This is a genomic window from Saccharothrix sp. DSM 118769, assembly GCF_052936295.1.
In genome coordinates, this window is the sequence record NZ_CP193627.1 from 1,754,108 (window position 1) to 1,984,793 (window position 230,686).

Consider the following 230,686-nt stretch of genomic DNA (forward strand, 5'->3'; position numbering starts at 1 on the left):
GTCGCGCTCCAGCAGCACACCGGGCGGGTCGGCCCGCTCGCACAGCCGGGCCAGGACGTCCAGCACCTCCGGGAGCACGGCGTGGGCGTGCGTGTCGTGGTAGACGCCCCGCTGCTCCACACCGCCCGCGACGTGCACGTACGCGAGGCGCTCCAGCGGCACCTCGTCGAGGAAGCGGTCCACGTCGGTGCCGAGGTTGCGGGCGTTGGCGTAGAGGTTGGCGACGTCCACCAGCAGGTGGCAGTCGGTGCGCTCGACCAGCTCGGCGAGGAACCGCCCCTCGGACAGCTCGCCGCCCGGCCACTCCAGCAGGGCGGCCACGTTCTCCAGCGCCAGCGGCACCGGCAGGTCCGCCTGGGCGGACCTCACGTTGGCCACCAGCACGTCGAGCGCGTCACGGGTGCGCGGCAGCGGCATCAGGTGACCCGAGTCCAGGCCGCCCGCGCGCACGAAGCACACGTGGTCGCTCACGAAGGGCGCGTCGAGCGCCTCGGCCAGCGCGCCCAGGTGCGCCACCCTGGCCGGGTCGACGGGCTCCGCGCCGCCCAGCGACAGCGACACGGCGTGCGGCAGGACCGGCACGCCGCGTTCCCGCAGCAGCCGGATCGACTCCGGCAGCCCCCCGACGTGCAGGTTCTCCGCCACGACCTCCACGAAGTCCACCGGCAGCGCCTCGACGGTCAAGTCGATCTCCGCCCGCCACCCGATCCCGACGCCCAGTCCCCGCACCCGCCCCACCCGCCCTTCGGTCGTCCCCGCCGCCCACGTCCCCGGAGCCCACGTCCCCGGAGCCCGCCGCGCGTCAGTCCCCGCCACCGCCACCACAACCGCCACCACCGCCGCAGCTGCTGCCGCCACCACCGCCGCACGACGACCCGGAGCTCGACCCCGACCCGCAGCTCCCGCACCCGGTCGTGCCGCAGGACGACCCGCCCGTGCCGCCGGACCCGCGCTTCCGCTTCCGGCGCCGCAACGTCGCCGCCGCGGCCGGCGCGATGTCCAGCCACCCGGACCACACGACCCGCCCGTGCGCGCGGCCCAGCAGCCCGTAGCACGCCACCAGCCCCACCGGGTCCGACGTGGAGGTCCGCACGAACAGCCGCCGCACCGCCGCCCGGCCCGCGCGCGTCAACGGCCGCCGCCCCACCGCCGCGCCGACGTTCACCGCCGCGAACAGCACACCGGCCGCGATCACCACCAGCGCGGACCACCCGGTCAGGCCGACCGCGAACAGCGCCCCCAGGACCAGCGCGACGCTCACCACGCGCGCCACCCGCCACGCCGAGCGCCGCCCCGGCGACGTGGTGAACCCGCGCGCCGCCAGCTCCCGCCGCAGCACGTCCGCCTCGGCGCTGCCCGCGACCGTCGAGATCACGTCCCCGAGCCGCATCGGCACCGCGCGCAGCACCACGCGCTGCAACGGGCTCCACGCGCGCTCCGGCCCCCGCACCGCGCTGACCAGGCCGTCGCGCGAGATCCGCACCGCGCCCGCCTCGACCAGCGAGATCACCGCCACCTCGGCCGCCCGCCCCGGGCCACCGGCCAGGAACGCCAGCTCCTCGGGCCGCGGCTCAGGCGTCGAACCCGCCGAACCCGCCGTGGTCGCCGTCCAGGAACCCGCCATCGTCACCCTCCAACCACTGCGCGGCCAACCACCCGCCCGCGAACCACCCACCGGCCACCAACCACCCGTTGCGGCGCTGCCAGCGCCGCGGCTCGACCACCACGGCGCGCCCGCGCCGCGGACGTGGTCCCTGGGACGTTTCCGCAGGTGCGATCGGTTCCGCGCGTTCGCCGTCGAACACCGCCGTCTCCGCCCGCGCCGCCCCCTCGCGCGGCGCGGACGGGACGACGGCGGCCCGCGCGAGGCCGTACCGCGCGGTCACCTCGGCCGGGTCGACCGGCGCGAGACCCGCGGTGGCCCCCGCGAACGCCCGCGCACCCCACCTGGTCAGGACGGGCGGCGGACCCAGCAGCAGCAGGACCGCGAGCGCGCCGGCGACGGACAGCGCGACGACCGACTCCCACCCGCCCGGCCCCGCGACCACGACCAGCAGCGCGACCAGCGCCACCGGCGCGAGGGCCAGCAGCGCCCGCGCCAGCCGCCGCCTCGGCGCCACCAGCAGCCCCTCCGCGACCAGCCGCCGCCCGATCCGCCGGACCGGCCCGCCGGTCGACGCCGACACCACCAGCTCGTCCAGGTCGCGCGGCCCCCGCAACCCCTCCAGCAACGCCCCCTGCAACGCCGACGCGGGCCGCTCCGCCGGCCCCGGGACCGCGCTGACCACCGTCCCCGACACGCGGGCCCGGTTGTCGGCCACCAACCCCGACACCGCCACCTCCACCGCCCGCACCGGCCCACCCCCGAGGTAGCCGATCTCCTCGAACGACAGCACCCGGGACGGCGCGGCGCCGGTCACCCGCTTCACCCGCAGACCCACGACCACCGCGGCCACGAGCGCCGCGCCGCACCACCACAGGAAACCCATGGCCGCCAACCTAGACCGGCCCCGGCCGCCCCGGGCGGGACTCAGCCGCCGCCACCACCGCCGCCGCAGCCACCCCCGCCGCCGCCGCCACCGCCGCCGCCGCCGCAGCTCGACCCGCCGCCACCGCCGTCCGACGAGGAACCCCCGCACCCCCCGGACGAACCCGTCACCGCGTACCCCGCCAGGAAGGGCCCGCCCGACCCCCGCCGCGACGCCGCCCGCGCCGGGCGCACCGCCGCCCGCAGCACCACGTCCGGGTGGGCGGCGAACCCGTCGAGCGCGACCCGCTCCTCGGCACGACCCGACCAGTTCGCCCGCGCCGCCGCCACCGCCGCGTCACCCCGGGCGGTGCGCGTCACCCCGCGCGCCCTGAGCAGCAGCCACCCCAGCACCCCGGTCAGCACCAGCTGCAACGTCAACCAGCCCACGGGCGCGCCGATCGCCACCCCGTTCACCCACCGCGCCACGCCGACCGCGAACAGCAGCGCCAACGGCACGACACCCAGCCGCAACCGGGACCGCACCACCGCCGGCGGCACCACGTAGTCCTCTTCGGACAGTCGACGGCCCACCGCGTGCGGCGCGTCCTGCCCGGACACCGAGGTCACGAGCAACACCATCGTCCGGTACCGGTAGCGCGCCGCGTCGGCCAGCACCGCCCGGTCCACCGGGTGCTCCGCCGTCGGCGCCCCGTTCACCCGCACCGCCCCGTTGCGCGCCGCCACCAGGGCACCCGACGCCAGCAGACCGGCCAACGACGCCTCCACCGCGCGCCGCGGACCACCGGTCAGGTAAGCCACCTCCACCAACCCGAGCACACCCGCTGGGACGCCTCCCCGCGTCCGCCGCAGGCGCACTCGGACCAGGATCGCGAACGCCGGCGACAACGCCAGCCCGATCCAGTACAACTCCAGGAACTCCGGGCCCGAAAGCCCCCACGGTCGCTCCACGGTCCACCCCCTGTGGGCCTCGGTGGGACCGGGTCCCACCAGCCAGGAACCCATGGTGTGCTCCGGGCCACACCCCGGCAAGGGGGCTTGGGCAAGCCTTAGGGTTCAGCCGCCGCCCAAGCCCCCGCCGGCACCTCCGTCAGGAGGACGAAGCGCCGTCGACGCCGCCGGAGCCCTCGCCGTCCGTGCCCTTGACCACGCGCATGTTCCCTCCAGGTGTGGACAACATCATCGACCACCGCGGTCGATCGCCATCGTCGATCGTCGTGCGGGAAAGCGCCTTCAGCCTGCCCGACCGGTGCCGTCCTCGACCAGGCGCAGGCTGATCGAGTTGATGCAGTACCGCTGGTCCGTCGGGGTCTGGTAGCCCTCACCCTCGAAAACGTGCCCCAGGTGGCTGTGGCACGTGGCGCACAACACCTCCGTGCGCACCATGCCGAGCGTCCGGTCCTCGCGCAGGATCACCGCGTCACCCGCCAGCGGCGAGAAGAACGACGGCCAACCGCAGTGCGAGTCGAACTTCGTGTCGCTGCGGAACAACTCCGCGCCGCACGCGCGGCACTCGTACACGCCCTCGCTCTTGGTCTCGGTGTACTCGCCCGTCCACGCGGGCTCCGTGCCCGCACCGCGCAGCACCGCGAACTCCTTGGGCGTGAGGATCTCCCGCCACTCGAGCTCGGAGCGGACCACCTTCGGGGTGGCGCCGACGACAGGTTCCATGCCTTCCACGGTAGTCGAAACTAATCGAAGAAGACGGTCAGCAGGTCGCCCAGGTAGTACCACACGCTCACACCCGCGCCCAGCAGGATCAGCGCCACCACGACCACGGCCGTGAGCCGGCGCAACCCGCCCGCCCGGTTCGCCGAGTCCGCGAAGTGCTCCACCCCTGCCAACGACCCCTCGATCGTGAAGTTCGGCTGCCGCCGCTGCATCCGGTCCAGGTGCTCGGCGAACGCCCGCGTCTCCGGGTCGTCGGGGTCGAGCCCGATCAGCTCGTCGTCGAGGTCGGCGAGGTCGTCGTCACCGTCGCGCGGACGGTCGTCCGGGAGGTCTGCGGCACCGGCACTGGCCATGCCGAAAGCGTAATGGGCGGTTCAACCCACCAGCACGGCAGAAGGCCGGACCGACCCCACCACCCGACCGTGCCCCAGCACCGGGAACGTCGCCAGTTCGTCCAACCCGCCCGCCGCGTCCCCGGCCACCGCGCTCGCGGCTGCCGCGTCCCCGGCCGCCGCGCTCCCGGCCACGGCGTCCCCGGCCGCCGCGCTCCCGGCCACCGCGTCCCCGCCGCCCACACCCGCGGCACCCAGCCGGCGCAGCGCGGCCACCAGCACCACCGCCCGCGCCCGGCTCGACCCGTCGGCGATCTTGCACGCCACCGCCTCACCCGACGGCAGGCCGATCGCGTACACGCCCTCCGCCCCGTCCTTCGCCACCGCCCCCGGGACCGCCCGCATCAGCTTCGTGACGTCGCGGCCCGTGCCGCCCACCCACTCCGGGTGGGCGCCCATCGCCCGCGCGATCCGCGCCTCGTGACCGTCGCGCGCGCTCGCGATCCTGCCGAACGCCCTGGCCAGCCCCGTGAGGCTGATGCCGAGCAGCGGCGCGCCGCACCCGTCCACGCCCTCCGCGCCGATCCGCTCCCCGGCCAGGTCCTCCAGCGTGTCGCGGATCGCGCCCTGGAGCGGGTGCGCCGGGTCCAGGTAGTCGTGCGTCGACCAGCCGTTGACCGCGCAGGTCGCCAGCATCGCCGCGTGCTTGCCCGAGCAGTTCATGTACTGGGGCGCCTTGCCCCGACCGCGCGCCAGGTGGGCCCTGAGGGCCTCCTCGCCGATCGGCAGGTCGGGCGTGCACCGCAGCGCGGAGAGCGGCAGGCCGTGCCGTTCGAGGATCGCGGTCACGCCCTCGACGTGGAAGTCCTCGCCGGAGTGGCTCGCGCAGGCCAGCGCCAGCAGCTCGCCGTCCAGGTCCAGGCCGTGGCGCAGCATGGCCAACGCCTGCACCGGCTTGTTCGACGAGCGCGGGTAGGTCGTGTCCTGCGGGCGGCCCACCGTGAACGCCACGCGGCCGGCGGCGTCGAGCGCGACGACCGAACCGTGGTGCACCGACTCCAGGAACCCGCCCCGCCACACCTCGGCGACCAGTTCGTGCGCCATGCCGCGCGCCCCTCTCAGCATCCCTGTTGACTGTCGACAGTTAACATGAGGCCCGTCGGGTGTGCTAGGAGACGTTCGTGACACCACCCCTGCACATGAGCCTGGCCGGCCAGGCCGTCGACGCACTGCGCGAACTGGTGCTGACGGGTGACATCCCGGCGGGCGCGCGCGTGAACGAGGTCGAGGTGGCCGCACGGCTCGGCATCTCCCGCGGGCCGCTGCGCGAGGCCATCCGGCAACTCGCGTCCGAAGGGCTCCTCGTCCTGGTGCCCCACCGCGGCGCGTCCGTGCCCACCGCCGACGCGGCCGAGGTGCAAGCGCTGTTCGAACTGAGGGCCGCCCTGGAGTGCGCGGCGGCCGAACTCGCGGCCACCCGCCGCACCGAGCGCGACGTCGTGCGCCTGCGCGCAGTGTGCGACGAATCGCGCCGCGCCTACTCGGCCGGCGAACGCTTCCCGTACCGACTGGACCTGGCCTTCCACCAGGCCATGCTGGACGCCGCGCGCAGTCCCCGGATCGCCGAACAGGTCAGGCTGGTGCAGCAGCGCGTGGTGCTGCTGCGGAGCGGGCTGCGCGATGACCCGCCGCACCAGCACGCGTCACTGGACGACCACGACAACCTGGTGGCCGCCGTGGCGGCGGGAGAGCCGCGCAAGGCCGGGGACGTGATGCGCAAACACCTGGCCAGGGTGTGCGCACAAATGCTCACCAGCCTGGGGTGAGAGGTGGGTTTGTGGCATAATGGCAGGTCAGTGAGCCTGTACCGGTAGGCCCTCGGTCGACGGAATTCACCGGTACGAGTTAACGCCCTGCCGGCCGGCAACTTTCCGGGAGATAATTTCGTTGCCGGAAAAGAAGGAGGCGGCGCGGCGGGAGTCACCCGGTTACCCGAGTCGCCCGAGTCGCCCGGATCGCCAACCGCGAATGCGATACGCGACGCCACGCATCCTTCTCACTTCACGCGGAGCGGGTGGAGTCCCCCGCTCGCCTGGCTAGTGTCGCCGGTAGCGGTGCGACAACCGCTCGGTGCCGGGAACGACGTAGCCAGGGAGGTCCCGTGCGACGTGCGGGAACGCTGACGGGGCGCATGGTCGACGGCGTCAACGGCCGGGTCGTGGCGCTGTGGTCGTCCCCGCGCTGGGGGCGGTACGTCAGCCGGTACATCACCGTTGTCACCTACACCGGTCGCCGGTCGGGGCGGACCTTCAGCACGCCGGTCGCCTACCGGCGTGCGGGTGACACCGTCGCGATCAGGGTGGTCATGCCCGACGCCAAGACGTGGTGGCGCAACTTCACCGGCGACGGCGGGCCGCTGTCGCTGCGGCTGGGTGGCGCCGATCGCGCGGGGCACGCCGTCGCGCGGCGTGACGGCAAGGGACGGGTCACGGTCGTGGTGCGGCTGGACGGCGAGCGCGGCTGACCTGGGACGGTCGGCTGGCTTGGAACGACTGGCACGGGGTGGCCGGTCCGGGTGCCCGGCACGGGGGTGGCTTGTCCGGGGCGGCTGACCTGCGGGAACGTGCTTGGAGCAGTTGGGCGGGCGCCTGGTGGTCGGGGTGGGCCCGAGGTGGCGAGGTCCGAACGCCCGGCTGGGTGAACGCCCGGCTGGGTGTGGGCCGCGCCCCGACCGGCGCGGGGCGGGCGTCGGTCGGGGCTGGCGCGCTGGTCGGGGCTGGCGCGCGGGTCGGGTGCCGGGTGGCCGCCGGCCTGGAGCGGTGGGGGTCAGCCCAGGGTGCCGGTGACCTTCGCGTGCCCCTTGAGCAGGTTGCGGGCGATGGTGCGGCGCTGGATCTCGTCCGTGCCCTCGTAGATGCGCAGCAGGCGGAGTTCGCGGTACCAGCGCTCGATCGGCAGCTCACGGGTGTAGCCCATGCCGCCGTGGATCTGGAGCACCCGGTCGACGATCTCGTTGGCCTTGATGCCGCCGTAGAGCTTGGCCATCGACTGGGCCTGCCGCGAGTCGGCGCCCTGGTCGACCAGCCACGCGGCGTGCAGGACCAGCCAGCGCAGCGCCTCGATCTCGACCGCCGAGTCGGCGAGCATCCACTGGATGGCCTGGTACTCGGCGATGGGCTGCCCGAACGTCACCCGGTTCTTGGCCTGCTCGACGGCCATCTCGACCAGCCGCTCGCACGACCCGAGGGCGCGCGCCGGGAGCAGGTAGCGGCCCTGGCCGATCCACTGCATGGCGAGGGTGAAGCCGTGCCCGACCTCGCCGAGGACGTTCTCCTCGGGGACGCGCACGTCGTCGAACACGAGCGCGGCGGGCCCCCACTGGCCCATGGTGGGGATGGGCTCGGACTTCCAGCCCATGTCGCGGTCGACGAGGAAGCAGGTCACGCCGCCGTCGGCGCCCTTCTCGCGGTCGGTCACGGCGAACACCATCACGAAGTCGGCCTCGTTGCCCTGCGTGATGAACGTCTTCTCGCCGTTGATGACCCAGTCGCCGCCGTCCTTGCGGGCGGACGTGCGGATCGCCTTGGCGTCGGACCCGGCGCCGGGTTCGGTGATGGCGAAGCACGACACGCGCTCACCGGAGATGGTGGGCAGCAGGTACCGCTGCTTCTGCTCCTCGTTGCCGTGGAACAGGATGTTGTCGGCGTACCCGCCGAAGCGGAACGGCACGAAGCTGCGGCCGAGCTCGGCCTCGACGAGCGCCGTCATGAGCGCGCCGAGGCCCATGCCGCCGTACTCCTGGGGGGTGAGGACGCCGAAGAACCCGGCGGCCTTGGCCTTGTCCTGGAGTTCCTTGAGCTCGTCGCGCGCGAGCCCGGGCTGCCCGGCGCGTTCGCGGCGCAGCACCTCGGGTTCGAGCGGGGCGACCTCCTTGCGCACGAAGGTCCGCACCCACTCGCGGATCTCCTTCTGCTCGTCGTCGAGCGTGAAGTCCATGTCCGTGTCCTCCCTCTGAACCGCGAGCCGCGAGCCGCGGACCGCACATCGCGAGCCGCGGGCTACGTGAACGCGTTGACGCCGGTCAGCGCCCGGCCGATGAGCAACTTCTGGATCTGGCTGGTGCCCTCGTAGAGGGTGGTGACGCGGGTGTCGCGCAGGTACTTGCCGACGGGGTACTCGTCGACGTAGCCGTACCCGCCGAACACCTGGATGGCGTTGTTCGCGACGCGCACGGCGGCTTCGGAGGCGTACAGCTTCGCCATGGACGCCTCGGTGCGGAACGGTTCGCCGCGGTCGGCGAGGTCGGCGCAGCGCCAGGTGAGCAGGCGCGCGGCGTCGGTCTCGACGGCCATGTCGGCGAGCAGTTCCTGGACGAGCTGGAAGCCGGCGATGGGTTTGCCGAACTGCTCGCGTTCGCCGGCGTACTCCACGGCGGCCTCCAGGGCGCCGCGGGCCGCGCCGACGCACCCGGCGGCCACCGACATGCGGCCGCGGTCGAGGGCGGCCATGGCGAGCCTGAACCCGCCGCCGAGGTCGCCGAGGCGCGCGGAGTCGGGGACGCGGACGCCGTCGAGCGCGAGGGAGGCGGTGGCCTGGCCGCGCATGCCGAGCTTGCCGCGGATCTCGGTGGCGGTGAAGCCGGGTGTGCCGGTGGGGACGAGGAACGCGGTGATGCCGCGCGGTCCGGGACCACCCGTTCGTGCGAAGATCAGGGCGACGTCGGCCCAGGTGCCGTTGGTGATGAAGACCTTGGCGCCGGTGATGAGCCAGTCGTCGCCGGAGCGTTCGGCGCGGGTGGCGAGGGACGCGGCGTCGGAGCCGGTGCCGGGTTCGGTGAGGCCGAAGCAGCCGATCAGGCGCCCGGAGCACAGGCCGGGCAGCCACCGCTGTTTCTGCTCGTCGGAGCCGTGCTTGGCGATGGTCTTGCCGACGAGCCCGAGGGAGACGGAGATGATGCCGCGCACGGCCGAGTCGCCGCGGGCGACCTCTTCGAGGACGAGGCAGTACGCGAGGTTGTCGCCGCCGGAGCCGCCGTGCTCCTCGTCGACGCCGAGGCCGAGGAAGCCGACGTCGCCGAGGGCGGGCACGAGGTCGCGGTCGATGGCCTCGTCGCGGTCCCAGCGCGCGGCGTGCGGGACGATCCGCTCCTCGGTGAACCTGTGGGCCAGCTCCTGGAGCTGCCGGTGTTCGTCGGAGATGCGCAGATCCACCGGGACGACCTCCTAACCGAACGCTGTTAGGTTATCTAACCTAGGCGCGGACTCGACCACAGGCAAGGGGAGCGACATGCCGAGGAACCCGATCCTGAGTGCCTCGCGCATCCGGACCGTCGCCCTGCACATCATCGACCGCGACGGCCTCGACGGCCTGTCGATGCGCAAGCTGGCCGCTGAGCTGGGCGTTCAGGCCGCCTCGCTGTACGGGCACGTGGCCACGAAGGACGACCTGCTGCACGAGGTGGCCGCCGAGATCCTGTCCGGGGTCGACGTGTCCGGCTTCGAGGGCGGCGACTGGCGGCACGGCCTGGTCAGCGCGGCGCGCTCCTACCGGGCGGCGCTGGCGGCGCACCCGAACATCGTGCCGTTCCTCGCCTACGGCCCCGCGCACCGCGAGGCGTCGCTGCGGCGGCTGGACGTCGTGCACGGCGGCCTGGTGTCGGCCGGGTGGTCGCGGCGCGAGGCCACGATGATCGCCGCGTCCCTGATGTACCTGGTGTTCGGCGCGGCGCTCACCTCGTTCTCCAGCGGGTTCTCCGAGGACCAGGCGCTCTACCGCGACCGGTACCCGAACCTGGACAAGGCGCACCTGCTGCCGTCGGTGGCGCGGGAGCTGGACCACGACAGCTTCGAGCTGGCGCTGGAGGCGTTCGTCACCGGCCTGGCCGTGCGGGTGCCGGGCTGACGACCCCGTCGGGGGACCGGTCACGGGTCGTGGCGTTCCCGGCGCAGCGCGCAGCTGCGCCGCAGCTGGTCCTCCAGGTCCCGCAGCGCCCGGTCGAGGCCGGGCACGACGTCGGCGCCGACCAGCCCGCAGATCTCCGGTCCGGCCTCGTCGAGCGCGACCCGCACGTCGCCGAGCTTGCGGGCCATCGACTCGACCACGGCCGGGTCGACGCGCGGCTCGCGGGCGTCGTTCGCGGCGGCCAGCGCCCTCGTGGCGGCGACCAGGTCGACCACCCCGGCCCCGAAGAGGCTCCACCACCCGGAGCCCGGCAGGGCGAACCCCTCCGCGTCCCCGCCGGGCGCGTCCCCACCGAGCACGTCCTCGCCGGGCGCGTCGTCGTCGACCACGGGCGTACCCTCCCCCGGTGCGCTGCGCGTATCGATCAAGAACCCTAGCGCAGCGCCGTGACCGGGGGAGATCCGCGCGACGACTCCAACCCATCGGAGCAACACCGGTTAGGCTCGCCGCGTGGCCGAAGCGGTGGAACTCACGGTGGGCGAACGCGCGGTGCGGGTGTCGAACCCGAACAAGGTCTACTTCCCGGAGCGGGGGATCACCAAGCTCCAGGTCGTCGAGTACTACCTGGCGGTCGCCGAGCCGCTGCTGCGCGTGCTGCGGGACCGGCCGACCACGTTGAAGCGGTACGTCGACGGCGTCACCGGTGAGGCGTTCTACCAGAAGCGGCTGCCCAAGGGCGCGCCCGAGTGGGTGGGCACGGCGCGGGTGAGGTTCCCGTCGGGGCGGCCCGCGGACGAGGTGTGCCCCACGGAGCCCGCGGTGCTGGCGTGGGCGGCGAACCTCGGCACGTTCGACTTCCACCCGTGGCCCGTGCGGCGGGCCGACACCGACCGCCCCGACGAGCTGCGCGTCGACCTGGACCCGCAGCCGGGCACCGACTTCCGCGACGCCGTCGAGGTGGCGCTGGTGCTGCGCGAGGTCCTTGACGAGCTGGGCATGACCGGCTACCCGAAGACGTCGGGCGGGCGGGGCGTGCACGTCGCCGTCCGCGTCCGCCCGGAGTGGGACTTCGTGGACGTGCGGCACGCGGTGATCGCCCTGGCCCGCGAGGTGGAGCGGCGCGTGCCGGACCGGGCGACCACGTCGTGGTGGAAGGAGGAGCGCGGCGAGCGCGTGTTCCTCGACTTCAACCAGGCCGCCCGCGACCGCACCATCGCGTCCGCCTGGTCGGTCCGCGGCACGCCGCGCGCGACCGTGTCCACGCCGGTCACGTGGGAGCGGCTGTCCACCGTGGACCCGGACGACTTCGACGTGCTGACCGTGCCGGGGTACCTGGCCGAGCACGGCGACCCGCACGCCGGCCTTGACGGCGAGGCGTTCGGCCTGGAGGCGCTGCTCGACTGGTACGCGAACGACGAGCGGGGCGAGCTGCCCTACCCGCCGGACTACCCGAAGATGCCCGGCGAGCCGCCGCGCGTGCAGCCGTCGCGGAAGAAGGGTTAGAGCTGCGGAAACGGCGCGTGGCGGTCCTGTGTGGATGCCCGGCGGGGTCACGAACGGGTGGCGGCACCCTCACGGGCGACGAGGAGTTCGAGCTGCCGCGCCGTGTGCCGGGCGATCCGGGTCTGCTCGCGCAGGCTGCGGGCGATCGAGTTCAAGGTGGTGACGAACCAGATCAGGAACGCGAGGCCGATCAACGGGCCCGCGACCCACGAGACGACCAGCAGGTCGACTGCGGCGACGTCCACCCGGCCGTTCGCGATCAGCGTCGCGATCGCGACCAGTACGAGGAACCCGGCGGCGGCGAGCACGTACCGGAGCGGCTTCACGGTGCGGTCGTCGATCTTGGCGGGCATGGCTCCTCCTCGGGGTCGCCCGTACCTCGTGCGGGTCTCGGCGTGCGCTGCACCGTTGGGCGCGGGTCGGAACGCCGGCGACGGGGCCGGCCGATGATAACGGCTGGTGGTCGACGGAATTGTGGGCGGAAAGCGGGGGTGGTGCGATCTGGTGCCCCTTGCTGCTGCCGCCGCCTCCTTCGCCTCCGATTCTTTGTGTCGTCCCTGCGCATACCGGCTGTCGGAAAACCGTTGCCCCGATGAAGGGCTGATCGGGCGGTGAGCACCAAACCGGCCGACAAGGCGGTGCCGATGACGGCGATTGTTGTCGTGAGCAGGTCGGCACGGTGGAAACCTGTTCTTCCCGTTCGTTCCTCCGGGGTTGTGCGACGACCGCGCTGGTGCAACCGGCTGGTCCGGGCGCCGGATCGGCCGCGAACCCGCTGCTCTGCTCGTACCATGGGAGGAGCGCCGACACGAGGGAGGCAGGCCGATGACCCAGGCGTACGTGGTGCGGTTCGTCGGTGGTCCCCTCGACGGGAGGGTCGACTCCCACGCGCGCGCCCCCGAGGCGCCCAGGCCGACCGTCACCCACGTGCACCTGCACAGCGGTCCCAAGATCGTGCACCACTACGACCTCCAGTACGCCGTCGAGTACGGCTGCGAGTACCACCTGCGCGTCGAGGGCGGCTCGTAGCGGGCGGTTCTTGACAGGGTCAGAAGCCCTCACCCGTAGACATCCGGGCGATGTCCGGTTTACCGTTTGCGTGAGAGCGCTCTCACACTGCTGTGAGTCCCTGCTGGAGGTCCCTGTGCGTTCCATCCGACCCCACCTGGCGGCCGCCGCGGTCGCCGTGGCCGCGGTCGCCGCGATACCGCTCGCCCTGCCCGGGACGGCCAACGCCGTCACGGTCGGCGCGGGCAGCTACGCCGCCACCCGCCCCGCCGGCACCGTCGGCCCGTCCGACCAGAACGGCGCGCCCCTGACGCCCAAGGTCACCTCCCGGATGGCCGGCAAGCCGGTCCCGTCCAACGACTGGTGGTCCTCGCTGGTCTTCCAGCGCTACCCCGGCAACCCGTACTCCGAGAACATGTACGCCCACCCGCTGACGTTCCACGCGGCGGCGCAGGGCCTCGGCGTCGGCTACCCGACCAGCCCGAACATCACGCCCGACGGCCGGTTCTACGAGTTCATGCACACCGACGACCTGTTCGTCGGCGTCAGCGGCCTGAACGCGCCGCGCACCCAGGTCGACGGCTGGTCCGACTGGACGGTCAGTCCCCTGTGGACCGACGGGACGCGCACCCTGCGCACGACCATCGGCCACGGCTCGCCCTACGTCTACGCGGAGGCGACCGGCGGCGCGGCGCGCGTCGGGTTCAACGGCGCCACCACGATCTGGAGCAACACGGGCACCACGCTGGGCGTGTCGGTCAACGGCCGCGACTACGCCCTGTTCTCGCCGAGCGCCTGGAACGTCGTGGGCACCGCCGAGGCGACGTCGAACGCCGCGTTCTTCTCGGTGGCGGTCCTGCCGAGCCGCGACGCGCTGGGCCTGTTCCAGAAGTACGCGTTCTCGTTCGTCACGGACACGAAGGTCTCCTGGACCTACAACGCGGGCAGCGCCCAGCTCGTCGCCACCTACACGGCGACCACGACCGCCCGCCAGGGCACGCAGACCGGCACCCTCCAGGCGCTGTACCGGCACCAGTGGCTCACCTCGCCGGACGCCACCACCGCCTACCGCTACACCTCGCCGCGCGGCGAGATGCGGTTGCGCGAGGGCGCGTCGTTCACCACGCGCAGCGCGTTCAACGGCGTGCTGCCGGCCCTGCCCCTGTCGCCGTCGGCGGACCGGAACCGGCTGCGCGCCGAGATCGACCAGGAGCTGAACGCGGCCGACCCGTGGAAGGGCGCGAACGACACGTACTGGACCGGCAAGGCCCTGTGGCGGCTCGCCGCGCTGGCCCGCGTCGCCAACCAGATCGGCTACACCGCGGGCCGCGACCGGCTGATCACCCTGGTCCGCGACCGGCTCAGCGACTGGCTCACCGCGTCGCCGGGCGAGGCCGGCCGGCACTTCGCCTACGACTCGACGTGGGGCGCGCTCACCGGCTACCCGGCGGGCTACGGCACCGACGCCGAGCTGAACGACCACCACTTCCACTACGGCTACTACGTGCTGGCCGCCGCGATCGTCGCCCAGCACGACCAGGCGTGGGCGTCGGACGCCCGCTACGGCGGCATGGTGAAGCTGCTCGTCAAGGACGCCAACAACTACGACCGCGGCGAGACGCGGTTCCCGTTCCTGCGCAACTTCGACGCCTACGCGGGCCAGGGCTGGGCCTCGGGCCACGCGGGCTTCGCGCACGGCAACAACGAGGAGTCCTCGTCCGAGGGCATGATGTTCGCCACCGCCGCCGTGCTGTTCGGCCAGGCCACCGGTGACACCGCGATGCGCGACCTCGGCATCTACCTGCACACCACGCAGGAGACCGCGATCGCCCAGTACTGGTTCGACAAGGACAACGCGGTGTTCCCGGCGAACTTCCGGCACGACACCGTCGGCATGGTGTGGGGCGCGGGCGCCAGCTACAGCACGTGGTGGACCGCGAACCCGGAGGAGATCCACGGCATCAACATGCTGCCGATCACCGGCGGGTCGCTCTACCACGCCGACTACAAGGCCGACATCCTCCAGAACATCGCCGAGCTGCGGGCCAACAACGGCGGCACCGAGGTCGAGTGGAAGGACGTCATCACCCAGTTCCTGGCGCTGGCCGACCCGGCGCAGGCGCTCGCCCAGTACGGCTCCGGCCTGGAGCCGGAGAGCGGCGACTCCCGCGCCCACGCCTACCACTGGATCACCTCGCTCGACGCGTTCGGCACGCCCGACACGTCGGTGACGGCGAACGTGCCCACGCACGCCGTGCTGAGCAAGAACGGCGCGCGCACCTACGTCGCCTACAACGCCGGTGCGGCGGCGACCACCGTCACGTTCTCCGACGGCCAGTCGCTGAGCGTCCCGGCGTCGTCCACGGCGTGGCGCGGCCCGGCGGGCAGCGGCGTCGACTCCGGTTCCGGCGGCGTGACGCCCACGTCGACCACCACCACGTCGACGACCACGACCACCACGACGACCACCACCACGACGACCGCGCCGCCGACCAGCCGCGACGCGTTCTCCACCATCCAGGCCGAGTCCCACGACCAGCAGAACGGCCTGATCAAGGAGACCACCACCGACACCGGCGGCGGGCAGAACATCGCGGCCATCGCCAACGGCGACTGGGCGCTGTTCCGGGGCGTGGACTTCGGCAGCCGCACCGGCCGCCAGTTCTCCGCCCGGGTCGCCGGCGGCGCCGCCGGCGGTGTCAGCGGCCTGGTCGAGGTCCGCGTCGGCAGCCCCACCGCCACCCCGGTGGGCAGCTTCGCCATCGCCAACACCGGCGGCTGGCAGTCGTGGCGCACCGTGCCCGCCAACATCACCGGCCTCACCGGCCGCCAGGACGTCTACCTGACGTTCACCAGCGGCCAGCCCGCCGACTTCGTCAACGTCAACTGGATCACCTTCGGTTCCTAGTGCCCCACCGCCGCACCACGCCGGTCTCACCACCGGTGCGGTGCGGCGTCCACCCCGAGCAGCGGACGCGCCGGTTCCCCCGGCGACCACGACGCCGGGCGGCGGTCCACCCGCCGCCCGGCGTTCGTCCTTTGTGGACGTCGTCGCGCTGGCCGTGGCGCCCGTCGCGCCGCCCGCCGGCCGACCGGGAGCCCCGGGACGTGGCCGCCGGAGGTCGTGCCCGGCCCTTCCCCGCGGTCGGTGCCCGCGGCGAGTTCGTCGAGCGGGCGTGCGCACGACCGGCGGCTCGCGGGATTGTCGGTGCCGTAGGGCAAGCTTCACCCCGACAGGTCTTGTGCAAGTCGTGGAGGTAACCGAGATGGCGAAGCCGAAGAACTCGTTGTCCGAGGAGGACATCGGCTTTCTGCGCGGGGAGTTGGCCGCGGGTCGCCCGGCCCAGGTCTGGTTCACCTCCGCCGCGGTCGGCGTGGAAGCGGGGCGCTCGGCGAAGGTCGTGGCCTTCACCGACCCCGCCGAGGGCGACTTCATCCAGGTGCGGCCCACGGGGGAGAAGGACGACCTGTCGTTCTCGCCCGCCGAGCTGACCGTGGAGAAGCCCGCGCCGCGCAAGCGGACCGTGCCGGCGGCGAAGGAACCCGAACCGGCCGCGCCCGCCCCCGTCGAGCACATCTACACGCCCGCGCCGCCGCCCGCGAAGCCCAAGCCCGCGCCCGCGCCGCCGCCCCCGGCCGCCAAGCCCGCGGCCAAGCCGGCGGCGTCGCGCAAGCAGGCCAAGCCGGCCGAGGTGACGGTGACGCTGGTGTCGACGGCCGAGGGCGAGTGGACGGTCGACGTGCAGTGGGGCGCTAAGCGGACGCTCAAGGCGGCGCCCGTGGCGGCGTCCGCGGTGGCCGCGGCGGCGAAGCTGCTGCCCGCCGAGGTCGACGAGGCGGTCGACAGCGTGCTCACCGCGGCGCGGGAACGCCACCTCGCCCGCGTCGAGCAGCTCCGCGCGGAACTGGAGGCCGCGCAACGCGCGCTGGACGAACTCACGGGCTGATGAACACGTATTGCAACATAATGATGATTGGCGTTCCGCGATCGGGTGAGGGTACTTCCCACGCCCAGCGGTAGGGCGGACGGTGGGGGCGACCTACGTTCGGTCCGGATGTCCGCGTTCGATCACGGGGAGGCCACCATGACAGTCGAGATCACGACGGCCGAGCAGGTCCGGCTCGACGGGTGCGGCTGCTGCACCGGGTGCACGGGTCCCGGCTGCGGCTGCTGTTCGAGCTGTTAGACCTCGTCGGTCGCCCCGGTCCCGGCCGCCCCGGCGCGCCGGGACCGGGGACACCTCCGCCACCCGGTCCCGGGTCCTCCCGCGCCCCCGGTTCCTCCTGCGCTCCCGGGTCCTGCCGCGCGGTCGCCGATCAGGGCGGGCAGACCGTGCCGGACGTCGGGACCTTCGCGTCCACCAGGAAGTCCCGCGCCGCCGTCGTCGCGCACGACGAGTTGCCCAGCGCGCCGTGCCCCGCGCCCTGCCAGCCGATGAGCACGCCCGCCGGCAGCGCCTGCGCCGCGCGCTCGCCACCCGCCGCCGGTGTCACCGGGTCGGCGGCCGACGTGAGCACCACGACCGGGGGAGCCCCGACGAGCTTCGGCACCGTCGCCGGCTGCGGCACCGGGAACGGGCCGCAGGTGAGCAGCTTCCGGGCGAAGTAGGCGCCGAACAGCGGGTGCTTGTCGCGCCAGTCCTCGGTCAGCCCCGCCACCCGCTCGGGCGGGATGCGGGTCGCCGTGTCGTTGCAGCCCGTGACGATGCCGGCGTCCAACCGCGGCGGGTTGTCGGCGGAGTCCAGCAGCACCGGCTCGACGAACGCCGTCAGCTTCGCGCCGTCACCGTCCTCCGCCGCCACCAGCGCGTCGGCCAGCGCGGGCCACCGCGAGCGGTCCGCGAGACCCGCCAGCACGGCCACCGTCGCGGTGCCCGGCGTCAGGTCGACGTCCTCACCGCGGATCGGGGCGTCGCGCAACGTCCCCAGCAGGGCGGTGAACCGGTCCTTCGCCGACGCGCCCAACGGGCAGCCGCGCACCGCGCAGTCGTCCTGGAACGCGGTGAACGCCGCCTCGGCCGCCACCGCGCGCGCCTCGGTCACGCCCTGCACGTCCAGCGTCGGGTCCGGCGCGCCGTCGAACACCATCCGGCCGATCCGGTCCGGGAAGCGGCTCGCGTACAGGGTCAGCACCTTCGAGCCGTCGCCGACGCCGATCGCGTTGAGGTGCGGCACGCCCAGCGCCTCGCGCAACTGCTCCAGGTCGGCCGACGCGCGCCACGAGTCGACCGCCGGCAGCCGGTTCTCCAGGTCGAGCACGCACTCCTGGCTGGCCCGGCCGATGGCCTCCAGCAGGTCGTCCTGCGTCTCCTCGGCCGGGTCGGACTCGACGATCCCGGCCCGCGCCGCCTCCGGCACGCACTGCACGCCGTCGGACTGCCCGGTGCCGCGCCGGTCCACGCCGATCAGCGTGAACGTGCTCAGCAGGTCCGCCGGCAGCGACGCGGCCAGCCGCGCCGCCTTCAGGCTGCCCGGCTCGCCCTCGGCGTCACCGACCACCACCAGCGGGCTGCCGCCCGTGCCGACGCGCAGCAGCCCCAGGCCGAGGCTGCCCCGACCGGGCCGGTTCGGCGCGTCGAGGCGGACGGTCAGCTGCGCGCACTCGTACTCCTGGCCGCCGGCGGGGGCCGTGTCGCCCATCCGGTCGCGGACCGTGTCCGTGCAGCCGCTCCACGACAGGCCGACCTCGTCGCCCTCGGCGAGCGGAGGCACCTCGCGGGGACCGGAGGGGACCACGACGGGCGACTCGTCGCCGCCGTCGCCGTGCACGGCGATCACGGGTCTCGTCGACGGGCCCGCGCTGCACGCGGCCAGCGCGCTCAGAGCCACCAGCATCAAGGCGGCGTGACGCCGACGCGGCACAGCGGTCCCTCGCTCTCTCCCAACAGCGTTGGCCCAGCCTCACACAGTCCAGGTGAGACTTCGGTGAGCGGGAGTGTCGGTGGTGGCCGGCAAGATGAAAAGCAGGGGACCCCCTGGCGGGGACCCCTGCGCAGCGTGCGGCGTCGCTACCCTGCCGGGCGGGCTGCCGGGCGACCCAGCCGGGCGGGGTATCGCGCGCGGACGGACAACTGTGGTCTGGCGGGCAGCGAGGGCGGGCGCTGCGGCACGCGGGTGGGCGCTGTGGTCTGGCGGGCGCTGCGGCACGCGGGCGGACGCTGTGGCTCGGCGGGCGCTGTGGTCCGGCGGGCGCTGTGGTCCGGCGGCGCTCCGTGTCGTCTGGCGGCGGTCCGTGGAGGGCGGCGCGGGGGAGTGGCCCCGCCTGCGCGGCACCGGTGAGACGTGGGTCACCGGGAGGCGTCCGCTGTGCGGGTCGTGGGACGACCGGCGTGCAGGATGGACCCCGTGGTGATGGTGCACGTCGAGGGCCTTCCGGAACGCCGCTACGACCGCCCCGGCCCGTTCGCGGCCGCGGCGCGGGCTTTCAGGGCGGTGCCGCCGCCCGCGCTGGTGCTGCTGGGCGTCGTCAGCGTGCAGGTGGGCGCGGCGGTCGCGAAGCAGTTGTTCAGCCTGGTCGGGGCCTCGGGCACGGTGACGCTGCGGCTCGTCCTCGCCTCCGCCGTGCTGCTGCTGGTGTGGCGGCCCTCGCTGCGGATGGACGCGCGCACCTGGCTCGTCGTCGCCGGCTACGGCCTCGTGCTGGGCGCGATGAACCTCACCTTCTACCAGTCGATCAAGCACATCCCGCTGGGCGCGGCCGTCACGATCGAGTTCCTCGGGCCGCTGGCGGTGGCCGTGCTCGGCTCGCGCCGGTGGCTGGACGGCCTGTGGGCGCTGCTCGCGGCGGCCGGGGTGCTGCTGCTGACCAGGGTCGACGGCGGCCTCGCGCTGCCCGGCGTGCTGTTCGCGCTGTGCGCGGCGGCGTGCTGGGCCGGGTACATCCTGATGGCGGCGGCCCTGGGCAGCCGCACGTCCGACGGCGGCGGCCTCGCGCTGGCGATGGTGTTCGGCTCGGCGCTCGTGCTGCCGTTCGGCGTGGCCGAGGCGGGCACGGCGCTGCTCGACCCGGTGGTGCTGCTCGCGGGGGCCGCGGTGGCGCTGCTGTCCTCGGTGATCCCCTACTCGCTGGAGCTGGAGGCGCTGCGCAGCATCCCGCCGCGCGTGTTCGGCATCCTGATGAGCCTGGAACCGGCGGTCGCCGCGCTGGCCGGTCTGGTGGTGCTCCACGAGGCCCTGCACCCCGCGCAGTGGGTCGCGGTGTTCTGCGTGGTCCTCGCGTCGGTCGGGGCCACCTGCACGGCGAGACCGGACGTGTAGCGGGGGCGCCGAGCGACGTGGCCGCGTGCGGACTTCCCGGAGGAGGTCAGGGCCGCTCGGGCGGGGACTTCGCGGGTTCCTCCACGCCGAGCGTGCCGTCGAGCAGCTCCCCGCCGCGCTTCTCGAACTCCGCGGCGTAGGCGGCCGAGTACCGGCGGTACGCGCCGAGCACGTCGTCGCCCGCCGCGACCTCGGCGCGGAACTCGTCGCGCATCAGCCGCACCGCGTTCACGTCGTTGCGGCGCTTGCGGCTGTGCAGGTACGGCTTGAACGTCACGTTCAGCCCGCCCACGACGGCCGCCGCGAGCAGCAGCACCTTGCCGAGCACCGTCTCCGACGAGGTGAACCCCACCGCCAGCACGGCGGGCACCAGGATCAGCACGACCGTGTAGGCCATGCCGGTGCTGCGGTGCACCACCCGCCACAGCGACAGCCGCTTGCAGTCGCGCAGCATCCGGTCGTCCAGCTCCTGGACCAGCTTCTCCACGTCCCCCACGACCGAGCAGGTTACGCGGGTCGCACCTCGCCGCGCAGCACCGATTCGACGTCGTAGCGGGCGGGCTGCTCCAGCTGGTCGTAGCCGCACGAGCCGGGTTCGCGGTCGGGCCGCCACCGCCGGAACTGGCCGTTGTGCCGCAGCCTCGCGGGCGCCGCGCCCTCGGTCTGCGAGTAGGCGATCTCCAGGACGCGTTCCGGGCGCAGCGGCACCCACTCGGCGTGCTTGCCGCGCCACCGGTTGACCTCGCCGGGCAGGCGGCGGCCGTCCGGCTCCACCAGCCACGGGTGGTCGTCGGAGGTGATCAGCCCGGCCAGCTCCCCGGCCAGCTCGCGCCGCTCGGCGGCCTTGAACGAGCCGACGACGCCCACGTGGTGCAGCACGCCCGCCGCGTCGTGCAGGCCGAGCAGCAGCGAACCGACGGCGGTGCCGGGCTCGGTGCCCTTGTGCCAGCGCAGGCCGGCGACGACGCACTCGGCGGTGCGCTGGTGCTTGACCTTGACCATGACGCGCCTGCCCGGTTCGTACGCGGCGTCGGCGGGCTTGCCGATCACCCCGTCCAGGCCCGCGCCCTCGAACAGGCCGAACCACTCCAGGGCCAGCGACACGTCGGTCGTCGCGGGCGTGAGGAACAGCCCGTCGCCGGGCGTGACCAGGGCTTCGAGGCGGGCACGGCGGGCGGTGGTCGGCTCCTCCAGCAGCACGTCGTCGCCGAGCGCGAGCAGGTCGAACGCCACGAACCCGGCGGGCGTGCTCCCGGAGAGCAGGGCGACGCGGCTGGCCGCCGGGTGGATGCGCTCGGTCAGCGCGTCGAAGTCGAGCTTGCCGTCCTTGGCGACGACGAGTTCGCCGTCCACCACGACCCGCGGCGGCAGGGTGCGCCGCAGCGCCGCCTCGACCTCGGGGAAGTAGCGGTTGAGCGGCTTGCCGCTGCGCGACTGGAGCAGCACCTCGTCCCCGTCGCGGAACACCAGGACGCGGTAGCCGTCCCACTTGGGTTCGAACACCAGGTCCGAGCCGGTCGGGATCTCGTCCACCGCGTTGGCCAGCATCGGCTGCACGGGAGGGGTCAGCGGGAGCGCCACGCGGCCATCCTGCCCCGTCGACCGGTCCCGGCGCACGCGTTCCCGCGCACGACCGCCCCCGGCGCCGGCCGGTCGCAGGCGGTGGCCCGATTGCCGGCGGTGGCCCGGTAGCCGGCGGTGGGCCGGTTGCCGGCGGTGGCCCGGTCCGGGGTCACGCGCGGGCCCGGCGGTAGCGCAGCAGCAGCGCGCTGTCGGCGTGCAGCACCGACGCCAGCTCCAGCGACCGCGGCGCCTCCGGGAGGGGACCGCGGGCGATGCGCCCCGCGTCGCCGCCGGCGAGCAGCGGCGAGAACGTCACGCACAGCACGTCCACCAGGTCCGCGGCGACCAGCGAGCCGAACAGGGCGGGCCCGCCCTCGCAGTCGACGCGGCGCAGCCCCCGCTCGTCCAGCGCCCGCAGCGCCGCGGCCGGGTCCACCGACGACCCGCCCGCGACCACCACATCCGCGCCCGCGTCGGCCAGCGCCTCCCGCCGTTCCCGGGGCGCCGACTCGGCGGTCAGCACGATCGTCGGCACGACGGTGTCCGCGACCAGCGGCGACGACGGCTCGACCGAGCACCGCGCGGTCACCACCGCGATCGGCGGCACCGGCGACAGGCCCAGCCGGGACCGCCGCCCCGCGCGCACCTCGGTGGCCTTCACCCCGTGGTAGCCCTCGGCGCGGGCCGTGCCGGCGCCCACCAGCACCACGTCGCACAGGTCGCGGCCCAGCGTGAACACCTTCTTGTCCGCGGCGTTGCCCAGCGCCCGGGACCGGCCGTCGACCGACACCGCCCCGTCCACGCTGGACACGAAGTTGACCTGCACGAACGGCCGGTCGAGGTCCTCCGGGTAGTCGTAGAGCCGTTCCAGTTCGGCGTCGGTGATCTCGTCCTCGCGTGGTGGCCACAACATCCGCACCGCCACATCCCAGCACGCCGTTAGGCTTCGGGCATGTCCGCCCCGCCGCGCCTGTCCGACCGAACCCCGCACGTCGAGGCGGACGAGCTGGTGGGGTCGATGGTCCCGCCGCCGAGGTTCGACGGCGTGCGCTTCGACACCTACCTCCCCAACCCCGACGAGCCCAGCCAGGCCGAGGCCGTCACCGCGTGCCGCGAGTTCGCCGAACGGGTCTCCGCGGGCGGGGGCCGCGGCTGGCTCGGGTCGCTGTTCAAGCGGTCGCAGCCGGACGACGCCAAGCCCGGCCTCTACCTCGACGGCGGGTTCGGCGTCGGCAAGACCCACCTGCTCGCCTCCACCTGGCACGCCGTGCCCGGCCCCAAGGCGTACGGCACGTTCGTCGAGCTGACCAACCTCGTCGGCGCCCTCGGGTTCCCGGAGACGGTGGCGCGGCTGTCCGGCCACCGGCTGCTCGCGATCGACGAGTTCGAGCTGGACGACCCGGGCGACACCATGCTGGTGACGCGCCTGATCAAGGAGCTGACCGCGGCGGGCGTGTCGGTCGCGGCCACCTCCAACACGCTGCCGGACAAGCTCGGCGAGGGCCGGTTCGCCGCCGCCGACTTCCTGCGCGAGATCCAGTCCATGTCCGCGAGGTTCACCGTGGTCCGCGTCGACGGCCCCGACTACCGGCACCGCGGCCTGCCCGACGCGCCGCCCCCGATGAGCGACGAGGAACTGGTCGCGAAGGCCGAGGGCACCCCCGGGAGCACGCTCGACGACTTCGGCGACCTGTGCGCGGCGCTGGCGCGCATCCACCCGTCGAGCTACGGCCGGCTCGTCGACGGCGTCACCGCCGTGCACCTGCGGGGCGTGCGGCCCGCGCCCGACCAGGCCGTCGCGCTGCGCCTGGTGGCCCTCGGCGACCGCCTCTACGACCGGGACATCCCGGTGGCCGTGTCCGGCGAGCCGCTGCCCGAGCTGTTCACCGCCGAGATGCTGCGCGGCGGGTACCGCAAGAAGTACCTGCGGGCGGTGTCGCGGCTCGTCGCCCTCTCCCGGTGATCACCACCCCTGACCAGGCTTGATAGCCCGAACGGAGAGGGCACGGACTCCGTTCGGGGCTGGTTTTGCGGGTATCGCGCCGGGTATCCACTGCTCGTGATGAGCGAAGCGGAACGCCGCACCCTCAGCGAGATCGAGTCCAGACTCATGGTCGAGGAGCCGGCCCTGGCCACCGCCCTCGTCGCCGGGAAACCCCGGCACCCCGTGCTCAGCTACGCCCTGGTGGCCGTGTTCGCGGGCCTCGGCGTGCTGCTGCTGACCCTCGGTTCCTACGGGCCGGCGCTCGCGTCGCTCGGCTTCGGCTCCGTCCTGCTGCTGATGAAGGGCTACACCTGGCGGTAGCCCTGCGCCGACGACCGGCCTGGCGACGCTCATCCGCCCGCGGCCGGTCGCCGCGTCACCCCGCACCACCCCCCGCGGTCGCGTTCCCGGTCACAAAAGGGACGCCGACCTGAAACCCGCTGGCTCCGGGCGCCGTTCATCACCGACCATGCCCCCGTGGGATACCTGGACGCCAACGGCCTCGCCTTCCGACTGCCCGACGGCCGCGAACTGTTCCGCGACGTGTCGTTCAAGGTCGGGGGCACCGACGTGGTCGCCCTCGTGGGCGCCAACGGCGTCGGCAAGACGACCCTGCTGCGCATCCTCTCGGGTGAGCTGAGCCCGACCGCCGGCAGCGTCCGCGTGCAGGGCGGCCTGGGCGTGATGCCCCAGTTCGTCGGCTCCGTGCGCGACGGCTCGCTGGTGCGCGACCTGCTGCTCGCCGCCTCCCCGAAACCCCTGCGCGACGCCGCCGCCGAGCTGGACGCCGTCGAGCTGGCCCTGATGGAGACCGACGACGAGCCCACCCAGATGCGCTACGCCGACGCGCTCACCGCGTGGGGCGAGGCCGGCGGCTACGACGCCGAGGTGCTGTGGGACACGGTCACGGTCGCCGCGCTCGGCGTGCCGTTCGACCGGGCCCGGTTCCGCGAGGTGCGCACCCTGTCCGGCGGCGAGCAGAAGCGGCTGGTGCTGGAGGCGCTGCTGCGCGGCCCCGAGCAGGTGCTGCTGCTCGACGAGCCGGACAACTACCTCGACGTGCCGGGCAAGCGGTGGCTGGAGGAGCGGCTGCGCTCCGCCGGCAAGGCCGTGCTGCTGGTCAGCCACGACCGCGAGCTGCTCGACGTGGCCGCGACCGTCGTCGTCACCGTCGAGGCGCACTCGGCGTGGACGCACCCCGGGTCGTTCGGCACCTGGCACGCCGCCCGCGCCGCCCGCATCGCGCGCCTCGCCGAGCAGCACCGCCGGTGGGAGGAGGAGCACGAGCGGCTGCGCGACCTCGTCCGCACCCTCCAGGTGCAGGCGAAGATCAGCGAGGTCATGGCCGCGAAGTACCGCGTGCAGCGGGCGAAGCTGGAGCGGTACGAGGAGGCCGGGCCGCCGCCCGAGCTGCCCACCGACGAGAGGGTCGCGCCCCGGCTGCGCGGCGGGCGCACCGGCGTGCGCGCGATCACGTGCGAGGACCTGGAGCTGACCGGGCTGATGAAGCCGTTCTCGGTCGAGCTGTTCTACGCCGACCGGGTGGCCGTGCTCGGGTCGAACGGGTCGGGCAAGAGCCACTTCCTGCGGCTGCTCGGCGGCGGCGACGTCGCGCACACCGGCGCGTTCCGGCTGGGCGCGCGGGTCGTGCCCGGCCTGTTCGCGCAGACCCACCAGCACCCCGAGTGGATCGGCCGCACCCTCGTGGACCTGCTGTGGCACGGCGAGGACGGGCGCGCGGGCCGCGACCGGGGCGCGGCGATGGCCGTGCTCAGCCGGTACGGCCTGGGCAAGCAGGGCGACCAGCGGTTCGAGACGCTGTCCGGCGGTCAGCAGGCGCGGTTCCAGGTGCTGCTGCTGGAGCTGTCCGGCGCCACCCTGCTGCTGCTCGACGAGCCGACCGACAACCTCGACCTGAACTCGGCCGAGGCGCTCCAGGACGCCCTGGAGGGGTTCTCGGGCACCGTCGTGGCCGTCACCCACGACCGCTGGTTCGCCCGCACCTTCGACCGCTTCCTCCTGTTCCGCTCGGACGGCGAGGTCGTCGAGGTGCCCGAGCCGGTGTGGGACGAGACCCGCGTCAACCGCGCCCGCTGACCCCGCGAGAGTCCAACCTCCAGGCCCCGAGAGTCCAACGCCCGAGCCTCGAGAGTCCAACGCCCAAGACCCCTGAGTTCTACGTCCAGGCACCGCGCGCCTTCCCGCGGAGCGCGGCCGAACGCAGAACTCAAGGGTCCTGGACGTAGAACTCACGAGGTCTGGGTGTTGGACTCTCGGGACCTGGGCGTTGGACTCTCGGGACCTGAGGGTTGGACTCTCGGGGTCTGAGGGTTGGACTCTCGGGTCAGCGGGAGCGGAGTTCGACCAGGACCTGCGGCACCTCGTCGAGCAGTTCGCGGGCCAGCATGCCGGTCAGGCCGGTGCGCGGCACGAGCCGCTGGCCCGCCATGGCGTGCACGTGACCGGCCCAGCAGGTGGCGCGGGCCAGGTCGTCGTCCCGGGCCAGCAGGCCGCCGACGAGGCCGGCCAGCACGTCGCCGCTGCCGGACGTGCCCAGGCCGACGTGGCCGGTGGCGTCCTGCCACACCCGGCCGTCCGGCGCGGCCACCACGCCCATCAGGTTGACCACGGCGTCGTGCCGGTCGGCGATGGCGACGGCGGTCTTCACGTGGTCGTCCACGTCGTCGGTGCCCAGCAGGTAGCGGGCCTCCACGGTGTTCGGGGTGAGCACCATCCGGCCGCGCACCGGGTCGCCCAGCTCGGGGTGCGTGCCCAGCGCGCCCAGCGCGAACGCGTCGAGCACCACCGGCCCGCGCGCGGCGGGCAGCAGCCGCTCCAGCAGGGCCGCCGTCTCGTCCGCGTCGACCAGGCCGGGGCCGACGACCAGGGACGCGGCGTCGCCGACGAGGTCGCCCAGCACGTCGGCGGCCTCCCGCGACACCGCGCCCGACGCCGTCTCCGGCAGGCCCACGACCATCGCCTCCGGCACGGCCAGCCCCAGGCCGGACGCGTGCCGGTCGGCGGTCGCGAGCTGGAGGGTGCCCGCGCCGGTGCGCAGCGCCGCGATCCCGCTCAGCAGCACCGCCCCGGGCACCCGCCGCGACCCGCCGACCACCAGCACGGTGCCGTCGTCCTCGTGCTCGGGCAGCCACTCGCGCAGCAGCGCGGACGTGATGGGCTCAGGCCGATCGGGTGGTCGCATCCTCGGTCTCCGTGGGCTCGGCTCCGTGCTCGACCAGGTGGTCGGCGTCGAACTCCCTCTCCAGTACCCACGGACCGCCGTCCCGACGCCACGAGGTCAGCGACCCGTTGGGCACCGTGGAGTTGTGCGCGTAGGCCAGCATGTCCCGCTCCGGCAGGCCCTCCAGCAGGTAGCGCAGCAGGAACGGGGTGATCTCGTGCGCGAACAGCAGCACGCGCGCCCCGTCGAGGTCGCGCAGCAGCGAGCGCAGCCGCAGCGTCACGTCCGCCCACGACTCGCCGCCCGGCGGCCGGTAGTAGAACTTGCCGAGCCTGCGCTTGCGGACCACCTCGTCCGGGTACCGCACGGCGACGCCGTGCGTGGTGAGCAGGTCCAGCACGCCCAGCTCGCGGTCGCGCAGCCGTTCGTCGACGAGCATCCTCGGGTGCCCGCGCAGGGCGTGCTGGGCGGTGTCGACGGCCCGCCGGTAGGGGGAGGCCACCACCACGTCCGGCCACTGCTCGCGGGGCATCGCGGCGAACCAGCGGCCCAGCGCCCGGCCCTGCCGCTCGCCCTCCTCCGACAGCGGCACGTCCGCGTCGCGCTGCCGGACGTCGATGACCTCGTGCCCGCCGGACTCGGCCGCCTCGCGGGCCACGTTGCCGGTGCTCTCGCCGTGCCTGATCACTCCGAGCCAGTCCACCCGCCCGAACTTAGCCGTCCGGCGGGCGCGCGGCACCCCGGGCGGCACCCCGGGCGGCACTCCACGCGGCACCCGGGCGGGCCCGGGGTCAGGCGACCTCGGCGGGCAGCCGCCCGGACCGGACCGCGCGGACCAGCTCCTCGTGGTCGGCGCACGTCCGGTCGGCGTAGTCCAGCGCGTAGCGGGCGATGGCGTCGTCCAGCCCGTCGCCGCCCGCGCAGTAGCCGGCGAGCAGCCGGGGGTCGACGGAGCGGGTGTGCGCGCGGGCCAGCAGCGCGCCCGCCAGCCGGCCGTAGTCGTCCAGGTCGTCGCGCTTGAGGGTGGTCGCGTCGATCTCGCCCTTGCGGTTGCGGAACTGCCGCACGATGTAGGGCCGGCCCTCGATGGTGGTCCAGCCGAGCAGGATGTCGGTCTCGGCCTGCACGAGCCGCGCGCCGTGCACGATCCGCTTGCCCTCGTGCTTGACCGGCGCGGTGTTCAGGAAGGGCGCCAGCGCGGACGGCCGGGCCTCCTTGGCCTGGAGCACCAGCGCCTCGTCGCCGTTGCCGCGCAGCAGCACCAGGTAGTTGCGCAGGCCCACGCTGCCCGTGCCGACCACGCGGAACGCCACGTCGGCCACGCCGTAGCGCATGATCAGGTCGTAGCGGGACTCGCGCAGGGTGTCCACGTAGGACGGCAGCGCGTCGACCACGGCCCGCTCGGTGGCGGGCGTGACGCGGGTCAGCACGGGCGGGTCGGCGACGAACCGCCAGTGCTCGCCCTCCCGGCGGGTCCACTTCGCGGCCACCCGGGCGCTGGTGTTGCGGCGCGCCCTGGACGCGGCCCTGGTGAAGTGGTCGAGCAGGTCGTCGGCCTTGGTCTTGGACAGCGCCGACTCGTCGCCCAGCGCGCTCCACGACTCCAGGAACGGCAGGGTGGCCAGGTGCCGCAGGGCGCTGCGGTAGGCGTTCACGGCGTCCTCGGCGGCGTCGCGGCAGCCCTTCTCCGACACGCCGCCCTCGCGGCCCGCGAGCACGAGCGAGGTGGCCAGCCGCTTGAGGTCCCACTCCCACGGGCCGGGCAGCGTCTCGTCGAAGTCGTTGACGTCCATCACGATGGCGCCCTCGGGCGTGCCGTAGAGCCCGAAGTTCGCGGCGTGCGCGTCGCCGCACAGCTGGGCGTCGAGGCCGGTGCGCGCGCCGGCCGCGAGGTCGCCCGCCATCAGGCCCGCGCTGCCCCGGAAGAACGCGAACGGGGAGGCGAGCATCCGGCCGACCCGCAGCGGCACCAGCTCGGGCAGCCTGCCCTCGTTGGAGGCGTCGACGTACTCGACGACGGACGGCCGGTCGTGCGCGAGGAGCACCTCGCGGTGCGCCTCGTGGCTCACCGCGGCGCGCAGCTCGCGACCGCGGGCCAGCACCTCCTCGGGGTCCACCCACCGGCCCAGAGCTTCGGCCGCCTCGGCCCGCTTCCGTTCACCCATGTGGGTAATGATGCGCGTCGGGGCCGGCGGATACACCGGCCGCCACACGTCTGTGACCTGGTAATTCAGCCTCGGCGGCACAAATCGGGCAGAGGGCTACCCGCGTGCGCCGAGAACCTGCCCGATCGCGTCGATCCCGCGGTCGAGGTCGTCGCGGGAGACCACCAGCGGCGGCGCGACGCGCAGCGTGCTGTCCTGGGTCTCCTTGCAGAGCACGCCCAGCCGGGCCAGCGCCTCGGACGCCTCGCGGCCGCGCGGTCCGCCGGGGGCGATCTCCACGCCCGCCCACAGGCCGCGCCCGCGCACCTCGGCCACGCCCCGGCCGACGAACTCGCCGAGCCGCGCGTGCAGGTGGGCGCCCAGCTCGCGGGACCGCTGCTGGAACTCGCCGGTCGCCAGCAGCCGCACCACGGCCCGCCCGACCGCGCACGCCAGCGGGTTGCCGCCGAACGTCGACCCGTGCTCGCCGGGCCGCAGCACGCCCAGCACGGCGTGCGACCCGACGACCGCGGACACCGGCAGGATGCCGCCGCCCAGGGCCTTGCCCAGCGTGTAGAGGTCGGCGCGCACGCCCTCGTGGTCGAGCGCGAGCAGGTCGCCGGTGCGGCCCAGCCCGGACTGGATCTCGTCGGCGATCATCAGCACGCCGCGCTCGTCGCACAGCTCCCGCACGCCCCGCAGGTAGCCGGCGGGCGGCACGACGACGCCCGCCTCGCCCTGGATCGGCTCCAGCAGCACGGCCGCGGTCCGGTCGGTGACCGCCTCGCGCAGGTCGTCGAGCGAGCCGTAGCGCACGACGCGGAAGCCCGGCGTGAACGGCCCGAAGTCGGCGCGGGCGGTGTCGTCCGTGGAGAACGACACGATCGTGGTGGTGCGGCCGTGGAAGTTCGACCCGGCCACCACGATCTCCGCGGTCCCCGCCGGCACGCCCTTCACCCGGTACGCCCACTTGCGGGCGACCTTGATCGCCGACTCGACGGCCTCGGCGCCGGAGTTCATGGCGAGCACCACCTCGGTGCCGGTCAGCTCGGCCAGCTCGCGGCAGAAGGGGCCGAACTGGTCGTGGTGGAACGCGCGGCTGGTGAGCGTGACGCGACCGAGCTGCTCCACCGCGGCGGCCACCAGGTCCGGGTGCCGGTGCCCGAAGTTCAGCGACGAGTAGCCGGACAGGAGGTCCAGGTACCGGCGACCCTCGACGTCGGTCACCCACGCGCCCTCGCCGTGCGAGATCACGACCGGCAGCGGGTGGTAGTTGTGCGTGCTCCATTCCTCGTCGAGCGCGATGAACTGCTCAGTGGCGGGGAGGACGGTAGCGGTCATGTCACCAGGCTAGATGCCCCGAGCCAGCGATTTCAGCCGCCAGGCGTTGCGCATCCGGTGAGTTCGTTGCGCAAATCGATCGTTCGACGGCGATCCGTTGCAAGAGTCGCCCTGCCGGCGCCGGCGGGTTACGTTGCGACGATGGCGAAGAAGTCCGCGCAGGTCCAGTCGGTTTCCGACGCCTTCCGGGTGGACCCGGGGGCGGTGGACCTCGCGGCGCTCGACCCGGCCGCCACCCCGGTCGGGCCCCGGTCGAAGTCCGAGGCCGCGGACGAGGTGGCGCGCATCGGCGAGGAGCTGGACGGGCTCCAGGAGGCCCTCTTCGCGGAGGGCGTGGGCGGTGGCCGGCGCAGCGTGCTGCTGGTGCTGCAGGGCATGGACACCTCGGGCAAGGGCGGCACCATCCGGCACGTCCTGGGCCTGGTCAACCCGCACGGCGTGCGCGTCGCCGCGTTCGGCCGGCCCACCGCCGCCGAGCGGCGGCACGACTTCCTGTGGCGCATCCGCCGCCAGGTCCCGCCGCCCGGCTACCTGGGCGTCTTCGACCGCTCGCACTACGAGGACGTGCTGGTCGCCCGGGTCGACGGGCTCGTGCCCGCCGCCGAGTGGCGGCGCCGCTACGGGCAGATCAACGAGTTCGAGGAGGAGCTGGTCGACGGGGGCACGACCCTGGTGAAGTGCTTCCTGCACATCTCGCCGGAGAAGCAGAAGGAACGGCTCCTCGCCCGCCTGGAGGACCCGCTCAAGCAGTGGAAGTACGACCCGGCCGACCTCGACGCGCGGGCCGGGTTCTCCGACTACCGCGCCGCCTACCGGGACGTGCTGGTCAAGTGCTCGCGGGCCGCGCCCTGGTACGCCGTGCCGGCGGACCGCAAGTGGTACCGCAACTGGGCGGTGGCGAGCCTGCTCCTTGAGACGCTCAAGGACCTCGACCCCCGGCGGCCCGCGCCCTCGTACGATCCGGAGGTCGAGTTGGCACGCCTCCGGGACGCCGACCCGTTGCGCTAGCCGCAATCTTCATTGCGCCTCTTGCTCTGCCGCGGTGGTCTCGGCCACTGTGGGAACCGCCGCGGGCGGTCGAGCGGAGGTTCGGTGTGGCTGTGGGCAGGCGGCGGTTCCTGGGGGCGGTTGGCGTGGGAGCGGGGTTGCTGATGACCGAGGGTGTGGCCGAAGCGCGTGCGGGGGTCCGCGTCTACCTGGGCACCTACACCTCGTGGCCGGGTGGCGGCACGGGCGTGGGCCTGGGCGTGTTCGACACCGCGACCGGCGGGCTGCGGGTGACCGGCGTGGTCGAGGACGTGGCCAACCCGTCGTTCGTGGTCGACGCGGGCAGGTTCGCCTACGCGGTCAACGAGCGGCCGGACGGCGAGGTGACCGCGCTCGCGGTCGGCGCGGACGGCACGCCGAAGGTGGTGAACAGCCGGAGCACCGGCGGGGCCGACCCGTGCCACCTGGCGCTGCACCGGGGCTTCCTGCTGTCGGCGAACTACAGCTCCGGCAGCGTCGCCGTGCACCCGGTGCGACCGGACGGCGGCCTGGGCGAGCGCACCGACCTGGTCCAGCACCGGGGTTCCGGGCCGGACCCCGAGCGCCAGGAGGGCCCGCACGCCCACCAGGTGCTGCCCGACCCGCGCGGCGACTTCGTGCTCGCCGTCGACCTGGGCACCGACTCCGTCTACAGCTACAAGCTGGAGGAGGAGGGCACGCTGACCCTGGCCGGCACCGCGCGCCTGCACCCCGGCGCGGGACCGCGGCACCTGGCGTTCCACCCGAACGGCCGGTTCGCCTACATCGCCAACGAGCTGGACTCCACGCTCGTGGTGGCCGACTACCAGCGCGGCGCGCTCAAGCTCGGGCCGAAGCTCAGCACCCTGCCCGACGGCGCGCCCGCCACCCCGCGCAACTACCCGGCCGAGGTGCTGGTCTCGCCGGACGGCCGGTTCGTCTACGTGTCCAACCGGGGGCACGACAGCGTGGCCGTGTTCGCCGTCGAGCGCGCTGGCGCGGCGCTGCGGCTGATCGGCGCGACGCCGGTCGGCGGGAAGTACCCCCGGCACATCGTGCTCGACCCGACCGGGAAGTTCCTGCTGGCGGCCAACCAGAACTCGGGCGACGTCACCGCGTTCGCCGTCGACCGGGCCACCGGCGGGCTGCGACAGGTGTCGTCCACCGCCGTGCCGATCCCGGTCTGCGTAGCCTTCCGGGGGTAACACCACCGGGTCCATTTCGGCCACCGGGACCGTCCACAGTGGTACGACGGCCCCCATGAAAACGATCGTGGTCGCACTCCTGATGGTCCTCGCCGCCGCACCGGCCGCGCGGTCCGCGCCGGCCGCGCCGGAGCTCGTCGCGCTGGGTGACTCCTACGCGGCGGGCCTCGGCGCGGGCGACGAGGCCGCCGACGCCTGCCGGCGGAGCCCCCACGCCTACCCCGAGCTGCTCGCGGACCGGACCGGGACGACCCTGGTGACCGTCGCCTGCTCCGAGGCAACCACGGCGGAGGTCACCGCCCAGGCCGAGCGCGTCACCCGGGAGACCGGGCTCGTCACCGTGCAGGCGGGCGGCAACGACGCCGGGTTCAAGGACGTCATGGTCACCTGCACCCTCAGCGACGACCAGGGGTGCCGCGACCGCGTCGCCACCGCCGAGGCGTTCATCCGCGACGAGCTGCCCGCCCGCCTCGACGGCCTCTACGGGGTGGTGCGCGACCGGCTGGGCGCGGACCGCCTCGACGGGGGCCGGGACGACGCCGACGTCGTCGTGGTCGGCTACCCCCGGCTGTTCTCGTTCGGCTCGTGGTGCCTGATGACCGGGCCAAAGCGGGAGGCCCTCAACCACGCCGTCGACGTGATCACCGAGGTGCTCTCCGCGCGGGCCGAGGCGGCCGGGTTCGCGTTCGCCGACGTGCGCGACGAGTTCGACCGGCACGGCGCGTGCGCGTCCGACCCGTGGATCAACGGCCTGGTCCTCGTCCCGGTCGACCGCTCCTACCACCCCAACCGCGCCGGTCACGCCTCCGGCTTCCTGCCCGCGCTGGAGGGGGAGACGGGCGTCGCCGGGTAACCCGTTGGCGGGCCGGGCCGCCCGTTGACGATGATGCGGGGGTGAACCCCACGAAAGGGCTGCGCCAGGTCGCGGCCACCCGCTACGTCACCCCCTTCCGGGAGGGCGGCTCGCTGCCGGGCCTCGTCGAGGCCGACGACCTCGGCATGTACGTGCTCAAGTTCCGCGGCGCGGGCCAGGGCGTGAAGGCGCTGATCGCCGAGGTCGTCGTCGGCGAGCTGGCCCGCCGCCTCGGGTTCCGGGTGCCCGAGATCGTGCTCGTCGGGCTGGACCCCGAGCTGGGCCGCGCCGAGCCCGACCAGGAGGTCCAGGAGCTGCTCAAGGCCAGCGGCGGGGTGAACCTGGGCCTGGACTACCTGCCCGGCTCGTTCGACTACAACCCGGTGGTGCGCGAGCCGTCCGCCGACCTGGCCACCCGCCTGCTGTGGCTGGACGCGCTGACGCTCAACGTGGACCGCAGCTGGCGCAACCCCAACACCCTGCTGTGGCACCGGGAGCTGTGGCTCATCGACCACGGCGCCTCGCTGTACTTCCACCACTCGTGGCGGCCCGAGCGGTTCCCCGCGGCCACCTACCGGTTCGACGCGGCCGACCACCTCGTGCTGCCGTTCGCCGGTCCCCTGGCCGACGTCGACGCCGAGCTGACCGCCCTCGTCACACCCGCGCTGGTGCGCGAGGTGCTGGCGCTGGTGCCCGACGAGTGGCTCGCGCAGGACGAGGCGTTCGGCACGCCGGAGGCCGTGCGCGGCGCGTACGAGCAGTTCTTCACCGCCCGCCTGGCCGCGCCGCGGACCTGGGTCGACGCACTGGAGGCCGCCCGTGCCGCACGTGTTTGAGTACGCGGTGCTGCGCGCCGTGCCGCGGCAGGAGCGCGGCGAGTTCGTCAACGTCGGCGTCCTCGTCTACTGCAAGGACCTCGACTTCCTCGGCGCGCGCGTGCACGTGGACGAGAAGAGGGTGCTGGCGCTCGACCCGTTCCTGGACGTCGAGGTGCTGCGGGACAGCCTGGCGCACCTCGGGCTGTCGTGCGACGGCGCGCCGACCGCCGGCCCGGTGTCGCGCACGACGGCGGGGCAGCGGTTCCGCTGGCTGACCGCGCCGCGGTCCACCACCGTGCAGACCTCGCCCGCGCACACCGGCCTGACCGACGACCCGACGGCCGAGCTGGACCGCCTGCTGGCCGCGCTGGTGCTGCCGCCCGACCGCCGACCCGACCACTAGGCTGGCAACCTCTTGCCACGCGCCGCGTCCTTAAGTGCGAGCAGTGGCCGACACACGGAGCGGGGTCGCCAGATGAACGGCGGGTATCAGCAGGGCGGGTACCAGGGGGCGGGGCGCCCCGCGCAACGCCCCCCTCAGCAGCGCACGCGCGCCTACCCCCAGGTCGGTCACCAGCAGCCGCAGCAGGCACCCCGCCAGGCCGGGCGCCCGGTGGCCGCCGGCTACCGGCAGGCGCCGCCGCGCCGCAAGCGCCGGGTGGGCCGGCTCGTCGCGGTCGTGCTGGTGGTGCTGCTGGCGCTCGGCATCGGGATGTGGGTGTACGTCGACTCGTCGCTGCGCCGCATCGACGCCCTGGGCGACTACGAGGGCCGCCCGGCGGACACCCCCGGCACCAACTGGCTGCTCGTCGGGTCCGACGCGCGCGACGACCTGACCGAGGAGCAGAAGGCCGCGCTGGCCACCGGCGACGCGGGCGGCCGGCGCACCGACACGATCATGCTGCTGCACATCCCGGAGGGCTCCGGGAAGGCGACGCTGGTCAGCATTCCGCGCGACTCCTACGTGGACATCCCGGGCAACGACAAGAACAAGATCAACGCGGCGTTCGCGTTCGGCGGCCCGTCGCTGCTGGTGCAGACCCTCGAAGGCGCGACCGGCATCCGCGTCGACCACTACATGGAGATCGGCTTCGGCGGGTTCGCCGGGATCGTGGACGCCATCGGCGGCGTCGACATGTGCATCGACCAGCCGATGCAGGACCCGCTGGCGGGCCTCGACCTCCAGCCCGGGTGCCAGGAGCTGGACGGCGCGCAGGCGCTGGGCTTCGTGCGGACGCGGGCGTTCGCCACGGCCGACCTCCAGCGCGTGCAGAACCAGCGGAAGTTCCTGGCCGCGCTGAGCGACAAGGCCACCAGCGTCGGCGTGCTGGCCAACCCGTTCCGCGCGTTCCCGCTGCTGTTCGCGAGCACCGACTCGATCTCGGTGAACTCCGACGACCACCTGCACCACCTCGCGGGCATGGCGTTCGCCATGGGCGGCGGCGTGGACACGGTGACCGTGCCGGTGGGCGGCACGCCGACCGTGCCGGGCGCGGGCTCCGTCGTGCAGTGGGACCGGGACAACGCGCTGCGCCTGTTCGGCGCGCTGGAGAAGGACGAGGCGGTCCCCGCGGACCTGCTCGAACAGCCCAAGTAGCCACACCCCTCGCGAGCGGGTCGCCGGACCTCCCGGCGGCCCGCTCGCGCGCGTCGCGGGCCGATAACTCCGAACACTGTTCGAACAACCCGGGACGCGATATCGTCCTCCCGGTGAGCGCAACGGACGACGTGCGGCGCCGGGGGCTGGAGCTGCTCTGGAAGGACGCCGAGCGCCCCGCGCGCGGTCCCCAGCGGGGGCTCACGCTGGAGCGCATCGTGAGCACGGCGATCGAGCTGGTCGAGACCGAGGGCGTGGCCGCCCTGTCCATGCGCCGGGTGGCCCAGGACCTGGGCGTCGGCCCGGCCTCGCTCTACACCTACCTGCCCGGCAAGGCCGAGCTGGCCGCCCTGATGCTCGACGCCGTCGCGTTCGACGAGACCCTGCCGCACGAGTGGCCGGGGGACTGGCGGGCGAAGATCGAGGGCTGGGCGCGCTCCGACTGGGAGGGCTACCGCAGGCACCCGTGGGTGCTGCACTTCGTCTCCGTCGTGCCGCTGCCCGGGCCGAACCTGCTGCGCTGGATGGACTCCGGCCTGCGCGTGTTCGACGACACCGGCCTGGGCGAGGCCGAGAAGATGGCCGTCGTCGAGTCGGTCGACGCCTACGTGCGCGGCCAGGCCAGGCTCAGCCTGGAGGGCCGCGACCCCGACGACGGCGACGAGGTGCGCGCCCGCAACGCCGCGCTGCGCGACCTGGTCGACTTCACCCCGTACCCGGCGCTGGTGCGGGCGCTCCAGGCCGGCGTCTCCCCGTACCAGGGGCAGAAGTTCGAGTTCGGGCTGCGGCTGCTGCTCGACGGTGTCGAGGCTCTCATCGCTTCTCGCGGTTGAGCGGCACCGGGAGCGCGTCCGGCGCGTTCCAGTGCCATGACGGGGGAGAAGGACGAACTGGAACCGCCTCGCTGGGCGGTGTGGGTGGCGCGCGTCGTCGCGGTGCTGGTCGTGGTGCCGGTGCGGGTGGCGTGGGAGGCGGTGCGCCGCCTGGTGCTGCGCCCGGTGGCCGCGCTGGCGGCCCGGCTGCGCGCGTCGGGCGGTGCGGTGGCCCGCTGGGTCCGCGCGGTTCTCGGCCGGGTGGCGACCGCGGTCGGCGGCGCGGTGCGGCGGGTGTCCGGCGCGCTGGGGCGCGGGGTGCGGCGGGTGTTCGGCGCGGTCGGGCGCAGTGCTCGGTGGGTGTTCGGCGCGGTCGGGCACGGGGTGCGGTGGGTGTCCGGCGGGTTGGTGCGGTTCGTCGCGCGTCCGCTGGGTCGGGCGGTGCGGTGGGGCTTCGGCGCGCTGGGGCGGTTCGTGGTGCGGCCGGTCGGGCGCGGGGCGCGGTGGCTGTCCGGTGCGCTGGGCCGCGCGGCGCGGTGGTGCGTCGACGCGGTGGGGCGCTTCGTGGTGCGCCCGGCGGGTCGGGCGGTGCGGTCGGGTTTCGGTGGCCTGGGGCGGTTCGTGGTGCGCCCGACCGGGCGCGGGGTGCGCGCGGCCGGGCGGGCGGTGGTCCGGGCGGTCCGGTGGACGGCGCGGGGGCTGCTGCGGCCCGCCGGGCGCGGACTGCGCCGCGCGGTGCGCGTGCTGGTGCTCGACCCGGTCGCCTGGTGCGGCCGGACGCTGGTGGTCGCCCCGGCGCGGTGGGTGTGGCGGCACGTCGTGGTGCGGGCGGCCCGGCTGGTCGGCCGCGGGCTGGCGTGGGTGTGGCGGCGGGTGGTGGTGCGGGCGGCCGGGGTGGGCGGTGCCGGGCTGCGGTGGGTGTGGCGGCACGTCGTGGTGCGGGCGGCCCGGCTGGTCGGTCACGGGCTGGCGTGGGTGTGGCGGCGGGTGGTGGTGCGGGCGACCCGGGCGGGTGGTGCCGGGCTGCGGTGGGTCCGGCGGCAGGCGGCGCGCGGGGCGCGGGGACTGGGGCGCGGCCTGGGGTGGGTGTGGCGGCACGCGGTCGTCCCGCTCGCGCAGGCGGTGGCGGTCGGGCTGTGGTGGCTCGTCCGGTTGTTCGCGGGTGCGCTGGTGTGGGCGTTCCGGTGGGTCGGGCGGGCCGCGGCGGCGGTGGGCCGGTTGCTGCGCGACGCCGGGATCTGGGCGGCGCGACGGGTCCTGCTGCCGCTGTGGCGGCTGCTCGCGCGCGCCTGGCGCGCGCTGGTCGTGGCACCGGCCCGGTGGCTGCGGGACGCGGTGCTCGCGCCGACCGGCCGCGTGGTCCGGCGGGTCTGGCGCGGCGCGGTCGTCGCGCCGACGCGCTGGGTGGTGCGCACCGCGGTCGTCGAACCGGCCCGCTGGGTGCGCGGCGCGGTGCTCGCGCCGGTGAGCCTGGCGGGGCGGCGGGTGCGCGCCCAGCTCCGCGCCGCCTTCCGCCGCCGCGGCTGACGCCCCCTCGCGGATCAGCCGGTCGCCGCCCCGGTGGCGCCGGCCGCCGTCCTGACCGCCACCGCCGTGGTGGCCACTGCCGTGGTGGCCGTAGCCCTGGTGGCCACGGTCTTGGCGACCGCCGGCTTGGTGACGGCCGGCTTGGCGGCGGCCGGCTTGGCGGCGGCCGGCTTGGCGACCGCCGACTTCGCAGCCGCGGCCGCGGCCGCGGCTCCCGGCTTGGCCTCGGCCGCCTCGGCACCGGCGTCCTCCGTCAGGCCCGCACCCTCGGCGAGGACCCCCTCGGCGGGCACCCCGTCGGTCGGGACGTCCCTGCTCGCCAGGATGATCCCCTCGAACTCGCGCAGCAGGTCGTCGAAGATCGGCGTGAGTGACACTTGGTAACCCCCATAGCCTGGTTGGTCCCCCGATCGGGCCAAAGCAGACTACTCATGCCGGAGCGTTCGCTTCAGCCGGTATTCACGAAGTCGTCGCTCTTGGCGCTAACTGTTGGCTAAACACACCCACCGCCCACCAGGTGTGTCGACCGTTCACATGGGCCGCGAACCGCAGGTCACCTAGCGTTTCGCCCCATGACGAGTGTCCCCGGTCACAGCCACGACCTCTCCGGCCGCACCGCCCTGGTCACCGGCGCCGCCAGCGGCATCGGCCGCGCGGTGGCGGTGGCCCTCGCGGCCGCCGGGGCGGAGGTGCACGCGGTCGACCGCGACGTCGACGGCGTGGCCGAGGTCGCGCGGGAGATCGGCGGCACCGGCCACGCCGTCGACCTGACCGGCGACGTGTCCGGCCTGCCCGCCGAGGTCGACGTCCTGGTCAACAACGCGGGCCTCCAGCACGTCGCCCCCGTCCACGAGTTCCCGCCCGAGCGGTTCGAGCTGCTCCAGCGGGTCATGGTGACCGCGCCGTTCCTGCTCGCCCGGCACGTCCTGCCGCACATGTACCAGCGGGGCTGGGGGCGGGTGGTCAACCTCTCCAGCGTGCACGGCACCCGCGCGAGCGCCTTCAAGTCCGCCTACGTCACCGCCAAGCACGGACTGGAGGGCCTGAGCAAGGTCATCGCCCTGGAGGGCGCGCCGCACGGCGTCACCAGCAACTGCGTCAGCCCCGGCTACGTCCGCACGCCCCTCGTCGAGAACCAGGTCGCCGACCAGGCCCGGGCGCACGGCGTCGACCCCGACCGGGTGCTCGCCGACGTGCTGCTGGCCCGGCACGCCATCAAGCAGCTCGTGGAACCGCACGAGGTGGCCTCCGTCGTGCTGTGGCTGTGCGGCCCGCACTCCGGCCACGTCACCGGCTCCTCGTTCACGATCGACGGCGGCTGGACCGCCCAGTAACCGCCCACAGGCCCCCGCAAGCACACCCCCAACGAAGTGGTGACCGCCATGACCGTCCACACCCCGCCGAAACCGGGCTTCGCCAAGGTCGTCGTCGCAAGCCTCATCGGCACGACCATCGAGTGGTACGACTTCTTCCTCTACGGCTCGGCCGCCGCGCTGGTGTTCAACAAGCTGTTCTTCCCCGGCGCGGACCCGCTCACCGGCACGCTGCTCGCGTTCACCACCTACGCGATCGGCTTCCTGGCCCGCCCGCTCGGCGGCCTGGTGTTCGGCCACTACGGCGACAAGCTCGGCCGCAAGAAGCTGCTCGTGCTGAGCCTGGTGCTGATGGGCGGCGCGACGTTCGCCATGGGCCTGCTGCCCACCTACGCCGCCATCGGCGTGGCCGCGCCGATCCTGCTGACGCTGCTGCGGCTGGTCCAGGGCTTCGCGCTCGGCGGCGAGTGGGGCGGCGCGGTGCTCATCGTGTCCGAGCACGGCAGCGCGGAGCGGCGCGGCTTCTGGGCGTCCTGGCCGCAGGCGGGCGTGCCGATGGGCAACCTGCTCGCCACCGCCGTGCTCGCCGTGCTGGCCGCCGTGCAGAGCGACGAGGCGTTCCTGTCGTGGGGCTGGCGCGTGCCGTTCCTGCTGTCCGGCGTGCTCGTCCTCATCGGGCTGTGGATCAGGCTCAGCGTCACGGAGTCGCCGGTGTTCCTGGAGGCGCAGCGCCGGGCCGAGGCGACGAAGCAGCCCGAGAAGGCCCCGATCGTGTCGGTCGTGCGCGACCACTGGCGCGAGGTGCTGATCGCCATGGGCGCGCGCATGGCGGAGAACGTGTCGTACTACGTGATCACCGCGTTCATCCTGGTCTACATCACCACCGAGCTGGGCATGTCGAGGTCCACCGGCCTCAACGCGGTGCTCATCGGCTCCTTCGTGCACCTGGTCACGATCCCGCTGTGGGGCGCGCTGTCGGACCGCGTCGGCCGGCGCGCCACCTACCTGTTCGGCACGGTCGGCATCGGCCTGTGGATGTTCGTCTTCTTCGCCCTGCTGGACACGAAGTCGTTCCTGCCCATCACGCTCGCCGTGACGGTCGGCCTCGTGCTGCACGGCGCGATGTACGGCCCGCAGGCCGCGTTCTTCTCCGAGCTGTTCGGCACGAAGGTCCGCTACTCGGGCGCGTCCATCGGCTACCAGCTGGCGTCGATCGCGGCGGGCGCCGTGGCGCCCCTCATCGCCACCGCCCTGCTCGCCGCCTACGACAGCACCCTGCCCGTCGTGCTGTACGTGCTGGGGATGTGCGTGCTCACGGTGATCGCCGTGGTGGCGGCCAAGGAGACGAAGGGGACCTCGCTGGACCACGCCGCCGGCGAGCGGCCGTCGGTGACAGCATGAGCGCATGAGTGGGGCGGACGCGGTGGAGCACCTGCTGGAGCTGCTGGACCTGCTGGCGAACGACGCGGGCAGCGACCGGCTCGCGGCGGTGCTCCCCGCGGCCCGCGCGGCGGGCGTGACCGGGGTCGAGCTGGACCGGGTCGCGCGGGCCGGCGAGTGGGCGCTGCGCGTCCACCGCACGCTCACCGCGCACCGCCGCCGCGAGGCCGAGCTGGAGGCGTTGTTCGACACCGCCAACGACCTGGCCGGGGCGCGCGACCCGGACGCCGTGCTGCGCTCCATCGTGCGCCGCGCCCGGCTGCTGCTCGGCGCCGACACCGCCTACCTGAGCATGAACGACGCCGGCGAGCGCGGCACGTACATGCGGGTCACCGACGGGTCGGTCTCCGCGCTGTTCCAACGGGTCCGGCTCGGCATGGGCGAGGGGCTGGGCGGGCTGGTGGCGCAGACCGCGCGGCCCTACGTGACCGCCGACTACTTCGCCGACGACCGGTTCGACCACACCGGCCCCATCGACGCCGCCGTGCGCGACGAGGGCCTGGTCGCGATCCTCGGCGTGCCGCTCAAGCTCGACAGCCGCGTCATCGGCGTGCTGTACGCGGCCAACCGGTCGCCGCGCCAGTTCCCGCCCGACGAGGTGGCGCTGCTGTCCTCGCTGGCCGACCACGCCGCCATCGCCCTGGACACCGCGCACCTGCTGGAGGAGACGCGGGCCGCGGGCGAGACGATCCGCGCGCACAACGAGGCCCTGCGCCGCGCCGAGGACGCCCACGACCGGCTGACGGACCTGGTGCTGCGCGGCGCGGACGTGCCCGAGGTGGCCGCCGCCGTGGCGAAGGTCCTCGACGGCGGGATCGTGGTGCACGACGCCGAGGGCGCCGAGCTGGCCCGCATCGGCACCACGCGGGCGCCGGCGCCGCGGAACGCGGTCAACGCCTCCCGGGCGAGCGGGCGGGCCGTGCCGCAGGACGGCACGTGGGTGTGCGCGGTGCTGGCGGGGCGCGAGCTGCTCGGCGGCCTGACGCTGACCGACCGCCCCGACCTCGGCGACGCCGACCGCCGCCTGTTCGAGCGGGCGGGCGTGGTCACCGCCCTGCTGCTGCTCCTGCGCCGCACGGTCGCCGAGGCGGAGAACAAGGTGCGCGGCGAGCTGATCACCGACCTGCTGGCGTCGACCGACCCGGACCCGGTGGCGCTGCGCGCGCGGGCCCGCCGGGTGGGCGTCGAGCTGGCCGCCGAGCACGTCGTGCTGGTCGCCGACGGCCCCCGCGACCGGCTGCTGGCCGCCGCCGCGCACCACGCCTCGGCCTGCCGCGGCCTGGCGGGCGCGCACGGCGAGCACGTCGTGCTGGTGCTGCCCGGGGCCGACCTCCGGCGGGCCGCGCACGACGCCGCCCGGGTGCTGGGCGCCGCCGTCGGCGTGCCGGTGACCGTGGGCTCGGGCGGTCCGGCCCACGGGCCCCAGGACGTGGCGACCGCGCACGCCGAGGCCGTGCGCTGCCTGCGGGCGCTGGTCCAGCTCGACCGGCGGGGCACCGGCGGCACCCTGGCCGACCTCGGGTTCGTGGGCGTGCTGCTGGGGGACCGGGCCGACGTGGCGGGCTACGTGCGCGCCACCCTCGGGCCGCTGCTGGACTACGACGCGAGCCGGGGCACCGAGCTGGTCCGCACGGTCACCGCCTACTTCGCGTGCGGCGCGAACCTGAGCCGCGCCAAGGACGAGCTGCACGTGCACGTGAACACGGTCGTGCAGCGGCTGGACCGGGTGGCGTCGCTGCTGGGCGAGGACTGGCAGTCGCCGGAGCGGGTGCTGGAGGTGCAGCTGGCGCTGCGGCTGATGCGCGTGCTGGGCGGGTGAGCCGGTCCGCCCGGTCCACCCGGGTCCGCCCGGTCCGCCCGGCACGCGCGTCGGCTCAGGCCAGGGCGCACTCCACCGCGTTCACCGAGGCGGGGCGCGGGACGGTCGCGGACGCGGGCGGGCGGGTCCCGGTCAGCCAGCCCTCCAGGGCCGCGAACGCCGTGCGGTGGCACGGGGTCAGCGGGCGCAGGCGGTCCGGGAAGGCGTCGTACAGCGAGTCGACGTGCGTGCCGCCCTCGACCCGGTAGTACCGGAACAGGTGGCCGCGCCCGGCCCGGCGGACCATGTCGGCGTACACGTCGGAGCCCTCGGTGATCGGCAGCAGGACGTCGAGGGTGCCGTGCAGGGTGAGCAGCGGCTTGCCGATGCGGCCGGTCAGGGCGATGCGGGCGACGGCCCGCTGCGCGGTGGGCCGTGACCGGTAGTCGTAGTCGGCGTCGCACAGCGGCGTGCCGGGCGCGCAGAACGGGGTGCCCGCCTCGGCCGCGCCGTCCCACCCCGGGTCCAGCTCCTCGCGGTAGATCCGCTGGGTCAGGTCCCAGTAGTACTGGTGGTGGAACTGCCACAGGAACTCCGACTCCGCCGGGAAGCCCGCCGCCACGACGGCCGCGCGGTCGCCCGTGGCGTACCCGGTGAGCGCGGGCGGCAGGAAAGTCAGCAGGTTCGGGCCGCGCGCCGACCACAGCGTGCCCTCCCAGTCGACGCCGCCGTCGTACAGCTCGGGGTGGTTCTCCAGCTGCCAGCGCACCAGGTAGCCGCCGTTGGACAGGCCGGTGGCCAGCGTCCGCGACGGCGGCCGGCAGTAGCGCTGCGCCACGACGGCCCGCGCGGCGCGGGTCAGCTGCGTGACGCGGTGGTTCCACTCGACGAGGGCGTCGCCGGGGCGCTCGCCGTCCCGGTGGAACGCCACGCCCGTGTTGCCCTTGTCGGTGGACGCGAACGCGTACCCGCGGGCCAGCACGAAGTCGCTGATCGCCCGGTCGTTCGCGTACTGCTCGCGCACGCCCGGCGAGCCGGCGACGACGAGGCCGCCGTTCCAGCGGTGCGGCAGGCGGATCACGAACTGCGAGTCGTGCGCCCACCCGTGGTTGGTGTTGCCGGTGGAGGAGTCGGGGAAGTAGCCGTCGACCTGGGTGCCCGCCACCGGCGTCGGCGCGGGCAGGCCGGCCGGGGTGAGGCCCGCCCAGTCGGCGGGGTCGGTGCGGCCACCGGCGGTGGACAGGTCGTCGAGGCGGGTCAGTTCCTGGTGCTCGGCACCGGGAACGCGCAGGGGGCCGCATCCCTCTCGGGCGGACGCGGGCACCGCCTGCACCGTGGTCGCGAGGAGCGCTGCGATCAGCGGAACGGCGATGTTCACCCGTGGACCGTAGGGCGGTTCCCGGCGCCCCGGAATGGTCGCGGACGCCATGGCCCGCCGCGCGGATGTGGTGCGCGCAGCCATCGTGCCGGGCGCGCCGGCGCTTTTACCTTCGAGTGCGGACAAGGAGGTCCGCATGCGCGTACTCGCACTGGTCGCCCTGTTGTTCACGACGGTGTTCGCGCCACCCGCGCACGCCGCGAGCGTCACCGAGGTTTTCTCTTTCGGGTCGAATCCCGGGAACCTGAAAATGTTCCGATACGTACCGGACGGCCTGCCCGCCGGTCGTCCGCTGGTGGTCGTGCTGCACGGCTGCACGCAGGACGCGGGCTACGGCACGTCCAGCGGCTGGGTGTCGCTGGCCGAGCGGATGGGGTTCGCCGTCGTGCTGCCCCAGCAGCAGGGCGTGAACAACCTGAACAAGTGCTTCAACTGGTTCCAGGCCGCCGACACCGCCCGCGGGCAGGGCGAGGCGGCGTCGGTGAACTCCATGGTCGCCCGGGTCAAGGCCGACTTCGGCACCGGGCGGACCTACGCCACCGGCCTGTCCGCGGGCGGGGCGATGACGTCGGCGCTGCTGGCCGCCTACCCCGAGGTGTACTCGGGCGGCGGGGTGGTCGCCGGGCTGCCGGCCGGCTGCGCCACGTCGATGATCGACGCCTTCACCTGCATGAACCCCGGCAAGAACCTGACCCCGCGCCAGTGGGGCGACCGGGTGCGCGCGGCGTCGCCGCACCGGGGTCCGTGGCCGACGATGACCGTGTGGCACGGGACGGCCGACTACACCGTCGCCCGGGCCAACCAGCAGGAGATCGTGGAGCAGTGGACCGACGTGCACGGCACCGACGCCACTGCCGACGTTACCGACACCCTGGCGGGTTACCCCCGATCGATATACCGGGACAACACCGGGTCACCTGTGGTCCGTTCGCACACCGTCACCGGTATGGGGCACGGCCAACCGGTCGATCCCGGCAGTTCGCCTCAGCAGTGTGGTTCGGCAACGGCTTACGTGCTGGACGTGAACGCCTGTGCGGCCTACTACCTAGCACAGGAGTGGGGCCTTTAGGCCCTCGATCGGGGTGTTTTGTCGCGGCCGGTCGGGGTAGCTGGAATGACGCAGCGAAGTTCGCACCTCCAGGTGATTTACCTTCACCCGGCGTGAGGTGTCTGCTTCCGGGGTGACTGAGCAACGGCGCTCTACGCGCACAGAGCAGGAGTGGGACCTGATCCGGCGCATCCAGAACCTGGCCCACATGGCCGAACGCACCGCGTTCGACCACTCCAACTTCGTCGGTCCGCCGCCGTCCAAGCAGCACCTGGACATCCTGGCGGAGATCCGTGCGCTCACCGAGCAGGCGGTGCAGCAGCGGATGCGGACACCGACCGGACTGCCCCGGCAGGCCGAGCCGGTGGACGACGCGACGTTGGCCGCCCCCGTCTTCTGACCGCCGTCGCGGGCTGGGCCGGCTCCCAGCCCGCACGAACCCCTACGCGCCCGCCCTACCGGCGTCCGCTCGATTCGCCGTTCAACGGCACCCGCTTGATTCGCCGTTCAACGGCGGCGCACCAGCTTCACCAGACCCTTGAACGTCTCCTCCAGACCGGAGGAGAACGGGTTGTCGTTGACCAGGTACGTCCACGTCGTGTTCGGGCGCTGCACGCCCGCCTCGGCGAGGTGCGCGCCGTCGGCGTCGATCTGCACCTTGGCGAACGTCTCCTCCGCCTCGTCCCAGGCGTCCGGCACGATCTTGTTGTACGCCGGGATCGCCTCGCGGTGGAACTCGTCCAGCGGGTTCTGCCTGGCCAGCGCCCGCAGGTGGATGCCCTCGCGCAGGTCGGTCAGGAACGTCAGGTGGTCGCTCCACCGCTGGTCGAGGTGGTGCAGCGCGATCAACCGGGCCGCCTTGACCTTGATCTCGTGGTCGACGTCCTCCAGCTCGTGCACCCGGTCGGGCTTGCGCGAGGACAGCTCCTCCCACGCCAGCTCGGTGCGCAGCAGCTTGTCGCGGTGCTTGAGCAGCAGCAGCCGCTGGTGCTCGATCAGCTTGTTGTAGCGCCACGTGTTGCGGTGGATCTCCAGCTGCACGCCCTCGGCGACGCGCTGCGCGTGCTCCACGGTGTGCAGGGTGCCCGAGTCGGTGATGCGGCCGTCCTCGTCCACCTCGGCCGGCTCGTCGTGGTCGGGCACGTACTGGGTGACCAGGTCGTCCTGGAGCGAGGAGAAGAACACCGAGCCGCCGGGGTCGCCCTGGCGGCCCGCGCGACCGCGCAGCTGGCCGTCCAGCCGCGACGACGAGTGCCGGCCCGTGCCGATGACGTAGAGGCCGCCCAGCTCGGCGATGCGCTCCCGGTCGGTCGAGTCGTGCCCGCCCAGCCGGATGTCCGTGCCGCGGCCCGCCATCTGCGTCGACACGGTCACGCGCTCGAACGAGCCCGCGTCCGCGATGATCGCGGCCTCCTCGGCGTCGTTCTTGGCGTTGAGGACCACGCACTCCAGGCCGGCCTCGGACAGCTTGCGCGACAGCCGCTCGGACTCGGCCACGTCGAGCGTGCCGACCAGGATCGGGCGGCCCGTCCCGTGGACCTCCTTGATCTCGGCGACGACCGCGGCTTCCTTCTGCTCCAGCGTCGCGTACAGGCGCGGTGCCTCGTCCTCCCGGATCGTCTCCACGTTCGGCGGGATGACCAGTACTTCCAGCCGGTAGAAGTCGCGCAGCTGCTCGGCCACGGCGACCGCCGTGCCGGTCATGCCGCACACCGTGGGGTAGCGGCTCAGCAGCGCCTGCACGGTGATCGAGTCGAGCACCTCGCCCGCGTCCGTCGTGGCCACGTTCTCCTTGGCCTCGACCGCGGCCTGGAGGCCGTCGGGCCAGCGCTGGAGCTTCGCGATCCGGCCGCGGGTGTCGTTGATCAGGTGGACCTTGCCGTCGCGCACGATGTAGTCGACGTCGCGGTGCAGCAGCACCTGGGCGTGCAGGGCGACGTTGACCTTGGACAGCGTGGTCGACACGTGCTCGTCGGAGTACAGGTCGATGCCGCCGAGCGCCCGCTCGACCAGCTCGCTGCCCGCGCCCGTCAGGTAGACGTTGCGCTCCTCGTCGTCGATCTCGAAGTGCAGGTCGCGGCGCAGCCGCTTGACCAGGTCGGCCAGGGCCGGGTCGACGGCGGGACCGGCCGTGGAGCCCGCGAGCACCAGCGGCACGCGCGCCTCGTCCACCAGCACCGAGTCGGCCTCGTCGACCAGCGCCACCCGCGGCTCGGGCACGATCAGGTCGTCCTCGTCGGTGGCGAGGCGGTCGCGCAGCACGTCGAAGCCGATCTCGCTGACCGACGCGTAGGTGACCTCGGCCTGGTAGGCGGCGCGGCGCTCCTCGGACTTGGAGCTCTGGTCGATCCAGCCGACGCTCACGCCGAGCAGCTCGTAGAGCGGCCCCATCCACTGGGCGTCGCGCTGGGCCAGGTAGTCGTTGACCGAGACCACGTGCACCCGGTCGCCGCGCAGCGCGAACCCGGCGGCGGCGATGGCGCCGGAGAGCGTCTTGCCCTCACCGGTGGCCATCTCCACGACGTGGCCCTCCAGCAGCCCCAGGGCGCCCAGGACCTGCACGTCGAACGGTCGCAGCCCCAGGGCGCGGTCGGCGGCCTCCCGGCCGAGCGCGCAGACCTCCACCAGCTCGGGGCGGCCGAACTCGGACCTCTCGCGCAACGCCCCCGCGGCCGCCGTCAGCTCCTCGTCGCTGAGCGCCTTCACCCGCTCGGCCTGCTCGTTCACCTCGTCGAGCAGCTTCCGGTAGGGCGAGAGGTCGGCGGAGCCGGGCTTCTGCGCGAACCGGCGCAGCTGCTGCTTGAACCGTCCCAGGAGAGTGGTCACGGCACGGCAACGTACGGCAAGGCGGCAACGTTCCGCACGTCACCCGGTTGACAGTTCACTCGTCTCGACACGTCGATCTTGTCCCGCCGGACCGCGGAAGGGACGAATCCGACGCTTTCCGTCAAAGTGCGCCTCTGCGGCCGACTACACCTCGTTACCCTGTGATTCTCGTAGGTAGCCGGACTCCCCAGGAGGTGGGATGTCCACTCACTGCGCCCCGTGGTCGGCCGGATTACCCGGTGGTGACACGGTCCTGCGCGGGACCCTCGTCGTCGCGCTCCTCGCACTGCTCGTGCTCAGCCTGGCGCTGTTCAGGAACCGGAGGGAGGCCTCGCGCCGCCTGGAGAGCTACCGGAACAGCACCTCGCGCTACGTCAAGCTCGCGGAGGGCAGCGCCTCGCCGGAGTACCGGGTGCTGGACTGGGACGATCTCCTCGTGATCGAGCCCAACGGCGACACCCGCAAACGGCTCGTGCTGCGCGCGGAGGTGCTGGGGGACGAGTTGCGGGAGTTGCGGCTCACGCACGGTTGCGGGTGGCCTCAGCCCGCCAGGCACCGACGCCGGGTGACTGTCGTGGCGCGGAAGCTGTTCGCGGGCGACGTACCCGGCCCGAAGATGCCGATCACGTTCTCGTGGGTGAAGAACGGCAAGTTCATCCTGGTCGTCCACTTCCGCACGGCATTGCCGAGGGGCAGCGAGTTCGGTGTGCTGGTCGAGTGCGAGTGGCCGGGCATGTGCGCGCCATTGATGCTTGATCGGAATCCGGACGAATTCACCTTCAGGTTCTACTTCCCCATAATGCGTGCTCGCTACCGTGTCTCACTGCCGCCGGGCGTCGACGCGTACTCCGAGCTCTTGGGCTTCGAAGAGGGGGACCAGGGGGTCGCGTTCGACCGCAGCGTGGACGAACGCGGTAGGATGGTGTTCAGCCTGGCGGCGACCTTTCCGCTGCTTCTCGAAAACATCGGCATGCGCCTTGAGGTGAGGAGGGGTGCGCTCATGTGAACGCACCCTCGGGTAGTTACCCGTCGTTGCCGCTTTCACACCCATGTCGTCGGATGATGCTCGAATCTCCCTTCGGGGCACGCATCGATCGCGTGCCCCGAAGATAGTCCAAGGGATGTGGAATTCTACCGCTGTTCGGTCGAATTCACGCCACCCGGTGCGTCTCCCGCAGCCCCAAGACGGAGCCCAGCGTCACCAGGCCCATCACGAGCAGGAACGCGGACACCGACATCGAGGTGCCCGTGGCCGCCAGCAGCGCGGTCATGACGAACGGGGTGCCGCCGCTCACCAGGATCGACGCCAGCTGGTAGGCCAGCGACGCCCCCGAGTAGCGCACCTGCGGCTCGAACAGCTCGGCCAGGTAGGCCGCCACCGGCCCGTAGACCAGGCTCGACGTCACCCCCGACACGGCCAGCGCCACGAAGATCAGCCCCAGCGACGCGGTGTCGACCAGCCAGAAGTACGGGAACGCCCACACCGTCATCCCCACCGCCCCGGCGATGATCAACGGCCGCCGCCCGTGCTTGTCCGACCACCGGCCGGCCAGCAGGATCACCGGCACGGACAGCAGCGACGACAGCAGCGTCACCACCAGCACCGAGTTGCGGGTCAGGCCCAGGTCGCGCGTGGCGTAGTCCAGCACGCCCGCGATGCTCACGTAGAACACCGCGTTCGAGGCGAACATCAGGCCCGCGCCCAGCAGCACCGGCCGCCGGTGGGTGCGCAGCACCTCCGACAGCGGCGCGGCGGGCACCGCGGGACCGGAGGCGCGCCGCTCCTTGATCTCCTTGAACACCGGGCTGTCCTCCACCTTGAGCTGGATGAACAGCACCACCGGGAACAGCAGGGCGCTCGCCAGGAACGGCACCCGCCAGCCCCACGACGCGAACTCCGCCGCCGGCACCAGGGCGCCGACCAGCAGGAACGCCACGTTGCCCAGGATCACGCCCAGCGGCACGCCGGCCTGGCCGAACGTGCCCGCGAAACCGCGCCGCGACGGCCCGGCGGTCTCGGTCAGCAGCAGCACGACGCCGCCCCACTGGCCGCCGACCGCGATGCCCTGGAGGAACCGCAGCAGCACCAGCAGCACGGGCGCCAGCACGCCGATCGACGCGCTGGTCGGCAGCAGGCCGATCAGGAACGTCGCCAGCGCCATCATCGCCAGGCACGTCACCAGCGCGGGCTTGCGCCCGAACTTGTCGCCGACGTGCCCGAACACCAGGCCGCCGATCGGCCGGGCGACGAAACCCGCCCAGAACGTGCTGAACGACAGCAGCAGCCCGACCAGCGGCGTGGCCCCCGGGAAGAACAGCTTCGGGAACACCAGCGCCGCGGCGGTGGCGTAGATGAAGAAGTCGTACCACTCCAGGGAGCTGCCGACGAGGCCGGCGCCCATGAGCTTGCGCAACGTGCGGCGCTGGTCGGGTGGGGCGGTCGTGACCATTCTCTTCCCTTCACCAGGTGTCCACGAACGGACGCTTCTTGCCGGTCCGCGCGACGCGGTCCGGTGACGTCAGCTGCGTGCTGATCCAGTGCCGCGTGTCCGCCGGGTCGACGACGTCGTCGATCTCGAACGCGGACGCGACGTTCAGCGCCTTGCCGTGCTCGTAGGCGGCGGCGACCATCGCCTCGAACGCCTCGCGCCGCTGCGCGGGGTCCTCGACGGCGTCCAGCTCGCGCCGGTACCCCAGGCGCACCGCGCCCTCCAGCCCCATCGGGCCGAACTCGCCGCTGGGCCACGAGATCGCGAACCGCGGCACCTTGAGGCTGCCCGCGGCCATCGCCTGCGCGCCCAGCCCGTACGCCTTGCGCAGCGCCACGAACCCGAACGGCACGTCGAGGTTCGCGCCCGCCACGAGCAGCCGGGTCAGGTGCCGCACGGTGGCGGTGCGCTCGGCGTCCGGGCCGACCATGAACCCCGGCGTGTCGCACAGCGACACCACGGGCAGGTCGAACGCGTCGCACAGCTGGAGGAACCGGGCGGCCTTGTCGGCGGCGTCGGAGTCGATCGCGCCGCCCAGGTGCGACGGGTCGTTCGCGATCAGCCCCAGCGGCCTGCCCTCGACCCGCACCAGCGCCGTGACGACCCCGCGCCCGAACCCCCGCCGCAGCTCCAGCACCGAGCCGGTGTCGGCCAGCGCGTCCACCACGGTCCGCACGTCGTAGGCGCGCACCCGGTCCTCCGGCACGAGGTGCCGCAGCAGCCGCTGGTCGGCGCACTCCCACCGCTCGACCGGCCCCTGGAAGTACGACAGGTACTTGCGCGCCACGGCGACCGCCTCGGCGTCGTCGGCGACGAGCACGTCCACGACGCCGTTGGGCACCTGCACGTCGACCGGCCCGACCTCCTCCGGTCGGAACACGCCGAGCCCGCCGCCCTCGATCATCGCCGGGCCGCCCATGCCGATCGTGGCGTCGCGGGTCGCGATCACCACGTCGCAGGTGCCCAGCAGCACCGCGTTGCCCGCGAAGCACCGGCCCGAGGCGATGCCGACCAGCGGCACCAGCGCGGACAGCTTCGCGAACAGGTGGAACGCCATGCAGTCCAGCCGGCTCACGCCGTCGTGGTCGGTGTCGCCGGGCCGCCCGCCGCCGCCCTCGGCGAACAGCACGACGGGCAGCCGCTGCCGTTCGGCGAGCGTGAACATCCGGTCCTTCTTGGCGTGGTTGCGGATGCCCTGCGTGCCCGCCAGCACCGCGTAGTCGTAGGACATCGCCACGACCCGCTCGCCGCCCACCACGCCGACGCCCGCGACCAGGCCGTCGGCCGGGGTGCGCTCGACCAGCTCGTCCAGCGACCGACGGCGGCGCTGCGCGGCGATGGCCAGGCCGCCGTACTCGGTGAAGTCCTCGCACAGGTCGGCGATGTTCTCCCGGGCCGTGCGCCGACCGGCCGCGTGCCGCCGGGCCTCCGCCCCCGGGCGGGCGAAGTCGTGCCGGGCCAGCGCCTCGGCCAGGTCGGGCCGCACCTCGTCCAGGTCGACCTCGACGGCCTTCTCCTCGACGGCGACGTCCACCCCCTCGGCGAGCAGCGCCCCCTCCGGCACCTGGTCGCCCACCGACACCAGCACCCGGCCGTCGCCGACCGGCACGACGTGCTGCATCTTCATCGCCTCGACGACGACCTCGCCGCTCCCGACCGCGACCACGACGCCTTGCACGGGGGAGCGCGCCCCGGTGTCCTCGCGCGGCAGCGAGTCGACCAGCCCGGTGTGCGCGCGCAGCACGTCCGGGTGGTCCAGGAGCCCGCGCAGGAACGGGATGTTCGTGCGCGCACCGTCCACGGTGAACTCGTCGAGCGCCCGCCGCGCCCGGCGCAGCGCCGTGACCGGGTCGTCCGCGTGCACGACGACCTTCGCCAGCAGCGGGTCGAAGCCCAGGCCCGCGCGGTAGCCGACGGACGCGTGCGTGTCGACGCGCACGCCCGGCCCGGACGGCGGCGTGAACGCCGACAGCCGCCCCGTCGAGGTCAGGCTCACCCGCAGCTGGAGCGCGCTGCCGCGCGGGGTGTGCGCGAGGTCCGGTTCCACCTCGGTGGCCAGCAGCAGCTGCGCCCGCACCAGGTCCAGGCCGGTGACCTGCTCGGTGACGGTGTGCTCGACCTGGAGGCGCGGGTTGGCCTCCAGGAACGCGAACCGGCCGTCCGGCGCGAGCAGGAACTCGACCGTGCCCAGGCCGGTGTAGCGGACCGCGCGGGCGAGGACCGCCGCCGCGTCGTGCAGGGCGGCGCGCAGGCCGTCGGGCAGGTCCGGCGCGGGCGCGACCTCGATCACCTTCTGGTGGCGGGACTGCACCGAGCAGTCGCGGTCGCCGAGCACGGTCGTGCCGACCAGCTGCACCTCGACGTGCCGGGCGGGGTCGAGCAGCTCCTCGACGTACACGGCGTCGTCGCCGAACGCGGCCAGCGCCTCGGCCCGGCACCGCCGCACCGCCGCGTCCAGGTCGGCGAGCCGCCGCACGACCCGCACGCCCTTGCCGCCGCCGCCCGCGACCGCCTTCACCACGCACGCCCCGCGCGCCCGGAAGAACCCCTCGAAGTCCTCCACCGCGCCGTCCAGGACGGGCACGCCCACCTCGGCGGCCAGGGCGCGGGCCCGGTTCTTGTCGCCGAGCAGCTCCAGCACCTCCGGCGGCGGTCCGACGAACGTGAGGCCGGCCCCGGCGCAGCGGCGCGCGAACCCGGCGTTCTCGGCGAGGAAGCCGTAGCCGGGGTGCACCAGGTCGCAGCCGGTCGCCGCGGCGAGCACCGCGTCCGCGTCCAGGTACGACCGCTCGTCGGGCAGCCGCACGGCGCGGTCGGCGAACCGGGCGTGCGCGTCGTCGGAGTCGGTGACCAGCGCGACGGTGCCCCACCCCAGGTCGGCGGCGGCGCGCAGCACGCGGACGGCGATCTCGCCCCGGTTGGCGACGAGCAGCGTGGGCACGACGGCGACCTCCCTCAACGGTCCTGAGCGACCGCTTAGTATGTGACGGCCGTCGCATACTGGCACCTGGCCTTAGCGTTCGTCCAGAGGGAACCGATCCACCGGGTGAGGCGTCCTTGGTGCATTCGGCCCCGAGGGCGGGGCCGAAGAGCAGTCCGGGAGGCACCACCGTGGTTTTCAAGAGGATGTTGCGCGCGTTCGGGGTCGGCGGTCCCACCGTGGACACGGTGCTGTCCAACCCCGGCGTCCGGCCCGGTGAGCTGCTCACCGGCGAGGTGCGCGTCATGGGCGGCGACCACGCCGCCGAGATCGACCAGGTGAAGCTGTCCCTGGTCACCCGCGTCGAGGTGGAGAGCGGCGACAACGAGCACAACCGCACCGTCGAGTTCGCCCGGGTCGTCGTCGCCCAGCGCGTCGGCGTGGGCGCCGGCCAGAACCTCGTGCTGCCGTTCCGGTTCCCCGTGCCGCTGGAGACGCCGCTGACCGTCGTGCACGGCCAGCCGCTGCGGGGCATGACCATGGGCCTGCGCACCGAGCTGGAGGTGCGCGGCGCGGTCGACCCCGGCGACCTCGACCCGGTCGCCGTCCACCCGATCCGCTCGCAGGAGCACGTGCTCACCGCGTTCGGCGCCCTCGGCTTCCGCTTCCAGCGCGCCGACAACGAGCAGGGCCGCATCCACGGCGTGCCGCAGCAGCTGCCGTTCTACCAGGAGATCGAGTTCCTGCCGCCGCACCAGTTCCTGTCGAAGATCAGCCAGCTGGAGCTGACCTTCGTGACCGACCCGCACCACCTCTACACGGTGCTGGAGGCGGACCGCCGCGGCGGCCTGTTCCGGCAGGGCGGCGACTCGTTCGGGCACTTCGCCATGTCCCACGACGAGGTCGTCCGCACCGACTGGGCGGCGCTGCTGCACCGGTGGGTGGAGCAGGTCGCGGGCCGGCGCTCGTCCGGCGGCCACGGCGTGCACGGCGGCCACCACGGCGGTCACCGCGGTCACGGGATGGGCGCGGGCGGCCTGGTCGCGGGCGCCGCGGCGGGCGTGTTCGGCGGGATGGTCCTCGGCGAGGCCCTCGACGAGGCCGGGGACTTCTTCGAGGGGGAGTGACCGACCGGGGGCGCCGGCGGTGGCGCCCCCTTCGGGAACCCCCTGGTTCCCCATCGCGGTGGGGAGGGACGACAATCCCGGGGTGCCCGACTCCGGGAAGACCGACGAGCAGCCGACCGACGCCGCGCCGCGGGGGATCCTCGACGGCTTCGGCGCCTACCGCACCGCGCGGCCCGACCACTACCGCGACGTGCTCGCGCGCGGCCTGGTGGTGCTCGACACCGACGCGCTCCTCGACCTCTACCGCTACCCGCCCGCCGGGCGCGCGGAGCTGCTCAAGGCGCTGCACCGGGTGCGCGACCGCCTGTGGGTGCCGCACCAGGCGCTGGCCGGCTTCTGGCGCGGCCGCGAGTCGGTGCTCGGCGACGCGGAGCGGGCGACCGCCGAGGCGACCTCCGCGCTCGCCGCAGCCGAGGAGCGGGCGCTGCGGGGGCTGCGCGCCTGGGCCGACCGGGTGGCGCTCGACGACGACGCCCTGCACGACCTCGAACAGGGCCTGCGCGACGCCCACGGGCACGTCGCCGGGCGCCTGGCCGAGGTCGCCCGGCGGCACGTCGTCGCCGTGGCCGACACCGAGGAGGACCCGGTCGTCGCCGACCTCGACGGCCTGCTCTACGGCCGCGTCGGCGAACCCCTGCCGGACGCCACGCCGGACCACCGGGGCGTGTGGCGGGAGCTGCTGGCCGAGGCGACCGCGCGCCGGCAGGACGTCCTGGTCCTCACCGGCCTCGCCGGGGACCGGTGGTGGCGGCGCGACGACGACGGCAACGCCCGGGGCCCGCGGCCCGACCTGTACGAGGAGCTGCGGGAGGCGGCCGGGGTGCGGCTGTTCGTGATGAGCCCGGACGCCTTCCTGCACCACGCCCGCGAGTCGGCCGACCCGGTCGTGCGGGAGGCCGTGCCCGCGCGGAGCGCGCTGGAGCGGCTGGCCCACGCGTTCGTCACCGACCAGGGCTTCGAGGCGGTGGTCGTCGACTACCGGCGCAACCACGTGGTCGTCGAGGGCGAGCGGCGGGGCGTCGAGCGCGGCGCGCTGGTGCTCGAAGCGCAGCGGGGCGACCCGCGCGCCACCGCGGCGTGGATCGGCGGGCTCACGCGCCGGCACGCGGGCATCGAGGTGGTCGTCTTCCCCGAGCGGCCCGCCGACATGCTGCTCAACGGCGTGAGCGTGGTGGGCGTGCCCGCCGTCTGGCGCTCGGGCGACGGCTGGGACGGCTCCGACTCCGCCCGGGAACGCGGCTGGCTGGACATCTAGCGGCCCGGTGTCACCCGGCCGGGTGTCACCGGGCCGACGCGCCCACCATGCGCAGCACCAGGTCCGCGTAGAGGTCGCCGATCTCCTCCGGCGTGCGCCCCCGGTCCGGCTTGAACCACCGCGCCACGTCGATGCACAGCGACAGCACCGCCAGCACCGCGCCGCGCACGTCGGGCACGTCGAAGTCGCCCGTCCGCACGCCGTCCTCGACCATGCCGCGCACGGCCGCCTCGATGCGCCGGCGCAGCTCGACGACCTCGGCCAGGTGCTCGGGCGTCAACGCGCTCAGCTCGTACTGCACGACGCGCGCGGTGGTGTGGAACTCGGCGTGCCAGGACGCGAACGCCCGCACCGCCGACGCCAGCCGCGCCACCGGAGGTCCGGCGGGCACCCCGGTCAGCACGGACAGCGACGTCGCGTGGCCGACCCGGGAGATCTGGAAGAGCAGCTCCTCCTTGGAGCGGTAGTGGATGTAGACCGCCGCGGGGGACATGCCGGCCTGCGCGGCGATGTCCCGGGTGGTCGTCGCGTGGTAGCCGCGGACCGAGAACGCGGCCGCGGCGGCGATGAGCATGCGCCGCGCCGCGGGGGGCGTCACGGACGCCCAGGTCTCGTCCAGCAGCGCGAACTCGCCGCGGGTCGACGTCATCACACCCTCCTTGACACGAAGTCGGACGATACCGCACGCTAAGCACACGCTTAGACCTAAGCAACCGCTTAGTATGGAGGCTTGGAAGTGCGCCGCACGCTGTTCGAACCCGACCACGACGCGTTCCGCGAGACCGCGAAGGCGTTCGTCGACCGCACGCTCAAGCCGAACTACGAGAAGTTCGTCGAGCAGCGGCACATCGACCGGGACGTGTGGCTGGAGGCCGGCCGCCAGGGCCTGCTCGGCCTGGAGATCCCCGAGGAGCACGGCGGCAGCGGCGCGAACGACTACCGCTTCAACGCCGTCCTCGGCGAGGAGCTTTCCAAGGTCAGCGCCGGCATGGCCTCCTGCCTGGGCATCCACGGCGACGTCGTCGCGCCCTACCTGGCCGACCTGTGCACCGAGGAGCAGAAGCGGCGCTGGCTGCCCCGGTTCTGCTCGGGCGAGATGACCACCGGCATCGGCATGACCGAGCCGTCCGGCGGCTCCGACCTCGCCGCGCTCAAGTCGAACGCCGTGCGCAAGGGCCCCGACTGGGTCCTCAACGGCTCCAAGACGTTCATCACCAACGGCTTCTCCGCCGACATGGTGGTCATCGCGGCGCGCACCAACCCCGACGCGAAGCCCGCGCGCGGCATCACGCTGTTCGCCGTCGAGACCGGCATGAAGGGCTTCGAGCGGGGCCGCAAGCTCGACAAGGTCGGCCAGCCCGAGTCCGACACCGCCGAGCTGTTCTTCGACGACGTGCTGGTGCCCGCCGAGAACGTCATCGGCGAGGTCGACAAGGGCTTCATCCACATGATGGAGCGCCTGCCCCAGGAACGCCTCGGCGGCGCGATCTCCAACCTGGCCCACGCCAGGCAGATCCTGGAGGAGACGATCGCCTACGCCAAGGAGCGCAAGGCGTTCGGCCAGTCCATCGGGTCGTTCCAGCACAACAAGTTCACCCTCGCCGAGCTGGTCACCAAGGTCGACGTGACGCAGGCGTTCCTGGACCAGTGCACCGACGCGCACACCCGCCGCGAGCTGACCGCGACCGACGCGGCCAAGGCGAAGTACTGGAGCGCGGACGTGCAGAACGACGTCATCGACGCCTGCGTGCAGCTGCACGGCGGCTACGGCTACATGACGGAGTACCGCGTGGCCCGCGCCTGGATGGACGCCCGCGTCACCAAGATCTGGGCCGGCTCCAACGAGATCATGAAAGAGCTCATCGGCCGCGAACTCGGGCTGTGACTTGGCCGCTGCTCCGCAGGCGGCGGCTCGGCCGCCCGGAGTCGGCCTCGCGGGTGGTGGGTGACTTGCCCCGCTCGTCGAAAAAACTTTAGGAGTTCTCATGCCCGAGGCTGTCGTCGTCGCCACCTCGCGGTCCCCGATCGGTCGCGCCCGCAAGGGTTCGCTGGTCGACCTGCGACCGGACGACCTCGCCGCGCAGATCGTCGGCGCGGCCCTCGCGCAGGTCCCCGAACTGGACCCGCGCGAGATCATCGACCTGCACCTGGGGTGCGCCGAACCGCAGGACGAGCACGGCCAGAACGTCGCGCGCCGGATCGCCGTGCAGCTCGGCCTGGACACCGTGCCCGGCACCACGGTCAACCGGTTCTGCGCCTCCTCCGTGCAGACCGCGCGGATGGCGTTCCACGCCGTCAAGGCCGGCGAGGGGCACGCGTTCGTCAGCGCGGGCGTGGAATGCGTCTCGCGCTACCGCCACGGCGACCCGCACCTCAACCCGCTGTTCGCCGACGCGATGACCCGCACCGAGCGCACCGCCGCGACCAACGAGCCGTGGCACGACCCGCGCGAGGACGGCCTGCTGCCGGACTACTACATCTCCATGGGCCAGACCGCCGAGAACGTCGCCACGCTGCTCGGCATCTCCCGCGCCGAGCAGGACGAGTTCGGCGTGCGCTCGCACAACCTCGCGGAGAAGGCCATCGCGGACGGGTTCTTCGAGCGCGAGATCACCCCGGTGACCCTGCCCGACGGCACGGTCGTGCGCACCGACGACGGCCCGCGCAAGGGCGTCACGGTGGAGTCCGTCGCCGCGCTCAAGCCCTCCTTCCGGCCACGGGGGACGGTCACGCCGGGCAACTGCTGCCCGCTCAACGACGGCGCGGCGGCCGTGGTCGTCATGAGCGACACCAGGGCGCGCGAGCTGGGCCTGACCCCGCTGGCGCGCATCGTGTCCACCGGCGTGTCCGGCCTGTCCCCGGAGGTCATGGGCCTCGGCCCGGTCGACGCCACGAAGCAGGCGCTGGCGCACGCGGGCATGGCCATCGGCGACATCGACCTGGTCGAGATCAACGAGGCGTTCGCCGTGCAGGTGCTGGGCAGCCAGCGGGCGCTGGGCATCGACCTCGACCGGCTCAACGTGCACGGCGGCGCCATCGCGCTCGGCCACCCGTTCGGCTCCACCGGCGCCCGCATCATGACCACCCTGATCAACGGGATGCGCGCCCGCGACGCGCAGTTCGGCCTGGAGACCATGTGCGTCGGCGGCGGTCAGGGCATGGCGATCATCCTGGAAAGGCTTTCCTGATGGGCATCCTCGACAAGTTCCGCCTCGACGACCAGGTCGCGATCGTCACCGGCGCGTCGTCGGGCCTGGGCGTGGCGTTCGCCAAGGGCCTCGCCGAGGCGGGCGCGGACGTGGTGCTCGCCGCGCGGCGCGTGGACCGGCTCAAGGACACCGCGGAGCTGGTCGAGGCGGCCGGCCGGCGCGCGCTGATCGTGCAGGCGGACGTGGCGCAGCCCGACGACTGCCGCGAGGTGGCCCGCGCCGCCGCCGGGTTCGGCCCGGTCACGGTCCTGGTGAACAACGCGGGCGTGGCCTCGGCGGTGCCCGCGTCGCGGGAGACGCCCGAGCAGTTCCTGCGCGTGCTGGACGTCAACCTCAACGGCGCCTACTGGATGGCCCAGGCGGCGGCGGCCGTGATGACCGGCGGCGGGGCGATCGTCAACGTGTCGTCCGTGCTCGGCCTGGTCTCCGGCGGGTTGCCGCAGGCCGCCTACTCGGCGTCCAAGGCGGGCCTGCTCGGCCTGACCCGCGACCTGGCCCAGCAGTGGACCGGCCGCAAGGGCATCCGGGTCAACGCCCTCGCGCCCGGCTACTTCGCCTCCGAGATGACGGACCAGTACCCCGAGGGCTACCTGGAGGCCCGGATGGCGGCCACCCCCGCGGGGCGCACCGGCGACCCGGAGGAACTGGCGGCGGCCGTGGTGTTCCTCGCCTCCCCGGCGGGCGGGTACGTCACCGGGGCCACGCTCGTGGTGGACGGGGGCACGACGATCGCGGGCTGAACCGGTGTAATGACCGGCTGTCACGGGACGATCTGAACCGGTGAGGAGTTCACCTCACCACCGGGGGAGTTCGTGACCGCGAACGGCACCGCCACCGGCGAACCGGGGTTGACCGTCAAGGCCCCGCCGCGCTCGGTCTTCCAGCACAGGCGCTACCTGCTGCCGCTCGCCGTCTCGGCGGTGACGGCCCTCGTCGGCGTGGTCCTCATGATCTCGTCGGGCACGGTCGCGCTGCCGTTCCGGCAGGTCCTCGTGGTCCGGTCGATGATGGCCTCCAAGGTGGTGTTCTTCCAGGACGAGCAGGTGCGCCGCATCCTGCTCAGGCACGGCCTGGAGGTGCACGTCACCGACTCCACGGGGTCGCTGGAGATCATCCGGGACAAGCAGGAGCGGGTCCGGGAGTACGACTTCGTGCTCCCGTCCGGCCAGGCGGCGGGCAAGCTCATCCACGACAAGTGGGGCGGTCGGGTCTACTACCCGTTCGCCAGCCCGCTCGTCCTGGGCGCGTTCGGCGACTACGCCGAGGCGCTGGTGAGGCACGGGGTCGCCACGCGGCAGGACGGCGGGGACGGCCTGTACTACGACCTGCGGCTGACCGAGTTCGTGCGGCTGGCGCTGCCCGGCGACGGCACGGCGCCGACGACGTGGGCCGACCTGGGCGTGCCGAACCGCAACCAGGTCGTCGCCCAGACGCCCAGCCCGTGCGACTCCTACTCGGGCGCGGCGTGGCTCGGGCTGGTCGCGTTCACCGTCAACGGCAGCGTCGCGCTGACCGAGGCCGACGTCCACGCGGTCGCCCAGCGGGTCAAACCGGTGTTCGACGTCGAGGGCATGCACGGCTCCGGCATCGGCACGACGTTCTTCCACCCGGACGGCCGCAGCACCACCCCGGTCGGCGTGATGTACGAGCACCAGTACCTCGCCTACCAGCTCGGCCGCCTCGCGCGGGGGCTGGAGCGGGACCGGGACCGGGTCGTGCTCTACCCGGACGCCAACCACCGCACCGAACCGTGGCTGATCGCGTTCACCCCGGCGGGCGAGCTGATCGGCGACCTGCTGGAGGACGACGCGGGCCTGCGGCAGCGGGCGCTGGAGCTGGGGCTGCGGCCCAGCAGCCGCACGTCCACGGAGCTCGCCGACCTCCTGGCGTCGCGCGGCCTCCCGGTCGGGGCGCTGGTCGACACCGAGGGGTACCTGCCCAAGTCGGCCGAGCTGACCTCGCTGATCAGCGAGGTGGGCCGGTGCCCGCACATCGACGTGCCGATATGAGGGCCGTCCCGCTGCTGGTCGTGCTCGCGCTGCTCGCCGCGTGCACGCCCGCGCCGCCCGCGACCACCACGCTGACCGTGCTCGCGAGCACCGAGCTGGCCGACCTCGCGCCGGTGCTGGACGACCTGCGCCGCGACACCGGCGTGTCGCTCCGGGTCGAGCACCGCGGCACCGTGCGGGCCAGCGAGGACCTCGCGGCGGGGCCCACCGGTCACGACCTGGCGTGGTTGTCGACCGACCGGTACCTGCGGCTGCGGACCCGTGACCTGCCGCTGTCGACCACGACCATGCTCACCCCGCTCGTGCTCGGCGTGAAGCGCGCCAAGGCCGCCGGGCTGCGCGCGGCCGGACCGCCGTCGTGGGCGGACCTCGCCGGGCACGCGGCGGCCGGGCGGCTGCGGTTCGGGATGGCCGACCCGCGCGTGTCCGGCAGCGGCCTGGGCGCGCTGATCGGCGTCGCCACGGCCGCCGCGGGCACCGGTGCGGCGCTGCGGCCCGAGGACGTGGCGTGCGACCGGCTCCAGGGCTTCCTCACCGGCCGGGTGCGCGCCGCGGACGGCGGGGCGGAGGAGTACGCGCGGCACGAGGACCAGGTGGACGCGCTGGTCGCGCAGGAGTCCGAGGTGCTGGCGCTGAACGCCTCCGGGCGGCTGCGCGAACCCCTGGAGGTGGTGTACCCGAGGGACGGCATCGTGCTCTCCGACCACCCGCTGATGCTGCTCGACCCGGGCCGGCGGGCCGCCTACGACCGGGTGGTGGCGTGGCTGCGGGGCGAGGGCGCGCAGCGGGCCGTCATGGAGCGCACCTGGCGGCGGCCGGTCGACCCGGACCTGCCGCGCCCGGCGCCCCTGCGCGAACCCCTCGGCACCTCCCTGTACTTCCCGGCCGCGCAGGAGGTGGTGGACGCGCTGCTCGCCGCGTACGACCGGGCGGGCAGGCCGAGCCGGGTGGTGTTCGTGCTGGACCACTCGACGTCCATGGCGGGCGCGCGGATCGACGGCCTGCGCGCGGCGTTCGCGACGCTGAGCCGGGCGGGCGGGTTCGAGCAGTTCCGGGTCGGCGAGACGGTCGTGGTGGTGCGGTTCGCGGGCTCGGTGCTGGAGGAGCGGGAGGTCACCGTGCGCGGCGCGGGGGACCTGGACGCGCTGGCGACCCTGCTCGACGGGGCGGAGCTGGTCGACGGCACGGCCCTCTGGTCGGCGCTGGACCACGCCTACCGGGTGGTCGGCGAGGGCGGCGTGGTGCTGATGACCGACGGCGAGAACAACGCCGGGATGAGCGCGGACGACCTGTTGGCGGCCTGGCCGTCGCCACCCGCGCGCACCTACGCCGTCCGGTTCGGCGAGGCGGACCCGGCCGAGCTGGACCGCGTCGCGCGGGCGAGCGGCGGCCGGGTGGTGGACGCGACCGACGGGTCGCTGACGGAGGCGGTGAGGGAGGTCCGTGGGTGCCGGTGACCGGGGGCTGTGGTGGGACGTCTGGTGGCCGTGGGTCGTCGTGTGGGGCGTGACGGCGCTGGCGGTGGTGGTCTTCGCGGTCACCGCCGCGCTGGCGTGGCGCGCGCGGCACAAGTACGGCCCCGAGCCGCACCCGCTGGGGGTGCCCGTCTACGTCGACGGGCCGACCGTGCTGAACATCATGTCGGTGCTCGGGCTCAAGCCGGTGCCGGCCGAGGTCACCGCGCGGGCCGTGCTCAACAAGGACGGCAAGATCGAGGTGCCCGGCCTGTCCGTCACGGGCGGCGTGGCCAGGGTGGACGAGGAGACCCGGACCTTCCGGGAGACCTACGAGCCGATCGACCTGGTCGCGCCGCTGGTGAAGGCGCTGTCGGACGGCAACCAGCTGCTGTACGCGGACCTGGCCGGCCGCCACCTGCTGCGCAACGTCGCCGTGGAGCGGCACCTGCGCACGACGCGGCAGAACCCCGCCTCGGTGCCGTTGCAGGGCATCAACGCCTACGTGTCCGTGGTGGGCTGGTTCCGGACGGGCTCCGACGCCGACGGCGTCACGGTGCTGCTGGCGCCCTTCGGCCCGGACGGGGGCGACGCCGGCGGTCAGTGGGTGCGGGTGGACTGCGCGCACGAGTGGCTGCTGGACGGTGCCGTGCCCGAGGGGACGTTCTACGCGTCCTGCCTGGGCCGGGTGCAGTCGTGGAAGGCGGAGGAGGGGCACCTGGTCGTCCGACCCATCGCGATGTTCCAGTGATCGTCGCGTGCGATGCTTCCCCCATGGCATCGGTACCGGAGCGGCTGATCGACGCGGCGACCCGGCTGTTCGCCGCGAAGGGCTTCGACCGGGTCGCGGTGCAGGAGGTCGTGGACCTCGCGGGCGTCACCAAGGGCGCCATGTACCACTACTTCGGGTCCAAGGACGACCTGCTGCACGAGATCTACGGCAGCCTGCTGCGGATGCAGACCGAGCGGCTCACGCTGATCGCGGACGGGTCCGGGCCGGTGGCCGAGCGGCTGCACGCCGCCGCCGTGGACGTCGTGGTGACCTCGGTGGACAACTTCGACCAGGCCCGCGTGTACTTCCGCTCGGCCGACCACCTGGCCGAGGACAAGCGCCGCGAGGTGCGGGCCGAGCGCCGCCGCTACCACGAGCGGTTCCGGTCGCTGGTCGAGGAGGGGCAGGAGGCCGGGGTGTTCCGCGCCGACGTGCCCGCGGACCTCACCGTCCACTACTTCTTCGGCACCGTCCACCACCTCGGCCAGTGGTACAGCGCGGACGGCCCGCTGTCGGCGGAGCAGGTGGGCCGGCACTTCGCCGACCTGCTCCTCGCGTCGCTGCGCCCCGCCTAGGGAGTCGCTGCGCCCCGGGGTGGGCGGGGTACCGGGCCACGCCGGAGGACGTGGCCCGGTGGTTCCGCCGAGCCCTCCTAGATGAGTAAGTCCAAGGGGTGGTTAGTGGTCGTAGGCGGTCAGTGATCGCTTGACGGGCTGGTCGGTGTGGTCGTTGTGCCAGATCGCGGCGGTCAGGGCCAGGACGCGTTGCAGGACGCGAGCGATCACGCCGGGTGTGGTGCGTCCGCCGTGGCGCTCCAGGTCCAGCTGGGCTTTGAAGGTCTGGTTGATCGACTCGATGACCTGGCGCAGCGGCTTGAACAGCCGAGCGCCGGGTCGCGGGGTCTCGCCTTTGCGGGCCGGGCGCAGCAGCTCGACACCGGCCGCGGCCAGAGCGTGCTCGAACTCGCGGCCGTAGTAGTTCTTGTCGGCGATCAGCGTCTGACCCGGCCGTTCGGCGGTCAGGGCGGGATCGACGGCCAGGATGTCGAGCAGGGTGGTGCGCTCGTCGGCCTTGGCCCCGGTCAAGGCGAAGGCGACCGGCAGCCCGCCCGGGGTGCAGACCAGGTGCAGGCGCAGGCCCCAGAACCATCGGGAGTGGGAGGCGCAGTAACCGTACTGGGCCCACCCGGCCAGCTCGGAGCGCTTGGTGGTCTGGCGGGACCGGCCGCATTCCACCGGGGTGGAGTCGACCAGCCACACGTCGTCGGTCCACAGCGTGGTGTCGACCGCCAACAGCCGGATCACCTGTTTGACCAGGCCGGATGCGTGGCGCAGCCGCTTGTTGTATCCGGACTGGCCGGGCAGGTAGTGGAACAGATGGCCGAGGTGGGCGTGGGCGTGGCGCAGGAACCGGGCCTCGCTGGTGAACCCGAGCAGGGCCTGGATCACCGCCAGGGTGACCAGTTCCGCGTCGGTCAGTCTCGGCTTGAGGCCGACCTTCGGTCGCCACGGCGCGAGGTGCGGCGCGTCCTTCAGCAGGTCATCGGTTCTGACGTAGAGTGCGGTCGCGAGGGTGTCAATGTCGGTCGTCACAACCCGTACATCGACACCCTCGCCCCATGTCTCCAGGTGTCTACCCCTTGGACTTACTCATCTAGGCGACGAGCAGCACCACGGTCTCGGCGACGCACGCGGGCTTGGGGTGGCCGTCGATCTCGACGGTCACCTTCACCACCGCCTGCTTGCCCTGCGCGGTGTCGGCGACCTCGGTCAGCTCCGCCCCGGCCCGCACGCGCGAGCCGACCGTGACCGGACTGGGGAAGCGGACCTTGTTCAGGCCGTAGTTCACGCCCATCTTCAGGCCCTGCACGGTGTAGACGTCGCGCACCAGCATGGGGATGAGCGACAGGGTCAGGTAGCCGTGCGCGACGGGTGCGCCGAAGGGCCCGGCGGCGGCCTTCTCCAGGTCGACGTGGATCCACTGGTGGTCGCCGGTGGCGTCGGCGAACAGGTTGATCTCGTCCTGGGTGATCTCGTGCCAGTCGCCGAAGCCCAGGTGCTCGCCCTTGGCGGCGGCCAGTTCGTCGAGGTTCGCGAATACCCGCATGTCAGTCCTTCGGTCCGCCGGCGACGTAGATGACCTGACCGGACACGAACCCGGCGCCGTCGCTCACCAGGAACGAGGCGGTGTGCGCGATGTCCTCGGGCGTGCCCACGCGGCCGACCGGGATGGCGGCGGCGGCGCCCTTCTTGAAGTCCTCGAAGTCCACGCCGACGCGGGCCGCCGTGGCGGCGGTCATGTCGGTGGCGATGAAGCCCGGGGCGATGGCGTTGACCGTGACGCCGAACTTGCCCAGCTCGATGGCCAGGGTCTTGGTGAAGCCCTGGAGGCCGGCCTTGGCGGCGGCGTAGTTGGCCTGGCCCCGGTTGCCCAGCGCGGAGGTGCTGGACAGGTTCACGACCCGGCCCCAGCCCGCCTTCGTCTGGAACTTCTGCACCGCGCGGCTCATCAGGAACGAGCCCCGCAGGTGCACGCCGATGACCGTGTCCCAGTCGTCGTCGGTCATCTTGAACAGCAGGTTGTCGCGCAGCACGCCCGCGTTGTTCACCAGCACGACCGGCGGGCCCAGCTCGTCGGCCACGCGCTGCACGGCCGTCTCGACCGCGGCGCTGTCGCTGACGTCCACGCCCACCGCGAGGGCCGTGCCGCCCGCGGCCCTGATCTTCCCGACGGCGTCGGCGCAGCTCTCCTCGTTCAGGTCGAGCAGCGCGACGGCGAACCCGTCCCGCGCGAGCCGGGTGGCCACGGCGGCGCCGATGCCCCGCGCGGCACCGGTGACGATCGCCACTCGTGCGTCAGTCTCGGCCACGGTCAGTCCTCCTTGATCTGCGGGCCTAAGCAACCGCTTAGTAACCTACTCGTGGGGTCGCCTTGACGCCAGAGCGCGTCAGGAGAACCATACCGACTGGTCGGAATGTGTCGCCAGAGGAGGCGCGGTGGAGTTCTCGGGCAAGGTCGCACTGGTCACCGGGGCCGCGAACGGCATCGGCGCGGGGGTGGCGCGGCGGCTCGCCGCGGCCGGGGCCTCGGTCGTCCTCGCCGACGTCGACGAGGCGGGCGGCGAGGCCGTGGCCGACGAGGTCGACGGCGTGTTCACCCGCTGCGACGTGCGCGACCCCCGGGACAGCGCGGCGGCCGTCGCCCTGGCCGTCGAGCGCTTCGGCGGCCTCGACATCGCCGTGCTCAACGCGGGCATCGCCACCGGCTTCACCTTCGAGGACTTCGACGTCGAGCGGTACCGCACCGTCATGGGCGTCAACCTCGACGGCGTCGTGTACGGCGTGCACGCCGCCCTGCCCGCGCTCAAGGCGCGCGGCGGCGGGCGCATCGTGGCCACCGCCAGCATGGCCGGCCTGATGGCGATGCCCATGGACCCCCTCTACGGCGCCAACAAGGCGGCGGTCGTCGGCCTCGTGCGCGGCCTCGGCCCCGTGCTCGCCGCCGACGGCGTCACGGTCAACGCGGTCTGCCCGTCGTTCGCCGACACCCACATCGTCACCGGCGTCAAGGACGCCCTGGAAGCCGCCGGCATGCCCATCATGGACGTGGGCGACGTGGTCGACGCGTTCATCTCCGTGTTGCGCTCCGGCCAACCAGGTGAATGCTGGTTCGTGCAGGCCGGCCGGCCCAGCGCCCCGTTCACCTTCCCCAACCCGCCCGGCCCCCGCACCGCGAGCGGCGAGCGGATCAGCTTCACCCGCGACCCGCTGACCACGTCCGACGTCCCCGAGGAGAGCTGACACCCGTGCGCGCCATCCAGATCACCGAGTTCGGCGGACCGGAGGTCCTCACCGAGGTCGAACTGCCCGACCCCGTCGCCGGACCGGGTGAACTCCTCGTCGAGGTCAGCCGCGCGGGCCTCAACTACGCCGACACGCACCAGGCCGAGAACTCCTACCTCGCCAAGCAGGAGCTGCCGCTCGTGCCCGGCGGCGAGGTCGTCGGCACCGCGGGCGACCGCCGCGTCGTCGCCCTCACCTCGGGCGGCGGCGGGTACGCGCAGAAGGCCGTCGTGCCCGCGGCGACCGCGTTCGACGTGCCCGACGGCGTGGACGACCTGACCGCGCTGAGCATGGTCGTGCAGGGCGCGACGGCGTGGCTGCTGCTGCGCCGCAGCGCCCACCTGGAGCCGGGGGAGAGCGTCGTCGTGCACGCCGCCGCGGGCGGGGTGGGCACGCTGGCCGTGCAGCTGGCCAAGAAGTGGGGCGCCGGCCGCGTCATCGCCACCGCCAGCAGCGAGGAGAAGCGCAAGCTCGCCCTCGACCTCGGCGCCGACGTGGCCGTCGACTCGACCGCGCCGGACATGACCGCCGCCCTGCGCGAGGCCAACGACGGCCGCCGCGTCGACGTCGTGCTCGACATGACCGGCGGCGCGGTCACCGACCAGAGCGTCGCGGCGCTCGCGCCGTTCGGCCGGCTCGCGTTCTACGGCATGGCCAGCCGCGAGCAGCCGTCGCCGATCCCGCCCGGCAAGCTGCTCGTCCGCTCCACCGCCGTGGCCGGCATGTGGCTGCCGCACGCGTTCGCGCTGCCCGGCCGCGTCGTGCACCGCGCCATGGCCGAGCTGTTCGACCTGGTGCTCGCGGGCGACCTGCGGGCCGTGCCGGGCGGCGAGTACGGCCTGTCCGAGGTGCGCCGCGCCCACGAGGACCTCCGCTCGCGGCGCAGCACCGGCAAGCTCGTCCTCGACCCGTCGCGCTAGCCCCCCGGGGCCCCCGACGCCGGAGGGCCGCCCACGCGGTGCGCGGGCGGCCCTCCGGACCTGCTTCGTCAGCTCAGTCGCTGAGCTCGGCCAGGGCGGCCTTGACCCTCGCCAGCTCGGCCTCCAGCTCCTCCATGCGGGTGCGGTGCTGGGACCGGGCGGCCTCGATGACCTCCTCGATGCCGCCGGAGATGTCCTCGTGCAGCTCCTTGGCCGCACGGGCCACCGCGGCGGCCGAGATGGTCAGACCCTGCACGACCCGCTTGGTGCCGTGCACCAGGTCGGCCTGCCAGTCGCCGTCCGCGGTGCCGGTGACGGTCAGCGTCAGCTCGACCGTCCGGGTCTTCTTGGCCGTCGACTTGGGGCGCTTCGCGGCGGGCTTGGCCTCGGCGTCCTCGGTCCTGGGCTCGGGCTTCGGCTCGGGCTTCGGCTCCGCCTTGGCCTCGACCGCGGGCTTCTCGGCCTCGGGCTCGCTCACGACCGCGGGCGCGCTGTCGGCCTTCACCACGGGCTCGGGCTGTTCCTGCGGCACGGGCGCGTCCTCCTGCACGGGTGCGGCGGGCGCGACGGCGTCCACCTTGTCTTCCTGCTCCACGAGCGTGTCCGCCTGCACGATCTCGGTAGTCCTCTCTGCGCGTCCGGCTCGACCCGTGAGCATAGAACACGTGTTCGACAGTGGGTCGAGCGACCCGCACAGCGTAGGGGGTCGGTCACGCGGGCGGCGCGCGGCGGTCCGCCGACCGCCGCAATCGCTTGCGCCGGTTGGCGGGCCGCCTCGTGGAGTCAGGGCCCCGCGTCAGGGTGCCTGCACCAGCCCGCCGCCCACGTCCGTGGAGGGCAGGCCCAGCCGGCGGCCGGACTGCGCCAACCTCGCCCACAGCTCCCACCCGCGGGCACCGTGCCGCTCGGCGACGAGCGCGGCGACGCCCGCGACGTGCGGCGTGGCCATGCTCGTGCCCTGGATTCGCTTGTGCCTGCCGAGCGCGCCGTCCTCCCGGTTCCAGCTGGAGTAGACGTCGACGCCCGGCCCGACCAGGTCGACCTGGCCGACCGCGTCGACCGTCCCGCAGGAGAAGAACGCGACGGCCCGCTGCACGTCGACCGCGCCCACGGCCAGGATCGACGGGCAGTTCGCCGGGTGGCCGACCGGGTTGACCGACCCCGGCCGCCTGCTCTCGTTGCCCGCGGCGGCGATGATCAGCGTGCCCTTGGCCAGCGCGCGCGTCGCCGCCTGCTCGAAGACCAGCGAGTGCGGCGTGCCCGGCCGCACGGCCGCGCCGAGCGACATCGAGACGACGGCGCAGCCGTTCGCGATGGCCCACTCGATGCCGGCGAGGATGCCGCTGTCCGAGCCGAAACCGGCGTTGGACAGCACCTTGCCCGCGTAGACCTCGGCCTCGTGCGCGACGCCGTAGCCCGGCCCGCCCGACAGCGGCGTGCGGGGACCCGCGGCCGTGCCGACGCAGTGCGTGCCGTGGCCGTGCGCGTCGTCGACGGTCTCGCCGCTGATGAACGAGTTGGTGATGACCGCGCGCCCGGCGAAGTCGGGGTGGTCCACGGCGAACCCGGTGTCCAGCACGGCGACCCGGACGCCCTTGCCGGTGGCCGAGCTGAGGTTCGCGCCAACCGCCTGGAGGCCCCAGGTGAACACCGACTCGTCGACCGCGGCGGCCTGGCCGGTGTCGACCGAGTCGTACGCCCGCACGACCCGCTCGGCCTCGACCACCGTGATCGGCCCCGGTGCCTCGGCGGCCCGGGACAGCCGCGCGACCTGGTCGGGGGTGGCGTCGACGACGGCGATGCCGAGGTCCTGGAAGATCACGCCGTCGGCGGCGGCCAGCTCGGCCGTGGTGGCGTGGTCGGCTGTGCTGGCCGCGGTGATGCCCGCGACCCGGCTCATCTCCCGTGCACCGGCCGCGGCCGACCTGTCCTCCAGGAGGACCAGGTAGCGGCCCGTGGTTTCGGCGCCCGTTGGTTCTGACATGGCGACCCCCTCCGGGGTTCGGCGGCAGACGCTATGAGGAGGTCACCGCCGAGCCCCGGGATACAGGTCAGACCGCCGCCGGCTCGTTACCACGCTTTCGGGTGAACTTCACCAGGGGCTCGACGACGCGCGCCGCCACCGGGCCCAGGACCGCCATCAGCAGCACGTACGCCGTGGCCAGCGCCGCCAGCTGCCCGTCCACCGCGCCGGACGCCACCGTGAGCGAGGCGATCACGATGGAGAACTCGCCGCGCGCCACCAGCGCCGCGCCCGCCCGCGCCCGGCCCATCCGCCCGACGCCCTGCCGCTTCGCCGCCCACCAGCCCGTGGCGACCTTCGTCAGCGTCGTCACCACCGCCAGCGCGACCGCCAGGCCCAACACCGGCGGGATCGACGCCGGGTCCGTGTTCAGGCCGAACACCACGAAGAACATCGCCGCGAACAGGTCCCGCAGCGGCTCCAGCATCCGCGTCGCGTTCTCCGCCGTCGACCCGGAGATCGCGATGCCCAGCAGGAACGCGCCCACCGCCGCCGACACCTGGAGCTGCGAGGCCAGGCCGGCCACCAGCAGCGCCGCGCCGAGCACCTTCAGCAGGAACACCTCGGGGTCCGGGCTGTCCACGATCGCCGACACGTACCGGCCGAACTTCAGCGCGATCACCAGCACCACGGTGATGGCCAGCAGCGAGATGCCGACCGCCGTCAGGCCGCCCGCGAAGCTCACGCCCGCCAGCACGGCGGTCAGGATCGGCAGGTAGACCGCCATCGCCAGGTCCTCGAAGACCAGCACCGACAGCACCACCGGCGTCTCCCGGTTGCCGAGCCGGCCCAGGTCGCCGAGGACCTTCGCGATGATGCCCGAGGACGAGATGTAGGTGACGCCGGCCATCGCCAGCGCGCCCACCGGGCCCCAGCCCAGGACGATCGCCGCGATCGCGCCCGGCGCGGCGTTCAGCACGATGTCGAGCAGCCCGGCCGTCCACGAGCGCTTCAGGCCGGTCATCAGCTCGGCCGCCGAGTACTCCAGGCCGAGCAGGAGGAGCAGGAGGATGACGCCGATCTCGCTGGAGATGTGCGTGAAGTCCTCGATGCCGTGCAGGGGGACCAGGCCGCCCTGCCCGAAGGCCAGGCCGCCGATCAGGTAGAGCGGGATGGGCGAGATGCCGATGCGCCAGGCCATCTTGCCGAGCAGGCCGAGACCGAAGAAGACCGCGCCGAGCTGGATCAGCGCGATGGCTGTGCTGTGCAAGGTGTTCAGCCACTCCCCAGCAGTTCACCGGCCGAGTGCAGGCCCTCGCGGGTGCCCACGACCACGACCAGGTCGGCGCCCGTGAACACGAAGTCCGGGCGCGGCGACGGGTGGACGGAACCCGCGCGGACGACCGCCACGATGGACGCGCCGGTGCGGGTGCGCAGCTCCGTGTCGGCCAGCGGGCGCCCGTCGAACCGGGAGCCGGGCACGATCGGGAACTGCTGCGTCGAGATGCCCGCGACGTCGCGGTGCTGCTCCTCCAGGTGCGCGACCAGCTGCGGTGCGCCGAGCAGGCCGGCGAGCGTGCCGGCCTCGGCGGCCGTGAGCGGTATGGAGGCGGCGCACCCGTCGGGGTCGTCGGGGTGCGACACGATCAGCTCGAACTTGCCGTCGCGGTAGGTGATCACCCCGATCCGCCTGCCCGCGCGGATCATGAAGTCCTGGCGGGTGCCGATTCCGGGGAGCGGCGTGACCTCGACGTTCATGTCATCGATCATAGTCCGGTGATCCGACGGGTGAGGGCGATCAGCAGGGGCTGGGTGGTCCGGGGCGCGGTGCCGGGCCCCGACGTGGACGAGTTCGCCGAACCGGAGCGCGTCGTGGCCGCCCTCGCGCGGGCCCGCCCCGGGACGCTGCTCGCGGTCCAGCACCCGCACCGCACGCCCGCCGCCCTCGCCGCCGGCGAGTCGCTGCTCGACGCCCTCCCGCGCGCCCGCGCCGAGCTGGCCAGGCTGCGCGGCACCGCCTACCGCGAGGTGCGCGACGTCGTCGCCCCCTACCGCGTGGACGGCCCGGACGGCACCGCGCACGGCCTGCTGTGCGTGGCCGACCCGGCCGCCGCCGGGCACACCGAGGACGTCTACCCCGAGGTGGTCGCCGAACGCGCCCGCGTGCTGGCCGAACTGGGCTGCGCCACCAGCGCCGCCATGCTGGTCCCGGTCGACGACGGCGGCCTGACCGACCTGGTCGGCGCCGTGGACGGCGAGCCCGCCGCGTCCGTCGTCGACCCCGGCGGCCGGCGGCACCGCCTGTGGCTGGTGGGGCCGGGCGAGCACCAGGAGGCCCTCCTCACCGCGGCCGGCGCCCACCCGCTGCTGGTCGCCGACGGCAACCACCGGGTGGCCGCGTCGGCGGGCCTGGACGGCCTGCTGGCCCTCGTCACCGCCGGCCCCGCCCTGCGGGTCGGCCCCATCCACCGCGCCCTGACCGGCACCGGCCTGCGGCTGGACGACCTCGTCGCGGCGTGGCGCGCGGCGGGCCTGGAGGTGACCCCGGTCGAACCGGCCACCCCGCCGTCACCGGGCGTGGTCGTGGTGGTGGCCGGCGCGGCGGCCGTGCGCGTGGTCCTGCCGGTCGGGGGCGGCGTCGACCACGCCGTCGTCGAGGAGGTGCTGCTCCGCCGGGCCCTCGGCCTGGACGGCCCCCGGGTCCGCCCGGTCACCGACCCGGTGCCGGTGGACGTCGACGCCGTGGTCCGGATCGCACCCGTGCCGGTGGCCGACGTGCTGGCCGTCCACGCGGCCGGCCACCGGATGCCGCGCAAGAGCACGTACTTCACCCCGAAGCCGCGCAGCGGGCTGCTGCTGGCCGACCTGGCGCGCCCCTGACCGGGCCGATGCTGGTGTGACGCCCCGCACCAGGCACAATTGGAGGTTGACGAACCGCCCCCTCAAGGAGGAAACCCCCGTGGGACACGGTCAGCTGCGTGGCGTGGTGGCCCTCGACGGTCCCTCCGGCACCGGCAAGTCCTCCGTCGCGCGCCGGCTCGCGGCGACCCTGGGCGCACGCTACCTGGACACCGGCGCGATGTACCGCGCCCTCACCCTGGCCGTGCTGCGCTCCGGCGTCGACCTCGCCGACACCGCCGAGGTGACCCGGGTCGCCCGCGCCGCCTCCCTCGTCCAGGGCACCGACCCCGAGCGCTCCACCACCCACCTCGACGGCGCGGACGTCGGCGCCGAGATCCGCGGCCCCGAGGTGACCCTCGCGGTCTCCCCGGTCTCCGCCGTCGCCGAGGTGCGCGCCCTGCTCGTCGCCGAACAGCGCCGCGTCATCGCCGCCGCGCTCGACGAGGCGGGCGGCATCGTCGTGGAGGGCCGAGACATCGGCACGGTCGTCGCGCCCGACGCCGCGCTCAAGGTCTACGTCACCGCCGACGCCGAGGCCCGCGCCGCCCGCCGCGCCAAGCAGGACGCCGCGTCCGGCCGGGCGTCCACCCTGGACGCCACCCTCGCCGACGTGCGCCGCCGCGACACCTACGACTCGACCCGCGCGGTGTCCCCGCTGCGCGCCGCCGACGACGCCGTGGTCCTCGACACGACCTCCCTCGACCTGGCCGGCGTGCTCGCCGCGCTGCTCGACCTGGTCGACGGGCGCGGCCTGCTGGCCCAGCCGAGCGGACGGGTGCACGGGTGAACGACCCGCTCCCCGAGGGGGCGCTGCCCCGGCTGCACGACGTCGGCCGGTGGATCGCGCGCTACCCGTTCCGCCTGCCCTTCCGGGTCCGCGTGCACCACGCGGACCGGGTGCCGACCACCGGCCCGGTGGTGATCGTCGCCAACCACAGCTCCATGGTGGACGGACCGATCCTCCTCGGCGCCTTCCCCCGCCGCGTGGTCTTCTTGATCAAGCAGGAGATGTTCAAGGGCGTCGTGGGCACCGGCCTGCGCGCGATCGGCCAACTGGCCGTGCGCCGCGGCGAACCCGACCGCACGCCGCTGCTCGCCGCGCAGAAGGTGCTGCGGGACGGCGGCGTGGTCGGCGTGTTCCCCGAGGGCACCCGGGGCGCGGGGGACGTGGGCGAGGCGCAGCAGGGCGCCGCGTGGCTCGCCCGCTCGACCGGTGCGCTCGTCGTGCCCGTGGCGTGCCGCGGCACCCTGCGCCCCGCCGGGACCCGACGGAGGTTCCGGCCCGTGGTGGACGTGCTCGTGGGTGAGGCTTTCGAGCTGCCCGCCGACAAGGGTCGGCAGGCGCTCGTGAAGGCCACCGAGCAGGTCCGCGACCGCTTGGCCACGCTGGTGGCCGAGCTCGACAGCCAGCGAGGAGAAGTTCGATGACGGACTTGGACGGCACCTGGGCGGACGAGTCCGACTGGACCGCGCTCGACGACGACACGTTCGACGAGGAGGGCGGCGGGCCCACCCCGCAACCCGTGCTGGCCGTGGTCGGCCGGCCGAACGTCGGCAAGTCGACCCTGGTCAACCGCATCATCGGCCGCCGCGAGGCGGTCGTGCAGGACGTGCCGGGCGTGACCCGCGACCGGGTCGCCTACGACGCGCTGTGGAACGGCCGCAAGTTCACCGTGGTCGACACCGGCGGCTGGGAGCCCGACGCCACCGGCATGATGGCCTCCGTCGCCGCGCAGGCCGAACTGGCCATGGCCACCGCCGACGCCATCGTGTTCGTCGTGGACGCCACGGTCGGCGCGACCACCACCGACGAAGCCGCCGTGAAGCTGCTGCGGCGCTCCAAGCGGCCCGTGCTGCTGGTCGCGAACAAGGTCGACGACGAACGCCTCGCCGCCGAGGTCGCGTCCCTGTGGTCGATGGGCCTCGGCGAGCCGATCCCGGTGTCCGGCCTGCACGGCCGCGGTTCCGGCGACATGCTCGACGCGATCCTCAACGCGCTCCCCGAGACGCCCCGCGAGACGTTCGAGGCCCAGCGCGGCGGCCCCCGCCGGGTCGCCCTCGTCGGCCGGCCGAACGTCGGCAAGTCCTCCCTGCTCAACCGCCTGACCGGGGAGAACCGGTCCGTCGTCGACGCCACCGCGGGCACCACCGTCGACCCCGTCGACTCGCTCGTCGAGCTGGACGACGAGACGTGGCGGTTCGTCGACACCGCGGGCCTGCGCAAGCGTGTCAACTTCGCGTCCGGCGCCGAGTACTACGCGTCGCTGCGCACCAAGGCCGCCATCGAGTCGGCAGAGGTGGCGATCGTGCTGCTGGACGCGTCCGAGCCGATCAGCGAGCAGGACCTGCGGGTGCTGACCATGGTCGTCGAGTCCGGCCGCGCGTGCGTGCTCGCGTTCAACAAGTGGGACCTCGTGGACGAGGACCGGCGGCACGCGATGGTCCGCGAGCTGGAGCGCGGCCTGGTCCGGGTGCCCTGGGCCGAACGCGTGAACATCTCGGCGTTGACGGGCCGCGCCGTGCGCAAGCTCGCGCCCGCCCTGCGCACCGCCCTGACCTCGTGGGACACCCGCGTGCCCACCGGACGGCTGAACGCCTGGCTCAACGACCTCATCGCCGCCACCCCGCCGCCCGTGCGCAGCGGCAAGCAGCCCAAGGTCCTGTTCGCCACCCAGGCGAGCACCCGGCCGCCGACGTTCGTGCTGTTCACGACCGGTTTCCTGGAGGCCGGCTACCGGCGGTTCGTCGAGCGCAGGCTGCGCGAGGAGTTCGGGTTCGAGGGCAGCCCCGTCCGCATCTCCGTCCGGGTCCGGGAGAAGCGCGCCAAGAAGTGATCGGTTGCTCCGGCAGGCGGAATGCGGTTGCCTGGCGACGTGCCGGTCAGATTGGTCCTCGCTGACGACGAACCGCTGCTGCGCCGGGGCCTGAGGACGCTGCTGGAGGCCGACGGCCGGGTCGTGGTCGTCGGCGAGGCGGCGGACGGCGCCGGGCTGCTCGACGTGGTCCGGCGCGTGCGGCCCGACGTGGCGCTGGTCGACGTGCAGATGCCCGGCATGGACGGCCTGGCCGCGCTGAAGGTGCTGCTCGCCTGGTCCGCGCCGCCCGCCCTGGCCGTGCTGACCACGTTCGACCTGGACGACTACGTCGCCACCGCCCTGGAGCTGGGCGCCCAGGGCTTCCTGCTCAAGGACGCCGAGCCGGAAGCCCTGGTCCGCGCCGTGCTCGACCTGGCCGCCGGCGGCGCCGTCCTCGACCCCCGCATCACCGCCCGCCTGCTGCCCAAGCTGCGCGCCCGCGGCCTGCGCGAACCCACGCACCTGGACGGCCTGAGCGCCCGCGAGCGCCAGGTCCTGTCCCTCCTCGCCTCCGGCCGCTCGAACCAGGCCATCGCCAGGTCCCTCGGGCTCAGCGAGGCCACCGTCAAGAGCTACGTCTCCACGGTCCTCACCAAGCTCGGCGTGGAGAACCGCGTCCAGGCCGCCCTCATCGCCCACCAGGTGCGTGACGCGTGGTGACCCTGCTCGTCGAGCTCCTGGCGGTCACCGTCCCGGCCGCCATGGTCCTGATGGCCGAGGGCGTCCCGTTCAGCTGGTCGATCCCCACCGCCCTGGCCGCGTGCCTCCTCCTCCCGCTGCGCCGCCGGAGCCCCACCGCAGCGGTCGTCCTCTGCCTCCCCGCCCTGGTCGGCGGCCTGGGGTGGCCCCCCGCCGTCGTCGCCCTCTACCGCGCGGGCCGCACCTCCAAGCCCCCGCTGGTGATCGCCTGCGTGACCCTCACGACCGCCGTCCCCGCCACCTTCGTCGTGGTCCGCGAGGGCCTCCCACCGGGTGCCGCCCTCCTCACCTACGCGTTCACCCTCTTCATGTCCGGCGCCCCCGCGGCACTGGGCGCCCTCATCACCACCAGGCGCGAACTGACCGCGAGCCTCGCCGAAGCGCACCGGGCCCGGACCGCCGAACTGGAGGCGAGGGAGGACGGGGCCAGGTCCGCGGAACGAGCCAGGATCGCCCGCGAGATCCACGACGCCGTGGGCCACCACGCCACCCTCATAGCCGTGGAGGCGGCAGCCCTGGCCGCCACCACCACCGACCCACCCACCAGGGACACCGCCCGTCGCCTGCGTGCGCTGGCCAAGGAGTCCCTGGCCGAGATGCGAGCAGCCCTGGGGCTCCTGAACACCGAGCCCGCCCCGGGCTTCGAGGGCCTGCCGTCCCTGGTCGACCGAGCCAGAGCAGCAGGACTGGTGGTGACCTACGCCAACCACAGCCCACCCCCACCGCCGGGGATCGGCCGAGCCGCCTACAGAGTGGTCCAGGAAGCCCTGACCAACGTGACCAAACACGCTCCCGGTGCAGCGGTGGAGATCAACGTGACCGCGACCGACTCCCACCTCCACCTCAAGGTGCGGAACGGCCCACCGCCGGCCCCAGTGCCCGCCCAAGACCGAGGCGGAGAAGGCCTGCACGGCCTCTCCGAGCGGGTCAGCCTCCTGGGAGGCACCCTGACCACCACGGCAAGGGCCGACGGCAGCTTCACCCTGGAGGCGGCCCTGCCGACGGGGCACCCGAAAGTCGACGCGGACGACCCGGCCAAAGGCGGTAGCGCCACCGACCACGCGACCGCGTAGTGGACGAACGCCGACCGGAGGATCGGCACCGACCGAGAAAAGCCGACGAGGATCCGCCAGCCACCGGGCCTCCGCTTTTTCGCAGGTAGGAGCCCCCGCAAGACCAAGTCGGGGGCCCGCGTCGGGGCCCCGTTGCGGGTGCGCTAAGCTATGCGAGCACCCCACAACGGGGGGTGCGGCCGGGACGTGGCGCAGTTTGGTAGCGCACTTGACTGGGGGTCAAGGGGTCGCAGGTTCAAATCCTGTCGTCCCGACGGTCGAAGTACGGCGAAAGCCCAGGTCAGGGCCTTGGATCACTACGGTGAGACAAGGCCCTGATTCTGTTTGAGGGCGCGTCGTCTCACAATTTCTCACGAACGCTCGTACTGCTTCTTTCAGCCCAGGAGTTCGCCGAGCTGGTCGGCTGCTTGCCTCAGGTGCTCGACGTTCGGGTGGATGTACACCCGCTTGGTGAAGCTGAGATCCGCGTGGCCCGCCCAGGCGCTCACGATCACGTCCGGCACACCGGACGTCGCCAGGTACGTCAGGCAGGCGTGCCGAGCGTCGTACGGCCGGACCTTCCGCACGTTGGCTTGGTCCATCAGCTTGTGAATCGCCCGCCGAAGTCGATCGGTCTTCCAGGCGTGCCCCAGCTCGTCAACCAGCACGAACCCGGACCGCTCGTACAGCTCACCGGCCCTCATCGCCTCCGCGGCCTGCCTGGCCTTGAACGCCTTGAGCGCTGCGTGCAGAGGTGTGGGCAGGGGCAGCTTGCGCTTGCCCTTCTCCGACTTCGGCCCCTTCTCCTCGACTTCACCCTCGACCAGCGTGCGCGTCAGCTCGATCGACAGCGTCCCCGCGTCGAGGTCAACGGCCGACCATCGCAGTCCGCAGACCTCGGCGGGCCGCATCCCGATCAGCGCCAAGAGCACGGGCGCGTGAAGTCGGTGGTCGCGGATCGCGGCGAGGAACTGTCTCACCTCCGTCTCACTCCAGGGCACCCGCAAGGCCGCTATAGCCGCCGCCTTGCGCCGCGCTTCGCGCGGGATCTGGGTGTATTGGGCGACGTTGCGGACGACCAACCTGCGCCGCATCGCCACGTTCAACGATGACCTGAAACGCCCCAGCGTGAGCTGCACGGACCTGACGCTGAGCCCGCTGCCGACCTTCCCACCGCGCTTCCGGCCGGAGGTGAGCATCCAGCTGACCAGCTCGTCGACGTCCTCTTCGGTGACGTCCTGAAGCCGCTTCCCGCCGAGCCGCTCGCGCACCGGCAGCAGCGCGTCGGCGTAGTTGGCTGCGGTGGCCTTCTCGACGTCGACCGTCGTGGACTTCAACCAGGTGTCCAGCCAGGCCGACACGGTGGTCTTGTCGGGCCCGACGAACGTCCCCTCGTCGGTCTGGTGCTTGACCTTGGCGTACTCGGCGCGGGCTTCCTTCTTGGTGCCGTAGGTCTTGGTCAACTGCCTACGCTTGCCGGTCGCCGGGTCACGCCCGATGTCGATCACGAACCGGTACCTCGTCGTACCGTCCTTCAACTCGATCTTCTTGATCGGGTCCCCCACGAGCTTGCAGCTCCTTAGTTCAGGCCTCCTCCGATGAGCCCAGAGGGGGCAGCAATCCGAGTTCCCGGGCCCTGCGGATGTACCGCGCAGCCTGCGTCCGCGACCTGTTCATCACGTTGGCCACGGCCACCGCGGGTGCCCTGTTGCCTGCTGCCACGGCGTCGGAGTAGATCCGCGCCGCGCGCCGGGCGTCGTCATCGGCCTGGTTGCGGACGCGTTCATCCGCGTTCGGCAACGAGGCTTCACGCTGCTCGACCGGCTGGAATCCAGGGGGCAGGGTCGCCAGCCACTCGTCCCGCACGGATGCGGGCACCGTGGCTTTCTCGACCGCCGCACGTGTCATCTGGTCGACGAGGATCTGCCTCATGACCCCCGTCGTGACTGGTGCCGTCGCCTTGGCCTTCACCGTCATCGACAGCACGACCGGCCGGAGGTCGGGGCCGACGAACAACTCCATCGTTGCCGCGACGTCCGGCTCGTCCAGCACGAAGTTGGCTTGGAAGCGAACCGGGATGGCGCTGTCCGGGGTCAGAGCCAGGTAGCCATCAGGCGGCAACACGTCGACCGACACCCAGGCGATCCGGAAGTTCTTCGGTAGGCGAGGCACGGCAGAACGATACGCACCCCCCTCATCGTCAGTGCCTTGGATGACCAACAAGGTATGCCATGGGTGCGGCATGAGTAAAGACCGTTCGCGTAACGTGGTCGGCATGACTAACGGGGGGAAGACTCTGGCGGACCGCTCCGCCGAGCTTCAAAACTGGATTCGCACTGGTAGAGCACGGCGGCTCCGCGTCGATGCCGGGCTCAGCCAATCGCTGGTCGCGCACGACTGCGAAGTCACGGCGTCCACGGTGCACCGCTGGGAGATGGGGGACAGACTGCCGCGTGGCCGCAACATCATTGCCTACCACGCCTTCCTGGCTCGCTTGGTCGAGCGGAAGCAGCGAGGGGGCGAATCCGATGGCCAGTAGGCAGGAAGCCAAGCGACGTCCGACCCTGGCGGAGATCAAGGCGACGTGGCCACCGGCCGTGGACGTGTCAACCGCGGCGACAGCGTTCGGGATGAGCCGTAGCAAGGCGTACGACCTCGTCGCCCGCGACGAGTTCCCCGCCAAGGTGGCCAAGTACGGCGGCCGGATCATGGTGATCACGGAGTCGCTCGTGCGCGCACTGTCCGCCGAGGACTGACGCCATGACTGAGTTCGGGGGACAAGCTCTGCCTGGAGCGCACGACGAACCACCGACCCGGCGCCTGCGGGTGAGGTCGGTGCGCGAGGTCGACATCAAGCAGACGCGGTTCGTGTGGCGGGACTACCTACCCGTCGGCGAGGTCGCCCTGCGGGTCGGCAAACCTGGCATTGGCAAGAGCGCGATCGTCGGGGACCTGACGGCGAAGCTGACCACGGGACAGCTCAACGACAACTCCATCGTGCGTTCGCAGTTGGAGAAGTTGAGGCTCCTGGCGCAGCAGACGGCACGACCATCCTGGGCATCGGGCACTTCCGGAAGGCGACGGCGGGTGTCGATCCGGTCGACGCCATCAGTGGTGCCGGGCCTACAGGTAGGTCGTCGGCACGCCCTGGGTTCGCCGCGGAGGACGACTACAACTACGTCCTGTCGGTCATCAAGTCGAATGTGGTGTCGGTGTCGACCGTCCCGTCGCTGTCCTACGGGAGCATCTCCGCCCCCGTCATGGCCGACAACGGAGGGGAGACCACGGTCGTTCGGATCGTCTGGCAGGGGCCTCGACGGCCTCGGTCGTTGACCTCCTCCAGCGCTCCGCTCACGACGACGGGACGAGCGGGTGGACGCTGCCGCATGGCTCATCGACTACCTGACAGGGCGCGGCGGTGAGGCCCTGGTGCGTGAGTTGTTGGCCGAAGGACACCGGGCTGGCTTCTCCAAAGACGCCTTGAAGCGTGCCAAGGCCGGAGCCAAAGTCCGCTCCGGTAAGGCCGACTTCGGTGGCGGCTGGGTATGGCGGATCAACCCGAGAGGGCGCGAAGGAAGCACCCAAGGAGCGAAGGGAGCAGCACAGGGGACGCCACTACCTTCGCTCCCTTCGTGCGCTCTTCGCAGCACGAAGGCGGCCATCTGCCGCCGTAGCAAGCTAGAGATCAGGACACCCGAAGGGCGTCCTGACCAAACGCCACCGGCTCACCGCGCAGCCCACGCGCCATCGACCGAGGCACTCCCGTGCCGTCGGCGACGAGCGTGGGCTGCACGGTGGCCGGCGCGGCAGTGAGCCCGACCGGGACGTGGCGCGCGAAGTCGGCGCCGACCTCATCGTCATCGCGCCCGGCTCGACCTCACGAGGGCGCTGCACGGACTGCACCGACTCCGCGGGTCACAGATCGGCAAGGCAAAGCTGGCACTTTCCAGCCAGTCGTTCGACGTTGAGAGTGAGCGGGCTCCGGAGAGCCCGCCTGTCATTTCGGGGGGAACGATGAGCACGAGGAAGCAGGGTGTGCGTCGGCAGCGGCGTGTGCGCGGAGGCGCTGAGACCCGGATCAACATCCGCACCACCATCAAGGTTCGGGCCGCGTTGGCAGCGAGGGCGGCGGTGGCCGGGTTGTCGGTGCCGCTGTACCTGGTCGAGTGCGGACTGCGCGAGCCCGACGGCTGGTCGCTACACCAGCAGCGGCACTGGGTAGCCGAGTGGGAAGCCGCTGCGGTGAAGTTGTCCCGATCGAGCAGCGCGCTCAACCAACTCGCCCGCCAGGCCAATAGCGGCCACGTCGTCGGTCCGCAGCAGTTGCAGGCGGTGCTGGCCTACCACGAGCGGGTCTTGGACGAGCTGTACCGGGTGCTCGGTGCAGTGGACCAGCACCGAGGGGCCGGGCGGTGATCGCCGAAGTCGCGGGCCGCGGCAAGCGCGGCTCCAACACCCTGGGGCTGCTGCGCTACCTGTTCGGCCGGGGTCGCTCCAACGAGCACCGTGACCCGCACGTCGTGGCGGCGTGGAACCCCGACTGGGTACGCGGCGGGTCCTGGGGAGAGGACGCGACCACCGCCCCAGGACGCGCACGGCTGGCTCAGCAACTGGACGCCCTTATGACCGGACATCAGGTGGACCTACCGGACGGGCACGTCTATCACGTGGTCCTGTCCATCCCGCCCGCCGACGTCGCCACCGCCGGCTACCCGCCCCAGCCCGAGGCGCACGCCGATAAGAACGGAGAGCATCCCACCCAGCAGCGGCTGCCGGACGAGGTGTGGCGGGAGCTGGTCGAGTCCGGCATCGCCGCCCTGGGCCTGGGCGCCGATGATGACGGTCAGGGCGGCTGCCGGTGGGTCGCGGTCCACCACGGCCTCTCCACCAAGCGCAACGACCACGTCCACGTCGTGGTCAACGTGGTGCTAGGCGACGGCCAGGTGGCCAACCTGCACCGCGACTTCCTGCGGTGGCGCGACTGGTGTCGCCAGGTTGAGGACGAGCGCGGCTGGACGCGCACCGCCCCGGCTGGCGAGGGTCGTTCCAAAGCCACCTCGCGCGTCGAACTCGTACGTGCGGACACCAACGGGCAGCGCACTGAACGGGACCGACTGCGCGACCTCGTCACGGCTGAGGCCGCCGAGGCTGCTAACGAGGTCGGGTTCGTCCTGGGCTTGCGCCGCCGTGGCGTGCTGGTCGCCGCCTACCCCGAGATTGGGCCAGTCACCGGCTACAAAGTCGCACTGCGGCCCGAGCAGCAAGCCGCCGAGCAGGGCCTCCCAGAACCCGAGCCGCTGTGGTTCGCCGGGTCGACCCTGCGCCGCGACCTGTCCTTGCCGCGGCTACGCGCCCGCTGGACCGACGCCAGGCCACTACCCGTCAGCAGACAGCAGACGCTGTGGCGTGACATCGCCGACCAACCTGTCGGCCCGCAGGACCGGCGCAGCGGAACGAGCGAGCAGATGTTGCGTCGAGAGTTGGATCGGGCCCGCGCTGCGGTGGAGGCCGCTACTGGCACCGCAGAGGGCACTGTCTCGGCGCCGGATTTGGACCAACGCACCTGGCATCTGTTTGTCGAGCGCACCGCTGACCTAGTAGCCGTGGCGCGGTTCCACGACCCGCACCAGCTGCTGGAGAAGGTCTACGACCAGCTCACCCGTGCGGCACAGTTCCGCCCTGCCCTGACAACCAGTCCCGCTGCGTCACCGGATGCCAACCGCTCGTCGGTCTCGCTTATCACCGCCAAGGAGGCACTGCGGCTGCTGGGCGACGCCACCCGCATCGCTGCCCAGGTTCGCGACATCACGCCGATCATCTTGGCCGCAGTCGTAGTCGCTGTCCTGAGCATCATCACGGCGCTGCACGTGATCGCTGAACACCGAGCCATCCGCCAGGCCGCTCGTCACCAGCTCAACGGCGCCATCTCTGTCTTGAGCAAGCACCCGGCCCGGGATCAACTCCCAGTCGAGCAGCCGACGCGTCACCAACTGAGCAACACGATCACCCCCGCCGTAGCTAGACCGAGTCCAACGCCGCTTCCTGGCAGCAAACCGGCAAGACTGCAGCGACCTACCTTGCCTGGGTCGGCTGGACGCACACGGCATTCTCGATGATCCAGGCAGCTTAGGGCGACAGGCGGAGATGTGAGGCCACGCCTGACATAGACCGACAGGTCGACACCCTTGTACTAGGTGCGTACAGGTATCGGCCAGGGTGTGGGCGTCTTGCTGGCGAAGCGGTCGCAGCGACCTTATTGGCCTTGCTGGCTAGTGCGTCGAGTCGGTGGTCAGGTCCGAACCAACCAGCATCGGAGCATCGATTTCGGAGCGAAGCCTCTGGGTCAACAGTTGGTGACACACAGCTACAGGGCTGCTCTGAACGGGTGAATGGATGCCTCTAATGTGCGAGTTGACTAACGCGAACAGTCACCATCGCGATGGACGTATCACTCGTAAGACGAGTGACGGGCCGTCAAGGCGTAGCTCTAGCCCGGAAAGTGAAGCATGTTCATACAGAGTCTGGTGCTTGACAACTTCAGGTGCTTCGGTCCTGGGCGGACCACTATCTGCCTCGATGAAGGTCTGACCGCTTTCATCGGCACCAACGGCTCCGGCAAGACCGCTGCCTGCGAAGCGTTGTTGCGATTGTTCGGTGTCACGGGACAGGAGCGGGCGCTGCGGCTGGACGACTTCCACGTTCCGGCCGACGAAACTGTGCGACCAGCCACTCGTGACCTGATGATCGAAGTGGTGTTGGCCTTCCCTGAACTCGGACATGACGAAGCTGACGATAACGCGGATCACGGCGACGGCGAGATCGACGGGGCGAGCGGCGCGACCGAGCTGGAGCATCTGGGCGCGAAGCACCGAGCGATTCCGGATTTCTTCGAGCGGATGGCTGCTACCGAGGACGGTGACCTCAAGGTCAGGATCGTGCTGAAAGCTGAATGGGTAGATGACGGCACGACTGAGGGCGCCATCTCCGAGGCCCGCATGATCGTCAGTACCCTCGTGGAAGAATACGGCGAAGAAGATTTCGCGGTACTTCCCCCCCGCCGAGCGCAGCCGCATTCAAATGATCTACGTCCCGGCGTCACGAGATGGTGCACGGCAGGTGACCAGCTTCCTGCGGAGTCGGCTGTGGCGCGCTGCGCAATGGTCGGCAGAGCTGCGAGACTTGGTTAACGAGCATGCGGTCGCTGTAGCAGACCGGTTCGCGGCCGAGCCGGTGGTGAAGGCGGTCGAGTCCGCTCTGACCTCGCGGTGGCAGCAACTGCATGATACGAATCCGCACTCGCAACCTCGATTGCGACTGCTCGACGATGATTTCGACCAGTTGGTCCGCGACTCGGAACTGGTCTTCGAGCCTGATCACCGCGGCCATCCGCGCCCTGCGCGTCTGCTGAGCGACGGGCAGCGGTCACTGCTGCACCTGGCGCTTGCGGCGGCGGCCCTCGATGTCGAGGGGGCACTGGTCGACGGACGCCACGTCACGGACTTCACGCTGAACGCAGCAAGGCTTCCCGACTTGACCTTGATCGCCGTTGAGGAACCCGAGAATAGCCTCTCGCCCTTCTTCCTCTCCCGGATCGTCAAGCAGTTGCAGGACCTCAGCGGTACTAGTGCGACGCAGTCGATCATCTCCAGTCACTCTGCAAGCGTGCTGACCCGCATACGTCCTGAGAACGTCCGCTACTTCCGCATGGAGCCCTCGACGGCGAACGCGACCGTTCGCGAGATCACTCTTCCCGCTAGTCGCACCGACGCCGGGAAGTACGTGCGCGAGGCCGTGCGTGCTCATCCGGAGTTGTACTTCGCCAGGTTCGTGGTGCTGGGCGAAGGTGACACCGAACAGATCGTCATACCCCGCATCGCAGAAGCCTTCGGGGTTCAGCTCGATCCGTCGTTCATCGCAATGGTCCCGCTCGGCGGCCGCCATACTAACCACATGTGGCAACTGCTCAACGACCTCGGCATTCCGCACGCGACTTTGCTGGACCTGGACTACGGCAAAACGGGTGCCGGTCCGGCCCGTTTGCGCGACGCCTGCAAACGTCTTGAGGATGCCAAGGTCGCTCCGCTGGCCGAGTTGGACGGCTATGACGAGATCGCAGACATCGGCGACGGTCTGTCGATCGAGGACTTGGACCCAGTCCTGAAGCATCTCCGAAAGTTCGGTGTCTTCTTCGCTGGGCCGCTCGATCTCGACTACGTCATGCTGGAGCACTTCGAAGCCGCGTACACGCACCTCGAGTCTGCAGACCGCGGACCCAACGCTGACGACCCAGCCGTTGCCGTCCTGGGCGATGTCGGTGCCAAGGTGTCGTATTGGAGTGACGATGACCGGCGTGAGCGGCTGCGCTGGTATCGGTACCTGTTCCTGTCCAGGTCGAAGCCGAGTAGTCACCTACAGGCACTTGGTCGCCTCGAGGACAGCGAACTCAACGCCTGCGCACCGGAGGTAGTAAAGGCCCTTGTGGCACACGTCCGCGACAAGGTCGGACTATGAGTGTTGGCGCTGACGACCTCCACGAGGTGACCTCACCGACGTTGTACCCCGGCAGGTCGATTCCGGTCGAGCCCTGGCGTCCCATCGGGATCGACGATCTCGAGCCAGCCGCGTGGCAAGCGCTAAGGGACACTGACAACGTTGCAGTTGTAGCCGGGCCTGGCGCGGGCAAGACCGAGTTCCTCGCACAACGAGCCGCCTACCTGTTACAGACAGGGCTCTGCCCAGTGCCGCAGCGGATCCTGGCGATCTCGTTCAAGCGGGACGCTGCGGCAAATCTCGGCCGGCGGGTCGCCGCACGTGTGCCCGAGCATGCCGATCGATTCGTCTCGATGACCTTCGACGCTTTCACCAAGGGGCTCGTGGACCGGTTCGCGCCAGCCCTACCGTCGAGTTGGCGCATGGACGACGGTTACGAGATCAACTTCGTCCCACGTTTCCAGATCGACAGCGTCCTGATCGACCTGCTCTCGACAGCGCCGCACCACATGCGCAGGGACCTCGCCAGCATCACTGCCAACCGCTTCGTTACCGACGTGGTAGGTGGCTGGAATCTCCCTGTAGTCCTAACGGAGCGCGACTTGGCGGACAGTATCGCGTACGCGGCCATGGCATGGTGGCGGCAACGCTACCTCCGGCCAGGCAAGGCGTCCCTCGACTTCGTCATGCTCAATCGGCTTGCCGAACTGCTCGTGAGATCGGCTCCCAAACTGCGACGTGCTCTGCGCATCACCTACCCGTTTGTCTTCGTCGATGAGTTCCAGGACACGACCAGTGCTCAGTTCTCCTTCCTTGAGTCCGTGTTTAGTCACGGTCCGGCGGTCACCGCTGTCGGCGACGATAAGCAGCGGATCATGGGCTGGGCAGGCGCACTTCCGAGGGCGATCCAACACTTCACAGCCGCCTTCGACGCCACTCCCTACCCGCTGACGTGGAACTTCCGCTCCAGTCACTCGCTCGTACAACTGCAGCACGTCATCGCCAGCAGGCTGGATGCAAACAGCGTGCCAGCCGTCTCGAAGGTAGCCGAGGGCGAGGCGGAATCGGCTGAACTCTGGATGTTCAGCAGCCTCGACCGTGAGGCGGCGTTCATCGCCGCCTGGATGGCGGAGGATATGGCTCGCTCAGGCCGGGCGCCCAAGGACTATGCGTTGATCGTTCGGCAGAAGGTCTCCGACTTCGAGTCACGGTTCCGAGTTCGTCTTGCTGCTCATGACATCAGGGTGCGCAACGATGACGCGCAAGTGGGCGAGATGCGGCTGCAAGACCTGCTGAAGAACGGGACAGCGCAACTCCTGATTGGCCTCCTCCTTCTGGCTAACCAGCGGCGCGGTTTGGCCACGGTCTGGCGCGCCGTGTCGATGTCCATGGAAAGGATGCACGGCGCGATCGGCGACGAAGCAGCTCAGCGCCGAGTCGGTGAGACCCTGTCCGAACTGATCGCCCTCCTACGCAACTGGCTCGAGATCAACCCACCGGTTGCAACCTCGGCGGCTGACACGGTGAAGCACCTGCTCAGCCTTCTCGACGCTGAGGTGCTCCGTCGCTATGTGAAGTCGTCGTCGCCCAGCGAGGACCTCGACGTCACGATCACTGCCTTCCGGGAACGCCTCGGTGCAGTTATGGGATTGGCTACTGACTAGGGCGGTGTACTTAACCAGTTCGAGTGCGCAGACGCCGTCGTCATGCTGACTGCTCACCGGAGCAAGGGCTTGGAGTACCACACCGTGTTCTTTCTCGGCCTTGATGATCAGCAATGGTGGGCATACAACAGAGACCCTGACGAAGCCACGTGTACCTTCTTCGTCGGACTCTCCAGGGCCGCGCAACCATTGATCTTCACGACGACAACCAAGCACGCCCGTACCGGCGGCATTGCGGAGTTCTTCGCGATGCTTGACAGCGGCGGCGTTCCAGAGATTGATCAGGGATAGCTATGCACGATGGTCAAGATCCGCTTGTTGTAGAAAACTCCATGCCAGTCTGGGAGCGTCCGGCAACGCCCCGACCGGCTGGTCAGACACCTGATCGCGATTAGCGGTCGCGAGGGACTCCAGTTTCAGGAACCTGACCAATGAATGCACTTTCTGGGATGTCGAAGCGGTTGAGTGCTTGAAGGAAATGGCGTTGAGCGACTTCACCTAGATTGCGGAGGGCGAGGCACTGGGTGGCACCTACCGGTTATTTCGGGTGTGACTGAAGCTTCGCTCCGGCTCTCGGTACTGCTAAAATACGCGAATTCTGTAGTTTCCGCAATTATACGGATTGGGGCATGTTCTTGGATGGTGTGTTCCACTCTGGGTATCGCATCGCCCCGATCGTGCACCTGTAGATGCCCTGAACGGGCGCTGACCTGGCCTGCCCCCTTCGGCATACTGGTCGGCTCGCCAGTGCTCTGCGGGCTCGGTGTTCGCGCCGATCGCAGCGTTCGAAGGGGGAAGGGCAGGTGGCGATAGGTGCCGACCGTGCTCGGATCGATCTCGTAAAAACCAAGGCAGAGTCGTGGGCAGATGACCTGATCGACTTCGGTCCCAACAACACACTGCTGTACTACCGCGACAGCAAAACTTGGAGCCTCGACCTGGCCAAGGCCGCTCCTGAATTCACTGCGCAGCTGCTCTCAGGCCGCAAGACCAGGCTTGACACGTTGGTGGCTTCCGGTGAGGCACACGCGGCCGCCTGCCAGCGCGCGCGCAACCTGCGCCGCAGGATGCTCACTTTCCAGGAGGAGCAGGGCGTCGATGACGTGGGCAAGTTGGCCCACGGCCTCTTCTTGCTGCAGCCGACGTCGACCAAGGGCACGACGCCGGTCAAGCCCCTGCGGGCGCCTCTTGTCCTCCAACCACTCACGATCACACCCCGCACCGCTGCGGAGACGGACTACGTGCTTGAGCTGGTCGGAGCCCCTGAGGTCAACCCGGTGCTGCTGTACGCGCTCAACCGCCAGCACGGCATCGACCTCGACGTCGAGCAGCTCACCGACGAGCTGAACGCCATGATCGAGGCGAACGATGACCGCTCGACGCACGCTGGACTCGTGTACCGGGCGCTGAGTGACCTCGTGTCCGAACACGGACGCACCGCCGAGTTCGAGGAGCGGCTGTTCGCGAGCACCTTCAGCTTCGACAAGTTGCCGATGGTGCGCGAGCTGAAGGACTGTGCCGAGCTCTTGTCATCGCACGACGTCATCGCCGCGACGGCGGGCTACGAACCGGCCAGGCGTCAGCTCCGTGAGACAGCCAGCGGGCACCAACCGGTCGAGCCGGACCAGGTTGTCCTCAGGGACGAGTTCCTCGTCCTCGACGCGGACTCGTCCCAGCAGCGCGCTGTCAACGCGGTGATGGACGGGCAGCACGTCGTGATCCAAGGGCCGCCGGGAACCGGCAAGAGCCAGACGATCGCCAACATCATCACCGCCGCGGCGGCGAGAGGGTGGCGCGTACTGTTCGTCGCGGAGAAGCGAGCCGCGATCGAGGCGGTCACCAACCGCTTGGAGCACGTCGACCTGGGACACCTGGTGTTCGACCTCCACCAGCAGAAGCTCGACAAGCGGCAGGTCGCGCAACAGGTCTCCGAGTCGCTGGACAGAGCGAGCAAAGAGCCGCCCGCAGAGGTCAACGGCCTGCACGAGCGGCTGACCGAAAAACGTGACCACCTGCTCCACCACGACCGGGCCCTGCACGCCGCGATCGAGCCGTGGGGCATCAAGGCGTTCTCCCTCTACGACAACCTCCTCGCCCTGTCACCCAAGAGCAGCAATCCGGTGCGTTTCCGCGGTACCGCTCTGCGCGACCTGCACGGCGACACGGTTCGGCGAGTCGAAGACGACCTCACGAGGTTCATCAACTCGGGTGGACTGCGCTTTCACCGTGGCGAGTCGGCGTGGTCCCAGTCCGACATCCGCACGGATGAGCAGATGCAAGCCATCGTCGTGCAGCTCGACGAGCTGCACGGCAAGACTTGGCCGAAGGCGCAGAACCAGATGCGTCGCCTCATCGGCCAAGTGGGCTTCCAACGCCCTACGGACCTGCCCGGTTGGGAACGGGTCTTGGAGCTGTTGCGCCAGGTTGAGGGCACGTTGACCTTGTTCGAGAAGGACGTGTTCGGCGAAGGGCTCGAGGACTACTGCTTCGCCACGGGTGATCGCAAGTGGCGATCGGCCAATCCACGGGAGCTGAACTGGTGGCGGCGGTACAAGGTCCGCAAGGTGGCCGCAGCGCTCCGTAAGGCCGGGAAGTGCAACCGGCGCACCCTGCACGCGGACCTGAGTGCAGCGCTCGCTCAGCGCAACCGATGGCAGGAGATGGCGGTGGGAGGAGGCGCACCCCAAGAAGTCGTCGGTCTCGCTAAGACACTCGATGAGATTGCCAAGGCCCGCGACCAGTTGGCTGCCGTGGCGATGGGTGCGCAGTTGACCGAACCCGACCAGTGGTCGGAGGAAGAGGTGACAGCGCGCGTCGAGCGGCTTATCGAGGAGCGGGACGTCCTCTTCCAAGTTCCGATGCTGAACCAGCTGACCGATCGACTCGTCGAGATGGGGATGGGCGGTCTTCTCGACGTCCTGGTGGAGCGGAACGCGGACGCCGAACTCGCGCGCACGATGTTCCGCTACTCGTGGTACAGCTCCCTGCTCGACGAGTACCGGGTGCGCATCCCGCACCTGGGGCAGTTCGCGGGGCTGCAGCACTCGCACGTCGTGTCCGAGTTCCGGGAGTTCGACACCTCGCATTTCCAGCTCAACGCCCAGCGCGTGCGCCGGCGCGTCGCCGAGAGGCTGCGTGAAGCACGTGACGCGCACCCGGACCAGAACGACGTGGTCCGTGCCGAGGCGAAGCGCAAGCGGGGCCACATGCCCCTGCGGAAGCTGGTCGCCAAGGCACCGGACGTCTTGCTCGCCGCCCGCCCGTGCTGGGCGATGTCCCCGATCGTGGTCAGCAGGCTCCTGCCCGCGCAGCGGCTGTTCGACCTGGTCGTCTTCGACGAGGCGAGCCAGGTGGAACCGCAGGACTCGATGACTTCCATCATGCGCGGCAAGCAGCTCGTCGTCGCGGGTGACGAGCGTCAACTGCCGCCCAGCGCCTGGTTCCGCACAGCTCTCAGCGGCGGCGATTCGGACAACGACGAGGATGACGAGCAGGCCGATACGCCGCAGGTTCGTGACTTCGAGTCCATCCTCGCCTGCCTGAGCGCCTTCATCCCGAACACCCGGATGCTGGAGTGGCACTACCGAAGCCAGGACGAGAGACTGATCGCCTTCTCCAACAAGGCTTTCTACCAGGGGAAGCTCATCACCTTCCCCGGTTGCCAGACGGTAAGCCCCCTGTCGTTGCACCAAGTCGACGGCAGGGTGGCACCAGGCCGTGACGGATCTGCCGAGGCAGAGGTGGAGAAGGTTGTCGACCTGGTGCTGGCGCACGCCCGCGCCAATCCCGAGGACACCCTTGGTGTCATCACCATGGGTGGCAATCACGCCAAACGCGTCGAACTCGCTCTTCGCCGAGCCACCGCCGCTCACGACGAGCTGGCTGAGTTCAACGGACGCATGCAGGGCGCGGGGCGTCGCCTGTTCGTCAAGAGCATCGAACAAGTCCAAGGTGACGAGCGCGATGCGATCATCTTCAGCCTCGGTGCCGCCAAGGCGATCAACGGTCGACTCCACATGACCGCCTTCGGCCCGCTCAACCGGCAAGGAGGAGAACGGCGCCTCAACGTGGCGATCACACGTGCGCGGAAGCGGGTGGACATCGTCGCTTCGTTCTCCCCGCTCGACATGTCCACGACCGGGATCAGCGTCGGAGCGGACCTGCTGCGCCAGTACCTGGAGTTCGCGGACAACGGGGGATCGCTGGGCCTCGTCGGTGCGCAGGGCAAGCAGGAGATGAACGGCTTCGAGCGGAGCATCCATGACTCCTTGGTCGATGCCGGCGTTCCGGTGACCCCGCAGTGGGGTGTGGCCGGTTACCGGATCGACTTCGCGTTGGGGCACAGTGACCAGCCCGGCCGGATGGTGCTGGCCGTTGAAGCGGATGGCGACACCTACCACCAGTTGGGCAGCGCTCGTGACCGTGACAGGCTCCGACAGGAGCACCTGGAACGCCTCGGCTGGCGGTTCCACCGCGTGTGGGCGAGTGAGTGGTTCCGCGATCGGGCCACGCAGACCGCGATGATCGTGGAGAGCTGGGAGAAGGCCATGCTCGACGCGGAACGCGACATCGCTCCTTCTCCTGCGACGACCGCGCCCCCGCAGAAGCCGCACCAGCCCGTCATCGAACGCGGTCCTCGCCCAGGGTTCCTTTCGGAGCCGCGACGGTCGAAGATCGACGACTACTCCGACCGCGAGTTGGTCGAGCTGTGCTTGTGGCTGCTCACCGACCGGTTGCTGGCCGATCGCGACGCCCGCATCGACCAAGCCATTGACGAGATCGGTTTCCGCAAGCGCACGACCAAGATGCAACAGCGCATCGGCAACGCCCTGGTGCGCGCTCAGCAGCTCGTTGACGGACAGGGAGCATGATGTTTCCGCTAGACCCCAAGACTGTGGAGCGGCTCGCCCGGATCGTGGTCGACCAGGGTGGTCCGTACGAGCGCACGGGACGCGAAGTTGAAGCACTCCTCCGCAACGCCGGCTGGATCGACCCGCCTGACTACGACGGCTCGTCGAAGGTCAGCTGGCTGGTCGACGCCCTGACCGAACGAGAGAACGCGCGAACCGACATCGAGCGGTTCCTGTGCCGACTGTGTGATCCCATCGAGTATGTGGACGGCAGGACGGGAGCCGAAGACGTCCGCCGATCGATCAATGAGGTGCTTGAGCTGGAGAGGCTGGAAGTCAACTACGTCGGTGGTCGACCGGTGGTGGGAGAGCTGGGAAGCAACGGCACGGCCAAGGTGGTGCTCCACGTTGAAGACGTGGAGCAACGGCTGCGCAAGCTGATCCGTGAGGAGAAGCTGGTCCAGATGTTGGTTTCGCGAGTAAGAGAGAGTCAGTTCGCGGAGGCCAGCGGCTCGTACCTCCTCGCGCTCTTCGGCATCGGCAGCTTCGTTGAAGGGTTGCTCTACTCGGTGCTGACCGGCCACTACCCCGAGTTGGTGCGAGAAGGGTTCACCGGTCGGAACGGCAAGATCAGGGCCGACCGTGCAGGTCTCGAACTGCTCCTCGACACCGCTCATGATCGAGGCCTGGTGCAGCTCGACGCGAAGGACTTCATGCGTCCCGTAAGGGAATTCCGCAACTACATCCACCCGCGAAAGCAGTTCGAGACCGACTTCACCCCGGACGCCGACACAGTCGCCATGTGCTGGCCGCCGGTGCAGGCACTGTTGAACGACCTCGACAAGCTGGTGGTCTCCCAAGGCGCGGACGAGGTAACCGTGTAGTTGGCGGCGTTGGTCCAGTCGTAGACGTGCCGCCTCCCCGGTGTGGGCAGGCGGCACGTGGACTGCCTTCACCCAGGCAGTCCGAGACTTCGCCAGCACTGTGTGGGACGGGCGCATCCCGCTTGTCCCCACAGTGCTGCGATCCTCGGCGCAGGTCAGTGTGCGGAGGTCGAACGCCGACGCCGCACGGTCAGTCGAATGAACAGGGAGCGTCGTCATAGGCATCCAAGAACAGGCCAAGTACGCAGGAACACCCCTGTCTAGGTTCCTCGATGATCGCCTGCCGCACCGCGCCCCGGTACTCGGGCAGTGGACCAAGGTATTGGCATCTGCAGCCCGGAACGACATCCCAGCACCGCGTCATGGACGAGATAGTGCGGGGTGGGCACTGGAACTGCGCATCGGTCTCGACTTGGCCAGTACACCACCACGGTTGCAGGAATTGTCCTATCTTTCGGCCGACCGTTGCACGGCGCTGCTCACCGCGGTCGGGTTCGAGCACGCTCCAGTCGGCACCCTGCCTGCCAACGGTACTGCGGATCCAGTGCTGCGCCACTGGAAACGTGCCCGCCGTCCGACGGACTCGGCCGAGGACCAGAGTGCTGCTTTCTTGGACTGCCTGGCCCTGGACTCCTTCAGGCAACCCATGCACCGCTGGGGGACCAGGCGCACAGTGGACGAGCGTCGCTCCCTGTTCGCCAGCATGGCGACCGAAGTGGACGACTCCGATGGCAACACCGAGCTCCTCGATGCACTGAAGCACTGCTGGACTCTTTACCTGGAGCGTGGCCGCCAAGCCCTGCAGGAGCTGGGGGAGCAGGTGGTCGTCGCACCAGAACTGGCGGGCGGGTATGGCGTGGTCGACTTGGTGATCGGACGAACCCTGGTCGATGTGAAGCTCGCCGTTGAACCCACCGACGAAGACGTAGCTGCGTGGCTGCGGCAGCTACTCGGCTACGTGCTGCTCGACCGGTTCGACACCTTCCACTTGGACGCGATAGCGGTCTACTGCGGCTGGCACGGGGAACTGCTCACCTGGCCGCTGCCCGCCTTGCTGAGCTCTGCCACCTCAGGACCTGCACCGAGTCTCGACAGCCTGCGCGCTGACTTCTACGAGGTGCTCCACGACGAACTGGGCAGTTACGCTGCCTGGAAGGAACGTGAGCGCTACTCCTGATCGAGCTGTGGGTAGGTTCTCCGGTTCAGCCGCTCAGAGCGCTGGGGTCCACGCCCAGGGCCGCAGCACCTGACCTCGTAGGCAATCGGTGCGCAAGGCGGCCTCCTCACGTGCCACGGGGTGTTCCGCTGCGCGTTGGGCGACGTACAGCGCCATGCGCAGTTCGCGGATGTCGCGGAGCAGGTCGAAGCCGGCCCATGCGGTGACGTCGTGGCCGTAGCGGTCGCAGAAGTCCCGGTAGTCCTCTGCGGTGATCCAGCCGAAGCTGGTGTGCTTGATGGCGGTGCTGACGAGGTCCCATTCGGGTGGGCCGACGGAGCAGCGTTCGAGGTCGAGCAGCACCACCTGGCCGTCGTCGGTGGCCACCACGTTGCCGACCCAGGCGTCGCCGTGCACGACGCAGCGCGGCAGGCCGGGAGGCAGGGTGGCGTAGCGGGTCTGGAGCGACGCCAGGTGCTCGCGGAGCCAGGTCCGGTCTTCGTCGGTGAGCGTGGTGGCCGCGTCGATGCGCTCGGCGAGCCGGACGAACGGGTCAAGGTCGCCGATGGGCAGGTCGGTGGGGACGGGGAGGTCGTGGAGTCGGCGGATCGCCGTGGCGACCTCGGCGGGAGTGCCGTGTCGGTGGGGAGGGAGCTCCTCCCAGAAGGTCACGGCCCTGCCCGCCGCCTGCACCAGCTGGACGACGTCCTTCAACGCCCGGACGGCCGGGATCTCGTGCTCGGCAAGCCACTGCGCGATGCGGACCTCACGAGTGGCGGCGGCGAGCTGGCCGGGCCGGGCGATGCGGGCCACGACGCCGCCGGGCAGACGGAACAAGGCGTTCTCGCCCAGCCGGATCGGCTCGGCGTCGGTGTGGTCGAGGCCGACCTCTACACAGGCGGCGGCCAGCACGGCCGAATGGTCATCGCTCACCGTGCCACCACCAGGGTCGTGATGCGGTGCCGCAGGGCCTCCACGGCGGGGATGGCCCGGTGTCGTTGGCCGTAGCGAGCCAGCTCGCGCAGGTCGTCCACGGCGCGGTTGGAGCGGATGGTCCCGGCGGCGTCCAGTGCCGCTGAGCCGATCACCGCGGCCTCGCGCGGGTCGCCAGTGGCCATCGTCAGCGAGGCCAGCTTGATCTGCGACATCGTGCGTGACCGGGCGTAGGCGGCGGTGTGTCCGGCGACCGCCGTGGAGAACCGTGTCGTGGCTTCTGCGGGGGAGCGGCCCTGGACGGCCAGGTCGAACAAGGCGTGGCCGGTGTCGCCCGCATGTTGGGCGCCGTCGTAGTAGCCCATCCACGACGCGTCGTTGGCCGGGTTGCGGTGGGCGAAGTGATCATCGGCGATGCCGACCGCGATCAGCGTTTCCCGGACGCGGCCCATCTTCGCCAAGGCTCGGGCGTGGGCGGTGTGCAGCATCGCCCGCTCGGTCGCCGTGAGCCGGTCGGAGCGGACCAAAGCGTGTTCGGTCAGCGTCAGGCCCTCGTCGGGCTTGCCGACCCAGATCGCCTGCCGGGCCATCGAAGACAGGATCTTGGCTCGCAGGTGCCAGTCCTGCGCCTCCTCGGCGCAGGCCAAGCCGAACTGGAACACGCGGCGGGCGTCATCGTGGGCGTAGGCGTCGAAGGCCATGAAGGCGCAGGTATGGGCGAGATAGCCCACGGCGCTGTGGAGAGGGCCGCGCAGTCTGGCTGGGTAGCTGGCTTCCAGCAGATCGGCGGAGAACCGGAGTTGGGCAAGGACGGCTTCGCGGGCCAGGCCACCGCCGTAGGTGTGGTCCCACCCGGCGAACACGCGTGCCGCGGTGTGGATCTGGTCGATCTCGGTCTGCCCGATGCGGGCGGGAGCCGCAGTCGGCTGGGTGCCCTCCAGCAGGGCGGCGACCGGGGCGAGCGCGAGGGTGCCGACGCCGAGGGCGGCGGTGCGCAGGAATTGCTTTCGGTCCACGGTTGCCAGCTTTACCACCGTGCGGCGGCGGTTGCTGAAGCCGAGCGCGGCGTCGCTGGAAGCACCCAGGGTGACGCGCAGTGCCTCGCGGTACAGCGCTCCGGGCCAACGGATGTCGCCGCGTTCGAGCTTGCCCAGGTAGTTGGCGTCGAGCTCTACCTTCCGCTCGTAATGACGCCAGATGTAGGCGTTGACCAGGTCGGCAAGCTCTTGCCGGGACAGGCACTCGCCGGGCTGTGTGGGCGAGGCGGTGCGTTCCCGCGCCTGCCGCAGCTGATCGTTTGCCGTGGGCACTGGTCCGGCCTCCCATGGGTGTGACCAGGGCCATCGTGACACGCAACGTGACGAAACGGGTACTGCTCCGCGAATGGGGAGGATTGCAACCCTCCCCGAATCCTCCCCTTGACATCCCCGGTTCCTGGTGTCCGCAGCAATGCGGATCGCGGGCACGGTTGGTGGCATGACGGAGACCGCGCTTGAGCAGGGTGGAACGGCGAACACCGCCGCAACCGGCGTCATCCCGCGTGCGTCGCTGGTGGTTCGCTCCTTCAGCAGTCCTCATGAGGTCAACGGCCTGCACCCGGTGCTGGCCTTGGCGGCAGACCTGGGTACCGAGAATGGGACACGCGCCGAGGCCCAGCAGATCATCAGCGACCCGCGCGGCGACGACCACGTGGCCGCGGCGGCCCTCCGTGCGATTCACGACCACGATGTCACCCGATCGGTGCTGGTCGAGCGGATTGACGCCTGGGCGGGAAGGCAGTTCGGCGAATCCAGCGCGCGGCTGCTGCACACCGAGAGCCTGGGGCATTTGGTTGACCGCCTGGCCGCGGCGTGGGTCCGGTCCCGGCTGCTGGCCGAGGACGACAACCCGGCCGCGCGTGATCCGGCGAAGCTCGCGCTGCACCGGCTGGGAGAGCTGTGCATCGGCTACGACGACCTGGTGACCGACCTGCTGGGCGGCCGTCGCCGACTGCCGATCTACCAGGCGCTCACCGACCACGACGTGGCGGCATGAGACGTGGACGGGACACGCGATGTCGTCGCCGTCGTCGTGGCAGTCGACAGCCCCGTCGGCCGCGTCGCGACGGCCATCGACGAACTCACCACCCACCTGCCCTCCACTGGTCAACAGCTCTTCTGCCCGATCTGCTCCGCTCGGTCGTGGCCGTGTCCCCCATTCCACGACGCGGCGCACCTGGTGATCGCCGCCGGAGTCCGGCTCGCCGACCTGGTGCCGGTCGACCTCCACTCGCGGCTGTGGCCACCAGCCACCACGAAGCAACAGCCCTGGCCCACCGAGGAGGTCTCGAATGGCTGAAGCACCGCTCACGGCCATGCACAAGGCCGTGTTCGACCACCTCGACTACCTCGACGCCCTGGTCGGCGAGGGCGACCTCCGATGCCGTGCGGCGTTGGCCGACTCCGAGATCGCCCGTCTTACCGCCGCATGGCGCGCTTTGCTCGACCAGCACGCACTCGACGGGCGCGGCCGCTGTCGGCAGTGCTCCGGCCAGTTCCGTGCACGGAGATCACCGTGCACGGTGTGGACCACCGCCCACCAGCACCTGGTCACCGACGGCCCTCCCACGGCCGCGACCGGTCGGCACGCGGCAGCCGATCGGCGGTCGTCCGTCGCCGTGCTGGGGGCCTCCTGACCGGACGGACGCGCCGCCCCCGACGCGGCGCGTTCCTCCGGTCGCATGACCTCGTCCGCGAGCCGCACTTGCGCAGCAGAACCCTCTGAAAAGGTGACCAGGTGAACACACCGCGAGACCACAACACCGGCCCGTCCACCGACTCCGACAGGGCGACCGAGATCCGCAACGCCCTGACGGACAAGCTCCTCTCGGACGGCATGATCACCTCACCGGTCGTGGAGCGGGCATTCCGCACGGTGCCTCGGCACCTGTTCGTCCCCGAAGGCACGCCCCTGGAGGTGGCCTACAACGCCGCCGACTCGGTGGCTATCAAGACCGACCAGGACGGCGTGATCATCTCCTCGACCAGCGCGCCATTCATCCAGGCGCGGATGATCGAGCAGGCCGGGCTCGGGCCCGACATGAGCGTGTTGGAGATCGGATCCGGGGGCTACAACGCCGCGCTGCTGGCCGAGGTCGTCGGTCCGCGCGGGCGTGTCGTCAGCGTGGACATCGACCCCGAGGTGACCGATCGGGCCTGCGTCCTGCTGGACGCCACCGGATACGGCAGCCGGGTCACGGTTGTCCAGGCCGACGCCGAGAACCCTGTGCCCGAACTGCACGAACCGGTCGACGCGATCCTCGTGACGGTCGGGGCGTGGGACCTCTCGCCGACCTGGCTTGACCAGTTGTCCGAGAACGGCGCGATCGTCGTCCCGCTGCGGATGAACGGCATCACCCGCTCGATCGCGTTCCGCCGCGAAGGTGACCACCTGGTGAGCACCTCGGCTGAGGTGTGCGGATTCGTCCCGATGCAGGGATCGGGCGCGCACGACGAGCGAATCTTCCTGCTCCCCGACGCGCACGGCCACAACCTCAAGCTCCGCTTCGACGGCGACGTGCCGCAGGACATGAGCCTCCTGGACGGTGTCCTGGCCACGGAGCGCACCGAGGTCTGGTCTGGCGTCACGGTCAAGCACGGCGTGTCGTTCGCCGACCTGCACCTGTGGTTCGCCGGCTTCCTGCCCGGCTTCTGCAAGCTGGCCGTGGACGAGGGCACCGACCTGGCCGCCGAACGCAAGAGCTGGTTCCCCTTCGGGGTCGTGCGCGGCGACTCCTTCGCCTACCTGGCGGTGCGCCCGGCGCTGGACGGCGCAGGGGTCGAGTTCGGGGCGCGGGCCTACGGAACACACGGCGAGACCGCCGCCACCGCGATGGTCGAACAGATCCAGGCGTGGGACCGCCAGTCCCGTGACGTGGCACCCACGTTCGCCTACTGGCCGACCGGTAGTGACCGCACCCGGATCGACGAGGGCGCGGCGGTGCTGGAGAAGACACACGGCCTGGTCACGATCTCCTGGCCGCAGGCGGCGAACACCGCAGCCGGCCCGGATGCCCTGCACAACCCCGAAGATGAGGAGTGAACCCGATGTCGCCAACGCTGACCGTCGACAGCCCGGACCTTGAGGATTCCGCCGTCGACGACGCGGAGTTCGAGCTCGACATGCGCGTCGTGGAGAGCACCACCCAGCTCGTGATCATGATGTGCGACACGAGCGACGGCTGCGGCAACACCTGCGGCACCAGCGCGTGCAGCACCGGCTCCAACGACCCGTTCTGACCCAGCCCTCTGCCGTCGGCGCCCGAACCCTCGGGCGCCGACGGCGGCGGCCAGCCGACCGGGCGAGGAGAGCCGATCACCATGACCGTGTCCACCCGCTACCGGCACACCAGCCTCGTCCTGGTCCGTGCCACCACAGACCCCGGCGACCTCGACCCTCCGACGCACCTGGACCTGTCCGACCCCGCCGCGGTCGAGCAGGAGGGCCGGGCATGGTTGACGAAGGTGTGGGCGCGCCGAGAGGTACGCGAGGCGCTGCACCTGGCCAGCCCGGTGCTCTGTGCCCGCCTCGACCAACTCCTCGACACGGGTGCCGGGCCACAGCCGGTGAAGGAGCTGCGCCGCGCCATCGTCTCCGTGGCGTCCTACCTACTGCGCTGGCAGCGGCGCGCGACCCCATTCGGACTGTTCGCCGGAATCACCGCCGCCGCCATCGGACCCGCAAAGGCCGAGGTGGGCGGTGGGCACCGGGCCGTGCTACGCGCGGACGCCGAGTGGGTTACAACGCTGATCGACCGGCTCGAACGGCATCCTGGCCTGCGCCCGCGGCTGACGGTCATGGCCGACAACGCGAGGATCGTGCGCGACGGCCGCGTCATCGTGCACCGCCGGGCTGAGGTCGGTGCCTCCACCCCAGGACCGCTGCGGGAGTCCTCGGTACGGCTCATCCGGCCCGTGCAGTTCGCGCTGACCGCAGCAGGCTCGCCGATTCAGTTCGACGCGCTCGCCGCCGAGATGACCGCCCGGTTCCCGTCCGCCTCCCCGGACAAGATCCATGCACTACTGCACGGCCTGGTCGACGGCGGCCTGTTGATCACAAGCCTTCGCCCTCCGATGACGACCGTTGACGCCTTGTCCCACCTGGTCCGCGCGCTACGTGCGGCCGGTGGAGAGGACCTGCCCGACGTTGCCGGGCTGATGCGTGAACTCGACGGGATCAGTGCCCACCTTGCTGATCACAACAGCACCACTGACCGTGTGCGGGCCACCGGGATCCGGACGGCCCTCGGTACGCAGATGACCGCCTTGGTCCCCGACACCAGTCACGTGTTCGCCGCCGACGTGCGGCTGGGTGCGAGGATCACCGTCCCCGAGCGGGTGCTGATCGAGGCGACGGTCGCCGCCGGTGTTCTGCTGCGGATGAGCACTCAGCCGTTCGGTTCGGCGGCCTGGTTGGACTACCACGCCCGGTTCCGTGCTCGCTACGGTCCCGGTGCGCTGGTGCCGGTGCGGGAGTTGATTGCCGACTCTGGGCTCGGCTACCCGGCCGGGTACCTCGGTGCGCCACGTGCCAGGCCTGCTTGGCGGATGCTGACCGAACGCGACGCCGCCCTCATGGCGTTGGTTCAGCAGGCCACGGTGGACGGTGCCGAGGAGATCACGCTGACCGACACGGACATCGAGGCGTTGACCGTCGGGGAGCACGCCGACATCATCGCGCCGCAGCGTGTCGAGCTCGGTGTCGCGGTGTACGCCGCCTCGACCCAGGCGATCGACCGAGACGATTTCCAACTTCGGGTTACGGCCGCACCGCGCATCCCCACCAGCATGGCCGCACGGTTCGCCCACCTGCTCGACGACGCCGACCGCGCACGACTGGCCTCTACCTACGCCGCGGAAGCCGAGACCGCGGCGCAGGATGAGACGATCGCCGTGCAGTTGTCGTTTCCGCCACGCCGCCCGCACAACGAGAACGTGGTGCGCGTCCAGCCGCTACTCCCGGACGTCGTACCACTCTCGGAATATCCCGACCCGGCACACCCGCATCTCGGCGTGATCAGCGTGGACGACCTGGCGGTCACAGCCGACGCCGACCAGATGTACCTGGTCCAGCGCTCCACCGGCCGACGGGTGATCCCCCGGATTCCGCACGCCCTGGACACCACCGTCCAGAGTCCGCCACTGGCCCGGTTCCTCGCTGAGGTCGCCGACGCGCGCAACGCGGTATTCCGAGGATTCGATCTCGGCGCCGCCCGCACTCTGCCCTACGTGCCCCGCATCCGGTATCGGCGCACGGTGCTCTCCGCTGCCCGCTGGACCCTCAGCGATTCAGACTTATCCGGCTGGCAGAAGGACTCGCTGCGTTCCTGGCGGCAGCGGTGGCGGGTACCGGCACGAGTCGTGTTGTGCCACGGTGAGCTGCGCCTGCCGCTCGACCTCGATCAGGAGTTGGACCGCGCCTTACTTCGGGCTCAGGTGGAGCGGGCTGAGCGGATCGAGTTGCAAGAAGACGGCCCGCCCGACGGCCAGGGCTGGATCGGGCGTCCGGCGGAGTTGTTGATCCCGATGATCGCGACCACCCCGGTCTCACGGCCGCTTCCGGCAACTGCGGCACCCGGTGCGGTCCTTCGACCGGGTGGCTCCGCCATCGTGCACGCGCAGTTGGTGGGCAACCCCGCGCGGTTCGACGAGATCCTCACCGGCCACCTGCCCGCGTTCGTCGACAGCCTCGACGGTCTGGTCGGGCCGTGGTGGGTACGACGGCACCGCGACATGATCCGACCCGAATCCGATCAGCACCTGGCCGTGTTGCTGCGCCTGACCAACCCCGAACAGTACGGGCTGGTCGCCGCCAGGGTGGCCGCCTTTGCGGCCGACCTGCACGCGCGGGGTCTTCCGTGCCAGCTCACCCTCGCCGCCCACCCGCAGCATCTCGCTCGCTACGGCGAAGGCCCGGCGCTGGCCGCCGCCGAGGACATGTTCACCGCCGACACCGCGGCCGCCATCGCACAGATCACGACCGCCCAGGCATCCGGGATTCCCGCCCAGGCACTGGCCGCCGCGTCGATGGCACACCTGGCCGCGTCCTTCGCCCCCGACCCGCAGACCGGGTACCGGGCGCTCGTCGGATGCCTGCGCAGGGAACACGGCCCGCTGGACCGGACATTGCGCGACCACGCGCTCGATCTGACCGACCCTGACGACGGATATCGAGCCGTCCGCGCCCTGCCCGGCGGTGAGGCGGTCGCTGCGGCCTGGACTGCCCGCGACACCACGCTGACAACCTACCACCATGCGCTCACGCAGCAACAACGGGATCCGGGCACCGTGCTGCGCACACTGCTGCACGAGCACCACGTCCGTGCCGTCGGCGTCGATCCGACGTTCGAGAAGGAGACCGGCCGACTCGCCCGCGGCGCCGCGCTGCGCCGCCTCGCCCTGGCCGGTGCCCGATGAACTCCGACCCCGGCGCGGTCACGCTCACCGCCGACGAAGCGGCCGGTCAATCCCTGGCCCGAGGCGCGGCCGGGACGGCGCTGCTGCACATCGAGCGAGCCTGGACCGGCTCCGGAAGCTGGGAGACCGCCCGGTCCCACATCCGGCAAGCGACGTGCGGGCCGATCGACGCCGCCGAACACGCTGGTCTGTACTACGGGGCACCGGCGATCGCGTTCGTGCTGCACACCGCCTCTGACAGGCATTCTCGCTACCGCGCGGCCTGCGAGGTACTGGACGAGCACGTGCTGCGCCTGGCTCATCGGCGTCTGGCGACCGCTGCGGGCAGGATCGAGCGCGGCGAGGCCACCACGTTCGCCGAGTTCGACCTCTTCTACGGGCTGACCGGAATCGGTGCGTTGCTGGTGCGCCACAACCCCGGAAGCGACGTCCTCGCCGGGATCCTGCGGTATGTGGTCGCACTGACCGGGCCGCGTCACCAAGACGGCGTCGCACTGCCGGGGTGGTGGGTGGCCCATGACCCGGACGAGATCCTGCCGACCCCCGGCGGGCACGCGAACTTCGGGATGGCGCACGGCGCGGCCGGGCTGCTTGCCCTGCTCGCCGTCGCCACCACCCACGGCTGCGTGGTCGACGGCCAACACGAGGCGATCGCCGTCCTGAACGGCTGGTTCGACCGGTGGCGGCAGGACTCGGCGGACGGACCGTGGTGGCCGCAGTGGATCACCCGCGAGGAACTGCGCACCGGCCGTCCCGCCCAACCCGGACCGGGCCGACCGTCCTGGTGCTACGGCACGGTCGGCATCGCCCGCGCTCAACAACTCGCCGCCATCGCCACCGACGACCCGCGACGCCAGGACGCCGCTGAGGACGCCTTAGCCGCGAGTCTGACCGATACGCAGCTCGACCGGATCACCGAACCGGGCCTGTGCCACGGCATCGCCGGGGTCTATCAGACCGCCTACCGGGCCGCCCGCGACGCGCGGAACCCCGCCATCGGCCAACGCCTCTCCGTACTGGCCACCAGGCTCGCCCGGCACGCCCGATCGCTCGACGACCAGGCGGACGAGGGCGGACTGCTGACCGGAGGCGCCGGAGTGGGACTGGCGCTGGAAACCACCCAATACGCCGAGCCACCGCACACGGGATGGGACGCATGTCTGCTGATCACCTGACCACCACGTCGCCACACGAACTCGCCGCCAGTGTGCTCGCCGTGCTCGCGGGCACCGACCTGAAGACCGTTGCGGCGAACAGCGGCTTGGACCGCGCCGATCTCGACGAAGCCGTGTACGTCTACCAGGCGGCGGGTCTCGCGGCGCTGGAACGACATGCAGAACACGACTGGTACCAGGTGCGCGTCGAGTTCCCCGACTGGTCCACTGCCGAGGCCGTAGGTGCGGCGCAACTCGGGCCGCTCCTGGATCACCTCCAAGCCGCTGGGGCGGTGGGCGGGTGGTGGTTTCTGCGCAAACATCCCTGCTGGCGGCTGCGTCTGCACGGTGCGGACACCGCGGCTGTCGACCACGTGCTCGACGAGCTGACCGCGGCCGGGGTCATCGTGCGGTGGTGGCCGACGGTGTACGAGCCGGAGACCGCCGCCTTCGGCGGCCTCGCCGGGATGGATGCCGCCCACGACCTGTTCTGCGCCGACACGCGCGGCGTGCTCGACTACCTGCGCCACGAGGACCCCGGCTTCGGCCGCCGCGAACTGTCGATCCTGCTGCTCAGCGGTCTCCTGCGCGCCGCCGGCCTTGACGTGTTCGAGTGCGGCGACGTCTTCGACAGGGTCGCCCGACTCCGGCCCGCACCCGCCGATGCGGACGCCGCACGGATCGAGCAACTGGCGGCCCACGTGCGCGTCCTGCTGTCGATCCACGACCTGCCGACCAGCGAGCTGTTCACCTCCGGTGGAGCGGTCGAGCACGCGGCGCCCTGGCTCGCCGCGTTCCAGAACGCCGGCCGCCGGCTCGGCGACGCCGCCGCACGAGGACGCCTGGACCGCGGAGCCCGCGCGATCCTCACCCACGTACTGATCTTCCACTGGAACCGGTTCGGCCTGTCGGCTGGCAGCCAGGGCATCCTCGCCCGCGCGGCGACCGCGGCCCTGCTGCCCCGGAGCTGACCCATGAACCCCACGACGCTCGCCGCCGCCCGCCGCTTCCCGCTCCTCGGCAGGCCCCGCCCCGCCTGCCCCTCGCTCGCGGACCGAGTCCAGGAGATCGCCGACATCGCCCACGCAGCAGGACAACAGGGCACCGACAGCCTGGCCGAAGGGGCGCACGCCCTGAACAAGGCCGCTTTGATCGCCAGTGACTGTGGCGTGCCGAGCCTGGCCCGCGACCTGTGCTGGCAGCACATCGACATCTACCGTGCCGCTGACCGCCCGCTCACCGTGCTCCAGGCCAGGTACATGCTCGAACCCGTTCTCAACCTCGCCCGACTCCAGATCCGCGCCAGCGACGGAGAACAGGCGCTGCACCTGCTGACGGTGATGTACCGCGCCGTCATGTCCAATGCAGACCTGGTCGTCGACGGGCAGACCTTGCCGCTGACCGACCTCATTGGCACCCGCCAGGAGCACCACAAGCTGCGCGAATGGGTGTGGCTGCACCTCGTCGGGGACGGAATCCGCGCGCTGACCCTCGCCGGACGCTGGGACGATGCGGTCGCCCACGCGCAAGCCCACCGAGGAGTCGGGCTGCACCTCATGGAGGGACGGCAGGCCACGATCGTGGCCCACTTCCTGAAGGGAGCAAGTGCAGAGGCCAATGCGGCGCTGGCGGAAAGCACGCCAGTGCAGCCGTGAGAACTCCAGGTCGCCTCCTGCCTGAAGGTGATGTGCACCGGCACGGCTGGTGTGTCCGCACGCCGAGACATCTCCACGATGATCGGGCACTTCGTCGGGCAAGAGCCGATGCCCGGCTACGCGGCCTTCCGCGCCCAGCTCGGGCTGACCGTGACCACACTCGCCAGCGCCACCGATCCCGAGGCAGCCGACGCCGTCTTTGCCCAGGTGGCCGACGAAGTGATCAAGACTGGCGACGGATACGCCACCCGCGACGTGCTCCGATACCGCGACACACAGACGAACTTGACCAATGAGCAACGTGAAGCGCTCTCCGACCTGCTGATTTCCTCTAGCTTGGGAACCGGAACGCTGCCGGTGCATCTGTTGAGGTCCATGCTCGACTCGACGCAGGCCGCAGCCAAGGTGATGCATACGTCGCTACTGCAGCAGGAGCATCCAGACATACGAGCGTGACCGCCGCCGCGGTATCGAGCACGTACCCACCCGAACCCGCCACATGAACCTCGGTGCGCAACTCGATTTCCCGCCTGATGACCACGAACGGCGGTGGCATGACCGGCTACGTACTTCTCCGTCTGCGCGCCGGTGGTCCCCCTCGTCGTCATGGTTTGCCGAACCGAACACCAGCGCTGACCAGCTGCATCGTTATAGACGACGCACACGCGCCGAGGTTGGTTGGTTCCACAGGATCGGATCGGTTGGATCTTCGAGTGCAACACTTCACGACCGGGGCGCGATGGTCAGCAGGTGAGCAGCTCACCGGTACTCCCGGCACGATCTAGCGTCCGACCGATGAAGTCCCTGCGCCGTTGAACGGCCGCAAGGACGGCGTGGTGATCATGCGTTCATCACGCACCTCTCTGGAGCGCTACGTAGGTTTCAGGCAGGCGATTCCACCGCCGGTGGAATCGCTGCGGTGGCGATCTGGTAGATGTACCTGGCTGCGGGGATGATGGGGGAGACACCGTGACGGAGGCAGAGGCCGACTTACTGCCGGAGCCGGGCGCTCAGGTGACTGTAGATGGGCAGTTGGTCACCGTGGTGGCCGCGACGAGGAACTTGTCCGGTGCCGACTTGGTGTACCGCCGCGGCGACGGCTCGCTTGGCGAGGCATTGCTGGACTCTGCGGACCTGGTTCGTGCACACGTGCCGATGAACGACGCCGGTGGTCACCCGCAGCGGGCGCTGACCGGGCTGTGGGGCCGGTGGATGCAGTACGCAGTGCCGCGCATTCGCTCTGCTGTGCTGGCCACACGACCGCTTCGACCTTATGCCCACCAGGACGAAGCCGTCTTCACCCACATGCTGGCTCAGCCCCGGCTGCGGTTCCTGCTCGCCGACGAGCCCGGCACCGGTAAGACGATCATGACCGGGATGTACGTCGCCGAGGGCACTCGGCGTGGCCTCATCCCAGGCCGGACGGTCATCGTCGTCCCGGCCCACCTGGTTGAGAAGTGGCGCCGAGACTTACGGCGCTATTTCGCCATCGATGCTGATCGGCTCACCCCCGAACTGGCCCGTGACCCGAAGGAGCTCGACCCACGGGTGAGCGTTTGGGTCGTCTCGGTTGACCTCTTCACCTACAACCCTGACGTCCGACGCAAGGTCGCCGGTGCCCGTGCATCCTGGTCGTTAGCTGTTTTCGATGAGGCACATCGGCTTACCCCGACCTCGCAATACCTGACCGCAGCCCGTGAGCTGTCGGTCCGTACCCATCACCTGCTGCTGCTGACCGCCACGCCCCACCGTGGCAAGGAGCATTTTTTCCGGGGCCTGCTCAACCTCCTTGACCCGACGCTGTATCCCTGGGATCCGCGGCAGACCGAGTACGACACTGCGTTACGGCCGAGCACTCTGTCCTTCCTGCGCAGGATGAAGGAGGAGCTGAAGGACCTCACGGGCCGGGCCCTGTTTCCGCCGCGCTACGCCGAGACCATTCAGGTCGGCCTCACTGGGCCGGAGAAGACCGCCTACACGGCGGTCATGGACTATGTCGACACCTTCTACGGCGAGAACGCCACCCTGGCCCGGTCCATCTACGGCAAGCGCGCCGCCTCCTCGATCGTCGCGGCCGCATCCACCATCCGTCGCCGAGAGGGAGCGCTTCGCGGCCCGGCCAGCGGCCGAACCGATGCGCCGGTTCCCGAGGAGTTCATCGGTGCTGGCGTGGACCTGCAGTTCGAGGTCGCCGACGAAGACGCATGGCAGCGGGCCGAGGACACCGTGGTCACTGCCCGAAGCAAGGGTAAGAGCGAGGAGTTGAAGCGCATTACTGCGGTCCTGGAGACGCTGGAGCAGGCTGTCGCCGTGCCGCCGACGAAGTGGTTACGGGCGCAGGAGTTGATGGATCGACACGGTATCCGTCCTGGCGAGGGCCAGCTGTTGGTATTCACTGAGTTTGCCGACACAGCCCGCTGGCTGGCAAGCGTGTTCGCCGAGGTCGGGTTCACCGTGGAGACCCTCGAGGGGGCGGTCGGCCACCGCGAACGTGACCAAATGCAGCAACGTTTCCTCGATGGGCAGTTCCAGGTGCTGGTCAGCACCGACGCCGGCGGTGAGGGCATCGACTTGCAGTCCGCGCACGTGATGCTCGACTGGGACATCCCCTGGTCGCTGGTCCGCCTCGAGCAGCGGATGGGCCGGCTGCACCGCATCGGCCAGAAGAAGCCGGTGCACATCTATCACCTGGTGGCACCTGCTACTCGTGAGGGCCGCGTCCAAGAAGTCATGCTGCAGAACCTCGAAACCGCCGGGCAGTCGCTGAACGGCCGGATCTTCGACCTGCTCGATGCGACCGCCGCCCGCGCCGGTTTCGACTACGGCCGCGCCTTGGTCGAGGCCCAGCGCAGCAGCACCGCCGTGTACGTACCGGTGCCAGGCGCGCAGGAGTTGCTCGACGCCGCCCGCGAACTGGTCGCCGATGAGGACCGTCTGCACACCCCAGCCAACACTGCTGAGGCGATGGCCCGCTTCCGCGCCGATCGATTGGAGGCGATCAACCCGGTCATCGTGGACGCGTTCGTCGACCAACTGGCTTGGGCCCGCGACTGGGCACTGGGCCCAGGCCCGGCGAAAGGCATCCGTGAGGTCAGCTCGAAGCGGCCATTGCCACCCGCGCTCGGTGGTGGCCTTGAGCGGCTGGTCGCTGCCGACGGCGCGTCGGTACGTCAGGCGATCAACGACGGTGCAGAGGGCCTCGATGACGTCGTGGTCCTCGGGCCGACCGAGGAGCCGTTCACCGAGCTCGTTGACCTGGCCTTGCACGAGGGCGAGACCGAGCTCATCCGCGGCAGCCACCTCGTGGACACGGCCGCGCTGACCGGATACATGCTGCTCATCTACGACGCCGAGGTGGAGGCGCATGACGGTGTCCGCCGCCACCGCCGCAAGGCCCCTCTGCTCATTCGGTTCTCCGGCGCAGGTGCGTTCGAGATCGCCTGGGAATCGCTGATGACGTTGCGGCCGGACACCACCGGGTCCACACCGGCGGCTGGCCTACCGCCAGCGGTGCGTACCGAGGGCATGGCGCAGGCGCAGGTCGCTCTATCTCGCGAGGTCGACCGCGTTCGCGCTGAGCGCGCTGCCTGGGTGGTGAAGGCGCGCGAGCAGCTCGACCAGGTCGAGTACCGCTATCTCGATGAGCTCGACGAACTGCCTGCCGAGGTCCGCCGCGAGCGGCGTGACGTATTTGCCGCGCTCAAGATTGATCGGCTCCGGCAGTTGGAGGACATCGGCAAGGTAACGGGGGCCGCGCCTCGGCTCATCGGCTGGGTCCAGGTAGCTGCCGGTTCCCGCATCACCGAACTCGGCTATGACCCTGACAGCGAGGCGGTCGCGGTCGCCACCGTGTTGGAAGAGTTGGAGAGGCTCGGTTACGTCGTTGACGACCGGCAGACTGCTGGCGTCGGCTACGACCTTTTCACCCGCCATCCGCAGACAGGCGAGCAGCGACTAGTTGAGGTCAAAGGCTTTCAGGCCAGACTCGAGGCCGTCTGGCTCGAGCAGCATGAGTGGGCGCAGGCTCAGCAGCGTGGCGAGGACTATTGGTTGTACGTAGTGACAGATTGCGCGACCAGGCCCACAGTCGTCCTGCGCGCGCAAGATCCGGCTGGGCAACTGGCTGCCGGACCGCGGCGCATAGAACGGTTCCAGATCAAGGTTACCGACCTGAAGCGGCTGATGAAGGGCAAAGAGTGAACACCGAGGAAACCGAGCGGGCGACTACTGCGACGGGCTGCCCTACTACCGTCGGTGACACGCGCGAACGTTTGATTGACCATTGGTTTCCCTGCACCACCGTCGACGCTGCCGTTGGGACGCCTACTGGCTCCGGTCGCAGTGAGAAGGCTATTTTTCCGTGGTTCGCCTCGCGTCCTATCGCGCAGGCGCGCGCTGCCGTCCTGACCACGCTTTTGCCAAACGACGATAGCTTGCGAAAGTGGGTCGAGGACGCCGTCCGCTCCGGCAGCCCTGACGCCTTCCAGCGATTAGAGGCCTGTGTCCTCGACAACTACGGGGGCCGCACGCCCGTAGTTGTCGACATATTTTCCGGCCGCGGCATCATCCCCCTCGAGGCTGCGCGGGTCGGCGCAACCGCCGTCGGCACCGACTTGAGCCCAGTTGCAACCCTAGCCGGACGCCTTCTTGCGGATTGGGCGATCCGTGACTGGTCTGCGGAGCCGTCTCTCCCGTTCAAGAGCGATGCGCCTACAAAGCTGGACCTCACGGATGCTGATCGCCTTGGCTCTGACGCGCGGTTGCTTCACGAGGAAATCGGCCGTCGGATGCGGGACGCGCTGGCCGACTTCTACCCAGCCAACTCGGACGGCCGCCGTCCGTGGGGCTACCTCTGGACCGTCTCCATGCCGTGCGACCAGTGCCATCGCCGGTTCCCCCTCATCGGCAGTTTCGTCCTACGGCACCCCTACCACCGTACGCAGGATCTTGGTCAGTCGATGAGTCTGATCGTCGATGATGACGCCTGGAGGATTGAGGTCGTAGAGGGCCCTTCCGTCGCACAGCCGACCTACTCGTCAGCAGGGAAAAAGGGCAAGAGCGCTCGTTGCCCCTTCTGCAGCCACGTGCACAGCCTGGAAACGGTGAAGGCTAAGGGCTTCGTCGGGCAGTACGTCGACGAGCCGTTGGTCGCCGCAGACTTCACCGCGGACGATGGCGACACCAAGAAGATCTTCCGGGTACTGCGCGCGGACGAGCGGGCCGCAGCCCTGTCGGCCCGTCCCGAACTGCTGCCGAAGGTCGGGCACCTGTCCGCAGTTCCCGATGAGGCCATCCCGACGGGCAACGTGCATACGGTGCAGGCTAGCGGCTACGGCTACACCAACTACGGTCAGCTCATGTGTGACCGGCAGACCCTGCTGTTCGGCACTCTCGCCGTACAGATTCGCGCCTGCCACCTAGAGATACTCAACGCTGGCATTTCGGCCGAGTATGCGCACGCCCTGGCTTCCTTCGCCGCAGCAACCCTCGTACGCGGCCTTCGCTACGCGACACGCGGTGCGCGGCTGCGCCCTCACGGTAAACCAGATGGCTCAGGGCAGAACCGGGTTCAGGTCGGAGACCTCTTTGCCAATGAAGCAAGCTTGTCCTTCCAGTTTGACTTTTTCGAGGCTGGCATCGGGGAAGGGCCCGGAACTTGGGCTGGTTTGACCCAGACCGGCATGACGCCGCTAGCGGCGCACCTGCGTAGGCGGCGCGGAAAGCCTGCCCGGTTCCGGCGCGAGAATGCTATGGCTCTACCGTTCCGCGACGGAACGGTAGACGCAGTCGTGACGGATCCGCCGTATTACGACATGATCGAGTACTCCGACGCCTCGGACTTCTTCTACGTTTGGCTCCGACGTGCTCTCGTCGACGTGCAGCCAGACCTATTCGCTGACACCATCGGCACCGAGGTGGCTCCCGACCTGCAGAATAAGGATGACGAGATCATCGTCCGCCGCGTCTACAATGGAGGCATCCGACACGATCGCGACTTCTACGAGCGGTCGCTGTCCAGGGCCTTCCACGAGGCTCGGCGAGTCTTGCGCCCCGACGGGCACCTCGTCGTTGTCTTCGGGCATTCCGACCCAGACGCTTGGCTGCGCCTGCTGGGCGCGCTGCACGACGCTGGCTTCGTCGTAACGAGTGCCTGGCCATCCCGGACCGAGACGTCCAACACAGGTGTCGCCAGCATCAAGGTCACTGTCACCATCGGCTGCCGGGTCGCCGCGCCGGTGCGCCCTGTCGCTACCGCCGCGCAGGTCGACCGTGAGGTGACGGAGGCTGTCAAGGCTGCCGTGCGCGGATGGGATGCCGACGGTCTCGCGCTGACCGACCAGTTGATGGCGGCCTATGGGCCAGCGATGGAGGTCTACGGCCGATACAGCAGCGTTCTGTTGCCCACCGGTGAGCAGGCTGGCCTAGAGCGTTACCTCACTCTGGCCCTCGCCGCAGTCCGGGATGCGACGGCGCTCAAGCTTGACCAGTTGCCGCTGGAGACATTCGACGCCCCAACCCGCTTCGCAGTCTTTTGGCAGCGCCTACACGGACGCACCGACGTTCCGAAGGGTGAGGCCAGGTTCCTTGCGCAGGCTGACAATCTCCGGCTGGAGGAGATGCGTGGGCTGCTGACCGAGAGCAGGAGCGGGTTCAAACTGCGTCTGGACAGCCCGGAGGCGGTCGGCCACGGGTCTTCGAGCTTCGAGGTCGCCCGTGCGATGGCGAAGGCATGGGACGACGGCGGCACCGAGGCGGTCGCAGCCGTCCTAGCGATCGCCGACCGGCCAGCCAATGACGCCCACCTGTGGGCGGTCGTCGCTGAGATCGTCCGCCAGTTGCCGACCAGCGACCCAGTTGCGAAGGCCCTTACCGCCGTCCAGCGGAACGCCGGAACCATCGGAACCATGATCGAGTACGTGGCCGCGACCGCCGCGGCAGAGACGGACGCGCAGGCACAACTGGCCTTGTCGTTCGGGGAGGACCAGACGTGACCACTAGTAACTCCGCACCCCACTGGGCGGATATCCTCGAGCTGCGGCCCGAAGTGCGCACCTCCGATGGTTCCATCGGAGAGTTACAGATGAGCTTGCACAAGGCCGTCTACCAAACCGTCGACGTTCCCTACCGCAAGGTCGAGTACTACGGCGACATTACTGAGCCGACTCCAAACTTGGTCGGGTTCTTCGCCCGGGTCGCCCGTCGGCTGGGCACGAATGCCGACGCTCCCGCGCTGTTTCACCTCGACCAGGGTATGGGCGGTGGCAAGAGCCACGCCCTTGTCGGTTTGTACCACATGGTCAATAGTCCCGACGAGTTCTTCGCCACCGATTTGGGCCAACAGGTGCACGCCGAGGCCGCGCGCAGCACAGGTGAGATCGATCTAGCCAACGCGGTCACCGTAACGCTCACTGCGGACTACTTCAGCCCTAGAGCCACCAACGAGGTGTTCGGCCCGGCGACCAATCTGTTTGAGCGGTTCATCTGGGCTCTGGTGAGCGGCGACATGGACCGCTACCAGCGTTACATCGCCGGCGGGCCGAACAAGGGAACCTTGCAGCAGGCGCTGACTGATACTGGACGGCCGGTGCTGATCCTGCTCGACGAGCTGATGGACTATATCCTGGCGCTGTCCGACGTCGCCCATATCGACACGATGCCGAGTGAGAAGGCGTTCCTTAATGCGCTGATGGACGCTTGCGATGACGTTCCCTGGGTGGCGTTTGTCGTCGTGATGATCCGCTCCGAACTCGACGAGCGCGGTTACCCGCCGCAGGCCGTCGACTTCCGCGACTACGTCGGGGCCCGGCTAGTGCGCAACGGCCAGACCGTCGCCGTCACTGAGGCGCAGGACTTTTCCGCGATCATTCGCCGCCGGCTGTTCGAGCTGCCGGACGGCGAGATGCCACTTCGAGACCTGACTCGCCGGTACACGGCCGCCGCCGACGGGGCCTGGCGTCAGCAGGTGTTCGACAAACTGGGTGCCAATCGCGGGCTGCCGGGCTTCGAGGAGCGCGCGGCGGCTAGCTACCCGTTCCACCCGGAGTTGATGCGATTGGTACGCGAAGAGTGGTCGCAGGTCTCCGGCTTCCAGCGGGTCCGCTCCACCGTCGCCATCTTCGCTCGCACCGCGCTGCACTGGGTCAGCGAGCACAAGGGTGGACGGTGGGCGCCGCCGCTGATCGGCGTCGGGGACATCCCGCTCACTGTCGCGCTCGAGCAGTTGCTGTCCTCCGGCCTGCTGCTCGGCAACGACCGCGCAATCCAGGGCTACCGAGCCGTGGCGAATACCGATGTCACCAGTACTGACGGCCGGAGCGGCCGCGCGGTCAACGTCGATGCAGCATTACGTCGCGATGGCGTCGCCGTTGACCAGCCAGCGCCTGCGGTACGAATGGCGACTGCCCTGCTGTGCTATTCGATCGTAAGCCGCAGCCAGGCCCGCCGCGGTGCCACGAAGGCTGAGCTGCTGTTGGCGATCTTCGGGCCGGCTGGCGCGCTCGCGCCGTATCCTGCCGCCGAGGAGGTCTTCAACAAACTCACCGGCGACGACGGCCTTGGTGCCCTCGAGGTCACTACGCCGAGTAACGCACCCGCCCGGTACCACCTGTCGATCAAGCAGACCCTGCGCATGTATTTCACTGCGGCGATGGCGGTCGTTCCGCCGAATGCCCGCGGCGACCTAGTCTGGGAGCAAGCGCGCAAGCTGGCCTTCAAGGGCAGGTTCGATGACCTCGTGCGCATTGACAAGCCTGCCCAAGATGCACCCTTGGACAAGGTGTTCGAGGGCATCGACAGCTCCCAGACGCAGCTGGTGCTGCTCGACCCGCGTCGCTGGACGTTGCTCAACGGTAAGGACTCCGCCAGCCGGCAGGACATCACCGCCCTGCTCGGCCTCGGCGACAACCCTCTGCGCGTGGACAATGCCGCTAGCTGTGTTGTCGCCTGCGTGAACACTCAGCGGCGCGATGTCGCGCTCAAGCGAGCCGCAGAGGTGCTGGCATGGCGTGAAGTGATCAAGCAGTTGACCGACGATACAGAGGACGAACTGCGGGAGGCTCGCAGCAAGCACGATGAGGCCATCGGAAAGCTGCGCCGTGACGTCGAACGGGCTTACCAGCATTACGCCTATCTGGTGCGCGCTGGTGACCTGCATGTGGAGTTCAAGCGGTTCGACGAGGACAGTCGCACGGCGCTCAACGGTGACCACGTCTGGACCGCGCTAGTCGACGCTGGACGCGCGACCCAGCCCACCGGGCTGGCTGCGGGCTACCTGGCCGCGCTGCTCGCCGACTTCGGACGTGAACTGACCCTCCGCGAGATTGTCCAGTCGTTCTACAAGAACCCGGCGTTTCCGTTGGTTTCCTCCACTGACGAAATTCGTCGCGTCCTGTATGAGCTGATCAGCGACGACTGGGAGCTGATCGACGCTGACGGCAACCGCTTGGCCGTAGCTGGTTCCACACAAATCTCTATCAACTCGATCAACCAGACGCTGCGCCGCCGCAAGGCCGAGCAGGTGGCACCACCCCAGCCTTCTGGTGGCGGTGAGCGGTCCAGGGGCGGTCAGCAGCCTGGGACCGGTGGTCAGTTGCCAGGTAGTGGCGGTCAGTTGCCCAGTGGCGGGCGGCAGCCGAAATCCACGCCGCCCGCCCCCAGTCCGACCGTCTATAAACGGTACCGACTGCGCTTGACCAACAAAAGCATAACCAGTGGTGATGCCCGTGAGCAGGCATGGCAGCTGCTCCAAGAATTGAGGAAGGTCATCGACCCAGCCAACCAGGCCGATCACCAATTGCTCAGCCTGGACCTCACCCTCGTCACTGCCGAAGGCGAGCAGGGTGCCATCGAGGCGAAGGCCAAGACGCTTGGCGCACAGGTTACGGTCGAGGACGACGAATTTTAACCAGGACGAGCGCGACGAGCCACAAGTGATACCAGTCCTGGCTGGATAGCCACTCGATGATGCATCGTGCGGCATCCGCCCTGCGGCCGAGTACACCGTCTCGTGTCTTGTGGGGCACGAGGCGGTGTACGCCGAACGGGATCAGCTCGCCGCCCACCTCACGATCATGTTCCTGACGCGCGGATGGTGCGCGGTTGGCGCAGCTCAGCAGCATTGTCCAGTATTTTGACACCCCCAGGACTTGGCTGCGTGGCGGCGCGCGAGAAGGTCCCGGTGCTGGCGCAGCACCGCCTCCGGGCTTTACCGGCACCCGGAACCGACGAAGTGCTTCCACTGAGAGCCGGTAGTGGTATCGCGAAGAACGCTCGGTCGCCGGGGGAGAATCGCGGCCGAGTCTTGCCCGTTTAACCCTCCCGGGTCGTGATCTGGTGCCGCAGCGCGAGGCTCTCCGCGTCCTTATCCCGATAGCTCATGGGCCGCAGGCCCAGCAACCCGAACGCGTTGGTCACGCCCAGGTAAGCCAGTCGGGCAGCAAGGCCGACCGTCATGCCGTGCTGATTGACAACTGTTCGAGATCACGACCGCTTCCGTACACCATCTCTGCAACCGTCCGTCACCTACGCGGACGAGGTTGTCGACAGGTGCAGCATTGTCAGGCATCTAGTTAATCATCGTCGAGGAGCCGATGGCAGTGCATCACACTAAAACGGACATCACATCTCATGCAAGCCCGCTGGGTTATTCAACTCATGCCGAGGCTATCCCGCTAGCCGTGGAGTTCAGACATAGGAATCGACTTACCTACAGGGCCCTTGTGAGTGGGGAGTGGAGTCCCATCGTGACCAAGATTGGCCACCCACTCAAGCGTCTCGCCAACCCTTCGGTGCAGCTTGAAGTAGCAGCCGCCGTGTCGATCTTGTCTTGCGACGACTTTTGAGTACCACAGCGGGCCTTTATCGAACTCATAGAAATGCCCGAACCGGTCGTGTTTCTTCTTGCTTGTCCATGAATCTATAGGAAGTGGTGGATCTTCGAGCGTGAGATCGACCACTTTTGCGGCGTTGCCTTCAGCCGAGTCAATCTCTTGGAGTAGCAGTAGCGCCGGACTCAATCTCCGCATGCGGATCAATGCCCGGCGTAGCTCTTGAGAAAAGTCCGCCGCTGAATCCGCCTCAAGCTCGACAACCTGCGGCTGAGCGGTGCCCTCCCGGTAGGAAGATATAAATGCTTCGGCAGAATGAACGCGATTCTTCCATACTGCGAGAACTGATGGCGGCTCGTGGCGGAGGCGAAATGCCAGCTCCGGCCGTTGGCTGCTAGGGTTCAAGATAATCTGCGCGTTGAAATCCAGCACTGAAGATGTGGCTCGCAAGCCGTCCACCACCAATCCCTCACTAAAATCGGAGGGCGCGGAGTCGCACATTAGAATTACAATGCGTTTGCGTGCGACTCCGCTAGGGAGACGTTGCTGGGCCGCAGGTGTGGCTCGAAGCCACAGAGACTCTAGAATTGCGGAGAATGTAGACGTCTCGTCGACCCAACGTGCACTTATCGAAGCGTCTACTGGCGATGCCCCCTTGTGGGGGCCATCTATAACGATTACTCGTGCCACGACTGCAACTCGAGCTCCGCTTACCAAGCCGGCAGGGCTCACGGCAGTTGGTTCCGAGGAGAGGACGGTGGCTAATCCAATGTGGCGAAGGCGGATACTTGGTTCCGGTAGGACGATTCCAGCGTTAAGAAGCTCCTCCGGCGAAGGCGGCCGCAAAGGGACGACCAAGCCCGGGTCTGCCAGAAGTGCCCGCCAAGCGGCCTCTTTTAGATCGTCCTCCACGCCCAGAGGTCGGCTTCTGATGGCCTCTTTGACGCGCATCAGGCCCGCTGATGATCGAGGTAGTTGAACATCCGACTCACCGGAGATAGCCCATTTGTGCTTCAGCTTGATGCCCAAGCCAATGGGGTGCTCGCGGCCACCTAATCTAGGTGCCGCGTCCAGGATCCGGCAGTCTGCAACTAAACTGCGCAGACTAAATCCAATGAGTCTGCTCACGGTTCCAGTATGTACTCCACTGGAATTCGCAATTGTAGCAATTCGGACAGTGGCATGCGGGCTACTGCACGATGAACGCGTGCCCTCACCTGTTCGGAGTCCACGCCGCTCCTTGGTGTTGTTCGATCGGTTCTGCTTGTCACCGAACCGAAGGTTCCGCCTTGATCACGTTGGCGTTTTCGCCCAGTCAAAGAGTCTACATCGTAAAGATCAAATTCAAGGCCGTGTTGTTGCATCCAGTCTTTGACGCGAGCGGTCACTCGTCCGAGCCTGAAGCGGTTCCAACGTTCGGTGAGGCTTGTGTTGGATCGAACCATTGACGTGAATGCGGCGAGGGGCTTCTCTTTTTTTAGAGCATCCTCTAGTAGTGCGCGCTCAGGTTCGCTCGTTTCACTCGCAAATGCCTTCATCCAGCCCAGTTGCTCGTCGATCTGAACTGGTTCGATAACGAGGAATTCGTTTGGGTGATCCATGAATCGCGTGCGAAGTTCGCTCACGTCACTCGACTCACGTGAGGTAGGATCAATCGGAAACTTCGCCGCTCGATGAGTTCGGAGATCGAAAACGCGAGTAATATCTGGACGGTAGTCGAAAAAGGTCGACCATATGTCCGGCCGTATGGATCGTACCGAAGAAGTCGAAGACTCTGGCGGCTGCACATCCTGCGGCATGCTTATTTCGGCATCCTGCCCGCTCCCGTAAGCTGGTAGGCGCACCGCGATGAACCCGGCCTTTTCTGCGGCCACTAGAAAGTGTCGGAAGCTCTTGTGGCCGTATTCACTCTCGCTAAAGCCCCCAGCAGAGAGTCTTTGCATCTCAGTCTTGACTGCGGCAGCCGTCGTCCTTCTCCCGCGGGAACGCAAGTTCGTCACCGCCAACTGGACAAGGCCGAAAGCGGGGTTAGTATCGAGCAAGACATCGGTGGCGTCGGCCACCAGCTTGGGAGTTGACTCAGTAGAGTCGTCGTTAGAGTTGGGCAGCATGCCGCTTAGTTCGACGCCAGAAGTTACAGTCGCCGATGAGGTGGCGAGAGACGTGCCGATGTTGGGCACGCCCTCGCCACTCTCAGGACTGACTGGGTGAGCTTGCACGCTGTCGAGCGGATCGTCTGGACCGCTGGTTGCCGGCTCTCCGCTGGCTTTGGACTGCCCCTCGGGGTTGACGTCCGGGTTCACTCGCTACTCCTCAGCTCCGCGTGCGAGCATGGCAGATCAAGCCTTGGGGGCATGACCTGGTGGGAGTAACTGAACAACCGTCCGAACCTGCCGCCGTTTGAACCTCAGGCCCTGCCAGCCACCCTCGTTGCCAGAGTGGTCGGCTCGCACTGATGCGGCAGGTACTGTATGCCCACCCTACAGATAGGGGTAGGCGCTCAGTCCTCGGATGTCAGGATAGGCATAGTTGACTGTTACGTCAAGCTCATCGCCCACGGGCTGCACAGCGGCCCTGCAAGCTGCCGTCCGAAGCAGGCGGGGACACCCCGAACCGCAGGCTGCGAGCCTCTGCTTCTCAAGATCGTACTCAGCCTTTGTCCCGCTCAACCTTCTGACTCTTGCACCTGCCAGTCGCGTGCCCGCCTGGGACGGATCGCCGCAGGTGCGTCGTCATCCTGTTGCGCGGTGCCCGCATCGCCACTATCCGTCGACGGCGGCTTCCGAAACTCCTGGTCCGGTGAAAGGTCAATCGCGCGAGCCCGCCGCGCGTGCTCGCGTCTGAAGTTGCGAGGCGTCGCGTTGCGCGATCGTGACACGGATGCCTGAGTGACCGCAGCTGGGTGATTGGTGGTCAAGGTGTGGCAGCACGAAGGCCCTGGAGAGGCGGCGGAACGTGTGTTCGGACTGGTCACGATGCGCCCGCGTGGTCAGTTAGGTGATCGCTTGTTCCCGATGGTCAACCCACCGCCTTACGTCCCACCGGGCGCGAGGCGGTGTCGGGAACGGGATCAGCTCGCCACCCACGTCGTCTTCCTGCCGCGTCAGGCTCACGCGGCACCCCTACGCAGGGCGTCGCGGACCTCGCGGGCCGTGTCGGTGCCGCACCCCAGCGCCTCACGCAGCCGGGTCGCGGACGGGTCGGCGGGCAACCGGCCAGAGGCGATCAACCTCCGGGCACGGTTCACCAGTAGAGCCACCCGATCCCCGGTAGCGCCGTGTTGTTCTGCTGCTGTGTCGAGGACGTTTTCCCTGTACCCCGGGCCGGTAGGTGCGGCGGTAGGGCCTACCGGGAGGCCGTGGTCCAGGTCCGCGAACGCGGACCAGATCACCGGCAGTACCGCCACCGCGCCGACCGCGACCAGCGGTCCGATGGCGTGTGCGAGGAGCTGCATCGTGTCGAACCGCGCCCACGGCACCGACACCCACGGCAGGTACGGCCACACGTTCAACGTCAGCGTCACCGCCAGCGCCCCGTACTCGACCACCGTCAGGTGCCGGTGCCGCAGCACCCGGCCGCGAGTCGCCAAGAAGGCCCGTGCGCCGACGACCACCAGCAGCACCGCCGAGATCACCGGCTCCACCGCCCACGCACCCCACCACGCCGCGCCCCGCTCGGTCATCGACCGGGTCAAGGTGTGGTGCACGCCCGTGGTCGACCAGCCCAGCGCACCGACCAGCGCCACCAACGCCACGACGGTCAGTACCAGGCGCACCCGCGCGGCCTGCCAGGCCCGTGCCGCCGGGTCCTGGGCCAGCGTGTGCAGTCGGGCGGCCTCGGCGGCGCGTTTGCGGCTGCGGCGCACCCGGTCGGTGTCCACCAGCAGCGGCGCGGCGTCCGCCTGCAACTCCAACAGGGAGTGCGCCTCGTCCACCTCGGCACGCAACTCCCGGACCCGCCTGGTGGCAGACGGCGGCGCGACGACCGGGGCTGCATCGGACACGACCGGGGCGTGCCCGGCGACGTACCTCTCCAGTTCGGTCACGGCGCGCCGCACGTCGTCGTCGCCCGGTTCGGGGAAGGGGATGAGGGTGGTCATCGCCGCACCTCGCAGTTCCCGCCGGGGCAGTCCACGATGCGCCAGATGCGGCGCGCGGCGGCGTTGCGGCCGGACAACAGGTTGGTCGCATCACGCAGCCGCTCGGCGGCCACCCGGTTCTCCAGGCAATGCGCCGGGGAGATCCAGCCGCAGGGGTGCGCCAGGGTGGCGGGCTCGGCGTAGGTGAGATGCACGCGGCTCATCGGCCACCCCCGCTCCGGCGCGGCGCGCAGTGCGGGCACGGCACCGACCGCGTGCGGTCCTCGTCCTGCCAGACCACGCGGGCGCTGACCGGGTCACCGGGGCGGGCGTCGCACTGCCCACACTCCGGCGGCACCGCCGAGCGCCCACCGGGCGCGCTCGGCGAAGGACGGTTCTTCGTACGGTTAAAGGACGGTTCGGGTGCAGTGTTTGCACCTCGTGCCGTCGCTGCTTGCACCCCGCGGGGTCGCGTTTGCACCCTGTGCTGGTCAGCGGGGCGCAAACTCTGCACCTCGTCCGCTGAGTTGTCCACAGGCCTTTCGGCGCGGTGCATGGCCAGGTCCCATCCGCGCGGGCGGCGGTCGGAGCGCTTCACATATGCGGCGACGATCGTCGGGTCGGACGGGTCGATCAACTTCAGCTCCTCCAGCGCCCGCAGCGCGTACTGGACCGACCGCTCGGACAGTCGGGTGTAGCGCACCAGCGTGGAGACGGCGGGGAAGGCGTTGCGGCCGAACGGGTCGGCGTGGTTCGCCAGGCCCAGCAGGACGACGGCCAGCGATGAGGCGTCGCGTCGGTCGCGGGGGATGGGGGCGTGGTTGAGCGCCCAGGTGATCGCCTCGATGCTCACCAAGCACCGCCCACGGCGCGGACCCGGTGGAAGAGGCTGGCGACGGTGCCGACCACCGACGTGTCCCGGTCGGCCAACCACTCGACGACGTCCCGGTCGTGCTCGCCCAGAACGATGCCGTCCAGCGGCTCAAGGAGCGCGGCAACTCGGTCGGCGTGCTGACGAGCACGCCACTGCTCAGCAGTCTCACTCGCCTGTGGGGCGTCAAAGCGCCCAGGACCGTCCATATCGAACGGTGGTCGGATGCGACGCGGCGGACGTCGGAGTGGCACGACGAACGCCGGATTCGGCGCGTTGAAAGGGATGGTGTTCCTCATGAACAGGACCTCTGGTGCTCGGGTCCCGTCTCACAGGCGTCTCACGAACCTGTTAGACGAGGCCGGACTGGAGGCCCTGACCTGGACTGCCGCCGGACTCGACCAGCCACAACGGACCTGAACGGGCCACTGTGGACATCCCTTGTCCCGCTGGGGGTCAAGGGGTCGCAGGTTCAAATCCTGTCGTCCCGACGGTCTGAAGAAGCCCGCTCGATCTGGATGAAAGACCAGGTCAGCGGGCTTTTTCGCGTGCTCGTGTCGATCTTGGGATGACTGTCCATAATGGTCTGTACTGGTCGGTAACGCGGGGTTTGGGAGGATTTTGGGAGGATCGGATCGAGCGGGGCGAAATGGGGTCGCGTTGGCTAAAGCGAATCGTGTCCTCCGTTCGGGTGTTCTTCCTGGTCGTGGTCGACGTGCGCGGCGGTGCTGTCCGGGTGCTTCCAGTCGGTGATTTCGAGCAGCGCGCACGCCGCTACCGGTCAACACGGGTGGTGCCCGGTGGTGGCCGCGTGGATGTTCTGCGCGTAGCGGCCATCATGGGCGGCATTCCGACGGGACGTCCGATCGCGCGGCAGATCGTGTGGGGTGCCAGAAGTCGGCTATATGGTCTGACCTGCGGTTAGGCGGCTGCGGGTTCGTACTCGTTGATCAGGCCGCCGAGGACTGGTCGGCGGCGTGTCGAGGTGTAGCCCGGCTCTGCGATCGGCCGGTCTGGTCGCGGTGGTGTGAGTTGTAGGGCTTGGTGTGGTCGGCGGTGGTTGTAGTGGGAGACGTAGCGGTCCAGCACGGTCCGCAGGTGGTGTTCGTTGATGATGAGCAGTCGGTCGGTGGCTTCGCGTCTGACGGTGCCGACGAACCGTTCGGCGTAAGCGTTGGCTTGCGGGCACCGTGGTGGGATCTTCACGACCTGGATGCCGGTGGCGGAGAAGACCGCGTCGAACGAGGCGGTGAACTGTCCGGCCCGGTCGCGGATCAGGAACCGGAAGTCGTCGGCCCGGTTGCCGAGGTCCATGAGTAGGTTGCGGGCTTGTTGCGTGGTCAAGGGCCGTCCGGGTTCGTGGTGGTGCCGAGGATGTGCACGTAACGCGTGGCGACCTCCATTATGAAGAACACGTAGACGCGCTTGAGGGTGACGGCGCAGTCGACGTGGAAGAAGTCGCAGGCCAATAGGCCAGCTGCCTGGGCGCGCAGGAATCTGTGCCATGACATGCCGGTGTCACGCTGGGGCGCGGGCGGTACCCGCAGGCGCTTGAGCACACGGCGAACCGTTGACGCGGCTACCCGATGGCCGAGCTTGAGCAGCTCGCCCTGGATCCGGCGGTAGCCCCACCCGGTGTTCTCCAGGGCCATCCGTTCGATCATCGCCACGATGGTGTCGTCGATCGGAGGTCGGCCGGTGCGGTTCGGGTAGGTCCACTTCCTCGCGACCAGACGCCGGTGCCACCGCAGGACGGTGCCCGGTGTCACCAACCGGTGTTGCCGTAACCGGTCGGGTAGTCGTCGGACCAACGCGGCGAGCACCGCGCGATCGGCCCAGTCCAACCGCGGGCGGGGACTGACCCGACGTAGCACGGCGACTTCGTGCCGCAGTACCAGCAGCTCCACGTCCTTGGCCGCCGATGACCGGCCGAGCAGAACCAGCCAGCCGACGAGCCGCACGAAGATCAGGTACACCAGTCGTAGTGCCACGCCTCACGATCATGCTCCTGCAGCACGTAGTGCGCGATTGCCGCAGCTCAGCGCCTCAGCGCAGAGGTCTGGCATCCCACAGGCCGTCTGGAACGTGCACTACAACTACATCGACCACACACTGCCGCTGGAAACCAACCGCCAGTCACCCGGCTCCACGACGGCGTCACCAACGTCATGGCCTCATACACCTAACCGCAGGTCAGACCGTGTGGCCGACTATTGGCACCCCATACGCTCTATTAGCGACGATGCCTTTTCGAGCGGCACACCTTCGACAACCGCTGCCTATTCTGGCATTCCGATTTCCGTGCCTGCTGCTATGGGCGCGGTCCGCAGCGCATCGAGCAAGCCCTTTGCTGCCATCTCCCAGGTCCGTTTGCTCGCCATCACCTCGCGGACGGTGGCCGCAGTGACGCCGGCGGCCTCAGGATTCATGAGGACTGACCTGATTGCCTCACCCCAACGCCGGACGTCGAACTTGTCGCGTTTGATCGGTACCACCACCCGACCGGCCACATTGTGTGGAAGGAGTTCGTCGAGGAGCACCCCGAGGCCGCTCGACCCGCTGACCAACACCGGCTTCTCGGCGACGATCGCCTCCAGGCCTACAAGCCCGAAGCCCTCGGTACGCGAGGGCATGACGACCAGCGTGGCCCGTCGCATGTCCTGTTCGACGACCTCCGCACGCGCGGTGTACGCACGAGGCAGTATTCGTACGGGCTTGCCGTCGGTCCAGACCTCGACCAGTTCTCGCAGGCGTGCCTCGCCACCGATGGGAACGCCCCGGATCACCAGTTCGATTTCGGGCTCTCGTGGATCCCTCAGTTCGAGCAGATAGGCGATCGCACGAACTGCCAGGTCGAGGCCCTTGATGTCAGCCTCGCTCTCGCCGAGTCGGCCAGCTATCAGGATTTGGACGACCCGGCCACCACGGGGCGAGTTATGGTTCAGTCCCGGCTCGGCGATGTCGAACCCAGGGTCGAACCGCAATGGTGTCCGGGCTCCGGGGTAGCCGCCGAGGCCGACGCACAGCCGGTCGTGGAGCACAGGGCCGACTCCGTAGGCGAGCGCGGCACCCCTGGCGAGCTCCCACTCGTCTTCGACGCGTTCTTCACCCCGTTCCATGAGGCCCGGCTCCGGGGCGACCTTGTCGAACTCGACGTGGTCGGCGATAGTGTGCATGAAGTGAACCCGCCGCGCTGTGGTGAAGTAGTCCTCGACGATGCGCACGGCCGCCGGCCCTGTCTTCCGGCCGTGCCCGATGACGGCGTCCGGGACGGCACCTGCGGGCAGTGCCGGTCGTCGGGTCAACGACTTGTCACGCGGTTCGCCAGGGGTGCGTTTGGCGATGACCAGTTCGATTCCGACCACCGCGGCATCTCGGACCTCGGCATCCGACGCAACGGGCACATAACAGAACACTTCGGCGCCTGCCTCAGCCAATGAGACGCACAGCCGCCGATTGAAGGTACTCAGGCCGCCATGACCGGACGACCACTCGGTTGCGACCGCGAGCACGGTCGGCCCTTCCGTTCGACCGGCCTTTAACGATGGTTCTGTCGAAGCGGGGCGGGCCACGCTGGGCCGAAGCCGCTTGGCCTCGGGTGCGCCGATCGCGGAGTAGAGGTCAAGGGCGGCCGTCTTGTGCTGATCGGCCTCCTCGTGTTTCCCGAAGGAGGAGACGATGTCTCCCAGCGACTCCAGAGCGATCGCCTCCTCATAGATCCCGGACCCGGATCGTGCCTGGTCGATGGCGGCCTTGAGATAGTCGATGGCGCCGTCCCGGTCGCCGCCGCCGATCACCGCGCGCCCCAGATCGATGTAGACCTTGGCGATCTGCTTGGGCCGGAACCCGAGCCGTTCGTAGTCGGCCAGGACCGTGCGCAGGTCCGCGGTGGCTTCCTCCAGCATTCCGAGTTCGAGTTCGGCACGTGCGACGCAACGCAGTGCGATGGCAGCGTGCCATTCCGCCTGGTCGGATCGGTAGAAGTCATAGCACCGGCGACCCAACCGCAGCGCGTTCTCGTAGTCGGCCTCGTAGTAGTACAGCCAGGAACGGTTTTTGACCGCGTTGATCTCCCCGTGGACGTCATTCACGTCACGGAACGCGCCCTCGGCCATCACGTAGCACTTCTCGGCTTCCCTGTGCCTGCCCAACCTGGACAGCGCCATGCCCTGGTTGTTGAGGATGAGACCTTCCGCTCGGCGATCGCGCGTACGAGCCGCGGCATCGGCGGCGACGTGGTAGCAGTCTACCCAGACATCCCACTGCTTGGCCTCGTAGAAGTATCCGCGCAAGCAGTAGGCGAATTGCCAGCAAAGTTCGTCGTACCCGGCATCCGTCATGTACTTTAAGAGTATCGGGAAATTTTCCAGTTCGGCGCTCATCCAGGCCATCGCGGAATCGAAGTCCGCGAAGTCAGGTTGAGTGCGGGACTCGCCCTGAAGTGACAAGGTTATTCGATGGCGGTGCGGGACGATAGCCCTGTCCGCCGCGTCCGCCGCACGAACATAATACTCGAAGAGATTGCGTCGTGCGACGTCGAGTTCTTCGGCGGACACGGCATCCGTCCAGGTCCGGCGCAGATACGCGCGGAACAGGTCGTGCAGCCGGTATGCATTCCTGGAGTGGTGTTCGAGCAATCCAGCGCGTTTCAGTCGGTCCAAGACGAGTTCGGCGTCGGCTGAGGAGCGGTCTTCCAACGCCGCCACACTCGGCGTGTCGATTCGACTTCCCGGGTGGTGTGCAATGAGGACCAGAATCCGATGCTGGTCCGGAGAAAGGGAAGCGCAGGACGCCGAGAAAACGCCCATCATGCTCCGCTCGCCGTCGTCAAGCTCTTCAAAACGAGACTTCTCGTCGGTGAGCCGCAAAGCCACGTCTTCGAGAGTTCTAGACCAGTTGTCCCGGAACCGGGCCGCTACGATCCGGACCGCGAGCGGAAGGCGGCCACAGAGTTCCACGATGGAGCCGACCAACTCCGGGTCACCACGATCGGCCAAATCTTCAGGCAGGTCGGCAACCAGGTGGAAGAGGTGGATCGCGGACTTCCGGTCCAGCGTCTTCACCTGCCATTGCAGGGCGTCGTCCAGCGAAGTGAGTTGTGCGCGACCGGTCACTAGGACGGCCGATGTCGGTATCGGCGGTATCAGAGGTCGCACCTGATCGCTCGACTTGACTCCATCGAGTATCAGGAGGACGCGCTTATCAGACATCAACTGCCGATACTGGGCAGCGCGCTCGCCGACGTCATCCGGAATCAGCTCGCCGGGTACCCCCAACTGGCGGAGGACCGAGGCGACTACATCGGATGATGCATGAGGGTTGCCGTGGAGACGGTAGCCCTCCAGATCGACGTAGATACAGCCGTCTTGGTACTGGTCCCGGAGCAGTCTGGCTAATCGGATTGCCAGCGCGGTCTTGCCCGCTCCGCCGATACCGTGGAGGACGCATATCCGCGCGTGATCAGGTGATCTGTTGCCGTCGGAGGGCTTGAGGTACTGAATGAGGCTGGTGACGTCATCGTGACGACCGACGAAGTGAGTCGGCTCCAGAGGCGGGGCAAAAGAAGGGTGGGTTGCACGCCGAGGGCGAGCCGCACTCCTTGCCGCGAGCCTTCCCAGTTCGCCGCCGGTGTCGAGAGCCCTGTCGCAAAGGACGGCGAATTCGACCGTCGGACGCGAGATCCCCGTTTCGACCCGGCTGATCTGCGCAGTGCTGTAATGGATGACGCGACTCAGTGCCCGGAGGCTCAGCCCGTTGCCCACCCGCAGCTCTCGCAGTCGGGCCCCGAACATGTCGTCACCGGGCATCGAACAGGCCTCCTCTCGCCGGGGGCAGCTTAGCGGGTTCTCGCCGCTGCAGGAAGCGCTCTGAACGGAGGCGGGTCGACCCAGGCGTTACACATTTCAATGGAGACAATGTAACGGTATGCCGAGGACTGCAGACCCGGTACCGTGCCGGGTAGGAGGAAGGAGCAGCCACGTGTCGAGCGACGCCGGAACACCCCGGTTCGACGTGTTCCTGTCGCGCAGCGGCTCGGACCGCACGCCGGTGAGGGCACTGGCGAGGGCGCTGCGCCGAATCGGCGTGCGGGTGTTCCTGGACGAGGACTCAATCACCCGATTCACCGGCATCAGCAGCAGCATCGCGAACGCCCTTGCATCCTCCAAGACCCTGGTCGCGTACTACTCTGCCGACTATGCGATCAGGGCCGCCTGTCAACATGAGCTGATGATCGCGTTTCTCGCCGGACAGCGGGAAGGCGACGCGCTCCGCAGGGTCATGGTCATCAACCCGGAGCCGAACAACCGCCATCTGGCACCCGCAGAGCTCGCCGACGCCCTGTTCGCGCGACCGGCGACCACTGACGGGGCGCTCGACGAACTGGCACGGGAGATCAAGGCGCGGACGGCTCCGATCCCGACCGGCATCGGAGCGTCGGGGCCCCTCATGCGACCAGGTCCCCACGCCACTGACACCTTCGGATTCGTCGGTCGGTACCGCGAATTGTGGGAACTTCACAGCGGGTTGATCGCGCCGACCTTTCCGATGACCCAGGCCTGGCGCAGCACTGCCGCCGCATCGATTTGCGGTCTTCCCGGCTCCGGCAAGTCAGCGCTCGCCGCAGCCTACGTGACACGGTTCCACGGCGCACACCCGGCCGGAGCGTGGTGGGTCAGCCTGAGCGGCACCGCAACGTCAGCCATGGCGGTGGACGCCTACGTATCCGCCCTGGAACGCTTCGGTCGACTGTGCGGTCCCGACCACCCAGGCGTCCTCGTCGTCGACGACGTGCCGGCGCACCTGGATGTTGTTGCACTCGGCCAGTACGCTGCGCCACCCGGTCTGCGAACAGTGTTCGTGAGCAATGAGAATCTCTTCGACGTTCGCATGCCAGTGATCGAACTGGGCCCGATGGCACACCACGACGCCGTTGCCGTCCTCTCCCGCCGCAGGCCGCCCGAGAACGACGGCGAATCGACTGCACTTTCCAAAGTGGCACATCTGCTCGGCCACCACGCGGGTGCGCTTGTGACCGCAGCCCATCACCTTGAAGACCGACAAGGGCTTCTCTCCTACGCCGAATACGCAACGCAGCTCACCAGCATGACGCCGTCTTTGGCCACGCTTGCTGCACCCTTCCGGTCCCTGATCGACGGCCTCTGCCACGACGAGAGGCTTGTGCTGAGCGTCATACTTCTGACTGGCTCGCTCACGATACCCGCACGACTTCTTCGGACACTCGAGCAGCGCGACCCCGGACCGGCGCTGTCCCGACTCCGTTGTCGCATGATTGCCAAGCGGTCGGGAACGATCTGGAGATTCGAGCCCTTACCGGTCGTCGCGTTCCAGCGGTTCGGCAAGGTCACGGCACCCAATTGGAAGGCGAGCAACCTCGTTGCCGAGGCGGTACGGGAGATGATGGCCGACCCTGATATCGGCGCCGACGAATGGGCTTGCGTGGCGGACGTCGCCAGCCGTCTTCGGAAGCACACCACCAGCCCCACGGCAGCAGAGGGCTTGCGCTTATTCCTCGGCAGGCGATGGATGATCGAGAAGTCCTCATCGAGTGCGTCTCCGAACGACGGCTACGCCGGAAGTAGCGCTCCTGCAACAGCCGTGCATTGAAGCCTCTTGGGCCTGCAGGCATGCGTGGAAGCCACAGCAGCAGTAGTTGCGACCGTAGGTACGGCGTCTGGGTCGGATCGACGAGCCTCGGCTCGAACGCACCCGTACAGCACCGCAGCGTCGTGGTCGATGCCTGCCGAAAATGTCATCCGTGTAGGTCAGGCAGCATAGTGGTATTCATTGAGGATGCCGCCCAGTCGTTGTAGTCGGCGGATGTCGAGTCGGGTGACCGCTGCTTGATGGGTGGCTGGCTGTGGCAGTGGTTGTAGTGGTCTGGCATTGGCGATGCCTCCCTTTACCTGCATGAATGGAGTTCTTGGCAGGTACAGGGTTATCTTGTACAGCAGGGACACGATCACCCGGACATGCTCTCAAGACGGTGAAGCCTTCGCTCTACCAGCGACGATGTCTTTCCGAGCTGCGCAGGCTTAGCCCCGACGAGTACGAAGCCGCCTGGCACGCCACCCAGGCCGAACCGACTGCCATCCCGGCATCACCGACCCGATCCAGGTGACAACCGCCTCGGGTTATCGGGGGAACCTCAGGCAGTCGCGCGGGTCGCTGCGTGGCGGTCCGCACAGAGAAAGAACGCGTCGACCGAAAACAAGGATGGCCCAGATAATACGAAGGTGCCTTGCGGATCGACACCGCCGTTCGTCCCTGTCGAGTCGTGGCCCCTAGTGTCGAAGGCGTCGAACCGTCCAGGATGAGTGCAGAGGCTCAGTTCGAGGGTGTAGGGACATGTTCGTCATAGGTTCTTTCTGGCGGCATGGGCGCGTTCGACCACCTCCTCCGGGCTGAGCGGCGCGGCGGGGTGGTGCGTCAGGCACAGCGGTGTGGTGATCTTGTGGAAGCCGGATGCCTCACCCGAGAGGTAGAATTGCGCGCGTGCCAGGCGGGAGATGTCCTTGACCGGCGTTCCCTTCGCTCGGGCGAGGTCGTTCACCGCATCGATCTGGACGTTGCTGTTCAGGCGGCCGTAGAACTGGGTCATCGCGTTCCCCACCACCTGGTTGTGCAAACCCTTTGGTGCCTGGGTGGCGAAAACCAGGCCGAGGCCGTACTTGCGGGCCTGTGAGGCCAGCACAATCGTGCTATGTGTACTGGCGGTCATCGACCCCGCCCCGGCGAAGGACTGAGCCTCGTCCATCACGTACAGAGCACCTAGGGGGCGGTCGCCCGCCGGATTGCGTTTGATCCACGCGAACAGTTCCATCTGCAACTGGTTGACGAAGTTGCGCCGCTGCTCCTCCGCGCGCAGGCCGATGAAACTGATTACTGATACCTTCGCGCGCTTGCCCTGGGGCGGAGTGATGAGCACGCCGGGGTCGATCGGTTCGCCGCCCCCCGCCAGCAGCGGGTCATTCACCATCGCTGCCTTGAGAGCCTCGGCTAGTTCGGCCCCGATGCGGCGACTGTCGTTGAGGGTGCTGGCGTCGTCCGGTAGATCGGACAGAAGCGCGATCAAGCCGGGCAAACCACTCGCACCACTCGCAGCGTTCGTCGCGTAGTGAGTGATCGCCTCCCGCAGCACGGCTCGCCGGATGTTCGCACGCCCCGTAGTGCCCGTGATCCGCAGTTGCGCCCCCAAGGTCCCCGTTGCCATCTCGACGGCGACCTCGAACTCGTCGGGGTCGCCGAGGACCTCGGTGAAGTCCGGCAGCGGCCGCAGCGTGAGCTGCCTCCCGGCAGTCCAGCCGGGTGTCCAGATCATGACATCGGTCTCGTCCAGATAGCGTCGCGCCAGGTCGGCGTCGTAGGCGGCCCAGGCCGAGGGAGGATCCGGCCAGGCATCGCCGAGCCGCGCGAGGTCGTTGTTCGGGTCCAGCACGATCGCCGACACTCCACGCAGGGCGCACTCCTCCACGATGCGGCGCAGCAGCACAGTCTTGCCGGAGCCCGAACCGGCGAACACCGCGGCGTGCTGACGCAGCTCGGCCAGCTCAACGGTCACCGCCCGGCCGTCTGCCGCGGTCCCCAGCGGCACCGTGTTCGACAGCGGTGCGGTTCGGGCTCCGCCACCACTCTCGACGACGGTGGGCAACACGCTCGACAGTAGCTCGGAGCTACTCGCGGGCTTGCGATCGACCAGCCACGCGAGGAATTCCGCGCTCTCCGTCCAGATCTGCGACAGCGCCCAGAACGTCCGCAGATCGTCGTCCGAAATCATGCACCGCGTGCCACCGGCCGCCTCGAACGCCTTAACCTCTGCGGACGTGGTCGGCCCCTGGGACCAGTGACCGTTGCGGATGATGACCAGGCGATTGCTGCCACCCATCTCGAGCCCTGCCGCGGACTTGGCCTTGCGCAGGCGGCTGAGCACGGCGTTGTGATGCGGTGCCGAGATCATCCGGAACGCCCACTGCTCAGTCAAATCGGACGCCTCGTCCACCGTGTGGATCAGCCGGACGTGCAGGTCACTCGCGTCGGGACCACGTTCCCATTCCATGCGGTGCCCGCCCAGCTCGGTGACCCACGAGCGCAGAGCGGCGGACAGGACCGCGCGGACCACCCCGTCCTCGGCGGCCGGGTCGAGCAGCGACTCGACGTTCACAGCCGACCGCAGCTTCTCGAACTCCTCATTCAGCTCATCAAACCGACCCGGCTCGACCGCCAGGTCCACCGCCGCGTGGTCCCGGTCTGCAGCGCGCCCGTCGTCGGTGAAGGTAGTCAGTTCGCTGATCTCGCCTGCCCGCAGGCTCGCGTCGATGTGAGTGCTGAGCCGTTTCCACAGCTCGCGCGGCGTCTGCTGTTCCCAGCCCCCCTCGAAGGCCTCGGGCGCGACCGGCCAGGTCGGGTGCGGCGGGTCAAAGCCCGTCGCCTGGTAGGCGACGGACAGGCGCCGTTCGACCAGAGCGCGCCCGACATCGCCGTCGGCGACGCGGTTGAGGATGAGCGACTCGCGGAACCGGTCGCTCACCGTGTCGGATGCCGCAGCGCCGATGCTCGACCAGGTGCGGGGCAGGCACATCAGCACGGTCACCGTGCGCCGGGTGAGCTCGCGCAACCGCATCAAGCCGTCAGCGATCCTCGCAACCAGGAGTTCCCCAGCCGGACCAGAGTCGCTGCCGTGCCGTTGGGACTGGGCGATCAGGGTGTCGAGCTGGTCCACACCGATTACCACCGGCCCGCTCAGCGCCAGCAGTCGGGTGATGTCTTGGACCCGGGTCATGGCGGGTTTGGGAGTGGCCCGGATGCCCCAAGGAGTCCGCTCATCGGACTTGTTCTCGTCGACCCCGGTCAGGTGGCATTCACCGACGTAGCTTGTCTCGGGGTCGTGCCGCGCGTACAGCACCATCGCCCGCGCGGTGTCGGAACACTCGATCGCGACCTGCCGGTCGAGTGTGCGCAGGCCCGCGAGAAACGCGTCGAGGTCCTCCCGCGTTACCGGCCACCCGTCGACGATACGGGTGGACACGTCTGGGTTGACGCGACCGCGCTCACAGGCACGCCTGAGGAACCGGCTCAACTGGGTGGTGCCGTCGTCTGAGTCGCGGGAGAGCCCGCGCCGCAGTGACTCGGCAGTGTTCTCCCAGAACGCGTCGCCCGCAGTGAGGTCGTTGAGGAAGAAATAACCGCCCTGCTCGTGCGCCCGCCGCCGAACCAGACCCAGCAGGTGCGTCTTCCCCACTCCTTTCTGCCCCTGCAGGACCAGGCCGATCGGACTGGGACCGATGCTGCCGCGCGCGTCGGCGACGGCGTTGTCGATGGCCGTCACCGCCTCGGCGTGTAGGGCGTCGACGTGCCACGCGGAGTCCTGCCAGACATCGTCGGGGGTGTTGGCCCAGTTGATCCGCAGCGAGGCCAGAGCCGCACGCCGGTCGGTCATGACGCCTCGATGGAGATCAGGTGGTTGTCCTCGCCGCCGAGTCGGATCGCGGCGGCGTGGTCGGCATCAGTGAGCACTTTGCGGTCGGATTCCGGAACCAGGTGCGCTTTGCCGGACCGGTCGAGTTCCTTCAGCACCGCATCGACGTCCTCCCGACGCGCTTGGACGAGCATCGCCCGCATGTCGGTCAGCGACACCCAGGCGCGCGATCCCCTGGCGAGCTTGTAGTAGGCGCTGTGGACCCGCTCAACGATCTCAGCCTCGGTCAGTTCGACCTCCGGCGTGAAGATCTCCTCAAGCCGCAGCCCTTCACGCTGCCGGTACTGCTCGAGCGCGCCGAGCAGCGTGTACAGGGCGATCGCCAGGGTGCTGCGCGGGCGTGGCGGCGTGGGTTCGCCGTGCTTCATCTCCGATTGACACCACATCAAACCTTTGTTTGTCAGTCGGTGCACGAAGGAACTCGTCGGCTTCGGCCTGGTGCTTTCCACCAAGCTCCTGTTGTTGAGGTCGCGCCGCTCCTCGCCGTCAAGGGGAAACCCGACGGTGTCGCGCAATTCGGTGTTCGAAACCTCCCTCGATAGTGCCATAAGGATGAACATGACCGCAGCTTGCTTGTGCCCCAGTCGGTCTGCCACTCCAACTCCTCCCGTGTCCGCGAGATCGAGCTCGTGGACACGCACCGGTGACGGCGATTCGGCCGCAATAGTAGGCGACGGCGCCGAGCGCGGCCCAGAGGAAAAACTCGACACATGTACGACAGTTTCTGGACAACTGCGTGTCCGGTCGCTGCGCCATAGCTCCGGAGGAGGCACGATCGGTGATGTGACCAACGGGAACCTCTCTGCTCGGGAACCCGTGGGCGGCACTGACGATGCGGCCCCGCGCGTGTTCATCAGCTATTCCCATGACACGCCCGAGCATCAACAGCAAGTGCACCGACTAGCGACTTTCCTCCGTATGCGCATGGGCCTCGACGTGCATGTGGACCTCTGGTACGACAACGTCCGCCGGGACTGGTCCTTGTGGGCGATCGAACAGCTCTCCGAGGCGAACTTCATCCTGGTGATCGCATCACCGAAGTTCAAACAGAGAGCGGACGGGATGGCATCGCCCCACGAGGGCCGGGGTGCTCAATTTGAGGCCGCGATTCTTCGTGACAACCTCACGAGGAACCTCAAGGAACAGACCGAGCGGATCCTCCCGGTGGTACTCCCGGGGCGCTCGATCGAAGAGATCCCCATCTTTCTCAACGCCTATTCCACTACGAGGTTCGAAATCTCGGAGTTCACCGAGGACGGGGTGGCCGACCTCATCGCCGCGATCACCGGCGATGGCCGCCACCAGATGCCCGAGCGCGGTGTGTGGCGCGGGGGAGCGCGCACGACACCGCCGGCCGAACCGCTGACGGTGGCGCGGATGCCTTGGGTGCTCAGCACGCCAGACCTCCGGTCGGGCGACGCGGTCCTCAAAGGGGTGCGGTACGCCGACAGCATCGTCATGCGACCGAGTTCGGTATCTACCGAAGCCACGGGCTTCCTGGACCTGGACCTCGGTGGCCGGTTCCAGACGATGTGCTCGGCGATCGGGGTGCTCGGTGACGACACCGAGCGGTCTCAGGTCGGACTCTTCAAGGTCCACGTCGACGGGGTCGCGCAGTTCGAACGCCAGGTGCTGCCCGGGACCCCGGAGATGATCAGGGTCGACGTCGCGGGCGCGCTGCGATTGCGGCTGGAGATGTCGAGGTCATGGCGAACAGTCGCCAATGACCTGATGCGCGGGGCGGATGCGGACTGGCGGCCATCGCGGCTGCCGGAGTTGGCGTGGGGCAATCCGATCCTGCGCTAGGGCCGGCTTTGGTGCCGCTAGGCCCACAGCAGGCCGTAGGACCGGTACGGCGCGAGGTCACGGAACACGTGCCGCACCTCGCCGACCGGGTCCAGGCCGACGGTGGCTCGGCGCACCGTGGGGTCGCCCGCCTCGTGGGCGAAGGCGCCGTCGACTACCTGGACCCGGCTCGGCCCGCGCGAGCGGCCGAACCGAACCCGCAGGTCGAACAGTTCGCAGGGGTAGGCCGGTGTGCAGACGTAGTACGGCGACATGACCGGCACCCCGACCATGAACTCGATGTCGTGCTCCTCGTCGGCATCGAGTACGCGGCTGAGTCGCAGGTCGAACTCGACGCGAGTGGCGGCGACGCGCCGGGTGGCGGTCACTTCTCCGCCGGAGAGCATACGCAGTCGCAGTCCACCCACGGCGTCGCGGTCGTCCGTTCCGGGCGGCGCGACCGTGAGGGAGTGCCGGATCACGTCCAGGCCGCTCACATGGCTGGTGAACCTGCGTGTCTCGATCACCTCGACCTCCGGTTGGTCCAGCAGCACTCTCGTCCGCAGAACAGTGGTATGCCAGGGTGCCCGGTTCCGGGCGGCCACCTCGGCGCGCTGTTCGGCCAGCGCGCGTTCGGCGAGCAACCGCAGCGCTTCGTCGCTGCGGCGTTGCAGCGACCGCGGGCTCAGGTTAAGCGCGGGCACCTGCGGTGCCAGGGCCACCAGACGCTCGGTGTAGCGGACCAAGGGTGGTGCGTCGAAGCCGAGCGCCGCACGGGCGACAGTCCGGTACGGCTCCCTCAAACCGTCGGACAGACGGTCGAACGTGGCGCGGATCTTCTGGCGGGTCTGCCACTCGGTGTCGCTCTCGATTGCGCCGCTGACCAGGCGAACCACGGGCCCGAACTCGTCGATCGGTTGAGAACCGTTGATTCCAAACCCTTTGCGCAGCAACTTCAATTCATTGAACAGGGTCTCGGTATTGCCACTTCGCCTGTCGCTAACCGTGTCCATCCGTCCACCCCCGGTGCGATGCCCTGGTCGCGCAGTGTACCGGCGGGCGACGTGATCGCCACTGCGCCGAATGGCTGGCGCACCGTTTCGGAAACCCCTGAAACGCCGCAGGCAGAGGTCCTGTCGTGTACCGAAACCGTTTCCCCGCTGGAAACCCCTTCACCGCGTTCGCCTGGCTCGCCCAAGATTGGGCAGACCGACCGGTCGACCGACCCAAGCACCAGTGATTCGTTTGTCGTACGACGGCGTGCGCGAACGCTTTGCCGAAGGGAAGACCTATGCACACGCACCTGCTCCCCACCGTGCTCGACGCCCCGCTGTTCCTGCTCGGGTAGCCACCCGTCCGGTCCACGGCCGTGAATCGTGGACCGGACTACCACCTTCACCACAGGAGATCCCACTGATGCGTCACATCGGCTCGGACCTGCGCCGCTGGCGAGACCGGCGCGGCCATTCGCTGGCCGAGTTCGCCAGGATGATCGATTACAGCAAGGGGCATCTGAGCAAGATCGAGAACAACAAGGAGAACCCCTCGTTCGACCTCGTCAACGCCTATGATCGCGCACTCCGGGCAAACGGGCAGTTGTTGGCGCTGTTCACCACCGGCCGGGCCAAGTCCATGCACCGTTCTGCTCTGCCCGCCGCCCCCCGCCACTTCGTCGGTCACGGGCCGAAGCTGGAGCTGCTGACCAACGTCATCGCCGCACCGCAGGACAACCGGGTCGTCGTCGTCACCGGCCTCGGGGGCTCGGGCAAGACCACGCTTGCGGTCATGGCTGCACAGTTGGTGGGGACGAACTTCCTCGACGGCATCCTGTTCGTTGACCTGCGCGGCTACTCGGCCGAGCCTGCGCTAAGCGCCGTGGACGCAGCGTACCGGTTGCTGCGCCAGCTCGGAACCGACGCCAGCCTGATCCCAGTCGACCCGTACGACAGGATCACGATGGCGCGCGAGATCCTTTCTACGCGCAACGTCCTGGTCGTGCTGGACAACGCGAGATCCACCGACCAGGTCGTTCCGCTGATTCCCGCAGGCTTGTCAAGCAGGCTGATCGTGACCAGCCGCCACCACCTCGCCGCGATGGACGAAGCGATTCGTGTGCCTCTCGGAATGCTTGACGACTCCGACGGGGTCGCCCTGTTCCGGGCAATCTGCGGTGAGCGTCCCTCGGTCGACGACGCCGCCGTGGTGCAACTGGTGCGGCAGTGCGGCGGGCTCCCGCTGGCGATTCGGATCGCGGCGTCCAGGTTCGCCACCGGATCGTGGACCGCGACCCGGTTCGCCACGCTCGTCGACCGCCGCACCAGTCTCCTGACCGCGCTGGACGATGGCGAACGCAGTGTCACGGGTGTGCTCGGCCTGTCCTACAGCACTCTCCCGCCCGCCGAGCGCAAGCTCTTGGGCCTGCTCACCATCCACCCCTACGGAACTATCGCGGAATGGTCCATCGAGGCCTGGCTCGACTTGAGCGGTGAACCCGTGGACGAAGCCCTCGACCGGCTGCACGACGCCAATCTGATCACCCGCGACGAGCACGGTGACATCGGGCTGCACGACCTGGTTCGAGCGTTCGCCGTGCATCAGGCGGTATCCGATGTGTGCGACCAGGCTCGCCAGGCCGCGACGTCGCGGCTGATCGACCTCGCGTTGGGTGCCGCGGCGGCCGCCGATCGCCTGATCGAACCGCACCGCCACCTCCCGTGTACACCGCCTCCTCCCGCGCGGCTCCCGTTCCGGGACGCGGACACGGCGAGGAAGTGGTTGCTCGCGTGGTGGCCCATGCTGACAGGCGTGGTCGAGTTGGCGGCCGGTGACGCACGGTCCTGGCAGCTCGCGCTCGTCCTGCGGGGGTTCTTCTTCGCCGACCGCCTCTTCGGGCCATGGGTGACCACCCATCGCACCGCCCTCGCCACCGCGGACGCCCTGGGTGATCGGGCCGCCCAGGCGATGATCCTGAACAGCCTCGGCATGGCCCACGTGGAAATGGGTGATCTAGCTGAGGCCGCCGAGGCGCACCTGCGTGCCCAGACCGTCCACGCGGAGACCGGAGACCGGCGCGGGCAGATCGACGCGCGATCCAGCCTCGCCTGGGTGCGGCTGTACGAGGGGCGCGCTGAGGAGGCGATCATCGACCTCGACGCCGCGCTGGACTTCTACCGGTCTACCGGCCTGACCCGCAACACCTTGATCGCCCTGCGCGGACTGGCGTTCGCCTCCACGGCGGTGGGTAGGCACGACGTTGCCGCCGAGTACGCCCGTGAGGCGGTAGCTCGGGCGCGGCAACCGCTGGAGGCAGCCATGGGGACCAACTGCCTGGCCTGGGTCGACTTCCACGCAGACCGTCTGGACGACGCCTGCCGGCACTACAGCGAAGCAGTCGAATTCGCCGCGCAGGCGGACAGCCGCTACGAGATGACCCGTGCCCTGCTCGGTCTGGGCAACGTCGAGTCCCGCCAGGGCCGCTGGTCCCGTGCCGCTGACCTGTGGCGGCACGCGGAAGCCCAGTCGGTCTGGGTCAACCCCGCTACCGTCGTCGAAGCTATCGCCCACCACGACCTCGACCGCGGAAGTCGAAGGTAACCGCGGTGGAGAGCTACGCGTCAACCCCGGAGTCGGCTCGGACGACGAACCTCTACCGCCTGCGTCCGAGCATCGGTTTCGCGGACTGCTGGGCTCGTCCGAAGAGCAGCGCCGACGACGCCTACGTCGCGGCACCTGTCGCCGCGCTCGGTGACGAGGCCCTGCTCGTGACGGGCAGCCCGGAGCCCACCAGGGTCGCATGGGCGGCACTGATCGAGGGCCTGACCGGCACATCGCTCAACTTCTGGGGCGCCCAGTCCTCGGCGATCCTGTTCGTCCGCATCGGACAGGAGGCCTTCGCGCTCACGTTCGGCGGCGGTTGGCGTATGCTGCGCTCCGGTGCCATCGACCACGAATTCGGGCTGAACCTGGCCCTGCGGGTGCTCGACTCGGCTGCTGTCCGGACCATCAGCCGGACCCATTTCAGCAGCAAAGCTCGCATTGATCGGAATACCGTTCCCGGCGGCACTTCGCTCTGGTCGTTCGGCATCCGCGAGCACGCCGAACTAGTGGGGCAGATCGTGGGCAGGATCAGGTCAACGGAGTCCCTGCGGATCAGTCAGGTCCGCAAGTCGGAACGTCGCATCACGATCGACTGCACCAAACGCGTTCGGCTGCCCATACCGTCGGATCGGGTGAACCTCATCGACGACCTCCGTGAGATCACCCGGGTCTTGAGCGAGCCGCCGTTGCCGGAACTGGAGCCGCTCACGTGGATCAGCCGAGTTCCGTCCGACGCCGACTTCCTTCCCGAGGCTTGGGCACGCTTGGGGCACGACCTGCGCGACCGCGCCGACTCGGTGAGCGTCGCCTACCCGGCGGCGTACCACGCAGGCCTGGACGTCGTCAGCTACCGAGGCAAGGTAGGCCAGAGCACGATCGATACCAGCGAGCTGACACTCGCCCACATCCGTGACGGGTTGGTGGAGACGGAGATCGACTCCTACGCCCATGTCCTCAAGTCTGGTCGCATCACCGGCTACTTCGAGGACGACGACCGCCTCGGCGATGACGTCACCGCACTGCACTGGCTCACCGCCCAGGTCGACCTGGCAAGCGGAAAACGCCTCGTCTTGCTCGACGGCTACTGGTACGACCTGACCGACCAGTACCGCGGCCACGTCGACCGCGTCATTGAGGCCGCCTTCCGGTCCGACCCGCCATGGCAGCTACCTGCTTGGCGAGAAGCACTTCCCGATGCCGCGGGTAATCGCGATGAGCAGGCGTACAACCTGCACGCCGGAACACTGGAGGGTTTCCTGTGCCTGGACCGGAAGCTCCTGCGTCCTACGGGAAAGCAGGGCTTCGAGGCCTGCGATCTGCTCGGGCCGAACCAGGAATTGATCCACGTGAAGCGGGTGAGCTCACGAACCGGTTCCGGCCCGCTGAGCCACCTATTCGCCCAGGGTATCGTTGCCGTGGAGAACCTAGTGGAGAAGTCCACATGGGACATGTTCGTCGACAGAGTGAACGAGCTCGATCCTGGTCGTGCCGGAGTCCTCGGCAACCGCCCGAGCGCCGTCGTCTACGCCATACACCGCAGCGATCGACCGCTGAGCATGGATTCGTTGTTCTCCTTCGCCAAGTCCGAGCTCACCTCGGCGACGATGATCTTCCAGCGCCTCGGCATCCCGATGTGGATCTCGGTCATCCCGTAGCCGAGAGCGGGACAGCCTCGCGCGAGCTGAATTATCCTCGAAGTCGCTGTATGTGAGGTTTCACTAACGACCTTTGATTATGGGGTTGATAATGTTGGGTCGAGGGTGAGGCCGGTGCCGGTGAGGAAGCCGGTGAGTAATGCGGGGTGGCGTTGGATGTGGCGTAGTCCTCGGTGGGCGGCCTTGGTGAGTTCGGCGAGGTTGCGGGCGGCCAGGTTGGCGAGGGCGTTGGTCTTGAGATGGGCCCAGACGCTCTCGGTCGGGTTGAACTCGGGTGCGTAGCTGGGGAGTTGGACCACGGTCAGCCAGGCGGTGTTGGCCGTGGTGAACTCCTTGGTCTTGCCGGTGATGTGGCCGCGCAGGTTGTCCCAGACCAGCACGACGGGGGTGCCCAGACTGCGGTGCAGATGGCACAGCAGGGCGGGGAACTCGGCGTGGGTGAACCCGCCCGACCGGGTGGCGTAGATCAACCGCGGGGTCCGGTCCGGCCGGTAGCAGCAGATGCCTGCCAGGGAGATCCGCTTGCGTTCCCTGCCGGTGATCCGCAGGACCGGGGTGCGTCCCAGCGGGGACCAGGTGCGGCGCACCGGCGGGCTCAGCGAGGTTCCGGACTCGTCGGCGAAGCAGATCCAGGCCCCGGTCCGGGCGGCTGATCTTTTACCCGCGGCCACACCTCGGTGCGCCAAGCGGAGATCGCCTCCTCGTCACGCTCGACCGCCCGGCCGGTCGGGTGTGCCGCTCGAGAAGTCATCGCTGCTGGTCAGGCGGCGTGTCTGTACTCGTTGATGAGTCCGCCGAGGATGCGGGTGCGGAGCACTCTGTGGGTGTCGAGGTCGTGTACCGCGGCGGGGTGTTGCCGGGCTTCGGGTGGTAGCTGGTCTCGGGCCTGGTGGGGTCGGTGCCGGTTGTAGTGGTCTTCGTAGGTCGTGAGTATCTGACGTGCGTGGCTCTCGCCGGTGATCAGGATGTGGTCGAGGAGTTCGCGTCTGATGGTGCCGATGACCCGTTCGCAATGGGCGTTCATCCGGGGCGCCTGCGGCTCGCTCGTGACCACGCGAAGATCGTCGGCCCGGAAGACGGCGTCGAACGCCTGGCCGTACTTGCCGTCGCGGTCGCGGATCAGGAAGCGCAAGGACTCCATCCGGTGTCCGAGGTCGGTGGCGAGGTTCCTGGCCTGTTGCGTGGTCCATGCCTGGGTCGGGTGGGCGGTGACGCCGGTGATGTGCAGGCGTCGGGTGCCGTGTTCGAGGAACGCGAGCGCGTACAGGCGCTTGCCGAGCACGGTGTCGAGGTGGAGGAAGTCCGCCGCGATGATGCCCTGGGCCTGGGCGGTGAGGAACTCCTTCCAGGTCGGACCGGTGCGGCGGGGCGCCGGGTCGATGCCCGCGTCGTGCAGGATCTGCCAGACCGTTGAGGCGGCGATCCTGTGGCCGAGTCGGGCCGACTCACCCTGAATTCGCCGATGACCCCACCGAGGGTTCTCCTGGGCCAGCCGCAGCACGAGCGACTTGACCGCCGCTCGTGTCGGTGGGCGTCCGGTGCGTCGACGGGCGGAGTAGTCCCACTGACGAGCTATGAGTCTGCGGTGCCAGGCGAGCAGCGTGCCCGGCGTCACCGGAAAGACCTCCCGCCACCGGCGACGGTCCACCAGCCCGGACAGGGCGGCGAACCAGAACCGGTCCGCAGGCTCGTAGCGAACCTGACCCGCCAGTTGTCGACGAAGGACCGCGTTCTCGTGCCGCAACACGAGCAGCTCGGCGTCCTTCGCCGCCTCGCTCCGAAGAAGCACCGACGGGACGGACAGCAACCTACGGGCCACCTTGAACAGCAGGGACACGATCACCCGGACATGCTCGCAACACCGTGACAGGTTTGCTCTACCAGCGACGATGACTTTTCGAGCGGCACGCGATCTTGGGACAGTCCCACCGCTCTTCGCGCCGGATCCGGCACGGTCGGTTGATCACGCAATCATGGACGAGGTCGCTCGTGTGACGGATCCGATGTAGGTGCCCACCGCGTCGAAGCGGTACTGACTGGCCAGGTTCAGTGATCGGTGGACCGCGAAACTCGAGCCGCCGCGACGCGGTCTGCGATGTGGTCGATGACCACGTTGACCGCGCGGCGGTACGGGGTGGCGTCTTGGTTCACCTGCGACAGGAGCATGCCGCCCTGGATCGCAGCCAGCAGCGCGACCGCGAGCGCCGCGACGTCCTCGTCGGCTTCGAGGTCGCCGCGCTCGCGCATGCGAGCAAGCCCGGACTCGATCGCTGCTTGCCACGCGGCGAATCCCGTAGCCAGGCCGAGGCGAGCCGAGGGGTCGATGTCCGACAGTTCGCTCGCGAGCGAGCCGATCTCGCACCCTCCTGCGCAGTGCACCGCGTCCAGACGGACGGCGGCGCCTTCGCACCATTCACGCAGTGCGTCGATGCTGTCGAGGTGGTCGAGCAGGGGTCGCTGCTGGTCGAGCTTCACGGTGTTCTGGTAGTCGATCACCGCCGCCGTGAGGCCCTTCTTGTCCCCGAAGTAGTGGTAGATCTGCGAGGCGCTCACCTGGGCACGGCGTTGCACGTCGGGGATGCTCGTGCCGGCGACGCCCTGCTTGAACATCAGTTCGGCGGCGGCCTGCAGGATGCGGTCTCGCGTGCGCCGGCCACCCTCGGTGCTCGCTGCCTTGACCTGCGTCTCGACACCGCGCGTCTTCACGGGACTCAGCCTACCGGGATTGGAATTGACTTTCCAATCCCGCGATACCTACGGTTGGAGTGTTCATTCCAAGATCATTCCCATACGTGACAGGTGACGCTCATGGCCCTCAACCCCCAGGTCCAGACCGTGCTCGACAACTTGGCCGCGACCCCCGCGCCCGCGGCCAACACCCTCACCGTGGCGCAGAACCGCGCCGCCGGCCGTGCGTTCGCCTCGTTCGCCGGTGACGTCGTCCCGGTTCGGGAGGTCCGCGACACGACCTTCCGCAACGGCGACCACGACGTCCCGATCCGCGTCTACACGCCCGAGACGATCCCGACGGGCTCGCCCGCTCCGGTGACGGTGTTCTTCCACGGCGGCGGCTGGGTGTTCGGCGACCTCGACAGCCAGGACCACTACGCCAGGGTCGTCGCGACGCGGTCGAAAACCATCGTCGTCTCCGTCGACTACCGGCTGGCGCCAGAGCACCGGTTCCCGGCAGCCGTCGAAGACACCTGCGCGGCGCTGCGGTGGGTCGAGCAGAACGCGAGCACCTTCGGCGCCGATCCGAAGCGCATCGCCCTGTTCGGGGAGAGCGCGGGAGGCAACCTCGCCGCTGTCGCCGCGCAGGAAGCCGAGCGACGCGGCGGGCCGGCCATCACCTTCCAGGCCCTCGCCTATCCCGCGACCGATCGATTCGACGACAGCGCGTCGATGTACGACTGCGCTGCCGGGCCCCTGCTGACGCGCCCTTGGCTCGAGTGGTTCTGGGGCGCCTACCTGAACACCCCCGACGAGGGCGCCGACCCCCGCGTCTCCCCACTGCGCGCGGAGGACCTCACCGGGCTCCCGGCCGCGTTCATCGTCACCGCTGAGCTCGATCTGCTCCGCGACCAGGGCATTCGGTACGCCGACGCTCTCCGCGAGGCTGGAGTACCGGTGACGCACCGAGCGGTCGAGGGCGTACCCCACGCATTCCTGTCCTTCACCCGCGACGTCCGGATCTCGCGCGACGTGCTGAACGAGATCGGCGACGCCATCGGCGCGGCCTTCGCGTGATGGCGGGCCACCCAACGGTGAGCGCTCCAACCGTGCTGCCGGCGTTCTGGCACCGCCGGTGAGCGCGGCTCGTCACGGTGGCCGTTCTCGCCGGTCCGAATCCCGAACGGCACCTGCGGCGGGATGAGCCGGAACCGCCGCTGTCGGACTGGAACCCGTCCTCGAAGCCGCGGGGAGGGCGGCCACGTCGATCATGGCTTGGTAGGACAGGGCGATCGGGTCGAACACCGCTGCGACGCCGAGCAGGACCCACATCGCTCCGGTGAAGACGGACTCGATGTCCTTCGCCGAGGCGCCCGCTGCGGAGCCGATGCCGATGTGCGGCGCCGACCAGCACACGGCGCCCGCGATCGAGGCGGGCGGGAACCGGTGGTACACCAGTGCTGTCGACCCACCTTGCGGACGATCTTGCCGGCACGCAGACGATCGCCGAAACGGCGGCCGAGGAGGTAGCCGGTGCTGTCGCCGGCGTCAACGCACCCGTCACCGCCGACACGGCGGGCTGCGGCAGACTGGCCGGCCCTTCGAGGGCGTCGGTCGCGAAGGTCATGCGCTCTCCCCGGAAACAGCGTCAAATGTGCGGGAAGCACACCGGACCGCCATGGCTCACCGACCGGCCGACCTGGGATCGGCCGAGTCGGACGCGGGTGCCTCTGCGCCGTCAGGTCCGGGAACCTACTCGGAGAACATGGTGAACGAGCGCGTCTTGTCGAAGCGCCTGGCCGCGAGGTCCTCGAAGCTGATCAGGAAGCATCCGTAGTGGACGTCGCTTTGCGTGTAGAACTGGGCGAGTGGCACCCATTCCTGGATCAGCCGGTGCTCCTCCGCCTCGATCAGGGGGAAGTTCCACGTGTCCGCACGGTCGAGGCCGGCTTCAGGCCGGTTCTTGAGGTTCGCGATCGCCATCTGGTGCCACGGGCTGTCGCTGCCGCCTATCTCCATGCAGTGGCCGCCGATGCGGATCGTGGACATCCGTTTGCCAGGCCCCGGCCAAAGACCGTCGACGATGTCGCACAGTTGGTCGAAGTGCTTCAACTCCGTGAACAGTTCGTTCACGTAATCCGGCTGGAATTCCATGGCGTGCTCGTCGGTTTCTTCCATCCACTCTGGCAGATCCGCCTCGACCCATGCGGAGAGCGTGCGCTCGGGAATGAGGAGCGGCATGCCGTGGTCATCCATTCCCTCGAGCTCGGGCGGCAATGGCGGCACCGCCGTCTCCGTGCCTGCCGGGACGTGCAGAACTCGCGCGTACTTCGGCTGCCCGTCAGGCCTGAAATGAGCCATCGCATCTTCCTCGTACTGCAGGAAGAGCAGCAGCGAGCCGTCCGTCGGCAGAGGAAGCCCTTCGGCCCGCGGAAGGGCCGCGAAGTCCACGGAGGCGATGAACGGCAACGCGTACCCGTCCCCGTCGGTCGGCCACTCCGTGCCCACCGGCAACCGGGGCAGCCCTCCCTCTTGGCCGACGATCTCCTCGTCGGCGCGCGCGCCGCTCAGCCAGACCGCGAATCGGAGTTGACCCGCGAACTTGTCGACCTCGTCCTTCGGGACACCCTGGCTGATCGCCGCTTGGTGGAATTGCCGGTAGCGGTCCACAGCTGCATTGTTGCACATTGATGAAAGCTCTCTCGGGGAGGTTGACGGCAGGAACGCTTTCCGCTCACAGATTTCTTCGGAAAGGAAGAGATCAGCGGATGGCGGTGGTCCCTGGTGGGAAACGCCCGCCAGGGACCGTGGCTGATGTGGTCGGCTTGCTTTCGGTGAGGTCAGCGATCGGGCAGGAGACGGCCGGTGGCGATGGTGAAGCCGATCGTCGCTCCGCCCCCGGTCCGGTTCCTGGCGAAGGTGGTTCCGCCGTGGGCTTCGGCGATGCCGGCCACGATGGCCAGACCGAGACCGGAGCCCGGTAGTGAACGCGAGGTGTCCGCGCGGTAGAACCGGTCGAAGATCCGGCCGAGGTCGTCGGTGCCGAGACCGGGTCCGCGGTCCGACACGGTGATCGTGCCCGCGCGGACCTCGACGTCGATCGGGGCGGTGCCGTCGGTGTCGAACTTCGCGGCGTTCTCCAGCAGGTTGCCGACGGCGCGTTCCAGGGCGAGGCGTTGTCCGCGCACCCGCGTCCGGTCGGTGTCGACGTCGATCTCGCGTTCGGTGCGGCGCTGTGCCCGTGCGGCCGCGTCGCGGACGACTTCGGCGAGTTCGACGTCGGTCTCCTCCTCGTCGGTCCCTTGCGCGAGTGCCAGGGCGATCAGTTCGTCGACGAGGTGGGAGAGCTCCCTGGTCTCTCCCTCGACGTCGGCGAGCAGGCGCGCGCGGGACTCCGGCCGGAGCTGGTCGAGGCGGTGCAGCACGTGGGCGTTGGTGCGCAGGCTCGTGAGTGGCGTGCGGAGCTCGTGCGCTATGTCCTGGATCAGTCGTTCCTGCGCTTCCCGTGAGTCCGCGAGCCTGCGCAGCATGGTGTTGAACGACGACGACAGCCGAGCCACCTCGTCGCGTCCCTCCACCGGGACCTCGCTGGCGCCCAGCCCGGTGGCGCTGACGTCCTCGGCGATCGCGGTCAGCCGCACCAGCCGCCGGGTGATCCGGCGTGCCGGCACCCAGCCGAGGCCCGCGGCGATCGCGGTCACGAGCAGGGTGAGCACGGTGATCTCCTTGGCCATGCCGCTCATCACCTGCCGCGACTGGTTGACGTCGATCCCCACCTGCACCGCACCGGAACCGTCTCCCAGCGAGGTGGTCAGCACTCGGTAGGTGTCGTGCCGCACGATCACCTCCGCGGTGCTCGTGGCGCCACGAGCGGATCCGGTGGCGAGGGCGCGGTCGGCGTCGTTGACCGGGAAGACCACGGCTCGTCCGCCGAGCGGTGTGACACCACCGCCTGGTTCGATGCGCTGTGCGGTCAGCGGCAGCGGCTGCTCCTGTCCCGCGTCACCGACGACAACGCCGGCCGGGTCGCGCAGCACCCCGTGGTGTCCGTCGATCACCGCGGCGGAGGCGGTGTGCAGACCGCGGTTCACCTCACCGGTCACGCGCTCGACCCCGGAACGGAAGGCGAGAACGCCGACCACCCCCGCGGTGAGCGCGACGACGAGGGCGAAGGCGAGTGCGAGCCGGGTTCCGAGGTTCACGGGCGCCGCACCGCGTAGCCGATGCCGCGCACCGTGTGGATCACGGACGAGGCGCCCGCCGCCGCCAGCTTGCGGCGCAGGTAGCCGACGTAGACCGCGAGGTTCTTCGAGTCCCCGCCGAAGTCGAAGCCCCAGATCCGCTCGTAGATCGTCGTGTGGTCGAGCACGACGCCCTCGTTGCGCATGAGCAGTTCCAGCAGGTCGAACTCGGTCTTGCTGAGATTCAGCTCGGTCGCGGCCCACCACGCGCGCCGGCTCGCGGGATCGAGCCGCAACGCCCCCGCGGACAGGGCGCGGTCGTCGGTGTCCTCCGCCGGGACGGCCCTGCGCAGCAAGGCCCGCAGGCGTGCCAGGAGCTCGTCGAGCTCGAAGGGCTTGGGCAGGTAGTCGTCGGCGCCCGCGTCGAGACCCGCGACCCGGTCGGAGGTCTCGACGCGCGCCGTGAGCATCAGCACCGGAACCCGGTCGCCTTCCGCTCGCAGGAGCCGGACGACGCCGAGCCCGTCGAGGCCCGGCATCAGCACGTCCAGGACGAGGACGTCGAACTTCTCCCGGCGGATTCGGGTCACCGCCTTCACCCCGTCGTCGACCTCGACGACGGAATAACCCTCGAGCTCCAGCGCGCGACCGAGCGACTCGCGAATCGCGCGGTCGTCATCGGCGATCAATACGGTGCACGTCATCCGGTTGCTTCTCCCCGCTCGGCCACTGCGGATGATTCTCGCCGAGCGACACGCCGCGCCGCGCAAAAGTTCGCCCTGAGAAGGGTAGGAACCTGGTGAGAATCCACCGCTGAGGAGCCTTTGGCCATTGCCGTCGGGTGAGGACGATTCCTATGTTCGGTCACGAGCGAGCACTTCTCCCGCTGTCCGCGTGTGCCGCATCCCCCTCGCCCAAGGAGTTTCGTGGATACCACCATGAGCACCCACGCCCCGCCGGGCGGACCACCGCACACGCGGTGGAACCCGCGGCTCGTCGGGCAGATCGCCGTGTTGCTCCTGGCGAACGTCGCGGCGGACTCGGTGATCGTCATGCCCCTGTTCGTCCTGCCGCAGATGCTCGACCACTTCGACACCACCCAATCGGCGTGGCTCGGCTCCACCGCGATGCTCGCGGGGGCGATGTGGGCGCCGCTGTTCGGCAAGAGCGCCGACATCCACGGCAAACGCCGGATGCTAACAGTCGCGTTGCTCATCGCCTGCGGCGGTGCCGTGGTCTGCCTCGTCGCGCCCAACCTCTGGATCTTCGTACTCGGGCGCGTGCTGCAGGGCGCCGCGGTGGTGACGGTGTTCCTGACCGTGTCGCTCATCCGCGACCTGTGCGCACCACGGATCGCGATGCCCGCGGTGGGTGCGGTGACCACCTGCGCGGGAGTGGTCGGGATCGCCCTGACCTCCAGCGTCGAATCGCTCGTGGCGGAGTTCGGGTTCCGGGTCGTGTTCGTGGCCGCGGCGCTGTTCGCGGCTCTCGCGGTGACCTGCATCCGCGTCTTCGTCCCGGAGTCGGAGGTGAGGACGCCGGGACGGGTCGACGTCGTGGGAACGCTCGTGCTCGGCGGAGGCGTCGTCGCGGTGCTCGGCTACACCAGCCTCGGATCGGACATCGGCTGGCTCAGCGTGGGCGCGCTCGCGCTGCTCGCCACCGGCGTCGTGGCGCTGGCGCGGTGGTACCTCGTCTCGAGCCGGGCTCCCGATTCTGCGATCGACATCAGGAACCTCGGCAGGCCGATGGTGCTCACACTGCTCGTGGTCGTGCTCGCCACCGGTGCGGGGCAGAGCATGGACCAGCTGCTCGGTCTCATCGCCCAGGTCTCGTCGGACCAGGGACTCGGCTACGGGCTCGACGCCCAGGGTTCGCTCGCCCTGCTGTTCGGCTTGCCCGCCGTCGGAATCATGGCGGGAGGACTGCTCTCGGGCCGGCTCGCGGCCCGCACCGACCCCGCCCTGGCTCTGGCCGCCGGCGTTCTGGTGGGCACCGTGGGCGCCTTCGGCATGTTCCTCGGCGCGTCCTCGTTCCCCGTCGCCGTCTTCTTCGCCTTCCTGCTGAACCTGAGCATGGGATCGCTGCTGGCTTCCGGGTTCAACATGGCGGCCGTCCTCACCGCACCGCACCGCCAGGGCGTGACCGCGAGCATGGTCTCGGTCATGAGCGCGATCGGCTCGGTGGGCGTGAGCTTCGCCGGTGCGGCGGTCCTCTCCGGCACGAGGGTCGCGGTCGACGGGGCCACGGTCAACTCCGCCACCGGCGTGTACACCTACATCGCGACCTCAGCCGGGTTGTTCGTGATCGCCGCGGTGCTCGCCTTCCTGCTGCTCGCCCAGCGCCGCGCTGAGCGGCCACGAAGGACTGACTGACGTGCCCGAGCAGTTCCCGGCCCCCAGGACGGTCGCTGCCGTAGCCGAACTGACGCGTTCGCAGCACGACGCGGTCACCGCGCCCGGTGCGAAGCTCGGCAGGGGGCCGCTCACGGTCGTGCAGCCGATCGGTGTTGTCGCGATCGGCCTGACCGCGTTGCCGGACCGGCGTTTCCGCGACCTCCCGGCGATCCTGCCGACGATGGCGGGCGTGGGTGCGTTCGTGTCCCTCGTGTCCCTCGTGTCCGGCAGTGCGACCGCGACCCGGATCGTGCCGGACGCCGAGCTCACGGCCGGGTGCGTGTCGGTGCTGGTGCGTGCCGTGTCGAGTCGGTGCAGCAGGGCGGCTTTGGGCTCTCGCGCCCGGCGTCCGTGCTCGGTGCCCTGCTGATCGCCTGCGTGCTCACCGCTGTCGGCACCGTGTTCGCCCTCGCTCGTCAACCACGACCGGTCAACACCCGAACGGAGCTTCCCGTGAACACCTCCAGTGCGCTGCGCGTCGTGATCGCCGCAGACACGTTCCCGCCGGACGTCAACGGAGCCGCGCGCTTCGCGCAACGCCTCGCCGTCGGCCTGGCCGGCAACGGCCACGACGTGCGTGTCATCGCCCCGGACTCGCCGCGCGCCACGCCGGTCGAAGGCGTGACGGTGCACCGGCTGCGGTCGCACCGGCTGCCGTTGTACCCGGACTTCCGCTTCTGCCTGCCCTGGCAGGCGAAGAAGGAGGCCGACGAGCTGGTCAAGGCGCTCAAGCCGGACGTCGTGCACGTGCAGGCGCACTTCGCGGTGGGCCGGTCCGTCCTCAACTCCGCCGTGGCCCGGGGGATCCCCACGCTGGCCACGAACCACTTCATGCCGGAGAACCTGTTCAGCCACGCCCACGTGCCGGCCTTCCTGCGGGGCATGTCCCGCAAGTGGGCCTACCGCGACCTTGTCCGCGTGTTCGGCCGCGCCGACATCGTCACCGCGCCCACACCGCGCGCCGTGCGACTACTGCACGACAGCGGCTTCCCCGAACGCGCGATGCCCGTCTCGTGCGGCATCGACATCGCCCGCTACCAGCGGTCGGTGACCCGCAACCACCGCCCCACCGCGCTGTTCGTCGGACGCCTCGACGAGGAGAAGCGCGTCGACGAGTTCCTGCGCGCACTGGCCCGCGTGCCCGGCGCGTTCGGCGAGATCGTCGGCGACGGCACCTGCAAGTCCGAGTGGGAGCTGCTGGCCCGCGACCTGGACATCACCGACCGGGTGCGGTTCCACGGCTTCGTCCCCGAGGACGAGCTGCTCGACGCCTACGCCCGCGCCGACCTGTTCGTGATGCCCGGTGTCGCCGAGCTGCAGAGCCTGGCCACGATGGAGGCGATGGCCGCGGGCAAGCCGGTGATCGCCGCGAACGCCATGGCGCTGCCGCACCTCGTGCGCCCCGGCCGCAACGGCTGGCTGTTCGAGCCCGGCGACGTCACCGCGCTGGCGCAGCGCCTGCACTCGCTGGTGCACGACGCACCGATGCGGGCCCGCATGGGCGCCGCCAGCAGCGAGATCATCTCCCGCCACGCGCTCGCCACGACCCTGGACCGCTTCGAGGCCCTGTACGCGCGGGCGATGGGCCGCACCGCACCCGTCATCGCACCGGCGGCCTGAACTCGATCCGCCGGGCGCGTTCGGCGCCCCCGGACGATCGGTGGACGGTGCGACTCGTGCCACTCGACGAGAGAAAGTCGATTTGTCCGGTCATTGATTCCATCGTCCGCAGTCGCCCGACTCGGTCGACAACTTCGTCGGCGTTGATCAATGTCGACTTCAGCGCATCGATCTAGTTAAGGAGTTTCGGTGTCGAACACCGACCCAAGCCCTCCGAGTGCGAAGATCCTGTCGGTTCATCAGCGTCTCGCCACGTCCGGCGCTCGCAGCGCACACGTTTTCCGGACTGACCGCGGGTTGCACCTCGTTGTTCCCCAGTTGGCTGAAGACCTGCCAGGTCGGGCGCCGGACATGAACGGCGGGGATGCCGACGTCGACGCTCTTCTCTACCGTTGGGAGGAAGCGCAGTTCGTCGAGGTCGACCGCCTGCCCTGTCCCAGCGGCGAGGACGCGCTGAGCTTCACCAGTGGCGGGAGGAACTACCTGGCGTTCGCCAACCTCCGCACCGGGAAGGGCCCGTACGAGACGGACGTCAACTCGCTCATCTACCGCGAGGGCGAAGACGGGGAGTGGGTCGTCGACGAGACGCTGCCCACCTTCGGGGCCAAGCAGTGGCACCACTTCCCGATCGACGACCGCGAGTTCCTGGCGCTGGCCCAGGGGCTGACCATGCCGGGCCTCTCGCCCAAGGGGCACGGACGTTCGGTCATCTTCGAGCGCGTCGACGGGCGGTGGAAGGAGTTCCAGGTCCTGGGAGGGCGCTGGGGTTACAACTGGGACTACTTCCGCGTTGGCGGATGTCATTTCCTGGCCTATGCCGACCAGGTCACCCCCAGTGTCGTCTACCGCTGGGACGGCGATTCCTTCGTCCCCTACCAGACTTTCGCGGAGAAGTTCGGCCGGAGTTTCCTGCACTTCTCGCAGGACGGCGAGGAGTGGCTGGCCTTCGCGTGCATCAACGGTGACTCGACGCTCTACCGCTGGAATGGTGAGCTGTTCGAGCCGCACCAGTCACTCGGTGGCCCCGGAGGCCGCGAGTTCGCACTCCACCGGCACGGCGACAAGCTGTTCCTCGTCCGCGTCTGCTTCATCCGGGGAAAGCCCCCCGTGGCCAAGACCGATCTGATGTCGCAGCTGTACAGGTGGGACGGCGGCAAGTTCGAGGTGATCGAGGAGTTTCCCACCTCCGGCGGCACCGACGCGAGCTTCTTCGAGGCCGACGACAAAACCTTCCTGGTCGTCGCCAACAGTCTCACCCCGGACGTGCGGTTCCGTCAGGACAGCATCGTCTACGAGTTCTCACTCGACGACGCCTGACCCGAGCCGACAGCGCCCAGCCCGAACCGAAAGGACGGATTCAATGCGGTACCAGCCCGACCCGCACTTCATGCGGCTGTTCGAGATGTTCACCTCCGCCCCCGGCAGCATCGGCCAGAACCTGCAACGGCGACTGGGCGAGGCCCATTCCGACGCCCCGTTGCTGCTGGCGACGGGCACCGATCTGGTGCTGTTCCCGGGCGGCGGACGCCCGCCCACGTCGGTCGACTTCAGGAAGGGCACCAGGGGGTTCTTCGAGATCACCGCGGTCTCGCACCTCGGCCTCACGATTCCCTACCTGGCCCGGCTGCGCGAACTCGGCGACTCCAGCTGCAAGACCGCCGCCAGGGACCTCATCGAGCAGTGCCGCGTCGTCCGGGACTTCAACAGCGTCTCGCACTGGCGTGACGAGGTCGCGGTCACCGCGTGGCAGGGGCACGAGGAGAAGATCACCGACCTCGTCGACTACACCTGTGCGACCACCGCGGACTACCTGGAACGCGCGATCGGGAACCCGGAGCTCCTGGACTTCGAGCACCTGCGCGCGAACCTGCTCGAAGGCGACGGGCCGGACGCGGTACCCGTGCCGTTCAACGACGTGATGGCGGCGACCTTCGCCCTCTCGGCACTGGACTCGGTGCACCGGAGCCTGAAGTGGCTCCACGAGCAGTCCATCGACTGGGCCCGGCTGATGGTGATCGTCGCCGGTGGCGCCGGACGCCCGAGCGCCGGCCTGACCTGGCAGAGCAACAACGTGTGCCCGCTGCTCCACGAAGCGTCGGGCCACAGGCTCGACCCGGCCCGGCTGATCATCGCCCCGACCGCCCCCACCATCGAACCGGAGCAGTTCGCCGACAGCGAGTTCTGCGCTCGGGCCGAGTCGCAGTACCGCGAGTTCTGGTACGGCTGCCTGTCCTCGGTCGAGATGAGCCGTCTCATGTGGCCGGACTACCCGGCCTTCGAGAAGAGGATCGACCAGGCGCCCGTGGTCGACCCCGACACCGAGGTGGTCGACGCCATGCCGCGCGTCCGGTCGGTCCACGACAAGCGGGCCGTCGTGACCAGGCTTCGCTACGTCATGGAAGACCCCGGCGCACAGATCGCGACCGCCGGCATGCAGTTCGTGCTCGACCAGCTCAGCGCCAACGGGAACAGGCCCGAACTCGTCGAGCTGCCCGGCTTCACCGGCGTCACCTACCCGGCCGGCCCGCAGAGGTAGCGGGGGCGAGCTTCCGGAGGCGACGGAACAGCTGCCTGCCAGGCGTTGTGAGCGTCGCCTCCGTCATCGGGACAACCAGCTGGACCAGAAGGGGGAACACACCATGCAGAAGCGTGCGTTGGTCGTCGGGCTGGGGATCGCGGGCATGTCCGCGGCGATCGGGCTGCGCCGAGCGGGATGGACGCCGGTGATCATCGAGCGGGCTGCCGAGCGTCGGACCGGGGGCTACTTCATCTTCCTGTTCCCGGAGGGTCGCCAGGCAGCTGCCGACCTGGGCATCGCCGACCACCTGCACACCCGCAACCCGGCGTGGAAGGAGGGCGGGAACACCTGGGCGCTGGATCGTCGCGGCAACCCGAAGCCGGAACTGGGATTTCTGGACCAGCCCGGTCCGGCGGCGGTGTTGCGCGGCGACATCGAGGCCGCGCTGTGGCAGAGCATCACCGACGGTGGTGTCGAGGACCCGGTCGAGGTGCGGTTCGCCACCACCCCGGTCGAGATCACCCAGAGCGCCGACGGAGTGCAGGTCCTGCTCGAAAGCGCCGGTTCCGGCGCGCAGTACCGCGAGACGTTCGATCTCGTGGTCGGAGCGGACGGGCTCCGCTCGACCGTGCGCCGGACGGTGTTCGGCCCGGACGAGGACTACCTGACGGATTGGAACGCGATGGTGTGTGCCTTCCAGCTCAAGGAGCACGTGCCCTCGTTCGCTCCGACCGACACCGTCGTCGTCCCGCGCGCCAAGCGCGCGGCGTGGGTGTTCGGGTTCGCTGATCACGCGCCCACGACGCTGCTGACGTACCGGACCGATGACATCCAGAAGCAGTTCAGCGGATCGCGGATCGAGCAGCTGCGGTCGGTCTACTCGGGAATGGACGACCCGGTGGTGCGCCACGTCCTGGACTCCCTGGAGGATGCCCCCGACGTCCTGTTCGACTCGGTCCACCAGGTGCGGATGTCGCGGTGGAGCTCGGGCCGGGTGGTCCTGCTCGGTGATGCGGCGTGGTGCCTGACCACCTACTCGGGTATGGGCGCCTCGGCCTCGCTGTGCGGCGGCGCTGCTCTCGGCAAGGCCGTGCAGGAGCACCCCGACGATCTCGACGACGCCCTGAACGCGTGGGAGACCGGGCTTCGCCCGTTCATCACCGAGCAACAGCGCACCGCGAAGATCAAGCAGCAGAGGTTCGTCCCTTCGAGCAAGCCGGCAGCGGCGTTGCGCGCGTTCATCCTCGGTGTTGCCCGCAGGATCATCCACCGTCGGCTCGTCGCCGAGTCGTCCGGAAGTCCGGCTCCGGCCGTGTCCGGTACCGGTGACCACTTGCGCGCTGCGCATGGCGCTGATCGATGAGCGCAGTCGTGTCCAGCGCGGTGGAGAACGTCAGCCGGGAGCAGATCACGGAACTGCGGGAGCCGGCCTTGTCCGCCTACGAAGCGGAGTTCCTGCCGATCACCCGTGACTACCGGGCCGAGTCGAACTGAAGCCCACCGACGGTGGGACCCTCGTCCACTGGCAGCCGCGCGAGCGGTCACTCACGGCTCCCGGCAGGGGCGTCCGCTCGATCGCAACGGAATTGACCGAGCAGGACGAGCCGGGCGTCGACCCGAGCCCCGGTGCGGCTCTGGCCTCCTGTCTCGGCCTCCCACCCGTGCTCAGCGTGGGCCGAGTCGCCGGTCGAGTGCGCGGCCCACGTCGGGACACCGTTCCCGGACCGTGTCGAGGAAGGCGGCCAGTACGGGGGAGCGGTCCGCCGCGCGGAACGAGAGGGTCAGATCGGGAAGGGGCACGTGCGGGAGCACGTCGCAGAACCAGGTGCCGGGACGGGCGGCGATCCGCATGCGCGACGGCCCGAGACCTACGCCGACGCCACTGGCGGCCAACCCGATGATCGTGTGGACATCGCGCGCCTCGGTGGCGTCGGCGAGCGCGGTCGAGCCTTCCCCGAAGACGGTCCGCAGCACGCCGAGGGTGACCGGTTCGTCATCGACGGGCGCCACGACGAGGTGCTGGTGCCGCAGCTGCTCGACCCCGACGCTCGCCTGGCCCGCGTAGGGGTGGGCGCTGTCCACCACGGCGACCAGGTGGTCGCGTCCGATGATCACGGACACGAGCCCTTCGGTCCCGGGGCCTCGTGGCGCACCCAGCCCGATCGCCACGTCGAGCTCGCCGGCCACGAGCGCCGCGGTGCTCCGCGTCGTCGCCATCTCGTGCAGGCCCAGCCGCACGTCGGGACGGTCCCGGCCGAAACGGCCGAGCACCCCCGGCAGGGGGTCCAGCAACGCGGAGCCGATGAAGCCGAGCCGCAGGTGCCCGGTCTCGCCTCTCGCGGCGCGGCCCGCGTCGGTCGTGGCGGCCGCCATCTCGGCGAGGGCGAGGCGTGCCCTCACCAGGAACGCCTCTCCCGCGGCGGTGGGGAAGACCCCTCCTGGTGTGCGGTCGAACAGCTGCGTGCCCACTTCCCGTTCGAGCGCGGCGATCTGCTTGGACAGCGGCGGTTGGGCGATGCCCACTGCGGCCGCCGCCCGGCCGAAGTGCCGGTGCTCCGCGAGCGCCAGGGCGTAGCGCAGGTGACGTGCTTCCATCGGTCCTCCCCAGTGCCGGCCGCGATACCCAGAAGATATCGAAAGCCCATTCGTCAGATATGTGAGTCGATAGCGGCGGCGGGCGGACGTCAACTGGTTCCATGACCGTGAACTCCCTGACCGGCGGGCGTGGTGGGCCGGCCGGCACCGTGTTCGTGCTCGTCCACGGCGCCTGGCACGCCTCTTGGCAGTGGGCGGCGACCCAGCGGGCGATGGCCGGAGCGGGCGTCGCGAGCGTCGCCGTCGAGCTCCCCGGTCACGGCTTCGACGCGCCGTTGCCCTCGGGCTACCTGCGGCCGGGCCAACCCGGCCTGTCGACCGAGAAGTCGGCGCTGGCCGCGATGACCATGGACGACTTCGCCAACGCGATCATCGACACCCTGCGTCGCGTGCGGCACTACCGCACCGTCGTGCTCGTGTCGCACAGCGCGGGTGGTGGGCCCGCATCGCTGGCCGCCGAACGTGCCCCCGGACTCGTCGACCGGGTGGTGTACCTCTCGGCGTTCGTGCCGGCCGGTCGCCCGCGGTTCTTCGACTACCTCAGCGCAGAGCAGAACGCGGGCGCGCTCGGGCAGGGCTTGCCGCTGGGTGATCCGGCCGTGATCGGCGCGGTGCGCATCAACCCGCACTCGGACGACCCGGCGTACGTGGAGGAGCTGCGCCGCACCCACTACCACGACACCCCGCCCGAACGATTCGACCGCTGGCGCCTCGCGCTGAGCCCCGACCTGCCGCTCGCGATCCCCGGCAGCCCGGTCGAGGTGACCCGCGAGCGGTGGGGGCGGATCCCGCGCACCTACCTGCGCTGTGGCGAGGACCGGGCCGCGCCGCCGGCCCTGCAGGACCTGATGATCACCGAGGCGGACGAGGCGATGCCGGACAACCCGTTCGTCGTCGCGACGCTCGCGTCCAGCCACACGCCGTTCGCCGCTCACCCGGTCGAACTCGCGAACGAGCTGATCGCGGCTGCCGGTCTGCGCACGCACGCCTACTGAGATGACACCGTCCGAACCCGCCGCGCAACCTCGTGCGCTCGTTCTGCCCGTGGTGCTGAGCGCGACGTTCGTGCAGCTGCTCAACGTCACCATCGCGCAGGTGGCCGCGCCGGCGATGCAGCAGGACCTGGGGGCGAACTCCGGTGCGCTCCAGCTCGTCGTCGCCGGCTACACGCTCACCTACGCCTGCCTGCTCCTCGTCGCGGCGCGGCTCGGGGAGCGGTACGGCTACCGGCGGGTGTTCGTGGTGGGCATGGCCGTGTTCGCGCTCGGCTCCGCGGCGTGCGCCGTCGCCCCCTCCGCGGGTGCCCTGGTCGCGGCCCGGCTCGTCCAGGGAGCGGGCAGCGGCCTGGTGGCGCCCCAGGTGCTCTCGCTCATCCGGACCGCGCTGCCGTCGTCGCGGCAGGCGCGTGCACTGGGCGCGTTCGGGGCCACCATGGCGGTCGCGTCGCTGGCCGGACCGCTGCTCGGTGGTCTCGTCATCGGGGCGGACCTGATGGGGCTCGGCTGGCGGCCGATCTTCCTGGTGACCCTCGCGGTGTCGGTCGTGGCGCTCGCCGGGGCGGTGGTCCTGCCGCCGCAGCGCACGACTCACCCGTCACCGCTCGACGGGCTCGGCGCGGTGCTGGCGACGAGCGGGTTCGGGCTGTTCGTCCTCCCGCTCGCCCTCGGCCGCGAGGCGGGGTGGCCGGGATGGACCTGGGCGTGCCTCGCCGGGGCCGCGCTCGCCTTGGGAGCCTTCGCCGTGACCCAGCGCCGCAGGCCCGACCCGTTGGTGCACCCGGCCGTCTACCGCGACCGGACGACACGATCGGGCCTCGTCCTCGTCTTCGTGTTCAACGCGGGCGTGCCCTCGTTCACCTTCCTGCTGTTCCTCCACCTGCAGTCCGCGCTGGGCCACTCCGCGCTCACCGCCGCACTGTTCTCCGCGCCGTTCGCCGCAGCGGCCGTGATCGGGAGCCGGGCGGCCCCGCGCCTCTCCCGCCGTCACGGCACCCGGCTGCTCACGGCTGCGGCACTGGTGCTGGCTGCGGTGATGGCCGCGCTCGGTGCCGTCATCGGATCGGCGTCCCACGGGTGGGTGGCACCGGTGGCGCTGGCAGCAGGTGGTGCCGCGTTCGGCGCCTTCACCGCCTCGGCGTTCACCGTGGTGCTGGCCCAGGTCGACGCCGACGCCACGGCGTCGGCCGCGGGTCTGCTCCCGACCGCTCAGCAGCTCGGCGGCTCGATCGGGGTCACCCTGGCCGGGCTCGTGTACTTCGCCGTGCCCGCCGACCTGAGCACCGGGTTCCGGCTCGCACTGCTGTACGAGGGCGCGGTCTTCCTGCTGACCGCCGCGCTGACCCTGCTACCGGGCTCGGCCCCGGGCGCAGTGCGGAAGCGGACTGCACGTGCCTTGGCGTCGGCAGCGGACACATCGCCCGGCTCCGGGCCGCCGGGGCGGTGACCGGACGGTGGTCCCTGCGCACACCTCTGCCGGCGGCTGCCGCACGCCGACACTCGTCGGCTCCCGGTGGTCTCCGGATCGAGTGGCCCCAATCGACCGGCCGGACCCAGCCGCGGCTACCGTCCCGGGCAGACACCGGCCACGCAGACGCCTCTGAGGTGGCGGACTCCGGCACATCGACTTCCACCGTTCCCGCGTACCCGGGGTTGGGCGGGATCGTGTGCGAGAGCCCGCCCGCCTGGTCCATGCACGAGCCGGGCCGGGCGTCGTGAACGAACCCGTCCGCGCCAAGACCCTTGAGCGAGAACGGGTCGATGACGTCCTCGCACTCGTACCCGGCCAGTTCGCCGATCTTCTTCGACACGAACCCTGCGCCGCCAGGCTCTTCTTGGCCGATGTGGTGGCCGCGGCAGCTGCAGTGCTGCTCGGGGTCGGGCTGGGCGCCGGACCGGTGGTCTCAGCGGTCGGCCCCGTACACGCGGCGAGCAGCACGAGCGCAGGGAGGACGGCGGCACGGGCGACGATCAACAGCATGGCGGGCTCCTCGGCGGCGTGTGTCACCCGTCCGTCCACATCGGAGCTGGTTGCGGAGCGTCACGGGACTCGTCCACGTGCCGATCCACCACCGGCCGGACCGGTCAGCGCGACCCGTGCGGACGGCACGACCGAGGAACTGCCACCGGAGGAGGCAGTGAAGAGCCCGCCGCTGAAGCGCCGCCGAAGCGCCGCGGGACGCCCGCCAAGCCGGCGGCCGAGCCGGTGTCGGTCGAGCAGGTGCACCCCGAGCGAAATGCGTTCGTACCGGCGAACCAGCGCGGGCGTGCTCGGCGCGGTTGGGTTCGCAGCGGTCAGGGCTCGTTGCCACGCGGCGTCCGTGACGCTTGGCCAGTGGCTTGCCCATGCAGCCAGGCGCAGCGGAAGTGTCCGCGCTGCGTCGCCTTCGACCGCCACACCCCACAACTGGTCGCGGCCTTGCGTAGATCGTGACCTCAGCCGGTCGGTCGGGCGGTGGGCCACCGCACGGCTTCCTCGCCGTCGTGCACCACGCGGCTGATGCGCGGGACCCGGACTCCACTGAGAACGGCCTGGATGCCCGCGTCGGCTAGGGCGGCGTCGAACAGTGCCGGGAACTTGCCCAGGGTGCGGTGGGGTGTGCAGTGGCGCCGAGGACGCGGACCCGGCGACTGGAGTGTTCGATCACCGCGAGCACATACAGGCGGGCTCCGTTCAACATGCGTCGGCCTGCGAGCGGAGAGAGGCCGACCAGGTCGTCGGGGTGCGCTCGGGAGCCGGATCGACCCTGGTGTCCTGGAGCACCTGCCAGATGGTGGAGGCTGCGACCTTGATGCCGAGGACGAGGAGTTCGCCGTGGATGCGGCGGTAGCCCCAGGTGGGATTCTTGCGCGCCAGACGCAGCACCAGGAGCGGACGGTTCGTGGTCGGCCGGGACGCTTGGGTCGTGACCTGGCCGCGTGGGGGCGGGCGAGTAGGTCGCGGTGCCACCGAGTCGGCGTTGCAGAACAGTGGCCTGGTGCCGCAGCGCCAGAACCTCCAGGTCCTTGTCCCGGTCGCTCATGGGCGCAGGCGCAGCAGCGCGAACGTGTTGGTCACGCTCAGGTAGGCCAGTCGGAGCAGCACAGCCGGTCATCATGCCGCGTCGGCCGACGGCACTGCGGATGGCAGTTGTGCCCGTGAGCGCTTGACGCCTCTTGAGGACATGTACGTCCTCTGCCTGCGCGGATGAGTTTTCGGCAGGCGCAGCGTGCCCGCGGACGGGAGGGCCGTGTCGACAACGCCGCGTGCAAGATCTCGGCTAACGCGCGCCGCGTCGTTCGGCCCAGGACCGTTCGAGGTATCGCATGAGCGCCGGATAGACGATCGCGTGGCGGAACGGCTTGATGAACGCCATGTACGCCTTGCCAACGGCGCCGCGCGGCTTGACGTAGACGGTCATCTGCCCCTGATACCGGCCACCGCCCTGGTCCACCCAGGCGAGGTGCATCACGCCGTACGTCGTCCGGTTCGACATCTCGTCGGCCAACTCGGTGTCGGTGAGGTACAGCGGACGGAATGGCTTGTCCGTGAGGTGGGAATCCGTCACCGTGTCGCGGAGTTCCGCCGGCACTCGGCCGATCAGCGACGGCTCGTCGGTTCCGGGGATGGGCGGCCAGGCGCCGGCGTCGTCCGCCGACGTCGAGATGCGCCCAAGTCCGAACACGCGGCCGAGCAGGTCGCGAATTCCCCACAGCAGGCGCACCGGCAGCGGCGCCGAGCCGGGAAAGTCCATGGCTTTCATGAGGTCGATGACGGCCCCGAAGTCGTCGGGCCCGCCAGTGACGGGGAGGGCCCAGACGTCCTCGACGTCGAAGTCGTGGACGATGTCGTCGATGATCCATCGCTGGGTCTTCGACATGTCATCGGGTGCTTTCACTTTCCCTGCGCTCCTTTCGCGCAGAGATAGCGGATCGGGCGGATGAGGGCGCGGAAGAACGGCCGGACCAGCCGTCCGGCGATGCGGCTGTGGCGTTCCTCGTGCCAGACGCGTGCCCGCGGGTGCGCCTCGACCACCCGGTCGAGGATGCCGGCACCGAGACGGTGTGTCGGCAGCGCCGAACACACTTCAACGATGCGGAGGTGCTTGATGCTCATGTGGCCGTACTGCGCCGGGCTTACCAGCCGTATCGGAGCGCCGTGGTCACCGTCGAGAGGGCGTCCGTTCAGCCGGTCGGCCAGCAGTACGTCGTCGGCGAGCGCGTCCCGCCACTCGACCACGGACGCGACGCCGTCCATGCCCTCGAACGCCAGGTGGGTGACGGTGATCCCGGGCTCCAGTTCGGGTTCGACGAACCGGCGACAGAAGTCGGCGAACCGCACGCCTTCCCAACGCAGGTCGGTCGCGGTCCAGCCGGCAACGCAGTGGAAGTCGGCCACGATCTCGTTCCGGGGCAGCTGGGACAGGTCCGCCAGCCGCACCTCGGCGGAGGTTCGCACCGCGCCGCTGATGGTGATCACCGGGTCCTCGGGTACGGGAGGCGGCGGCCGGTGCAGGTGTGTTCCAAAACGCGGAAGTCCCTCCACGCGGCGTTGCCCTGGCGGAAGTGTCTTCATCATCGCGGCCCCCTCGCCGACCGACGGTCGTTCACCGACCGACGGTCAGTCTTTATGCTTGCCGGATGAGTGTCAAGCGGCTTCGGGACCGGCAAGCAGAGGCGACGCGTGAGCTGCTGATCGCGATCGCACGGGAGCGGTTCGTAGAGCAGGGCTTCGCGGCGACCGCGATCGACGACATCGTGCAGCGGGCCGGCATCGCGAAGGGTGCGCTCTACCACCACTTCAAAGGCAAGGACGCGCTGTTCAAGGCGGTCTACGACGTCGTGCTGGACGAGACCGCCGAGACCGTGTTGGCCGCGGCGATGGCCGAACACGATCCGTGGGCCGCGGTGCGAGCGGGTTTGTCCGCGTTCCTCGATGCCTGCTTGCAGCCGGCGTTCCGGCGGGTCGTGATCATCGACAGCGTGGCAGTGCTGGCCGCCAACTCGTGGGAAGGCGGCATGGAGGGCGTCGAGCTTCCGATGTTGCGTACCGTGCTGAGCGCGCTGGTGGACACCGGCACCCTGCCAGACGTCGCGCTCGACCCGTTGGCGCACGTCGCGCTGGGCGGCCTCTACGGCTCAGCGCTGTACATCGCCCGAGCCGCCGATCCGCAGGCCGCTCGCGCCGAGGCGGACACGGTCCTCGACGTCGTCCTGCGCGGTGTGCGAGCCGTCGCCACCTGACCGTGTACCTGCCGAAAACGTCATCCGTGCGGTTCAGGCGGCGTGGTGGTACTCGTTGAGGATGCCGCTCGGTCGCGGATCAGGAAGCGCACGTGTCGGCTCTCGTCTTCGAGGTCCACGACGAGGTTCCCGGTGGCTTGGGTGACCCGGGAGGCGGTCGGGTGTGCGGTGGCGCCGAGGATTGTGATCCGGTGGCTGGTGTGCTCGATCACCGCGAGCACGTACAGGCGGACACCGTTCGACGTGCGGGTTTCGAGGAATTCGCAGGCCGGTAGCGCGTCGGCTCGCGAGCGGAGGAAGGTCGACCAGGTCGTCGAGGTGCGCTCGGGAGAGGGGTCGATCCCGGCGTTCTGGAGGATCTGCCAGACGGTGGAGGCGGCGACCTTGATGCCGAGGCGGTGCCGGCGCAGGATCGTCTCCGGACGGACCAGCAGTCGGAGTCGATGAAGCGTGGCGGCCGGGAGTCGGTGCAGCGGTGCCGCTGGGAATGCGCGGTCGCCGGGGAGAACCGCGGGCGGGCGTCTCCGAGTTGCCGTTCCAGGATGGTGACCTGGTGCCGTAGCGCCAGGATTTCCACGTCCTCGTCCCGGTCGCTCATGGGGAGCAGCATGCCCGCGGGCCATTCCGGGGCCGTGTCCTGACCGCGCTTCCCACCTGCCTGGGCGGAGTTGTCGGCAGGCGCACCGTTCGGACCTCCGCGTCAGGAACCCGCCGCTTGGTCGGTGTTCGACGAGAACCTCGACCGCGTCGTCCGCGAGTTCCTCCCCCAGGGCGTCACCATCCCCGGCGGGGTGTTCGCCGAGCTCTTCGAAGTGAATGCTTCGACCGCCTGGGCTCGCCGGGGTGGCGGGGGCTTTCGGGGCACCGGACCAGGCCGGCGCGAAGAGGTCCTTGGCGGGCGGGGTGTCGGATAGTCTGCGAAGACGCTCACGGAGTCGTTGACGCGGATGGTGTACAGGATCGTTCGAACGGACGTGCGTTGACGGACAACGAAGCTGCTGCGTTAGTCAGGGCCCTCGACCGGCACCAGGTCGACGCGACTGCCATGGCCAACGCGCTCGTCGAACTCGACGGGCACCCGGGGCACCGGCTCTTCACCTCCACCTTGTCCTCGGGGATCACCGCCGAGAGGTGGACCGCGGCTGAGGTCGTCTTCGCGGGCTTGTGGCGGGACTTCGACACTTACCGCGCGGTGCTCGACGCCGCCGAACGGGTTCGGGGACGGCGCTCCAAACTCGGGCCGGCGGAGGTCGCCGAACTGCGACAGCTGCTGGTCGAACCGTCCGTCGAGGTGTCCCGGCGGGCCGTGCCGCTGCCTGAGCGCGGGTTGACCGGGGCCGCCGAGCAGATCGAGTCGATCACCCTCGCGGCGCTGGCAGCCCGGATGAACGATGGGTACCGGCAGGTCAGCGAGCTGGCCGTGCGGTGCGACGAGCTCAATACCGCCACCCTCAAGGCTCTCGCGCCGCTGCTGGAGCAGGCGCGACGACTCGCCGAAGACGACGCCGCGCTGGAACAAGAGCCGGCCCCGGTGGTGCTGCGAGTCCACGAGATCGAACAGCTCGCGGGCAACGACCCACTTGCGTTGGCCGACCGATCGCTCCACGACACCCTGGCCCGGCTCGGTGCCGAACTCGCCGAGGAACGCGCGCGGGTCGACCGGGTGCTCGTGCTGCGGGAACGCTGGGAGCAGGCGCGGACCGACCTCGTCGATGCCGCGCGAGCGCTCGCCGACCTGCGGGTGGCCACCGCCGACGACTACGCGGCCGCCGCCGAGCGGGTCGTCGGCGAATTGCCCGCCCTGCCGGTCGACAGAGCACCGCGACTCCAGGCCGCGGTAGCGCGGCTGGACGACCTGAGCTGGGTCAAGCGCGATGCCGAGGTGATCGAGGTGCGGCGTGATCTCGCGGCCGCCGCCGCGGAACTGCGCGCGGCCCGTCAGCTGGCCACGGGGTTGTTGGAGCGGCGCGAGGAACTGCGCGGACGATTCGGCGCCTACCAGGCCCGGGCTGTTCGGCTGGGGTTGGCCGAAGAAGACGCGGTGATGGTCGTCGCCGAGCGCATCAAGGCGGCGTTGTGGCGGCGGCCGTCCGATCTGGCCGCTGCCACCAGGGACTTGGCGGACTTTCGCCGGCTGCTCGTGGAGCCCGGCACGGACACCGGAGGCAGGTCGGCATGAGCCAGGGGGATCGTTGCGCGCAGCCGGGTTGTGGCGGTGCGATCGACGGCGGTTACTGCGACACGTGCGGGATGGCCGGTGCGGTGCCGGTGAGCGCGCCCGTGCCCGTACCGGTGTCGCAGCCGGTGTCGAGTGCGTGTTCGCAGCCGGCTTGTGGCGGTGCGATCGACGGCGGCTACTGCGACACGTGCGGGATGGCCGGTGCGGCCTCCGCTAGGTCGGAGACCGCCGCCTCGTCCTCGACCAGCAGGCTCAGCGGCCGGGCGTCGCGGCGGACCGGCGCCACCTCCACCGCTCATGCCTCGTCCCGGCGCGGTGGCGGTCTCGGCGCCGGGCTCGTCGACGTCCCCCCGGTGCCCGTGGTCGACCCCGTCGCGGCCATCCTCGAAGACCCGCAGGTCGCCGAGAGCAAGCGGTACTGCGGCAAGTGCGACCAGCCCGTCGGCCGCGGCAAGGACGGCAAACCCGGTCGGCTGCGCGGTTTCTGCCCCACGGACGGCACCCCGTTCAACTTCGTGCCGTCGCTCGCCCGGGGAACGCTCGTCGGCGGTCAGTACCTCGTCCAGGGCTGCCTCGCGCACGGCGGGCTCGGCTGGATCTACCTCGCCACCGACCGCAACGTCAACGACCGGTGGGTCGTGCTCAAGGGACTGCTCGACATCGACGACCCGGCCGCGCGCGCCGCCGCCGAGGCCGAGCGGCGGTTCCTCGCCGAGGTGAACCACCCGAACATCGTCATGATCCACAACTTCGTGGAGCACCCCGACGACGACGGCAAGCCCGTCGGCTACATCGTGATGGAGTACGTCGGCGGCTCGTCGCTGCGCAAGCTCGTGGAGGACCGGGGCAAGGCAGTCGGTCAGCGCCTCGCGCCGCTGCCGCTGCCCCAGGTCATCTCCTACGGTTTGGAGATCCTGCCCGCGCTCGGCTACCTGCACGGCCAGGGCCTGGCCTACTGCGACCTCAAACCGGACAACGTGATCCAGTACGAACGCCGGCTCAAGCTGATCGACATGGGCGCGGTCGTGCCGTTCGGGAACGCCGACGGCTTCGACTGGTACGGCACGCCCGGCTACCAGGCGCCGGACTTCGAGTCCGGGGGACCGTCGCCGGCCGCCGACATCCACACCGTCGGGCGCACGCTCATGGTGATGGCGCTGGGCACGTCGCCGTTGCGCGGCGGCAAGCCGGTGCCGTTGCCCGACCCGGCGACCGAGCGGCTGCTCGCCCAGCACGAGTCGTTCCACCGGGTGTTGCTGCGCGCCACCGACCCCGATCCGAAGCGGCGCTTCGCCTCCGCCGAGGAGATGGCCGACCAGCTGACCGGCGTGCTGCGCGAGGTGCTCGCCGCCGAGGACGGCAAAGCGCGCCCCGGTGTGTCCACGGTGTTCGGTCCGTCGCCATCGGTGTTCGGCATCGGCCTGCTGGGCGACGTGGGCAGCCCTGGCCGCCCCGACCCGGTGGCGGTCGCCCCGGCGCTGCCGGTTCCGCTCGTGGACACCACCGACCCGGCGGCCGGGCTGCTCGCCACGGCGTCGTCGGCGGCGCCGGAGGAGATCCTGCGCCTCGCGGCCGTCACCCCGACGCCCAGCGTCGAACTGCGGCTGCGGGTGATTCGCGCGCACCTGGAAGTCGGCGACGTCGGTTCGGCCCGTGAAGCGTTGCGGCGGCTGCGAACCGACTTACCCGGCGACTGGCGCTGTGATTGGTTCACGGGGGTGGCGGCCTTGACCGCCGGTGACGCGCGGGCCGCCACTGCCGCGTTCGACACCGTGCTCGCGACGCTGCCCGGCGAGTCCGCGCCGAAGCTGGCGCTGGCCGCGGCGGCCGAGTGCGCCGGCGACGACGCCGTGGCCGGCCGCTACTACCTCCAGGTCAACCGGCCGAATCCGGACGTCGCCGACGCGGCGTTCGGCCAGGCGCGGGTGGCGTTGCGCGCCGGTCGGCCCGAGGTGGCGCTGGCCGCACTGGACACGATCGCGCCGACCTCGAGCCAGTACGTGACCGCGCAGACCGTCGCGGTGCGGGTGGTGATCGGCGGTCCGGTCGACGAGGGCGTGCTGCGCGCGGCCGCCGACCGGGTCGGCAGGCTCACCCTGGACCGGGCCACGGGGCACGAGGTGCGCGCGTCGGTGTTCAGGGCCGCGTTACCGCTGGTCACGGCGACCAACGGGACTCGCCCGCCGCTGCTCGGCAGTTCCTGGACCGAGCACGGCGTACGGGCCGCCTTGGAGACCGAGCTGCGGGCGGGCGCCCGGCTGGCCGCCGACGAGGACACCAGGGTCGACCTGGTCGACCTGGCCAACGCCATCCGGCCGGTGTCATGGGTGTGAACGCGCGGGCCGGCGGTTGCCCGGCGTGCGCCGAACCGGTCGGGCGAGGGGATCGGTTCTGCGAGGCGTGCGGTAATTCGTTGCTGCGCAGGGGCAGCACCTCCGCCGAGGCCGCCACGAAGGACGTCGTGCGGAAGTGCCCGGCGTGCGGCACGGTGAGCGGGACCACGACCGGGTACTGCGACGAGTGCGGGTTGCGCCTGCCGGACCCGGCCGATCGGACGACCATCGACCTCGGCGCCTTGGCCGGTGTCAGCGACCGGGGCTTGGTGCACCACCGCAACGAGGACGCGATCGCGCTCGGCCGCCTGCTCGACGGCACCACCGCCGCTGTGGTGTGTGACGGTGTGTCCACCACGAGGCAACCCGAACGCGCCGCCCGCGCGGCGTCCGAGGCGGCGCTGGCGGTGCTGCTCGGCGTGGACGCGCCGGTGGAACCGGTCTCCCGCGTCCGCGCGGCGGTGGAGGCCGCGGGTACCGCTGTGGCCACGTTGGACGGTTCGAACCCCTCGCCGGACGGACCGTCCTGCACGCTCGTGGCCGCCTACGTCGCCGACGGCGAGGTGACCGTCGGCTGGGTCGGTGACAGCCGGGCGTACTGGCTCGCCGGCCCGGCCGGCCGCTTGCTCACCCGCGACCACTCGTGGGCCGCCGAGGTCGTCGCGGAAGGGCTCATGGACGAGGCGACCGCGTTCGCCGACCGCCGCGCGCACACGATCACCCGCTGGCTGGGCCCGGACGCGCGGCCCGATCCCGACGTCGTCTCCGTGCCCCACGACGGCGTGGGAACCCTGCTCGTCTGCTCGGACGGTCTGTGGAACGAGGTGCCGGAGGCCGAACGGATCGGCGGGTTCGCGGCGGGTGCGGGGGATGGGGCGACACCACTGGCCGTCGCCAACCGGCTCACCGAGGTCGCACTGGCCGCCGGCGGCCGGGACAACATCAGCGTCGTCGTCATCCCGTTGGAAGGAGTGCAGGTATGAGTGCAGGAGCAGAGTTCGTCGTCACCGTCGACCAGAACGCCTACCTCTCGCTGGGGGCGACCAGGGTGGACGCGGTCGTGGCGGTGACCGCCACCGGGGACGCGACCCCCGCGGTGGCCACCGCGGCGCTGGAGCTGCTGATCATCGACACCTCCGGGTCGATGCAGGGCGACCGGATCGCCTCGGCGCGCGCGGCCACCGCGGTCGCGGTCGAGCAGTTGCGCGACGGTGTGCTGTTCGCCGTGATCTCCGGCGCGACCGGCGCACGGCAGGTCTACCCGAAGCGGGGCGCGGCGCGGGCCGACCCCCGGACCAGGGCCGAGGCCGTCGCGGCGGTGCGCAAGCTCTCCGCGAGCGGGGGCACCGCGTTCTCCAACTGGCTGAACCTCGCGCGGCAGATCGCCGAGCAGCACCCGCGGGCGATCCGGCACGCGCTGCTGCTCACCGACGGCCAGAACGGCGACGGTCCCGGTGTGCTGGAGCAGACCGTCGAAGAGTGCGTCGGCGTGTTCAGCTGTGACTGCCGCGGCGTCGGCACCGACTGGAACGTCGCGGAGGTGCGCAAGATCGCGTCCGCCCTGCTGGGCACGGTGGACATCGTGGCGAAGCCGGAGGACCTGGCCGCAGACTTCCACGCGATCATGAACTCCGCGATGGGCAAACGGGTCGCGGACGTGTCGTTGCGGCTGTGGACGCCGAAGGGCGCGCAGGTGAAGTTCATCAAGCAGGTCGCGCCGGAGGTCGAGGACCTGACCGCGAAGCGGGTGCAGACCGGGCCGATGCACGGCGACTACCCACTCGGTGCGTGGGGCGCGGAGAGCCGCGAGTACCACGTGTGCGTCGAGGTGCCCACGCAGGCGGTCGGCGCGGAGATGCTCGCCTGCCGGGCGATGGTGGTCCGCGGCGGCTCCGCGGAAACCCTCGCGCAGGGCCTGGTCCGGGCTCTGTGGACCGACGACGACGCGTTGTCGGCCAAGGTCAGCAGGAAGGTCGCGCACTACACCGGGCAGTCGGAGTACGCGGACGCGGTCGAGCACGGGCTCGCCGCCCGTCGCGACGGCGACGAGCACACGGCCACGCTGCGCCTCGGTCGCGCGGTCGCGCTGGCCACCGCGGCGGGCGACCGGGAGAAGCTGGAGATGTTGGCGAAGGTGGTCGACGTGGACGACGCCGCGACCGGCACCGTGCGGTTGAAGAGCAAGGTCTCCGACGAGGCCGAGATGGAGTTGGACATCCGATCGCGGCGGACCAGCCGGGTCCGCGGCGAGGGCTGAGCCGTGCCGGTATGCGCGGCCGGGCACGATTCGACGGCCACCGACTACTGCGACGTCTGCGGCCTCGTGCTCGGGGCCGCCTCGCCACCGGTACCGCTCCCGGAGAGGTCGGGACCTGCGGCGTCGGTGGCTCCGGCGCCGGAGGCCGGGATGACCTGTGCCGGCTGCGGGGTGGCGAGGGAGGGCAGGTTCTGCGAGGAGTGCGGGCTCGACAACGACCTGCCCGCGCCTCCGCCACCTTCCGTCGCGGCCGAGCTGGCGCGGTCGCGCTGGACGGCCGTGGTGCGGGCGGACCGCGCGTGGTTCGACGAGGTCCGCCGCCGTGAGGGTTCGGAGGCGGCGGGGATGGACTTTCCGCTCTACCACCCGGAACGCCGGTTCGAGCTGGACCGCGAGCAGGTCACGATCGGCAGGCGGAGCCGCTCGCGCGGTACCAACCCGGAGATCGACCTCGGCAGCCCCCCGCTGGATCCGGGGGTGTCCTCGCAGCACGCGGTGCTGGTGGCCCGGTCCGACGGAGGCTGGGACGTCGTCGACCTCGGTTCGACCAACGGCACCTCGGTCGGTGGCACGACCGAGGTGATCGAGCCCAACACCCCGGTCGAGGTGCCGGCCGGGGTGCCGATCCGGCTCGGTGCGTGGACCGTGATCACCCTGGAAGGACCTGGGTCGTGAGTGGCGATCCGGGTGAGAACCCGGATCGCCACTCACGACCCTCAGTCGCGGTAGCGGGCCGACGGGATCGGCGGCACCGGGTTCAGCTGGGCGCCCAGCCACTTCTGGGCGCTCGCGGCGAGACTGCCGTCGACGCGGCCGCGTTCGAGCAGCTTGTTGACGAAGCGCACCAGGTCCGGCTGCCCAGGCTGCATCCCGACGCCGTAGTAGGCGTTGGCCAGTGGCCGGCCGACGACCTCGGTCTGCGGGTCCTGCGCGGCCATCCCGGCGAGGATGCCGTCGTCGCTGGACACCGCGTCGACCCTGCCCTGCTGCAACGCGACCATGCAGTGGGGGATGCCTGCCATCGTCACCACGTCCAGTCCGTACTCGGGCTTGCGCAGCACGACCTCGGTGGTGGAGCCGATCGACGTGCAGACCTTCTTGGCCGCCAGCTGCTCGATCCCGTCCACACCGGACTTCGCCGGGACCAGCAGTCGCTGCGTCGCGTCGTAGTAGCCGGTGGAGAACTCCACCGTGCGTTGCCGGTCGCAGGTCGCGCTGAACGTGTTGACCACGACGTCGACCTGGCCCTGCTCGATCAGGAGCGCCCGGTCGGCGACGTCGCGCACGACGTACTGGACCTTGTCCGGATCGCCGAGGATCGCCGCGGCGATCATGCGGACGATGTCGATGTCGGCGCCTTCGAGCTGCCCGGTCTGCGGGTTGCGGTAACCGAGCAGGTACTTGCCCTGGTCGACGCCCGCGATCAGCCGGCCGCGTTGCTGGATTTTCGCCATGGTCGAGCCGGAGGGCATGGCGCCGGGCGGCGGCAACGGGTCCGACGGGCGCAGGCTGTCCTTGATGGTGCCGCACTCCCCTTGCTTCACCGGCGGCGGCTTGGTGCCTGCGTCGTCGGTGGTCAAGGCCACGGAATCGTTGCCGTGCAGGGAAGGCAGGGCGATGCTGCCCATCGACAACACCGCGGCGACGGCGAGAACGACCACCGGCCGCCGGACGTCGATCTTGACTTTCGCCGGACCGGTCATCGGTACTCCTCCACTCGGCGTGCGATCCCGATCGCGAATCCGGCAGCCGCCAACGCGAACAACACCGCAGGGCCGAACCCGAGCCATGTCGTCGCGTCGCTCGCGTCACCGGTCGCGGCGGACAGCCGGGCCCGCGCGGTGCCACCCGCGTCGCCGACGGCCTTGTCCAGCGCGGTGAAAGCGGAACCCGAGCCGGACGGGTCGGTGCCGACGGCGGACCGGACGGCGTCGGCGTAGCGGCCCTCGTCGTCGGCCGCCCGCAGCTCCTTGTGCGCCTTGACCCAGTTGTCGGTCGCCGTACGGATGCCGGCGACGTCCACCCCGTTGTCCTCGGCGACGGCCAGCGGTCCGCCATCGGCCAGCAACCGGTCGACCTGGTCGGTGAAACCGTCGTCGGACGCGCTGCCGCCGCTGCGGGCGACCAGCACGAGACTTTCGTTGCTGCGGGCCTGGAGGACGAGCTTGCCGGCCTCGTCCAGCGCGGTCGCCGCCTCGCCGGCCTCGCCGGCGTCGGCCAGGGCGGTGTCGGTGGACACCGTGGCAGCCACCCACCACAGCAGCCCGGCCACGACCGCGAGGATCGCGGCGGCGACGCCGAGGTTCAGCCTGCGGCGGGTCCGCCGGAACTCCTTGCGGGAGAAGTCGAGTGCGATGAACAGCAGCGCCAGCCCGAACACCACGACCGCGATCGGCAGCGCACTGGCTCGCTGGTGGTCGGCGTTCAGCGCGCTCATCTCGCTGTGGCGCAAGGACTGGGCCGCGGGCAGCAGCTCGGTGCGCATCTGCGAGGACGCCTGCGCCAGGTAGGACTGGCCGAGTGGCAGCCCCTGCCGGTTGTACGTGCGCGCCGTCTCGATGAGCCCGGTGTAGGTGGGCAGCCCGGTGATCATGGTGTCCAGCGGCTTCGCCGCCGGGTCGTCCGGCGGGATCAGCCGGGACGCCTCCGCGAGTCGCCGGCCGGCGCGGGCGATGTCGGCGTCGTAGCGAGTGCGGATCGTGGGAGGCTCCTGGCCGGACGAGACGTAGCCGCTGGTGGCCATCGCGTCGGCGTCCGCGAGCGCCTGGTAGATCTCGCCCGCGGCTTGTGCCAACGACGCGTCGCGGTTGCCCGCGTCGTCGATCGCGCCGACCCGCGAGGTGCCGCCGACCAGGCTGATCACGGCGGTGACCAGGCAGGCGAGCGTCAACACCACGCCGATGCGGCGTAGCTGCGCGGGTGTGCGCGGCCCGGTCCACTGTGAAAGGCGAGACCGCTGTCGCACGGTCGCACGACCGGCCGATGGCGGCGCGGCGGCCGGAATCTGCGTCGTCATGGGTACCCCCTCGGCAAGCTGCCGATCCTAACCGGCCGAGGGCGACCACCACCGCCCTTCTGATGGTGTGCCTGGGGTGATCCGGGAAGTCCACGTGCCGCTTCGCCCTGCCGCACGAGCGACACCTGCTCAACCAGTAGCAGCGGCAAGGCCGCGACCGGTCCTTCAGCTCGAATCGTTGATCACGCGATCAGCTGCGGAACCGCTCGTTCCGCAGGCCCGCCGCGTGCGGCCGGTCGGCGCCGGTGCTGCGCTCGGGCCTTCACGTCGAGACGGCGGCTACCGGGCCGGGGTGGCTCGGTAGCCGCCGTGCGAAGCCCTGGTACTAGCAGCTGCCGTTCGACTCCTTCATGCCCGTGTTGGCGCCTGCCGTCTGTCCGACGATGGTCGGCACGCAGGCGGCCTGGTCGAGCGTGAAGCTGTAGGGGATGCCGACCGTGGTGGTGGACTTGACGTCCGGCCCGGCGGGCTTGTGCTCGCTGTCGGGCGTGGACCAGGTCACGTTGTCGAAGATGTTGCCGCTGACCTGCCAGTAGCCGGCCTCGGCGGTGTAGAAGGTCCCGAGGACGTCCTTGGAGTTCTTGAAGTAGTTGTTGTCCACCCTGGCCTTCGCCCCGGCGCGGGAGTTGATGCCGGACTCGTTGAGGCTCACGTAGTAGTTGTTGTACATGTGGCCAATGCCGCCGCGCAGCAAGGGCGCACGGGAGTCGATGTTCTCGTAGAGGTTGTGGTGGTAGGTGACGAACCCGTTCGAGCGGTCGCTCTCGCTCGACCCGACCAGCCCGCCGCGCCCGGAGTTGCGCAGGGTGCTGTAGGACAGCGTCACGTACTGCGTGTTGTCCTTCATGTCGAAGAGACCGTCGTAGCCCTCCGACTCACCGCCCGACGCCAGCAGGGTGGTGTGGTCGACCCAGACGTTGCGGACGTTGCTCTCCATGCCGATGGCGTCGCCGCCGTTGGACGTGGGGGAGCCGGACTTCTTGACGTTGCGGATGGTCACGTTCCGGATGATGATGTTGCGCGAATCGCGGATGTGGATGCCCAACTGGTCGAAGACCGCTCCGCTGCCGACGCCGATGATCGTGACGTTGCTGATCTGCTTGAGCTCGATCACGCCAGAGGCGGTCGAGCAGCTGCCGCCCGACACCTGAGTGGTGTTGCCGTGGTTGATCGTCCCCTCGACCTCGATGATGATCGGGGTCGAGCTGCTCGCCCGGCCGCACAGGGCCGCGTGGATCTGCGTTCCCGTGGTGGCCCGGACCCTCGCCCCGCCCTGACCGCCCGTGGTCCCGCCGTTCTGGGACGCGAAGCCGGTCGCGGTGCCCGTGGCCGGCGGGTTCGACGTCGTGGTGGTCGAGGTCGTGGTCGACGTCGTCGTGCTGGTTGACGTCGTGGTGGACGTGGAAGTGGAAGTCGACGTCGAGGTCGGCACACCGCTCGCCGGGGTCAGCGTCCACTGCTTGGTGGCCACGCTGTCGCAGGAGTTGATCTGCACCCCGGCGCCGACGGCGGTGGAGCTGTCCTTGATGTTCATGCACTTGGTGCTGTTGGTGTCGACCAGGCGGTAGTTGCTGCCGCTCGCGGTCGCCGTCCAGGTCTGGCCGGGGCCGCCGGTGCACGCGACCTGCTGGACCGCCTTGCCCGCAGACGTGGACGCGTCCTGCACGCCGACGCACAGACCCGTGGCGACCGAGCTGATCCGGTACCCGCCGCTGACCGCCGTGAGCTTCCACTGCTGGCTGCTGTCGCTGCCGCACGACGCCTGCTGGAGCTGGACCCCCGCGACCGTGGTCCCGTCGGGAACGTTGAGGCAGTGTCCGGTGCCCACGTTCTTCACCGTGTACGTGCCCGCGCCGATCGCCGCCGAAGCGGTCGTGATCGGCCAGGCGACGAGCGTGGCGGCCAACGCCGTGACGCCCGCCGCTGCTGCCAGGCCCGCGCGCCATCGCGCGCCGCGCGGCCGTGCGGCTCGCGTGGCGGGAGGTTGAACATTCATCGACTACTCCGCTTCTGACCTACCCGGACGCCGGAACTGGCGGTGGCGACTATTCGGCCCGCTGGCGAAAAATTCACCGGCACGCGATGGCCAATGCCGCGCGTCCTAGGTACTTCCTCACGTCGTTGTGGGAAACCGATTTCCTGTCGGATGCTAGATGGCCCGGAAGTGGCCGGTCAATAACAGCTTCGGCGGTTGGCGTCGGGTAAGTGTCGAATGCGATCGAACGCCCAGTTCAAAGGCGGTCGAGTCGATCACCCACCAGCTGGGAGGTCAATGCGGGCAGTCATACTCGTGAACAGATCCGACGGGTTCCGATCACACTTGTGAACAATTGAGGCACGGGTGGTCGCATTCAGCCCGGCAGTGGCCGCCGAGAACCAGTCCGCACCATGCCCGCGGAACCGGAAGTGCGCCCGCAGCGCGTCGGCACGCAATCCGGCAGCAGCCGCGCTTCCTGGTCGTCATCACGCTCAACCCGCCGGCGGCCGGTGCGACCGGCCGCGGGTACGCCGAGGTGGGCATCACCCCGAACAGCATTGCCGCGGACAGCACGTCGAAGACCGGCGCGTTCTGGAGCCTCTACCCCGGCGCGGACACCGGTGTGCTGACGGCGTGCGCCGAGCGCTGGACGCGTTGCGCTCCGTCCCGCAGGTCGACACCACGAAGGTGGGCGTGTCGGGCCACTGCCGGTACGGCAGGGCGGCGGTGGTCGCCGGGGCGTTCGACGACCGCATCGCGCTGACCGTGCCCGGCTCCTCCGGGACCGCCGGCATGGGCGACTACCGGTACTCCTTCACCGACAACGGCAGCGACTCCGCGGACAAGTGCCTCAAGGGCTTGCCGGTCAACCGCACGTTCGACGACTTCTTCGCGACCAGGCGCCGGTGCCATCGCGGGACGGTGCCCGGTGTCACCAAACGGTGCTCGTGCAGCAGCCGGGGGAGTCGGCGCACCAACGCGGCGAGCACCGCGCGATCCTGCCTCTACGGCCCATGATGCGCGATCACCGCAGCTCAGCGCTCAGGTGCAGAGTTGTGGAACCCCACACCCCGGCGGCGTCCACGTCGACCGACCGGCGAGGACGTCACCGGGTGCGTGGGCGGTGGCGCGGGCATCCTGCTGGACGACCTGCGCAGCCGCTGCGGGACCGGCCGCGACCTCAGGCTCGACCGCAGCCGGTCGGCTGGGCCTGGCCTTCCAGGTCGGCGCACTCCTCCGAGCCGGTAACCCCGCCGGCCGGTCCCGGTCACGCCGTCGCACGGGAGGGCACAACCCCACCCCGCCCGTGCGACGGCCCCTGCTCACGGACGTGTCAGCCGGACCGCGAGTGGTCCCGCACGGCTCGGGTCAGCGAGTCGTGCAGCTCCACCAGGCGCTCGGGTTCGCCCGCCTCGACCGCTTCGACACCCAGCCGCACGGTCTCCCGCACACCGTGCAGCAACGCCGCGTCGCGCGCCGCTGCCCGCCGCCACTCCTCGTCCGCCGCCGACAGGGCGGCGGGGTCGCCCGCTCGTTCCAGCCGCTCGTACAGCCCGCTCGGGGCGGGCGGGGCGATGTCCGGCGCGGGCAGCCCGAGGCTCGCCGCCAGCTCCGCGAGCGTCTCGCCGGCGAGCGCGGGGAGGATGCGCTCGGTGAACCGCTCGTGCGCCTCGACGGCGAACTGCAGCGTGTACGGGGTCAGCTCGCCGGGGGCGGAGGCCAGGCTGGTCCGCGAGTCGCGGATGCCGAGGTCGGTGACCAGCACGTTGCCCTGCTGCGTCAGCGCGGTCGCCCAGCGGAGCCACACCTCGTGCAGCGGGTCTGCGGGGACCGCTTCCAGCTCGCCGATCACCATGCGGGAGGCCAGCGCGCGGATGCCCCTGCGCTCGTGGTGCCCGACGTGCTCGTACGCCGCGGTGGAGTCCGTGCCGAGGTAGGTGGCCAGCGGGGCGACGCCGCCGGGGTGGGAGCGCAGGAAGTCGGTGACGTCCAGCACCTCGCCGTGCAGCGCGATCCACTGCCGCTCGGCCCCGCGGTGGTGCCGCAGCAGCTCCGACGGCGCTATCACGCGGTCCCGGGCCGCGGTCCCGCCCGCCTCCGCCGCGGTGGTGGGCGCGTCGGGCCGCTCGCCGCGGGACGCGGCCAGCTCCTCGCCGACCCGCCGCGCCGCGGGGAAACCGGAGATGGTGACGTCCCGGCCGACCCGGAACGAGGTGTCCAGGTAGCCCGCCACCTTCATGCGGTGCCGGGCGAGCAGCCCGTTGCGGCCGCTGTAGCGGGTGCGCAGGCCGGTCAACGCGCGGTCGAGCGCCGGGTGCCCGGCCTGGTCGGCGTAGCGGCTGATGCCGGCCGCGGCGACCGCCTCGATCAGCCGCCGCCAGTGGGGCGGGTAGTTCTGCCGCAGCTTGGCGGCCTCCTCGCCGATGAAGGAGCGGTAGCCGGTGCGGCCGATGACCGCGTCGGTCAGGTGGAACATCGGCGACGCGGTGCCGCTCGGCCCGAGCCCGCCCTTGACCAGCGGCACCGCCAGGGGCGCCACGGTCTTGGCCCACACCACCGGGTCGACGTGGAACCGGCTGCCCGGCCTCGGGTCGATCTTGGGCAGGCCGCGCCGGGTCACCTCGCCGATGGTGTCCGCCATCAGCTCCAGCTCGGCCGCCACCGCGGGCGCGTCGTCCGCGGCGACGGCCGTGCACGCCCGCGCCGACGCGCCGACCAGCGGTGTGCCGCGGGCGAGCATCTCCAGCTGGGTCAGGTAGAAGAACTGCTCCTCGTCCACGCCGACGGTCGGCACCAGCAGCCGGAGGTCCTCGACCCGCACCGGACCGGGGCGCCGGGGGTCGAGGTGCCGCCAGTTGGCCACGACCAGGTCCACGTAGGACAGGAACGGCGTCGTGCGGCCCAGTCGGGCGCAGACCCGCTGCCACGGCACGAGGACCGGCTCCGGGGTGGGCGTCCCGTGCCGGGGCTCCACCCGGTGGTAGGCGTGCACGAGGATGCCCAGCACGGTCGCCGCGCGTTGCAGCGCGTGCTCCGGCAGCGCGTCGACGTCGAGCCGGGGCAACGACTCCAGCGCGCGCCGCAGCTCCAGCCGCGCGTACAGCTCGGGCAGCTCGTCGGCGACCTCGTCCCACAGGCGGTGCGAGTCGGGCAGCCGCAGGGCGGGCGGTCCGGGGACGAACCCGCGTTCCTCGGACAGCGGTCCCCGGTTCTCGTGGCCCAGCCGCGAGTTCTCCCGGTCGGCGGACCGGATGAGGTCCGCCGGGGTGGTCGTCGTGGTCACCACGACCTCCTGTGCGGGGCGGCCGGGTTCGGCGACCGGTCGCGGCCCAACGGCCCACGGGTCGCGTGCGGGGTGCCAACCTGATCGAAGACCTTCATGCCCCCTTTTCAGCACAGCGGTTCCGGGAGCGGCAACGAGCCGGGGCGGTGGTCCGGTCGGACAGCGCCCGAGTGGTCCGACCGGGTCGGGTGGCCGTCGTGTCAGGTGGGCCGTCGCGCCAGGTGGGCCGTCGCGCCGGGCGGGCCGTCGCGTCAGGCAGGAGGCGCGAGCAGGTGGGGGTAGCGCTCCACGGCGTGGCCCAGCACCGCGACCGCCTCGTCGACGCGCCCGCGCTCCACCGCCGCGTAGCCGAGCACCAGGGCGGCCTCGACGGGGCGCGGGTCGAGGCGGAACCGCGCGCCGTGGTCCGCCAGCACCCCGCGGCCACCGGCGACCGAGACGAGCCGGCGCGCGTCGACCCCCGGCGGCAGCGGCACGTAGGCGTGCGTACCGGCCTGGCCGCCCACCACCCCGAGCCCCGGCAGGTGGCGCCGCACGGCCCGGACCACCGCCTCCCGCCGCCTGCGGTAGGTGCCGCGGACCCGCCGGACGTGCTGGTCGAGCGATCCGCGCGCCAGGAAGTCGGCCAACCCCAGCTGGGTCAGCGCGTCGGGCTCGACGGCCCGGCCCGCCTGGGTCCGGTCCAGCGCGTCGAGCACCGGTCCGGGCGCCGCGAGCCACCCCAGGCGCAGGCAGGGGCCGAGCAGCTCCCGGGTCTGCCCCGCGTAGACCACCCGCGAGGGCGAGCGGCGCTGCAGCGCGAGCGGCTCGCCGCCGTGCCCCAGCCACAGGTGGCCGTACAGGTCGTGCTCGATCACCCACCCGTCCACCGCCGAGGCCCACCCCAGCAGGGCTTCGGCGCGCGACGGCGACAGCACGGCGCCCGTGGGCACCTGGGCCACCGGGTTCACCAGCACCGCCCGGGCGCCGCTGCGCGCCAGCGCGTCGACGTCCAGCCCGCTCCCGCGGTCCACGGGCACCGGCACCACCTCCAGCCCCGCGCGGCTCGCGACCTGGGCGTGCCGCTGGTCACCGGGGTCCTCGACGGCGAGCCTGGTCACGCCGAGCATGCGCAGCGCGCCGCACACCGCGTCGAGCGTGTGGGCGAAACCGGAGGTGATGACCAGGTCCCCGGCCTCGGCGATCACCCCCCGCGTGCGACCGAGGTAGCCCGCCAGCTCGGCGCGCAACGCGGGCACGCCCTGCGGGTAGCGCCTCGGCCGGATGCCGCGGTCCATCGACCGGATCACGTGCTGGTAGGAGGCCAACCACTCGCGGCCGGGGAAGAGGGTCATGCTGGTCGCGTGCGCGCGCAGGTCGAAGCGCACCGCCTCGTCCGCCGGCGGCACCGCGGCCCGCCGCCGCGGCAGGTGGGCCGCCACCCGCGTGCCGGAGCCCTGCTCCGCGCTCAGGTACCCCTCGGTGATCAGCTGCCCGTACGCCTGCACGACGACACCGCGGGACACGCCCACGTCCGTCGCCAGGTGGCGACTGGACGGCAGGCGCGTGCCCGCGTGCAGCGTGCCGTCGAGGATGCGGTCCCGGAGCGCGTCCTGGATCTGCGCCGTCATGGGTACGGGCGAGTGCCGGTCCACTGTCATCGGCAGCATCGGGAACTCCTTCGGATGTTCGGCAGGCCGCCTTGAACGCGGGAACCCGCCGAGTGGTCGGGTCCGACGACATCGAAGTGGTCTGGTGAGCGACCGCACCGCCCCCCGGTCCTGACCTGGAACCGGTTCCGGGTATGCAGAAGTCGACTCGCATCCGACCCCCCTGGGACCAGTCCTACCAGATCGATCGACGGGGGGCGTGGGGTTTGTCGGGTGGCCGGTGACCGGGCCCGCCACGATGCCGACGACGCGGCTGTCGCGGTTGCGGGGAACGGGTCGCCGAACGCGACACGCGGATCTCCGAGGACACCCGCGCCGTTCCGCCGGCGGTGAACCCCGGCCCGACCGTGCCCGTCGATCACTACTGTCCGGCCTCATGGCGACGATCACCACGCGCACGGTCGAGTACCCGGCCGACGGCCTGACGATGCGCGGGCACCTCGCGCTCCCGGCCGGGACCGACCGCCGGCCCGCGGTGCTGCTCGGACCGGAGGGCACGGGGCTCGGCGACGTCGAGCGCCGCCGGGCCGACACCCTCGCCGGACTGGGGTACGTGGCGCTGGCCTTCGACCTCCACGGCGGACGCTACCTGGGCGATCCCGAGGAGATGCTGGCCCGTTGCCTGCCGTTGCTCGCCGACCCCGACCGGATGCGGGGCATCGGCCACGCGGCGCTCGACGTGCTGCGCGCCGAACCGCGGACCGACCCCGACCGGATCGCCGCCGTCGGCTACGGCACCGGCGGCGCGATCGCGCTGGAACTCGGGCGCGACGGCGTCGACCTGCGCGCGATCGGGACCGTCAACGGACTGACCACCGGCCGACCGGGCGAGGCGGCGCGCATCCGCTGCCCGGTGTGGGCCGGGGTCGGGTCGGAGGACCCGATCATGCCGCCCGCGCAACGGGACGCGTTCACGGCCGAGATGCAGGCCGCGGGCGTCGACTGGCGCCTCGTGGTCTACGGCGGCGCCCTGCACGCCTTCCACCACCCGCCGGTCGAGCACACCGTGCTCCCCGGCGTCGGGCACCACCCGCGGCACGCGCGGCGAGCCTGGCACGACGTCGTTAACCTGCTTGCCGAGTGCCTGCCCGTGAGGGGGTGATCCGGACGCCCCTATGACGGGCCTGTCGAACGCGCCCGTACCCGTGTCGCGGCGCGCCGGTGGCGGCCGTTCACAGCTGCCGGCGACCCCGACCCCGTAGACGAGCGCGGAGCAGGGCATAGCGGGTCCCGGTGCCCCGGTGCCGTTCCTGCCGGGCCGTCACCCGGCCTTTCCGGGAGGTGTGGCGTCCTCGGTCGAACGGGCCGTGGACGTGTTCGTCGCCTTCGAACACCCGCCGCCGGTCGCGTGCGAGCAGTGGCAGGCGGATGCGTTCGCGGACGGGCACCCGGGGCGTGCAGACGGCGGCCAGGTCGAGGTCGTCGACCACCCAGAGCGCTTCGCGGTCGATGCCGGACTCGGCGTCGTCGGCGGGCAGGGCGGTACAGCGGGGGTCGCTCATGGTGTCGGTGGACTCCGGTGCTCGTGCAGGAGGCGGGTGCGGTGCACCGCCTGGGGACCAGTGCGGCCCGCACCGACTGCGCGGTACGGGCTTCGAGCGGCACGCCGGGACGCGGCGGGGGAGTGGGTCAACCCGCCGTCGGTCTCTCCGAGCGCTACTGGTCACTGCTGCACGTCGGCCATGATGTTCAGCCCGCCGACCACCGGTCAACGGATTTTTCGGGCGGGGCGGACACCGTCGGCTCCGGTCACCCGAAGCGTTCCGCCTCTCGGCGGTGCCGCGGGTCCGGGTTCCGCCGCCGTCGTGAACGGCGTCTTCCACCACGCGTCCCGGCAAGGAGGTCCACCGTGGTCCCCCGCCTGGCGGTCGCCGCCGCCGCGCACCCCTGCTCCAGCCTGCGGGCGTCGTCGGTGATGGCGGCGAACCATGCTCGGCGGTGCGGCCTGAACGGGTCCGTCCCGCCGCTCACGAACGCGTCGAGCCCCTGGGGCTCCCAGAAGAAGCCACTTCCGCTCAGCCGGGGGTACGCGGTGTTCTCCAGCGACTCCGGGCACCAGAACAAGACCGGACAACACCCCGCGACGTCGCGGTGGCGTTGATCCACTCCCGCTACGGTCGCGCGCCCGCCAAGTCCTGCTTCCTCGGCTACTCGAAGGGTGGCGGCGAGGCGCCGGCCGCCGCACCGGGCTGGAACGTCACGGCGGTGGCGCTCGGCATGTTCGACGTGACCCAGGCGGTGGCCGTACCGGGGGCCTGGCTGAACGAGGCCGAGCGACACACCCTCCACGCCGCGGTGATGAGGACGTGCGGGCCCGCGCGAGTGGACTCGTTCGTCCGCTACTACGAGGTCCCCGGCGCCCAGCACGGACCCTCGTCGACGTTCCAGCCGGAGCGGGACCAGCCGGCGACGATCGAGGACTGGGTGGAGAAGGGCACCGATCCGGCGAACGACGTCGACGACGCGGAGTCCTTCACCTGCGCTTCCCGGTGACGGCCGACCGGCCGGTGGCCGGTCGGCCGCTGTCCCCCGTGAGGACTACGGAGAAGTGTCCGCAGCAAGGGGATTCGCGGCGCCTCGGTCCTCCGTAGGTTTCACCGGCGACGGCGTCAGTGCGCCGTGGCACACCGAGAACCGGAGGGCGAGGGCGTTGAAGGAAATGCAACGGTCAGCGGGAGTCGGTGTCCCCCGGAGGTTCACCGGGGTGGTGACGGCGGTGGCGCTCACCGTCGCCGCGGTGGCTGCCTGTGACGTCGCAGCGGAAGAAAGCGCGACGGGGGAGAACGCACCACCGGTGGTCGCCGAGGCGTCCGCCACGCCGCGCATCACCTGGGGCACGTGCCCGGCGTTGGCCGAGGGCGCCGGTCGCGACCCGCGGCTCACCTGCGGAACGGTGGAGGTTCCGCTCGACCACCGGGACCCCGGCGGCGAGAAGATCGAGGTGGCCGTCTCGAAGCTGCCGGCGGCGAAGTCCCGCGACCGCCGCGGTGTCCTGCTGCTGAACCCGGGCGGCCCGGCGTTGTCCGGCCTGGACACCCCGGGTGTGGTGGCACCGACCCTGCCGCCGTCGGTGTTGGCGGCCTACGACCTGATCGGCTTCGACCCGCGCGGGGTCGGGCACAGCACCCCGCAGAGCTGCGGCCTCGACGACCCGTCCCTCGCCGACCTCTTCCCCTACCCGGCCGCGGACGGCTCGATCACCGCGAACGTCGACCGCGCCCGCACCGCCGCCGAACGGTGCGCGACGAACGCCGGCGAGAAGCTCCGGTACTTCACCACCGCCAACACGGCCCGCGACCTGGACCGCATCCGCGCGGCGCTCGGTGAGGAGAAGATCTCCTACTGGGGCCAGTCCTACGGCACGTACCTCGGCGTCGTCTACGGGTCGCTGTTCCCGGAGCGCGTCGACCGGGTGGTGCTGGAGGGCAACGTCGACCCCACGAAGGTCTGGGCCAAAGCGACGGACAACTGGGGCAAGGCCATGGCGGAACGCTTCCCCGACGCGGCGGAAGTCGCCGCGGCGCAGCACGCCGCGCTCGGACTGGGCGGCACCGTCGACGAGGTGACCCGGAAGTACCTCGCCCTCGCCGACCGCCTCGACCGCACCCCCGCGCCCGTCCCCGGCACGCCGCTGGCCCTGTCGGGTTCGGTGCTGCGCACCGTCACCTACAGCCTCCTGCTGGACAACGGGACCCTCCCGGTGCTCGCGCAGTTCTGGAAGGCCGCCGTCGGGTTGGCCGACGGCACGCTCACCGAGGCGGACGGCCGGGTGCTGCGACAGGTGTTCACCGCGCCGCCGCCGACCCCGGGCGTGCCGGCCGACAACCAGGCCACCCTGTTCCTGGCGCTGACCTGTGGCGACGCGCCGTGGTCCGACGACGTCGACGAGTACGCCCGCCGCACCGCCGAGGACCGCGCGGCCTGGCCGCTCACCGCGGGGATGCCCGCCAACACCTGGCCGTGCGCGTTCTGGCCGAAGCCGGTCGAGGAGCCCGTCCGCGTGACGGGCGAGGGACCGCGCACCACGCTGATCCTGCAGAACCGCAGGGACAACGCCACACCGTGGGAGGACGGCCTCGGGCTGTACGAGGTCCTCGGCGGGCGAGCGGCCTTCGTCGGCGCGGACAACGGCGGGCACTACGCCTACCACCGGGGCTCCGCGTGCGTGGACGAGGCGACGGTGACGTTCCTGACCACCGGTCGGCTGCCGGAGGAGGAGGTCTACTGCACCGACGTCGCCCCGCGGTGACCGTGGTCGCCGGCGCGACGCGGCGGGTCAACGAGGTGGGCCGGTGGTGAGCAGGTCGGACACGGTCACCAGCCGGTAGCCGCGGGCGCGCAGACCCTCCACCACCGGTCCGACGGCGAGCCTGCTCTGCTCGCGGTCGTGGTACATGCCGTGCAGCAGCACGATCGAGCCGGGCGTGACGTGGTCCAGGACGTACCGGGTGGTGGCCTCCGCGCTGCGGTCGACCTCCGGGTGGGTGTTCGGTTCCACGTCCCACATGACGGTCGTGCGGTGGTGTTCGCTCAGGTAGCGGGGCAGCGAGACGAGCTTCTTGCCGTACGGTGGGCGGAACGTGATCGGGCCTTGGTAGCCGGTGGCGCGGATCAGTTCGTCGGTGGTCTCCACCTCCTCGGCCACCCGTTGCGAGGACAGGAACAACATCCGTTCGTGCGTGTAGGAGTGGTTGCCCACTTCGTGGCCTGCCGCAACGATCGCCTCGCCCAGGTCGGGGTGCGCGGCCAACTCCTTCCCGGTGAGGTAGAACGTCGCCAGGACGCCCTTGTCGGCCAGCGCGTCCAGCAGCGGGCGGGTGCCGGCCGGGTCCGGGCCGTCGTCGAAGGTCAGTGCGACCACCTTCTCGGTGGTGGCGACGGCGGAGACGAGCCCGCCGTAGAACTGGAACGTCCGGGACTGCGTCAGCCGCAGCAGTCCGAAGGCCGCCAGTGGCAGCAGGACGACCGCGGCGAGCAGGCCGGCGGCCCACTTGCGACCACGGGGAGTGGTGGAGGTCGAACGCACACGTCCCGTTGTCGCCGAGGTCATCGGGTGAACGTACATGCGTTCGACGGCCGTAGCGGTCGACCGAACCGCCCCGGCCTTGGTGGGAACCCTGACGCGGGCGGCCTCAGCACTGCGGTAGCGGTTCGCCGGGGCGGACTTCGATGCTGGGGACGCGTCCCGGTTGGGTGCCTTGGGGGAGGGGGCACACGCGGACCACGGGAGGGCCGGCGCCGATGCGGTTGCCGCTGTTGTCGAAGGTGATCGACCCGCCCGCGCCGAGCACCGCCTGGTCCGGTGAGGAGAAACCGCTGATCGCGGTGTTCACCTGGCTTCGCCGCACCTCCGAGTCGACCGCGAGGGTGCGCAGGGCCGCGGCGATCGTCGTCAGCGCGTCGTGGGCGTTGACCGCCCAGCCGGCGTCGGTGTGCGCCACGTCGAACCCGGCCTCGGTGAACGCCCGCTCGAACTCGGTGAAGCCGGGGTTGTCCGGCCCCGCCTTGTCCGCACCTCCGACCAGCGTCGAGACCAGGCGGACCCGGCCGGCGCGGTAGCCGGTGGAGCCGAGGGCCTTGACCCGCAGGTCCTCCTGCACCGGGTCCAGTTCCGGCGCGCGCAGGCGCTGGCCGTCGGAGGTGCTGAGCACCGTGACCGACGCCGCGGCGCACTGGCCGTTGGCGTACGCCTCGTCCAGGCTGAACAGGAACCGGGCCAGGTCACGGCCCCGCGCTATGTAGGCCACGGTGATGTCGCCCTCGACCCCGCACACCCGCCGGGCGGTCTGGAGCACCGTGCTGGACTCGGCGGGGTCGAACTTCACCTCGGTGATGTTCCCGCCGAACTCACGTTGCACCAGCGGCAGCGTGGTGCACGTGTACGGGTCGGAGCCGCCGGTCGGCACCATGATGAACTCGGGCCGCGCCGGTACCGCTTCCCTGAGCCGGGCGACCTGCACCGCGCTGCGGAACGCCACCCGGTAGAAGTAGTCCTGGCCGATGCCCTCCGAGTAGGTGTTGTCCTTGTCGCACGAGGTGAAGTCGGGCCGGTCGTCCCGCGACCCGCTCTGGTCGAACCCCTCCGCGGTGACGAGGTCCGACACCACGGGCAGCCGCGCCTCCGCGAGCAGGTCGGCGATCCGGGCGGACTGCTCGGTGCTCAGCCCGATGCCGGCGACGGCGGCCACCTCGCCCACCTCGGCCATCCGCCGGGCGACCCGGACGGGTGTGTCGGACGTGCCGTAGGCACCGGTGTTGCCGATCAGCAGCCGCATCGGGTGCAGGCAGCCGGTGCCGTTGGCGCGCCGCTGGGCGGCGGCCATCCCCTCCAGCTCGTGCACGGCCCGCGCGCCCGCGTACTGGTCGGTCATGGTCAGCAGCACGCCGACGGTCGCCGGCGTGCCCTTGGGGTCGCACTGGTCGGGCGCCGACCGGTTCTGCTCGTCGATCACCCGCATCACCTGGTCGAAGGCGCCCAGCCCGAAGGAGTACGGGCCCGGGGTGAGGCCGACGCACTCGTTGTCGGACCACCACACGTCGTCGCCCGGCCAGAAGCCGTCACCGCACCGGGCGTCGTCGACGATGGCGCCCAGGCGCGGCACCACGACCGCGGCGGCGGCGACCAGGACCACGACCAGGCCGAGCCTGACCCAGTCGGTCCAGCGCCTCGGGAAGCGCCGGGGGTTCGGCACGACACCCCAGCGGTAGCGCTTCTCCTGCGGCACGCTCACCACGTGATCCCCCTCCGACGGTCGTAGTCGCGCGCGCGTTCCAGCAGTGGCGCGGAGTCGCGGGCCGGCTCCGAGAGCTGCCGGAAAGCCTGCGCGACGGTGACGCACAACGTGCTGACCGCGTCCTCCTCGGTCCAGCACGGGTCGTGGTCGACCGCGGGGACGGCGCCGAGCAGCCGGTAGGCGTGCCCCTCGGGCGTCTTGGGCAGGTTCACGCCCCGCACGACGTCGAGGTCGCGCTCGCGCGGGTCCGGCTCCTCGGTGATCACGTCGAACCGCGCCAGCCACTCGTCGGTGGGCAGCACGGGCAGCAGTTCGACCAGTCGCGCGGCCACCGCGCCGCGCTCGCCGAGCAACCGGGCGTGCCTCAGCTCCGCGGTCTCGTCACGCGCCCGCGCGCGCAGCCGCCCGAACAGCTCGGCCCACCGGTCCGGGGTGTCGGCCAGCGCCCGCAGGCCCAGGTACCGGACGAGCGGGTGCAGCCGGTCTTCCGGGGCGGGCCCGGTCCACAGCGTCGGGTGGGTGAACAGCGGCGAGTCCAGCGTGATCGGCTCGGGCAGCAGGTCCGCCAGTTCCTGGGCCTCCAGCCGGTCGTGCGCGGCGGACAGGGTGACCAGGGCGTCGAGCAAGTCTCCCGGCCGACCCCGGTGGCCGCGCACGAAGGGGCGCAGCAGGTGCCGGTGCATCGGCACGCCGGCGGTGGGCCCGTCGCGGCGCAGCAGCCGGTCCAGGTCCCCGATCAACTGCGGTTCGTCGTGCAGGCGCCGCAGCACGTGCGCGGTGGACTCGGCGTGGCCGCGGGTCAGGCGGTGGACGACCGCCGCGACGCTCCGGGCGGCGAGGTGGTCGGGCCACAGGTGGTTCTTGGCCAGTTGCACCACGTTGTCCGGCCTCAGGTCCCCGAACGACACGCGCAGCCACATGCCGCTCAGCGGCGCGGTCGCCGCGTTCTCCTCCTCCACCACGACCGGTGGCGGCAGCTCGCCCGCCAGCTCGCCCGCCAGGGTGCCGCCGCTGGTCGTGACGAGGGTGAGCGGGTCGGCCGTGCCGGCTTCGGCGCTGCCGTGGGTGTCGGCGACGGCGCGGCGCACCCGCAGCAGGGCGCCGGTGAACGACGACGCGGCGGAGGTGTCCCCGTCGTCGAGCAGCACCAGCACGTTCGCCGGTCGCCCGGTCGCGCGGGCCAGGCTGTGCCGCAGGTCCGCCAGCAGGGCGGCGACGAGCAGGTCGTCCACCTCGCGCCGGACGCCGGGGTTGTCGTTGCGCGCCTGGACGCTGAGCTGGAGGCGGACGCGCTCGCCGTCGAGCCCGAGACCCTGGTCCTGGTGACCGAACCACGCCAGCGCCTCGCGGCTCCAGGCGAGCCGGGCACCGCGCTTGGACTCGCGCAGCGAGTTCCACAGGCCGTCGAGCAGCGGGGGGATGGCGGGTCCGCCGGGCACCACGTTCGCCAGGAGCTCGCCCGCCGCGCCCACGAGGGAGTGGATCAGGTCCTCCAGCCCGCGCCTGCTGCTGTTGGTGCGCGCGCGCAGCTCGTCGAGCGCTTCCTCGGGGGTGAGCCCGTCGACGTCGGTGGCGATGGCCAGCTCGGCGAGCAGCACGCGCTCGAAGGTGAGGCGGTAGCCGGGTGCCCCGACGCCCAGGCCGAGCACGACGGCGGCGAGGACGGGGCGCACGGCGCGGTTCTCGTCGTTCTCCAGCTTGCTGGGGCTCACCAGGACGGTGGCGGTGCGGTCGCGCCAGTTCGCCAGCGCGCGGTTCAGCAACGCCGTGCGCCCCGAGCCGCCGCACCCCTCGACCACGAGCACCGGCCGGTTGCCGACCCCGCGCGCCGGGACCTCGGTCAACCGGTCGACGAGCCTGAGCAGACCGGTGCGCCCGACGAACACTCGCTCCCCCTTGGTGACGCCCGCGGGACTGCGCGACAGGTCCGGTCCGACAATTGTCGGTGACGACGGGAACGCTATCAACGGCGGCGATAACGGTGATCCGATATCACGCGTTCCGGTGGGATTGCCGACGACCAGGTGAGCGCATCACCCGAATGCGATGAACGGCTCTGCGCTGAGTGGTGATTAATGCGTGGTGGAAAGGAATATTCCGCGATTCCCACCTCGTGCGGGGTGTCGTGATCCGCAGTGGCCCGGCCGGCGGGGTGTGGACCGGGGGTGGTGCGAACGACCGATGTGGTCCGTTCGTCATCGGAATAGTTTGTCGGTCGCGAGACCCGGGTCGGCGCGCGTCCACGGCCGTGACCGCCACCGCGGACGGCCGAGCAGACGAGAGAGAACCGGATGACCAGGGACAACGACCCCGACGTGGCCGCCGAGCTGGACCGCCTCGACGCGGCGGTCAGAGCGGCGCCCCCGGGGGACACGACGGCGCAGATCGCGTTGTGGCGGTGGGTGGCGGCGTTGGAGCACTGGTTCTTCATCGCGCGGGGGTCGGCGGACCGGCCCCGTCCCTACGGCGTGGCCGCCGAGCAGGGGCCGATGATCTGCCTCTACAGCAGTGCCGCACGGGCGGGTGAAGCCGCACGGGCCCTCGGGTTGGTCGACCCGGGGAGCGGCACGACGCCGTTGTTCAGCGTGCCGGCGCCGGCCGCGATCGACTACGTCGCCTCGTTCGGCCAGACCGGCGTCTTCGGTGTGACGCTGGACCACCCGCGGCTCGGGCACTACGTCCCGCTGGCGAACCTGGGGCTGCTCAAGGGCTGGGTCGAGGGGGCCGGGCGGTGAACGGCGCCGACCCGGGCGACGGGTTCGTCGAGGTGATCGCGCGCGAGGTGGCGGCCGACCCCGGCAACCTGGCGTTGCGCGAGGACTTCATCACGCTGCTGCTGGAGCGGGACCCGGACCGCGCCGCGGCCGAGCTGATGGCGTTCGAGGCGTTCGGCGGTGACCCGGCACGGGTCCGCCTGCTGCGCGCCCGGCTGATGGCGGCGCGGTTGCGGACCTCGAACCCGCCGCCGCCCGCCGGGACCGCGTCCCCGGCCGCGCCGTCCGCACGGCCCGGGAAGAGGGAGTCGGTTCCGGCCCCGGCCCACGGGGACCGCCGGGACAGCGGCTCCGCCGTCCCGCCGTCGCTGTGGGACGCCGAACGCCCGGCGGTGACGCTGGCCGACGTCGCGGGCCTCGCCGAGGTCAAGCGGCACCTGGACACCGCGTTCCTGGCCCCGCTGCGCAACCCCGAGCTGGCGGCGGCGTTCGGGCAGAAGCCCGGCGGGTCGCTGCTGATGTACGGCCCGCCCGGGTGCGGCAAGACGTTCATCGCCAGGGCCATCGCCGGCGACCTCGGGGCGTCCTTCATCCACGTGACGCTCGCGGACCTGATCAGCAGTTGGATCGGGGAGAGCGAGAAGGCGATCCAGAGCGTGTTCCGCGACGCGCGGGCCGCCGCGCCGTGCGTGATCTTCTTCGACGAGTTCGACGCGCTCGGCGGGCGGCGCACCTCCGGCGGCGGCGGGTCGCAGACGATGCGGATGATCGTCACCCAGCTGCTGGAGGAGCTCGACGGCGTGGCCGGCGTGAACGACGGGGTCTACTTCCTGGCCGCCACGAACCGGCCGTGGGACATCGACCCCGCGCTGCGCCGACCGGGCCGGATCGACAGGACGGTGCTGGTGCTGCCGCCGGACGCGGTCGCCAGGGCGGTGATCGTCCAGAACGCGCTGGCGGACAAGCCCGCCGGTGGTGTGGACGTCGCCGCCGTCGCGGCGGCCACGGAGGGGTTCTCCGGTGCCGACCTCAGCCACCTGACGACCACCGTGCTGCAGCAGGCCATGGTCGAGTCGATGAGCAGCGGTGAGCTGGTGCCGGTCACCACCGACGCGGTGCTGGCCGCGGTCGGCGGCATCACGCCGTCCACGACGTCCTGGTTCGACCAGGTGGCGCCGGTGCTGGAGTACGGCGTCGACGACGGCACCTTCGACCAGCTCCGGGCGTACCGGGTCAAGCGAGGCATGCGATGAGCGGCTTCGACCGCGTGGCCGCCGACGACGACGCCGTGGAGCGGACCCTGGACCTGGCCTGGGAGCTGTTCGGGGCGCAGCCGACGCACCCCAGGGTCGCCGAGCTGGCGTCGCAGGTGCTCGCGGTCCAGCCGGAGCGGAGCAGCGTGTCGCTGCTGCTCGCCAACCACCGCGAGGTCTGCGGCCAGGCCGACGAGGCGCGGCGCCTGTACCTCCAGGTGGCCGGTCGCCGCGACCACCAGTTCGTCAACGCGGTCCGTGCCCTCCGGCACCTGGCGTCGGCCGAGCACGACCACCGCGAGGCGCTGCGCTGGGCGCGCGCGGTGCTGCGCGAGGAGCAGGAGGAGTGGGGCGACTGGATGGAGCTGGGCTCCGCCCAGGCGCTCTGCGGGGAGCACGAGGACGGGTGGCGCGGGCTCGACGAGGCGGTGGCGCTGTGCTCCCGCACGGCACCGGACGACCTCCCCGCCGCGCTGGGGAAGCGCGCGGCGTACCTGCTGGCGAGCTTCGCGCCACCCGACCGGTTCGTCCCCGCGGCCGAGGAGGCCGTCCGGGCCGACGCGGCGAACTCGTGGGTCGGCGTGATGCTCGGCTGGTCCTACCTGGTGCAGTACCGGTTCGCCGACGCCGAACGGCTCGGCCTGCGGCTGCTGCGCGAGAACCCGACGGAGGAGCTGCTCCAGGGCCTGGTGGAGACGGCCCGGACGATGCTGCGGATCGTCGAGAACGCCCACGCCCAGGACATCACGCTGGAGGACATCCGCCGCAGCGGGGTGATCGAGCTGGGGTGGCGGCAGCTCCGCGACCAGGTGCTCGGCACCGACCTGGCCTCCGCGCTGGCGGCGCTGGACGAGGTGATGCCCGCCGACCTGCGCGCCACCCTGCGACCGGGGATCCCGGTCCCCGACGTGCCCGGGGGCGACAAGCTCGGTTCCCTGGTCGCGGAGGACCTGCTGGCCTGGCACGACGGCCAGCGGCCCGGCTCCGGTGCCGCCTGGGGGGCGGCCGAGCCGTTCCGCCTGATGTCGGCGGCCGAGGTCATCGCCATGAGCACCGCGATCGAGGCCGACCCGGCGGCGCACCCGGACTGGCCCGAGAACGACCTCTGGGAACAGGTGATGACCGACGACGCCGGGGCGCACCTGGTCGTCGTCGCGCTCGGGGCGCTGGTCAAACGCCGCCCCGGGCACCCCGACGAGCCGGTCGCCGAGTCGATGGCCGACTGGGTCTGGGACCGGGTGGCCGACTTCGGCGGTCGGGACCCGCGACCGGCACGCCGGAAGGCCGTGGCCCTGCCGACCGACTTCCCCGCTGTCCCCGGGACGTCGTTGACCGGCGTCGTCGCGACGATGTGCGCCGCGCTGGGCGCGTCCGAGGACTCGGCGCCGTACGCGGAGCTGCGCCGGCTCTTCCCCGCCTCGACCGTCCGGCAGAGCGCGCTGGACCCCGTGCCGCCGAGTGCCGACGGCGTCGACATCGCGTTGCTCGACGGGCTGGTGAAGAGGGTCACCGTCGATGTCGCGCGCTGCCCGGCCGCCGACCGCGTGATCTCCGGGCTCGACCTCGACGGGCACCGCGGCTCGGCCGACGCCCACGTGCGGGCGCACGGCGTCGTCCCGCACAACAGCTGGGAGAAGCGCGCCACCGGCGAGGTCACCGTCAACTACGACCTCGCCGAGCACCGGCTCGGCCTGCAGTGGGAGAAGGGGAGGCTCGCCCGCATCTTCGTGGCCGCCACCGATCGGCCGGCCGACGGCTGAACGAGGACACGGCCCGGTGGGCGATCGCACCGGTGTCGTGGGGGCGCCTCCCCGGGGGTGCCTCCCCGAGGGGCCGCCCGGTCGCACCACCGGGTCGGAGGTGCCGTCGGTCGCCGGGTCGAGCATGATCGGCGCCGCGGCGCTCGAACGACGACCAGGGGGGACACCGATGAGCGGTACCGGCCAGGGCGCGGGCGCGCCGCGGGACCTCGGCACGGGGCTGTGGGTCGGGAGCACCGACCGGCGGGTGGTCCGGGCGGCTGCCGGAGGCGGGTTCGACTGGGCGTGCGTCGACGAGCAGCACGGGGGCGCGGCCGGCGGGAGGGAGAACACCGACCTGATCGCGGCGGTTCGCGCGGCGGGCGTCCCCGCTTTCGTCCGGGTCGCCTGGAACCGGCCCGAGCTCATCGGCAGGGCCCTCGACAGCGGCGCCGACGGGGTCATCGTCCCGATGGTCGACAGCGTCGAGCAGGCACGGGCAGCGGCCTCGGCGGCGCGGTTCGCGCCGCGGGGCACCCGCAGCTTCGGGCCGGTCCGCTCCACCGACGCGGTGACGGCGGCGGTACCGGAACAGGCGAACGCGGACGTCCTGTGCCTGGTGATGGTCGAAACGGCGCGCGGTCTCGACGCGGTGGCCGACATCGCGGCGGTGGACGGTGTGGACGGCATCTTCGTCGGCCCGTTCGACCTGTCGTTGGCGCTCGGCTCGGACGTGGCCGGACTGCTGGCCGACGACAGCGAGGACGCCCCGCTCCGACGGGTGGTCCGCGCCTGCCGGGCCCGTGGTCTCGTGGCGGGCGCGTACGCGGGATCGGTGGACCGCGTCGTCCAGCTCCGGAGGGCGGGCTTCACGATGATCGCCGCGGTCGACGACCTGGCGATGATCGCGCGGAGCGCGGGCGAAGCCGCCGCTGCGGCGAAGGTGCGCTGAGCTGCTCGTCGTGGCCGCCCGGCGACCGCGGCGGCCCACCCGAGCAGGTTCCCCGCGGCCGTGGTGTCACGGGTGCCGCAGCTCGTCCACGTCGTGGGCGAGCACGTGCTCCACGCGCAGGGTGGTGAACCCGAAGCGGTCGTTGACGCGCAGCACGTGGGTGTTGTCGACGCCGGTCATGGTCTCGATCCGCGCCAACCCGGGGATCTCGGACGCCGGCCACCGCGCCATGTCGGCCTTCACGCACATGCCCAGGCCCTTGCCCCGGTGCGCGGCGAGGACGGCGGTGTCGCCCTGGTAGCACTCGTCGGTGCGGTGGGGGAGGGTGATGACCTCCGTCAGGCCCGCCACCTCGCCGTCGGCCTCGCTCACCGCCGCGACCACCCGCTGCACGGCGTCCTGGTCGGCCATCTCGGCCTCGGCCTCGCGGACCCGCTTGACCGTCCACTCGGGAGCGGTGAACTCCGTCTCGCCCGCGGGGGCGTCGTGGATCGCGCCGCGCGCCCGCGCGCAGGACGCGACGAGGTCGTCCGGCGCCGCCCCGGTCCACCGCACCAGGCGGTAGCCGCCGGGGGCGCCGACCGGCCACCGCGCGGGGTCGACGTCGGCGAGCACCAGTCGCTGCACCGCCACGGCCCGGACGGTGCGGAACCCCAGCGCGCGGCACCACAGCTCACCCGGGCCGCCCTCGACCACGTTCCACCCCTCGACGGTGGAGCGGCCCCGGTCCGCCACCTCCGGCAGCACCGCGCGCAGCACCTCGGTGCCCAGCCCGCGACGGCGCGCGTCCGGGGCCACGACCACCTCGACGAGGCCGATGTGCGAACACGTCGTACGGCTCGGGCTCCTCCAGCGGCAGGTCCGCGGCCCGGCTCGCCACCGACACGCGGTGGTGGGCGACCAGGTCCCCCTCGGCCGCCGTCCGCGGGTCGAACCGCGACACCCGCACCGGGCTCAACGGCGGCCGGTGGAGAGGGTCACCAGGAACTGGCCGCCGCCCGGCTGGACGTCCGCGGTGACCGGCAGGCCCGGCACCAGGCGGGAGAAGCGGTCCACCAGCCAGTCCGCCGCCTCCCGCGCGTCCCGTTCGGTGGGGCAGCGGGCCACCATCTCGCGGCCCCCCTTGCGCTCCAGCCGGCCGGCCACGGTGATCAGCGGGGCGGGGTCGGCCACGTGCAGGCGGTCCGGCCAGGCGATGACCACCTTGACCGCGCCCTTGCGGGTGTTGCAGCCGCGGTGCGCGAGCCGTTCGGCGACCTTGGCCTTCCGGTCGGCGGTCCGGCTGTCGACGCTGGGGCCCCGCGGGTCGTTCACGGACATGTCGGGGTCCACCGGTTCGTCGCACACCCAGCAGCGCCAGCCGTCGCGCTCGGCCACGTCATCGAGGAGGCTCATCCGGGCAAACTAGCCTGTCGGCCGCCGGTCCCGCGCACCGCACCGGGGCGGGTGTCCCCCTTGCGAGCTACCCGCGGGTGTCCACCGCGCGGTGATGTTCCCGGGCCGTCGCGCCCCTAGCGTTCGGGTCATCGCGGCGCTACCGCCGCGGGGGTCTCGCGAGGAGTGGTCATGCGGCTGTTGACGCAGCTCGGGGTGGTCTTGCTGATGGCTTTCGCCGGCAACGCGCTCGTCGGCGCGGCGGGGTGGAACGCGCCCCTCACGCTGGTGTTCGGGTTCGCGACGGCGGCGCTGTCGCTGTGCGCGTACGCGTGGGTGGTGCGGCGGACCGAGCATCGGGAGCCGGTCGAGGTGGCCGTGCGGGGGGCGGGGCCCGCGTTCGGGCGGGGGCTGCTGATCGGGGCCGGCATGTTCGCCGCCGTCATCGCGACCATCGCGTTCCTCGGCGGCTACGAGGTGCTGGGGTGGGGGTCGCCGGCGGGCGCGGTGGCGTTGCTCGGGTTCACGGCCGCCGCCGTCGTGGCGGAGGAGCTGATCTTCCGGGGCGTCCTCTTCCGCGTCGTCGAGGAGCGCGTCGGCACGGTGGGGTCGCTCGCGCTCACCGGGTTGCTGTTCGGCGCGGTGCACCTGGTCAACCCGCACGCCACCGCGTGGACCGCGTTCGCCATCGCCGTCGAGGCGGGGTTCGTGCTGGCCGCCGCCTACGCCGCCACGCGCACCCTGTGGGTGCCCATCGGGGTGCACTTCGGCTGGAACTTCGCCCAGGGCGGCGTCTTCGGCACCAGCGTGTCGGGCGGGGACACCCCGCAGGGGCTGCTGGACGGCGTGACGTCCGGCCCGTACCTGCTCGGCGGCGGCGAGTTCGGCCCCGAGGCGAGCGCGTACTCGGTGCTGGCGGGCGTGGTGGTGACGGCCGCGTTCCTGTGGCTGGCCCGGCGCCGCGGCACCCTGGTGCCCCGGCGCCGCCGCCCCGCCGCCGCGGCTACGCTCGCCGGGTGATCGGCTTCCGGCGGTTCCCGGAGCTGTGGCGGCGGTGGGACGTCACGGTGCGGGACGTCCCGCTCGCCCTCGCGCTCGCCCTCGCCTCGCTGGTGCCCGCGCTGCACGACCGGGGGACGCAGCTCGGCGACCTGCCGACCCGCCCGATGGACGCGTCGGCCGTGGCCGTGATCGCGCTGGAGTGCCTGCCGCTGGTCGTGCGCCGGCGGTGGCCGGTGGTCTGCCTCGCCCTGGTGACCGTTGGTTTCGCGGCCGACCAGCTCCTCGGCTACCACGCGGTCGCGGGCACCGCGCTGCCCGTCGCGCTGCTGAGCACGGGGCTGCACCTGGACCACCACCGGCGCGCCGTCGCCGTGCTGGTCTCCGCGGCGTACGTGCCGCTGGCCGTGGCGCTCGACCGGTACGGGTCGACCGAGGGCGTGGCCGGGTTCACGACGTTCTACCTGGCGATGGTCGCCGCCTGGGCGATCGGGGCGTGGCTGCGGCTGGCCAGGGCCGGTGAGGCGGAACGCCGCCGCCGCGTGGCCGGGGAGACCCGGCTCGCGGAACGCACCCGCATCGCCCGCGAGCTGCACGACGTCGTGACCCACCACGTGACGGCGATGGTCGTGCAGGCCGAGGCGGCGCGGTACCTGGGCGGGGCCCCGGAGCGCCTCGACGAGGCGCTGGCCGCGATCACCGACACCGGCCGCAGGTCCATCGCGGACCTGAGGCACCTGCTCGACCTGCTGAACCCGGACCACGACGCCGACCCGCGCACGCCGTCCGTCGGCGAGCTGGGCGTGCTCGTGGAGCAGACCAGGCGGGCCGGGCAGCCGGTCGAGTTCACCGAGGAGGGCGTGCCGCCGGCGGGGAGCGCGAAGGTGGTGGCGTACCGGGTGGTGCAGGAGGCGTTGACGAACGCGCTCAAGCACGCGCACGGCCGCCGGACCACGGTGCGCGTGCGGCACGGGGGGAGCGAGATCGTAGTGGAGGTCGGCACCGAGGGCGGGGGGCCGCGCACCGCGCCGTCCCGCGGCGGCGGGCGGGGGCTCGCCGGGCTGCGCGAGCGGGTCGGCGCGCTCGGCGGCGAGTTCAGCGCGGGCGGGCGGGACGGCGGGTTCGTCGTGCGCGCCCGCATCCCGGCCGGGAGCCCGTCGTGAGCGCGCCGGTGCGGGTGCTGGTGTGCGACGACCAGGCGCTGGTCCGCGCCGGGTTCGCGACGATCATCGGCGCCCAGCCCGACCTGGAGGTGGTCGGCGAGTGCGGGGACGGGCGCGCCGCGATCGAGCTGGCGGCCCGCCTGCGCCCCGACGTGGTGGTGATGGACGTGCGGATGCCGGTGCTCGACGGCATCGAGGCGACCCGCGTGCTGGCGGGCGCGGGCGTGGCGGACCCCGTCAAGGTGCTCGTGGTGACGACGTTCAACCTGGACGAGTACGTGTACGAGGCGCTGCGCGCGGGCGCCAGCGGGTTCCTGCTCAAGGACGCGCCGGCCGCGCAGCTGCTGCACGGCATCCGCACCGTCGCCACCGGGTGGGCGCTGCTGGCGCCGGAGGTGACCCGTCAGCTCGTCGGCCGGTACGCCGAGCGCATCCGGCCCGTCGGGGGTGGTGCGGGCGACGTCCCGCTGGCCCCGCGCGAGCTGGAGGTGCTGCGCCTCATCGCGGACGGCCTGTCCAACGGCGAGATCGCCTCGACGCTGGTGATCAGCCACGAGACCGTCAAGACGTACGTGTCGCGCATCCTCACCAAGCTCGACCTCCGCGACCGGGTGCAGGCCGTCGTCTACGCGTACCGGCACGGCCTGGTGGCCTGAGCCGCCCGCGGCTCACAGGGGCCTGCCCGCCGGCCCGGTCGGTTCTTCGTCCACTGTGGACGTGCCGGAGACCGTGCCGAGCAGGCGCGCGAGCAGGTGGCGGTCGTCCGCGCCCAGGCGGTCCGCCGGTGACCTGTCCCGGGCCACGAGTCCCCGGCGTTCGGCCCGCTCGACGAGGCCGGACATGGTGGACTCGTCCAGCCCCGGGAACGCCGCCAGGTCGGTCATGCGCGGCGGTCGTGCTCGGCGCCGACGCGGGTGAGCACGGCCATCACCCGGAAGGACGTCCGGACGAGGGCGTCTCCGAGCGCGTCGTCGGAACTCATGGCGAGGTCCTGCCGAGGGTGGTTGGTAGTACCGATCAAACCGACGACGCGGTCGGCGGCCGGGAAAAGGGTTGTCGGGCTCCTCGGCCGTGGTGACAGGATCGGGGGATGTTCTCCGGCGACTTCGAGGTGCACCTGACCGGCTCCGCGCGGGAGGCGGACGCGATGGCCGCGTTCGCCGCCCGGCGGGGCGCGAAGTTCACCCACATCCTGCTCGACCGCGGCGAGACCCCCTCCCAGCCGATGCTGACGGTCACGGGCAGCGGGACGCTGGAGGACCTGCACCGCCTCGCCGGGGCGTGGCGGGCCGACCTGGCGGCGGCGGGGGTGGGGGTGCTCCGGGTCAAGATCGAGGCCGCGCCGTGGAACGAGGGCGTGCCCGCGTCCGACCTGGACGCCTCCGACGAGCTGTACTTCGAGCACCACGTGAAGGTGCTGCTGCCCTCCGGCGACCGCGACGCGGTGGACCGGCTGCGGCGGGCGGTCGGCGGGACCGGGGCGAACGTGTCGCGCAACGCCCGGCGGCGGCGCGGTCGGCGCGAGGAGCGGTTCGTCACGCAGCGGTGCCGCGGGGTCGGTCGCGCCACCGCCCGGACCCGGCTCGACGCCCTGCTGGCCGTGCTGCGCGGCGGCGGGTACGAGGTGCTGGAGGTCGAGGAGGAGTACGTCGTCCACGACGACGCCCTGCACGTCGACCGCGGGTGGCTCGACCCGGACCGGTGGGGCGACCGGCAGGACGTGCGCGACGACCTGCTCGGCAGCACGGCGTCCCGGGGCCGCGGCGCGCCGTCGACCTTCCTGCCGCTGGCGGCCGAGGGGCGGGACGTCCGGCAGCGCCCGGTGTTCGACCCGGCGCTCAAGCACTTCGACCACGCCTACCGGGCGGGCGAGCCGGTGTTCGGCGACCCCGACGAGGGGGCCCGCTGGTCGGCCGCGCGGCGGGCCGCGATGGCGCACGTGCTCGCGGTCCTGGCCGCCTCGCCGTGGGCGGGCAACCTGGTGCTGCGCGGCAGCGTCGCGCTGCGCGCCTGGCTCGGCGACGTCGCCCGCGACCCCGGCGACCTGGACTTCGTGGTCGTGCCGAAGACCTTCGCGCCGGACGGGCCGGAGGCGCGGGCGATGCTGGAGGGCCTGGTGGCCGCCGTCGCCGCCGACCCCGGTCCGGGGCTGCGCGCCGACCGGGTGGTGGCCGAGCACATCTGGACCTACGAGCGGGTGCCGGGCCGGCGGCTGGTGTTCCCGTTCGACGCCGCCGGCCTGCCGGGGGGCGCCGTGCAGGTGGACCTGGTGTTCAACGAGGACCTGCCCGACGCGCCGGTCGCCGTCGAGGTGCCGCCGCTGGGCACGCGGGTGCTCACCGCGTCGCCCGCCCTGTCGCTGGCCTGGAAGCTCCAGTGGCTGATGACCGACATGTACCCGCAGGGCAAGGACCTCTACGACGCCGTGCTGCTCGCCGAGCGCACCGCGGTGCCGCTGGACCTCGTCCGCGACCTGCTCCGCCCCGAGCTGGGCGACGGGGCCGACGGCTTCACCCCGGAGTCCGTGCTCGAACTCGACGTCGACTGGGAGAACTTCCGCGCCGAGCAGCCCCGGGTGGCGGGCGACGCCGGGCCGTGGCTGCGCAGGCTCGCGGACGCGCTGGCCCGCCGGTCCGGTGACCCGCTGGTCCGCTGACCCGTTGACCCGCCGGCCCCGTTGACCTGCCGGCCCGCCGTTCCCAGCAGGTGAGCGCTCGTCCGAACGGCCGCGCCGAAGAGGTACGGTCCGTCGCACCCGCCCCGGTCCGGCCATCGGGGGGAGGGCTGTCCGCTCGACGAGCAGGAAGGGGACGAGCCGTGCGCCGTCCTGTGTTCGGCACCGCTGTCGCCTCGATCGCGCTGACCGGTCTCATGGTGCTGAGCGCGTGCGCGAAGGACCCCGGCGGCGACGCCACCGGGACGACCGGCGCCACCGGCGCCGCCTGCGAGTTCGCGACACCGCCCAGCGCGCCCGCCACACCGTCCGCCGCGCCGTCCGCCACCCCGTCCACCAGCGCCGCCCGGGACGAGACCGGGGGCGAGCAGGTCGACGGGAGCGCGCTGAAGGTCGGGCTGGCCTACGACATCGGCGGTCGCGGCGACGCGTCGTTCAACGACCTCGCCGCCGCCGGGTTCGACCGGGCGATCGGGGAGCTGGGGGTCGCGAAGGAGAACACCCGCGAGCTCTCCGCCGCCCCGAACGAGGACGAGTCGGTGAAGCAGACCCGCCTGCGGCAGCTCGCGCGCGAGGGCTTCAACCCGATCGTCGGCGTCGGCTTCGCCTACACCGAGTCGCTGAAGGTCGTCGCGCCGGAGTTCCCCGACGTCCGGTTCGGCCTGGTCGACTCGGCCGTGGAGGGCGCGGCCAACGTCACCCCGCTGGTCTTCGCCGAGCAGGAGGGGGCGTTCCTGGCGGGCGTCGTGGCCGCGTACCAGAGCAGGAAGTGCCACGTGGGCTTCGTCGGCGGCGTCGACATCCCGCTGATCCGGAAGTTCGAGGCCGGGTTCACCCAGGGCGCGAAGGCCGCCGCGCCGAAGGTCGTGGTGGAGAAGAAGTACATCACGCCGGCCACCGACTTCACGGGCTTCCAGGACCCGGTGAAGGGCTCGGAGACCGCGAAGGGCCTCATCGACAAGGGCGCGGACGTCCTCTACCCCGCCGCCGGCGCGTCCGGCATCGGCGTCTTCTCCGCGGTGAAGCAGGCGGGCGTGCTGGCGATCGGGTGCGACGCCGACCAGTACAACCAGCCGGCGCTCGCGGAGAGCAGGGACGTCATCGTCGCGTCGAGCCTCAAGCGCGTCGACGTGGCGGTGCACGACTTCATCCGGGCCGCCGCGCGGGACGACCTGGCCTCGCTGCCGGAGGTCTTCGACCTCAAGGTGGACGGCATCGGCTACGCCACGTCGGGCGGCCGGGTCGACGCGCGGTTGCAGGGCATCCTCGAAGGGTTCAAGGCCCAGATCATCGAGGGCCGGATCACGGTCGCGGACAAGCCGTAGTCCCGCGGTCCGCCGCCGGCGGCCCCGGACGGCACACCACCCCGGAGGTGTAACGGGGCCCGCGCCGCCCTCGACAGACGGGCATCCGATGCCGGGCGAGGTGCGTGTTGACCAGCGAGGGCGGCTCACCGCGGGAGTCCGACGGCGTCCACCAGGAAGCGGTGGTCTCCGGCGGTTCCCACGTGGTCCAGGTCGGGCGGGACCAGTACCTCCACTTCGGCGACGGCGTCCGCCGCGCGGTCGCCGGCGCCGTGGTCGACGAGTGCCCGTACCCCGGCATCCACGCGTTCACGCCCGACCAGGCCCCGTGGTTCTTCGGCCGGGACGGGGCGACCGCGGACCTCGTCGGCCGGCTCGACGCGCGGACGCGGACGGGCGGGCCGCAGGTGGTCGTCGCGCCGTCCGGCGCGGGCAAGAGCTCGCTGCTCAACGCGGGCCTGCTGGCCCGCGTCGAGGCCGGGGCGCTGCCCGGGTCCGCGCACTGGCCGCGGGTGGTCGGGCGGCCCGCGGGCGACCCGGCGCGGGCGTTCGCCACCGCCGTCGCCGCCGCCATCGGCCGACCGGCCGGGGACGCGGGCGAACTCCTCGCGCCCGGCGCGTGCGCCGCGGCGGTCCGGGCGGCGCTGGGGGCGAAGACCCTCGTCGTCGTGGTGGACCAGTTCGAGGAGCTGTTCACGGTCTGCCCCGACGAGCGCGCGCAGGCCGAGTACGTCGACCTGCTGTGCGACCTCGCGGCGGCCGGGTCGGGGCGGGCCGCCGCGCTGGTCGTGCTCGGCCTGCGCGCGGACTTCTTCGCCGCCTGTGCCCGCCACCCCCGGCTGCGGGCGGCGTTGCAGGACAACCCGGTGGTGGTCGGGCCGCTGTCCGAACGGGACCTGCGGGCGGCCATCCGGAACCCGGCGCTGGCGGTGGGCCTGACGCCGGAGCCCGGGCTGGTCGACGTGCTCCTGCGCGACCTCGGCGGACCGGCCGGGCGACCGGGGGAGGGGCCGACCGGCGAGTACGAGGCGGACCGGCTCCCGATGCTCGCCCACGCCCTGCGCTCGACGTGGTCCAACCGCGACGGGAGCACGATGACCGTCGCGGGGTACGAGGCGTCCGGGGGCATCGACGGCGCGATCGCCGCCACGGCGGACCGGGTCCTCGCGGACCTGGGGGAGAAGAACGGGCCCCGGGCCGCCTCCCTGCTGCCGCGGCTGGTGAAGGTCGGGGAGGGGACCGCCGACGTGCGGGTCCGGGTGCCCCGGGACGACCTCGTCGGCAGCGCGGCCGACGCCGAGGTGCTGGAGGCGTTCACGAGGGCGCGGCTGCTGACCGCGGACGAGGACGCGGTCGCGATCACCCACGAGGCGCTGATCAGCGCCTGGCCGAGGTTGCGGCAGTGGATCGAGGCGGACCGGCACGAGCTGGTGACCCACCAGCGGCTCGGCGACGCCGCGCGGACGTGGGCCGCCGGGCGGCGCGACCCGGGGCTGCTGTACCGGGGCACCCCGCTGGCCGACGCCGACGCGCTGGTCCGGCGCTCCGCCCGGCCGCCGACCGCGCTCGAACGGGAGTTCCTCGACGCGAGCCTGCGCGCGCGGCGGAGCGGCACGCGTCGCCTGCGCCGGCTGGTCGCCGTCCTGGCCGCGCTCCTGGTCCTCACGCTGGTGGCGGCGGGTGCGGCGGTCCGTCAGTGGAACGACGCCGAGGACAGCAGACGGGCCGCGGAGGACAGCGAGCGCGTCGCCGCCGGGCGCAGCCTGCTGTTCCAGGCCGAGGCGGCCCGGGACACCGAGGCGGGCGCCTCGCTGCGGCTCGGTGTCGCGGCGATGGGCGTCAACGCGAGCCCCGAGGCCAGGGCCGGGCTCGTGAAGACCCTGATGGGCAACCACTACGCCGCGACCCTGTCCGGTCACGCCGACGCGGTGCACGCCGTGGCGTTCACCCCCGACGGGCGCACCGCTGTCACCGGGGGTGTGGACCCGTCCCTGATCGTGTGGGACGTCCGCGACCCGGTCCGCCCGAGGCGCGTCGGTTCCGCCGACGTCGAGGGCGGCGTGTGGTCCGTGGCGATCAGCCGCGACGGGCGCACCGCGGTCACCGGCGGTCCCCCGTCGCTGGACGTGTGGGACATCGCCGACCCCGCCCGTCCGCGACGGGTCGGCTCGGTCAGCGAAGAGCCCCGGTGGGTCAGCTCGGTCGCGTTGAGCCGGGACGGCCGCACGGTGCTCACCGGGACGTGGGACAACTCCGGGCGGGAGGAGGACGGGGCGAGGCTGTGGGACCTCGCCGACCCCGCGGCCCCGCGCCTGCTCGCGTCGATGGCCGCCGACCGGAGCGGACCCGTGCGGGGTGTCGCGCTCGGGCGGGACGACGCCGTCGCGGTCGTCGGCAACGAGGACGGCACCGTGCTCGTGTGGGACGTCGCCGACCGGACCGCGCCGCGCCGCGTCGCGACCCTCCCCGACCACGGCAACTCGGTCTGGGCGGTCGCGACGAGCCCGGACGGCCGGGCGCTGCTCACCGGCAGCGCCGACCAGACCGCGATCCTGTGGGACATCACCGACCCGGTCGCTCCCGTGCGGCGGTCCCGGCTCACCGGGCACCGCGGCACCGTCCGGGCCGTCGCGTTCAGCCCGGACGGCCGCACGGTCGTCACCGGCAGCCAGGACCGCACCGCGATCCTCTGGCGGGTCGACGACCCGGTCCGCCCGGAACGCCTCGACACGCTCGGCGGTCACCGGCAACCCGTCTTCACGGTCGCGTTCGGCCACGACGGCGCCCACCTGGCGACCGGCGGCAGCGACGACACCGCCGTCGTGTGGCGCACCGGCGTCGACGCCGACCCCGTGCGGCTCGGGGAGCTGGGCGGGCACGGCGGCGGCGCGCCCTCGCTGGTGTTCGGCCCCGGCGGTCACCGGATGGCCACCGGCGGCGCCGACGGCGCGCTGACCACCTGGGACGTGGCCGACCCGCGCGCGCCGCGCCCGCTGGCCACGGTCCCCGCCCACGGCGGCGGCTTCGCGATGGCGTCGAACGGGGCAGGCACCGTGCTGCTCACCGGCGGCGGCGACCGCACCGCCGTCCTGTGGGACGTCGCGGACTGGTCCCGGCCGCGCCGGCTCGCGACGCTGTCCGGCGGGCGCCGCGGCGTCGCCTCCGTCGGGTTCGCCCCGGCGGGCGACGTCGTCGCGCTCGGGGGCGACGACGGGCGGTTCGAGCTGTGGGACGTCGCCGACCCCGCCCACCCCCGTGCCCTGGCCACCGCGGGCGTGCACTCCGCCCGCATCTCCGCGGTCCTGTTCGGCCCAGACGGGCGCACGCTGGTCACCGGCAGCACCGACACCACCACCGTCGTGTGGGACGTGGGCGACCCGACCCGGCCTGGGGAGCGGGCCGCGTACGACGACGAGAACAGCACCTACTCCGCGGTGTTCAGCCCGGACGGCGAGATCCTCGCGCTCGCCCAGGAGGGGCGCAAGACCACGTTGCTCGACCTGTCCGACCCCGACCGCCCCGAACCGCTGGCGGTCGTGCGCGGGCAGGCGAGCTCGGTGTACGCGGCGGCGTTCAGCCCGGACGGGCGGGTCCTCGCCACCGGCGGCTACGACAAGACCGCGCTCCTCTGGGACGTCACCGACCCGCGCGACCCGCGCGAGCTGACCTCGATCCGCGGGCACGCCATCGCCGTCGTCTCGCTGCTGTTCGGCCCGGACGGGCGGACGCTGGCGATCAGCGGCGGCGACACCCCGGCGCTGTGGGACGTCGCCCGGCTGACCGACATCGTCGCCCGGCCGGTCGACATCGCCTGCGGGATCGTCGGCGAAGGGCTCACCGAGCGGCAGTGGTCGACCTACGCGCCCGACGTCGCCCACCGCCGCACCTGTTGATCGGCGGTCCCCCGGCCGGGGCGTGGGAACAGCCCGGAGCGGGAAGGGTTCGACAAAGGCGACGGGTGCGTCCCGGTCGCGCGTCGAATTACCGGAAATCGATTGTCCGCACCGCTTCCGCCGGTGTCCCGGTGCTGGTCAGCGATTTGTCGGTCTCGGTGAACGTCGTGCCGGGGGTACTTTCAGGCACTCCCGAACCGGATACTTGACCGTTCAACTTTCCGGCGGTAGCTTCCGGGTGGATCACCGAAATTCCTTTCCGGAAAGGGAGATCATGCGGCTGAAGTCCGTTCTGCTCACCGTGTCCGCCGTCGCCGCCCTGCTGATCGGCGGCCCCGTCGCGTCGGCGACCGCCTCCGGGACGCCGGACGAGGCGTGGCCGCCCGGGAACTGCCAGAAGGGCACGTTCTGCGTCTGGCCGAACTGGGCCCACCCGCTGCCCGCCCCCGTGGAGACCCCGTCCCTGGCGACCGACCGGGAGTGGTCCGGCAGCGTCCCGGCGCTGACCTTCTACAACTACACGTCGCGCAACGCCGACCTCGGCTACTCCTACACCTGGCCCGACGGGTCGACGTCGTCCCACACGATCTGCGTCCCCCCGGGCGGCAACATCTTCTACCTGCCGGTGACCGTGACGAAGCTGAGTTGGCACCAGGGTTCCTGCTAGGACGCCGACCCGCGCCCCGGCGGGTGGTGCTTGCCCGGGGGGCGCGTTGCTGGGATGGTCGGACCGGGAGGCGCGACCATGTCTGTCGGCACCATCACCGGAGCGGTCCTGGCGTTGTTCGTCGCCGCGGCGGTTGTCCTGTACCTGCGCGGTCGGGCCGCGCCCGCGCCCGCTGTCGGGCGGGTGCTGAGGTGGGTCGCCCTGGCGGGTGCGGTCGGGGTGGCGCTCGCGGCCCTGCCGGTCGCGGTGCGCGACGGTGGCGGGGCGGTGCCCTACCTCCTCGTGCCCGTGCCGGCGTGCGCGTTGGCGGTGGTCGCGGACGCGGTCGGGAGGTTCGTCGTCACGACCACGGCCGCGGCGGCACTGCTGGTGCTGGGGTGGGGCGTGTTCCTCGCGATGTTCATCACCCCGTACTTCGTGTTCCCCGCCCTGGTGCTGGGGGCGGCGGCGATTGCGTCCGTCCGCCCGCGCCGGGAGCGGGCGGTCCGGGACGGTGCCCACCCCTGATCGGGAGGGGCGGGGGACGGGCGTGGTGGTGCGCGCGCACGGGGGTGTGGCCTGGTGCGCGGCGGTGGGCTGGGAGAATGCGCCGGTCAGCCCGTGCGGGTCCCGCCCGTGCGGTGCTGCCCCGGCCCGGCTTTCTCACCGCACGACGTAAGGACTGACACGTGGCACTGCCGTACGAGCCCGACGACGACCACGCCGCGGACCGGTTCGTCAACAACGCGCTGCGCAGCCACGACGCCGAGGCGTGGGAGCTGCTGACCTCGGACGCGTACGTCGAGCAGACCGAGCGCGTGCTGCTGGGGATGCTGGACCGGGTCGCGGTGGACCGCGAGCACCGGCGGGTCGAGCGCGACGCCGCGCGGGCGCGGGTGACGGCGGGGGAGCTGACCCGGGTCGACCGGGACCGCGAGCTGGCCGAGGACGGCGAGCGGGCCAAGAAGGCCGCGCACTTCGAGGCCCTGGTGCGGGAGCGGCTCCGGGTGATCGCCGCCAGGGTGCGGCGGTTGCGCGGTGACGACGTCCGCGACGAGCTGATGAGCCTGGTGGTCGCCCTGGGTGCCGCGATCGACGCCCACCGGACCGCCGTGCTCGGCGGCGGGGGCGAGCCCAGCGGGGCGGACCGGGCGCTGTGGGAGCGGTTGACGACGCTCGACGTGCCGGGCGCGACCGGCCGCACGTCGGTGGAGGAGCTGGTCAGGGACCGCGCGGCGCAGCAGGACGACCACGGGCGCGTGCTGGCCGGGATCGTGCTGGACCTGGCCGGTGACGCGACGTCGATCTCGCGCGCCGACCTGCTGGACGTGTGGAAGAGGGAGGTCGCGCCGACGCTGACGGTGGAGGAGAAGGGCGACTTCGCGGCCAAGGGCAAGGGGTCGCTGGTGACCGACCGGCTCAGGAAGGCGTTGGGGGTGCTGGAGCGGCGGGGCCTGGTCGCGCGCTCCGGCCCGCAGGGCGACCAGCGGCTCGACCTCCTCGACCGGCCGGGTCTGGTGGAGCTGGCGGGCTCGCCGCAGTAAGGGGTCGACGGCTGCGGCGTGGGTCGCGCACCGCGGATAGGCTGCCCGGGCATGACCGCCGCGCTGCTGATCGTCGACGTGCAGGAGATGCTGGTCCCGGTCGTGTGGCGCGGGGAGGAGCTGGTCGCCCGGATCGCCTCGCTGGCCCGCGCCGCGCGGCGGGAAGGGGTGCCGGTGGTCGCGTTGCGGCAGGTCGGACCGCCCGGGACGGCGTTCGGCCCGGAGGTGCCCGGTACGCGGCTCAGCCCGCTCCTCGGCCTCGGACCGGAGGACGTGGTGGTGCGCAAGACCGCGACCGACGCGTTCTACCGCACCGGCCTGGCCGCGCTGCTCGCCGAACGGGGCGTGCGCACCGTCGTGCTGACCGGCGTGGCCACCGACTACTGCGTCGACGCGACCGCGCGGTCCGCGCTGAGCCACGGCCTGGACGTCGTGCTGGTCAGCGACGGGCACGCGCCGGCCGCCGCCGGCGACCCCGAGGCGGGGCTGGACGCCGAGCGGATCGTCGACCGGCACAACCGGCTCCTCAGCCGGGCCGTCCACCCCGGCGGCGCGCTGCGCCTGCTCGCGGCGTCCGAGGTGGTGTTCCGCGACCTGGCCTGAGGCGGTCCGCAGGTTGGGGTGGTTCGCAGGTTGGGGTGGTTCGCGGTCCGGGGCGTCCGCGCGGACGCCCCGGACCCCGTCGATCAGGGACCGACCACCGGCTGGAGGGTGCGGGACTCCTCGGCGGACCGGCCGCCGTCGGTGGTGAGCTGGGCCCTCACCGCGGCGTTGACGGCGGGCAGGAACAGGCCGTTCTCGGCGGCGACCGGTGCCGAGAACGGCTGCGGCGTGCCGGTGCAGGGGCCGTCGAACTGCACGTAGGTGCCCACGAAGCGCACCACGCCGAGGACTTCCTGCTGCACGGTGACGCGCAGCGCGTCGACCGCGCCGTCGTCGTGCCCGTAGCAGGTGTAGTAGCCGTTGACGGTGATGCGACCGGAGGAGTTCCAGTACGCGAGTTCGCTGTGGACGACGGGCGCCGGGTCGTGGGTCGCCGAGGCGGTCCCGACCGCGACCGGCAGCAAGGCCGCGGCCGCGGTGGCGGCGAGGGTGAGGGTGCGGATACGCTTCATCGCTGACTCCGTTCAGCCTTTCGCGGGGTGTCGCGGTCCTTCCGGCCAGGGACTCGGCCGCGACGCCCCGCAGGGCGTTCTCGATGTGGTTCGCGCGGTCGCGGTCGGTGCGTCGCCCCCTGAACGTGGTGCCGGCACGTCGTTCCGGGTGATCGACCGTCCACTCGCGACGGCGCCTGGAAAGACTGCGTCGCGCCCGGCGGGACCACAAGGGGGTGAACGGTCCATCACCCGAACGTCAGAGCGAGCACCCCTACTATTGCGGTGAGGCGCGCGAACCCGGCACCGCCGTGGAAAGCCCGGGGCGCTGTGCCCGGGGTGCTGGACCCGAGGCTCTCGCAGAGGCTCACCGCGGCCGGTCCTCGTCACGTGCCTCGCGGATCACGAAGTCCGCGACGGGGCGGGTAGGTGACCGCATCCCCCGATCCTGCCCGCGCCGCGCCCGCACCACCACCTGATCTCGCCACTGTGCCTGTGATTGCTAGTTGGCCCCTGTGATCGATAGGGGGACTGTACAAACGTCGGCTCTGGCGCACTTTCGGTGGTGACGGTGAGTAGCTGGTCGGTCCGTGATCCTGTGGTGGATGCCGATCCCCTTGTGGGGACGGTATTTCAGGACTGTCGGTTCCGGTCGTTGGATGCGTGGCGGAGGGCGGTGGTCGCGGTCCGCATCCGGGTTGCGGCCGTGCCGTCCGGCGCCTGATGCTGCGATGACGAAGGCGTCGACAGCCCGAAAGCACCTTCCCGGCAAGGGGATCGATCTCTACCGCAAGGTCACTGCTGCGACCGGCTACTCACCGTCACCACCGAAAGTGCGCCAGAGCCGACAACTGGACAGACCCGACCCGATGGGACGTGGCCCTGCATGCCCCATGCTGTCCACCTCATCAACTGGCACGTTCACCGCTTTCGGACCGCGTGAACACATGTGTCGTCATGACGCTTCACCTGTGTTCACTCTTCCCAAGCGTCTTCAGGGTCGACGATCGGGCCGTGCGGTTCGGCGAGATCGCGGATGAAGCCGTTGTCTCGGTCGAAGGTGTGCACGAGGATACGGTCCGCGATGTCCTTGTGGATGTCGTTGTCGACGATGATCACTTGATAAGGACGGGCGAATCGCTTGTCGCCCCAGCCGCGTCGGTCGTCCATGAGATCGAGGAAGCGTTCGTAGACTCGATGGGCGAGGCTTTTGTCGTGGCTGTTGGCGCCGTAGTTTTTTTGCGGCGAGTCGATCATCAGCAGGGAAGGGAGGGTGACCAGAGCGTTTTCCAGCGCATAGGTGAGCAGGGTCAGGCTGTAGGCGATGCTGACCGCGGCGCGGGCGCCGCCGCCGCGTTGGGTGAATTTTTGTTCATCGACCAACGGCAGCCAGGTCTCAGGGTCGATACGGGCGCGGCCGGTGGCGTTGGGCAGTTGGATCGCGGCGATGATCCTGCGGAAGATGTCGGTCACCGCTGCGAGCACGTCGGCAAGGTCCTCGACCTCGGCACCGGTGAGGTCGAGTTGGTCCACACGCTGTTGCTGACGGGTTTTCAACTCGTCGATGCCCCGGTATTGCTCGGTGAGCCGGTTGTGGGCGTCCTGCACGCGGCGCAGCGTCTCCTCAGCGGTGGCATGGCGAGCGACTTCGGCCGTGGCTTCGGCGAGTCGGTCGACGAACGGCGCGAGTCCGGTGAATGCCTGCTTGTCGAGCGTGTCGTTGACCAGTCGCAGTCGGGCGCGCGCGTCGCATGCGGTGTCCTGCGCCGCACGCAGTTGCTTGTCGAGTTCGGCCAGCCGTTCGCTCTGTTGCTGCAATACGTGGGTCAGGTGGCGCCGTTGGGACACGTGTTCGCGGCCGGGGAGCATGCTGGTGCACAGATAACACTGTTCGGGTGTGATCGGCCGTGTGGTGACGTCGCTGTTGCACGCCGGGCAGCGTGGGTCGACCAAGGCGAGAGTAGGACGGTCGTCCGGGTCGGTGTCGCTCAACTCGTCGAGGTGACGCAGGCCCTGTTGGGCCGCATCGGCTTCGGCGGCGCATGAAGCGTGGCCGCGGCGGAGCCTGTCCAGGTCGATCTCGGCGTCGCCGACGGCACGGTGGGCTTCTTCGCGACGTTGCCGTTCACGGTCGACATAGGCGGTGGCGGTCCGCGCGGCCGCGGTGATGGACGCGAGGATCGTCTCCGCTTCGGTGCGGGCGGCACGGACACGAGCCAGTTCCTCGGCGATCGCCGAGGCGTCGGTGGCTTGGGACTCGGCGAGGAAGTTGCGGATCATGTCCGCGCGTTTGGTGCGCCGGTCGATTTCCAGGTTGTTCTCGTGGATCTCGGCGGCAAGGCGCTCATAGGCGGGGGTGGTGAGGTTGAACAGCAACTTGAGGGTGATCAGCCGGGCGCGTTCCTCCCGACGTGGACGGATGATGTGCCGGTCGATGTCGGTCTGGTTGAGGTAGCAGTAGGGCAGCAGTGCTCCGGCGAAGTCCAGCGACTTGCCGCCGGGCAGACGCACGGAGGTGAACTGCTCGAGCAATCCCAGCTGCTCGAGGAGCCACTCCGAGACTGTGCTGCGCGCGTCACGTGCCTGTACGGGGAACCGCCCCACCGCGGTTCCGGAGTCGTCGAGCACCTGGACGTGAGACTCCGCGGCGCGGTCACGGCGCAGGAGGAAGGCCCCGGTGGTCACTCGGATCCCGATCTCCACCTCACGCAGATGCTCGTCCACCGCTCCACGGAACTCGCCCACATCGTGTCCCATGGCGTAGCCGATGCACTCCAGCAAAGAGGATTTGCCGGTGTCGACCACTCCGACGATGGCGACCACAGGGGCGTCCAGGTCGTATGGCTTCTGCCAACCCTGCTCGGTCCTGATACGGATCCAACGGAGCTGCAACTGTGTCGCCACCGACGGCTTCCCTTTCGCACGACAGAAGAGGCACGGGCTACCGCCTCCCCCCGTGGGCAGCACCACTGTCGACCATGGACTGCGCCTCCCGTCCTGTCACGCAAACGAGAGTTTTTCACTCGAACGGGTAGTCCACAGCTCTCATGATCCACTGGCCATCCGGAAGTCGAGCACCTCTCACGCATGCCGGTGGCAGCAGTATGCTGCACTGACTGCGCTCGGACGCGTACACACAGGCACTGCTGTCGCAGTCTCGTTAACAAGAGAAGTGGCACTCTCGTTTCACGGATGTTAGAGTTCGAGGCGAGACGTCGCGCGGGGGAGGTGATCGCAGTGGGTAACCGCAAGGGTTCAACCGAGGACATCCTCGCGGTGGATGATCTCGTTCAAGGGCTGAACAGGGTCATCGCCGCGGTGGACGCCGCACGGGAAGTCGGCCTCCCACTGTCCGTGCCGACACCGTTGCTTGACGTGTGCAAGCGCATGCTCGACAGCGCGGGCGAGTTGCGGAACACCCCGGTGCGCGACGGTCCCGCAACATCTCCCGGCCGTACTGGCGGCAGCGCGGCGAAGCAGAAGCTGTCAGGGAGTGGCGAGCAGGGCGCGCTATTGCAGGACATGCCACTGCGTCGACTCATCTGGCAGGTACTGGACCCGGGCGAGGAGGTCAACGTGGGAGAGGTGACCGCCCGGCTGAAGCGCTTGCGCGTGGATCTTCCCGCCAACAAGGTGAGCAATGCGCTCGGCTACTGGGCATCCCGGGGCCGCCTTGAGCGCAGTCGCAAAGGCGTGTACTTCGTGCCGCTGGTCATCCCTGATGTGGACGCAGACTTCGAGCCGGTGGAGGCTGAGGAGGTGATCGACCACCGGATCCCGCAGCGACCGGCGACTCGCGACAAGCACACCGAGTTCCGCAACAGGACTTCTGACGATCATGCGGCAAAGCAGGCCGGATGAACCTGCACATCGTCGGACGTCGACATCACAGCAGGAGAAGGCCGCATGGACGAGACGAGTGGCTCCCGACGCCCGTTCGGGCTTGCAGGCCCATAAGCAAACGGACGATCTTCCCACCAACGATCACTCGCCGTGCAGGCCGGTCGACTCTGACCTGCTAAAATCCGAAAGAGACCGAGATCACACAACCGGCGGGTTGGGCAATCACGATCTCTCCGGTACGCTGGAGACGCAGCTCTATCAGCTGCCGCAGCAGCCATCACGTCTACTCAGGTTCGCACCTTTACTGTAGACGCACTGCTTGCACGGATGCAAGGCAAGTGGGCGGGTTCACCCGCCTGATGGCTGTCCACGTATGGATACAAGGAGAAACTACGTGGAACAAGCTGTCAAAGTAAGTGCGGCCGTGTGGCTCGACTACGTCCTGAGCCCGCCCCGCAAGCGGCGCGAGATGATGAAGGCTCACGTCCGCCGGTACCTGGACCCCCAAGCCCAGGCATACCACTACTACAACACCATCCTGGCGGCCATGCCGCGCGCCATCAGCTCCGTCGACCCCACCAGGGTGATGGAGGAGTGTGTCGCCGGCACCCGTGAGGCCCATCAGGAACTGCACTACCGGGAGATCGCCGCCGGTTTCCTGACCTGGAGGTCCCGCACCAAGGGCACCCAGGTCAAGGTCAACACCGCTGCATGGACTCACGCGGGGCTTACTGCCACGCTGTCCCGGCTGTTCGGACTGCGTCAGCCCGACGGGTCCGAACTGGTGATCCTTCCTTATCTGAAGGCCGAGCCGCTGACGCAGGACGCCGCCAGCCTCATCCTGCTGATGATGGAAGACATGATGCCCGACCTGCGGCCGGGCGCGACCGCGGCGATCCTGGACACACGCCGGGGTCAACTGCACACGCTGAGGAAGAACGCCAACCGTCGGGACATCAGGGCCCAGCTCGTCGGTGAAGCAGCGGGCTACGTCGCCTTCTGGCAGGCGATCACGCTGGACGCGGCGTAGCAGTGGTCGATGGTGTCGGAAGCCAGCTTCCGACACCATCACCGAAGCTTCTCTGCACCCCTGCGAAGAACAGTTGGCCAACTCTCGTGCTCACTGGCCAACTGAAGTGCTCAGTCAGTAACTGGGGTCGCAGCTATCGATCACAGGGGCCAACTATCAATCACAGGCACAGCCACCGCCGGTGGGTGGGTCAGGCGATGCCGGCGGCGATGAGCTGCTGCCAGACCACGCCCTGGTCGACGACCTCGACGTCGAGCTTCTCGGCCTTGGCGAGCTTGCTCGCGCCGACGTCCGCGCCGGTGATCAGGTAGTCGGTGTTGGCCGAGACCGAGGTGGCGGTGGTGGCGCCGGCCTTCTCGCACAGCCGCTGGAAGGTGGGGCGGGGCACCTTCTCGCCCGAGCGCGGGTCGCTGATGGCGCCGGTGACGACGACCGTCTTGCCGGCCAGGGGCGCGTCGGAGGCGATGACCGGGGGCAGGTCCTCCTCGCGCACGTCGAGGGAGACGCCCCGGTCGCGCAGCCGTTCCAGTTCGGGGCGCAGGCGGGTGAGGTGCTCGGTCAGGGAGGCGGCGACCTTCGGGCCGATGTCCTCGACGGCGACGAGGCGTTCCTCGCCGGCGTCGGCGACCTCCTCCAGCGACCCGAAGCCCGCGCGGCACAGGCGGGTGGCGGTGCCCTCGGAGGCCATCGGGATCGCGAACCCGATCAACGCCCGGCGCAGGCCCACGTCCCGGCTCGCGGCGATCGAGTCGATCATGCGGGTGGCGGAGGTCTCGCCGATGCGGTCGAACTCCAGCAGCTGCTCCCTGGTGAGGGTGTAGAAGTCCGACGGGTTCTCCAGCAGGCCCGCCTCGGCGAGGCGTTCGATCCACACCGGACCGACGGCCTCGATGTCCGCCGCCGCGCGCGACGCCCAGTGGACCAACCGGCGCACGGTCTGGGCGGGGCAGGCGACGTTGGTGCAGAACAGCTCCCGGCTGTTGCCCTGCTCGGTCAGGGCGTGGCCGCACGACGGGCACTCGGTGGGCGGCACGATCTCGCGCTCCGCGCCGGTGCGCCGGGACTCGTCGAGCACGCCCGCCACGAACGGGATCACGTCGCCCGCTCGGCGCACCAGCACCGTGTCGCCGATCCGGATGCCGCGCGCCCGGATGACCTCCTGGTTGGCCAGGGTGGCCTTGGTGACCGTCGTGCCGCCGACGAACACCGGTTCCAGGCGGGCGACCGGGGCGATCTTGCCGGTCTTGCCGACGTCCCAGACCACGTCCGTCAGCACGGTCGTCTTCTCCTCGGCGGCGAACTTGAACGCCAGCGCGCCGCGCGGGGAGTTCGACCGCGTCCCGGCGGCGGCGTAGGCGTCGCGGTCGGCCAGCCGCAGCACGGCGCCGTCCAGGTCGTAGTCGAGGTCGTTGCGCCGCGCCTCGATCTCGCCGATCACCGCCTGCGCCTCCTCCGCGGTGCCGCGGTGCCGCATGTCGGCGACGGCGAACCCGAGCGAGCGCAGCCCGTGCTCCAGGTCGGCCGCCGCGCCGCCCTCGGAGGTGTCGAGGTCGAAGGCGAAGAACTGGAGGCGCCGCCCGGCGACCGTGGCCGGGTCCTTGGCGCGCAGCGTGCCCGCGGCGGCGTTGCGCGGGTTGATCAGCGGCTTGTCCGGGTGCTCGGTGTTGTAGGCGGTGAACGTGGAGCGCAGCATCACGGCCTCGCCGCGCACCTCCACCCGGCCCGGCGCGTCGACCCGCTGCGGGACGCCGTCGGCCAGCGCCCGCACCAGGAACGTCACGTCGTCGCCCGTCGTGCCGTCGCCCCGGGTGACCGCGCGGGCCAGCCGGCCGTCCTCGTAGACCAGGGCCAGCGACAGGCCGTCGAGCTTCGGCATGACCACCACGGGCTGGCCGGGGAAGCGGTCGAAGAACGCGGCGACCTGCTCCGGCCTGGTCGCCTTCTCCAGCGACAGCATCGGGCGCGAGTGCCGCACCGGCGCGTGCAGCACCGTCGGCGCGCCCACCTGCTCCAGCGGGTTCGGGTCCGGCGCGAGGTCCGGGTTGGCCTGGATCAGCCCGCGCAGCTCGTCCTCGATCGCGTCGTACTCGGCGTCCGCCACCAGCGGCGAGCCCCGGTAGTACGCGTCGCGCAGCGCCACGACCTGGTCGGCGAGTCCCCGGATGCGTTCCTCAGCGTTCACGGCGCACAAACTACCGACGACCACCGACAACACCGGCAACCCGATGGGCGGTACCGGGACCGCCCGGCCGGCTCGGACCATGGGCGCATGGGCCTCGACCACCGCACGGCGGTTCCCACCCGGCGGCAGCGCCGGTTCACCCACGCGGCCGTGGCCGCGGCCCTCGGCGGCGGGCTGGCCGCGTCCGCCGCGCCGTGGTGGGCCTGGTGCACCCTGTTCGCGGGCCTCTGGCTGGTGGCGGCGGCGATGCGCCGCGCGTCACCCCGGCACCTCCTCACCAGGTCCTCGGCCTGAGCACCCGGCTGCCGGGGGCGTCCTCGTCGCCGGGAGCAGGTGTCGGGAGGGGGACGACCGGGTAACCGCTCCGGGTGAACCGGGACCGAGCGTGTGGAGGAGCCCCGTGGAGCAGGACGTCCACCTTCCCCCGGTGAACGTCGGCGTCGTGGTCGCCCGGCGCCGCGGCGTGGTGTTCGCGGAGGTGCGCGGCGAGGTCGACACCGACAGCTACCGGCAGGTGCGCCAGGAGCTGTTCTCCTGCCTGGACGGCGCGCCCGCCGCGCTGGTGGTCGACCTCAGGCGGGTCGAGTTCTTCGGGTCGCTGGGCATCGCGGTGCTGATGGAGGTGCACGAGCGGGCCACGGGGCTGGGCGCCGGGTTCGCCGTGGTCGCCGGGCACCGGACCGTGGTGCAGCCGATCCGGGTCACCGACGTGGGCGAGCTGCTGGGCCTGTGCTCGACGGTGGAGGAGGCGGTGGCCCGGGTGGAGGGCCGCGACGACGAGCACCGGAGCGACGGCCGGTACCAGGGCGACGACGGCCGGCGCCAGGGTGACGACGGCCGGTACCAGGGTGACGACGGCCGGTACCAGGGCGGCACCGACGGCTTCTCGTGGTGGTCCTCCTAGGGATCTTCACAGGATGGTTACCGTAAAGCGATAGCTACCGATTGACTTTCGATAGGTGGCCATCGAGGATCGATGCATGTTCGCAGAGCATCGAGCGGTTGCCGCTCTTCGTGTGTTCCTGGTGCTGCTGTTCGGCGTCCTGCTCCTGCTCCAGGTCATGTCGCTGCCCGGCCAGTTCGCCGACATGGCGCGCGAGTCGCCGGGGTCGGCGCACCTCCGGTGGCCCCTGACCGCCGTGACCGTCTTCTGGGTGCTGTGCGTCCAGGTCGTCGTCGTGGCCACCTGGAAGCTGCTCGACCTGGTCAAGGACGACCGCATCTTCAGCGACCACGCCCTGCGGTGGGTGGACGCGATCGTGTGGGCCATCGCCGCCGGCTGGGTGACGTTCACCGCCGTGTTCCTCTTCGTCGGCTTCAGCGGGGGCGGGCCCGGCAACCTGCTGCTGATGTTCCTGGTGCTGATCGGCATCACCGTGCTGGGGCTGCTGATGGTCGTGATGCGGGCGCTGCTGCGGCAGGCCACCACGCTGCGCGACGACCTGGAGTCGGTGATCTGATGCCGATCGTCGTGCGCATCGACGTCGAGCTGGCCAAGCGCAAGATGAGCGTCGGCGAGTTCGCCGAGCGCGTCGGGCTCACGCCGGCCAACGTCGCCGTGCTGAAGAACGGCCGCGCCAAGGCCGTGCGCTTCAGCACCCTGGAGGCCATGTGCCGGGTCCTGGAGTGCCAGCCCGGCGACCTGCTGGAGTGGGTGGACGACGGCGAGGAGCCCGACGGGGACGGGGTCCACGAGGTCCGCGGGGAAGGGGTCGGCCGGTGATCCGGGTCCGCGGGTTGACCAGGCGCTACGGCGCCGTCCTCGCCGTCGACGACCTGGGGTTCGACGTCGAGCCGGGCAAGGTCACCGGGTTCCTCGGGCCGAACGGCGCCGGCAAGTCCACGACCATGCGGATCGTGCTCGGCCTCGACCGGCCCACGTCCGGGACGGCGCTGGTGAACGGCCGGCCGTGCGCGGCGTTCGCCGAACCGCTCCGGGAGGTCGGCGCGCTGCTCGACCCCGGCGCGGCGCACCCCGGTCGCACGGGGCGCGGCCACCTCCTCGTGGCCGCCCGGTCGAACGGCATCCCGCGCCGCCGGGTGGAGGAGGTGCTCGGGGAGGTCGGGCTCGACCGCGCCGCCGGCCGCCGGATCAAGGGCTACTCGCTCGGGATGCGGCAGCGCCTGGGCATCGCGGCGGCGCTGCTCGGCGACCCCGGCGTGCTGCTGTTCGACGAACCGGTCAACGGGCTGGACCTCGACGGGGTCCGGTGGGCCCGCGCGCTGCTGCGCCGGCTCGCCGACGAGGGGCGCACCGTGCTGGTCTCCAGCCACCTGCTGAGCGAGGTGGAGCAGGTCGCGGACCGCCTGGTCGTCATCGGGCGCGGCCGGCTGATCGCCGACGCGACGACGGAGGAGGTGCTGACCGGGCTGGGGCACGTCCGCGTGCGCGTCCGCAGCTCGGCACCGGACCGGCTCCTCGCCGCGCTCCGGGACGCGGGCTTCGAGGCCCACCGGGTCGACGACCGCGAGGTGCTGGTCGAGAACGCCGGCGCCGAGGAGGTGGGCGAGCTCGCGCACGCCCGGGACGTCCCGCTGCACCACCTCTCCGAGGTGCGCGGCTCACTGGAGGACGCCTACGTGGAACTGACCGGGGGCAGTGTCGAGCACCGCGCCCGCGAGACCGCCGGGGTGGCGCGGTGACCGCCGCGCGGACCGTCCACACCGGACGGGTGTTCGCCCGCGCGTGCGCCGCCGAGTGGACGCGCCTGTGGACGGTCCGGGCCACGTGGTGGTTCCTGGCCGCGGCGGCGGTGACGATGGTGGGGATCGGCGCGGTCGCCGCACTGGAGGCGGCGGCCGACCCGGGCACGCCGCCCGGCGGCTCGGCGTGGGCGATGGCGTCCGTCCCCGCGCTGCCGGGGCAGTTCGCGCTGCTCGCGCTCGCGCTGAGCGCGGTGACGTCCGACTACGCGACCGGCGGGATCGTGCCGACCCTCCAGTGGACGCCGCGGCGCGGGGTGCTCCTGCTCGCCCGCACGACCGTGGCGGTGGGCGTGGCCTCGGTGCTCGGGGTGCTGCTGGCGACCGCCGCCGCGCTCACCGCGTTCGTCGCGGCCGGTCCGCTGCTCGGCCTCGCCGCCGACCGGGGGGTGGAGGTGCTCGCCACCGTCGCCTTCGTCTTCGCGGCCGGCGGGGTCCTCGCGGTGGGGCTCGGGTTCCTGCTGCGCAGCACCCCGGGCACGCTGGTCGCGGTGTTCCTGCTGATGCTCGTGCTGCCGCTGATGCTGCCGAACTTCGGGTTCGCCTGGACCTCCGCGCTCGCCGAGGTCCTGCCCGGTTCGGGTGCGGCGTTCCTGCTGCTCGGGGAGGTGCCCGGGATGACGCGGACCTCCTCGGTGGTCACCCTGCTGGCGTGGGCGGGCGGCGCGCTGCTGCTCGGGTGGCTGCGGCTGGCGCGCGACGACGCCGACCGCTGACCCACCGCCGGGTGCGGCACCACTCCGCGGTGCCGCACCCGGTGGCGGTCACAGCAGGGACACCGCCTTGTCCAGGCCCGGGTCGCGGCCGGCGGACAGGTCGGCCGCGGTGAGGGGCGCGTGGTGGTCGGGCGCGACGCCGACGGTGTCCACGACCTCCCTGTCCGCGCCGATCTCGTGCAGCTTCGGCAGGGCCAGGACCGTCCCGTTGTCCAGCAGGTACGGCTGGGCGGGGCCGGAGACCGCGCCCGCGGTGCGCGTGCCGACCAGCGCGCCCAGCCCCAGGTCCTTGACCGCGGCGGCGAACGAGTCGCACGCCGACGCGCAGCGCCGGTCGGTGAGCGCGACGAACGGCACGCCCAGCAGCTCCACCGAGTCGTCGGTGCGGTTGGGCGCGCAGCGGCCCTTCACGTCGCACCAGTAGCTGGTGGTCCTGCCGTGCGCGAGCGCGCCGAGCATCCTGGCGACGGCCACCGGGCTGCCGCCCCCGTTGCCCCGCAGGTCCAGGACCACGCCGCGCAGCGCGGTCGTCGCGCGCAGCTCGGCGACGGCCGCGAGCACCCGGTCGACCAGCTCCGGGGCGAAGCCCGGCAGCGTCACGTGGGCGACGTCGCCGTCGACGAGCCGCGCCCGGACCTCCCGCGGCGGGAACGGGTAGGGCGTGGCGGTCACGGTCGCGGTGAGCACCTCGCCGGTGGCGGGGCGGCGCGCGGTGATCGTGGCCGTCGAGCCGACCTCGGCCCGGGTGAGCCACGCCAGCGCGCCGCCGGTGAGGACGCCGTTCACGAACAGCGGCACGCCGTTGACGGCCTGGACCTCGTCACCCGGCCGGAGGCCGGCGGTGTCGGCGGGGCTGCCGGGGGCGATGTCGGTGACGTGGGCCGGGTCGCCCGCCACCGGATCGACGTCGCCGGGGCCGACGAGCACGGACAGGGACAGGCCGTAGGGGTTGGGGGTGAACCCGCCGACCCACCGCGCGTGGTTGTCGTCCAGCGCGTCCACCACGGCCCGGATCGCGGCGGTGGCGATCGCCGCGCGGGCGTCGTCGTCCGGCAGCGCGTCCGCGATCCGCCGGTACACCTTCGCGAACGCGGTCCAGTCCGCGTCCCGCCGGCCGGTGAGGGCGGGCAGGGTGGCGTCGGGCCGGTCGAGGCCGCGGCGTTGCAGCTCCTGCGTGAGCGCGGCGAACGCGGGCACGAGCAGCGCGCGGCTGTCGAGCACCGGGCCGCTGTAGTGGTTGTCGAAGACGCACCGGTACACCTGGCCGACCGTGGTGGCCGTGGGCGGTGTCGGCGTCGGTGGTCGCGGCCCCGGCGTGGGGCTGGTGCAGGCCGGTGGCCGTTCGGCCGACGAGGTGTCCGCGGTGCCGTCCACCGCGCCGGCGAGCGCGGTCACGGCGGCCAGCACGGCGGCGGTGATCGGGCGCCATCTGCGTGTCACGGGAGTTCCCCCTCAGGTCGTGGGCAGGGGGCGAGTTCTACGCGGCGGGCGGTGTCGGCGGGGTATCGGTCGCGACGAGACGCCGGCGAAACCGGCGGCCGGCGATACTGGCGCGCGTGCGGGTTCTGGTGGTCGAGGACGACGAGGAGACGGCCCACGCGGTGGCGACCGGGCTGCGGCGGGCGCGCATGGCGGTCGACGTGGCGCTGGACGGGACCAGCGGGCTGGAACGGGCGCTGTGCACCGACTACGACGTGGTCGTGCTGGACCGGGACCTGCCCGGCACGCACGGCGACGACGTGTGCGCCGAGCTGATCGCGGCCGGCCGCCGCAGCCGGGTCCTGATGCTGACCGCGGCGGCCACCACCGAGGACCTGGTCGACGGGCTCGGCCTCGGCGCGGACGACTACCTGCCCAAGCCGTTCGACTTCCGGGCGCTCGTGGCGCGGGTGGTGGCGCTGGCGAGGCGGGCGCACCCGGCCGTGCCGCCGGTGCTGCGCAGCGGCGACCTGGTGGTCGACACCGCGCGCCGCCGGGCGACCCGCGGCGACCGGCTGCTGGAGCTGGCGCCGAAGGAGTTCGGCGTGCTCGAACTGCTGCTGGCCGCGGGCGGGCGGGTGGTGTCGGCGGAGGAGCTGCTGGAACGGGTGTGGGACGAGGCGGCCGACCCGTTCACCAACGCCGTGAAGATCACGGTCAGCAGGCTGCGCGCCAAGCTCGGCGACCCGCCCGTGGTCGAGACCGTCGCGCGCAGCGGGTACCGGGTCTGATGCGCCGGACCGTGCGGCTGCGGCTGACCCTGCTCTACGGCGCGCTGTTCCTGCTCTGCGGCGCGGCGGCGCTGGCGGTCACGTACTTCCTGGTGCGGCACGCGGTGACGCCGACGGGCGACGTGCGGCTGTTCCACCCCCGGCTGCCCGGCGAGCGCGGGCCGCTGCCCCCGGTCGAGGCCGAGCAGGTCGTCCTCCAGGCGGAGGAGGCGCTGGCCGCGCAGCGCCGGGACGTGCTCGACCAGCTCCTGGTCCAGTCCGGGGTCGCGCTCGCCATGATGGTGGTGCTCGTCCTCGCGCTCAGCTGGTGGGTGGCGGGCCGCGTGCTGCGCAGGCTCCGCGCGGTCACCGCGGCCGCGCGGGAGATCTCGGCGACCAACCTGCACCGGCGGCTCGCCCTGGCCGGCCCGGACGACGAGCTGAAGGAGCTGGGCGACACGGTCGACGAGCTGCTCGGCCGGCTGGAGGCGTCGTTCGGGGCGCAGCGCCGGTTCGTGGCCACCGCGTCGCACGAGCTGCGCACCCCGCTCGCCCGGCAGCGCGCCATCGGCCAGGTGGCGCTGGACGACCCCGACGCGACGGTGGGGTCCCTGCGCGCGGCGCACGAACGGGTCCTCGCCGCGGGCGCGCAGCAGGAGCGGCTGATCGAGGCCATGCTCACCCTGGCCCGGGGTCAGGCGGGCCTCGACGTCCGGCACCCGTTCGACCTCGCCGAGGTGGTGACCGAGGTGGTCGACGCGCGCCCGCCGGCGGACGTGGTGCTGCGGGTGTCGGTCGGGCCGTGCCCCGTGTCCGGGCACCGCGCGCTCGCCGAGCGGCTCGTCGCGAACCTGGTGGACAACGCGGTCCGGCACAACGTGCCCGGCGGGTGGGTCGAGGTGTCGTGCGGCGCGGGCGCGCTGACGGTGACCAACACCGGCCCGGTCGTGCCGGGGGACGAGGTGGAACGGCTGTTCCAGCCCTTCCACCGGGCCGGGCGGGCCAGGACCGGGCACGGCCCGGGGCTCGGGTTGTCGATCGTGCGGGCGATCGCGACCGCGCACGGCGCGCGGGTCACTGCGACGCCGAGGCGGGAGGGCGGCCTGGCCGTCGCGGTCGCGTTCACCTGACGCGCGTCAGCTCCGGTGGGCCGCCTCGAACGCGTCGATGACACCGGCCGGGATGCGGCCGCGGTCGGCCAGGTCGTGGCCGTTCTTCCGCGCCCACTCGCGGATCGCCTTGGTCTGCTCCTTGTTCCTGGCCTCCGAACCGGGGCGGCGGACCGGTGCCCCGGCGACCGCCCGCTTCGGGCGACCGCCCAACTTCCGCGCCCCGGCGACGAAGTCGGCCAGGGCGTCGCGGAGCCGGTCGGCGTTCTGCGGGCGGAGGTCGATCTCGTAGGAGACGCCGTCGAGGCCGAAGGACACCGTCTGTCCGTCCTCGGCCGGGGTGCCGTCGAGGTCGTCGATGAGCTGGACGAGCACTTTCTGAGCCACGGACACCTCACTGGTGATCAGCGTTGCGGTGAAGGCGGCAGCCTACAAGACCGACTTCGCACGCGCTGCGACTTGCCCGCACGACGCGCGTTTTACCGGATTTCCCGGGTGCGGCGCGGCGGCGCGTGGCCACCGCGCCGCGCCCGGGGCTGATCAGCCGACCACGCAGGACAGGGTGGGGGCCCCGGGCGTCCCGGTGGTGGAGCCGAGGAACCCGAACGAGGTGGTGCCGCCGGCCGCGACCGCGCCGTTGTGCGAGGCGTTGCGCGCGGTGACCGTCGTCCCCTGGGTGGTGAGGGTCGCGTTCCACGCCTGGGTGATCGTCTCCCCGGCGGGCGCGGTCCAGGACACGGTCCAGTTGGTGATCGCCGTGCTGCCCGCGGTCACCCGCACCTCGCCCTGGAACCCGCCGGACCACCTGTTGGTCACCAGGTACGCCGCCGTGCAGCGGGCCGGACCGGGCGGGGGAGTGGTGGTCGTGGTCGTCGTGGTGGTGGTGGTGGTCGTCGTCGTGCTGGTGCTGGTGGTGGTGCTGGTCGGGCCGCCCCAGCCGGCGGTCGAGTCCAGCCAGGCGCTGCGCCGCTGCATCCAGTCCCGCATGGCCTGGACCTGGCCCTGCCACGTGGGGGCGGTCGGGGTCCGGAAGAAGCCGACCGTGGCGGAGGAGAGGTTGGGCCAGCGCTGGAAGTTGCGCTGCGCGCCGTTGGTCAGCGGCCTGGTGAGGGTGTCGACCCTGCTCTGCACGGAGGCGTCCGAGAGCGGGCCGCGGCGCAGGGACTGCCAGCGCGACTTGACCTGGTCGACGAACGCCGGGTCGCGCAGCAGCTGGGGGACCCAGTCGTTGGCCACCGGCTGCCGGGTCTGCTGGTGCTGCCAGCCCGCGACCTGGTCGTTCTGGAAGAACCCGCCCACGCCGAAGGTGAGGTCGAAGTCCCACAGCGGCCCGGCGACGATCTTGCCGTCGCGGTCCTTGTGGAAGTGGGCGCTGCGGATGTAGGCGTCCATGCTGCGGCTCAGCTCGTTGAGGATGAGGTGGTCGACGAACGAGCCGACGTCGATGTACTTCCGGTAGCCGGTGACCGGGTCGGCGAAGTTCGACGCCCGCAGCACGTCGTGGAACTCCTGGACGTGGCCGCGCAACCAGTCGCGCTGGGCGGGTTGCAGCGGGTCGGGGTCGATGACCTCCAGGTAGTTCCAGCAGGTGGCCGCGGGCCCGGTGCACGGCAGCGTCGGCTCCTCGGCGGCCATCCACTCGAACTTGAAGATGTACCCGCCCGAGATGCGCGGCAGCGTGGTGTCGTCCTCCTTGAGCTTCTTGAGGTCGAGCCGGTCCTTGGAGTTCTTGATCGTCTCGACGAGCATGTAGACGCCCATGTAGTCCTCGGCGCCCACCGGCGTGGCGTCGGTGTTGAGGTAGAACTCCGCGAACGCGTACCGGGGCGCCTTGAGCCCCATCTCCCGCCCGAGGTCGTAGACGAGGGCGTCCCGGACCAGCGCCTTGTCGGTGAACGGCCCGCGCAGCACCCAGTCGGAGTCGGCGGGCATCCCCAGCACCGGGTAGTCCGCGTCGTCGTCCGCGTTGTCCCGGAACTCCACCCGGTACGGCGCCTTCTCGAACGACGCCGACGACTGCCCGCGCAGCTTGAAGCCGGCGCGGGTGGCGACCGCCGGGGTCGCGGCCAGCGACGTCGTCCCGCCGGGGGCGGGCTGGAAGATCGTGGTGGCGGCGTCGAAGTACTCCCGCTGGGGCTTGCCCGCGCCGTAGGAGTCGATCACGACCACCGGCAGGTCGTGGGCGGTCGTGGCGGCGGCGCGGGCGGTGTACATGGCCGTGCCGGGCGCGCCGGACGCCGTCTGCCCGACGAACGCCTGCGCGCGCAGCTGGGTCGTGCGGGTGAACGTCAGCGGCGTGCCCGGGTACACCGCGGACTGCGCGGTCGGCAGCCTGCCGTCGGTGGTGTAGCGGACCTGGGCCCCGGTGATCGCGGTGCCCAGCGACACCGACACCTGGCCCTGGAAGGTGCCGCTGGGCACGGAGAACGTGATGTCCCCGACCAGGTCGTCCGCCGCCGCCTCGGCCGCCGCGGTGTCGGCGGCGGCGGTGTTCGCGGGGGCCGCCTGCGGTGCGGCCGGCTCGGCGCCCGCCGACAGCGGCACCAGCAACGCGGTGAGGAGCACGGCGGCGACCGCGACCCCGGTGGTGCGGTGGGTCGCCGCGGCTCCGTTGCTGCGGGTGGTCAAGCGCACGATGCCTCCTGTTCGGGACGGTGGGAGAGGGCGAGGGCGGGCGCGGTGTCGCGGAAGTGGCGGCGCAGGGTCCGCCGCCAGGGCGCGTCCGGCAGGTCGAGGCGGAGGGCCGCCAGACCGGTGGCGTACTTGGAGATGCGGACGGGGCGCACCCCGCGCTGCCACAGCACCCGGTCGACCTGGGTGGCGGCGGACGGGGACTTGGTCTCGACGACGGCGAGGCCGCGCAGGCGCAGTTCCGAGTCGGCGTCCCGCCAGCTCAGGTCGGTGTCGATGGTGACCCGGCCGGCGGCGTCCGGCAGGAGCAGCGTGGCGCGGCGGTAGTCGGTGACCAGGACCGGGTCGAGCGGGCTGCCGGTGGTGGGGCCGATCGACTCGCGGGCGAGGGTCTCCTCGACGAAGTCCCGCCCCGGGTGCACGGTGCCGCAGTCGCGCGGGTGGTACGGCAGCCGGTGCTTGGTGATGCTGCCCCGCGCCCCGCTGATCTTGACCTCCAGCCAGCACTGGGCGGAGTCGAGGTACGTGCGGGTGCGCACCTTGAATCGCCGCCGCCTGCGGTACGCCGCGCAGTGGTAGCTGGTCAGGCGCGGGGTGTCGAAGTACACCGACTCGTAGTGGAACGTGCGCCGGCCGTCGACCTCCAGCACCCTGGTGCCCGGCGCCAGCTCCGCCAGCAGGCGGGGCAGCGCGTCCTCCGGGACGACGTACTTCCGGTCGACCCTCGTCTGGAGGGCGGCGCGGTCGATCAGCTCGGCCAGCCCGACCGGGGCCGGCCGGGCCAGGGCGTGGGCGAGGGACGTCGTGGTCACCGGCGCACCCCCGTCCGGGCGGGCGCGCCGGTCGCGGTGACCAGGCCGCGCGTGGTCACCGCGTACCGGACGTCGACGACGGTGGTCTCGTTGACCAGGTCGAGCCGCTGCACGGTGGCGGTGTGCACCCGTGCGTCGAGCAGCTGCTCCAGTTGGGCGACGAGCGCGACCTGGTCGGTGACGGCCGAGTCGAGGACCAGGACCTGGTGCCGGTAGTCGCGGAACAGCCGCCGGTGGTCGCCGAGGAACATCACCGCGAGGATGAGGCCCATCAGGCCGCCGTTGAGCCACGGCGAGCTGGTGCTCAGCGCGCCGAGGAGACCCAGGGCGAGGGCGGAGAAGTAGTACGCGACCTCGTGCTGGTCGAGCTCGGTCGAGCGCAGCCGGATGATCGACAGCACGCCGAACAGCGCCATCCCCAGGCCGAGCCCCGCGCCCACCTCGCTCGTGCTCAGCGCGCTCGCCACGGCGAGGACGCCGATGTTCACGCCCAGGTAGGCGACGACCAGGTCGCGCCGGCGGTGCCGGGGGAAGTAGAGACCGAACACGAGCAACACCACTGCGCAGATGTCGACCGCGAACAAGACGAGCTGGGACATCTCGTGCGTCCTCCTGAGCCACTGCCGGGTTGGCGGGCACCGCCCGCTTCTTGGCGGGGGTCTGCGGGGACGGTCGCCGAAACTTTCGGTTGTTAAAGTAAACTTTCGGGAACTCTGTGGAAACGATAGGCCGCATCGCGGTGTCACGTCAATGAACCTGACCGATGACTCTGCGTATTGAAACGCCCGTCCTTCGCTGGTCGGAGTCGATCAAGCAAGGTTTTCGCCCGTGCTCGGCGACGGTGCACGTCGGGGCGGGCCATCCGCGGACGGTCTCGAAAGTTGCGCAACTTCCAGCTATGTCGCCCCGCGCCAGAAGGCCCAGGTGAGCGATGCTGTGGCGCACGTCTCACCTGGGTTCGGTGTATCAGCGGACGTGCCGCGCGCTCTGGTTCTGGTGTGCGGTTCCCACACGGGGTGGCATGACGCCCGACGTCCGGTTTGTCGGGGTCGTCCGTTCGGGTGCCGATCCGTGCGGGGAGCCGAAGTCCCGGTCCGACCGGCGGAACGGCGGCGCGGGCGGGGCGTCAAGGGGAAGGACGCCCCTCCGGGCCGGAAGTGCTCCGAGTGGGCGAATCCGACAACGTCGGTTTGGCGTCCTGTCACCCGTTGGGGTGGGAATCGCCGCCGATCGCGTTGCCGGAACGTTCGTTGACGAGCGGGTCGGCCGTCGAGAAAGATGCACCGACCGGTTGTCCGCGGACTTTCCGGAAACTGACGTCACCGCTGCCCGCAGCGGTCTTGGTGTGGTACGGACCTGGAGGTCGATGTTTTTTGGGTATCTGCGGATATGGGGCGCGACTCGGCTGGTCGGTTCGGCCGGATCGTCTCGACTGGCGGTCCGGTGACCCCCGCGCCCGTATCCGTCCGGTGACCCTGAGCGATCTCGGGCGGTGGCAGTGCGGCCACCATTGTCCGGTGGACCCGTGTCGGGTCGGATGAGCAGTGTCGATTTTCCGTGCCCGGGGGTGAATGTCCGGGCAGCCGTCCAGGGACCCGCCGACCGCGCCGCCGCGGCCTGCGGGTGTTCCGCAACCCCCCGCCGCGTGTTGCTGAAGATGGAAGGCTCAACGTGAGCAACGAAGTGCACGACCACCCGGCCGGGGCGCACCCGGACCTCGCGCCGGTCTCGGTACTGCCGTTCCGGGCCCGGCCCGCCGGCCGGGGAACGTTCCCCGTCGCGTCCCCTGACCTGGCCTTGTGGAGCGGTTCGGCGACGTGGCGCTCCCTGCTGGACCGGGTCGCCCTGCTCTCGACCCGCGAGCGCGAGGTGCTGCTGCTGCTCGGCGTGGGCGCCTCCAACCGCACGATCGCGAACCGGCTGGCCGTCTCCGAGCGCACGGTGAAGGCGCACGTCGCCCAGGTGATGGCCAAGCTCGTCGTCGAGTCGCGGTTGCAGGCCGGGCTCGTGTCGCTGGTGTTCCAGATGACCGGTGACGGGGTGCCGCCGGTCTCCTCGTCCATTTCCGGTGCGTCACCGCTCAGGCACGGTGAGTCCGCCTGACCGGCTTCGCTGTTTAATTCTTCAGTAGGTTCGCGGTTCCGTCGGTGAATATGACCGGCCGGTGCCGCGCGCCCTGTCGCGCGCCGCGGACCGCCGCGGTGCCGATGTTTTTCGACACTGTCGCCACCCGAATTGGACCAAAGTCCAATTGAAGGACCGCCCGCTCGACCGGCAGGCTGGTCTTACGTTTGTGGAGTGGCGCTACCGGATGGGGGTCTCTTTGTCATGCGTTCATACGGGTCCTATATTGCCGGTGCAGATGTTCCCTCCGAATCCTGGGTCTACACGGTCCGGGCGTCCGCGCTCCTGGACGACTTCCTGCCGAACCTGAAGGTGAAGCGGGAACTCGAACGGGGCAAGCGCGACGACGGCGACTCGCACCCCGCCATCGCGGCCCGCTGTGCGCTGACGAGCGACGCCCACCTCCAGGAAGCCCTCGTGCGCGCCAAGGAGGCCGCGCCGGCGTGGGGCGCGTTCCCGCTGGAGACCCGCATGCGGCTCGGCGAGCGGGTGCACGAGGAGGTGCTGCGGCGGCGCGAGGAGTTCGTCGACGTCCTGGTCGCCGAGGGGCACCCGCGCCGGCTGGCCGAGTGGGAGATCGCCGGTGTCCTCCAGGGCACCGCGCCGGAGACGCTCGACCTGTGGCGCAGGCAGATGCGCGAGGAGCACCGGATCGGCCCGCGCCGACTGGTGCTGGTGCGCAAGCCCGACGGCGTCGTGGTGCTCAGCCCGCCGCAGAACGCGGCCGCGTCCAACTCGGTCCTCGGCGTCCCCGCCCTGGTCGCGGGCAACTCGCTGGTCGTGAAGGCGCCGCGCAGCTCGCCCTACGGCGTGATGTTCGTGTGGCGCGAGATCGTCGCCCCGATCCTGGACGAGCTCGGCGCGCCCCCCGGCACGCTCAGCCTCGTCTGCGGGATGCCCAACAAGATCATGAACCAGTGGCTGGAGAGCCCGCTGGTCGACGACATCTTCTTCTTCGGCGGCAGCGAGCGCGGCATCCAGCTCGGCCAGGACGCCGTGGCGCGCGGCAAGAAGCCCGTGCTGGAGCTGGCCGGCAACGACGGCTGCGTGGTCTGGAAGGACGCCGACCTCGACCTGGCCGCCGAGGCGCTCACCGAGAGCTTCTTCGGCTCCGGGCAGATCTGCATGGTGCCCAAGTACGCCGTCGTGCACCCCGAGGTCGCCGACCGGCTGCTGGCGCGGCTGGCCAGCCTCGCCGCGAAGATCCGGCCGGGCTACCCGGAGGACCCCGAGGTGCTGCTGTCGCCGGTCATGCGGACCGACGACTACTTCAACTACCTCAACGAGGCCACCGCCGCGGGCGCGACCGTCGTCACCGGCGGCCACCGCGTCGAGCTGGACGGCGCCGTGTCCGAGACCGGCCCGTTCCTCGCGCCCACCGTGCTGCGCGTCGACGGCCTCGCCGGGGCGCGCGACCTGGCGGCGGTCCGCGAGGAGACGTTCTTCCCGCTGCTCCCGGTCGTCGTGCCGTCGGCCGACGACGGCACCCTGCTCGACGAGGTGATCACCTTCCTGAACGGCAACAAGTACGGCCTGCGCAACTCGCTGTGGGCGACCGACCCCGACGTGATCGAGGCGGTGGCGGCCCGGGTGACCAACGGTGGCCTGCTCAAGGTCAACGACTCGCACATCGGCTTCGTGCCGTGCCTGTCGACGCACGGCGGCACCGGCCTGACCGGCGGCCCGTTCGGCGAGCTGAACTACCCGCTGCTGCGCACGTCGCACCTGCAGGGCATCAGCATCGCCGAGGGCGTGCAGCCGCGCGTCGCGGTGTTCGAGTCGGCGGCGTCGGCGGAGGTCGGGCGATGAGGCTGCTGAGCACCGAGCGCGAGACCTGCGACCGCTACCTGCCCGGCCTGGACGGCAAGCTCGCGTCCATCCCGTTCGCGGAGCTGGAGGCGCCGGGCGGCCCCGGCGTCGGCCTGTACCGCTCGGCCGGCGGCGCGGGGCTGCTCATCCCCACCGTGCACGGCGGCGGCGGCGCGACCGCGGTGGACGCCGTCCGGGTCACCCGCGCGATCGGCGCGCGCTCGCCGTCGCTGGCGGTCGCCACCACGATGCACCAGTTCTCGGTGGCCAGCCTGGTCGCGCTGGCCGGGTCCAGCACCGGCCTGGAGTGGATGCTGCTCGACGGCGTGGCCCGCGACCAGCGGCTCATGGCGTCCGGGTTCGCCGAGGGCCGCACCTCGTCGAGCATCCTCGCGCCGACCATGAAGGGCGTCTGGGACGGCGCGAACTGGCGGGTCAGCGGCCGCAAGCAGCCGTGCAGCCTGTCGCGGTCGATGGACCTGCTCACCGCGAGCGTCCTGCTGGAGCACCCGGAGGAGGGCACCCGGACGGGCATCGCGCTGATCCCCGCCGCCGCGCCCGGCATCACCGTCACCCCCTTCTGGGGGTCGTTCGCGCTGGCCGGCGCGGAGTCCGACTCGGTCGTCCTGGAGGACGTCGAGGTCCACCCGGACCTCATCGTCGAGCTGCGGACCGGCCTGGACGGCGAGCTGGACGACCTCCAGACGCTCGGCTTCGTCTGGTTCGAGCTGCTGGTGACCGCCTGCTACCTCGGCGTCGCGATGAACCTCGTCGAACGGGTCCTGCTCGCCGGCAAGGGCTCCGCGCACGAGCGCCTCGGGCTCGGCATGGCCGTCGAGGGCGCGGCCCTGGCGCTCGACGGCGCGGCCCGCAACCTCGACGACGGCGACGGCGGCAACGACGGCCTGGCCCGCGCCCTGATCACCCGGTTCACCGTCGCCGACACCGTCCGGTCCACCGCGGCGAAGGCGGTCGAGCTGCTGGGCGGCATGGCGTACGTCGGCTCGTCCGAGGTCGCCTACCTGTCCGCCGCCGTGCACGCGATCGGCTTCCACCCACCGTCCCGGAACAGCTCGGCCGACGCCCTCCTCGGGTGGTTCGCCGGCCGTCCGGTCGTCATCGACTGAAGACCGGAGGAGCAACCGTGACAGCCACCGTCGAGCAGGGGCTCGACTACCAGGGGGTCCTCGACCTCTACCGCCGCCACCTCTCGCGCGGCCGGGCCAAGATCTCCGAGGTCTTCGGCACGCAGATGGAGGTGGCCTCGCGCGGCGCGTGGATCGAGACCTCGGACGGCGGGCGCTACCTCAACGCGGGCGGCTACGGCGTCTTCATCCACGGCGCCCGGCACCCGCACGTCGAAGAGGCCGTCATCCGGCAGATCAGGTCCAACCCGATCGCCTCCCGCATCCTGCTGGAGCCGGAGGCCGCCCGGGCCGCCGAGGCGCTGGGCCGGGTCCTGCCGGACGGGCTCGCGCACGTGCACTTCGCGGGTTCCGGCACCGAGGCCACCGAGGCCGCGATCAAGCTCGCCCGCACGCTGGGCAGGCGCCGCCTGGTCTCCACGACCAACGGCTACCACGGCAAGACGCTCGGCGCGCTCTCCGTCACCGCCAACGACCTGTACCAGGACCCGTTCCGCCCGCTGCTGCCCGACACCAGCCACGTGCCGTTCGGCGACGCCGACGCCCTCGCCGCCGAGCTGGCGACCGGGCCGGAGGCGTGCGTCGTGCTGGAGCCGATCCAGGGCGAGGGCGGCGTGGTCGTGCCGCCCGAGGGCTACCTGCGCGACGTTCGGGCCATCTGCGACCAGCACGGCGCGCTGATGGTCCTCGACGAGATCCAGACCGGCATGGGCCGGCTCGGCACGTGGTGGGGCGCGGACCGCGAGGGCGTGACGCCGGACATCATGCTGGTGGGCAAGGGCCTGTCCGGCGGGATCGTCCCGGTGTCGGCGATGGTCGCCACGCCCTCGGTGTTCAAGGCGTTCGCCAAGGACCCGTTCATCCACACGTCGACGTTCTCCGGCGCGCCCATCGCGATGGCCGCCGCCCGCGCCGCCGTGGAGGCCGTCGAGCAGGACGGGCTGGTCCGGCGCGCGGCCGTGCTGGGCGACGTGCTGATCACCGCCATGCGGGAGGTCGTCGACCGGCGCTGCCCGCACCTGGTCCGCGAGGTCCGCGGCGTCGGCCTGCTCATCGGCGTCGACATGCGCGGCCCCGGCCTGGCCGGCGCGCTGCTGGCCGAGATGGTCGACCGCCACCTGATCGTGAACTACTCGCTCAACGCCGGTGCCGTGCTCCGGTTCACGCCGCCCGCGGTGATGACCGACGACGACGTCGACTTCCTGGTCTCCGCGTTCGACGGCGCCTGCGCCGAGCTCTCGGCGCGCTACCCCACCGCCGATTCCACAGGAGCAAGCTGACGTGCGCCACGTAGAGATCCACGCCCTCGTCCGCGGTGTCGACGCCGGCACCGTCTTCGACACCCTGGCGGACTTCCGCCACTACGCCGAACTGGTGGACGTCGTCCGCTCGGTCGAGATGGACCGGCCGG

The 230,686-nt window shown here is 71.1% G+C and carries 201 protein-coding genes, 1 tRNA gene and 3 pseudogenes (2 of these 205 cut by a window edge); 124 read left to right on the top strand and 81 right to left on the bottom strand.

What is annotated here, in order from left to right:
* The 7 genes from ACRAKJ_RS08435 to ACRAKJ_RS08465 form a co-directional block, all read right to left on the bottom strand.
* A protein-coding gene (locus ACRAKJ_RS08435) for a DUF692 domain-containing protein (RefSeq protein WP_438921291.1) crosses the window boundary here: on the bottom strand, window positions 1-729 show its 5' portion. The gene continues 75 nt to the left of window position 1, outside the view; the window shows 729 of its 804 coding nt (coding positions 1-729); its start codon is at window positions 727-729; its stop codon lies beyond the left edge, outside the window.
* Window positions 730-802: 73 nt separating this feature from the next.
* Window positions 803-1,624: a TIGR04222 domain-containing membrane protein gene (locus tag ACRAKJ_RS08440; protein WP_438921292.1), complete on the bottom strand. Its 822-nt coding sequence runs from the start codon at window positions 1,622-1,624 to the stop codon at window positions 803-805.
* On the bottom strand, window positions 1,572-2,489 hold the full coding sequence (locus ACRAKJ_RS08445) for a TIGR04222 domain-containing membrane protein (RefSeq protein WP_438921293.1): 918 nt from the start codon (window positions 2,487-2,489) through the stop codon (window positions 1,572-1,574). The genes ACRAKJ_RS08440 and ACRAKJ_RS08445 overlap by 53 nt, the downstream gene beginning before the upstream one ends.
* Window positions 2,490-2,530: 41 nt before the next feature.
* Entirely contained in the window at window positions 2,531-3,439 is a 909-nt protein-coding gene (locus tag ACRAKJ_RS08450) for a TIGR04222 domain-containing membrane protein (RefSeq protein ID WP_438921294.1), read from the bottom strand.
* A gap of 282 nt (window positions 3,440-3,721) precedes the next feature.
* Complete coding sequence (msrB, locus tag ACRAKJ_RS08455) at window positions 3,722-4,159, bottom strand: peptide-methionine (R)-S-oxide reductase MsrB (RefSeq protein WP_438921295.1); 438 nt, start codon at window positions 4,157-4,159, stop codon at window positions 3,722-3,724.
* Between the two features lie 20 nt (window positions 4,160-4,179).
* Entirely contained in the window at window positions 4,180-4,512 is a 333-nt protein-coding gene (locus ACRAKJ_RS08460; RefSeq protein WP_438921296.1) for a hypothetical protein, read from the bottom strand.
* A gap of 21 nt (window positions 4,513-4,533) precedes the next feature.
* Entirely contained in the window at window positions 4,534-5,616 is a 1,083-nt protein-coding gene (locus tag ACRAKJ_RS08465; RefSeq protein WP_438921297.1) for an asparaginase, read from the bottom strand.
* A 56-nt stretch (window positions 5,617-5,672) separates the two neighbouring features.
* Here ACRAKJ_RS08465 and ACRAKJ_RS08470 point away from each other — a divergent pair, with 56 nt between their 5' ends.
* Window positions 5,673-6,317, top strand: coding sequence for an FCD domain-containing protein (locus tag ACRAKJ_RS08470; protein ID WP_438921298.1), 645 nt, complete (start codon window positions 5,673-5,675; stop codon window positions 6,315-6,317).
* 365 nt (window positions 6,318-6,682) lie between these two features.
* Window positions 6,683-7,015: a hypothetical protein gene (locus ACRAKJ_RS08475; protein ID WP_438921325.1), complete on the top strand. Its 333-nt coding sequence runs from the start codon at window positions 6,683-6,685 to the stop codon at window positions 7,013-7,015.
* A 302-nt stretch (window positions 7,016-7,317) separates the two neighbouring features.
* On the opposite strand, the gene ACRAKJ_RS08480 is transcribed toward ACRAKJ_RS08475, so the two are convergent.
* Window positions 7,318-8,487, bottom strand: a complete 1,170-nt coding sequence (locus ACRAKJ_RS08480; RefSeq protein WP_438921299.1) for an acyl-CoA dehydrogenase family protein — start codon at window positions 8,485-8,487, stop codon at window positions 7,318-7,320.
* 62 nt (window positions 8,488-8,549) lie between these two features.
* Window positions 8,550-9,701, bottom strand: coding sequence for an acyl-CoA dehydrogenase family protein (locus tag ACRAKJ_RS08485; protein WP_438921300.1), 1,152 nt, complete (start codon window positions 9,699-9,701; stop codon window positions 8,550-8,552).
* A 76-nt stretch (window positions 9,702-9,777) separates the two neighbouring features.
* Here ACRAKJ_RS08485 and ACRAKJ_RS08490 point away from each other — a divergent pair, with 76 nt between their 5' ends.
* Window positions 9,778-10,392, top strand: coding sequence for a TetR/AcrR family transcriptional regulator C-terminal domain-containing protein (locus tag ACRAKJ_RS08490; RefSeq protein WP_438921301.1), 615 nt, complete (start codon window positions 9,778-9,780; stop codon window positions 10,390-10,392).
* A 20-nt stretch (window positions 10,393-10,412) separates the two neighbouring features.
* Here ACRAKJ_RS08490 and ACRAKJ_RS08495 read toward each other — a convergent pair whose 3' ends face one another.
* The gene (locus ACRAKJ_RS08495) at window positions 10,413-10,781 is read right to left on the bottom strand and encodes a hypothetical protein (protein ID WP_438921302.1); all 369 of its coding nucleotides are present in this window, start codon (window positions 10,779-10,781) and stop codon (window positions 10,413-10,415) included.
* 121 nt (window positions 10,782-10,902) lie between these two features.
* Here ACRAKJ_RS08495 and ligD point away from each other — a divergent pair, with 121 nt between their 5' ends.
* The gene (gene ligD, locus ACRAKJ_RS08500; protein WP_438921303.1) at window positions 10,903-11,895 is read left to right on the top strand and encodes a non-homologous end-joining DNA ligase; all 993 of its coding nucleotides are present in this window, start codon (window positions 10,903-10,905) and stop codon (window positions 11,893-11,895) included.
* A 47-nt stretch (window positions 11,896-11,942) separates the two neighbouring features.
* Here ligD and ACRAKJ_RS08505 read toward each other — a convergent pair whose 3' ends face one another.
* Complete coding sequence (locus ACRAKJ_RS08505) at window positions 11,943-12,248, bottom strand: hypothetical protein (protein WP_438921304.1); 306 nt, start codon at window positions 12,246-12,248, stop codon at window positions 11,943-11,945.
* Between the two features lie 472 nt (window positions 12,249-12,720).
* Here ACRAKJ_RS08505 and ACRAKJ_RS08510 point away from each other — a divergent pair, with 472 nt between their 5' ends.
* From ACRAKJ_RS08510 to ACRAKJ_RS08520, 3 genes are all read left to right on the top strand, one after another.
* Entirely contained in the window at window positions 12,721-12,924 is a 204-nt protein-coding gene (locus tag ACRAKJ_RS08510; RefSeq protein ID WP_438921305.1) for a hypothetical protein, read from the top strand.
* Window positions 12,925-13,039: 115 nt separating this feature from the next.
* Window positions 13,040-15,811 carry a glycosyl hydrolase gene (locus ACRAKJ_RS08515; RefSeq protein WP_438921306.1) on the top strand — a complete coding sequence of 924 codons (2,772 nt, stop codon included), beginning with the start codon at window positions 13,040-13,042 and terminating at the stop codon, window positions 15,809-15,811.
* Between the two features lie 358 nt (window positions 15,812-16,169).
* On the top strand, window positions 16,170-16,850 hold the full coding sequence (locus ACRAKJ_RS08520) for a DUF6319 family protein (protein WP_438921307.1): 681 nt from the start codon (window positions 16,170-16,172) through the stop codon (window positions 16,848-16,850).
* A 370-nt stretch (window positions 16,851-17,220) separates the two neighbouring features.
* Here the strand turns inward: ACRAKJ_RS08520 and ACRAKJ_RS08525 are convergent, their stop codons facing one another.
* Window positions 17,221-18,738 carry an alpha/beta fold hydrolase gene (locus ACRAKJ_RS08525; protein WP_438921308.1) on the bottom strand — a complete coding sequence of 506 codons (1,518 nt, stop codon included), beginning with the start codon at window positions 18,736-18,738 and terminating at the stop codon, window positions 17,221-17,223.
* A 501-nt stretch (window positions 18,739-19,239) separates the two neighbouring features.
* On the opposite strand from ACRAKJ_RS08525, the gene ACRAKJ_RS08530 reads away from it, so the two are divergent.
* A complete protein-coding gene (locus ACRAKJ_RS08530) occupies window positions 19,240-20,160 on the top strand; it encodes an EamA family transporter (protein ID WP_438921309.1) in 921 nt (306 codons plus the stop codon).
* 46 nt (window positions 20,161-20,206) lie between these two features.
* Here the strand turns inward: ACRAKJ_RS08530 and ACRAKJ_RS08535 are convergent, their stop codons facing one another.
* From ACRAKJ_RS08535 to ACRAKJ_RS08545, 3 genes are all read right to left on the bottom strand, one after another.
* Window positions 20,207-20,656, bottom strand: coding sequence for a hypothetical protein (locus ACRAKJ_RS08535; RefSeq protein ID WP_438921310.1), 450 nt, complete (start codon window positions 20,654-20,656; stop codon window positions 20,207-20,209).
* An 11-nt stretch (window positions 20,657-20,667) separates the two neighbouring features.
* Window positions 20,668-21,741 carry an ATP-dependent DNA ligase gene (locus tag ACRAKJ_RS08540; protein WP_438921311.1) on the bottom strand — a complete coding sequence of 358 codons (1,074 nt, stop codon included), beginning with the start codon at window positions 21,739-21,741 and terminating at the stop codon, window positions 20,668-20,670.
* A gap of 151 nt (window positions 21,742-21,892) precedes the next feature.
* A complete protein-coding gene (locus tag ACRAKJ_RS08545; protein ID WP_438921312.1) occupies window positions 21,893-22,636 on the bottom strand; it encodes a pyrimidine reductase family protein in 744 nt (247 codons plus the stop codon).
* A gap of 39 nt (window positions 22,637-22,675) precedes the next feature.
* Here ACRAKJ_RS08545 and zapE point away from each other — a divergent pair, with 39 nt between their 5' ends.
* The 4 genes and pseudogenes from zapE (at window position 22,676) to ACRAKJ_RS08565 (ending at window position 25,804) form a co-directional block, all read left to right on the top strand.
* The gene (zapE, locus tag ACRAKJ_RS08550) at window positions 22,676-23,686 is read left to right on the top strand and encodes a cell division protein ZapE (RefSeq protein WP_438921313.1); all 1,011 of its coding nucleotides are present in this window, start codon (window positions 22,676-22,678) and stop codon (window positions 23,684-23,686) included.
* 99 nt (window positions 23,687-23,785) lie between these two features.
* A complete protein-coding gene (locus ACRAKJ_RS08555; protein ID WP_438921314.1) occupies window positions 23,786-24,028 on the top strand; it encodes a DUF3040 domain-containing protein in 243 nt (80 codons plus the stop codon).
* Between the two features lie 258 nt (window positions 24,029-24,286).
* Window positions 24,287-24,694: pseudogene (locus ACRAKJ_RS08560) on the top strand (ATP-binding cassette domain-containing protein); the annotation flags it as partial.
* A gap of 516 nt (window positions 24,695-25,210) precedes the next feature.
* On the top strand, window positions 25,211-25,804 hold the full coding sequence (locus tag ACRAKJ_RS08565) for an ATP-binding cassette domain-containing protein (RefSeq protein ID WP_438921326.1): 594 nt from the start codon (window positions 25,211-25,213) through the stop codon (window positions 25,802-25,804).
* Between the two features lie 247 nt (window positions 25,805-26,051).
* Here the strand turns inward: ACRAKJ_RS08565 and ACRAKJ_RS08570 are convergent, their stop codons facing one another.
* The 4 genes from ACRAKJ_RS08570 to rocD all read right to left on the bottom strand — a co-directional run bounded on the left by ACRAKJ_RS08570 (window position 26,052) and on the right by rocD (window position 30,373).
* Complete coding sequence (locus tag ACRAKJ_RS08570; RefSeq protein WP_438921315.1) at window positions 26,052-26,909, bottom strand: NAD(P)H-hydrate dehydratase; 858 nt, start codon at window positions 26,907-26,909, stop codon at window positions 26,052-26,054.
* Window positions 26,887-27,591, bottom strand: a complete 705-nt coding sequence (locus ACRAKJ_RS08575; protein ID WP_438921316.1) for a histidine phosphatase family protein — start codon at window positions 27,589-27,591, stop codon at window positions 26,887-26,889. Before ACRAKJ_RS08575 ends, ACRAKJ_RS08570 begins: the two co-directional genes overlap by 23 nt.
* Before the next feature lie 88 nt (window positions 27,592-27,679).
* On the bottom strand, window positions 27,680-29,053 hold the full coding sequence (locus ACRAKJ_RS08580; protein WP_438921317.1) for a DUF2252 domain-containing protein: 1,374 nt from the start codon (window positions 29,051-29,053) through the stop codon (window positions 27,680-27,682).
* Between the two features lie 96 nt (window positions 29,054-29,149).
* The gene (gene rocD, locus ACRAKJ_RS08585) at window positions 29,150-30,373 is read right to left on the bottom strand and encodes an ornithine--oxo-acid transaminase (protein WP_438921318.1); all 1,224 of its coding nucleotides are present in this window, start codon (window positions 30,371-30,373) and stop codon (window positions 29,150-29,152) included.
* A gap of 141 nt (window positions 30,374-30,514) precedes the next feature.
* On the opposite strand from rocD, the gene ACRAKJ_RS08590 reads away from it, so the two are divergent.
* The 8 genes from ACRAKJ_RS08590 to ACRAKJ_RS08625 all read left to right on the top strand — a co-directional run bounded on the left by ACRAKJ_RS08590 (window position 30,515) and on the right by ACRAKJ_RS08625 (window position 38,190).
* Window positions 30,515-31,381 carry a PPK2 family polyphosphate kinase gene (locus tag ACRAKJ_RS08590; protein ID WP_438921319.1) on the top strand — a complete coding sequence of 289 codons (867 nt, stop codon included), beginning with the start codon at window positions 30,515-30,517 and terminating at the stop codon, window positions 31,379-31,381.
* Between the two features lie 143 nt (window positions 31,382-31,524).
* On the top strand, window positions 31,525-32,583 hold the full coding sequence (locus tag ACRAKJ_RS08595) for a beta-propeller fold lactonase family protein (RefSeq protein WP_438921320.1): 1,059 nt from the start codon (window positions 31,525-31,527) through the stop codon (window positions 32,581-32,583).
* A 55-nt stretch (window positions 32,584-32,638) separates the two neighbouring features.
* Window positions 32,639-33,436 (top strand): GDSL-type esterase/lipase family protein, encoded by a 798-nt coding sequence (locus ACRAKJ_RS08600; protein WP_438921321.1) that lies wholly within the window; start codon window positions 32,639-32,641, stop codon window positions 33,434-33,436.
* A 41-nt stretch (window positions 33,437-33,477) separates the two neighbouring features.
* Window positions 33,478-34,272, top strand: a complete 795-nt coding sequence (locus tag ACRAKJ_RS08605) for a HipA family kinase (protein ID WP_438921322.1) — start codon at window positions 33,478-33,480, stop codon at window positions 34,270-34,272.
* Entirely contained in the window at window positions 34,256-34,657 is a 402-nt protein-coding gene (locus ACRAKJ_RS08610; protein WP_438921323.1) for a DUF3037 domain-containing protein, read from the top strand. The genes ACRAKJ_RS08605 and ACRAKJ_RS08610 overlap by 17 nt, the downstream gene beginning before the upstream one ends.
* Window positions 34,658-34,729: 72 nt before the next feature.
* The gene (locus ACRAKJ_RS08615; protein WP_438921324.1) at window positions 34,730-35,851 is read left to right on the top strand and encodes an LCP family glycopolymer transferase; all 1,122 of its coding nucleotides are present in this window, start codon (window positions 34,730-34,732) and stop codon (window positions 35,849-35,851) included.
* Window positions 35,852-35,964: 113 nt separating this feature from the next.
* Window positions 35,965-36,684 carry a TetR/AcrR family transcriptional regulator C-terminal domain-containing protein gene (locus ACRAKJ_RS08620; RefSeq protein WP_438924785.1) on the top strand — a complete coding sequence of 240 codons (720 nt, stop codon included), beginning with the start codon at window positions 35,965-35,967 and terminating at the stop codon, window positions 36,682-36,684.
* A gap of 36 nt (window positions 36,685-36,720) precedes the next feature.
* A complete protein-coding gene (locus ACRAKJ_RS08625; RefSeq protein WP_438924786.1) occupies window positions 36,721-38,190 on the top strand; it encodes a hypothetical protein in 1,470 nt (489 codons plus the stop codon).
* Window positions 38,191-38,204: 14 nt separating this feature from the next.
* Here ACRAKJ_RS08625 and ACRAKJ_RS08630 read toward each other — a convergent pair whose 3' ends face one another.
* Window positions 38,205-38,567 (bottom strand): hypothetical protein, encoded by a 363-nt coding sequence (locus ACRAKJ_RS08630; RefSeq protein ID WP_438924787.1) that lies wholly within the window; start codon window positions 38,565-38,567, stop codon window positions 38,205-38,207.
* A gap of 195 nt (window positions 38,568-38,762) precedes the next feature.
* Here ACRAKJ_RS08630 and ACRAKJ_RS08635 point away from each other — a divergent pair, with 195 nt between their 5' ends.
* From ACRAKJ_RS08635 to ACRAKJ_RS08645, 3 genes are read left to right on the top strand one after another with little or no spacing between them, the layout of a single operon-like run.
* On the top strand, window positions 38,763-39,524 hold the full coding sequence (locus ACRAKJ_RS08635) for a 3-hydroxybutyrate dehydrogenase (protein ID WP_438924788.1): 762 nt from the start codon (window positions 38,763-38,765) through the stop codon (window positions 39,522-39,524).
* 48 nt (window positions 39,525-39,572) lie between these two features.
* The gene (locus ACRAKJ_RS08640) at window positions 39,573-40,904 is read left to right on the top strand and encodes a metabolite/H+ symporter (RefSeq protein ID WP_438924789.1); all 1,332 of its coding nucleotides are present in this window, start codon (window positions 39,573-39,575) and stop codon (window positions 40,902-40,904) included.
* 4 nt (window positions 40,905-40,908) lie between these two features.
* Window positions 40,909-42,762, top strand: coding sequence for a GAF domain-containing protein (locus tag ACRAKJ_RS08645; RefSeq protein ID WP_438924790.1), 1,854 nt, complete (start codon window positions 40,909-40,911; stop codon window positions 42,760-42,762).
* Between the two features lie 55 nt (window positions 42,763-42,817).
* Here the strand turns inward: ACRAKJ_RS08645 and ACRAKJ_RS08650 are convergent, their stop codons facing one another.
* A complete protein-coding gene (locus ACRAKJ_RS08650) occupies window positions 42,818-44,170 on the bottom strand; it encodes a tannase/feruloyl esterase family alpha/beta hydrolase (RefSeq protein WP_438924791.1) in 1,353 nt (450 codons plus the stop codon).
* A gap of 85 nt (window positions 44,171-44,255) precedes the next feature.
* On the opposite strand from ACRAKJ_RS08650, the gene ACRAKJ_RS08655 reads away from it, so the two are divergent.
* Together ACRAKJ_RS08655 and ACRAKJ_RS08660 are read left to right on the top strand one after the other, a co-directional pair.
* Window positions 44,256-45,188: an extracellular catalytic domain type 1 short-chain-length polyhydroxyalkanoate depolymerase gene (locus ACRAKJ_RS08655; RefSeq protein WP_438924806.1), complete on the top strand. Its 933-nt coding sequence runs from the start codon at window positions 44,256-44,258 to the stop codon at window positions 45,186-45,188.
* 112 nt (window positions 45,189-45,300) lie between these two features.
* Window positions 45,301-45,567 (top strand): hypothetical protein, encoded by a 267-nt coding sequence (locus ACRAKJ_RS08660; protein ID WP_438924792.1) that lies wholly within the window; start codon window positions 45,301-45,303, stop codon window positions 45,565-45,567.
* Window positions 45,568-45,674: 107 nt separating this feature from the next.
* On the opposite strand, the gene secA2 is transcribed toward ACRAKJ_RS08660, so the two are convergent.
* On the bottom strand, window positions 45,675-47,993 hold the full coding sequence (gene secA2 / locus ACRAKJ_RS08665) for an accessory Sec system translocase SecA2 (protein ID WP_438924793.1): 2,319 nt from the start codon (window positions 47,991-47,993) through the stop codon (window positions 45,675-45,677).
* Window positions 47,994-48,192: 199 nt separating this feature from the next.
* On the opposite strand from secA2, the gene ACRAKJ_RS08670 reads away from it, so the two are divergent.
* Window positions 48,193-48,999 carry a hypothetical protein gene (locus tag ACRAKJ_RS08670; protein WP_438924794.1) on the top strand — a complete coding sequence of 269 codons (807 nt, stop codon included), beginning with the start codon at window positions 48,193-48,195 and terminating at the stop codon, window positions 48,997-48,999.
* Between the two features lie 145 nt (window positions 49,000-49,144).
* Here the strand turns inward: ACRAKJ_RS08670 and ACRAKJ_RS08675 are convergent, their stop codons facing one another.
* Both ACRAKJ_RS08675 and ACRAKJ_RS08680 read right to left on the bottom strand, forming a co-directional pair.
* On the bottom strand, window positions 49,145-50,443 hold the full coding sequence (locus ACRAKJ_RS08675; protein ID WP_438924795.1) for an MFS transporter: 1,299 nt from the start codon (window positions 50,441-50,443) through the stop codon (window positions 49,145-49,147).
* Window positions 50,444-50,453: 10 nt separating this feature from the next.
* On the bottom strand, window positions 50,454-53,423 hold the full coding sequence (locus tag ACRAKJ_RS08680; RefSeq protein WP_438924796.1) for a carboxyl transferase domain-containing protein: 2,970 nt from the start codon (window positions 53,421-53,423) through the stop codon (window positions 50,454-50,456).
* A gap of 170 nt (window positions 53,424-53,593) precedes the next feature.
* On the opposite strand from ACRAKJ_RS08680, the gene ACRAKJ_RS08685 reads away from it, so the two are divergent.
* Both ACRAKJ_RS08685 and ACRAKJ_RS08690 read left to right on the top strand, forming a co-directional pair.
* A complete protein-coding gene (locus tag ACRAKJ_RS08685) occupies window positions 53,594-54,529 on the top strand; it encodes a sporulation protein (protein ID WP_438924797.1) in 936 nt (311 codons plus the stop codon).
* A gap of 82 nt (window positions 54,530-54,611) precedes the next feature.
* Window positions 54,612-55,784: a PIN-like domain-containing protein gene (locus ACRAKJ_RS08690; protein WP_438924798.1), complete on the top strand. Its 1,173-nt coding sequence runs from the start codon at window positions 54,612-54,614 to the stop codon at window positions 55,782-55,784.
* Window positions 55,785-55,809: 25 nt separating this feature from the next.
* Here the strand turns inward: ACRAKJ_RS08690 and ACRAKJ_RS08695 are convergent, their stop codons facing one another.
* A complete protein-coding gene (locus ACRAKJ_RS08695; protein WP_438924799.1) occupies window positions 55,810-56,433 on the bottom strand; it encodes a TetR family transcriptional regulator in 624 nt (207 codons plus the stop codon).
* 87 nt (window positions 56,434-56,520) lie between these two features.
* Here ACRAKJ_RS08695 and ACRAKJ_RS08700 point away from each other — a divergent pair, with 87 nt between their 5' ends.
* The 7 genes from ACRAKJ_RS08700 to ACRAKJ_RS08730 all read left to right on the top strand — a co-directional run bounded on the left by ACRAKJ_RS08700 (window position 56,521) and on the right by ACRAKJ_RS08730 (window position 63,803).
* Entirely contained in the window at window positions 56,521-57,669 is a 1,149-nt protein-coding gene (locus ACRAKJ_RS08700; RefSeq protein WP_438924807.1) for an acyl-CoA dehydrogenase family protein, read from the top strand.
* Window positions 57,670-57,769: 100 nt separating this feature from the next.
* Window positions 57,770-58,972 (top strand): acetyl-CoA C-acetyltransferase, encoded by a 1,203-nt coding sequence (locus ACRAKJ_RS08705; RefSeq protein ID WP_438924800.1) that lies wholly within the window; start codon window positions 57,770-57,772, stop codon window positions 58,970-58,972.
* The gene (locus tag ACRAKJ_RS08710; RefSeq protein WP_438924801.1) at window positions 58,972-59,733 is read left to right on the top strand and encodes an SDR family oxidoreductase; all 762 of its coding nucleotides are present in this window, start codon (window positions 58,972-58,974) and stop codon (window positions 59,731-59,733) included. Before ACRAKJ_RS08705 ends, ACRAKJ_RS08710 begins: the two co-directional genes overlap by 1 nt.
* A 72-nt stretch (window positions 59,734-59,805) precedes the next feature.
* Window positions 59,806-61,002: a hypothetical protein gene (locus ACRAKJ_RS08715; protein ID WP_438924802.1), complete on the top strand. Its 1,197-nt coding sequence runs from the start codon at window positions 59,806-59,808 to the stop codon at window positions 61,000-61,002.
* Window positions 60,999-62,459, top strand: a complete 1,461-nt coding sequence (locus ACRAKJ_RS08720; protein ID WP_438924803.1) for a substrate-binding domain-containing protein — start codon at window positions 60,999-61,001, stop codon at window positions 62,457-62,459. The genes ACRAKJ_RS08715 and ACRAKJ_RS08720 overlap by 4 nt, the downstream gene beginning before the upstream one ends.
* Window positions 62,446-63,207: a hypothetical protein gene (locus ACRAKJ_RS08725; RefSeq protein ID WP_438924804.1), complete on the top strand. Its 762-nt coding sequence runs from the start codon at window positions 62,446-62,448 to the stop codon at window positions 63,205-63,207. Before ACRAKJ_RS08720 ends, ACRAKJ_RS08725 begins: the two co-directional genes overlap by 14 nt.
* Before the next feature lie 23 nt (window positions 63,208-63,230).
* The gene (locus ACRAKJ_RS08730) at window positions 63,231-63,803 is read left to right on the top strand and encodes a TetR family transcriptional regulator (protein ID WP_438924805.1); all 573 of its coding nucleotides are present in this window, start codon (window positions 63,231-63,233) and stop codon (window positions 63,801-63,803) included.
* 102 nt (window positions 63,804-63,905) lie between these two features.
* Here ACRAKJ_RS08730 and ACRAKJ_RS08735 read toward each other — a convergent pair whose 3' ends face one another.
* From ACRAKJ_RS08735 to fabG, 3 genes are all read right to left on the bottom strand, one after another.
* Window positions 63,906-64,820, bottom strand: a complete 915-nt coding sequence (locus ACRAKJ_RS08735; RefSeq protein ID WP_447008908.1) for an IS982 family transposase — start codon at window positions 64,818-64,820, stop codon at window positions 63,906-63,908.
* Between the two features lie 61 nt (window positions 64,821-64,881).
* On the bottom strand, window positions 64,882-65,334 hold the full coding sequence (locus ACRAKJ_RS08740; protein WP_438919905.1) for a MaoC family dehydratase: 453 nt from the start codon (window positions 65,332-65,334) through the stop codon (window positions 64,882-64,884).
* 1 nt (window position 65,335) lies between these two features.
* Entirely contained in the window at window positions 65,336-66,097 is a 762-nt protein-coding gene (fabG, locus tag ACRAKJ_RS08745) for a 3-oxoacyl-ACP reductase FabG (protein ID WP_438919906.1), read from the bottom strand.
* A 127-nt stretch (window positions 66,098-66,224) separates the two neighbouring features.
* Between fabG and ACRAKJ_RS08750 the strand changes: the two genes are divergently transcribed.
* Both ACRAKJ_RS08750 and ACRAKJ_RS08755 read left to right on the top strand, forming a co-directional pair.
* Window positions 66,225-67,028 (top strand): SDR family NAD(P)-dependent oxidoreductase, encoded by an 804-nt coding sequence (locus ACRAKJ_RS08750; RefSeq protein WP_438919907.1) that lies wholly within the window; start codon window positions 66,225-66,227, stop codon window positions 67,026-67,028.
* Between the two features lie 5 nt (window positions 67,029-67,033).
* A complete protein-coding gene (locus ACRAKJ_RS08755) occupies window positions 67,034-67,990 on the top strand; it encodes a zinc-binding dehydrogenase (RefSeq protein WP_438919908.1) in 957 nt (318 codons plus the stop codon).
* 73 nt (window positions 67,991-68,063) lie between these two features.
* Here ACRAKJ_RS08755 and ACRAKJ_RS08760 read toward each other — a convergent pair whose 3' ends face one another.
* The 4 genes from ACRAKJ_RS08760 to ACRAKJ_RS08775 form a co-directional block, all read right to left on the bottom strand.
* Window positions 68,064-68,603: a DUF6319 family protein gene (locus ACRAKJ_RS08760; RefSeq protein WP_438919909.1), complete on the bottom strand. Its 540-nt coding sequence runs from the start codon at window positions 68,601-68,603 to the stop codon at window positions 68,064-68,066.
* A gap of 183 nt (window positions 68,604-68,786) precedes the next feature.
* A complete protein-coding gene (locus ACRAKJ_RS08765; RefSeq protein ID WP_438919910.1) occupies window positions 68,787-69,974 on the bottom strand; it encodes a S8 family serine peptidase in 1,188 nt (395 codons plus the stop codon).
* 67 nt (window positions 69,975-70,041) lie between these two features.
* The gene (locus tag ACRAKJ_RS08770) at window positions 70,042-71,223 is read right to left on the bottom strand and encodes a cation:proton antiporter domain-containing protein (protein ID WP_438919911.1); all 1,182 of its coding nucleotides are present in this window, start codon (window positions 71,221-71,223) and stop codon (window positions 70,042-70,044) included.
* Window positions 71,224-71,228: 5 nt separating this feature from the next.
* Window positions 71,229-71,711, bottom strand: coding sequence for a cation:proton antiporter regulatory subunit (locus ACRAKJ_RS08775; RefSeq protein WP_438919912.1), 483 nt, complete (start codon window positions 71,709-71,711; stop codon window positions 71,229-71,231).
* A gap of 18 nt (window positions 71,712-71,729) precedes the next feature.
* Between ACRAKJ_RS08775 and ACRAKJ_RS08780 the strand changes: the two genes are divergently transcribed.
* The 7 genes from ACRAKJ_RS08780 (at window position 71,730) to ACRAKJ_RS08810 (ending at window position 77,735) form a co-directional block, all read left to right on the top strand.
* Window positions 71,730-72,833 (top strand): DUF1015 family protein, encoded by a 1,104-nt coding sequence (locus tag ACRAKJ_RS08780; protein ID WP_438919913.1) that lies wholly within the window; start codon window positions 71,730-71,732, stop codon window positions 72,831-72,833.
* Between the two features lie 79 nt (window positions 72,834-72,912).
* Window positions 72,913-73,641, top strand: a complete 729-nt coding sequence (cmk, locus tag ACRAKJ_RS08785) for a (d)CMP kinase (RefSeq protein ID WP_438919914.1) — start codon at window positions 72,913-72,915, stop codon at window positions 73,639-73,641.
* On the top strand, window positions 73,638-74,282 hold the full coding sequence (locus tag ACRAKJ_RS08790; protein ID WP_438919915.1) for a 1-acyl-sn-glycerol-3-phosphate acyltransferase: 645 nt from the start codon (window positions 73,638-73,640) through the stop codon (window positions 74,280-74,282). The genes cmk and ACRAKJ_RS08790 overlap by 4 nt, the downstream gene beginning before the upstream one ends.
* Window positions 74,279-75,688, top strand: coding sequence for a ribosome biogenesis GTPase Der (gene der, locus ACRAKJ_RS08795; RefSeq protein ID WP_438919916.1), 1,410 nt, complete (start codon window positions 74,279-74,281; stop codon window positions 75,686-75,688). Before ACRAKJ_RS08790 ends, der begins: the two co-directional genes overlap by 4 nt.
* Before the next feature lie 21 nt (window positions 75,689-75,709).
* Window positions 75,710-76,369 carry a response regulator gene (locus ACRAKJ_RS08800; RefSeq protein WP_438919917.1) on the top strand — a complete coding sequence of 220 codons (660 nt, stop codon included), beginning with the start codon at window positions 75,710-75,712 and terminating at the stop codon, window positions 76,367-76,369.
* A complete protein-coding gene (locus ACRAKJ_RS08805) occupies window positions 76,363-77,481 on the top strand; it encodes a histidine kinase (protein ID WP_438919918.1) in 1,119 nt (372 codons plus the stop codon). The genes ACRAKJ_RS08800 and ACRAKJ_RS08805 overlap by 7 nt, the downstream gene beginning before the upstream one ends.
* A 180-nt stretch (window positions 77,482-77,661) precedes the next feature.
* Window positions 77,662-77,735 (top strand) — tRNA-Pro (locus tag ACRAKJ_RS08810).
* Window positions 77,736-77,855: 120 nt separating this feature from the next.
* On the opposite strand, the gene ACRAKJ_RS08815 is transcribed toward ACRAKJ_RS08810, so the two are convergent.
* Window positions 77,856-78,968, bottom strand: coding sequence for a tyrosine-type recombinase/integrase (locus ACRAKJ_RS08815; protein WP_438919919.1), 1,113 nt, complete (start codon window positions 78,966-78,968; stop codon window positions 77,856-77,858).
* 76 nt (window positions 78,969-79,044) lie between these two features.
* Window positions 79,045-79,632, bottom strand: coding sequence for a hypothetical protein (locus tag ACRAKJ_RS08820; RefSeq protein WP_438919920.1), 588 nt, complete (start codon window positions 79,630-79,632; stop codon window positions 79,045-79,047).
* A 103-nt stretch (window positions 79,633-79,735) separates the two neighbouring features.
* On the opposite strand from ACRAKJ_RS08820, the gene ACRAKJ_RS08825 reads away from it, so the two are divergent.
* The 11 genes and pseudogenes from ACRAKJ_RS08825 to ACRAKJ_RS08875 all read left to right on the top strand — a co-directional run bounded on the left by ACRAKJ_RS08825 (window position 79,736) and on the right by ACRAKJ_RS08875 (window position 94,525).
* A complete protein-coding gene (locus tag ACRAKJ_RS08825) occupies window positions 79,736-79,999 on the top strand; it encodes a helix-turn-helix domain-containing protein (RefSeq protein ID WP_438919988.1) in 264 nt (87 codons plus the stop codon).
* 91 nt (window positions 80,000-80,090) lie between these two features.
* Window positions 80,091-80,216: a hypothetical protein gene (locus ACRAKJ_RS08830; RefSeq protein WP_438919921.1), complete on the top strand. Its 126-nt coding sequence runs from the start codon at window positions 80,091-80,093 to the stop codon at window positions 80,214-80,216.
* Between the two features lie 1,258 nt (window positions 80,217-81,474).
* Window positions 81,475-81,876, top strand: a complete 402-nt coding sequence (locus tag ACRAKJ_RS08835) for a hypothetical protein (protein WP_438919922.1) — start codon at window positions 81,475-81,477, stop codon at window positions 81,874-81,876.
* The gene (locus tag ACRAKJ_RS08840; protein ID WP_438919923.1) at window positions 81,873-83,576 is read left to right on the top strand and encodes a relaxase/mobilization nuclease domain-containing protein; all 1,704 of its coding nucleotides are present in this window, start codon (window positions 81,873-81,875) and stop codon (window positions 83,574-83,576) included. The genes ACRAKJ_RS08835 and ACRAKJ_RS08840 overlap by 4 nt, the downstream gene beginning before the upstream one ends.
* Before the next feature lie 390 nt (window positions 83,577-83,966).
* Window positions 83,967-84,647 carry an AAA family ATPase gene (locus tag ACRAKJ_RS08845; RefSeq protein ID WP_438919924.1) on the top strand — a complete coding sequence of 227 codons (681 nt, stop codon included), beginning with the start codon at window positions 83,967-83,969 and terminating at the stop codon, window positions 84,645-84,647.
* A complete protein-coding gene (locus tag ACRAKJ_RS08850) occupies window positions 84,577-85,971 on the top strand; it encodes a TOPRIM nucleotidyl transferase/hydrolase domain-containing protein (protein WP_438919925.1) in 1,395 nt (464 codons plus the stop codon). Before ACRAKJ_RS08845 ends, ACRAKJ_RS08850 begins: the two co-directional genes overlap by 71 nt.
* Before the next feature lie 26 nt (window positions 85,972-85,997).
* Entirely contained in the window at window positions 85,998-87,614 is a 1,617-nt protein-coding gene (locus ACRAKJ_RS08855; RefSeq protein WP_447008909.1) for a UvrD-helicase domain-containing protein, read from the top strand.
* Window positions 87,615-87,641: 27 nt separating this feature from the next.
* A pseudogene (locus tag ACRAKJ_RS08860) lies at window positions 87,642-87,905 on the top strand (3'-5' exonuclease); the annotation flags it as partial.
* 512 nt (window positions 87,906-88,417) lie between these two features.
* The gene (locus tag ACRAKJ_RS08865; protein ID WP_438919927.1) at window positions 88,418-92,485 is read left to right on the top strand and encodes an AAA domain-containing protein; all 4,068 of its coding nucleotides are present in this window, start codon (window positions 88,418-88,420) and stop codon (window positions 92,483-92,485) included.
* 23 nt (window positions 92,486-92,508) lie between these two features.
* Window positions 92,509-93,348: a hypothetical protein gene (locus ACRAKJ_RS08870; protein ID WP_438919928.1), complete on the top strand. Its 840-nt coding sequence runs from the start codon at window positions 92,509-92,511 to the stop codon at window positions 93,346-93,348.
* A gap of 433 nt (window positions 93,349-93,781) precedes the next feature.
* Complete coding sequence (locus ACRAKJ_RS08875; protein ID WP_438919929.1) at window positions 93,782-94,525, top strand: hypothetical protein; 744 nt, start codon at window positions 93,782-93,784, stop codon at window positions 94,523-94,525.
* A gap of 33 nt (window positions 94,526-94,558) precedes the next feature.
* Here ACRAKJ_RS08875 and ACRAKJ_RS08880 read toward each other — a convergent pair whose 3' ends face one another.
* Window positions 94,559-95,437 carry a phosphotransferase gene (locus ACRAKJ_RS08880; protein ID WP_438919930.1) on the bottom strand — a complete coding sequence of 293 codons (879 nt, stop codon included), beginning with the start codon at window positions 95,435-95,437 and terminating at the stop codon, window positions 94,559-94,561.
* Window positions 95,434-96,747, bottom strand: a complete 1,314-nt coding sequence (locus tag ACRAKJ_RS08885; protein WP_438919931.1) for an XRE family transcriptional regulator — start codon at window positions 96,745-96,747, stop codon at window positions 95,434-95,436. Before ACRAKJ_RS08885 ends, ACRAKJ_RS08880 begins: the two co-directional genes overlap by 4 nt.
* 166 nt (window positions 96,748-96,913) lie before the next feature.
* On the opposite strand from ACRAKJ_RS08885, the gene ACRAKJ_RS08890 reads away from it, so the two are divergent.
* From ACRAKJ_RS08890 to ACRAKJ_RS08950, 13 genes are all read left to right on the top strand, one after another.
* Window positions 96,914-97,471, top strand: coding sequence for a DUF4254 domain-containing protein (locus ACRAKJ_RS08890; RefSeq protein WP_438919932.1), 558 nt, complete (start codon window positions 96,914-96,916; stop codon window positions 97,469-97,471).
* 3 nt (window positions 97,472-97,474) lie between these two features.
* Window positions 97,475-97,774 (top strand): hypothetical protein, encoded by a 300-nt coding sequence (locus ACRAKJ_RS08895; RefSeq protein WP_438919933.1) that lies wholly within the window; start codon window positions 97,475-97,477, stop codon window positions 97,772-97,774.
* A complete protein-coding gene (locus ACRAKJ_RS08900) occupies window positions 97,767-98,111 on the top strand; it encodes a hypothetical protein (protein ID WP_438919934.1) in 345 nt (114 codons plus the stop codon). The genes ACRAKJ_RS08895 and ACRAKJ_RS08900 overlap by 8 nt, the downstream gene beginning before the upstream one ends.
* Before the next feature lie 101 nt (window positions 98,112-98,212).
* Window positions 98,213-99,517 carry a methyltransferase, FxLD system gene (gene fxlM / locus ACRAKJ_RS08905; RefSeq protein ID WP_438919935.1) on the top strand — a complete coding sequence of 435 codons (1,305 nt, stop codon included), beginning with the start codon at window positions 98,213-98,215 and terminating at the stop codon, window positions 99,515-99,517.
* A 5-nt stretch (window positions 99,518-99,522) separates the two neighbouring features.
* Window positions 99,523-99,714 (top strand): FxLD family lanthipeptide, encoded by a 192-nt coding sequence (locus ACRAKJ_RS08910; RefSeq protein ID WP_233825285.1) that lies wholly within the window; start codon window positions 99,523-99,525, stop codon window positions 99,712-99,714.
* 81 nt (window positions 99,715-99,795) lie between these two features.
* Window positions 99,796-102,891, top strand: a complete 3,096-nt coding sequence (locus ACRAKJ_RS08915; RefSeq protein WP_438919936.1) for a lantibiotic dehydratase — start codon at window positions 99,796-99,798, stop codon at window positions 102,889-102,891.
* Window positions 102,888-104,066: a lanthionine synthetase LanC family protein gene (locus tag ACRAKJ_RS08920; RefSeq protein ID WP_438919937.1), complete on the top strand. Its 1,179-nt coding sequence runs from the start codon at window positions 102,888-102,890 to the stop codon at window positions 104,064-104,066. The genes ACRAKJ_RS08915 and ACRAKJ_RS08920 overlap by 4 nt, the downstream gene beginning before the upstream one ends.
* 41 nt (window positions 104,067-104,107) lie before the next feature.
* Window positions 104,108-105,016, top strand: a complete 909-nt coding sequence (locus ACRAKJ_RS08925; protein WP_447008910.1) for a thiopeptide-type bacteriocin biosynthesis protein — start codon at window positions 104,108-104,110, stop codon at window positions 105,014-105,016.
* 3 nt (window positions 105,017-105,019) lie between these two features.
* Entirely contained in the window at window positions 105,020-105,700 is a 681-nt protein-coding gene (locus ACRAKJ_RS08930; protein WP_438919939.1) for a hypothetical protein, read from the top strand.
* A gap of 78 nt (window positions 105,701-105,778) precedes the next feature.
* On the top strand, window positions 105,779-106,156 hold the full coding sequence (locus ACRAKJ_RS08935; protein ID WP_438919940.1) for a hypothetical protein: 378 nt from the start codon (window positions 105,779-105,781) through the stop codon (window positions 106,154-106,156).
* A gap of 513 nt (window positions 106,157-106,669) precedes the next feature.
* Window positions 106,670-109,900, top strand: a complete 3,231-nt coding sequence (locus ACRAKJ_RS08940; protein ID WP_438919941.1) for a helicase-related protein — start codon at window positions 106,670-106,672, stop codon at window positions 109,898-109,900.
* Complete coding sequence (locus tag ACRAKJ_RS08945) at window positions 109,897-112,692, top strand: hypothetical protein (RefSeq protein WP_438919942.1); 2,796 nt, start codon at window positions 109,897-109,899, stop codon at window positions 112,690-112,692. Before ACRAKJ_RS08940 ends, ACRAKJ_RS08945 begins: the two co-directional genes overlap by 4 nt.
* The gene (locus tag ACRAKJ_RS08950) at window positions 112,689-115,604 is read left to right on the top strand and encodes a DUF499 domain-containing protein (protein ID WP_438919943.1); all 2,916 of its coding nucleotides are present in this window, start codon (window positions 112,689-112,691) and stop codon (window positions 115,602-115,604) included. Before ACRAKJ_RS08945 ends, ACRAKJ_RS08950 begins: the two co-directional genes overlap by 4 nt.
* A 766-nt stretch (window positions 115,605-116,370) precedes the next feature.
* On the opposite strand, the gene ACRAKJ_RS08955 is transcribed toward ACRAKJ_RS08950, so the two are convergent.
* The 6 genes from ACRAKJ_RS08955 to ACRAKJ_RS08980 form a co-directional block, all read right to left on the bottom strand.
* Entirely contained in the window at window positions 116,371-116,985 is a 615-nt protein-coding gene (locus tag ACRAKJ_RS08955) for a hypothetical protein (protein WP_438919944.1), read from the bottom strand.
* Window positions 116,986-117,650: 665 nt separating this feature from the next.
* Window positions 117,651-118,829 carry a UPF0158 family protein gene (locus tag ACRAKJ_RS08960; protein ID WP_438919945.1) on the bottom strand — a complete coding sequence of 393 codons (1,179 nt, stop codon included), beginning with the start codon at window positions 118,827-118,829 and terminating at the stop codon, window positions 117,651-117,653.
* A gap of 806 nt (window positions 118,830-119,635) precedes the next feature.
* Window positions 119,636-120,625 carry a hypothetical protein gene (locus ACRAKJ_RS08965; RefSeq protein ID WP_438919946.1) on the bottom strand — a complete coding sequence of 330 codons (990 nt, stop codon included), beginning with the start codon at window positions 120,623-120,625 and terminating at the stop codon, window positions 119,636-119,638.
* On the bottom strand, window positions 120,622-120,828 hold the full coding sequence (locus ACRAKJ_RS08970) for a hypothetical protein (protein ID WP_438919947.1): 207 nt from the start codon (window positions 120,826-120,828) through the stop codon (window positions 120,622-120,624). The genes ACRAKJ_RS08965 and ACRAKJ_RS08970 overlap by 4 nt, the downstream gene beginning before the upstream one ends.
* A complete protein-coding gene (locus tag ACRAKJ_RS08975) occupies window positions 120,825-121,457 on the bottom strand; it encodes a helix-turn-helix domain-containing protein (RefSeq protein WP_438919948.1) in 633 nt (210 codons plus the stop codon). Before ACRAKJ_RS08975 ends, ACRAKJ_RS08970 begins: the two co-directional genes overlap by 4 nt.
* A complete protein-coding gene (locus ACRAKJ_RS08980; RefSeq protein WP_438919949.1) occupies window positions 121,454-121,774 on the bottom strand; it encodes a hypothetical protein in 321 nt (106 codons plus the stop codon). The genes ACRAKJ_RS08975 and ACRAKJ_RS08980 overlap by 4 nt, the downstream gene beginning before the upstream one ends.
* Before the next feature lie 392 nt (window positions 121,775-122,166).
* On the opposite strand from ACRAKJ_RS08980, the gene ACRAKJ_RS08985 reads away from it, so the two are divergent.
* The gene (locus ACRAKJ_RS08985) at window positions 122,167-122,400 is read left to right on the top strand and encodes a hypothetical protein (RefSeq protein WP_438919950.1); all 234 of its coding nucleotides are present in this window, start codon (window positions 122,167-122,169) and stop codon (window positions 122,398-122,400) included.
* On the opposite strand, the gene ACRAKJ_RS08990 is transcribed toward ACRAKJ_RS08985, so the two are convergent.
* Both ACRAKJ_RS08990 and ACRAKJ_RS08995 read right to left on the bottom strand, forming a co-directional pair.
* The gene (locus ACRAKJ_RS08990) at window positions 122,397-122,789 is read right to left on the bottom strand and encodes an integrase core domain-containing protein (protein ID WP_438919951.1); all 393 of its coding nucleotides are present in this window, start codon (window positions 122,787-122,789) and stop codon (window positions 122,397-122,399) included. The genes ACRAKJ_RS08985 and ACRAKJ_RS08990 overlap by 4 nt on opposite strands.
* Before the next feature lie 26 nt (window positions 122,790-122,815).
* Window positions 122,816-123,466 (bottom strand): helix-turn-helix domain-containing protein, encoded by a 651-nt coding sequence (locus ACRAKJ_RS08995; RefSeq protein ID WP_438919952.1) that lies wholly within the window; start codon window positions 123,464-123,466, stop codon window positions 122,816-122,818.
* Window positions 123,467-123,551: 85 nt separating this feature from the next.
* Between ACRAKJ_RS08995 and ACRAKJ_RS09000 the strand changes: the two are divergent.
* Window positions 123,552-123,661, top strand: a pseudogene (locus tag ACRAKJ_RS09000) (IS481 family transposase); the annotation flags it as partial.
* 93 nt (window positions 123,662-123,754) lie between these two features.
* Here ACRAKJ_RS09000 and ACRAKJ_RS09005 read toward each other — a convergent pair.
* Window positions 123,755-127,282 (bottom strand): glycosyltransferase, encoded by a 3,528-nt coding sequence (locus ACRAKJ_RS09005; protein ID WP_438919953.1) that lies wholly within the window; start codon window positions 127,280-127,282, stop codon window positions 123,755-123,757.
* Window positions 127,283-127,454: 172 nt separating this feature from the next.
* Between ACRAKJ_RS09005 and ACRAKJ_RS09010 the strand changes: the two genes are divergently transcribed.
* Window positions 127,455-129,101, top strand: coding sequence for a TIR domain-containing protein (locus tag ACRAKJ_RS09010; protein WP_438919954.1), 1,647 nt, complete (start codon window positions 127,455-127,457; stop codon window positions 129,099-129,101).
* A gap of 158 nt (window positions 129,102-129,259) precedes the next feature.
* Here the strand turns inward: ACRAKJ_RS09010 and ACRAKJ_RS09015 are convergent, their stop codons facing one another.
* The 3 genes from ACRAKJ_RS09015 to ACRAKJ_RS09025 form a co-directional block, all read right to left on the bottom strand.
* A complete protein-coding gene (locus ACRAKJ_RS09015; RefSeq protein WP_438919955.1) occupies window positions 129,260-129,460 on the bottom strand; it encodes a hypothetical protein in 201 nt (66 codons plus the stop codon).
* A gap of 389 nt (window positions 129,461-129,849) precedes the next feature.
* Window positions 129,850-132,930, bottom strand: a complete 3,081-nt coding sequence (locus tag ACRAKJ_RS09020) for a helicase HerA domain-containing protein (protein ID WP_438919956.1) — start codon at window positions 132,928-132,930, stop codon at window positions 129,850-129,852.
* The gene (locus tag ACRAKJ_RS09025) at window positions 132,927-133,565 is read right to left on the bottom strand and encodes a hypothetical protein (RefSeq protein WP_438919957.1); all 639 of its coding nucleotides are present in this window, start codon (window positions 133,563-133,565) and stop codon (window positions 132,927-132,929) included. Before ACRAKJ_RS09025 ends, ACRAKJ_RS09020 begins: the two co-directional genes overlap by 4 nt.
* Before the next feature lie 187 nt (window positions 133,566-133,752).
* Between ACRAKJ_RS09025 and ACRAKJ_RS09030 the strand changes: the two genes are divergently transcribed.
* Window positions 133,753-134,775, top strand: a complete 1,023-nt coding sequence (locus ACRAKJ_RS09030) for an SEFIR domain-containing protein (RefSeq protein WP_438919958.1) — start codon at window positions 133,753-133,755, stop codon at window positions 134,773-134,775.
* 17 nt (window positions 134,776-134,792) lie between these two features.
* Here ACRAKJ_RS09030 and ACRAKJ_RS09035 read toward each other — a convergent pair whose 3' ends face one another.
* Window positions 134,793-135,767, bottom strand: coding sequence for a hypothetical protein (locus tag ACRAKJ_RS09035; protein ID WP_438919959.1), 975 nt, complete (start codon window positions 135,765-135,767; stop codon window positions 134,793-134,795).
* Between the two features lie 403 nt (window positions 135,768-136,170).
* Here ACRAKJ_RS09035 and ACRAKJ_RS09040 point away from each other — a divergent pair, with 403 nt between their 5' ends.
* Together ACRAKJ_RS09040 and ACRAKJ_RS09045 are read left to right on the top strand one after the other, a co-directional pair.
* On the top strand, window positions 136,171-138,348 hold the full coding sequence (locus ACRAKJ_RS09040) for a tetratricopeptide repeat protein (protein WP_438919960.1): 2,178 nt from the start codon (window positions 136,171-136,173) through the stop codon (window positions 138,346-138,348).
* A 5-nt stretch (window positions 138,349-138,353) separates the two neighbouring features.
* On the top strand, window positions 138,354-140,006 hold the full coding sequence (locus tag ACRAKJ_RS09045) for a DUF6119 family protein (protein WP_438919961.1): 1,653 nt from the start codon (window positions 138,354-138,356) through the stop codon (window positions 140,004-140,006).
* 77 nt (window positions 140,007-140,083) lie between these two features.
* On the opposite strand, the gene ACRAKJ_RS09050 is transcribed toward ACRAKJ_RS09045, so the two are convergent.
* The 3 genes from ACRAKJ_RS09050 to ACRAKJ_RS09060 form a co-directional block, all read right to left on the bottom strand.
* A complete protein-coding gene (locus tag ACRAKJ_RS09050; protein WP_438919962.1) occupies window positions 140,084-140,692 on the bottom strand; it encodes a transposase in 609 nt (202 codons plus the stop codon).
* Between the two features lie 74 nt (window positions 140,693-140,766).
* Window positions 140,767-141,849: an integrase core domain-containing protein gene (locus ACRAKJ_RS09055; RefSeq protein ID WP_438919963.1), complete on the bottom strand. Its 1,083-nt coding sequence runs from the start codon at window positions 141,847-141,849 to the stop codon at window positions 140,767-140,769.
* 203 nt (window positions 141,850-142,052) lie between these two features.
* Window positions 142,053-142,712, bottom strand: coding sequence for a TetR family transcriptional regulator C-terminal domain-containing protein (locus tag ACRAKJ_RS09060; RefSeq protein WP_438919964.1), 660 nt, complete (start codon window positions 142,710-142,712; stop codon window positions 142,053-142,055).
* A 102-nt stretch (window positions 142,713-142,814) separates the two neighbouring features.
* On the opposite strand from ACRAKJ_RS09060, the gene ACRAKJ_RS09065 reads away from it, so the two are divergent.
* Window positions 142,815-143,753, top strand: a complete 939-nt coding sequence (locus tag ACRAKJ_RS09065; protein WP_438919965.1) for an alpha/beta hydrolase fold domain-containing protein — start codon at window positions 142,815-142,817, stop codon at window positions 143,751-143,753.
* 72 nt (window positions 143,754-143,825) lie between these two features.
* Here ACRAKJ_RS09065 and ACRAKJ_RS09070 read toward each other — a convergent pair whose 3' ends face one another.
* The 4 genes from ACRAKJ_RS09070 to ACRAKJ_RS09085 all read right to left on the bottom strand — a co-directional run bounded on the left by ACRAKJ_RS09070 (window position 143,826) and on the right by ACRAKJ_RS09085 (window position 147,561).
* Complete coding sequence (locus tag ACRAKJ_RS09070; RefSeq protein WP_438919966.1) at window positions 143,826-144,131, bottom strand: hypothetical protein; 306 nt, start codon at window positions 144,129-144,131, stop codon at window positions 143,826-143,828.
* 297 nt (window positions 144,132-144,428) lie between these two features.
* Complete coding sequence (locus ACRAKJ_RS09075; protein ID WP_438919967.1) at window positions 144,429-145,346, bottom strand: DUF1963 domain-containing protein; 918 nt, start codon at window positions 145,344-145,346, stop codon at window positions 144,429-144,431.
* A 170-nt stretch (window positions 145,347-145,516) separates the two neighbouring features.
* On the bottom strand, window positions 145,517-146,878 hold the full coding sequence (locus ACRAKJ_RS09080) for an ATP-binding protein (protein WP_438919968.1): 1,362 nt from the start codon (window positions 146,876-146,878) through the stop codon (window positions 145,517-145,519).
* Window positions 146,875-147,561: a response regulator gene (locus tag ACRAKJ_RS09085; protein WP_438919969.1), complete on the bottom strand. Its 687-nt coding sequence runs from the start codon at window positions 147,559-147,561 to the stop codon at window positions 146,875-146,877. Before ACRAKJ_RS09085 ends, ACRAKJ_RS09080 begins: the two co-directional genes overlap by 4 nt.
* A 234-nt stretch (window positions 147,562-147,795) precedes the next feature.
* On the opposite strand from ACRAKJ_RS09085, the gene ACRAKJ_RS09090 reads away from it, so the two are divergent.
* The 7 genes from ACRAKJ_RS09090 (at window position 147,796) to ACRAKJ_RS09120 (ending at window position 154,885) form a co-directional block, all read left to right on the top strand.
* Window positions 147,796-149,232, top strand: a complete 1,437-nt coding sequence (locus ACRAKJ_RS09090) for an MFS transporter (RefSeq protein WP_438919970.1) — start codon at window positions 147,796-147,798, stop codon at window positions 149,230-149,232.
* A gap of 1 nt (window position 149,233) precedes the next feature.
* Window positions 149,234-149,623 (top strand): hypothetical protein, encoded by a 390-nt coding sequence (locus tag ACRAKJ_RS09095; RefSeq protein ID WP_447008911.1) that lies wholly within the window; start codon window positions 149,234-149,236, stop codon window positions 149,621-149,623.
* A gap of 83 nt (window positions 149,624-149,706) precedes the next feature.
* Entirely contained in the window at window positions 149,707-150,873 is a 1,167-nt protein-coding gene (locus ACRAKJ_RS09100; protein ID WP_438919971.1) for a glycosyltransferase, read from the top strand.
* Window positions 150,874-151,062: 189 nt separating this feature from the next.
* The gene (locus tag ACRAKJ_RS09105) at window positions 151,063-152,190 is read left to right on the top strand and encodes a hypothetical protein (protein ID WP_438919972.1); all 1,128 of its coding nucleotides are present in this window, start codon (window positions 151,063-151,065) and stop codon (window positions 152,188-152,190) included.
* A 43-nt stretch (window positions 152,191-152,233) separates the two neighbouring features.
* Complete coding sequence (locus tag ACRAKJ_RS09110) at window positions 152,234-153,409, top strand: DUF5624 domain-containing protein (RefSeq protein ID WP_438919973.1); 1,176 nt, start codon at window positions 152,234-152,236, stop codon at window positions 153,407-153,409.
* A 103-nt stretch (window positions 153,410-153,512) separates the two neighbouring features.
* Window positions 153,513-154,754, top strand: a complete 1,242-nt coding sequence (locus ACRAKJ_RS09115) for an FAD-dependent monooxygenase (RefSeq protein WP_438919974.1) — start codon at window positions 153,513-153,515, stop codon at window positions 154,752-154,754.
* Entirely contained in the window at window positions 154,751-154,885 is a 135-nt protein-coding gene (locus tag ACRAKJ_RS09120) for a hypothetical protein (protein ID WP_438919975.1), read from the top strand. The genes ACRAKJ_RS09115 and ACRAKJ_RS09120 overlap by 4 nt, the downstream gene beginning before the upstream one ends.
* Window positions 154,886-155,056: 171 nt before the next feature.
* On the opposite strand, the gene ACRAKJ_RS09125 is transcribed toward ACRAKJ_RS09120, so the two are convergent.
* The gene (locus ACRAKJ_RS09125; RefSeq protein ID WP_438919976.1) at window positions 155,057-155,986 is read right to left on the bottom strand and encodes a LysR substrate-binding domain-containing protein; all 930 of its coding nucleotides are present in this window, start codon (window positions 155,984-155,986) and stop codon (window positions 155,057-155,059) included.
* Window positions 155,987-156,087: 101 nt separating this feature from the next.
* Here ACRAKJ_RS09125 and ACRAKJ_RS09130 point away from each other — a divergent pair, with 101 nt between their 5' ends.
* Both ACRAKJ_RS09130 and ACRAKJ_RS09135 read left to right on the top strand, forming a co-directional pair.
* A complete protein-coding gene (locus ACRAKJ_RS09130) occupies window positions 156,088-156,981 on the top strand; it encodes an alpha/beta fold hydrolase (RefSeq protein WP_438919977.1) in 894 nt (297 codons plus the stop codon).
* 1 nt (window position 156,982) lies between these two features.
* A complete protein-coding gene (locus tag ACRAKJ_RS09135) occupies window positions 156,983-158,428 on the top strand; it encodes an MFS transporter (RefSeq protein WP_438919978.1) in 1,446 nt (481 codons plus the stop codon).
* A gap of 1,227 nt (window positions 158,429-159,655) precedes the next feature.
* On the opposite strand, the gene ACRAKJ_RS09140 is transcribed toward ACRAKJ_RS09135, so the two are convergent.
* The 3 genes from ACRAKJ_RS09140 to ACRAKJ_RS09150 form a co-directional block, all read right to left on the bottom strand.
* Entirely contained in the window at window positions 159,656-159,847 is a 192-nt protein-coding gene (locus ACRAKJ_RS09140; protein ID WP_438919979.1) for a hypothetical protein, read from the bottom strand.
* Window positions 159,848-160,241: 394 nt separating this feature from the next.
* On the bottom strand, window positions 160,242-160,841 hold the full coding sequence (locus tag ACRAKJ_RS09145) for a DUF2867 domain-containing protein (protein ID WP_438919980.1): 600 nt from the start codon (window positions 160,839-160,841) through the stop codon (window positions 160,242-160,244).
* A 14-nt stretch (window positions 160,842-160,855) separates the two neighbouring features.
* Window positions 160,856-161,440 (bottom strand): molybdopterin-dependent oxidoreductase, encoded by a 585-nt coding sequence (locus ACRAKJ_RS09150; protein WP_438919981.1) that lies wholly within the window; start codon window positions 161,438-161,440, stop codon window positions 160,856-160,858.
* A gap of 161 nt (window positions 161,441-161,601) precedes the next feature.
* Here ACRAKJ_RS09150 and ACRAKJ_RS09155 point away from each other — a divergent pair, with 161 nt between their 5' ends.
* Window positions 161,602-162,204: a TetR family transcriptional regulator gene (locus ACRAKJ_RS09155; RefSeq protein ID WP_438919982.1), complete on the top strand. Its 603-nt coding sequence runs from the start codon at window positions 161,602-161,604 to the stop codon at window positions 162,202-162,204.
* Between the two features lie 20 nt (window positions 162,205-162,224).
* Here ACRAKJ_RS09155 and ACRAKJ_RS09160 read toward each other — a convergent pair whose 3' ends face one another.
* Window positions 162,225-162,425 carry a hypothetical protein gene (locus ACRAKJ_RS09160; RefSeq protein ID WP_438919983.1) on the bottom strand — a complete coding sequence of 67 codons (201 nt, stop codon included), beginning with the start codon at window positions 162,423-162,425 and terminating at the stop codon, window positions 162,225-162,227.
* Between the two features lie 758 nt (window positions 162,426-163,183).
* Here ACRAKJ_RS09160 and ACRAKJ_RS09165 point away from each other — a divergent pair.
* The 5 genes from ACRAKJ_RS09165 to ACRAKJ_RS09185 all read left to right on the top strand — a co-directional run bounded on the left by ACRAKJ_RS09165 (window position 163,184) and on the right by ACRAKJ_RS09185 (window position 169,648).
* Entirely contained in the window at window positions 163,184-164,383 is a 1,200-nt protein-coding gene (locus ACRAKJ_RS09165; protein WP_438919984.1) for a hypothetical protein, read from the top strand.
* 125 nt (window positions 164,384-164,508) lie between these two features.
* A complete protein-coding gene (locus ACRAKJ_RS09170) occupies window positions 164,509-166,716 on the top strand; it encodes a tetratricopeptide repeat protein (RefSeq protein ID WP_438919989.1) in 2,208 nt (735 codons plus the stop codon).
* Window positions 166,707-167,699, top strand: a complete 993-nt coding sequence (locus ACRAKJ_RS09175) for a protein phosphatase 2C domain-containing protein (RefSeq protein WP_438919985.1) — start codon at window positions 166,707-166,709, stop codon at window positions 167,697-167,699. The genes ACRAKJ_RS09170 and ACRAKJ_RS09175 overlap by 10 nt, the downstream gene beginning before the upstream one ends.
* Entirely contained in the window at window positions 167,696-168,973 is a 1,278-nt protein-coding gene (locus ACRAKJ_RS09180; protein WP_438919986.1) for a VWA domain-containing protein, read from the top strand. The genes ACRAKJ_RS09175 and ACRAKJ_RS09180 overlap by 4 nt, the downstream gene beginning before the upstream one ends.
* Before the next feature lie 150 nt (window positions 168,974-169,123).
* A complete protein-coding gene (locus ACRAKJ_RS09185) occupies window positions 169,124-169,648 on the top strand; it encodes an FHA domain-containing protein (RefSeq protein WP_447008912.1) in 525 nt (174 codons plus the stop codon).
* A gap of 41 nt (window positions 169,649-169,689) precedes the next feature.
* Here the strand turns inward: ACRAKJ_RS09185 and ACRAKJ_RS09190 are convergent, their stop codons facing one another.
* The 3 genes from ACRAKJ_RS09190 to ACRAKJ_RS09200 all read right to left on the bottom strand — a co-directional run bounded on the left by ACRAKJ_RS09190 (window position 169,690) and on the right by ACRAKJ_RS09200 (window position 173,985).
* Window positions 169,690-170,676, bottom strand: coding sequence for a glutamate ABC transporter substrate-binding protein (locus tag ACRAKJ_RS09190; protein ID WP_447008913.1), 987 nt, complete (start codon window positions 170,674-170,676; stop codon window positions 169,690-169,692).
* Window positions 170,673-171,869 (bottom strand): hypothetical protein, encoded by a 1,197-nt coding sequence (locus tag ACRAKJ_RS09195; RefSeq protein ID WP_438923853.1) that lies wholly within the window; start codon window positions 171,867-171,869, stop codon window positions 170,673-170,675. The genes ACRAKJ_RS09190 and ACRAKJ_RS09195 overlap by 4 nt, the downstream gene beginning before the upstream one ends.
* Before the next feature lie 445 nt (window positions 171,870-172,314).
* Complete coding sequence (locus ACRAKJ_RS09200) at window positions 172,315-173,985, bottom strand: RICIN domain-containing protein (protein ID WP_438923852.1); 1,671 nt, start codon at window positions 173,983-173,985, stop codon at window positions 172,315-172,317.
* Between the two features lie 615 nt (window positions 173,986-174,600).
* Here ACRAKJ_RS09200 and ACRAKJ_RS09205 point away from each other — a divergent pair.
* Window positions 174,601-174,984 carry a glucuronyl esterase domain-containing protein gene (locus tag ACRAKJ_RS09205; protein ID WP_438923851.1) on the top strand — a complete coding sequence of 128 codons (384 nt, stop codon included), beginning with the start codon at window positions 174,601-174,603 and terminating at the stop codon, window positions 174,982-174,984.
* A 316-nt stretch (window positions 174,985-175,300) separates the two neighbouring features.
* On the opposite strand, the gene ACRAKJ_RS09210 is transcribed toward ACRAKJ_RS09205, so the two are convergent.
* Together ACRAKJ_RS09210 and ACRAKJ_RS09215 are read right to left on the bottom strand one after the other, a co-directional pair.
* Complete coding sequence (locus ACRAKJ_RS09210; protein ID WP_438923850.1) at window positions 175,301-177,250, bottom strand: cytochrome b5 domain-containing protein; 1,950 nt, start codon at window positions 177,248-177,250, stop codon at window positions 175,301-175,303.
* A gap of 251 nt (window positions 177,251-177,501) precedes the next feature.
* On the bottom strand, window positions 177,502-178,899 hold the full coding sequence (locus ACRAKJ_RS09215; protein ID WP_438923849.1) for an aminotransferase class I/II-fold pyridoxal phosphate-dependent enzyme: 1,398 nt from the start codon (window positions 178,897-178,899) through the stop codon (window positions 177,502-177,504).
* 376 nt (window positions 178,900-179,275) lie between these two features.
* Here ACRAKJ_RS09215 and ACRAKJ_RS09220 point away from each other — a divergent pair, with 376 nt between their 5' ends.
* Window positions 179,276-180,001: a dienelactone hydrolase family protein gene (locus ACRAKJ_RS09220; RefSeq protein ID WP_438923848.1), complete on the top strand. Its 726-nt coding sequence runs from the start codon at window positions 179,276-179,278 to the stop codon at window positions 179,999-180,001.
* A gap of 70 nt (window positions 180,002-180,071) precedes the next feature.
* Here the strand turns inward: ACRAKJ_RS09220 and ACRAKJ_RS09225 are convergent, their stop codons facing one another.
* Window positions 180,072-180,401 carry a hypothetical protein gene (locus ACRAKJ_RS09225; protein ID WP_438923847.1) on the bottom strand — a complete coding sequence of 110 codons (330 nt, stop codon included), beginning with the start codon at window positions 180,399-180,401 and terminating at the stop codon, window positions 180,072-180,074.
* A gap of 347 nt (window positions 180,402-180,748) precedes the next feature.
* Here ACRAKJ_RS09225 and ACRAKJ_RS09230 point away from each other — a divergent pair, with 347 nt between their 5' ends.
* The 3 genes from ACRAKJ_RS09230 to ACRAKJ_RS09240 all read left to right on the top strand — a co-directional run bounded on the left by ACRAKJ_RS09230 (window position 180,749) and on the right by ACRAKJ_RS09240 (window position 183,148).
* Window positions 180,749-181,000 (top strand): hypothetical protein, encoded by a 252-nt coding sequence (locus ACRAKJ_RS09230; RefSeq protein ID WP_438923846.1) that lies wholly within the window; start codon window positions 180,749-180,751, stop codon window positions 180,998-181,000.
* Entirely contained in the window at window positions 180,991-181,392 is a 402-nt protein-coding gene (locus tag ACRAKJ_RS09235; RefSeq protein WP_438923845.1) for a tannase/feruloyl esterase family alpha/beta hydrolase, read from the top strand. Before ACRAKJ_RS09230 ends, ACRAKJ_RS09235 begins: the two co-directional genes overlap by 10 nt.
* Window positions 181,393-181,603: 211 nt before the next feature.
* Complete coding sequence (locus ACRAKJ_RS09240; RefSeq protein ID WP_438923844.1) at window positions 181,604-183,148, top strand: alpha/beta fold hydrolase; 1,545 nt, start codon at window positions 181,604-181,606, stop codon at window positions 183,146-183,148.
* Window positions 183,149-183,175: 27 nt separating this feature from the next.
* Here the strand turns inward: ACRAKJ_RS09240 and ACRAKJ_RS09245 are convergent, their stop codons facing one another.
* The 3 genes from ACRAKJ_RS09245 to ACRAKJ_RS09255 all read right to left on the bottom strand — a co-directional run bounded on the left by ACRAKJ_RS09245 (window position 183,176) and on the right by ACRAKJ_RS09255 (window position 187,519).
* Entirely contained in the window at window positions 183,176-183,949 is a 774-nt protein-coding gene (locus ACRAKJ_RS09245; protein ID WP_438923843.1) for a polysaccharide deacetylase family protein, read from the bottom strand.
* Window positions 183,950-184,031: 82 nt separating this feature from the next.
* Window positions 184,032-185,630 (bottom strand): ABC transporter substrate-binding protein, encoded by a 1,599-nt coding sequence (locus ACRAKJ_RS09250; RefSeq protein ID WP_438923842.1) that lies wholly within the window; start codon window positions 185,628-185,630, stop codon window positions 184,032-184,034.
* On the bottom strand, window positions 185,627-187,519 hold the full coding sequence (locus ACRAKJ_RS09255) for a hypothetical protein (RefSeq protein WP_438923841.1): 1,893 nt from the start codon (window positions 187,517-187,519) through the stop codon (window positions 185,627-185,629). The genes ACRAKJ_RS09250 and ACRAKJ_RS09255 overlap by 4 nt, the downstream gene beginning before the upstream one ends.
* A gap of 405 nt (window positions 187,520-187,924) precedes the next feature.
* Between ACRAKJ_RS09255 and ACRAKJ_RS09260 the strand changes: the two genes are divergently transcribed.
* The 4 genes from ACRAKJ_RS09260 (at window position 187,925) to ACRAKJ_RS09275 (ending at window position 192,291) form a co-directional block, all read left to right on the top strand.
* On the top strand, window positions 187,925-188,368 hold the full coding sequence (locus ACRAKJ_RS09260) for a hypothetical protein (protein ID WP_438923840.1): 444 nt from the start codon (window positions 187,925-187,927) through the stop codon (window positions 188,366-188,368).
* The gene (locus ACRAKJ_RS09265; protein WP_438923839.1) at window positions 188,365-189,600 is read left to right on the top strand and encodes an AAA family ATPase; all 1,236 of its coding nucleotides are present in this window, start codon (window positions 188,365-188,367) and stop codon (window positions 189,598-189,600) included. The genes ACRAKJ_RS09260 and ACRAKJ_RS09265 overlap by 4 nt, the downstream gene beginning before the upstream one ends.
* Complete coding sequence (locus tag ACRAKJ_RS09270) at window positions 189,597-191,360, top strand: tetratricopeptide repeat protein (protein ID WP_438923838.1); 1,764 nt, start codon at window positions 189,597-189,599, stop codon at window positions 191,358-191,360. Before ACRAKJ_RS09265 ends, ACRAKJ_RS09270 begins: the two co-directional genes overlap by 4 nt.
* A gap of 169 nt (window positions 191,361-191,529) precedes the next feature.
* Entirely contained in the window at window positions 191,530-192,291 is a 762-nt protein-coding gene (locus ACRAKJ_RS09275; protein WP_438923837.1) for an aldolase/citrate lyase family protein, read from the top strand.
* 66 nt (window positions 192,292-192,357) lie between these two features.
* Here the strand turns inward: ACRAKJ_RS09275 and ACRAKJ_RS09280 are convergent, their stop codons facing one another.
* Together ACRAKJ_RS09280 and ACRAKJ_RS09285 are read right to left on the bottom strand one after the other, a co-directional pair.
* Window positions 192,358-193,089 (bottom strand): GNAT family N-acetyltransferase, encoded by a 732-nt coding sequence (locus ACRAKJ_RS09280; RefSeq protein WP_438923836.1) that lies wholly within the window; start codon window positions 193,087-193,089, stop codon window positions 192,358-192,360.
* A 156-nt stretch (window positions 193,090-193,245) separates the two neighbouring features.
* A complete protein-coding gene (locus ACRAKJ_RS09285; RefSeq protein WP_438923835.1) occupies window positions 193,246-193,686 on the bottom strand; it encodes a hypothetical protein in 441 nt (146 codons plus the stop codon).
* Between the two features lie 171 nt (window positions 193,687-193,857).
* Here ACRAKJ_RS09285 and ACRAKJ_RS09290 point away from each other — a divergent pair, with 171 nt between their 5' ends.
* The 3 genes from ACRAKJ_RS09290 to ACRAKJ_RS09300 are packed head-to-tail and all read left to right on the top strand — an operon-like array spanning window position 193,858 to window position 196,483.
* A complete protein-coding gene (locus ACRAKJ_RS09290; RefSeq protein WP_438923834.1) occupies window positions 193,858-194,685 on the top strand; it encodes a CPBP family glutamic-type intramembrane protease in 828 nt (275 codons plus the stop codon).
* Window positions 194,682-195,827: a histidine kinase gene (locus ACRAKJ_RS09295; RefSeq protein ID WP_438923833.1), complete on the top strand. Its 1,146-nt coding sequence runs from the start codon at window positions 194,682-194,684 to the stop codon at window positions 195,825-195,827. Before ACRAKJ_RS09290 ends, ACRAKJ_RS09295 begins: the two co-directional genes overlap by 4 nt.
* Window positions 195,824-196,483: a response regulator gene (locus tag ACRAKJ_RS09300; RefSeq protein WP_438923832.1), complete on the top strand. Its 660-nt coding sequence runs from the start codon at window positions 195,824-195,826 to the stop codon at window positions 196,481-196,483. Before ACRAKJ_RS09295 ends, ACRAKJ_RS09300 begins: the two co-directional genes overlap by 4 nt.
* Window positions 196,484-196,495: 12 nt before the next feature.
* Here the strand turns inward: ACRAKJ_RS09300 and ACRAKJ_RS09305 are convergent, their stop codons facing one another.
* Entirely contained in the window at window positions 196,496-196,711 is a 216-nt protein-coding gene (locus tag ACRAKJ_RS09305) for a hypothetical protein (RefSeq protein WP_438923831.1), read from the bottom strand.
* A 206-nt stretch (window positions 196,712-196,917) separates the two neighbouring features.
* Between ACRAKJ_RS09305 and ACRAKJ_RS09310 the strand changes: the two genes are divergently transcribed.
* The 7 genes from ACRAKJ_RS09310 (at window position 196,918) to ACRAKJ_RS09340 (ending at window position 206,491) form a co-directional block, all read left to right on the top strand.
* A complete protein-coding gene (locus tag ACRAKJ_RS09310; protein WP_438923830.1) occupies window positions 196,918-198,483 on the top strand; it encodes a nucleotidyl transferase AbiEii/AbiGii toxin family protein in 1,566 nt (521 codons plus the stop codon).
* A 173-nt stretch (window positions 198,484-198,656) separates the two neighbouring features.
* Complete coding sequence (locus ACRAKJ_RS09315) at window positions 198,657-199,826, top strand: BMP family ABC transporter substrate-binding protein (RefSeq protein ID WP_438923855.1); 1,170 nt, start codon at window positions 198,657-198,659, stop codon at window positions 199,824-199,826.
* Between the two features lie 107 nt (window positions 199,827-199,933).
* Complete coding sequence (locus tag ACRAKJ_RS09320) at window positions 199,934-203,698, top strand: nSTAND1 domain-containing NTPase (protein WP_438923829.1); 3,765 nt, start codon at window positions 199,934-199,936, stop codon at window positions 203,696-203,698.
* A gap of 274 nt (window positions 203,699-203,972) precedes the next feature.
* On the top strand, window positions 203,973-204,365 hold the full coding sequence (locus ACRAKJ_RS09325) for a hypothetical protein (RefSeq protein WP_438923828.1): 393 nt from the start codon (window positions 203,973-203,975) through the stop codon (window positions 204,363-204,365).
* Window positions 204,366-204,443: 78 nt separating this feature from the next.
* Complete coding sequence (locus tag ACRAKJ_RS09330) at window positions 204,444-204,872, top strand: hypothetical protein (RefSeq protein WP_438923827.1); 429 nt, start codon at window positions 204,444-204,446, stop codon at window positions 204,870-204,872.
* Between the two features lie 161 nt (window positions 204,873-205,033).
* The gene (locus ACRAKJ_RS09335) at window positions 205,034-205,888 is read left to right on the top strand and encodes a hypothetical protein (RefSeq protein WP_438923826.1); all 855 of its coding nucleotides are present in this window, start codon (window positions 205,034-205,036) and stop codon (window positions 205,886-205,888) included.
* A gap of 51 nt (window positions 205,889-205,939) precedes the next feature.
* Window positions 205,940-206,491 (top strand): isochorismatase family protein, encoded by a 552-nt coding sequence (locus tag ACRAKJ_RS09340; RefSeq protein WP_438923825.1) that lies wholly within the window; start codon window positions 205,940-205,942, stop codon window positions 206,489-206,491.
* Window positions 206,492-206,574: 83 nt separating this feature from the next.
* Here ACRAKJ_RS09340 and ACRAKJ_RS09345 read toward each other — a convergent pair whose 3' ends face one another.
* A complete protein-coding gene (locus ACRAKJ_RS09345) occupies window positions 206,575-207,003 on the bottom strand; it encodes a hypothetical protein (protein WP_447008914.1) in 429 nt (142 codons plus the stop codon).
* A gap of 954 nt (window positions 207,004-207,957) precedes the next feature.
* A complete protein-coding gene (locus ACRAKJ_RS09350) occupies window positions 207,958-209,886 on the bottom strand; it encodes an ATP-binding protein (RefSeq protein ID WP_438921900.1) in 1,929 nt (642 codons plus the stop codon).
* Window positions 209,887-210,174: 288 nt separating this feature from the next.
* Here ACRAKJ_RS09350 and ACRAKJ_RS09355 point away from each other — a divergent pair, with 288 nt between their 5' ends.
* Window positions 210,175-210,843, top strand: a complete 669-nt coding sequence (locus tag ACRAKJ_RS09355) for a hypothetical protein (RefSeq protein WP_438921899.1) — start codon at window positions 210,175-210,177, stop codon at window positions 210,841-210,843.
* Window positions 210,844-211,219: 376 nt separating this feature from the next.
* Window positions 211,220-211,855, top strand: coding sequence for a hypothetical protein (locus ACRAKJ_RS09360; RefSeq protein ID WP_438921898.1), 636 nt, complete (start codon window positions 211,220-211,222; stop codon window positions 211,853-211,855).
* 190 nt (window positions 211,856-212,045) lie between these two features.
* Here the strand turns inward: ACRAKJ_RS09360 and ligA are convergent, their stop codons facing one another.
* Window positions 212,046-214,037, bottom strand: a complete 1,992-nt coding sequence (gene ligA / locus ACRAKJ_RS09365; RefSeq protein WP_438921897.1) for an NAD-dependent DNA ligase LigA — start codon at window positions 214,035-214,037, stop codon at window positions 212,046-212,048.
* 87 nt (window positions 214,038-214,124) lie between these two features.
* Here ligA and ACRAKJ_RS09370 point away from each other — a divergent pair, with 87 nt between their 5' ends.
* From ACRAKJ_RS09370 to ACRAKJ_RS09395, 6 genes are all read left to right on the top strand, one after another.
* A complete protein-coding gene (locus ACRAKJ_RS09370) occupies window positions 214,125-214,331 on the top strand; it encodes a hypothetical protein (protein WP_438921896.1) in 207 nt (68 codons plus the stop codon).
* A 106-nt stretch (window positions 214,332-214,437) separates the two neighbouring features.
* Window positions 214,438-214,941 carry an STAS domain-containing protein gene (locus ACRAKJ_RS09375; protein WP_438921895.1) on the top strand — a complete coding sequence of 168 codons (504 nt, stop codon included), beginning with the start codon at window positions 214,438-214,440 and terminating at the stop codon, window positions 214,939-214,941.
* A 76-nt stretch (window positions 214,942-215,017) separates the two neighbouring features.
* On the top strand, window positions 215,018-215,497 hold the full coding sequence (locus ACRAKJ_RS09380; protein ID WP_438921894.1) for a DUF2975 domain-containing protein: 480 nt from the start codon (window positions 215,018-215,020) through the stop codon (window positions 215,495-215,497).
* Entirely contained in the window at window positions 215,497-215,760 is a 264-nt protein-coding gene (locus ACRAKJ_RS09385) for a helix-turn-helix domain-containing protein (protein ID WP_438921893.1), read from the top strand. The genes ACRAKJ_RS09380 and ACRAKJ_RS09385 overlap by 1 nt, the downstream gene beginning before the upstream one ends.
* On the top strand, window positions 215,757-216,680 hold the full coding sequence (locus ACRAKJ_RS09390) for an ATP-binding cassette domain-containing protein (RefSeq protein WP_438921892.1): 924 nt from the start codon (window positions 215,757-215,759) through the stop codon (window positions 216,678-216,680). Before ACRAKJ_RS09385 ends, ACRAKJ_RS09390 begins: the two co-directional genes overlap by 4 nt.
* The gene (locus ACRAKJ_RS09395; protein ID WP_438921891.1) at window positions 216,677-217,456 is read left to right on the top strand and encodes a hypothetical protein; all 780 of its coding nucleotides are present in this window, start codon (window positions 216,677-216,679) and stop codon (window positions 217,454-217,456) included. The genes ACRAKJ_RS09390 and ACRAKJ_RS09395 overlap by 4 nt, the downstream gene beginning before the upstream one ends.
* 48 nt (window positions 217,457-217,504) lie before the next feature.
* Here ACRAKJ_RS09395 and ACRAKJ_RS09400 read toward each other — a convergent pair whose 3' ends face one another.
* Window positions 217,505-218,896 (bottom strand): S41 family peptidase, encoded by a 1,392-nt coding sequence (locus ACRAKJ_RS09400; protein WP_438921890.1) that lies wholly within the window; start codon window positions 218,894-218,896, stop codon window positions 217,505-217,507.
* 116 nt (window positions 218,897-219,012) lie between these two features.
* Between ACRAKJ_RS09400 and ACRAKJ_RS09405 the strand changes: the two genes are divergently transcribed.
* Entirely contained in the window at window positions 219,013-219,666 is a 654-nt protein-coding gene (locus tag ACRAKJ_RS09405) for a response regulator (RefSeq protein WP_438921889.1), read from the top strand.
* On the top strand, window positions 219,666-220,775 hold the full coding sequence (locus ACRAKJ_RS09410) for an ATP-binding protein (protein WP_438921888.1): 1,110 nt from the start codon (window positions 219,666-219,668) through the stop codon (window positions 220,773-220,775). The genes ACRAKJ_RS09405 and ACRAKJ_RS09410 overlap by 1 nt, the downstream gene beginning before the upstream one ends.
* Window positions 220,776-220,781: 6 nt before the next feature.
* Here the strand turns inward: ACRAKJ_RS09410 and ACRAKJ_RS09415 are convergent, their stop codons facing one another.
* The 4 genes from ACRAKJ_RS09415 to ACRAKJ_RS09430 all read right to left on the bottom strand — a co-directional run bounded on the left by ACRAKJ_RS09415 (window position 220,782) and on the right by ACRAKJ_RS09430 (window position 224,796).
* Window positions 220,782-221,141, bottom strand: coding sequence for an Lsr2 dimerization domain-containing protein (locus ACRAKJ_RS09415; protein WP_438921887.1), 360 nt, complete (start codon window positions 221,139-221,141; stop codon window positions 220,782-220,784).
* Window positions 221,142-221,294: 153 nt separating this feature from the next.
* On the bottom strand, window positions 221,295-223,388 hold the full coding sequence (locus tag ACRAKJ_RS09420; RefSeq protein ID WP_438921886.1) for a CotH kinase family protein: 2,094 nt from the start codon (window positions 223,386-223,388) through the stop codon (window positions 221,295-221,297).
* Complete coding sequence (locus tag ACRAKJ_RS09425; RefSeq protein WP_438921885.1) at window positions 223,379-224,197, bottom strand: polyphosphate polymerase domain-containing protein; 819 nt, start codon at window positions 224,195-224,197, stop codon at window positions 223,379-223,381. The genes ACRAKJ_RS09420 and ACRAKJ_RS09425 overlap by 10 nt, the downstream gene beginning before the upstream one ends.
* Entirely contained in the window at window positions 224,194-224,796 is a 603-nt protein-coding gene (locus tag ACRAKJ_RS09430; protein ID WP_438921884.1) for a DUF4956 domain-containing protein, read from the bottom strand. Before ACRAKJ_RS09430 ends, ACRAKJ_RS09425 begins: the two co-directional genes overlap by 4 nt.
* A gap of 1,072 nt (window positions 224,797-225,868) precedes the next feature.
* Between ACRAKJ_RS09430 and ACRAKJ_RS09435 the strand changes: the two genes are divergently transcribed.
* The 5 genes from ACRAKJ_RS09435 to ACRAKJ_RS09455 form a co-directional block, all read left to right on the top strand.
* On the top strand, window positions 225,869-226,300 hold the full coding sequence (locus tag ACRAKJ_RS09435) for a LuxR C-terminal-related transcriptional regulator (protein ID WP_438921883.1): 432 nt from the start codon (window positions 225,869-225,871) through the stop codon (window positions 226,298-226,300).
* Window positions 226,301-226,525: 225 nt separating this feature from the next.
* On the top strand, window positions 226,526-228,130 hold the full coding sequence (locus ACRAKJ_RS09440; RefSeq protein ID WP_438921882.1) for an aldehyde dehydrogenase family protein: 1,605 nt from the start codon (window positions 226,526-226,528) through the stop codon (window positions 228,128-228,130).
* Window positions 228,127-229,257: an acyl-CoA dehydrogenase family protein gene (locus tag ACRAKJ_RS09445; RefSeq protein ID WP_438921881.1), complete on the top strand. Its 1,131-nt coding sequence runs from the start codon at window positions 228,127-228,129 to the stop codon at window positions 229,255-229,257. The genes ACRAKJ_RS09440 and ACRAKJ_RS09445 overlap by 4 nt, the downstream gene beginning before the upstream one ends.
* A gap of 17 nt (window positions 229,258-229,274) precedes the next feature.
* The gene (locus ACRAKJ_RS09450; RefSeq protein ID WP_438921880.1) at window positions 229,275-230,555 is read left to right on the top strand and encodes an aminotransferase class III-fold pyridoxal phosphate-dependent enzyme; all 1,281 of its coding nucleotides are present in this window, start codon (window positions 229,275-229,277) and stop codon (window positions 230,553-230,555) included.
* 1 nt (window position 230,556) lies between these two features.
* On the top strand, window positions 230,557-230,686 hold the beginning of the coding sequence (locus tag ACRAKJ_RS09455; protein ID WP_438921879.1) for an SRPBCC family protein. Its footprint extends 371 nt past the window's final position; the window shows 130 of its 501 coding nt (coding positions 1-130); its start codon is at window positions 230,557-230,559; its stop codon lies off the right edge, out of view.

Coding starts and splice junctions, on each gene's coding strand:
- msrB (WP_438921295.1), bottom strand. CDS start 4,159: ATGGAACCTGTCGTCGGCGCCACCCCGAAGGTGGTCCGCTCCGAGCTC.
- ACRAKJ_RS09020 (WP_438919956.1), bottom strand. CDS start 132,930: ATGACCGACCGGCGTGCGGCTCTGGCCTCGCTGCGGATCAACTGGGCC.
- ACRAKJ_RS09185 (WP_447008912.1), top strand. CDS start 169,124: ATGACCTGTGCCGGCTGCGGGGTGGCGAGGGAGGGCAGGTTCTGCGAG.
- ACRAKJ_RS09065 (WP_438919965.1), top strand. CDS start 142,815: ATGGCCCTCAACCCCCAGGTCCAGACCGTGCTCGACAACTTGGCCGCG.
- ACRAKJ_RS08890 (WP_438919932.1), top strand. CDS start 96,914: ATGACGGAGACCGCGCTTGAGCAGGGTGGAACGGCGAACACCGCCGCA.
- ACRAKJ_RS09340 (WP_438923825.1), top strand. CDS start 205,940: ATGACCGCCGCGCTGCTGATCGTCGACGTGCAGGAGATGCTGGTCCCG.
- ACRAKJ_RS08930 (WP_438919939.1), top strand. CDS start 105,020: ATGAACCCCACGACGCTCGCCGCCGCCCGCCGCTTCCCGCTCCTCGGC.
- ACRAKJ_RS08590 (WP_438921319.1), top strand. CDS start 30,515: ATGGCGAAGAAGTCCGCGCAGGTCCAGTCGGTTTCCGACGCCTTCCGG.
- ACRAKJ_RS08970 (WP_438919947.1), bottom strand. CDS start 120,828: ATGAGCCGCGTGCATCTCACCTACGCCGAGCCCGCCACCCTGGCGCAC.
- ACRAKJ_RS08845 (WP_438919924.1), top strand. CDS start 83,967: ATGTTCATACAGAGTCTGGTGCTTGACAACTTCAGGTGCTTCGGTCCT.
- ACRAKJ_RS08570 (WP_438921315.1), bottom strand. CDS start 26,909: ATGCGACCACCCGATCGGCCTGAGCCCATCACGTCCGCGCTGCTGCGC.
- ACRAKJ_RS08645 (WP_438924790.1), top strand. CDS start 40,909: ATGAGTGGGGCGGACGCGGTGGAGCACCTGCTGGAGCTGCTGGACCTG.
- ACRAKJ_RS09130 (WP_438919977.1), top strand. CDS start 156,088: ATGACCGTGAACTCCCTGACCGGCGGGCGTGGTGGGCCGGCCGGCACC.
- ACRAKJ_RS09440 (WP_438921882.1), top strand. CDS start 226,526: ATGCGTTCATACGGGTCCTATATTGCCGGTGCAGATGTTCCCTCCGAA.
- ACRAKJ_RS09175 (WP_438919985.1), top strand. CDS start 166,707: ATGGGTGTGAACGCGCGGGCCGGCGGTTGCCCGGCGTGCGCCGAACCG.
- ACRAKJ_RS08465 (WP_438921297.1), bottom strand. CDS start 5,616: ATGCTGAGAGGGGCGCGCGGCATGGCGCACGAACTGGTCGCCGAGGTG.
- ACRAKJ_RS08705 (WP_438924800.1), top strand. CDS start 57,770: ATGCCCGAGGCTGTCGTCGTCGCCACCTCGCGGTCCCCGATCGGTCGC.
- ACRAKJ_RS08635 (WP_438924788.1), top strand. CDS start 38,763: ATGACGAGTGTCCCCGGTCACAGCCACGACCTCTCCGGCCGCACCGCC.
- ACRAKJ_RS08835 (WP_438919922.1), top strand. CDS start 81,475: ATGAGCACGAGGAAGCAGGGTGTGCGTCGGCAGCGGCGTGTGCGCGGA.
- ACRAKJ_RS09085 (WP_438919969.1), bottom strand. CDS start 147,561: ATGACGTGCACCGTATTGATCGCCGATGACGACCGCGCGATTCGCGAG.
- ACRAKJ_RS09275 (WP_438923837.1), top strand. CDS start 191,530: ATGAGCGGTACCGGCCAGGGCGCGGGCGCGCCGCGGGACCTCGGCACG.
- ACRAKJ_RS09225 (WP_438923847.1), bottom strand. CDS start 180,401: ATGAGCGACCCCCGCTGTACCGCCCTGCCCGCCGACGACGCCGAGTCC.
- ACRAKJ_RS09445 (WP_438921881.1), top strand. CDS start 228,127: ATGAGGCTGCTGAGCACCGAGCGCGAGACCTGCGACCGCTACCTGCCC.
- ACRAKJ_RS09090 (WP_438919970.1), top strand. CDS start 147,796: ATGAGCACCCACGCCCCGCCGGGCGGACCACCGCACACGCGGTGGAAC.
- ACRAKJ_RS08445 (WP_438921293.1), bottom strand. CDS start 2,489: ATGGGTTTCCTGTGGTGGTGCGGCGCGGCGCTCGTGGCCGCGGTGGTC.
- ACRAKJ_RS09410 (WP_438921888.1), top strand. CDS start 219,666: ATGCGCCGGACCGTGCGGCTGCGGCTGACCCTGCTCTACGGCGCGCTG.
- ACRAKJ_RS08775 (WP_438919912.1), bottom strand. CDS start 71,711: ATGAACGTCGAGGTCACGCCGCTCCCCGGAATCGGCACCCGCCAGGAC.
- ACRAKJ_RS08675 (WP_438924795.1), bottom strand. CDS start 50,443: ATGGTCACGACCGCCCCACCCGACCAGCGCCGCACGTTGCGCAAGCTC.
- ACRAKJ_RS09290 (WP_438923834.1), top strand. CDS start 193,858: ATGCGGCTGTTGACGCAGCTCGGGGTGGTCTTGCTGATGGCTTTCGCC.
- ACRAKJ_RS08545 (WP_438921312.1), bottom strand. CDS start 22,636: ATGTTGTGGCCACCACGCGAGGACGAGATCACCGACGCCGAACTGGAA.
- rocD (WP_438921318.1), bottom strand. CDS start 30,373: ATGACCGCTACCGTCCTCCCCGCCACTGAGCAGTTCATCGCGCTCGAC.
- ACRAKJ_RS08670 (WP_438924794.1), top strand. CDS start 48,193: ATGTCCACTCACTGCGCCCCGTGGTCGGCCGGATTACCCGGTGGTGAC.
- ACRAKJ_RS08595 (WP_438921320.1), top strand. CDS start 31,525: ATGACCGAGGGTGTGGCCGAAGCGCGTGCGGGGGTCCGCGTCTACCTG.
- ACRAKJ_RS08935 (WP_438919940.1), top strand. CDS start 105,779: ATGATCGGGCACTTCGTCGGGCAAGAGCCGATGCCCGGCTACGCGGCC.
- ACRAKJ_RS09200 (WP_438923852.1), bottom strand. CDS start 173,985: ATGAATGTTCAACCTCCCGCCACGCGAGCCGCACGGCCGCGCGGCGCG.
- ACRAKJ_RS09155 (WP_438919982.1), top strand. CDS start 161,602: ATGAGTGTCAAGCGGCTTCGGGACCGGCAAGCAGAGGCGACGCGTGAG.
- ACRAKJ_RS09370 (WP_438921896.1), top strand. CDS start 214,125: ATGGGCCTCGACCACCGCACGGCGGTTCCCACCCGGCGGCAGCGCCGG.
- ACRAKJ_RS09330 (WP_438923827.1), top strand. CDS start 204,444: ATGTCTGTCGGCACCATCACCGGAGCGGTCCTGGCGTTGTTCGTCGCC.
- ACRAKJ_RS08555 (WP_438921314.1), top strand. CDS start 23,786: ATGAGCGAAGCGGAACGCCGCACCCTCAGCGAGATCGAGTCCAGACTC.
- ACRAKJ_RS09110 (WP_438919973.1), top strand. CDS start 152,234: ATGCGGTACCAGCCCGACCCGCACTTCATGCGGCTGTTCGAGATGTTC.
- ACRAKJ_RS09135 (WP_438919978.1), top strand. CDS start 156,983: ATGACACCGTCCGAACCCGCCGCGCAACCTCGTGCGCTCGTTCTGCCC.
- ACRAKJ_RS09120 (WP_438919975.1), top strand. CDS start 154,751: ATGAGCGCAGTCGTGTCCAGCGCGGTGGAGAACGTCAGCCGGGAGCAG.
- ACRAKJ_RS08475 (WP_438921325.1), top strand. CDS start 6,683: ATGGTCGACGGCGTCAACGGCCGGGTCGTGGCGCTGTGGTCGTCCCCG.
- ACRAKJ_RS08480 (WP_438921299.1), bottom strand. CDS start 8,487: ATGGACTTCACGCTCGACGACGAGCAGAAGGAGATCCGCGAGTGGGTG.
- ACRAKJ_RS08980 (WP_438919949.1), bottom strand. CDS start 121,774: ATGAGGAACACCATCCCTTTCAACGCGCCGAATCCGGCGTTCGTCGTG.
- ACRAKJ_RS08565 (WP_438921326.1), top strand. CDS start 25,211: ATGAAGCCGTTCTCGGTCGAGCTGTTCTACGCCGACCGGGTGGCCGTG.
- ACRAKJ_RS09125 (WP_438919976.1), bottom strand. CDS start 155,986: ATGGAAGCACGTCACCTGCGCTACGCCCTGGCGCTCGCGGAGCACCGG.
- zapE (WP_438921313.1), top strand. CDS start 22,676: ATGTCCGCCCCGCCGCGCCTGTCCGACCGAACCCCGCACGTCGAGGCG.
- ACRAKJ_RS08740 (WP_438919905.1), bottom strand. CDS start 65,334: ATGCGGGTATTCGCGAACCTCGACGAACTGGCCGCCGCCAAGGGCGAG.
- ACRAKJ_RS09115 (WP_438919974.1), top strand. CDS start 153,513: ATGCAGAAGCGTGCGTTGGTCGTCGGGCTGGGGATCGCGGGCATGTCC.
- ACRAKJ_RS08695 (WP_438924799.1), bottom strand. CDS start 56,433: ATGACGTCGACCCGCGGCGAGTTCGCGCTGCTGGACGAGACCTGGGCG.
- ACRAKJ_RS09310 (WP_438923830.1), top strand. CDS start 196,918: ATGTTCTCCGGCGACTTCGAGGTGCACCTGACCGGCTCCGCGCGGGAG.
- ACRAKJ_RS09180 (WP_438919986.1), top strand. CDS start 167,696: ATGAGTGCAGGAGCAGAGTTCGTCGTCACCGTCGACCAGAACGCCTAC.
- ACRAKJ_RS08625 (WP_438924786.1), top strand. CDS start 36,721: ATGACGGGGGAGAAGGACGAACTGGAACCGCCTCGCTGGGCGGTGTGG.
- ACRAKJ_RS09430 (WP_438921884.1), bottom strand. CDS start 224,796: ATGTCCCAGCTCGTCTTGTTCGCGGTCGACATCTGCGCAGTGGTGTTG.
- ACRAKJ_RS08520 (WP_438921307.1), top strand. CDS start 16,170: ATGGCGAAGCCGAAGAACTCGTTGTCCGAGGAGGACATCGGCTTTCTG.
- ACRAKJ_RS09145 (WP_438919980.1), bottom strand. CDS start 160,841: ATGTCGAAGACCCAGCGATGGATCATCGACGACATCGTCCACGACTTC.
- der (WP_438919916.1), top strand. CDS start 74,279: ATGACGGACTTGGACGGCACCTGGGCGGACGAGTCCGACTGGACCGCG.
- ACRAKJ_RS08720 (WP_438924803.1), top strand. CDS start 60,999: ATGAGGGCCGTCCCGCTGCTGGTCGTGCTCGCGCTGCTCGCCGCGTGC.
- ACRAKJ_RS09245 (WP_438923843.1), bottom strand. CDS start 183,949: ATGACCTCGGCGACAACGGGACGTGTGCGTTCGACCTCCACCACTCCC.
- ACRAKJ_RS09035 (WP_438919959.1), bottom strand. CDS start 135,767: ATGGACACGGTTAGCGACAGGCGAAGTGGCAATACCGAGACCCTGTTC.
- ACRAKJ_RS09270 (WP_438923838.1), top strand. CDS start 189,597: ATGAGCGGCTTCGACCGCGTGGCCGCCGACGACGACGCCGTGGAGCGG.
- ACRAKJ_RS08990 (WP_438919951.1), bottom strand. CDS start 122,789: ATGGACCTCGGCAACCGGGCCGACGACTTCCGGTTCCTGATCCGCGAC.
- ACRAKJ_RS08600 (WP_438921321.1), top strand. CDS start 32,639: ATGAAAACGATCGTGGTCGCACTCCTGATGGTCCTCGCCGCCGCACCG.
- ACRAKJ_RS09260 (WP_438923840.1), top strand. CDS start 187,925: ATGACCAGGGACAACGACCCCGACGTGGCCGCCGAGCTGGACCGCCTC.
- ACRAKJ_RS08490 (WP_438921301.1), top strand. CDS start 9,778: ATGCCGAGGAACCCGATCCTGAGTGCCTCGCGCATCCGGACCGTCGCC.
- ACRAKJ_RS09380 (WP_438921894.1), top strand. CDS start 215,018: ATGTTCGCAGAGCATCGAGCGGTTGCCGCTCTTCGTGTGTTCCTGGTG.
- ACRAKJ_RS09385 (WP_438921893.1), top strand. CDS start 215,497: ATGCCGATCGTCGTGCGCATCGACGTCGAGCTGGCCAAGCGCAAGATG.
- ACRAKJ_RS08640 (WP_438924789.1), top strand. CDS start 39,573: ATGACCGTCCACACCCCGCCGAAACCGGGCTTCGCCAAGGTCGTCGTC.
- ACRAKJ_RS08900 (WP_438919934.1), top strand. CDS start 97,767: ATGGCTGAAGCACCGCTCACGGCCATGCACAAGGCCGTGTTCGACCAC.
- ACRAKJ_RS08580 (WP_438921317.1), bottom strand. CDS start 29,053: ATGGGTGAACGGAAGCGGGCCGAGGCGGCCGAAGCTCTGGGCCGGTGG.
- ACRAKJ_RS08765 (WP_438919910.1), bottom strand. CDS start 69,974: ATGTCAGAACCAACGGGCGCCGAAACCACGGGCCGCTACCTGGTCCTC.
- ACRAKJ_RS08505 (WP_438921304.1), bottom strand. CDS start 12,248: ATGCCCGCCAAGATCGACGACCGCACCGTGAAGCCGCTCCGGTACGTG.
- ACRAKJ_RS09215 (WP_438923849.1), bottom strand. CDS start 178,899: ATGCTGCCGATGACAGTGGACCGGCACTCGCCCGTACCCATGACGGCG.
- ACRAKJ_RS08730 (WP_438924805.1), top strand. CDS start 63,231: ATGGCATCGGTACCGGAGCGGCTGATCGACGCGGCGACCCGGCTGTTC.
- ACRAKJ_RS08915 (WP_438919936.1), top strand. CDS start 99,796: ATGACCGTGTCCACCCGCTACCGGCACACCAGCCTCGTCCTGGTCCGT.
- ACRAKJ_RS09305 (WP_438923831.1), bottom strand. CDS start 196,711: ATGACCGACCTGGCGGCGTTCCCGGGGCTGGACGAGTCCACCATGTCC.
- ACRAKJ_RS08530 (WP_438921309.1), top strand. CDS start 19,240: ATGGACCCCGTGGTGATGGTGCACGTCGAGGGCCTTCCGGAACGCCGC.
- ACRAKJ_RS08800 (WP_438919917.1), top strand. CDS start 75,710: ATGCGGTTGCCTGGCGACGTGCCGGTCAGATTGGTCCTCGCTGACGAC.
- ACRAKJ_RS09345 (WP_447008914.1), bottom strand. CDS start 207,003: ATGAAGCGTATCCGCACCCTCACCCTCGCCGCCACCGCGGCCGCGGCC.
- ACRAKJ_RS09190 (WP_447008913.1), bottom strand. CDS start 170,676: ATGACCGGTCCGGCGAAAGTCAAGATCGACGTCCGGCGGCCGGTGGTC.
- ACRAKJ_RS08920 (WP_438919937.1), top strand. CDS start 102,888: ATGAACTCCGACCCCGGCGCGGTCACGCTCACCGCCGACGAAGCGGCC.
- ACRAKJ_RS08655 (WP_438924806.1), top strand. CDS start 44,256: ATGCGCGTACTCGCACTGGTCGCCCTGTTGTTCACGACGGTGTTCGCG.
- ACRAKJ_RS09285 (WP_438923835.1), bottom strand. CDS start 193,686: ATGAGCCTCCTCGATGACGTGGCCGAGCGCGACGGCTGGCGCTGCTGG.
- ACRAKJ_RS08965 (WP_438919946.1), bottom strand. CDS start 120,625: ATGACCACCCTCATCCCCTTCCCCGAACCGGGCGACGACGACGTGCGG.
- ACRAKJ_RS08525 (WP_438921308.1), bottom strand. CDS start 18,738: ATGCTGGTGGCTCTGAGCGCGCTGGCCGCGTGCAGCGCGGGCCCGTCG.
- ACRAKJ_RS08460 (WP_438921296.1), bottom strand. CDS start 4,512: ATGGCCAGTGCCGGTGCCGCAGACCTCCCGGACGACCGTCCGCGCGAC.
- ACRAKJ_RS09220 (WP_438923848.1), top strand. CDS start 179,276: ATGGCGACGATCACCACGCGCACGGTCGAGTACCCGGCCGACGGCCTG.
- ACRAKJ_RS08650 (WP_438924791.1), bottom strand. CDS start 44,170: ATGGCGTCCGCGACCATTCCGGGGCGCCGGGAACCGCCCTACGGTCCA.
- ACRAKJ_RS08910 (WP_233825285.1), top strand. CDS start 99,523: ATGTCGCCAACGCTGACCGTCGACAGCCCGGACCTTGAGGATTCCGCC.
- ACRAKJ_RS08510 (WP_438921305.1), top strand. CDS start 12,721: ATGACCCAGGCGTACGTGGTGCGGTTCGTCGGTGGTCCCCTCGACGGG.
- ACRAKJ_RS09005 (WP_438919953.1), bottom strand. CDS start 127,282: ATGCCCGGTGACGACATGTTCGGGGCCCGACTGCGAGAGCTGCGGGTG.
- ACRAKJ_RS09325 (WP_438923828.1), top strand. CDS start 203,973: ATGCGGCTGAAGTCCGTTCTGCTCACCGTGTCCGCCGTCGCCGCCCTG.
- ACRAKJ_RS08710 (WP_438924801.1), top strand. CDS start 58,972: ATGGGCATCCTCGACAAGTTCCGCCTCGACGACCAGGTCGCGATCGTC.
- ACRAKJ_RS08615 (WP_438921324.1), top strand. CDS start 34,730: ATGAACGGCGGGTATCAGCAGGGCGGGTACCAGGGGGCGGGGCGCCCC.
- ACRAKJ_RS08830 (WP_438919921.1), top strand. CDS start 80,091: ATGAGCCGTAGCAAGGCGTACGACCTCGTCGCCCGCGACGAGTTCCCC.
- ACRAKJ_RS09040 (WP_438919960.1), top strand. CDS start 136,171: ATGCGTCACATCGGCTCGGACCTGCGCCGCTGGCGAGACCGGCGCGGC.
- ACRAKJ_RS08825 (WP_438919988.1), top strand. CDS start 79,736: ATGACTAACGGGGGGAAGACTCTGGCGGACCGCTCCGCCGAGCTTCAA.
- ACRAKJ_RS08440 (WP_438921292.1), bottom strand. CDS start 1,624: ATGGCGGGTTCCTGGACGGCGACCACGGCGGGTTCGGCGGGTTCGACG.
- ACRAKJ_RS09355 (WP_438921899.1), top strand. CDS start 210,175: ATGTTAGAGTTCGAGGCGAGACGTCGCGCGGGGGAGGTGATCGCAGTG.